Raw genomic sequence first — 225380 nt, 5'->3', positions numbered from 1 at the left:
GTGCATGTAACGCGACGCGAGCAGCCCGTAATAGGCGGGAATGGTCGGGCCGAGCGGAACCTCGTAATCGGGATGCCCGACCTGCGCGAGCGTGCTCATCGCGGAATCGCGCGCCTGTCCGGTCAAACGGTTCTCGCCCGCAACCACGAGAATGGTTTTGGCGACACCCGCCTCCACCAGTTCATGCGCCAGCATCGCCATCGCGAGACCCGTCGCGCCACCGACCTGAATGGCGTGCGCATAGGATGGCTGCACGCCGAAATGCTCCGCGAACACGGTCGCCAGCATCAGATGCGGCATGGTGGTGGAATAGCCGGTCAACAGGCCGTCGATGTCACCGCGCTTGAGGCCAGCGTCCGACAGCGCACTCTCGGCCGCCATGCTCATCAGGTCGAGCGTCGAGCGGCCGTCATGCTTTCCGAACGCCGTCAGTCCGACGCCACTGATGAAACTCATAGGTGTCTCGCGTCATTGAAGAGCGACCGTGTTTGCCACGGCAGCGCTGGTTCTTCAATGCGCGTCGGGCGGCGGACCGGTCATGCTGGGCTTGTTAACGAAGAACACCAGCCCACTCAGCGCGAGATAAAAGCACGTCAGGATGAAAAACGCGTCGCCGAAGCTCATCACCACCGCCTGCCGGTGCACGATCAGCGAGAGCTGCTTCAGCGCCATCAGCGAGGCGTTGCCCGCGCCCTGGAATTTCTGCGTCAGCATGTTGAGCGTCTCAACCGCCAACGAGTTGCCCCATGTGACCCTGTCGTGAAGACGCGAGATGTGCAGGTCGGTGCGATGGTCGAGCACGGTGTTGATGACGGCAAGCCCGACCGCGCCGCCGAGGTTGCGCGTCAGGTTGAACAGTCCCGAGGCATTCTTGAGCCGCGCGGGCGCCAGCGTACCGAGCGCGATGTTATTGACCGGCACCATAGCCATCATGATGCCGACGCCGCGCAGGATCTGCGGTACCAGCAGTTCGTAGAAATCGTAATCCCGGGTGATCCCGGTCATCATCCATGAGGAGAGCGCGAAGATCATGAGACCCGCTGCGATCATGTAGCGCAGGTCGACCTTGGTCATCATTCGCCCGATGATCGGCGCACTGAGGAACATCGCAGCACCCGAGACGAACACGGTTTCGCCGATCATCAGCGCGCTGTAACCCCTCACCTCGGCAAGATAGCGCGGATAGACATAGGTCAGGCCGTAGAGGCCGATGCCGACGCAGAACGAGAACATGCAGCCGAGCGCGAAGTTGCGGTCGGTGAAGGCGCGGATGTCGACGATCGGCTCTTTCTGCGTCAGCGCGCGATAAAAGAAGATGACCGCGGAGACGACGCAAACGATCGCGAAAAAGAAAATCGACTCGTCCTGGAGCCAGTCATTGCGCGGGCCTTCCTCGAGCACGTATTCGAGTGAGCCGAGAAACCCGCCCATCGCGGCGAGGCCCCACCAGTCGAAATGCTCAAGCAACTTGAAATTCGGTTCGTCGAAATCCACCAGCGCCAGCACGCCGATGGTGATGCCGATACCGGGCACGATGTTGATGAAAAACAGCCAGTGCCATGACATCAGGTCGGTGATGTAGCCGCCCACCGTCGGGCCGATGGTGGGCGCAAGCGTCGCGACAAGGCCGATGATCGGGCCGACGATGTGAAACTTGCTGCGCGGAAACACCGTGTAGGCCGAGGCGAACACGGTCGGGATCATGCCCGCGCCGACGAAGCCCTGGATCGCCCGCCACAGGATCATCTGCTCGATGGTGGAGGTCAGACCGCACATGAAACTCGCCGCGGTGAAGCCAGCGGCGGAAATCGCAAACAGCAACCTCGTGCCGAGCGCGCGCGAGAGAAATCCCGACAGCGGAATCGCGATCACCTCGGCGATCAGATAGGAGGTCTGGACCCAGGCCACTTCGCTGGTGCTGGCCGATAGTCCAGCCTGAATTTCAGACAGCGATGCCGAGACGATCTGGATGTCCAGGATCGACATGAACATCCCGAACACCATGATGAGGAACGCGATCAGCCGGCGCGTGCTGATCGTCTCCGTCGCCGGTGCCGCCGGCGCTCCATCCACGGTCGGCGATGCGGTGTTGGACGCCATCACATTGTCCTTGAGGTCCGCGATGCGAGACCTCGCACGCGGTTATCTCGCGGCGATCGGATCGACGCCGTCGGGCGCGGGCTTTGTGTTCACCGTCGTGATCACCGACATGCCGGGCCGCAGCAGGTTTTCCCGCGCCACCGAGAACGGCACGCGAATGCGAACCGGCACGCGCTGAACCACCTTGGTGAAATTGCCGGTCGCGTTGTCGGGCGGCAGCAGCGTGAACACCGAGCCGGACGCCGGCGCGAGGCTGTCGACGATGCCCTTGATGGTGCGCCCCGACACAGCATCGACTGTGATCGAGACCGGCTGGCCGGGTTTCAAGCGGCCAAGCTGTGTTTCCTTGTAGTTGGCGTCGATATAAACGTCGTCGATCGGCACCACGTTGGCCAGCCGCTGACCGGGCTGCACGAAGTCGCCAACGTTGACGATGCGGTTTGAAAAAATGCCGTCCACCGGCGCGCGCACCAGCGTGAACGACAGATCGCGCACCGCCTTGGCAAGCGCCGCGCGCAACTCCTGCAACTGGCCCTCGGCTTCGGCCTGCTGCGCCTTGACGACGTCGACCTGAGCTTGAGCCGCGTCGAGCGCGGCCTTGGCGCCCTGCACCGAAGCCAGCGCCTGATCGCGGCCGGCCTGCGAGACGTCGAATGTCGCTTTCGAGGCAAATCCCTTGCTGCTCAAACTTTCCTGACGCGCGAAATCCGCCTCGGCGCGTTTGATCGCGGCTTCCGCCGACACAAGCTGCGACCTCGCCTGTTCAACCGCACTTTCCTGCGCGGTTGCCTGACGCGCGATCCGCGCGATGGTCGCTTCCTGGGTCGCGGCTTTCGCCTGTGCGCTTTCGACAGCGAGCCGATAGTCACCGTCGTCGATCTGCAAGACGACATTGCCGGCGCCGACGCGCGCATTGTCGCCGACCAGGACTTTCGAAACGTGTCCCGAGATTTTCGCGCCCATCGTGGTGTTGTTGGCGCGCACATAAGCATCGTCGGTGGTGACCATGTAGCGGCCGACGACCATGTAGTGATAACCGAAATAGATGCCGGCCAGCGCCGCGAGCGCGCCGACGCCGACCAGAACTTTTCTGCGAAACGCGGATTTCGGTTTCGACGTCTCGCCGTCCGCATCGGCCGATGGACCGGTCGCAGGCGCATCCGTTCCGGGTTCTTCTACCGTGCGCGCGCGCAATTCGGTTTCCACGACTGAGGCGGCACGCGATACGTCGGTCTCGGAGGCGTCAGGCTCCGGGTGAACAACCCTCGCAACCTGATCACGGGCAGGCACGGCCATCACGGCCTCCTTGAGAAAATGACAAACTCATCAACATCCGGCGCGCTTGCACACCGGCACGCTTCAATTGCCGGCGATGATTTCGGAGCGAGCCAAAGCCACACGTTCCAGGGTCATCGCCCGACGTGCAACAAAATTACCATTGACCGAACGGTTCGGTCAATGGTAATTTCGCACTGTCACCCAATATCGCCGGCCGCTTCTTGGAGTCTCTATTCCTAGCGGCATCCGGGGCGAAACGTATCGGCAAGCTGAACGAATGGTTGCACACACATCCCTTTCCATCGCCCCGCAAGGCGACGAAGACAGCGCAAAGCACCGCCAGATCATGGACGGCGCACGGCGGGTTTTCATGGATCTGGGCTTCGACGGCGCCAGCATGAACGAGATCGCCCGAGCAGCCGGCGTCTCCAAGGGTACCCTCTACGTCTATTTCACCGACAAGAATTCGCTGTTCGAGGCCATCGTTGAACAGGAATGTCTGGAGCACGGGCGCGTCGCCTTTAACTTCGATCCTGACCGCGATCCGGAGACAGCCCTGCGCGATTTCGGCCGCGCCTATATTGAAGTGGTCTGCCGGCCGGACGGCGGCTCCGCAGTCCGCACCGTCATGGCCATCGCGGAACGGATGCCGGATGTCGGCCGCCGGTTTTATGAGAACGTGATCGCGCTGACGATGAATCGCCTCGCCACCTATCTCGAAGCGAAGGTGGAAACGAAGGAGCTTGTTATCGACGACTGCAAGCTCGCGGCCATGCAGTTCATGATGATGTGTCAGGCGACGCTGTTCCAGCCTTACATCTTTCAGGTCCGCCCTGTCCCCACAACCGAGCAGATCGTGACGGTGGTCGATAGCGCCACGCGGCTTTTCCTCGCGGGCTATCTGCCGAAGACCTGATCGGCGGCCGACATCGGCCTCCCGGTGTCCGCCGACATACGATCCGGGGCAGCGATCAGCGATCCTTGATGCGGGATTCGTCCTCGATCGACTCCTGGTCTTCCTTCGACAGCGGACCGCGCGCGAAGGCGCGCTTCATGCGCTGGCCGATGGAGCCGGTGATACCGCTATCGCGGCCCGCATATCCGCGCGGCGATGCGCGCGCCGCGACCTCCTCGCCGGACACTGCGGCAGGCTGGCAGATGACGCGGCCGCTCGCGCGCCGCATCAGGTCGACGTGAATGTGATCGTAGTGATAGACGTTCGAGCCCGGCGCCAGCACGGTGTTGAACTGCTGGCACGCCGCGCCCTGTATGTCGCGCAGGAAACCCTGCTCTTCCGGCATTCCCTTCCAGCCGTCCTTGACAGAAATGCGCCGTCCATCCGCCAGCGTGAACGATGCGATGTCGAGCGCGTTACCGAAAGCATGTTCGGAAATATGCGCGCGCGAATTGCCGTTCATGCCGCGGCATGAGTAAGCCGAAATCTGCTTGATCTCCGCGACCGGCGATCCGAACCAGCGCTGTGCGGCAGGCTGCACCGAGTCCGCCAGCCAGCGGTCAAGCGCGGAGACGATCGGACACGCCAGCGTTGCGGCGGGCTTCAGCGCCACCGGACCGAACCTGTTCACCGACGATCCCTGCGATGGCCCGAGACGCGGCGGCGTGTACGGCTGACTCACCGGATAGGACGGTTGCGCGGAATAGGGCGCGCGGGATTGCTGTGCGCGATTCATCGCGGGCGACATCGCGTCGGAGGCAGCCTCGATATCTTCTTCGTCGGGAGGCGCGACACCCGGCGCATTCAACGGCATCGGCGCGCCGCCTTGCGCCGGATATGGCGACGGACGTACGGCCGGATACGGCTGCGACGATGGAAAGGATGGCGCGGCCGCCTGCGGATAAGGTTGTTGCGACGGATAAGGCTGCTGCGAAGACGATTGCGGATAGGACGACGGCGGCTGCGACACCGGCCAGCGCGGCTGGTTGCTGATGCTGCCGGGCGGGCGCAAATCGTCGGCATAGCCGAAGCTGCTGCTGCTCTCGCCGAACGCCGCCACCTTCAAGGGAAATTCAGCGCCGCACGCGCCCGGACCCGAAATCGGGTCGATCCGAACGAGGGTGGCCGTCTCCTTCACCGTTCCGGATTTCAGGCACGCCTTCTCCGCCTCGGCCCGCCAGGGTTCACGTTCCGCGGTCATGAAACCACGGCCGCAACCCGCCAGCGCAACGAGGACACAGGAGCCGACTACGAACAAACTTACTCCGCGCGTCATCCGCGCACCGTCGCCGAAGATAATTAAAGACTCTTCAACGCATTGTTATTCAATGTTTTTTAACCACGTTTGCGCGGCTGGAGCGCCATCATCCACAGGAGCGACAGCAACACTGACTTTTTGCGCGGGGAACGCCTTGCTAGCGTTGCGCGTTACATCCGCCGACTGCGGACCAATGACCGCCAGCGTTGAGCCAAGGGAGCTTCCCATGACCATCGTCGGACGTTTGAGTGTTGTGGCAGCGTATGCGTCGATCATCTTCGTCGGTGCGATCGTTCTAGGCCTGTTCTAGCAATTGCTGGCCCAGCAATCTGAACGGTCTTCGCGCGCATCCAGGCCGCGCACGATCCTGTTTTTTAGCGACCACGGGCATCGATCCGGCTGATATTCCCCGTAATAATGCAATGAATAACCCGCATCGTGCCGGGCGCGGCGTTGCATCGCCCTGACCGGACTGCCAAGTTCGAGACTCTTGGTTTTTCCATTTTCCCCGACAGGTGTTCTTCGTGAGAATTTGTGGCGGCCTGCTTGTTGCTTCGCTGATTTTCTGTTGCGCATACGCATCCGCCGCACAGGCGGCTTCCGGTCTTCAACTCGCTCAGGCGACAACACCCGCACAACCAGCACCCGCCGCGCAGCCCGCGGCACCCGCCGATCAGCCACCCGCAGATCCGGCGCAGTCCGCCGATGCCGACACTGACGAGCCTGCCGGCAACGTCGCGACCTTGCAGGGCACCGCGACGGTGACACGCAACGGCATGACCGGTCCGCTGAAAATACAGGACGAGATTTTCAAGGGCGACGTGCTCCAGACCGGCAAGAGTTCGATGCTCGGTGTGACGTTTACCGACGACACCACGCTCAATCTCTCCGCCAGTTCGCGGATCGTCGTGGATAATTTCGTTTATCAGGACGGCGGAAAGGACAACGCCGCGCTGATCAATGTCACACGCGGCACCATGGCCTTCGTCGCCGCCGCCGTCGCCAAGACCGGCGACATGAAGATCGAGACGCCAACCGCGACGCTCGGCATTCGCGGCACCACCGGCGTCGTAGAAGTGCCAGAAGGCGCCGCGGCAGCCAGCAGCGCCAAAAATGTCGGCGTCAAACTTTATCCCGATGCCGACGGCAAGGTCGGGCGCATCGAAGTCAAGGCGCGCGACGGCGCGCCGCTCGGAATGCTGACGCAAGGCGCGAGCGGCTTCACCGTGCGCGGCACGATGGTGAGTGGATTCGGCATGCGAATGGCGGTCATGCCGATGGTCATGTCCGCGCAACTGATCGCGCGTGATCGCGGCTTCATGCAGCGCGTCCACAACATGCAAGGTATCGGGCGGCGCATCGTCGCGGAGCAACGCAATTTCCGGATGCAGAATCCGCAGCGCCCGCCCGCATTCGGACGGGGACCGCAACAGCGCGGCGGCTTCAATCAACCGGGCCAGCAGCAGCGCCCCGGACTCAATCAGCCCGGAAATCAGCGCGGCGGAGTTAATCAGCCAGGAAACCAGCCCGGTCAGCGCGGACAACAGCCCGGTCTCAATCGTCCGGGCCAGCCCAATCAGCCGGGACTGCGCAACCAACCGGCGCAACCCGGCCAACCGAACCGTCCGGGGCTCAATCAACCCGGTCAGCCGGGACGACCGGGTCTGCAAAACCAGCCGGGACAGCGCGGCGGCTTGCAGCCCGGCATCGGTCAGCCGGGGCGACCCGGATTGCCAAATCAACAAGGCGGAATGCAACGGCCACCCGGTGTGCCGAACCAGCTCGGACATCGGCCCGGATTGCCGAACCAGCCGGGATTGCAACGACCGCCCGGAGTACAGCAAGGCATTCCGCAAAGGATGCCCGGACAAACTGGATTGCCGCGGCAAACCGGCATGCCAAGTCCTTCTAACGTAACAGGTCCGTCCGGCGTGCCGGGCGGATTCCAGCGGCCATCCGCCATGCCGGGCGCGATACAGGGCGCAGACGGTATTCTCAACCGGCTCGGTGTGCCGAACATCCCCGGCGTCCCAAGCCGTGCCGCCGTTCCGCAAGTGCCGGCCCAGCGCATGCCGGCGGGATTGCCGCGCGCAGGACAACCCGCGCTGCCGACCGCGCAGAAAAAGCTCCCGCAACTGCAAAAACTGAAGCCGCCGCCGAAAGACCTTCGATAATCCGCACACGGTCATTGTGCCGCGCGACGCGAGGGGCAGCGCGCGGCCTTGACGTGCCGCGAAACAGGTTTCAATTGTATCTTCAGCGACGCAGGCCACGGCCGTCATGCCGCCAGGGAGCTTGCCATGATCTTTCGCCAGTTGTTCGACAGCGTCTCCAGCACTTACACGTACCTGCTGGCCAGCCGCAAAGGCGGCGAGGCGCTGATCATCGATCCTGTGTTTGAGAAGGTCGATCATTATATCCGGCTGCTGCACGATCTCGATCTCAAGCTCATCAAGGCGGTCGACACGCATCTCCATGCCGACCACATCACAGGGCTCGGCGCGTTGCGCGACAAGACCCATTGCATCACCGTGATGGGCGAGCAGAGCGGCGTCGATGTCGTTTCCATGCGGGTGTCGGACGGCGACCGCATCGGCATCGAAGGCCTGAGCCTCGACGTGCTCTACACGCCCGGCCACACCGACGACTCCTACAGCTTCATCCTGCCCGATCGTGTGTTTACCGGCGACACGCTGCTTATTCGCGGGACCGGCCGCACCGATTTCCAGAACGGCGACCCGCGCGCGCAATACGAATCGATCTTCGGCCGGCTGCTGAAATTGCCGGACCACACGATGATCTTTCCGGCGCACGATTATAAAGGCGACACCGTCTCCACCATCGGCGAGGAGCGCGCCCACAATCCGCGCCTGCAGGTCAAGTCGGTCGATCAGTATGTCGAACTGATGAACGGCCTGCATCTCCCGAACCCGAAGATGATGGACGTGGCGGTGCCAGCCAACCTGCATGTGGGACTTGTGCAGGAAGACGTCGCATTGCGCGGCTGGGCTGTCTCCGCTTCGCAGGCCAAAGAACTTGTCGGGCATCCGGGCGTCGTTCTCATCGACCTGCGCGAGCGCAGCGAGCGCGAGAAGCATGGCGTGATTCCCGGCTCGATCCATGCGCCCTATCCCGATCTCGAGGACAACGTGAAAGCCGGCGGCATTCTGCATGAACTTGCAGCGGCCTCGCACAGCCGCCTGCTGTTCTACTGCGCATTCGGAGAACGCTCCGCCATGGCGGTGCAGGCCGCACAGGCCGCAGGACTGACCGCCGCCTGCCATATCCGCGGTGGTATCGATGCATGGCGCACGGCCGGCGGTAACATCGCGCGCAACGGCTGACGGCGCGGAACTGGCGCACACGGCGCAACGGCTGTAGCATCGCGCCATGATGCGTGCGGAGTCGCTATGCGCTTGAAAGTGATCTTACTGGGATTGGCGGCTCTCGTCGTGTCGTTCGCCGCGAGTCTTTACGCGATGAACACTTTCTGGCCCCCCGTCGTCCAGAAACCGGTGCTCGCGGCATTGCCGCCGCTGCCGCCGGTCTCGCGCAATTCCGAAATTCTCACGCCCATCGCGGTGTCGATCACCGCGCTGCGTGACGCGCTCGATCGCGCCGCGCCGCGCAACATCGGCGGCAAGGCCGACAATCCTGTCAGCCAGATTCTCCAGAATGCCGACATCAACTGGACGGTGACGCGTGGGCCGATCGCGGCGTCAGGCGTGCAGAACGCGCTGGCGCTGTCGACGCCGCTCGACGGCAAGCTGACCGTGCTGGGTTCAATCTCGGCGGCGAGCGGATCGGCGCTCGGCAACGTGCTCGGAAACGTTCTCGGCAGCAATGCCGCCAAGCAACTCGGCAACATCTCGATCAAGCAGTTGAACGCCAACGCCGCGATTCACGGCAATGTCGCGATCACGTCGCGGCCTGAAATCCTGCGCGAGTGGCGCATCGATCCGAAGCTGACCGCGCAGGTCAATCTCGGCGAGAGCAGCCTCTCGGTCGCCGGCGCAAAGATCGCGGTGCCTGCGCAGGTCAAGCCGCTGATCGACAAGACCGTCGCCGAGCAGATGGGAGTCCTGCAGCAGCGGCTGCGCAACGATCGCTCGCTCGAACAGAACGCGCGGCGCGAGTGGGCGAAACTTTGCCGCTCCCTCCCCTTGCCGCCCGCAGCAGCGGGCATGCCGACGCTGTGGCTCGAAATGCGCCCCGTGCGCGCCGTCGCGGCGCAACCGCGCATCGACGCCAACAACGTCAACCTGATGCTCGGCCTGCAAGCGGAGACACGCGTGCTGCCAGCGGAGACCAAACCGGACTGTCCGTTTCCCGCGACGCTTGAGATCGTGCCGCCGCCCGAGCGCGGCCGCATCGCCATCGGCGTGCCGATCGATCTGCCTTTCACCGAAGTGAACAAAATCGTCGAGGTGCAGTTGAAGGGCCGCACCTTCCCCGAGGACGGCAGCGGCTCGGTCGACGTCACCGTCAAAAGCGCAAGCGTCACCGCGGCCGGACAACGGCTGCTGATTTCGCTGCTGGTGAACGCCAAGGAAAAGAAGAGCTGGTTCGGCTTCGGCGGCGAAGCGACGATTCACATCTGGGGACGCCCGGTGCTGGATCAGGCGCAGCAGATTCTGCGATTGACCGACCTCGAACTCGCGGTCGAATCCGATTCCGCGTTCGGCCTGTTAGGGGCCGCCGCACGTCCGGCGATTCCCTATCTGCAGCGCGCGCTGGAACAACGCGCCACCATCGACCTGAAAACATTCGCCGCCAACGCGCAGCAAAAGATTTCCGGGCTGGTTACGGAATTCCGTCAGAACGACGACGGCATCCGCATGGAAGCGTCGGTGAGCAGTATCCGCCTCGGCGGCATCGCATTCGATTCCAAAACGCTGCGCGTGATTGCGGAGGCGGAAGGCTCGATCAGCGTGGCGGTGACGGCGCTGCCGAATCTGCAGTGAAATCCTGCTCGTCATTGCAATATCAGGACTTCATTTTGCGGCTTCATCCCGCTAAATCATTCACATCATGGAACTTATTTCGTGACATGATGTCTCCACATTTGTTCCGCATTGGAACTCTTCGCGCCCGCTGCCGTTGAGCCGGGCCATTCGTCGCGCCGGCGTTGCATCCCGCGTTGGACTCATTTCCATTTTCTCGTTGAGGACACACACATGAAACGTATCTTGCTCGCCGCAGCAGCGGCGATGATGCTGATTCATCCGGCAAGCGCCCAGCGCGCGAACTACGAGCAGATGGTGGCGAGCCACGCCGCCGCGAACGGTGTTCCCGCCGAACTCGTGCATCGCGTGATCGTGCGCGAGAGCCGCTACAATCCGCGCGCCGTCAGCAAGGGCAATTACGGCATGATGCAGATCAAGCTCGCGACCGCGCGCGGCCTTGGCTACACCGGCACCGCGCAGGGCCTGCTCGATCCGGACACCAACCTCACCTACGCCGTGAAATATCTTGCGGGCGCCTATCGCGCCGCGGGCGGTAACCACAACCGCGCTGTTTCCTATTATGCCGGCGGATATTATTATGCCGCAAAACGTCAGGGACTGACACCGCGTCAGCAGATTCGACAGGCGCAGGCTGAACCGTCGATCTCACTGTTCGATGCAAACGCGCAGGAAGTTGAGCGTCCCGTCCGGCATCATCGCCACCGCCATCATCACTGAGAAAATTGAGCGCTGAGTTAACAGAGCCGGCTTCAGTTTGAAGCCGGCTTTATTTTTGAGTTGGTCGCAGCGTCCGGCTTGCGAACGTGAACGACAGCGCGATCGTCGGCATAGATCCGCTGCCAGCCATCAAGATGATCGAGCAGCCCGACCGCCGGAGTCGCGGGTGTCAGCAACGTCGCATCGATCTTGTAGGTTTCGAGCAGGCCCAAAAACGAATCCACATTCTTCAGTGCGAAAGCCTCGAGCGCGGTGACGACGAATTTTTCGCCGTACAATTCCGCGCGGCCGTCGAAGAAGGTCGGGATGCCCTGCGTGATGAGATAACCGCCGAACCCGGAATTGTGCAGGATTCGCTCAGCCTTGCGCTCCTTCAGCACATCGACCGCCGCGGCGGGGGTCTGAACCGCCATCGGTGTGAATGTGTGATACGCGGCGAACGCCCACGTCGCACTGACCGCCGCAAGGATCACGACGACAATGCCGGCAATGCCGCGCGATGCGCGCGCGTGATCGCCGGTCTGGCCGAGTTGCTCCGCCAGTGGCTTCGCCAGCACCAGTGGCGTCAGCAGCGCGAACACCTCGATATTGCGACTGTGCGAGAGCGCCATGTGCAGCAGACCGAGCACCAGCAGGATGCGCGTCGGCGTCAGCACGATGCCGCGCCAGAGCGCAGCACCAAGCGCCGCCAGCAGGCAGATCTCGAACGGACCGAGGCCGCTGAAATCCGCCGGCTGCCATTCGGGGATCAACGGCATTGCACCGCCGAGATCGAGAATCTGCCGCGCGGCCAACAGTGAATTCCAGCCATAGGGTGTGAGGCAGCTTGCGGCGAGCGCGCACAGGCCGAACGCCGCCCAGCGCAGCGCCAGCGGAATGCGCTGCGATGCATCGGCATTCCACAGCGCGTCGAGCGCGAACGGCGCGACCAGCGCCACGCCCAGCACGAAGCCGCCATGAAGATTTGCCCACAGCACGATCAGCGGCAGCAGCCAGTACGAAGGCGTGGTGCGATTGTCGCTGGCCGTGACGAGACCGTTGACCCAGGCCATCATCACCGGCAGCGCGAGGAGATGCGGTCGCGCGAGAAAATGGTGCGCGGATAAAATCACCGCCGCCATCGCAACGATGATCGCATGGGTCGCGGTGAACCGCTGGCAGAGGATATGCGCCAGCAGCGCGAACGCGGCAGACGCCGCGAGCGAGGCAAGGATCACCGGCCCTGCCCATCCGATGGCGGAATACGAGGCCGCATAAAGCACCTGCGCCAGCCACGAGGAGGAGATCCATGGCGCGCCGAGTTTGGTGAAGGAGTAAATGTCGGTGATGGGCAACGCGCGATGATCGATGATCCATTGCCCGATCGCGATCTGCCAGTAGGTGTCGGCATCCTGCAGCGAGCGATTGCCGCCGAGCACCATCAGCAGAAAGAGGCCCGCACCGAGCCACAGCCACGGCGGCACCTGGCCGACAGCTTTCGCAAGCGTGCCCGGCGTCTGCGCGATGCCGTTGTGCCCGGCGATGCTCATATGCGGTCCTGAACCCGGAAAGAAGTTCCGCGATCTAACCACCGGCGGCATAATTCCCGGTAAATGTGGACCCGGACTTTCTCGCCAGAATCGCAAGAAACCGGCCCCAAATGGCCCTTATCCACGCGCGGCAAGGTCAACGAACCCTTACCGCGGTTTTCGGCGTAGCTGCGCCTTGCATTGCGAAATGCAAAAGCGCGTTTCCACGATGCGGAAAAGCGGTGCGCCCCGGCGCCTCCGCCCATTGAAACCGGGGGGTATCGGGTCTATCGTAATGATTGTTCCGAGGGGGGCTCCGGCGTGGAGCTGAGATACCGCGTGTTGCGCGGTGACCCTTTGAACCTGATCCGGGTCATGCCGGCGAAGGGACAGGGATGTTGCAAGAACCATCATCTCCGCGAGGAGAGTCTTCCGTCAACATTATAGGTGCGGGCATCGCCGGTTCATGGCAGGCGCTGCTGTTTGCGCGTGCCGGCTATGACGTGACGCTGCATGAGCGTGGCGACGCTGCGATGATGCAGGCGACCAGCCATTTCGCCGGCGGGATGCTGGCCCCCTGGTGCGAACGCGAAGCCTCCGAACCGGTCATCACCCGCCTCGGCATCCGCTCGCTCGATCTGTGGCGCGAGCAGCTTCCCGAAACACCGTTCAACGGTTCGCTGGTCGTGGCGCATCCACGCGACCGCACCGACTTCGAGCGCTTCGCCAAGCTCACCACCGACCACGACCGTCTCGACGCCGGCGGCATCGCCGAACTCGAGCCATCGCTCGACGGCCGATTCCGCGAGGCCTTGTTCTTCGCCGGTGAAGGCCATGTCGAACCGCGCACCGTGCTGCCGAAACTGCACGCAAAGCTGGCCGAAGCCGGCGCGACCATCCGGTTCAACAGCGACCGCGACGTGAAAGATGATGCCGACGGCATCGTGATCGACTGCCGCGGCTTGAGCGCGCGCGACACATTTCCCGATCTGCGCGGCGTCAAGGGCGAGATGGTGATCGTCGAAACGCCCGAGGTGCAACTGTCGCGGCCGGTGCGGCTGATTCATCCCCGCTGGCCGCTCTATATCATTCCGCGCGACGGCAATCGCTTCATGATCGGCGCGACCAGCATCGAAAGCGAGGACACCGGCGTCAGCGTACGCTCGGCGCTGGAATTGCTGACCGCCGCCTATGCCGTGCACCCGGCCTTCGCCGAGGCGCGCATTGTTGAAATCGGCGCGGGCCTGCGTCCCGCCCTCCCCGATAACCTGCCGCGCATCGCCATCGACGCCACGCGCATCTCCGTCAACGGGCTTTATCGCCACGGCTTCCTGCTGGCGCCTGCCCTTGCGGAACTGACGCTGGCCTATGTCGAGCGCGGCGCCATCGACAACGAGGTGATGCAATGTTCCTGATCGTCAACGGCGAGCGCCGCGAGACCAAGGCCACGCGCGTCGATGCGCTGCTGGCCGAACTTGAATATGAAGGCGCGCATCTGGCCGTCGCCGTGAACTACGACGTGGTGCCGCGCGCGCGTTGGGCCGACACGCCGCTCAACGACAACGACGCGGTGGAAATCCTCACGCCGCGGCAGGGAGGATGAGCATGTCCTCGACCGTGAAATTCTACGACAAGGAATTCTCGTCGCGCCTGCTGATCGGCAGCGCGCTGTATCCGTCGCCGAAGATCATGCAGGACGCGATCCGCGCCTCGGGCAGCCAGATCGTCACCGTGTCCGTGCGCCGCGAAACCGCCGGCGGCAAGACCGGCGACCAGTTCTGGTCGCTGATCCGCGAACTCGATGTAACGGTCCTGCCCAACACCGCGGGCTGCAAGAGCGTGCGCGAGGCCGTGACCACCGCGAAGCTGGCGCGAGAACTGTTCAACACGCCGTGGATCAAGCTCGAGGTCATCGCCGACGACGAAACGCTGCAACCCGACGTGGTCGGCCTTGTCGAAGCCGCATCGATCCTCACGAAAGACGGCTTCGAGGTGTTTCCCTACTGCACGGAAGATCTGAGCGTCGCGCAGCGGCTGGTCGATGCGGGCTGCAAGGTCGTGATGCCATGGGCCTCGCCCATCGGCAGCGCGCGCGGCATTACCAATCGCGATGCATTGAAGCTGCTTCGCCAGCGCCTGCCGGATATTACGCTGGTGGTCGATGCAGGCCTCGGCGCGCCGTCACACGCCGCGGAAGCGCTCGAACTCGGTTTCGACGCCGTGCTGCTCAACACCGCCGTCGCCAAGGCCGACGATCCGGTCCGGATGGGCAACGCCTTCCGCCTCGCCGTCGATGCCGGCCGCGCCGGATACGAAGCGGGCCTGATGGGCGCGCGCGATTTCGCTTCTCCTTCAACCCCTGTCGTTGGGACACCTTTCTGGCATGTCGTATCCTGATCGCTTCTATCCCGTCGTCGATACTGTCGCGTGGGTCGCGCGGCTGACCAAGCTCGGCGTCGGCACCGTGCAATTGCGCGCCAAGGACCTCGACGACGCAGCGGCTCTGACGCTGGTGCGCGAGGCGCTCGCCGTCACCAACGGCACGCCGACCAAGCTCGTGGTCAACGACTACTGGCGCGCCGCCATCGAATGCGGCGCGGAGCATCTGCATCTCGGGCAGGAAGACATCGCCGACGCGGACGTCGCCGCCATCAAGCGCGCGGGCCTCACGCTCGGCATCTCGACCCATGACGAGGACGAACTCGACAACGCGCTCCGGAACAAGCCGGACTACATCGCGCTCGGCCCGATCTTTCCGACCACGCTGAAAGCCATGCGCTTCGCGCCGCAAGGCATCGAGCGCATCACCGCATGGAAGCTGGTGATCGGCGACATTCCGCTGGTCGCCATCGGCGGCATCAAGCTCGAGCAGGCCCGCGAGATTTTCGCCGCGGGCGCGAATTCCATCGCCGTCGTCAGCGACGTGACCCAGAACGCCGATCCGGACGCGCGCGTGCGCGCCTGGCTCACCGATTATTCAGAAGCTGCCTGAGACATCCTTCAAAGGAGGACGCCATGAACAAACCAATCAACACGGCCGACCTGAAGCCCGCCGTCACCACCGGCAACCTGCCGGCCTCGCGCAAGATTTACGTGACGCCCGACGAGGCCGCGGATGTCCGCGTGCCGCTGCGCGAGATCATTCTCTCCGAGGGCGCTGGCGAGCCGAACCTCCCGGTCTATGACACCTCCGGCCCCTACACCGATCCGAACGTCATCATCGACGTCAACGCGGGCCTGTCCCGCGAACGCATCAAGTGGGTGAAAGAGCGCGGCGGCGTCGAGGAATACGAAGGCCGCGACATCAAGCCGGAAGACAATGGCAATGTCGGTGCCGCACACGCGGCTGCGCAATTCAAGGCGCACCACAAGCCGATCCGCGGCGTCGGCGACGCCATGATCACGCAGTACGAGTTCGCGCGCGCGGGCATCATCACCAAGGAGATGATCTACGTCGCCACCCGCGAAAACCTCGGACGCAAGGTTCAGCTTGAACGCGCGGAAGCCGCCCTCAAGGACGGCGAGAGCTTCGGCGCGGACATTCCCGCCTTCGTCACGCCGGAATTCGTGCGCTCCGAAATCGCGCGCGGCCGCGCCATCATCCCCTGCAACATCAACCACGCCGAACTGGAGCCGATGATTATCGGCCGCAACTTCCTGACCAAGATCAACGCCAACATCGGCAACAGCGCCGTCACGTCATCGGTCGAGGAGGAAGTCGACAAGATGGTGTGGGCGATCCGCTGGGGCGCGGACACCGTGATGGACCTCTCGACGGGGCGCAACATTCACACCACGCGCGAATGGATCTTGCGCAACGCGCCGATCCCGATCGGCACCGTTCCGATCTATCAGGCGCTGGAGAAGTGCGACGGCGATCCGGTCAAGCTGACGTGGGAGCTGTATAAAGACACGCTGATCGAACAGTGCGAACAGGGCGTGGACTATTTCACCATCCATGCTGGCGTGCGGCTGCCGTATATCCACCTCACCGCCAATCGCGTCACCGGCATCGTGTCGCGCGGCGGCTCGATCATGGCGAAGTGGTGCCTCGCACATCACAAGGAGAGCTTCCTCTACACGCACTTCGACGAAATCTGCGACTTGATGCGCAAGTACGACGTGTCGTTCTCGCTCGGCGATGGCCTGCGCCCCGGCTCGATTGCGGATGCCAACGACCGCGCGCAGTTCGCCGAACTCGAGACGCTCGGCGAACTCACCAAGATCGCGTGGGCCAAGGGCTGTCAGGTGATGATCGAAGGCCCCGGCCATGTGCCGATGCACAAGATCAAGATCAACATGGACAAGCAGCTTAAAGAATGCGGCGAAGCGCCGTTCTATACCCTCGGGCCGCTGACCACCGACATCGCGCCGGGATACGATCATATCACGTCGGGCATCGGTGCTGCGATGATCGGCTGGTTCGGCTGCGCGATGCTTTGCTACGTGACGCCGAAGGAGCATCTCGGCCTGCCCAACCGCGACGACGTCAAGGTCGGCGTCATCACTTACAAGATCGCGGCGCACGCCTCGGATCTCGCCAAGGGTCATCCGGCGGCGCAACTGCGCGACGACGCATTGAGCCGCGCGCGGTTTGACTTCCGCTGGGAGGACCAGTTCAATCTCGGCCTCGATCCGGAAACGGCGCGCAGCTATCACGACGAGACGCTGCCCAAAGAAGCGCACAAGGTCGCGCATTTCTGTTCGATGTGCGGACCGAAGTTCTGCTCGATGAAGATCACGCAGGACGTGCGCGACTACGCCGCGACCCTCGGCGACAACGAGAAGGCCGCGCTCAATCTCGACGGCAAACTCCCCGGCGTCGGCATGTCGATGTCCGGCGTGATCGAGGACGGCATGGCGCAGATGAGCGAGAAGTTCGTCAAGATGGGCGGACAGGTCTATGTCGAAGCGGAGGCCGTGAAGGAAAGCAACAAGGCCTTCTGAGCCTCGTCATTGAAGCCAATCGAACGGCGGGTTGCGCGAACGCGCAGCCCGCCGTTTTCGTGTGCCCTTCGAAAATAATCCCGCGAGCTTGTACCCGCGATAGTTGAACTGCGGCCAGATCACGCTAACCTTGGCGGCGGGGAAGAAGGCGGGCGATTACTGTTGTTTTCCGGACTTTGATTTTAGCTGCGGCCAGTCTGGCCGTGACCAGCGTCGAGCCATCGGCCGCTGCGGGCGGCGCCAAGCTCACCCTCACCCGCGTCAGCGGATTACAATACGCAGGCGTGCCGGCGACAGTGAACGTCAACGGCCAGAAAGTGGCCAGTCTTTGGGGCGGATCGTCGGCCACCGTCGATTTGGCGCCGGGCGCGAAAACCATCACCGTCGATGCATGGTCTTATCCCGGCAGTTGGACCCACACCCTGAACGTCAAGCCGGGCGCCCGCTACACCATCGATATCTCGCCACGCGACGGCAGCGCCGCGTCAGCCGTGCTCGGCCCGGTCGGCACCGCGATCGAAGCCAGCTCGAAGAAAAAGCAAGGCGGCGCATTCCAGATGCGTGTCGTGACGGCGCGTTAGCCGGATCGCACGGCTGCGGATAAGCGAAGCTCGTCGAGATGGGCGGACAGGTCTAATGTCGAGGCAGAAGCGGTGAAAGAGAGCAACAAGGCGTTCTGATGCGCTCGACGCTGCGCATGCTCAAGATCGCGACGGCGCTGGGGATTCTCAGCGCCGTTGCTTTGTCTGGCACTGCGTTCGCGACGAAACCCTCCGCCGCAGGTCGCACATGGATCGACACCTGCATGGCGCAGCGCAAGGCGAGCAACGAGAGGTCTTTGAAGCTGCGGAAATACTGCACCTGCATGCATGCGGTCGTTGACAGCAACGAGCCGTTCGAGAGCATCAGCGCGCTGGAGCACACCTACCCGCCCGCGCATCAGATGTGCTGGAAGGATGCGGGGAGGAAGTGAGTTTGCAACGCCATCGTGAAATCGGACGACTGCCCACTTATCGCCAAACTATTTGCCGTTCGTCATGCGCCTTACCATCTCCTCGATCATCGGAATATCCCGTTCAATCTCCCCTGCGATTTGGCCTGCGCGCTCTGGCGAAATGACTTTTCCTTCCTCGCAATCAAACACGATACCACCGGTGGCCTTGGCATAAGCGCCGCCCGCCATGTACGCGGCGATGCCTTCGTAAGGATTTCCGGTCCAGCGAAATGCAAGAACGAATTTCCAGCTGTGACCGAACTCGACGTCGGAAAGTTCGGCCATTAATTCGGCAGCGCTCCAGTGATCGCACTCAAAGGCAGCCTGCCTGTCCCTGAGTTGCACCGGCAATACACCCTTCAAGTCGGCGAAAGGCAGCCCCGTGAACAGCCGCAACGGAAAGCCGCTGGCATCAATCGCCTGTTGCCATGCAGTAATCGACGGCAGCTGCACGTCTGACAGGACATACAATTCCATCGACATCTCAAACTCCCATAGCATTCAGCATGGAATGTATCCGCGCGACATACATCGTAGGATCAAACTTACCTCGTCGATACTTTCGGGATGGGCCGCGCACAACATTCAATTCGAAAACAGGTGTATTCGATGTGGCACCCGTTGCTTCGCGAAGCGCGTTTGCCCTCGCTGGCCTTATTCTCGCATCGCCTGTTTTGACATTATAGATGGCAATGACGTCACCCTGAATATTGCGTAAGACAACATCGGTTCTAACGGTGCCTAAAAGTCCGTAGCGAGGGTCGCTATCGCTAAAGCTACGTTCAATATCTCCTAAGCCTCATCCAACATCGCTCCAATCAGACAAAACCCGTATTGGATTTTATTCCTCCATCAAATTGATGCCTCGTGCCCAGTCCTGTTCCAAGGGATAAACGGGTATACGACGACTTGGGACTGTCACCCGGTATGCGAGCTGCTCCGACAACTGATTATCCAGCGCTTGTGATAGGCTCCCCCCATGCATAACCTCACACCTCTCTCCGGTCTTCTCGGCGGCGCGCTGATCGGGCTTGCTGCTGCGATGCTGATGCTGTTCACCGGGCGCATCGCGGGCATCAGCGGCATCTTCGGCGGACTTCTTTCACCAACAGCAAGTGATCGCGGCTGGCGCATCGCCTTTCTTGCGGGCCTGATCGCGGCACCGATCATCGCAGCACTGCTCACTGGCGCGGCACTCCCCTCGCCTGCGATGCCCGCGAGCCTGATCGTGATTATCCTCGCCGGTCTGCTCGTCGGGTTCGGCAGCCGCATGGGCGGCGGCTGCACCTCGGGTCACGGCGTGTGCGGTGTCGCGCAGCTGTCGGCGCGCTCGCTCGTTGCCACCGCGGTCTTCATGGTCGCGGCGATCATCACTGTCGCCATCGTGCGTCACGGTATGGGAGGCTGATGCGATGCCGCTCGTTCTCGTAAGCTTCATTTGTGGACTCATCTTCGGCGCGGGCCTCTTGATCTCCGGCATGGCCCAAACCGGAAAAGTGCTCGGCTTCCTCGACATCTTCGGCGCGTGGGACGCGACGCTGGCGTTCGTGATGGCGGGCGCCGTCGCGGTCACCAGCATCGGGTTTGCGCTGGCACGGCGACGTGGCGCTCCGGTCTTCGCCGCGCAGTCGCTCTGGCCGACGCGCAAAGACATCGATGCGCCGCTGGTTGCGGGCGCAGTGCTGTTCGGGATCGGCTGGGGTCTGGTCGGGCTTTGCCCCGGCCCGGCTTTGGTCAATCTCGCGGGCCTCAGCCTGCCGGTGATCGTCTTCGTCGCCGCGATGGCCGCTGGAATGGTCGGTCAGGATATCTGGAGCAAACGAAAGACGGTCGCGCCCATAGAGCGCGAGACCGCCGTCGTCACATCCACCGACGGTTAGCGATCAGCAACCGTCGCGCATCACCAATACCCGGCTTGACCTCGATGTTTTTCACGGCTGATGTCGAACCGTTTGGCGCGTCATGTCGACACACCACCGTGTTCAACAGGGCGACCGGAGCCATGCACAGCAGAACCGTTTCCACACGAACCCTCATCGCCGCGTTTGTCGCGGCATGCATGGCCTACCCGGCAGCAGCGCAAACAAAGCCCCCGGCCTCGCCGTCCGAAGCTGCCTTGACGGAAAAGATGAACGCTTACGTGGGCTGCATCAATCGCCTGTCCGAGCGCTCCTACAGTTCCCGCAGCCGCTATTTCAGCTGGGCCAAGCAGAGCGGGCCGACCGGCAAGGAGCGGATCATCTACGGCACGTATACGATCTATGACACGTCGGACTGCCGCAAGAATGTAGAGAAGGCCAACGCGCTGGAACCTCGCGATGCCGAACTGGAAGCGTCTGCGTCGGCTTACGCCGATGCCGTCGGCAAGCTGGAGCCGCTGCTGAAGGAGACGGACGATTATTACACGCAGGAGAACTACAAGGACGACAAGATGGCCAAGGGGAAGGCGCTGCATCCCCAGCTTGTCGCGGCGTGGGATGCCTTTGCAAGGGCGGACAAGGATTTGCGCCGCAATGTCGAGGTCATCAACGACAGGCGCGCGCTGGAGCGGCTTGCCGAGATCGAACGCGGCGAAGGCCGCAAGGCGCGCTATCATGTGGAAGCGCTGATGATCCAGGCCAAGCGCGTGTTGCGGGCGCAGAATGCCGACAAGCCGGATCTTGCCGCGATCACGCAAACGCTAAGCGACTACGAAGCCGCCATCAAAGGCGTCGAAGAGGTCGCGAACGCCGAGGGCGGCCAGAAGATCGGTTCAATGTTCACCAGCAGCGCCAAGTCGTTCCTGACATCCGCAAAACAACTGATGCGCCGTGTCCGCGACAAGGTGCCTTACAGCAGCGGCGACAAGATGATGCTCAACGCGGGCAGCGGCTGGATGATCGAGGGATCGCCTGAGCGGCTGCTGCGCGACTACAATCAGCTGATCGAGTCCTACAACCGCGGCGCGCGCATCTAGATCGCGCGCCGGACAGCGGACTGCTCGAGTCCACGACTTGAGGGAGAAAGGCGCGCCGGGATACGGCGCGCTTTCGCGTCTTACTTCAGCGTAATCGCCAGTCCGCTCAGGTCCGCGTTGGCCATCAAGCCGACCTGCCGCCCGGAGAGTTCGAGCACCGCGCCCTTCTGGTTGGTCAGCACGATGGCGCGCGCGCCGCTGCCGACCGCGATGCCCGCGCCCGCAGCGCCATAGACACCCGCGACGTCCGAAGGACGGTTGATGTTGCTGACCCGTCCGCGCAGCACCGTCTTCGATCCGCCGAACACGAGGCCGTAGTCCAGCCCACCGGCGGAGAGCCGATAGCTCCTGCCCCGGAAATTGAGCGTGCCGCCGCCGCCCGAGCCGCCGATGAACCAGCCGGCCTTGTAGACCGTGAGCGACACGGTGCCCGAGTCGGCCTGCGCTGCGGATGACAGGCCGATGCCTGCGAACGCGAGAGCTATCGCCGCGGCGCGAAGGACGGATAATCGTTGCATGTGGTTTCCCCGGATTGTGTTGAGTTTGATGAACAGGCGCTTGCGAAAACGCATCACAGATGAGTCGCGCGAAGCTTACCCCATGGGGCGGATTCGCGCAGCCCAAACGGCATGATCGGCCGCCCTATCCCCGCGGGCATTCCCTGTAGCCGAACCGGTCGATGATCTGCGCGCCGGAGATGGTGCTGAATTCCAGCCTTGTGAGATAACCCTTCTCGACAATGTATTGCCGCAGCTTCGCGTTGTAGGCGTTCAGCATCCGGTTAGTGGAGCCCGCGTTGATGACATTCCTGTTCGCGCCGCGGCCATGGCCGGCGTGAAACAGCAGCCGCGCACTGCGCTCGACGCAGACGTTGCGCACGCCGAGAAACAGCGTGCAGTTCGACTGGCAATGGCCGCGAATCCGAAACAGTTCGCCGCTGGCGTTGGCCTGATCGATGGCCGGCTGGAATTTCTCGATCCATCCGCCTTGGCTGAAGCGGTCCGACGTGTCGGCAAAAACAGGCGAGACCATGCCGGCCATGGACGCGCAGGCGCAGGTGAGCAGCAGCGCAACGACACATTTCATCGAATGCCTCCGGGCCTGAGCGGCTTTGTGTAAGGTTAACTCGTTGCCCGACAGCGGCAAGACCATTGCGAGCGCCCGCGCCGAGGCATAGCTTTCATGCCAGACATTGAACGCTGCTTTTTTGAGTCGGTGTTCAACTGCCCGACGGTCAAACACATCAAGAAGTGGATTATGACAATGTTGGCGGAAATCTTTTTATTGAAACTTGAAGCCCTGCTGCGCGTGGCCGCGATCGACCTGCGGGCCGGATCGAGCGATCCGCGTTTCGTGCCGGTCGCGCTGCCGCGCCGCTAAAGACGAGCGGACCCCGCGAACCAAAAGCAGCGGGCTGCCCGCTTGCTTCAGCCACACCCGCCTTCTGCCGGCTTAACCGAACCGCGCCTTGCTGCGCTCCCTTGCCTTTTCCGCTTCCACCTCGCGGTCGCGCGCCGGCGCGTGGGTGTGCAGCGACGTCAGCAATCGCCGCGCGACCTCGGAAACATCGGCGACGGCGCGGTTGAACGCATCTTCGTTGGCCTTCGACGGCGCGTTGAAGCCGGACAGCTTGCGCACGAACTGCAACGCCGAGGCGTGGATTTCATCCTCGGTCGCCGGCGGCTCGAAATTGAACAGCGTCTTGATGTTGCGGCACATGGCCGATCTCCTTGTCCATCGCGGGCCCGATATTATTCGCTCTGAACCGGGCCGGTTTAAAGGCTTAAGGGACTGCGCGCGCAGGATTTTCCCGCGGTTCCATCCGGTTCCAATTCGTGAGTTCCATGAAGGGGTTAGAGCGCCGTTAGGAAATTGTTAACTATATCGGCCCACCCTTTTTTCAGGGCTGAGATCGGAGAACTTTTAACAGTCTGCGTCCTTCGTGGACACGGATTTGGTGGAGGTCTCGATGACCCAAGACACAGCACATCACATCGCCGGAATTCTGCCGCCGAGCGGTCCCGCCATCGCGCCGAAGCGCGTGGTCCGGCTGCTGATCGGCGCCACCGTCGGTGAAATCGAACGCGAACTTATCGTGCAAACGCTGGCCCGCTGCGGCGGCAACCGCACGCACGCGGCGCGCGTGCTCGGGGTCTCCGTGCGCACGCTGCGCAACAAGATCCGGCAGTATTCCGCTGACGGCGTCGAGGTCCCGGCGCATCACTAGCGTTGATGGAGCCTCGCAATCGGGTTACGGTTCCTTGCTGAGGAACAGACATGACCAGACTGACCAGAATGATACTCGCGTGTGGGGCCGCGACGGTGCTTGTGGCCCTGCTCGCCGCGTCGTCGGCGCAGGCCGCCGGCACGCCGGAGCAACGCCGCGCCTGCCGCAAGGACGCGATGACCTTCTGCCGGCAGTTCGTTCCCAATGTGGAGCGCATCACGGCCTGCATGGAGCGGAACGTCTCGAAACTGTCCCCGCTCTGCCGGAAGCAATTCAGGTAGCCGCCGGCACGGTCGCGAGGCACGAATGCACATTCCCGCCACGCTCGATCAGGCTCGCTGCATTCTGGCGATCATGCTGCGTGTCGCGGCCGCCGAGGGGCCGCCGACCGAGGCGGACAAGGAAAGCATCGCAGCAGCCACTCGCTATATTTTCCAGCTTGAGCCGCAGTTCGGCCTCGCCGGGTTGATGCCGCTCAGTCCCTCGCGGGTCAGCGCACTTGCGTCCGACGCCGATCTCGCCCGCCAGGCCGTGAGCTTTGCAACCGTCATCGCGCTGCTCGACGGCACGATCAATGTCGAGAAACTTCACGCCGTGATCAAGCTGGCCGGCACGCTCAAGGTACACGACGAATTCGTCGACGACCTCGCGCGGCTTGCGGCGGGCAAACTCTCCGACGCCATCGATCACATGACCCTTGCCAAAATCGAAAGCGTGACCGGCCGCAAGTGGACGACGGCGGAGGCGGACACGTGGCTGCGGCCTTACAACGCCGAGCCCGATCCCGCACTTGCGACGCGGTTTCACGCGCTGGCGCGGCTGCCGGGCGATACGTTCGGCTACGCCTTCGCGGCCTTCTATGACGAGAACAACTACGCCTATCCCGGCGAACCAACCGCGCTCAACTTCGCCCTCTCCGTTCCGCACGATTCCGTGCATGTGCTGGCCGGTTACGACACGTCGCCGCGCGGCGAACTGCTGACGTCGGCGGTGTCGGCGACCATGCATCGCAATCAGGGGATGTCGGGTCATGTGCTGCCGGCGATCCTGAGCGGACATCTCGGCATTCCAATCGACGATGCCGCGGGTGCGGCCACCGGCGCGCTCGATCCGCAGGAGTTCTGGTACGCGTGGGCGCGGGGTGAGGACACGGCGGCGGACCTGTTCGGTCCTGACTGGAATTTCTGGTCGGCGGCGATCCAGCCGATCGCGGCTGTGCGTGACGTGGTGGGGCTCATCCCCACATGAATCAGCTCACCCGCACCAACGTCGTCGCCGCACTGCTGTCGTTCAACGGCGGCTTCGTCGACACCGCTGGCTTCCTCGGGCTCAATGGCCTGTTCACGGCGCATGTCACCGGCAACTTCGTCACGCTCGGACACGCGCTGGTCGAAGGCAGTCACGGCATCATTGGAAAAATTCTCGCGCTGCCGGAATTCATCGCGGTGATCGCGCTGGCGCGGCTTGCGGGTATCGTCCTGCGGGCGCGTGGTCTGCCTGCGCGGCCGATCCTGCTCACCGTGAAGGTCATGCTGCTCGCCGCCTTCTTCGGGCTCGCGGTCGGCTTCGGTCCGTTTCCGGATGCCAACACGCCGGCGGCGCTGCTGACCGGCTTCGCCGGGGTCGCCGCGATGGCGATGCAGAACGCCGTGCAGCGCGTGCACATGGCGAACATGCCGCCCTCCACCATGATGACCGGCTCCACCGTGCAGGCGACCATCGACGCGGTCGACCTGCTTGTCGGCACGACGCCCGAACAGGCTGCGCCTGTGCGCTTTCGCTTCAGCCGCCTTGCGCTCACCATCGGCTTCTTCGCGATCGGCTGCGCGGTCTCCGCGACCATGTATGTTTTTGTGGGCTTCTGGTGCCTCGCGCTCGCGGTCGTGGTCGGCGCGGTGGCGTCGATCATCCATGTCGAGGAAGCGCGCACGGCATAAAGGCGCTTGCGCCCTACCCGCTCCGGTTGCAGATTAAAGGCTGGGCCGGGGATGTCGTTGTGCGTGGTGTCGCGTTCGCCGTGATGACAGCAGGATTGTGCGCGATGCTTGCCGCATGCGCATCGCCTGATCCCTATGTGGTCAATCCCGCGACCACGACCTCCGGCAACTGGAAAATCGAAAAGCAGGTCGATCGCATCACCGGCGTGCCGGTGCCGAGCGCGATGCTGATCATCGACAACGCCTCGAACAGTTTCGCCGACTACGCCAAGCCGGCTTCGATGCAGCTCACCTGTTTCGAGGGCAAGCCGATGGTGCGCTTCGCTTTCGAATTCAAGGTCGGCACCGACCCCAACTCGACGCTTGGTTATCGCTTCGACGAGAAGCCCGGCCACGACAATGTCGCGGCGCGCTTCCTTCAGGAATACCGGACCGTGGTGATCGAGGACCGTGCCGCGGTCACGACATTCGCCGGCGAACTCGTGAGCTCAAGCGGTCTTGTCATACGCATCCGCTCGCTCGCGGCCGGGCGCACCACGGCGGAGTTCAAACTCGACGGCGCGCCCGCTGCCGTTGAGGCCGCCTTCGCGGGCTGTCCGCTGACGCCGCCGCCCGCGCCCGAGACGAAGAAGAAACGCGGCCACGCCAGGGCGTGACGGGGACTTCACCTCGCCCCGTTTACGGGGAGAGGTCGGATCACGCAGTGATCCGGGTGAGGGGCGCCAGCATTCGGTCGTTACAAAAGCCCCTCACCCCGACCCTCTCCCCGCTTGCGGGGAGAGGGAGCAAATCAATTGTTGGTACAGCCATGCTGCGCCGCATCGTGCCTCATCTATGCGCAGGAGGAACGTTGCACGCCCGACGGGTTTGTCTCGACGGTCTTGCGCGACTCTCCGAAACTTTGCGCGAGTCCTTGACGTCCGGAGGATCGCATGAGGTGGCCATCGCGCGTTGCCCTGATGATTCCGCTAATGCTGTTTGCCACGACGACCTTCGCGGTCGATCGCGGACAGTTTGCCGACGTACCCGAACACATCCGGAAATGGTTCAAGGATGCGCGCAGCCCCGCCGGCGTGCCGTGCTGCGATGTCTCAGATGGACACCGCACCGATTACGATGTGCGCGGAGGCAACTACTGGGTGCCGATAGAGGGCACGTGGTGGCTGGTGCCGGAGAAAGCAATCATCCGCACCGGCGGCAATCCCACCGGCGGCGCGGTGGTGTGGTACGTGACCCTTCGCGGCAATATCGAGATCACTTGTTTCGTGCCGGCCGATGGGTCGTGAGCCATACAGCACACAGGCATCACGGGGACGACTCGCTGAAATATCGCAAACCTACTTCCGCCCCGGATAACTCACAGCCATGCCCGCGCGCACGTCCTGCTGCACGCCGTATTGCGCGAACGGATAACGGAATCCGTTCTTCGACAGCGCCTTCATGCCGGCGATGGCGCTGACGAGATATTCCGGCGGGGTCGCCATCAGCATTTCCTCGTCGAGCACGCCGCCATAGCGGCGCTCGGCGAAACACGGAATCGACAGGCTCGGCAATCGCGTGGTCAGCGCGCGGCCCCATGAGTCGGCGCAGGCGGATTCGCCAACCACGCTCCAGTCGAAACGCTTGTAGCCAGACCACTGCAATCCGTTGATGAAATAGATCATCGCGCCGGGCGTTGCGTAAAACAGCGCGATGTCCGGCGGATCGAGCTTGCCCGACGACAGCGGCCCGACCGCGAGCGCGTCGTATTGCCCATCCGGCACGCAATGCATCGCCTCCTGGTGCGCCTGCGCATCCTGCTGCGTCGAGAACCACACGCCGGTCATGTGCTGTCCGGATTGCCATGTCTCGGTCTTGGCGCCGCCGAGGCCGACCACCGCGCGGCATTGCGCGCCGACCAGATCGTCGCTGGTGATGCCGACCGTCCAGCCGATCCGCGCCGCCTGCGCCACGATCTGGTCCAGCGTGTGCACGGATTGAGGCCTGCGGATTTTCGGGATCGCCTCCATGTCCTCGCGCCGCGTGAACATCTTCATGCCGAACGGGATCGAACGCAGCTTCAGCAGCGAGTCCAGATCGCCGACGATCGCAGGCCAGTCATATGTCATCGCGTTTCTCCCGGTGTTCTTGTTATCGGTGAGGCTAAAGCATTTCGCGGCGAAGGGGAGCGCCAAAAGAAAAGCCCGGAGCCGCAACGAGCGGTCCGGGCTTTGATCGTAACAGGCATTTGGTGGCCAACGGCCGATCCAAACGAATTCAGTGGCCGCCGCCCTCCGGCGCATTGTCGTCGCCGATGCTGCCGACATGCTTCTGCTCGTAGAGCTGGATGCCGATGCGCTCGACCAGATCGATCTGGGTTTCGAGGAAATCGATGTGATGCTCCTCGTCCTTCATGATGCTCTCGAACAGGTCGCGCGAGACGTAATCCTTGATGCTGTGGCAGTAGGTCGCCGCTTCCTGATACAGCGCGCGCGCGCCGTTCTCGGCGGCGAGATCGCATTCCAGGATCTCCTTGACGTTCTGGCCGATGCGCAACGGGTCCAGCACCTGCATGTTGGGGAAGCCGTCGAGGAACAGGATGCGGTCGGTGAAGCGGTCGGCGTGGTGCATCTCCTCGATGGATTCCTTGCGCCACTGCTTCGCCATGTCCTTGAGGCCCCAGTGGTTGAGCAGCCGGAAATGCAACCAATACTGGTTGATCGCGGTCAGTTCGCTCCGCAGGCCCTTGTTGAGGTAGTCGATGACCTTGGGGTCGCCCTTCATGATTCACTCCATCGCGGACCGTCCCAGGGACGGTCAAAATCTAATTTAGAAACGTTCTAAATCAGATTCCACGCGAGTACAACCCCTCGCCGAAGTTATCGGCAGGAGGCTGAAAATATCAAACGGTGAAATGACTTAGCAGGCAGCTTGGGCGAACAGAGCCACAGGCTCCGGATTGGCCTCGGCGGCGTCATGCTGCTGGCTATGGGGGCATCCCGAGCAGCAGGATTTCGCGCAGGCGCCAAGGGCTTCGTCCATGATCTTCTTGATGGTCCGGGCGCAACGGCCGCACTCGGCGCTACAGCCGAGACATCCATAGACCTGCCCCGCTGTGCGCGGAAAATCCTTGGCTTGAGTCACAACGTTACGCACGTCGTGGTCGGTCAGGACGTTGCAGGAACAAACGATCATGGACTGCTGGGCAAAACCTGTGAGGACTGTTGATCCACAGGTATGGGAGCGAAGCCGCCGATGCAAAAGGAAAACAGCTACTTTTAAGCTATTCCAAACTGGCTTCGCGCTTCGCAGACAGTTTGGAATCGATCTAATCTGATTTTCAGAAAGCGATTTGAGCCCTGTGGCGCAGCCTCCAAATGCATGACGCAGCGGATTGGGTTAAACGTGAAGATCGCAAGAACGGGAGCACCGCGTGGCGCATATCGGACCTGAAGACCTCGGCACCATCTATGCCCCACCGACCGAGCGCGTGATCGCGAAACAGCTCGCGCGCATCGATCGCCACGCCGCGAACTTCATCGGCCTGTCGCCGTTTTGCGTGCTGGCGACCTCAGGGCCTGACGGCACCGTGGATGCCTCGCCGCGCGGCGGCAATCCGGGCTTCGTCCATATCGAGGGCGAGACGCGGCTTCTGATGCCGGACCGCCCCGGCAACAACCGCATCGACAGTTTCCGCAATGTGCTCTCGGGCTCGGGCTACGTGCAGCTGATCTTCTTCGTGCCGGGCCTCGACGAGACGCTGCGCGTCGGCGGCCAGGCAAAGCTGTCCACGGACGCCGATCTGCTGGCGACGATGATCGAATTCGGCAAGCTGCCGCGCGCGGTGCTCGATATTGCAGTGGCGGAAGTCTATTTCCACTGCGGCAAAGCGCTGATGCGTTCGAAACTGTGGTCGCCGGACTCGCGCGTCGCGCGCACAGCGCAGCCGAGCATCAGCGAGGTCATCCACGAACAGACCGGGCAAGGCACGCCCGAAAGCCAGGAAGAGGTCGAGGCGCGTTACAAGACGCAGCTCTGACCCAACCACAACCGAAAGCCTCACCATGGAAAAGCTGCTGCCGCTCGCGGAGAAAATCGCCGCGTCCCTGATCGCGCGCAAGGAAACCATCGCCGTCGCGGAATCCTCCACCGGCGGATTGATTTCAGCAGCGCTGCTCGCGGTGCCCGGCGCGTCCGCCTACTACCGCGGCGGCGGCGTGATCTACACGCCGCGTGCGCGCGCTGCGCTGGTGAACATCACCAAGGAAGAGATGGAAGCTCTCGGCAACCGCGGCGCGACCGAGCCCTACGCCATGCTGCTCGCAAACCGCGCAAGCGAACTTCTCAACACGACGTGGGGTCTCAGCGAAACCGGCGCGAGCGGACCGTCGGGCAATCGCTACGGCGACGCCGCCGGACATTCATGCATCGCGATTGCGGGACCTCGGCCGCGCGTCATCACGCTCGAGACCGGCGACAGCGATCGCATCGCCAACATGCGCGCCTTCTCGCTGCGCGCGCTGGAATTGTTCGCGGAAACCATCGGCTTGTCCCGCTGAACAATATTTCGCAAAACGCCCCTGATGCGAATTATTCAGCATTTCCGGGCCGAATCAGCATCGGCGCGAGTGCGTTCATGCAGATGAACGGCGCTCAAGTTTGATGTGCGAGTGTGACAGGTGAAAAAATAACACTGATTTTGCGGAACAATTCGGGGCCGAAAACCTTAATGGAGGGTAAGCGCCGTTATCCCTGAATAATTAACGACTTTCATCGCATTTTCGTCACATATGCCCCCTACGCCCCGTTGTCATCAGCCCACATACTGAAGTGAGAATTATGCGAAAGTTTGTAATCGCGATCGCTGCTGTTGCCGCACTGTCCTCTTTCAGTGCGCCTGCATCTGCCCAGGACGCCGTGATGTACCAGGACGGAGAAACCGCAGCCCCCGCTCCGAAGAAGCTGTCGATGTATCAGAGCGCCATGAGCGAAGTCGCGATCCTGCGCTATCGCACGGCTCTCAAGCTCCGCGCCGAGCAGCAGAAATACTGGCCCGCCGTCGCCAGCGCATTGCGCGCGCTTGCGCGCGAGCCGCAGGTCAACGAGGCCGCCGTGCGCCGCTTCGCGCCTGCCGCGTCCGCGCTGTTCGCCCGCCTCGACGACCAGCAGAAGCAGACCGCGATGAGCCTCGTGCAGCGCGCCGGTCTCCAGCAATACGCCTCGATGTTCTAAGCGGCCCGCCCGCGATTCATCGCGCGGCATTCGATATTCAAACGGCGCTTCGCATTCGCGAGGCGCCGTTTTTCTTTTGCGCCAGCACAATCCAATCATGGCGAGAATCCGCCCCCGCCGTTCAGTTCCTGTTCAAGAGATCGGTGCAACTTTCCTCGTCGCGACCCGTTATTTAGGGGTCAACGCAACGACGAAAGGTGAAGCCATGAAGAAGATCGGCGTTAGGAAGATCGTCTTGGCGGTTGCCGCTGCCGCTACTGTCGCAGTCACCGCCCTCGCAGCCCCGGCTCCCGCCGAAGCGCGCGGCGGACGCGTCGCGGCCGGCGTCGGCCTGGGCATTCTCGGCGGCGCCATCGCGGGTGCCGCGATCGCCAACAGCGGCGGCTACTACGGCCCGGGCTATGGCTATGGTTATGGCTATTACGGCAACGGCCCCGTCTATGTGTCCGCGCCCTGCTACTGGCAGCGTGAGCGGTTCTGGGACGGTTACGGCTGGCGCGTCCGCCGCGTTCAGGTTTGTAACTAATCCGGATCTGCGACCCGTCGCCCGGCCATTTTTTAGCCGTGACGGGCTGGAAGAAATAGGCGCTCCGGGAGGGTTAAAACCTCCTTCCGGGGCGCTTTTTTTAGGATTCAACCAAGAGAATCCCCGATATACTGCGACGGGGACGTCACAAGATGCCGGTGCGGGATGACGCCGGTGCTTTGAAAACGGGGCCAACCGGGATAAATGAGTTCCCGTCATTGGACCTTGCAGACCAATCGCCTTGCGCCGGGCTCTGGCGTGATCTGAGGAGAGACAACTATGAAGAAAGTTCTTTCGGCGTTCCTCGCGGTCGCAACGATCGCCGGTTCGCTCGCAACCGCGATGCCCGCAGCCAAGGCTGATGGCGGCCGTGTCGCCGCCGGCGTGGGCCTTGGCCTTCTGGGTGGCGCGATTATCGGCGGCGCGATTGCCAACAGCCGCCCTGCTTACGGCTATGGCTACGCTCCCGGCCCCGTGTACGTCGAAGAGCCCGCCTGCCGCCTCGTGCGCGAGCGCTTCTGGGACGGCTACGGCTGGCGCGTCCGCCGCGTTCAGGTTTGCGATTGATCTGACCTTCTCACGATTGCTTCGTGAGACATGAGTTTCAAAACCCGGCCTCGCGGCCGGGTTTTTGTTTAGCGCCCCGCGCTCATCGCGCGCAGCACATCCGCGCTCGGCCAGCAATCGACCTTCAGCCCCGCCTTTTTCTGATAAGCGCCGAGCGCCGCACGGGTCTGCATCCCCGCCTTGCCGTCGAGCTTCGATGAGTACAGGCCGATGCGCTCCAGATGCTTCTGCATCGCCTCGACATCGGTGCTGCGCATCTGCGTCGAGGCCGACCACGGTGTCGCGAACTTCGGACCGTTGGCCATGCGGTCGGCAAGATGACCGACGAACAGCACATAGAGATCGGAGAAATTGTATTCCTTGATGACGAAGTAATTCTTCGTCGTCAGAAACGCCGGGCCGTAGATTCCCTCCGGCTGCAACAGCGACGCGCTCTGCGCCATTTCAGCTGCGCTGAGACGCAGGCCCCGCACCGGGATATATCCCTCGCGCAGCCATTCGGAGATCGGCTTGGTCACTTCCGGCACGCCCTGCGTGCAATCGGCATTGCGCGGCGCGTGGACTTCGTAGGCCCAGCGCAAACCAGCCTGCCAGCCCTTGTTCTTGAGCTGTTGCGCAGCGGAGGCCAGCGCATCCGGCACCGAGGTCCAGATATTGATATGCCCATCGCCGTCGAAATCGACACCATGCTTGGCAAGCTCCGACGGCAGGAATTGCGTCAGCCCGGTCGCGCCACCCCATGACGTGCGCAGATCCTTGCGCGTCACGTCGCCGTTCTGGATTAACTTGAGCGCCTCGATGAATTCGCCGCGATACTGGTCCTTGCGACGCCCGACATAGGCCTGCGTCGCCAGCACGCGCAGCCCGTCATACGGCAGGGCGTAGCGCCCGTAGTCGGTCTCGCGTCCCCAGATCGCCAGAATGATCGGCCCCGGCACGCCGAAGCGCTGCTCGATGGCGGCCAGCGTGGCGCGCTGCTGGATCATCAGCCGCTGGCCCTCGGCGGCGAGCCGCGCGATGCTGGCTTCCTTCACATAGTCGGCAGGCACCTGCACGAATTCGGCCTGCGACGGCGCGCCGGTCGAGGGCCGTCCGGGAAGCAGCAAATCGGGCAATTTATAATCCGGCTCAAGTCCGCGCGTCTGTGCGTCGAATGTCGCGCGCGAGACACCGGCCTGCTGCGCCTCCGGCCATAATGAGGCGATGAACTGGGTGAACGCTGCGTCGGCGGCGAAAGCGCGCGGCAGCGCAAACAACAGGACTGCGCTCGACAGTGCGATCATCAGCGCCCGGCGCAAGGCGGCGGCCAGTTTGATACGGGACATCGTCATTGCGGGCGAAGCGAAGCAATCCAGTCCTGATTTGGCAAGGGGTGGATTGCTTCGCCGCAAGGGTTCCTCGCAATGGCGGATCTCACTCAATGTGCGCCGTGGCCATTCTTGCTTGCCTCAGTGCGCGCGGCGTCGGCATCGTTGGACAGCTTGTCCACCCAGGCGATGCCGATGGCCGACAGGATGAACATGCCGTGGATGATGGTCTGCCACATCACGCCCGCTTCGGTGTAATTCGTGGTGCGGCCCGCGCCGCCGAGATTGCCGGCCTCGATGAAGGTGCGCAGCAGATGGATCGAGGAGATGCCGATGATCGCCATCGCGAGCTTGATCTTGAGCACGCTAGCGTTGACGTGGCTCAGCCATTCCGGCTCGTCCGGGTGGCCCTGCAGATTGAGCCGCGAGACGAAGGTCTCGTAACCGCCGACGATCACCATGACCAGAAGATTGGAGATCATCACCACGTCGATCAGGCCGAGCACCACCAGCATGATCTGCTGCTCGGTGAAATCGAACGAGTGCATGATGAGATGCCAGAGTTCCTTCAGGAACAGGATGACATAGACGCCCTGGGCGACGATCAGCCCGACGTACAGCGGAAGCTGCAGCCAGCGCGATCCGAAGATCAGCATCGGGATCGGGCGCAGCGCCATGTCGGCGTGCGACGGCAGCAACGGGGTTTCGGGGGTCATGGACATTCGGGGGACGTGCTCCGGCTAGCTGATCATCGAAGGTGCTCAGCTAGGGAGAATGGCCGATTCTGTCGAGACGTGCTGTAGCGGCGTTTAACCGCAAGCGAATTTTTCAGTCCGACATCATTGTGTCAGGTTCATGCGGGTTGGCAGGCAAGACCCGCTAAACCTTCATTTCACCGCCACGATGAACAGCCTTGGAAACCGCAACAACACCTTGCCGTCGGCCTGCGGCAGGTAGCTCGCGGCGATACGCGCCTTGTAGGCATCGAGGAATTCCTTGCGCTCCGGAATCTCGAGCGGATCGAGAAACGGACGCAGGCCAGTGCCCTTCACCCATTCGACGATGGCCTCGGCGTCGTCGAGCACATGATTGTAGACCGTGTGCCAGACGTCGATACGCTTACACAGCGGGCGCAGCGCGTCGTAATAGACGCCGGGCTCCGGCAGGTTGTCCCGTGCCTCCAGCACGTGCGCGAGCTGGGTATGAAATTGCGGCAGGCGCGCGACCTCGCGCATCTGGACATGCGAGGGCTCGTCCATGTTGTCGGGCATCTGCACCGCGAGCGCGCCGTTCTGCGGCAGCGCGAGGGCAAGACGGATCAAGTGCTTGAGATGATTCGGCACCCACTGAAAGACCGCGTTGGCGAACAGCACGTCGGAGCTGGCCGGCGGCGCCCAGTGCGAAATGTTGGCTTCGATGAACGTCGCCTGCGGCAGCCGCTCGCGGGCCTGCCGCAGCATGTCCGCCGAAGTATCGATGCCGGTCAGCTTGGCCTGCGGCCATCGCTTGGCCAGCAGTTCAGTGGAATTTCCCGGACCGCAGCCGATGTCGACCACGCCCCGCGCGTCCGCTATCGGGATTTGCGCCAGCAGGTCGCGTGCGGCCCGCGTCCGTTCATCTTCGAACTTCAGGTATTGCTGTGCATTCCAGTCGGCCATGCCGCCTTTTACGACATGGCCGACTGTTTTGCGTGCGAAATCAGTTTCGCGTCAGAAAATTTTATCGGTCGGCAGGCCGAGCGCCACCGCGCCCGCATATTCGGCCTGCGGTCCGGCTTGCAGCGGATGATAGCGCGCCGCCTGAATATCCCGGAAGCGGCGCTCCAGCCCCTGCGCCCGGTAGAACCCGGCGCCGCCCGCCGCCTCCATCGCCAGCTCCACGGCACGGATGGCGCTGCGTTCGACCAGTTGCCGGCAGATCATCACCTCGTTGATGCTTTCCGCCGAGGGGGCGCCGCGAGCAACCACCGCGAGCATCCCGTTGCGAGCCAATTGCGCGGCGCGCAGCGACGTCTCCATCTGTCCGACCAGCGACAGCACATTGTGGTCGGCATGGCGCTTTGCGGCAAGCTTCACTGCGATGTCGCGCGCGCTTTCCGCGATCCCGAGATAGACCGAGTAGACCAGCGGAAACGCCAGCGTGCCGATGATCTGGAAAACCGGATGCCATTGGCCCGCCTTGCGCGATACCGCCACCACGGCATCGGGAACCACATGACCGTCGATCTGCACGTCGTGCGAGCCGGTGCCGCGCATCCCGAGCGTGCGCCATGTGTCGAGCACCTTCACGTGCGGCGAGTTCATCGGCAGGCCGAAGTGAATAACCGTCGGCCCGTCCTCGCTCTCCAGCACCGCCGACGTCATCAGCAGGTCGCCCAGGGGCGCGCCCGAGGTGAACACCTTGCGCGCGGAGATGCGGTAGCCGCCCTCGACCTTCTCGGCCTTGCCCGAACCCGCGATCCAGTCCGATCCTCCGCTCGAGAGCAGGATGATCCGCTCGGCGGCGACCCGCTTCAGCAGAGGCTCGGCGCCCGCGAATTTCTGGTGCGTCCAGCGCCATGCCGGAATCGCGACCTGGTGGGTGTGCATCGAGAACGCCAGCGCCGTCGAGCCGCAATAGCGGCCCAGCACGCGCAGCATCTCGGCGAGTTCTTCATAGGACGCGCCGCCGCCGCCGAGTTCGCGCGGCACGCCGGCCTCGACCAGACCCGCTTCTTTCAGCGCATTGATGTTCTCCGCGACGAAACGGTCTTCGTCGTGAATCTCCGCCGCGGCGAAGCGCTTGCCCAGTGCATCGGCGATCTGGACGGCATCGAATTCCTTGTTGAATTCCTTGGGGGACGTCATCGGTTGAACCTGAGCCATGTCGGCCTCCTCCTCTGATGTGATGCCCCATCATCGCAATCCCGCAGCCGTCCTCTAGTCCTGCATCTGGACTGGTCTCGGGAATCCGAGCTATGCGGATTTGCGAAACGCCGCACCGGGCGCGGCAATCTGGCGCGCCTCCGCGCCCCCTTCAGCTCCAAGAAATGGACTGGACTCTCAAAAGGCCCGGTCCTAGCCTGAAGATGCTCAATGAAAATCGCCGGAGGACTGAGGTGGAAGGCAGCTTCGGCCAGTTTTGTCCCGTGGCCATGGGCGCGGAAATTTTCTGCGCACGCTGGACGCCGCTGGTGCTGCGCGAGTTGCTGTGCGGCAGCACGAAGTTCAATGACATCCGGCGCGGCGTGCCGCGCATGTCGCCGACGCTGCTGTCCAAGCGGCTAAAGGAGCTTGAGAAAGCCGGAATTCTCCAGACACGCGGACCGGGCAAGACCGACTACGTCCTCACGCCCGCCGGCGAGGACCTGCGTCCCGTGGTGATGTCACTCGGGAACTGGGGACAGCGCTGGGTGGACTCCAAACTGACGCTGCGCAATCTCGATCCGTCGCTGCTGATGTGGGACATGCGCCGCAATCTCAATCCGAAGCCGCTGCCGCCGAAACGCTGCACCGTGTTCTTCCATTATCCCGATCTGGAAGGCCCGCGGCGCTTCTGGTGGCTGGTCATCGACAGCGGTGCCGTCGACCTCTGCCTGGTGAATCCGGGACACGAGATCGACCTCACGGTGAAAGGGCCGCTGCGCGTGATGACCGCGATCTGGATGGGCATCACCACGGTGAAGACGGAGACCGAAGCCGGCCGCCTCGACGTCGCGGGCGACCCTGTGATCGCCCGCTCGATTCAGAAGTGGCTGGGTCTCAGCCCGTTCGCGCGCGAGATGAAACGCGCCTAGTGCAATGGTTCGCAAAGTCCAGCTGAAGCTCAGCCGCCGCAATTACCCTGCACGGCGGCGTCAGCCTTCTGGCGCGCGATTTCGCCGGCCGCCGACGCACCCACGTTCGCCGCGGCGCTCGCCATGCCGGATGCAGCGCCGCCGAACGGCAGGAAGCCGACCGCGCTCGACAGCACGGATGTGCCCACCGCCGTATTCTGCGCGCTGGTCACGGCCTCTTGGCATCGCCTGGCGCGCTCCATCGCCTGTTGCTGCTGCTTCTGCACCCGCTGCGACTGCTGACCCGCGCCGCGCCCGCGCGTATCCGCCGCTCCCTGCGCCTTGCGCGCCTCATAGGCCTTGATGTTCGCCGCCCGCTGCGCCGGCGACAAGCCGACATCGTCAGCCATCGTCGACAACACCGAGCCCGGCGTCAGCAAAAGAAGCGTGAGTGCAAACGCGATGAATCGCAAAATCATGATCTGTCCCCTTGTTTGGAAAGATCACTCCTTAGCGGCGCAGGCCGCCGGATTCACGCGGGATCGATTGCAGTTTTGCTGTCGATGGCGCTCTCACCGGTCCACACAAAGCCGTGATCGCGCATGATACGGATTCGCGCCTGCAGGTATCCGTGACCGATGGTTTCCAGACGCCGCGTCGGCAGCAGAAAGATACGGCGGCGATCGTCGGGATCGACCTGGCGCACGATCATGCCGCTTTCTTCCATGTCATCGAGATGGCGCGAGACGGTTGCTTCGGTGACGAACAATTCGAAATAGGTCGCAAGCTCCTTGTGCGTGATCGGACGTTCGGCGAGCCAGCGATGCGCGACGATGCTGAACATCATGTCGGCCTCGAACACGCTGCGCCACGGCCGGTTCAGCACGCCGGAGGCGATCATCGTGCGCCGGAAGTCTGCGCGCCACTGAACGTAAGCGATGTCGATAGCCAGCGCCGCGCGCTCCTGTGCATCGATCGTGCACTCGCTCAAATGGAATGTCTCCGTCGTAGTCGCTCCGATTTCTTCGGATGTCAGTGTCTTGTCGTCGCCCCCCATCGTCCCTCACCCCGTCACGTTGCCGCCGTTCCAGATAAAACCGTTCTCACGCATGATGCGCAGCCGAGCCTGCTGAAATTCATGGCCGAGGCCTTCGAGCCGCCGCGTCGGCACCAGGAACATGCGGCGGCGGTCGCCCGCGTCGATGCGGCGCTCGACAAGCCCGCTCTTCGCCATGTCGTCGATGTGCCGGGAGACGGTGGCTTCGGTGGCAATCATGCCGAAATATGTCGCAAGCTCCTTCAGCGTGACCGGCCGCCCCTTCAGCGCGTGGTGCGCGACGATGCTGAAAATCATGTCGGCCTCGAACACGCTGCGCAACGGGCGCTCGAGAACGCCGTCGGTGAACAACCTCTTCCGGAATTCCGACCGCCACTGGACCCAGGCAACGTCGATGGCGAGGAGCGCACGCTCCTGCGCATCGAGGTCGCTGTCCAGCGGCGCGTTCAACGCGTCAGCTTCTTGTACTTCACGCGATGCGGGATCGCCGCATCCTGGCCGAGACGGCGCAGCTTGTCCTTCTCGTAATCCTGGAAGTTGCCTTCGAACCATTCGACATGGCTGTCGCCTTCGAACGCCAGCATGTGGGTCGCGATGCGGTCGAGGAACCAGCGGTCATGGCTGATGATGACGGCGCAACCGGCGAAATCCTCCAGCGCCTCTTCCAGCGCGCGCAGCGTGTCGACGTCGAGATCGTTGGTCGGTTCGTCGAGCAGCAGCACGTTGGCGCCCGAGCGCAGCATCTTGGCAAGATGCACGCGGTTGCGTTCGCCGCCTGACAGCGCGCCGACCTTCTTCTGCTGGTCCGCGCCCTTGAAGTTGAACGACGAACAGTAGCCGCGCGAATTGACCTCGCGCTTGCCGAGCAGGATCAGATCGTTGCCGCCGGAGATTTCCTCCCACACGGTCTTCTTGCCGTCGAGCGCGTCGCGCGACTGATCGACGTAGCCGAGATGCACGGACTCGCCCACCGTGATGGTGCCGGCATCCGGCTTTTCCTGTCCGGTGATCATCTTGAACAGCGTGGTCTTGCCCGCGCCGTTGGCGCCGATCACGCCGACAATGCCGCCGGGCGGCAGCTTGAAGGTCAGGTTGTCGATCAGGAGGCGGTCGTTGAAGCCCTTCGAGAGCCCTTCGAAGTCCACCACGTTCTGGCCGAGACGTTCAGCGACCGGAATGGTGATCTGCGCGGTCTGGGTCTGCTTCTCGCTGGCCTGCTTGAGCAGGTCCTCGTAGCGCTGATAGCGCGCCTTGGACTTGGCCTGACGCGCCTTCGGCGACGAGGCGATCCATTCCTGCTCGCGCTCCAGTGTCTTCTGGTGCGCAACATCCTCGCGGCCTTCCTGCGCCAGACGCTTCTGCTTCTGCACCAGCCACTGCGAATAGTTGCCCTCGTAGGGAATACCCTTGCCGCGGTCGAGTTCGAGAATCCAGCTCGTCACGTTGTCGAGGAAGTAGCGGTCATGGGTCACGATCAGGATCGCGCCGGGATAATTGCGCAGATGGCCTTCCAGCCAAGACACGGATTCCGCATCGAGATGGTTGGTCGGCTCGTCCAGCAGCAAGAGGTCCGGCTGGTCGAGCAGCAGCTTGCACAGCGCGACGCGGCGCTTTTCGCCGCCTGACAGCTTGGAGATGTCCGCATCGTCCGGCGGACAGCGCAGCGCGTCCATCGCCTGATCGACCTTGCTGTCGAGATCCCACAGGCCCGCGGCCTCGATCTCGTCCTGCAATTTGGTCATCTCGTCGGCGGTCTCTTCGGAGTAGTTCATCGCCAGTTCGTTATAGCGATCGAGGATCGCCTTCTGCTTGGCGACGCCGAGCATCACGTTCTCGCGCACGGACAAGGCGGGATCGAGCTGCGGCTCCTGTTCGAGGTAGCCGACGCGCGCGCCCTCGGCGACCCACGCCTCGCCGTTATAATCCTTGTCGATGCCGGCCATGATCTTGAGCAGCGTCGACTTGCCCGAGCCGTTGACGCCGAGCACGCCGATCTTGGCGTCCGGATAGAACGAGAGATGGACGTTATCGAGCACCTTGCGGGTCGGGTAGGCCTTGGACAGACCCTGCATGAAGTAGACGAACTGGCGAGCCATCGTGATCCTTGGAACCGTCAGATTTGAGCGGGAATACGCGGGAATTTGCTGCCGTTGATGTAACTGCGGGAACCGCAAAGGGCAACCGGCGAGCCCCCGGGAAGTAGCGATTTGGAAAGCCTAACAGGCGGAATTTCCCGCGTCGTCAGGCCGTTGCCGGGGCAAACACCGCTTTTTAATCGATTCCCCCACATCCTTCAAAATCGAACCGCGAACTGGCGCGCCGCGACGAATTGGCAGCGTCGAACAACAGATCGTCGAGCAGAAGCCATGACGACGCAGAGCCCATCGATTGCATCCCGCATCGCGGACGTCACCGCGCGCGCCCCGGCCGGTTCCTCCAACAAGGGATTGATTGCCGAGATCGTGACCTTCTGCCACGAGTTCGCCCAGACCGCCTTCACATCCTACCATCCGGAGCGGCACTACATGCGCGGACCCGGACCGGCGTGCGCCAGCAAGCAGAAGCAGCACCGCGTCTGACGGACGCCGTGCGGTGGTAAAACCGCACAATTTGCTCACTTTGCTCGCTGAAAACGACGTTCCGCGCCTCGCGAGCTATGCCGCGAGAGGGACTGAATCCTCGCACAGCGCATAGATTGACGCTGCCCTGCATGGTTCGTAGGACATCAGCGCGCGCCGGGCGCAAACGACAGCTTTTCAACCGCAGGCGAAGAGGAACCCTCTTCGCCTGCGGTCGCGCGTTGTCGTACCTAAAAAACCATAGGTGTAAGATTAAATGCTCGATGAAAAACTTCAGCCGATTTTCGCTGACGTACTACGCCGCAATCCGGGCGAGGAAGAATTCCACCAAGCCGTCAAGGAAGTCCTCGACAGCCTCGGAGCGGTTGTCGCCAAACATCCGCATTATGCAGAGGACGCGCTGATCGAGCGCATCTGCGAACCAGAACGACAGATCATTTTCCGCGTGCCGTGGGTCGACGACAAGGGCAAGGTCCAGATCAACCGTGGCTTCCGCGTGCAGTTCAATTCCGCGCTCGGCCCGTTCAAGGGCGGCATCCGGTTTCATCCCACCGTCTATCTCGGCACCATCAAGTTTCTCGGCTTCGAGCAGACGTTCAAGAACGCGCTCACCGGGATGCCCATCGGCGGCGGCAAAGGCGGTTCGGACTTCGATCCGAAAGGCCGCTCCGCCGGCGAGATCATGCGCTTCTGCCAGTCCTTCATCACCGAGCTCTATCGCCATCTCGGCGAATATACCGACGTGCCTGCCGGCGACATCGGCGTCGGCCAGCGCGAAATCGGCTACATGTTCGGCCAGTACAAGCGCATCACCAATCGCTACGAGTCGGGCGTGCTGACCGGTAAGGGCCTCGCATGGGGCGGCTCGCAGGTGCGCACCGAAGCCACCGGTTACGGCGCGGTCTATTTCGTCGAACGTATGCTGCGCACGCGCGGCCAAGGCTTCGACGGCAAGAAGGTGATCGCATCCGGAGCCGGCAACGTCTCCATCTACACGATGGAAAAGGTGTCCGAACTCGGCGGCCGTGTCATCGCGTGTTCGGATTCCGACGGTTACGTCGTCGACGAGGCCGGTATCGATATCGCTCTTCTCAAGGAGATCAAGGAAGTCAAACGCGGCCGCGTCTCCGATTATGCGAAGGCGCGCGGCAAGAATGCGACCTTCGTTCCGAACGGCCGGATCTGGGACGTGCCCGCCGATGTGGCGATGCCGTCCGCGACACAGAACGAGCTCAACGGCCAGGACGCGCGCACGCTGCTGAAGAACGGCGTGATCGCCGTGGGTGAAGGCGCCAACATGCCCTCCACCCCGGAAGCCGTGCGGCTGTTTATCGACGCAGGCATCCTGTTCGCGCCGGGCAAGGCGGCCAACGCGGGCGGCGTCGCAACCAGCGCGCTGGAGATGCAGCAAAACGCCTCGCGGGATTCCTGGACGTTCGAAGCGACCGAAACGCGGCTCGCCACGATCATGCACGGCATCCACGACCGCTGCGCCGAAATGGCCGACACCTACGGATCGCCGGGCAACTACGTGCTGGGCGCCAACGTGGCGGGCTTCATCCGCGTCGCGGAGTCCATGCGCGCCCTCGGCATCGTGTAAGGATCACCCATCCGATGAACAAGCGCTCCGGCAAAAAGCCGGGGCGCTTTTTCTTTGCGTAATCCGCTCGATCTCTCATCACGTCATTGCAAGCGCCAGCGAAGCAATCCAACTTTGTGACCTCGCATTGAAGTGACGATGGATGCTTCGTCGGCTTCGCCTCCTCGCAATGACGGGTTGAATTCCCCGTCCCGCCACGTCAGCATGCCCGCCAGCCAAGAACAAAAAACGAGGCCCCGATGAGCTACCGCGTCGCAATTCTCGACGACTACCAGAACGTGGCCCTGAAACTGGCCGGCTGGTCATCGCTGAAAGACAAGATCAGCATCACCGTGTTCGACAAGCCGTTCGCTTCAAGCGAAGACGCGGTGCGCGCCTTGCAGGATTTTCAGATCGTCTGCGCCATGCGCGAGCGCACGGCTTTCAGCCGCGAGGTGCTGACCGCGCTGCCGAACCTCAAGCTGCTTTTGACATCGGGCATGAAGAACGCCGCCTTCGACATGGACGCTGCCAAGGAACGCGGCGTCACGGTGTGCGGCACCGGCGGTTTCGGCAACGCCACCGCCGGATTGACCATCGGCCTGATGCTCGAACTGACCCGCCATATCGGCTTCGAGAATGCGCGGATGCACGCGGGCCAATCGTGGCAGGTCACTATGGGAGAGGACGTCGAGGGCAAGACGCTCGGCGTCGTCGGCCTCGGCAAGCTCGGCCAGAAGGTCGCGGCAATTGCAAAGGCCCTCGGCATGAACGTGATCGCATGGAGCCAGAACCTGACGCCGGAAGCCTGCGCCGCCGCGGGCGTGACCTACGCGACGAAGGACGAGTTATTCGCGAAAGCCGACATCGTCACCATCCATCTGGTGCTGAGCAGCCGCTCGCGCGGGCTGGTCGGGCGCGCCGATCTCGAACGGATGAAGCCTTCGGCCTATCTCATCAACACCGCGCGCGGGCCCATCGTCGATGAAGCCGCGCTGCTGGATGTGCTTCAGCGCAGGAAGATCGCGGGTGCGGGCCTCGACACGTTCTCGCAGGAGCCTCTTCCGCTCGATCATCCGATCCGGAAGCTCGACAATGTCGTGTTGACGCCGCATCTCGGCTACGTCACGCAGGAAAACTACAGCCGCTACTATGCCGACATGGTCGAGGACATCGCGGCGTGGATCAAGGGCACACCGGTGCGGGTGATGACCTAACTGCCTCACCCGTCATTGCGAGCGAAGCGAAGCAATCCACTCTTTGCAAGGATATGGATTGCTTCGTCGCTTACGCTCCTCGCAACGACGAATGGACGAAGCCTTCATCCCCGTCTCGCCGCCTCGATCGTGGCCACGTCAATCTTCTTCATGGTCATCATGGCGTCGAACGCGCGCTTGGCTTCAGCCCCGCCGATCGCCAGCGCCTCTGTGAGAACGCGCGGCGTGATCTGCCACGAGATGCCCCACTTGTCCCTGCACCAGCCGCACTCGCTTTCCTTCCCGCCGTTTCCGACGATCGCATTCCAGTACCGGTCCGTCTCTTCCTGGTTGTCGGTCGCAATCTGAAACGAGAAGGCCTCGTTGTGCTGAAACACCGGCCCGCCATTCAGGCCGATGCACGGGATTCCGGCGACCGTGAATTCAACCGTGATGACATCTCCCGCCTTGCCTGACGGATAGTCACTCGGGGCCTTGTGAACGGCGGTGACTGAGCTGTCCGGAAAAACACTCGCATAAAATCGCGCGGCCGCTTCGGCATCCTTGTCGTACCAGATGCAGACCATGTTTTTGGGTGCCTTGTTCCCCGCCATGCGGATCTCCCCATCGGTTTGCGGTGATCCAATCAATATCGCACATGCAGAAAAGTTGCATGTCATGCGCAAACAAAAAGCCCGGCAAAACTCTAAGGTCTTGGCCGGGCTTCTGTTTAACGGATCAAAAAATCAGAAGTGATAGTTCGCGCCGAGGCGCACGACGTGGAAGTCAAGATCGCTGAAGTGCGTGTTGTAAGATGAAATTGCGTTACCGGGAACGCCGGGGGCAGCCGAAGTGATATTGCTACGTCCAAGATTGACGTAGAGATACTCAGCTTTGAAAGAAACATTTCGCCAGGCTGCGTATTCAAAGCCGCCACCAGCGGCGTACCCGGTCATCACTTTAGTCGTTGGTCCCGTGTAGCAAGCTCCTGAAGCAGGAGGACACGCGGCACCGAAGCCACCACCCGTTGCGGTATAGCCTATCGTGTTGCTGAGGGTGGAGTTTGCGTGGACCGAGCCGTAAGCCAGGCCACCCGTTCCGTAAACGAGGAGTTTGTCAGTCGCGAGCAATCCAGCGCGCGCGCGCAGCGTTCCGAACCATTCAACATTCTGCTCGGCGTTAACTTGCCCGGGTCGACCGATTAGCGCGTAGGGCGTGGCCGCCGATCCCTTGATGTCACTGCCCTGAAAATCCGCTTCCAGACCAATCAGCCAATTCGGCGAGACCTGCCAATTGTAACCAACCTGCGCGCCGCCAAGAACGCCTTTGACATCGTATGCAACTGACGACGCCGGGTTTGGATTGGAAAAGTTGAATACGTTCGCGGATACAACGTCATTGGGCGCAAAGGTCGCAACCGGATCGTTAAAGCCATAGCCGACGTTGAGGCCGGCGTAGAAGCCCGTCCAGCTTGAGACAGCCGCCAATGGAGGCGCTTTTGTATAGGGGCGCGGCGCGATGTCGGCAGCGTGCGCGCCGGTTGCGCCAAGAGCGGCAACGGCGGCAGCGATCAAAAGCTTTTTCATGAAATTCCTCAAAAACATGCAACAAAATCTGGCTGCACCTTAAGGAGAGTCGAAGGTCGTTACTGTAGCGCGCGGGCAACAGCGTGGAACTCCGTCGATAGGCTTCTTTGACACTGCGAGCCCAAACAAAAATGCCCGCGACAGGCGCGGGCATTTTTCATTCGATCTGACACCTGATTTAGCGGATCGTGACCGGAGCAGGCAGCGGCGGCACGACTGCCGGCCCCTGATTGGGAACGCCGACCGGCGCACCCTGCGGCGAACCTGCCATTGCCTGACCCGACATCGCCTGACCTGTCGACATCGGCTGACCTGGCATGGACTGACCCTGCATCGGTTGCGCGGCCGCCACCGCTGGCGGCTTGCCGCCCGGCAACACGACCACGCGGGTGCCGACCTTGGTGCGCTCGAACAGATCGGTAACATCCTCGTTCAGCATGCCGATGCAGCCCGACGAGACGAACTGGCCGATGGTCGACGGCTGGTTGGTGCCGTGAATGCGGTACACGGTCGAGCCGAGATAGAGCGCGCGCGCGCCCATCGGGTTGCCGTCGCCGCCGGCCATGAAGCGCGGCAGGTAGGGCTGGCGCTCGATCATTTCCGTCGGCGGATGCCAATCCGGCCACTCGGCCTTGCGGGTGATCTTCTGCACGCCGGTCCAAGTGAAGCCGTCGCGGCCGACGCGGACGCCGTAGCGGATCGCGCGCCCGTTGCCGAGAATGTAATAGAGGTGCGTGTTCGGCGTATCGACGATGATGGTGCCGGCAGGCTCCTTGGTCGGATAGGAGACTTCCTGCTTGCGCAGGTTCGGCGGCAACTCCTTGCGCGGGCCGGTTTCCGGCTGCTCCTCGGGCGGCAGCGCCGACAGCATCAGCGGACGGCCATCGCTGCCGATAGCGCCCTGCTGCGGCTGAACTGCGCTGGCCGCGCCACTATCGACTGCACCCGGCGGACGCGGACGATCGGTAAAATCGGCGCCCTGCGGCGGGCCACGGTCGGAGTAGATCGGCGCAGGGCCGCGATCCGAATTGGCGGGCGAAGGCCCGGAATAAATGGTTGGCCGGCCATAGCGCGGATCGTCCGGCGACATCACCGGGCCGCGCGGGTCCAGTCCCGGCTGCTGGTAGCTCTGTTGCTGCGGAGCGGACTGCTGGTAATTCGGCTGCTGCTGATAGCCCGGAGGCGACAGCGCGGTGGAACGGTCGTCTTCATCCAGCCGGTCGAAATCGGGCACGCCGCGGTCGCCGCGATAACCACCCGGCGCGCCATAGGGCGCGGGCTGCATCGGCTGTGAATAGCCGGGAGGCGGCGGATAAGACTGCGCCAGGGCCGCAGGTGCAGCCAGGCCAGCCACTGCAGAGACGGCAAAAGCCGTCGCGAGAGAACTCGCAAAAGAGTTGGAAAGGCGATTGAACATCATGCCCCTTGTATAGTGCGTAACCCGCCACCGTATCGTTAACGGCAGATCGCTCAGGATAGCGGCGCATTCAAGACATTACCGGAAAATATGGCCTGAATTGGCTGACTTTTTCGCGAGATCTTCGCGAGATTGCAGCCGGGCAACAGGTTCCCGCCAATATGGCGAAGTGCCGGGGGCGGTTGAACTTTTCTGCGGGTCCGTGTTGCCGCTTGCGGTATTCTTTCATCAGGCCTGATTCGCGGCCTTTTGCCTGCCATCCCAGCCGTGTTCCGGCCTCGTTTTTGCGTGCCGCGTATCGTTTTCCCGGTGTGGTGTTTTCCAGTGTTCGCAAGCGTCCCGTTTGGGTTCGATGATTTTCGTCACTGAAGGCAGGACTTAACCGACATGCTTCCCGGTTTCCGGTTTTTGTTCGCAACGGTTGTTCTCGCGGTCTCCGTGCTGGTGTTCGGCCTTGGGGCTGCGGCGCTGCTGCGCGCGGCGCATGAGGAATTCGTGAACCTGCCGTCGTGGCGGCTGGCCCAGCAGCCGGTGCTCGCGCCGCAGTTCGAAATGAGCGGGCCGACACTGGCAATGCTGCGGATCGAGGCGCTGGCGGCGAAGCCGTCGCTGGATAAGCCGCGGCAGCAGGCGATCATCCGGGACATCCCGCGCGATCTTCCGGACGCCAAGGCAGCCGAGACCGCCGCGCAGGACCGCAGGCTGTCCTTCGCTGCACCGGACATCGTCACCCCGCAAAACATCCCGCAGGACAGAAGCGACGCGCCCGGGGAGACCGAACAGGTTGCAGCGCCGCAGGCGGTGCAGTTCGCCCTGAACGCGCAGGCCAGCGTCGTGGATCCTGCGCCATCCGAACAATCCGCGACCGAGCAAGCCAGCACCGACGAAGGCAAGACCGAAACCGTCAAAACCACCGAAACCAGAGTTGCCGAAACCAGAACCGCCGCTCTCTCCGAAGTCGCGAAGCCTGCGGGTGCCGCGGCGGCGTCCGAGTCGAAATCCTTCGAGGCCAAATCCTTTGAGGAAAAATCAGGCGCGAGCGAAGCCTCCGAACCGCGATCGACGGAAAGGATCGCCGCGATCGACCGATCGTCGGAAGCCACCGCATCCGCCACGCTGCCCGGTCCCGTGGTGAAGAAAGTCAGGCGCACCAACGTCCGCGCCATCCGGCAACGCCGCGCCGCCGCGATCGCCCGCGCACGGGCCGCCGCCCGCGCGCGCGCCATTCAGCAGCAGCAGGGACAGGCCTCCGATCCGTTCGGACTGTTCGGCACCGCGCCGCGTAGCTGACGGCATCTTGAATGCGGGCGGATCGTTCGCAGCGCCGCCGGATCAGACAGCCGTCAGCCGCTTGAACATCGGATAGCTCTCCGTACCGAACTTGAAGAACGGCGTTCCGCCGTCGCGATAGCCTGCCGCGCGGTAGAACCCGTGCGCGGTCTTCGTGCTGAACAGCGTCGCGCCGGCGTTTCCCTGCTTGAGGCTGACGCCTTCGAGACCCGCAAGCATCCTTTTGCTCACACCCTGAAACCGGAAATCCGGCGACACGTAGTTGCACGTGATCTCGCCGTCGTTGTTCACAGCCCCGACAGAGGCAATCAGCCCGCCGCGGTCCGCCACCAGAACCGTGTTGCCGGTATCCTTGAGCCACGCGGCGAAAACATCCGGCGTCTTGTTCGCCAGCCAGCGGCCGAGAATCGCGGTGTCGCCCCGGTGATCTGCGACGCACAACTCGGCGATCGAGCGCCGCATGGTCTCGCAGGCTTTCACGGCATCACTTAAAACGGCGGGGCGAATGTGCATCGGCGTTTTCTATCGGATGCTGGTGCTGCCGGCTACGCCGGCCCCGTCGCGACCGGAGGCCCGCCCTGCTCGCCCCACTCCGACCATGAGCCGTCGTAGAGCGCCGTGTCGGCGATGCCGAGCCGGTACAGCGCCAGCGTCAGCACGCCCGCCGACACGCCGGAGCCGCAACTCGTGACGATGGGCCTGTTCAGATCGACACCCGCGCCGGAAAATGCCGCGCGCAGGTCGTCCAGCGACTTCATCGCGCCGGTGCTGGCATCGAACAGGCCCGCGTAAGGCACGCTGCGCGCGCCGGGAATATGTCCGCCGCGCAGACCGGGGCGCGGCTCGGGCACGCTGCCCTCGAAGCGCGCGCTCGGCCGCGCATCGATCACCTGCTCGGCCTTGCTCTCAAGATTTCCGATCAGCTGCGCCATGCTACGCACGCGCTTCGCATCGAACGTCGCCTTGAACGTCGCGGGCTTAGGCAACGCCTCGCCGCTCTCGATTGTGCGGCCTTCCAGCAGCCACTTCTTCAATCCGCCGTCGAGCACGCGCACATTGGCGTGCCCGAACGACAGGAACATCCACCAGGCGCGGGGCGCCGCGACCCAGCCGCCACCATCATACACCACAACGGTATCGTCGTTGCCGATGCCGAGCGCACCAACATCGCGGCCGAACTGCGCGGCGTCCGGAAACATATGCGGCAACGAGCTTGAGTGATCCGACACGGCGTCGACATCGAAGAACACAGCGCCCGGAATGTGCTGCTGGAGATAATCCTCCTTCGGCAGCGGCGTGACGCCGGGCAGCTTGAACGACGCATCGATAATTTTCACGCGCGGGTCGTTGAGGTGCGCGGCCAGCCATTCGGTGGAAACGAGAGGATCGGTTGTCATGCTGATGCTAATTCCTGCTGAATGAAATTTCGGGACGTGAAGTGCGTCAGGCATCCATCGAGACGACGACCTTGCCCTTCGCGCGTCCGCTTTCGACATAGGCGAGAGCCTCGGAAATCTGCGCAAATGGAAATGTGCGATCGAGGATAACCTTGAGCTTTCTGCCTTCGATCAACGAGCCGAGTTCGGACAATCCGGCTCCGCTCGGATGCATGAAAAGATAGCGATAGGTCACGTTTGCGTCGCGGGCCTGCTGCCGGATTTTCAGGCTGATGATCCAGAACAAGAATGCGAGAAAGCGCCGGCCGCCGAGATCCTTCATCGCCGTCTCGGGCTCCGGCAGTGCGCCGACCGAAACAACCGTGGTGCCGGGCTTCATGATGCGGAACATTTTCGCCAGCGTCTCGCCGCCGATCAGATCGAACCCCGCATCGAATTGACGCCCGGCTTCCGCAATGTCCTGCGAGGTGTAATCGATGATGTCGTCGCAGCCGAGCGAGCGCACCAGGGCTTCGCCGCGTTTCGATGCCGTGGTCGTCACATGCGCACCAAGCCATTTGGCGAGCTGGATCGCAAAGGTGCCGACACCGCCTGCACCGCCTGAGATGAAGACCTTCTGCCCCGGCTTGATCTTGAGTTCGTCCCGCAGCGCCTGCAACGCGGTCAGGCCCGCCAGGGGGACCGCCGCGGCGGTGACGAAATCGATGTTCGCCGGAATATGCGCGGCGTAGTCCGCGTCGATACATGCCTGTTCGGCGAACGCGCCGCCACCTTCCTTCGCGACGCGTGCATACACACGATCGCCCGGACGAAAGGCTTTCACATCCTTGCCCACGGCAATCACTTCGCCAGCCAGTTCATTTCCAAGCACGAAAGGCAGCCGGGGCCGGTAAATCGCGCGAAGCTTTCCCTCGCGGAATTTGAAATCGACCGGATTCAACCCGGCGGCGCGAACCTTCACAAGAATTTCGTGAGGCGCGGGCGAAGGCGCGGGCACGTCCTCCAGCTTCGCGCCATCAGACCCGCCATAACGATGGAGAACGTAGGCCAGCATTCGCGTTCCTCTGCTCACCGTTCGAGAGTTCTACCGCCTTCGAGATGCCGATGAAGCCGCGGATCAATCCTTCTTCTTCGGCTCGACCTTCTCGATCGGGCCGCCCGCTTCACGCCACGCAGTGAAGCCGCCGCCGAGATGCGCGACCGGAGACAGCCCCATGTCCTGCGCGGTCTTGGCGGCCAGCGCGGAGCGCCAGCCCGACGCGCACTGGAAGACAAACTTCTTGTCCTCCTGAAAAATCGGCTTGGCGTAGGGACTTTCCGGATCGATCCAGAATTCCAGCATGCCGCGCGGACAGTGAAACGCGCCGGGAATGCGCCCCTCGCGCTCGATCTCGCGCGGATCGCGCAGATCGACGATCACCACATCGCTCAGGCCGACGCCGCCGTTGGGAAAACGTTCGACGGCTTCCGCCGCGTTGATGGTTTCGACCTGCCCGTTGGCCTCGTCGAGCAGCTTCTTGTAACCGCGGGTGATGGTGGATGGCATGGGGACTCGCTGATAAAAACGGGACGAAAAGCCTACCACGTTTCTCTCAACGAGTCGTCCCCGCGAAGACCGAGAATAGTATCTCCGTCATTCCGGAGCGCGAGCTTTTGCGAGCGAACCCGGAATCCAGTAGTCGGCCCGATGAACTCTTCGAGATTCCGGGCCCGCGCAAAGAGCGCGTCCCGGAATGACAATGCGGAGAACCTACCGCGTCAATTCCTTCATCGCGCCTTCGAGGCCCTCAAGCGTCAGCGGGAACATGCGTTCATTGAACGCCCGGCGGATGATCGTTGTGGACTCCGAATAGTCCCAGTGCTTGCGCGCGACGGGATTGAGCCAGACCGCGTGCGGATAGGTCCGCGTTACCCGCTCCAGCCAGACCGAGCCCGGCTCCTCGTTGACGTGCTCGACCGAACCGCCCGGCACCACGATCTCATACGGCGACATCGAAGCGTCGCCGACGAACACGACCTTATAGTCGTGCGGGTACTTGTGCAGAATATCCCAGGTCGGCGTGCGGTCGGTGAAGCGCCGCCGGTTGCTCTTCCACACGCCCTCATAGAGGCAGTTGTGGAAGTAGAAATATTCCATGTGCTTGAACTCGGTCTTCGCCGCCGAGAACAGTTCCTCGACCTGCTTGATGTGACCGTCCATCGAGCCACCGATATCGAAGAAGATCAGGACCTTCACCGCGTTGCGCCGCTCCGGGCGCATGTGCACATCGAGGTAGCCGTGGTTCACGGTTTCCTTGATCGTGGTGTCGAGATCGAGTTCGTCCGGCGCACCGGTGCGCGCGAACTTGCGCAGGCGGCGCAGCGCCACCTTGATGTTGCGGATGCCGAGTTCGACGTTGCCGTCGAGATCCTTGAACTCGCGCTTGTCCCAGACCTTGACCGCGGAGAAGTTGCGGTTCTTCTCCTGGCCGATGCGGATGCCCTCGGGATTGTAGCCGTTGGCGCCGAAGGGAGATGTGCCGCCGGTGCCGATCCACTTGTTGCCGCCCTCGTGGCGTTTCTTCTGTTCCTCGAGGCGCTTCTTGAGGGTCTCCATGAGCTTGTCCCAGCCCATGGCCTCGATCTGTTTCTTCTCTTCCTCGGTGAGATATTTCTCGGCCGCCTTGCGCAGCCACTCCGCCGGGATCTCGGCTTTCTCCATGGCGTCGAGCAGGCTTTCCAGCCCCTTGAACACCGTGCCGAACACGCGGTCGAACTTGTCGAGATTGCGCTCGTCCTTCACCAGCGAAGTGCGCGCGAGATAATAAAAATGCTCGACGCTCTGATCCGCGAGGTTGGCGTCGAGCGCCTCCATCAGCGTCAGATACTCGCGCAGCGTGACCGGAACCTGCGCGTCGCGCAGCGATGTGAAGAATTGCAGGAACATGTGTCTTAAATCGCCCGCGCCCATCCCCCCGTCAAGGGTTCGCCCCGTTCGCTGGGCGGGAAACCCTCCCCCGCAATGCTGGATTGCGTTCAAAAACAGCACTAGCCCCCGCTAGCGCCCCGTGCCATTTCATTTAAACTGTTGTTTGACGCCACCGGACCGCTCCAGCCGGAGACGATTCGCGGCGTTGACCGGGGACGCGATGGTTCCGGCGACGGACGCAATCGCGTTTAAAACAAGGGGTGTCGTTCATGGGCATTGAATCCATTATCGTTTGGCTGATCGTCGGCGCGATTGCCGGCTGGCTGGCCGGGTTGATCGTGAAAGGCGGCGGCTTCGGCCTGCTCGGGAACATCGTTATCGGCATCATCGGCGCGGTCGTCGCAGGCTGGCTGCTGCCGCAACTCGGCATCAATCTCGGCACCGGCATTGTCCGCGCCATCATCAACGCAGCCATTGGCGGCGTCATCGTTCTGGTCATCCTGTCATTGATCCGGCGGGCCTGACGAACTAAGCAGTTTTGGAAGCGACCGCCTCACAAAGCGGTCGCTTCTTGTTTGACGACACGGCGGCGGCATTCACTCCAGAGACAAAAAAATCACAAGGCAGACTTCGATGAAATTTACCGGCACCAAGAATTACGTCGCCACCGATGATCTGAAAGTCGCGGTCAACGCCGCGATCGTACTCGAACGCCCGTTGCTGGTGAAGGGCGAGCCCGGCACCGGCAAGACCGTGCTGGCCGAGGAAGTCGCGCAGGCGCTCGATGCGCCGCTGCTGACCTGGCACATCAAGTCCACAACCAAGGCGCAGCAGGGCCTCTACGAATACGACGCGGTGTCGCGGCTGCGCGACAGCCAGCTTGGCGATCCGCGCGTGTCCGACATTTCCAACTACATCAAGCGCGGCAAGCTGTGGGAGGCATTCACCAGCGCGAAGCGCCCAGTGCTGCTGATCGACGAAATCGACAAGGCCGACATCGAATTCCCGAACGACCTCTTGCTCGAACTCGACCGGATGGAATTCCACGTCTACGAGACCGGCGAAACCATCAAGGCGGCACAGCGCCCGATCATCATGATCACCTCGAACAACGAGAAGGAACTGCCGGACGCGTTCCTGCGCCGCTGTTTCTTCCACTACATCAAGTTCCCCGACATCGACACCATGAACGCCATCGTGGAAGTCCACTTCCCCGACATCAAGAAGCGCCTGGTGCAGGAAGCCATGAAGATCTTCTTCGAGGTGCGCGACGTGCCGGGCCTCAAGAAGAAGCCGTCGACCTCGGAGCTGCTCGACTGGCTCAAGCTCTTGCTCAACGAGGAGATGACGGTGGAGCAGCTCCGCGAACGCGATCCGCGCAAGCTGATCCCGCCGCTGCATGGCGCGCTGCTCAAGAACGAGCAGGACGTCCATCTGTTCGAGCGGCTGGCGTTCCTGAGCCGCAGGGAAGTTTAAGGCGGCATCTCAATCGCCAAGTTGAATCAAGGCGAGAGAGCCCCGGCTCTCTCGCCTTTTCGATTCCCGGGATTGATTTCAGACCTGCGAATTAGAACGGCACGCCGGCGCCGGCGCGGAATGCGCCGCTGCGTCCGTCATCGACGCCAACTGCGCCCTTCAGAATAACGGTCTTGTCGCCGACGCGAACGCCTAAGCCGCCGTTCCAGTCGCCGCCTACACCTGCCGAACCGTTGAGCGCCGAATAAGGATTCGCGCCGCCACCTGCGACGGTTCCAGCGGCGCCTCCCAGCACAGATCCCGCCACACCACCCGCTGCGCCGGTGACCCGGCTCGGAACCGATTGCGCCTGGGCACCAGAGGCGAACACCAGGGCAACGCAAATCACCCCATGCCTCAATGCAGATACCAACATGCTGGAACCCCCATGACCATCGAAACCAAACCGTGTCAGGAGTTTCACCCCAGAATGACGACAATTTCAATGTTCCATGTTCAAAGAAATCCGCGTCGGCCAGTCAGCGCTCGAAGCAGCGATCCCACACTGGCCACTGCCGCCCGGCCCGCCTAAACTGGCCGCCTCGGATGCGAGGTGACCGTGACCAAAAAGCACGTCGATCGCCGCCTGGCCGCCATTTTCGCCGCGGACGTCGCCGGCTATAGCCGGCTGATGGGCGCTGACGAGGAAGGCACCCACGCACAATTGAAGGCGCACCGCCACGACCTGATCGACCGGCGGATCAAGAAGCACCGCGGACGCATCATCAACACCGCCGGCGATGGATTGCTGGCGGAATTCGCCAGTGCGGTCGACGCGGTGCGGTGCGGAGTCGAAATCCAGCGCGCGATGATCGAGCGAAACGCGAACGTGCCCGCCGAGAGCCGGCTCGAATTCCGCATCGGAATCAACATCGGCGATGTGATCGGGGATGGCAGCGAAATCTTCGGTGACGGCGTCAATGTCGCAGCCCGGCTGGAGAGTATCGCGCCGAGCGGCGGCATCTGTATTTCCAGGCAGGTGCTCGACCAGATCGAAGGCAAGCTCAGGCTTCAGTTCCGCGAGATGGGTCGCCAGAACCTGAAGAACATCGCACGGCCGATCGAGGTCTTTGCGATCGATCTTCATGACGGCGCATCCAAGGCGGCGCGCATCCTGACCGGCGCGAACCTCAAGCAGGAGATCCGCTATTGCAGGGCCGCCGATGGCGTCCGGCTGGCTTTTGCGAAGGTCGGCAACGGCCCGCCCTTGCTGCGAACGGCGCACTGGCTGGGACATCTCGAATACGACTGGGAGCTGCCGATCTTTCGCCGCCTCCTGCTCGAGCTGGCCTCGACCTTCTCGCTGGTCCGCTTCGACGCGCGCGGCAACGGGCTGTCGGATTGGGATGTCGGCAACATCTCGCTGGATCACTGGGTGAGCGACATGGAGAGCGTCGCCGACGCGGCGGGCCTCGACCGGTTTCCGATATTGGCGTTGTCGCAGGGATGCGCGGTCGCGATCGCGTTCGCGATCCGGCATCCGGAACGGGTGTCCCATCTGATCCTGTATGGAGGGTTTGCCGCCGGCGTCTACAAAAGCCCGAACGTGACGCCCGCTGCGCGCGAGCAGTTCGACGCGATGAAAACGCTGATGAAGCTCGGCTGGGGCGCGAACCAGCCAACCTTCCGCCAGCTCTTCACGGCGTCGATGATCCCCACCGCGACGAAGGAACAGATGGACGCCTTCAACGAGGCCCAGCGCGTCAGCGCGTCGGCGGAATGCGCCGTCAGATATCTGGAAACTGTTATAAATTTCGACGTCCGCGATCTGCTGCCGCAAGTCAAGGTACCCACCCTCGTCATGCATGTCCGCGATGACAGCAGAGTGCCGATTGCGTCGGGCCGCGAGATGGCGGCAGCCATTCCCGGTGCGCGGTTCGTCACGCTGCCCGGCAAAAACCATATCCCGCTCGAACAGGACCCCAGCCTGCCGATCTTTCTCGACGAGGTTCGCAGATTCCTCGGCAGCACCTAACCGCGCCTGACCCGCTCACATTCTGCGGCGGAGCTTTTCCCGGTGCATGACGACAAGATGAGATCGCAGGCCGTAGCCGACGCCGATGCCTGCGGCGAACGCCAGGACAAGAAGAAATGCGGCCTCGGACATGGGCACCTCGCAAATGAGGGCCGCCGGACGCAGTATACCGGCCGACGGCCCCGCCGTGCTGGTTGCGGACGGGGGCAATTGTCCGCGATCGAACGTTAGTCCGACGGCATGCGCGCGCAATGACAGTTGTATTTAAACCTTAATGTCCGCTGCGCGGGTTAATTCTGGAACCGGGCTTGCTGCAATTGCAGCGTTATCCTGAGGTGCGCGCTCTTGCTTGCGCGCCTCGAAGGATGGCGACACTCACCAGAACTGTCATCCTTCGAGGCTCGCCGAAGTCGGCTCGCACCTCAGGATGACGCATCGCGCAGCATTCGCCCGCTCACGCTGCCGGCTGTTACCGCGCCTTCTCCAGCTGATACGTCAGATGCGCTTTCACCGTCGGCCATTCGGGCGCGATGATGCTGTAGACCACCGTGTCGCGCAGCGTGCCGTTTCCCGCGATCTGGTGATTGCGCAGGATGCCGTCCTGTTTCGCCCCCAGTCGCTCGATACCGCGCCGCGACTGGTGATTGAAGAAGTGCGTGCGGAATTCCACCGCGATGCAGTCCAGTTTTTCAAACGCATGGGTCAACAGCAGCAGCTTGCATTGCGTGTTGAGCGGCGTGCGCTGAACCCGCGCCGCGTACCAGGTCGAGCCGATCTCGACGCGGCGGTTGGCGGCATCCACATTCATGTAGGTCGACATGCCGGCGATGTTGCCGGCCGGGTCCTTCACCGTAAACGGCAGCATCGCGCCGCTGGCCTGCAAGCCCAGACGCCGCTCGATCTCGGTCTGCATCTTTTCGGGCGCAGGGATCGACGTGTACCAGAGCTTCCACAACTCGCCGTCCTTCACAGCATCAATCAGCCCATCGCGATGGGACAGCGACAGCGGCTCAAGCCGCGCGTGAGGGCCGGTTAAGGTAACTGGTTCAAGCCAAGGCATGTATGCTTCCCTTTGCCGGTCGATCATCTGCTCCCTCTCCCCGCTTGCTGGGAGAGGGTTGGGGTGAGGGGCATTTCAGTATTGGAGAAAACGCCCCTCACCCGACCGCGTTGCGGTCGACCTCTCCCCGTAAGAACGGGGCGAGGTGAGAGTCACTTGTTCAGAAAATTCAGCGGCAACCCGCCGCGCGGCCAGTCCATCGCCACCAGTTCGCCCTTGCCGGACAGCGTGATATAGGCGGTCTTCAAATCCGGCCCGCCGAACGCGATGTTGGTGGTGACGTTGTCGCCGGTCGGCACCTGCTCGACCAGTTTGCCGTCCGGCGCGATCACGGAGATGCAGCCCGTAATCAGCGTCGCGACGCAGATGTTGCCGGAGGCTTCCACCGCGAGCGAGTCGAACATCTGGTAGCCGCCGAGACCCGCGAGCGGCTTGCCCATCTCGCCGCGATAGATCACCGGACCTGCCTTCACCTCGCCCGGGTTGCCGATGTCGAACGCCCACAGCCGCGCCGTCGGCGTCTCGGCGACATAGACGGTCTTTTCATCCGGCGAAATGCCGACGCCGTTGGCGGGCAGCAGCGGATGCACCGCCTCGATCAGTTCGGTCGCATTCGGCTTCATGTAATAGAGCGCGCCGACATCCATGTCGCGCGGGCGGCGCTTGCCGAGGTCGGTGAACCACAGCCCACCCTGCCTGTCGAACACCAGATCGTTCGGCCCTTTCAGCGGATGCTCGCCGCAATGGGTGAACAGCGTTTCGATCTTGCCACTTTGCAGATCCACCCGCTGCAACGAACCGCCGATATATTCCGACGGGCGCGGCGCGCCGGGCATCAGATTGCCGCGCGGACCGGGCGCCCACGAGAAGCCGCCGTTGTTGCAGATGTACATCTTGCCGTCGGGGCCCAGTGCCGCGCCATTCGGCCCGCCGGGAATTTTCGCGATGGTCTCCTTGCGCCCGTCGGGATAAACGCGCGTCAGCTTCTGGGCGCGGATTTCCACCAGCACCACCGAGCCGTCGGGCATCACCACCGGTCCTTCGGGGAATTCGAGACCGGTTGCGAGCACGCGAAGATTTGACATGGAGACCTCCCGGACGAGTGTTTTTAGTTTTTGATGCGGGAAACCTAGCGTGCGGTTTTGCCGATGACCAGCGCGCGGGCGCAGGGCTGGCTTGTCGGACGCCGAGGCGATCAGAGCGTTAGTTCACTGCGTCGTCCCCGCGAAAGCGGGAACGACATCGGTGTGCGGCTCAAACGCACTAGAGCCGCTCAATATTGAAATCCCGGTACACCAGCCCCGCCGCCGCGATGTCGGACAGCGCGTTGCCGACCGCCTTGAAGACGGTGATCTCCTTGTCGCTCGCCCTGCCCTTGCGCTCGCCGCGGCACAGTTCGGCAAGCGAACCGGCGACGTCATCAGCCTTGATGACGCTGTCGCGGATCGGATCGAGCAGTTCGCCGCTTTCCTTCAGCGCGTCATAGGTGTCGAGCCAGACGCGGCCTTTGCGAAATACCTCATCGTCCGCCTCGCGCATGAACGGCGTGAAGCTGCCGATCAGGTCGAGGTGCACGCCCGGCTTCAGCCATGCGCCCTTGATGACCGGCCGCTCGGCCAGCGTCGCGCAGCTCACGATGTCCGCCTCGCCCACCGCCCGCTCAAGGTCCTGCACCACATGGGCGTCGATGCCCTCGGCGCGCAGGTCGAACACCAGCCGCGCGGCGCCCGCCTCGTTGATATTCCACACCGCGACCTTTTCGACCGGCCGCACGGCGCGGAACGCATCCGCCGCAAGGCTCGCGATGCGGCCCGAACCGACCACCAGCAGCTTTGTTGCATCCTTGCGCGCGAGAAAATCCGCGCCGAGCGCTGCAATCCCCGCCGTTCGCCGCGACGTGATCTCGTTGCCGTCGATCAGCGCGATATGCTGCCCGGTTTCGCCGTCACACAGCAGATAGCTCGAGAACAACCCCGGCAGCGCGCGCTTGCCGTTCTCCGGAAAGATGGTGACGATCTTGATGCCGATGAAGGCGCGCTGCCATGCCGGCATGATCAGGATGGTCGCGGTCGATCCATCCGGCTGCGGCATGAAATGATGATGCCGCAGCGGCACGTCCGCACCCGCCGTAAAAGCCTCGCGCAGCGCCGCGATCAGTCGATCGAACGGCAGGCTGGCGCGGGTCTGCGCGGCGTCGATCACGACGGGGGATGCGGTGGCCGGGGTCACTTCGCGATGTCTCCAGGTCCCAAATGAAAAGCTACATTGAAAAGCTACATTAATGTCTATCTGCGAAACTGTCTCCAAGGGAGGAATTCGCCTTGGACGATTCATTTTTAATCAGATGCACGAAGTGCAAGGGAAGCTTCCGGGACAAGGCGCGGAGAATCCAAAATGGATATTCCCGGCAATGTCCCATGTGCGAACGTGTTCTGTTCTTCGAAGAGGGCACGCCGGACAAGAATGTCCAAAAAGCGCTCGTCGAAGCGAGGCAGTTGCGAAAAGCGCTCCGCGAATACGAGGCTCCCAAACGATCGGCGCCGTTCAAGTTCGGGCGATAAACACGTTGAGACTTTCCATGAATCTCACGTAAGTCCTGCCAGCCTCGCGCTTACACTCATTCAAGATACAGTCTGCGCCGTCCGCACCGCGTCCATCAGTTTCTTGCGGAATGCGCGGTCGCGCTTGAGATGCCATTCGCGGCTCATGGCGGCGTTGCGCGTTTTGAAAGCCTCGGTGTGCAGCAGCGTCCAGACCCGTCCGCGCGTCGAGCGCGCGCCGGTACCGGCATTGTGCTTGCCGAGCCGCAGCGCGACGTCGTTGGTCCAGCCCACATAGGACGAATAGCGGCCCTTGTGGAAACACCCGAGCACGTAGACGAACGCAACGGGTTTGGATTTTGCCGCGCGTACTTTTGCTGCACGCGGTTTGGCCTTCGCTGCGCGGGGCTTTGTCTTTGCTGCGCGAGGCTTTGTTTTCGCTGCGCGAGGCTTGGTCTTTGCTGCGCGAGGCTTGGCCACCGCCCGCTTCACTTCGCGGGCGAACCGTTCGCCGGCGCTTTCGGCGCATCCTTCGCCGGCTCCGCGGGCTTCTTGCCCTGCGCCTGAACCTGCCCCTGCAACTGCGCGACGGTGTTCTGCAAACCGACCACGGCGGCCTTCAGCGCATCGATCTGCCGGTTGGCGGCGTCGATCTTCTGCTGGCTCTCCAGCGAGGCCTTGGTCAGCGAGGCTTTCAGGAAATTGACGTTGCTTTGGAGACAGCCGGTGCGGCGCTCCATGGTCTTTTCGGCGGTGCAGATCTCGATGCCGGGCACGTCCTGCGCCAGCGCGCCGCCCGCCGTCAGCGACAGCAGCCCCGCAAACACCATCCGCTTCATCATGCCGAACCTCATCGTTGCCTTGTCCGTATCGTGCGGCGTCGCGGCTTCCGGCGCAAACTGTCTCATAACGTGACGGCCACAACGGCGCGAAGTCGCTAAAAACTTGCAAAGCCTTAAGCTTTGGAACGCGAGTGGAACGAAACGCGCCCGAATCAGCGATTCATACCATGAGCGGCTTTGTTCGCACCGACATCTTGTGTCGCAGCCGCGCGCCGTGTCCAGATCAAGCGACGCCATTCGCCAAACATCCGCAAGATGTGCTTCAATCGTTAACGCCAACCGCAAGACCAATAACAAGAGTGACCCCCACAATGACCGACCTGCATGGTGTGTTTCCCTATCTCGTCTCCCCGATCACTGCCGACGGCGCCATCAAGACCGATGTGCTGGGCAGGCTCTGCGACGACCTGATCAAGTCCGGCGTCCATGGCCTGACGCCGCTGGGATCGACCGGCGAGTTCGCCTATCTGTCCGCTGCGCAGCGCACGACGGTGGTGAAGGCGACGGTGGAAGCCGCCGCAAGGCGTGTGCCGGTGGTCGCGGGCGTCGTCTCGACCTCCACCGCCGACGCGGTGGCGCAGGCGAAATCGTATCAGGCGCTCGGCGCGGACGGCATTCTGGCGATCCTCGAAGCTTATTTCCCGGTGAAGGACGCGCAGGTCGAGGCGTATTTCCGCGCCATCGCCGACGCGGTCGATATTCCGGTGGTGATGTACACCAATCCGAATTTCCAGCGCTCGGATCTCACGCTCGATGTCATCGCGCGGCTCGCGGAACATCCGCGCATCGTCGGCATCAAGGATGCCTCGAACAACACCGGCCGCCTGCTGTCGATCATGAACCGCTGCGGCGACAAGCTGAAAGTCCATGCGGCCTCCGCGCATATCCCCGCCGCCGTCATGCTGATCGGCGGCGTCGGCTGGATGGCGGGCCCGGCCTGCATCGTGCCGCGCGAAAGCGTGCAACTCTATAACCTGTGCAAGGCCGGCCGGTGGGACGACGCAATGACGCTCCAGCGCAAGCTCTGGCGCATCAACGAGGTGTTCGCGCGGTTCAATCTCGCCGCCTGTATCAAGGCCGGGCTTGAAACCCAGGGTTACGCCGTCGGCGATCCGGTCCCGCCGCAGGCGCCCCTGACCGCCGAGGAACGCAAGATCGTCGAAGGCGTGTTGCGCGGGTTGGATTCCGCAAAACCGGCCATATCTACGGTCTAGTCAGGCCGCGAACCGAGGGTGCCAGCATGGTCAAGGTCGTTTACGAGGTGGTCGAGCACGATGGTGGCTGGGCTTACAAGTTCAACAACGTGTTTTCGGAGACCTTTCCGACCCATGAGGCCGCCCGCGCCGCGGCCGCCCGCGCCGCCGCCGAGCAGCGCGTGCCGGGCCGGACCGAAACGATCCAGTTCGAGGACGGTCAGGGCAACTGGCGCGAGGAAACCGCGCGGGGCAACGACCGGCCGGTCACCGAGGTGGTGGACAAAAAGACGCGGTAGCCGGGTTTAATTTGCGGCCCCCTGCGATCAGCGGAGCGATTGCAAGACGCTGCCGGGCCGTTTAGAAAGCCGCCATGGGCGTCGCAAGATCATTGCAGAACTGGCTGGATTCGCACGGGCTGGGCGCGATCATCGCCGCCGTGCTCGGCGTCATTGTCACGCTGGCGGTGATACTCGTGGTCGGCGGGTACTGGTACGTGACGCCGTAGGCGCGCGATCCAATCCTACTTCGCGTCCCGGAAATACGGCTCGACCTCACCGGTCAGCTTCATGGTCACCGGGTTGCCGTGACGGTCCTTCGACGACCCCACCGCCACGCGCACCCATTTCTCGCTGACGCAATACTCCTCGACGTTGTTTTTCTCGATGCCCTTGAAGCGGATGCCGACATCGCGCGACAGCACCTCGGCGTTGTAATAGGGGCTGTTGGGATCGGTCGAGAGGCGGTCGGGCAGCTGGTCGGTCATGATCTCTTGTCCTGGTCTCATATCCTGAAGTGATGTCCTGAAGTAACAGTGTCCTGCTCTACAGCAGCTGTTCGATTTCTTTGGTCAGCGCCTGCGGCGGCGTGGTCGATCCGTGCCGCGCCACGACATTGCCGCTGCGATCCACCAGGAACTTGGTGAAGTTCCATTTGATCGCGGTCGAGCCGAGAAATCCCGGCTTCTGTTTTTTCAGATGCTCGAACAGCGGCAGCGCATTGTCGCCGTTTACGTCGACCTTGCCGAACATCGGAAACGTCACGTCGTATTTCGTCGAACAGAACTCGGCGATCTGCTGCGCGCTGCCCGGCTCCTGACCGCCGAACTGGTTGCACGGAAATCCCAGCACCGAAAAGCCGCGCGGCCCGAGTGTGCGTTGCAGTTCCTCGAGCTGCTGATACTGCGGCGTGAACCCGCACGCGCTCGCCGTGTTGACGATCAGCAGCACCTTGCCCTCGAAGGCCTTGAGCGGAAGCTCCTCGCCCTCCAGCGTCGCCGCCTTGAAATCGTAAACCGTCGTCACGGGTGTCGCTCCTTACGTCCGAAAGCCGCCCTTTTGCTGATCGGCGAGCCAGTCGGAGAGTTTCGCGGGCGCTGCCGCCTTGGTCTTTTTCGGAGCCGCACCCTTCTTCTTCACCGGGACCGCAGGCGCGGCGGCCGCTTCAGCCGCTTCCCTGGCGAGACGCAGCGCGCGCAGCTTTTCCATGTTGGCGCGCATGGCGCGGCCTTCGGCGTCGTATTGCGCCATCGCCTTCTCGCCTTCGCGCGCGCTGGTCTGCTTCTTCTCGAATTGCGCCTGACCGTTCGGTGTCCGCGTTTTCTCACTCATTGTTGCTCTCCGAATGGGGCATGATCCCGGAAAATGGAAACCGGCTTCGGACGAAATCATGCTCAAAACATCACACAAATCAGCGTCCAGCGGTTCCCTTTAGCCGATCCGGAATAGGATGTCTCCCCGCGCGCGACAGCCGCCGCAAAGGGCCGGTTTACCCAATATCGGCAAACTGCGCGCCACGCCCCGCAGGATTTGGTAGCTTTGGAAAGCCACAATTATTCGGCATTTTGGCCCTAACGCGACGGGTTTCCGCAACAGAGCAAACGCTTGGCGATCAGGACAACATATCTGGTGCTGATAGGCGCGGCCGGCATCGCAGCCGGCGTCGGCGGCTGGCTGCTCGGCGATCAGTTGTTCTTCCAGCGCGCGTCGGCGTCGCTGACGCCCGGCGAATCGGTTTTCGATTCGCGCTATCCGGTCTCGAACGTGACGATGAAGCAGGACCGCGTGATCGTCTCTCCTCGCCCGCCGGAGCCCGAAGCCGGCCCGCCGAACGACATGTACGAGACCGCACGCGCGTGGATCAACGCCCCGGTCACGCTGCCGCGCTCGGTGACCGCGCGAGCCGAAAAGCCGTCGCGGCTGTTCCTCAACGATACGCAGATCGCGGGCATCAAGAAGCGGCTGAACCTCACCGCCGCGCAGCAGAAATACTGGCCGCCGGTCGAGAGCGCGATGCGCGAGGTCACGCTGCAGATCGAGGACTACCAGAAGCGCATGAAGAAATCGCGTGACGATTCGTTCGACACCGACAGCCCCGCGATCCAGCGCCTGAAGACCGCGACCCGCGCGCTCTACGCGCAGCTCAACGGCACGCAGAAGAATGACATTTCGCTGCTGGTGCGCATGGCCGGGCTTGGTCCGGCCTTCGCCGAACTCACCGGCACCAAGGTGACGAAGAACGAGCCGGAAAATTCGCGCTGAGACTCACAACGTCATTGCGAGCGAAGCGAAGCAATCCAAACTTCGGACATGCAAGAAAAATGGATTGCTTCGTCGCAATTGCTCCTCGCAATGACGGCAAATAATCGTCCCTAATTCCGGTACTCGTTCGACAGTTCACCGATGCCGTCGATCGCGACCACGACGGTGTTCACCGGGTCCTTCATCGCACCGACGCCCAGTGACGTGCCGCAGGCGATGATGTCGCCCGGCAGCAGCGTCATGTCGTGCGAAATCTTGCTGACCAGTTCCTGCGCCGAGAAGATCATGTCCGAAATCTTGTAGGACTGCCGCTCCGCGCCGTTAAGGATCGTGCGCACCGTGAGCGTCGCCGGATCGATGCCGGTGACGATGGCGGGGCCGAACGGACAGAAATCGTCGAAACCCTTGGCGCGCGCCCACTGCGCGAAAGTCGCGTCCTTGCCGATGATATCGGCGGCGGTGATATCGTTGACGCAGGTGTAGCCGTGAATGTAAGCCCCCGCCTCCGCGACGGAGACGTTGCTGCATGTCCTGCCGATCACGATGGCCAGCTCACCCTCATAGACCACCTTGCCGTCGTAGGACTTCGGCCGCCGCACCACGGCGTTCGGCGCGGTGACCGTGGTCGGCGCTTTCAGGAGATACAGCGGCTCGGCGGGTTCGGCGACATTCAGCTTCGCCGCCAGCGCATGAAAATTATTCCACAGCGCGATGACCTTCGACGGCGTGCAGGGCGCCAGCAGTTCGACATCCGCCAGCGTCAGCCGCTTGCCGTTGGCCTTCGGGCTCTCGAACATGTCGCCTTGATGCACGACGATGTCCTGGCCCGACAGCGTGCCGAAACCGGTCTGGTCCTGATGGCGAAAGCGAATCCACTGCGTCACGGTTGAAACTCCAGATGAAAAGAAATGATTAGAAGACGGAGCCCCCTTCACCTCTCCCCGTTTACGGGGAGAGGTCGGAGACGAGCGAAGCGAGGTCTCCGGGTGAGGGGCTTTAGCTTCAGTAATGATTGCAAGGTGCCCCTCACCCCACCCCTCTCCCCGCAAGAGCGGGGCGAGGGAGCGTATCGCGCTTGCTTCATCTCCTCATCATGAGAACAATTCCACTCAATAAAGCTCCGCGACCTTGGCGCGCTGCGCGATCAGCGCCAGCACGATGTCGATCGACGGCGTCGGGGTTTTCGACAATGAGCCCATCTCCTGAACCACTGTGACCAGCGGATCGATTTCCATCGGCCGGCCGCGTTCGAGATCCTGCAACATCGAGGTCTTGTGCGCGCCGACCTTGCGCGCGCCTTCGATGCGCCGCTCGACATCGACACGGAACTTGACGCCGAACGTCTCGGCGATGGTCTGCGCCTCCACCATCATCGACTTCGCCACCGCCCGCGTACCCCGGTCGCTGCCGATCACATCGAGCGTGGCATGGGTCAGCGCGCTGATCGGATTGAAGCAGACGTTGCCCCACAGCTTGAGCCAGATTTCGTCGCGGATGTTCTCCATGACCGGCGCCTTGAGACCGGCCTTCTCGAACAGCGCCGACAATGCCATGACGTCCGCGCTCTTCTCGCCCGAGGGCTCGCCGAGCGGAAACCTGTCGCCGTAGACATGGCGGATGACGCCGGGCGCTTCGATCTCGGTGGCGGGATAAACCACGCAGCCGATGGCGCGCTCGGGGCCGAGTTCTTTCCACTGCCGTCCGCCCGGGTCGATGCTTTCCAGCGTCGAGCCTTCGCAAGCGTTGCCGTGCTTGTAGAAGTACCAGTAGGGAATGCCGTTCACGGCGGTCACCACACGGGTCTTCGGCCCGAGCAGCGGCTTCATCGCGTCCAGCACGCCGGTGATCGAATGCGCCTTGAGGCAGATGATGACGACATCCTGCACGCCGAGGTCGGCGGGATTGTCGGTGCAGCGCGGATGCACCACACGCTCCTCGTCGCCGATCAGGAGCTTCAAGCCGTTGGCCTTCATCGCCGCAAGGTGTGCGCCACGCGCCACCAGGCTGACGTCGGCGCCGGCCTGCGCGAGCTGCACGCCGAGATAGCCTCCGATTGCGCCTGCGCCGTAAATACAAATCTTCATGGCATGTCCCGAAATAAGTTGCCCAAGAACAATCTGAAGAACCATCTCAAGCTGCGTTTTTGCCTATGACTGCCCGTTAACGGCCGCGTTCACAGACCATTCGCCACGACAGCAAAAGCGTTTTTCAATGCGAGAAAAGAACAGGGCGCAATCGACAAACCGGGGATGGCTTTGAAGATTGCGCCCTGCAGGGAGAACCGGTCAGGCAAACGCAGGGACGGCTGGTCGTGACTCTGGGCGGGCCATCGCGCCGATGTCGCCGGCAGAAATGATGTCCCTCATGCTGATCACGCCGATCAACGTGTGATCGTCGATGACAGGCAGATGGCGGATGTGATTGGCGTCCATCAGCTCGCGCACATGATCGAGCGTGTCGGTGGACTGGCACGACACCAGTTTCTGCACCGAGATCAGCGCCGAAACTTTCATGTTGATGCCGGACGGACCGTGCTCGGCGACGGCGCGAACCACGTCGCGTTCCGAAAACATGCCGACGGCGACGTTGCCTTCGGTGCGGCAGACGTCCTTGACCACAAGGGCGCCGATGTTCTCGGTCCGGAGCAGCCGCGCTGCAGTGCCGACGGTCTCGTTCATGCGGACGGTGGCGATACGGGTGCTCTTCCTGTTCAGGACGTCTCCGACTCTCATCACAACCTCCGTGGTTTGAACTGAAGTCTTGGTGGGGATGATCGTCCCCGGGGCTCGTCAGATCCGGGGACGGATGTCCTCGCTGACGGATCGATATTGGTATACATTATGCCACGAGTCAATCGGGAAATATTCCTATTTTGTGGTGGCGTCCCACGACTCTCCGGAAGGGTTTTTGGGTCCGGCGCGGAGGATCTTCACGGACGGACAATGGCCACCACGCCGTCACCGTCCTGCCTTTTGCAGCGAAGTCCGCCGCCGTTTCGCCTTATGCAACGGTGCGAGCCGTGAATAGCGATCAAGGCATTGAGGGTGCGCTGGATTCTCTCATTCATCGTCTTCATCGTTCTGGCGAAGGCACGAACGGAAAATCAGCCTCGTCATTGCGAGAAGCGCTTTGCGACGCGTAATTCATCTGTGTGAAAAATCATCTTGTCCGGATTTCTTCGCTGCGCTCGCAATGACGAAGAAGATCTCAAAAAAAATGCCCGGGACAAGCCCGGGCATCACGATGATTGGTAACTGGGGAAAACAGATTGACGTCGATGTTCGCGCGACCGCTCGCGCGCCAACTCATCCCTTCAGCACATCCACCAGCGTCTTGCCGAGACGCGCAGGCGACGGCGAGACGCGGATGCCGGCGGCTTCCATCGCCGCGATCTTCGACTCCGCATCGCCCTTCCCGCCCGAGATGATCGCGCCGGCGTGGCCCATGCGGCGGCCTGGAGGTGCTGTGCGGCCCGCGATGAAACCGACCATCGGTTTCTTGCGGCCGCGCTTCGCTTCGTCCTTGATGAACTGCGCGGCGTCTTCTTCCGACGATCCGCCGATCTCGCCGATCATCACGATCGACTTCGTATCCGGATCGGCGAGAAACAACTCCAGCATCGAGATGAAATCGGTGCCTTTCACCGGATCGCCGCCGATGCCGACCGCCGTGGTCTGGCCGAGACCTTCGGCCGTGGTCTGATACACCGCTTCATAGGTCAGCGTGCCGGAGCGTGAGACGATTCCCACATTGCCCTTCTTGAAAATGTTGCCGGGCATGATTCCGATCTTGCATTCGCCCGCCGTCATGACGCCCGGACAGTTCGGACCGATCAGCCGCGAGCTTGAGCCATCGAGCGCACGCTTGACGCGCACCATGTCCGCGACCGGAATGCCTTCGGTGATGCAGACAATCAGTGGCACTTCCGCGTCGACCGCTTCGCAGATCGCGTCCGCAGCACCCGGCGGCGGCACGTAGATCACGCTGGCGTCGGCGCCGGTCTTCGCACGCGCTTCCGCCACCGTATCGAACACCGGCAGCCCGAGATGCTGACTGCCGCCCTTGCCGGGCGACGTGCCGCCCACCATGCGCGTGCCGTAAAGCGCGGCCTGCTCGGAGTGAAAAGTGCCGTTTTTGCCGGTAAAACCCTGACAAATGACCTTGGTGTTGCTATCGATAAGAATGGACATTACGCGGCTGCCTTTCGTGTGGCGCGAACGATTTTCTGCGCGGCATCGTCGAGATCGTCGGCGGCGACGACGTTCAAGCCTGACTCCGCAATGACCTTCTTGCCGAGTTCGACGTTGGTGCCCTCGAGGCGCACCACCAGCGGAACGCTGAGACCAACCTCGCGCACTGCGGCGACGACGCCTTCCGCGACCACGTCGCAACGCATGATGCCGCCGAAGATGTTGACCAGGATACCCTGCACGTTCGGATCGGAGGTGATGATCTTGAACGCGGCCGCGACCTTCTCCTTGGTCGCGCCGCCGCCGACGTCGAGGAAGTTCGCCGGCGTCGCGCCATAGAGCTTGATGATGTCCATGGTCGCCATGGCAAGGCCTGCGCCGTTGACCATGCAGCCGATGGTGCCTTCAAGCGCGATATAGTTGAGGTCGTATTTCGACGCCTCGATTTCCTTCTCATCCTCTTCGGTGAGATCGCGCAGCTTCACCAGTTCGTGGTGGCGATAGAGCGCGTTGGAATCGAAGCTGATCTTGGCGTCGAGACAGCGCAACTCGCCCTGCTTCGTCACGACCAGCGGGTTGATCTCGAGCATCGCCATGTCGGTCGTGGTGAACGCCGCGTAGAGTTGCGCGGTGAGCTTTTCGGCCTGCTTCGCGAGATCGCCCGTGAGCCCGAGCACCTGCGCGACCTTGCGGCCGTGATGCGACATCACGCCAGTCGCGGGATCGACGGAGAACGTCACGATCTTGTCGGGCGTATCGTGCGCCACCTTCTCGATGTCCATGCCGCCTTCGGTGGAGACCACAAACGCGACACGTGATGTTTCGCGATCGACCAGCATCGAGAGATAGAATTCCTTCGCGATCTCCGAGCCGTCTTCGATGTAGAGCCGGTTGACCTGCTTGCCTCCCGGCCCGGTCTGCTCGGTGACGAGCGTGCGTCCGAGCATTTCCTTGGCGAAGCTTGCGACTTCATCGACCGACTTCGCCAGACGCACGCCGCCTTTCGCATCCGCCGGCAAGCCTTTGAACTTTCCCTTGCCGCGACCGCCGGCATGGATCTGCGATTTGACGACATACACCGGACCCGGCAACGCCTTCGCCGCGGCAATCGCTTCGTCGACCGTGAAGGCCGGCGCACCCGCCGAGACCGTCACTCCGAAATTTTTCAGGACCGCCTTGCCCTGATACTCGTGAATATTCATGGCTTCCTCCGTCATGACCGAAGTCAAGAAACGCCCTGTTTGCAGAGCTTATATGAGTCGTCTGCCGTCTTGTATTATGTATACCAGAGATTGCCTGTGGTCCCGGCCCGAGTCAATCGATTTTGCGGCATCAATTCGGGAAAAGAAAAACGCGCCCATCCGGAGATGAGCGCGCTTTTTGAGCCATCTGATGCGGTCGTATCAGGCCATCGTTTGCGACTTGGCGACGACCGCCTTGCGCCACGGTTTCAGCACCACAACGGCGAGCAGCGAGGCGAGAATGTTCGCGCCGGCCGCGATGAGAAACACGTTGTCCCAGTTGCCCGACGATTGCTGCATGTAGTTTGCGACAGGGACGAGCAAGGCTGCCGTTCCTTTCGCCGTGTAGAGCAAGCCGGCGTTGGTCGTCGCGAACTTCGATCCGAACGTATCCGTGCATGTCGAAGGGAAGAGCGAATAGATCTCACCCCACGCAAAGAACACGAAGCCCGACAGCAGCACGAACCAGATCGGATCCTGGCCCCAGAGGTAGAGCAGATAGATGCCGACGCCTTCCATGCCGAACGCGATGAACATCGTGTTCTCGCGACCGATCATATCGGAGATCCAGCCGAAGAATGGGCGCGTCAAACCGTTGAGCACGCGATCGATGGTCGCCGCGAACGTCACCGCGGTCATCGTCATCGCCATCAGCGTGACAGGCGTGTTGTCGATTTTCCAGTCCGCCGCGATCGGCTTCAGGTTCGCCGTCACCATCAATCCGCCCGCGCCGACAATCACGAACATGAAGTACATCAGCCAGAAAATAGGGTGCCGGATGACTTCGGTCGGCAGGTAGTTGCGGCGGGTCTGCTGGAGATTTGCGTTCACCACCGGCGGCGGCACTTGCCCCGACTTCGGCGCGAACAGGAAGAACGACAGGATCACGATGATGATGCCCTGCCCCAGACCGAAATAGAGGAAGGTGTTCTGGAAGCCATCGTTCTTGATCATCGCCTGGATCGGCGCGACCGTGAGCGCGGAGCCCGCGCCGAAGCCTGCCGCGGTGATGCCGGCCGCTAGGCCGCGCTTGTCCGGAAACCACTTCAGCGCATTGCCGACGCAGGTGCCGTACACGCCACCGGCGCCGATGCCCGCGATGATCATGCCGAGATAGAAACCGTTGAGCGATGTCGCTTGCGCGTTGATGGCCCAGCCGATCGCGCAGAGAACGCCGCCGACGAGAACAACGATGCGCGGGCCGTACTTGTCGACGAACCAGCCTTCAACCGGGACCAGCCACGTTTCGAACAAAACGAACAACGTGAAGGCCCACTGGATCGACGCGCGATCCCATCCGAATTTTTTCTGAATGTCGGGGACGAAGAACGTCCAGCCATACTGATAGTTGGCGATCATGACCATCGCGCCGACGCCGATAGCCAATTGCATCCAGCGATAGGTATCGCTGACTCGTCTGTCCGCCGGGGCGACGGTGGTGTGTACAGTGTCAGTCATTGTTCCTCCCGAGTGCCCTGTTCTGTTGAAATTTCGACAGGAGCTGTCAGAAGGCCAGCTTGGTATATGATATGCCAGAGCGCAAGAGGTATTCTGGGATGCTGCCTGGTTTTTTTATCCTGCGGTATTTCAGGCGGTTAGCCAGGAAATCGGCGAAGAAAAAGGCTCCGGCGATAAGCCGGAGCCTTTTGTAAAGAAGCAGTCAGCGAAGACGAGAGCGACTTGTGCTGGGCTCCAATGCTCGAATGCTTGCCTTCGGCGAACAGGCCTCGGTTTCGATTCGAACGACTGGAGTCCAGCCTTCTCCCTGCTCTTATGTCGCGATCTTCGGCGTTCGCGACAGCAACCGCGACCAACCCGCAGAAATCAACGGCCAGAACAACGAGATCAATCCAAGCGTCATGATCGTGCTAACCAGCGTATTGGAGAAGAATACGCCGAGGCTGCCCTGCGAGCCCAACAGTGCTTGCCGGAACGCCTCCTCGGCCTTGTCCCCGAGCACGATGGCAAGAACCAGCGGCGCCATGGGATAGTTGCATTTCTTCATCACGTATCCGACCACGCCGAACACCATCATCATCACCACGTCGAAGGTGTTGTTGTGCACGGTGTAGGCACCGATCGCGCACAGCACGAGAATGACAGGCGCGATAATGCTGAAGGGAATGCGCAGGATCGCTGCGAACAGCGGCACACAGGTCAGCACGATGATCAGGCCGACGAAATTGCCAAGGTACATGCTGGCAATCAGTCCCCAGACGAACTCCTTCTGCTCGACAAACAGCAGTGGCCCGGGCTGCAATCCCCAGATCAGCAAGCCGCCAAGCAGCACCGCTGCCGTCGGAGAACCAGGAACGCCGAGGGACAGCATCGGCAGCAACGCAGCCGTGCCTGCCGCGTGCGCGGCGGTCTCGGGCGCGACCACGCCTTCGATTTCACCCTTGCCGAAGTTCGCACCCTGCTTCGACATGCGCTTGGCGATGCCATAGCTCATGAAAGATGCAGGCGTTGCTCCGGCAGGCGAAACTCCCATCCACACGCCAATGAAACACGAGCGCAATGACGTCGCCCAGTAGCGCGGGAGTTCTTTCCATGTCTCCCATACTACCTTTGCGTTGATCTTGGCGGGCTTGCCCCGGAAGTTCAGTCCTTCTTCCATGGTCAGAAGGATTTCGCCGATTCCGAACAGTCCGATTACCGCGATCAGGAAATCGAATCCGCTGAGCATTTCGGAGAAGCCGAATGTCAGGCGCAGTTGTCCCGTAATACTGTCAAGGCCGACCGCCGCGAGCGCAAAACCGATCATCATCGCGACAATTGTTTTGAATGGCGGCTCCTTGCCCATGCCGATGAAACTGCAAAACGCGATGAAGAACACCGCGAATTTTTCCGCCGGGCCGAACTGAAGCGCAAACTTCGCAACCAGCGGCGCAACCAGCGTGATCATGATCACCGCGAACAATGCGCCGACGAACGACGACGTGAATGCGGCAGTCAACGCCTCCCCGGCCTTGCCCTTTTGCGCCATCGGATGGCCGTCGAATGTCGTGGCTACGGACCACGGCTCACCGGGAATGTTGAACAACACCGATGTGATGGCGCCCCCGAACAGCGCTCCCCAGTAAATGCATGACAGCATGATAATCGCCGACGTCGGCGGCATACTGAATGTCAGAGGCAACAGAATCGCCACGCCATTGGCGCCGCCCAGCCCCGGCAGCACGCCGATGACCACGCCGAGCACGATACCGATGACCATGACCAGAATGTTGAACGGCTGCAGTACCGTCGCGAAGCCGTGAAACAGATTTACGATTTCTTCCATGTCGATTTCCTCAACCGAAACTTGAAATTTCTAGAGACCAAGCAGGTCTTCCAACGGTCCTTTTGGCAACGGAATGAGGAACCATTTTTCGAAGAACAGATAGATCGCGAACGGCGTGCCCAGCGCGATGGCCGCTGTGATCGTCCATGGATATTTGCCGAGCCATTTCATGAACAGCGCGATGAGAATAACCGACGCAACATAGATGCCGAGATACGGAATGCTCAGGGCATAAATTGTCGTCGGCACGAGAACGCACATCACCTGACCGAGTTCGCCCCAGTTTGCGAACAGCTTTCCGTCGTCAGGCTCCATTAAAAGCTGAATGGCATTTACAGCGCTCGCCAGCACAATGATGACGCCGACGTAAAAGGGAAAGAACCCGGACTTCGGACCTTCGGGACCCCAGCCGCTTCCCGCTTTCATACTACCGATGATCGTGATGGCACCGAACAGGATGCAGAATGCCGCGACGCCCAACTCGGTCCATCGATGCGACGGTCCGCGACGGCCAACCTCAGAAGAATGCTCGCTCATGTTTTTTTCCAAGTTAAAAAAATCTGCCGGCGGAAGCATCCGCCGGCAGTGTTGACCTTTGAGATTTACTGTGGGGCAGCCAGGAAACCGGCTTCCTTCATGAGCGCCTGATGCCGCTTCTCTTCGTTCTCGACCCATGCCGTGTATTCGGGGCCGACCATCAGAGTCTGGTTGAAGGCGCCATCCTTCATCAAGGCCTGCCATTCGGGAGTTTCACGAACCTTCTTGAGCACATCAACGTAGTAGTCGACTTGCTCCTTGGTGGCCTTGGGCGAGGTGAAGAATCCGCGCAACATCACATATTCGACGTCGAGTCCTTGTGACTTGCACGTCGGAATGTCGCCCCACGACTTACCGTCAGCCATGACGTCCTTGTACGGCAGTTGCTTGGCGTCAAACACACACAGCGGGCGGACAGCGCCACCGCGCCACTGGGCGACAGCCTCGATCGGATTGTTGACGCTCGAGTCGATATGCTTGCCGACCAACTGGACCGCGACTTCGCCGCCGCCACGATAGGGAATGTATGTGAACTTGGTCCCGGAAGCCTTCTCGATGGCGACCGTGATGATCTGGTCTTCCTGCTTCGAACCCGTGCCGCCCATCTTGAATTCGCCGGGCTTCGACTTCGCCGCCGCGATGTAATCCTTCACGGTCTTGTAGGGGCTGTCGGCGTTGACCCAGAGGATGAATTCATCGAGCGCCATCATCGCAACCGGCGTCAGGTCCTTGTAGCTGAAGGGAATGCCGGTTCCCAAGGGTGTGGTGAAAAGGTTGGACAGCGTGATGACCAGCTTGTGCGGATTACCGGCCGAACCCTTGACGTCAAGGAAGCCTTCGCCACCGGCGCCGCCAGCCTTGTTGATCACGACCAGCGGCTGCTTCATCAGCTGATGTTTGGTGATGATCCCCTGGATGGTCCGGGCCATCTGATCCGCACCGCCACCAGTGCCCGCAGGCACGATGATCTCGACCGGCCGTGTGGGCTCCCAGGCCGCGGAAGCGGGCAACGGAGCAAGAGCTCCCACCGCAACCCCGAGACCCAGGACAAGACCTAACGTTTGACTAGACGATCGCATCATTACGTTTTCTCCCAACCGTTGTTTTAATGCCGCTCGATGGCGGCTTGAGTCCAAAGACCGCTCCGGAGTTTTCTCCAGAGCTCTTTTCATAGCATTGTGCCTTCACCTGCCTCCTGGAATGTTCAAGCGTATCACTGTGCAGGCACATGGCCGCTGCGCTGCTATGCGTGCGCATCGGTCATGTGCGGTCATTGTCAGGGAGTTTGCGCGAATAACTATGCCGACCTTCGTCGCCCCTCGGGACAACCGCTGCGGCACGGCAAGAACGGTTTCTGCCATCGTCTCTCTCCCCAGGCGGGCCGTTCCATTAAGTAAGCGACGACCGCTGCCTGAAGCGCATCCTTGTATGCGATATGCCAGCACACAAGAGCTATTCTGAGTTTATTTGTCTGGCGCTGCGGTATCGAATCCAAGCCAAACAACAAAAAGGCCCCGGAAAACCGGAGCCTTTTGCAGTTGTCTTGATTTTCGCTCTCGCAAATATCTGCGAGGCGTCAGTGACTTAATCTTTTCAGAGACCGAACCTTGGGAGATCGCCATTCCGAACTGAAATCTGCGCGCTCTTCATCAGGAGATTGTCAATGAAAGCAATGATCTGCCCCAACAAACCATTGGACGAAGCGAGACCGAGCGAAGCAGTTTTGGACATGACGGGAGCCTTTCGAAACCGATGAGTTCAGCAGCAACGCCATACCGATGGCGTCGTGTTGAACAGATCATAGGTATACAAGATACCAGTCACAACGGACCGTTTTGCATGGCAGCATTATCGATGGTGCATCGCACCAGAAACTCGGCCTGAGACAAGATGTCTCAATTTATCCAAGGTTCGCACCGGGCGACGCGGCCACGAAAAAGCCGGCGGGAGCTCCCGCCGGCTTTCATCAGATTCGTGTCTTCAGCCGTTATTCAGCTGCTTCGACTTTCCGCGGCGGCGCAAGCGCACCCGAGTTGTGGGTTTCAGCGACCTGGTTGTCGTTGAAGCCCAGCACCTGTTTCAGGATTTCATCGGTGTGCTCACCCAGAAGCGGCGAACGCGTGACAACGGTCGGGCTGTCCGAGAGTTTAATCGGGTTACCGATCGAAATGTACTTGCCGCGCGTCGGATGATCCACCTCAACCAGCGTGCCGGTGGCATAGAGAGACTTGTCCTCGGAAATTTCCTTCATCGAAAGGATAGGACCGCACGGAATGTCATCCTTGTTGAGAATCTCCATGGCCTCGAACTTCGTCTTGGTCATCGTCCACTGTTCGATGCGCGCGAAGATTTCATTCAGACGCGGCAAACGCGCGGCCGGCTTGGCGTAATCTGGATGCGTCTTCCAGCCAGGCTCACCAATCACATCGCAGATCTTTTCCCAGACCGGAGCCTGGGTGATGAAATAAAGGTAAGCGTTGGGATCGCTCTCCCAGCCCTTGCACTTCAGGATGCGGCCCGGCTGACCTCCGCCGGAATCGTTACCTGCGCGCGGCACAGCATCACCGAACGGAATGCCTTCACCAAACTGGCTGTATTCCTTGAGCGGACCATGTGCGAGACGTTGCTGGTCACGCATCTTGACGCGCGCGAGGTTGAGCACACCGTCCTGCATCGCCGCAGTGACCTTCTGTCCCTTGCCGGTGACCGTGCGCTGATAAAGCGCGGTCACGATGCCGAGCGCCAGATGCAGGCCCGTGCCGCTGTCGCCGATCTGGGCGCCCGTGACCAAAGGCAGGCCATCACGGAAGCCTGTGGTCGACGCCGCACCGCCGGTGCACTGGGCGACGTTCTCATAGACCTTGCAGTCTTCGTAAGGTCCAGGACCGAAACCCTTGATCGAGGCGACGATCAGCTTCGGATTGATCTTTTGAATGGTCTCCCAAGGGAAACCCATGCGATCCAGCACGCCGGGGCCGAAGTTCTCGACCAGCACGTCGCACTTCTTCATCAACTCGGTCAGGACTTCCTTGCCCTTCGGATTTTTAGTGTCGAGTGTGATCGAGCGCTTGTTGTGATTGAGCATCGTGAAATAGAGGCTGTCCGCATTCGGTACATCCTGCAACTGACCGCGGGTGATGTCACCGACGCCGGGACGCTCCACCTTGATCACGTCGGCGCCGAACCATGCCAGCAATTGCGTACAAGTCGGGCCCGACTGAACGTGAGTGAAATCAAGAATCCGAACGCCCTTCAGCGCCTGTGTCATTGTCTGCTCCGTATCGGTCGACGCCTTCTGACGCCGAGTGCGAGGATTGAAATTGGCTGGAAGCAACATGCTCCCAGTCGTGTGACTTGATTATTTCTTCTTCAAGATGCTTTGCGGATTGAGATTACCGATGCGTCCGCTTTCGCTACCCGCAGCCGGGTCGATCACCGCATTGATAAGCGTCGGCTTGCCGGAATCCATTGCCGCGTTAACCGCGCGCTTCAGCTCATCGGGGGTCGTTGCGTTGACGCCGACGCCGCCGAAAGCTTCCATCATCTTGTCGTAGCGCGCACCCTTTACGAAAACGGTCGGCGCAACATCCGAACTGCCCGAGGGATTGACGTCGGTGCCGCGATAGATGCCGTCATTGTTGAAAATCACAACGCAAACCGGCAGCTTGTAGCGGCAGATCGTTTCGACTTCCATGCCGGAGAAGCCGAATGCGCTGTCGCCTTCCACCGCTAGCACCGGCTTGCCGGTCTCGATCGCCGCAGCGATGGAATAACCCATGCCGATACCCATGATACCCCAGGTGCCGACGTCGATGCGCTTGCGCGGCTGATACATGTCAATGATACCACGCGCGAGGTCGAGCGTATTGGCACCTTCGTTGACCAGGATCGCCTCCGGGCGCTCCTTGATGATCGTTCGCAGCACGCCGAGCGCGCCATGATAATCCATCGGCGAGTTGTTGTTCATCAGGCGCGGCGCCATTTTGGCGATATTGTCGTCACGTTTTGTTTGAATGGATTTGGTCCAATCCGCCGACGGGGCCGCCCAGTTGCCGCCCATGCCCTGCAGAAGCGCCGAGACGCACGAACCGATGTCACCGACGACAGGCGCCACGATTTCGACGTTCGAGTCCATTTCCTTCGGCTCGATGTCGATCTGGATGAATTTTTTCGGAGCGTCACCCCAGGTCTTGCCCTTGCCGTGCGACAGCAGCCAATTCAGCCGCGCGCCGATCAGCAGGACAACGTCGGAATCCTTCAGCACCGTCGAGCGCGCAGCACCTGCGCACTGCGGATGTGTATCGGGCAGCAGGCCCTTCGCCATGCTCATCGGCAGGAAAGGAATGCCGCTTTTTTCAACAAACGAACGGATCGCATCATCGGCCTGCGCGTAGGCAGCGCCCTTGCCGAGAATGATGAGCGGCTTCTTCGCCGATTTCAGCACGTCGAGCGCGCGTTTGACCGACTCAGGCGCCGGGATCTGGGCCGGCGCCGCGTCGATAACTTTCACCAGCGACTTCTTGCCGGCGTCCGCATTCATCACCTGTCCGAACAGCTTGGCCGGAAGGTCGAGATACACGCCGCCGGGACGGCCCGAGACGGCGGCACGGATCGCACGCGCAACACCGATGCCGATGTCGGCAGCGTGCAGCACACGGAACGCCGCCTTGCACAGCGGCTTGGCGATCGCGAGCTGATCCATTTCCTCATAGTCGCCCTGCTGCAGGTCGACGATCTCGCGCTCCGACGATCCGGAAATCAGAATCATCGGGAAGCAATTGGTCGTGGCGTGAGCAAGCGCAGTCAGACCGTTGAGGAAGCCCGGCGCCGACACCGTCAGACAGACGCCCGGCTTCTTCGTCAGAAAACCTGCGATCGACGCGGCATAGCCGGCATTCTGTTCGTGGCGAAACGAAAGAACGCGAATGCCTTCTGCCTGCGCCATGCGGCCGAAGTCCGTAATCGGAATACCCGGCACACCGTAGATCGTGTTGAGGCCGTTAAGTTTGAGCGCATCGATGATCAGATGAAAGCCATCTGTCAGCTCCTGCTCCGCGTCGTTCGCAACCGTCGTCTCTGCCTTGTTTGCTGCCGTCAGCATCGGTGGCCTCCCTAGTCTCTTTTTTTGATCGTTGGTCTAAGTGAAAATTTCCTGCCCGTGGGTTTCGACATAAGTCGCAAGCCCAAGCGTGTGGTCGCGCGCGCGCTTCTCCGCAAGTTCGGTATCGCGTTCTTCGAGCGCCTCGATGATTGAAAGATGTTCAGGCAACGACACCGCTGTGCGGTCCGTCCGGCCGATCGTCAGCTGCCGGTAGCCACGAACATGCAGCAAGATGTCGTTGGTCATATCGACCAGAACCGGGGACTCGCTCAGCGAGATCAGCGCCTGATGGAACGCGATATTCGCTTTCGAATATTCCGCGATGTGATCCTGCGGCAGGCGATCCTTGTTGAAGTCCTTGAAGAAGTTGCGAAGCGCCGAAATGTCCTTCTTGCGCGCGGTCGTCGTAATAAGACGCGCGGCCATGCTCTCAAGCGCAGCCCAAGCCCGGATCATGTCGACGATCTCAGCCTTCGTCTTGCGAACAACGATGATTCCACGGCGCGGAACTGTTTTGACGAAACCGTCCTGTTCCAGCATCGCGATCGCCTCGCGAATTGGCGTGCGGCTCACGCCGAGATGTTCCGACAATGCACGCTCGTCGAGCATGACCGGCTCGGGCGACGCATAGATGTCCATCCTGAGAATGGCTTCTTTCAGCGCGTCATAAGCCTTATTCTTGAAACTTGCCTCGGGCGCGATGCGCACGATTGCAATGTCCTGCTCGGTCAGTGGCGCTTTTGAAATTTTTTGGGTAGCCATGAATCATCTCCCTCTCTCTGCCTGAGGGCTGTATACCACGGGAGTGTTGTTTATGTTCTTGGCATACCAGATGCCAAAGTGTCAAGCAGACCCTACGGGTCGAGAAAGCTCACCTTACAGGCTTGACAAAGTTGGTTCTTGGCATACCAAATGCCAAATGTAGACTTTTCGCCTGCGGGTTCCAAAATGCACGCGGGTTAAAGACCACGACATGGTGCTGAAGCGCTCGGGAATACCGTCCGACAACTCGCGCGCGATCCCAGATTTCAAAAAATGGACGTGACAGGAGGAAGTAATGGCTCATTCACAGGACGCCGCCCGCAAGGTCGATCTCGGACAGCAGGCAAAAGCCGACGTTCGGAAAATTCTCGATGCGGTAAAGGCAGATAAGCGCACCAGCCTGACGGCGCCGGAAGGCAAACTGGTCTGCGACGCTTACGGAATTCCAGTCCCCAAGGAAGGCGTCGCGAAATCGGCCGCCGAAGCCGCCAAGATGGCGGACGGCATGGGCTTTCCCGTGGTGATGAAAATCGTATCCCCTGACATTCTTCACAAGACCGAAGCCGGCGGCGTGATCGTCGGGGTCAAGACCGCAGCCGAGGCCGAGAAGGCCTATGACACCATTCTCGCAAACGCGAAGAAATACAAAGCCGATGCCAAGATCGAGGGCATCCAGGTTCAGCAGATGCTGCTGGGCGGCACCGAAGTCATCGTCGGTTCGATCACCGACGGCTCGTTCGGCAAGCTCGTGGCGTTCGGCCTCGGCGGCGTCCTCGTCGAAGTGCTCAAGGACGTAACCTTCCGCCTTGCGCCCGCGACCAATGAAGATGCGCTGTCGATGCTCGACGGCATTCAGGCCCACGAAATGCTGCACGGCGTGCGCGGCGGCGATCCGGTGAATCGCGAGGCGCTCGCCTCGATCATCGTCAATGTTTCCCAGCTTGTCAGCGACTTCCCTGAAATCGTCGAACTCGACCTCAATCCGGTGTTCGCGACCAAGAAGGACGCGATTGCCGCCGACGTGCGCATCGTCGTCGACTTCGACTACAAGCCGCGCCCTGCTCCGCGCTCGAACGAAGAAATCGTGACTGCGATGAACCGCATCATGATGCCGAAATCCGTTGCGGTGATCGGTGCATCGGCCGAGGACGGCAAGATCGGCAACTCGGTGATGAAGAACCTCATCAACGGTGGTTACAAGGGCGATATCTATCCTATTCACCCCAAGGCCGACGAGATCATGGGCCGCAAGGCTTACAAGAGCGTCAAGGATGTGCCGGGCGTCATCGACACTGCCGTGTTCGCGATTCCTGCCAAGTTCGTGGCTGGCGCGCTGATCGAATGCGGTGAGAAGAAAATTCCGGGCGCGGTCCTGATCCCGTCGGGTTTTGCAGAAGCGAACGAGCCTGCCTTGCAGGAAGAAATCGTCGCGATCGGCAACAAATACAACGTCCGCCTGATGGGACCGAACATTTACGGCTTCTACTATACTCCGGCCAATCTCTGCGCGACGTTCTGCACGGCCTATGATGTGAAGGGTTCGACCGCGTTGTCGTCGCAATCCGGCGGCATCGGCATGGCGATCATCGGCTTCTCGCGATCCGCCAAGATGGGCGTGTCGGCGATCGTTGGCCTTGGCAACAAGTCCGATATCGATGAAGACGATTTGCTCGCCTTCTTCGAGCAGGACAAGAATACCAACATCATCGCGATGCATTGCGAAGACCTGAAAGATGGCCGCGCCTTTGCGGATGCCGCCAAGCGCGTCTCCAAGAAGAAGCCGGTCGTTGTGCTGAAGGCGGGCCGCACGTCGGCGGGTGCCAAGGCGGCGGCGTCGCATACCGGCGCGCTGGCCGGCAACGACAAGATCTATGAGGATGTCCTGCAGCAATCGGGGGTGATCCGCGCCCGCTCGCTGCGTCAGCTTCTTGAGTTTGCACGCGGCATCCCCAAGCTGCCGACCCCGAAGGGCGAAAACGTCCTGATCATCACCGGCGCCGGTGGCTCCGGCGTGCTGCTGTCCGACGCGGTTGTCGATAACGGCATGTCCCTGATGAAAATGCCGGACGATCTCGATAAGGCGTTCCGCAAGTTCATCCCGCCGTTCGGCGCTGCCGGCAACCCGGTAGACATCACCGGTGGCGAACCGCCGATCACTTACGTCAACACGGTGAAACTCGGCCTGACTGACGATCGCATTCACTCTCTGATCCTCGGCTACTGGCACACCATCGTTACTCCGCCGATGGTGTTCGCGCGGAACATGGTTGAGGTGAAGAAGGAGATGGAAGCGAAAGGCATCAGCAAGCCGATGGTCGCTTCGCTCGCCGGCGACATCGAGGTCGAGGAAGCCGCTGAATATCTCTACCAGAACGGCATCCCGGCTTACGCCTATTCGACCGAACTTCCGGTCGAAGTGCTCGGCGCGAAGTACAAGTGGGCGCGCGGCGCGGGCCTTCTGTAAATCCAGACTATCGGGTGTCGCCCTCACGGGCGGCACCCGTATTCTTTGCAAACAAGCAAGTATCATTCGACGCAAAGCAACCTTCACACCACAATTGCGGGAGTTGGTAGCGATGAAAAAAGACCCGATCCGACGAAGGCACGTCGAGCCCCGCTCCGCGCCAGACAACGAAACCGATACCAAAGACGGCGGCGTGCAGTCGGTTGACCGCGCGATGCTGCTGATCGAGACGCTGGCTGAGGATGACGAAGGCTATCGCCTGACCGATCTTGCGATTCGCACCGGCCTCTCGCCTTCGACCATCCATCGCCTGCTGACGACTCTGGAGAAGCGCCGCTTCGTCCAGTTCGATCGCGATCAATCCGTGTGGCACATCGGTGCGCAGAGCTTCGCGGTGGGCGCAACATTCGCGCGCCGCCGCAACTTCGTGACGCAAGCCATGCCTTTTTTGCGCAAGCTGCGCGACCAATCTCGCGAAACTGCGAATCTCGCGGTCATCGATGACGGGGCGATGGTGATCCTGACACGCGTCGAGAGCCGCGAGATCATGCGGTCGGTAACCAAGGTCGGCGGCCGCGCGCCAATGGTCGCCTCCGGCCTCGGCAAAGCATTGCTTTCAACCTACACAGAAGAAGATGTTTTTGCGGTTATCCGCCGCGAAGGCATGCCGCGGTTGACATCCAAATCGATCGTGCGGGCCGGAGAGTTGTGCAAATCGCTCCACGATATTCGGGAGCGCGGCTATTCAATTGACGATGAGGAAGCCCAGGTCGGCCTGCGTTGCGTGTCGGCCGTGGTGTACGATGATTGCAGCGAGCCGTTGGCTGCAATTTCGGTGTCGGGCAAGGCATCCCGCGTCTCCGACGACCGTTTGCCCGTGCTCGGCAAGTTCGTGCAGGAAGTCGCCACCGAGATGACCCGCGCGCTCGGCGGCACAATGCCGATGACCGCAAAAGCGCCCTGAATTTCTTTCACCCTGGCGACGACCTAATTGCCTGTTTTTACGCAGGTTTTTTCGTCCGTTCCGCCTGTCGGAAAACAAAATCAGCCGCGTTGAGAACGCGTGTTCTCGCCGTGATGATCGCTCCGAACCAATTGACCGGAGTCCAACATGGCCAAGATGAGAGCAATCGATGCGGCGGTGCGCGTACTCGAGAAGGAAGGCGTCGTCTGCGCGTTCGGCGTTCCGGGCGCTGCGATCAATCCACTTTACTCGGCGCTGAAGAAGCGCGGATCGATCAATCACATTCTGGCGCGTCACGTCGAAGGCGCGTCGCACATGGCCGAAGGCTATACCCGCGCCAAGGCGGGCAACATCGGCGTCTGCATCGGCACCTCCGGTCCGGCCGGCACCGACATGATTACCGGGCTGTATTCGGCGATCGCGGATTCGATCCCGATTCTGTGCATCACCGGACAAGCGCCCCGCGCGCGCATCTACAAGGAAGACTTTCAGGCGGTCGATATTGAATCGATCGCCAAGCCAGTCACCAAATGGGCCGTCACCGTGCGCGAGCCCGCGCTGGTGCCGCGTGTGTTTGCGCAGGCGTTTCACATCATGCGTTCGGGACGTCCCGGCCCCGTGCTGATCGACCTGCCACTGGACGTGCAACTCGCCGAGATCGAATTCGACGACGATACCTACGAGCCGCTTTCGGTCTACAAACCCGCCGCCACGCGCCGGCAGATCGAGAAGGCGCTAGACATGCTCAATGCTGCCGAGCGGCCGCTGATTGTCGCCGGTGGCGGCATCATCAATGCCGATGCGTCCGACCTTCTCGTGGCGTTCGCCGAGATCGTCAATGTTCCCGTGGTGCCGACGCTGATGGGCTGGGGTGCAATCCCGGACGATCATGTTTTGATGGCCGGAATGGTCGGCCTTCAGACCAGCCACCGCTACGGAAATGCGACCATGCTCGAATCCGATTTCGTGCTTGGCATCGGAAACCGCTGGGCCAACCGTCACACCGGATCGATCGAAACCTACACCAAGGGCCGCACTTTTGTGCATGTCGACATCGAGCCCACGCAGATCGGCCGCGTGTTCAATCCGGATTTCGGCATCGTTTCGGATGCGAAGGCAGCGCTCGAACTGTTTGTCTCGGTCGCAAAGGAATGGCGCAAGGCCGGTAAGCTGAAGGAACGTCAGGCATGGCCGGCAGCCTGTCAGGACCGCAAGCGCACGATGCTGCGCAAGAGTCATTTCGACAATGTGCCGATCAAGCCGCAGCGCGTTTACGAAGAGATGAGCAAGGCGTTTGGGCGCGACACCTGCTACGTCAGCGTGATCGGTCTCTCCCAAATTGCAGGTGCGCAATTCCTCGGCGTCTACAAGCCGCGCAACTGGATCAACGCCGGACAGGCAGGACCGCTCGGCTGGACCCTCCCCGCTGCGCTCGGCATCCGTGCAGCCGACTCAACGCGCGAGATCGTGGCACTTTCCGGCGATTACGATTTCCAGTTCCTGATCGAGGAACTTGCGGTCGGCGCGCAGTTCAAGCTGCCCTACATCCACGTCGTCGTGAACAATTCGTATCTGGGCCTGATTCGTCAGGCCCAGCGCGGCTTCGAGATGGACTATCATGTCCAGCTGTCGTTCGAGAACATCAACGCACCGGAGCTTGGCGTCTACGGCGTCGATCACGTCGCAGTCGCCGAAGGACTGGGATGCAAGGCAATCCGCGTTCGCGATCCGAACGACGCACAGGCCGCATTTGCCACAGCCCGCGCCTTGATGGCGGAGCATCGCGTGCCGGTGGTTGTTGAGTTCATCCTCGAACGTGTCACCAACATCGCGATGGGCACGGAGATCGATAACATCGTCGAGTTCGAGGAGGTTCTCGATCTTCCGCTCGACGACGCGCCCACAACCCCGGAGAAGATCGGTCGCGGCAAATTGCTGCCGGTCTGACTACCGGCGCTCCGTCGCAAGACAAACAAGAAAAGGACATTCGTCGTGCCGAAGTTCGCAGCGAACCTGACAATGCTATTCAATGAACTGCCGTTCCTCGACCGCTTCGCGGCGGCCAAGGCGGCAGGATTCGCCGGCGTGGAATATCTGTTTCCCTACGACTTCGAGAAGGGCGTGCTTGGCGAACAGCTCCAACAACACGGGCTGACGCAAGTGCTGCATAATCTTCCTGCGGGCAATTGGGGCGCAGGCGAACGTGGTATTGCCATACTTCCAGATCGCACCGCTGAATTCCGCGACGGCCTCGGCCACGCCATCGAGTACGCAAAGGCGCTGGGGTGCCGTCAGGTCAATTGCCTCGCTGGGATCGCACCCGCAGGTGCGGATCCAGCAGAGCTTCGCGCGGTGCTGGTGGAAAATCTTCTTTACGCTGCGGACGCCCTCGCCAAGCAGTCGATCAAATTGCTGATCGAGCCGATCAATACCCGCGACATTCCCGGCTTTTTCCTGACCGGAACGGAGCAGGCAGCGCAGATCATTTCCGAAGTCGGCTCCGAGAACCTCTTTATTCAATATGACATCTATCACATGCAGATCATGGAGGGCGATCTCGCCCCCACCATGAAGAAACATCTCGACCGCATTGCACACATCCAGCTGGCGGATAATCCCGGTCGCAACGAGCCCGGTACCGGCGAAATCAACTATCCCTTCCTATTTCGCTATCTTGACGAGATCGGCTATCGTGGCTGGATCGGCTGCGAATACAAGCCGAAGACCACCACCGCTGAAGGTCTCGGGTGGTACGAGCCGCACACCGTCGGCGCGTAAATCAAGAAGAAGGGAAAAGGGAATGACCGACATCGGTTTTATCGGACTCGGAATCATGGGACGCCCGATGGCGGGCCACTTGCAGGCCGCGGGACATCGTCTGTTCGTCCTGGAGACGTCTGCCGCCGCAAAGGACATGGTTGCCGCCGGTGCCACCGCCTGCAAATCAGGCAAGGAAATTGCGGAAAAATCCAGCGTCGTGATTATCATGGTGCCGGATACACCGGACGTCGAAACCGTTCTCTTCAAGTCCGGTGGCGTCGCAGAAGGTCTTTCCAAAGGAAAAATCGTCGTCGACATGAGCTCGATTTCGCCGATCGCGACGAAAGAGTTTGCCAAAAAGGTCAACACGAAAGCCGCTGACTATCTGGACGCGCCCGTCTCAGGTGGCGAAGTCGGCGCAAAGGCTGCGTCACTGACCATCATGGTGGGCGGGCCGCAAGGTGCGTTCGACACCGTCAAGCCGCTATTCGACAAGATGGGCAAGAACGTCACCCTGATAGGCGGCAACGGCGATGGCCAGACCACCAAGGTCGCCAACCAGATCATCGTCGCACTCACCATCGAGGCCGTCGCCGAGGGCTTGCTGTTCGCATCAAAGGCGGGCGCCGATCCGGCGCTGGTTCGGCAGGCGCTGATGGGCGGACTTGCCACCTCGCGCATTCTGGAATTGCACGGGGAACGCATGATCAAGCGAACCTTCAATCCCGGCTTCCGTATCGAGCTGCACCAGAAGGATCTCAATCTGGCATTGGAGGGCGCACGGGCGCTTGGCGTCTCGCTGCCGAACACGTCGATGGCCCAGCAGCTCTTCAATTCCTGCGCAGCCCAGGGCGGCAAGGCATGGGATCATTCCGCAATGGTGAAGGCACTGGAGACAATGGCCAATCACGAGGTGGCCAAAGCTTAACCACGAAAGCCCCTGAGGGGTTCAAGCCGGCCGTAGGCCGCAGCTGGCGGTGCGCAGAACAAGCTATTTGTGTTATTTTCGCCGCGGCAGGCTAACGGCCCGCCGCGGCTTTTTATTGCCGCCTGTGGTAGCCGTTCCAGCAGCGGAAACTTCGGAGGAAGGCATGATTGTGGTGACCGGCGACGCGCTTGCCAAACCCGATACATTCGATGAGGTGCGCCGGTTAAGCCTTGAGCACGTTCATCGCTCCCGCGTCGAACCAGGCTGTATTTCCCACGCGGTCCATATCGACTGCGAAAATCCGCTCCGTCTGGTTTTCGTCGAACAATGGGCGGACAAGCAGGCCTTGATGGTTCATTTCCAGGTGCCGGCGTCCGGTGCATTCGTAAAGGCCCTCCGTACCCTGCTGACAAGGCCGGCGACTATTCAAATTTACGACGCAACGCAGCTGCAAATGCCATAATGTCGCTTCAACGGGCGGCTAGTTGCCGCTGCAACCGAATACAAGAGAGAGCAACGGCATCATGAATATCGATGCGATCCGGATTGGCAACAATCCACCGGACGACGTCAATGTCATCGTGGAGGTCCCCATCGGGGGCGAACCCATCAAGTACGAAATGGACAAGGCCGCGGGGACGCTGGTGGTCGACCGGTTTTTGCACACCCCAATGCGCTATCCCGGAAACTACGGCTTCGTGCCTCACACGTTGTCAGACGACGGCGATCCCATCGACGTGCTGGTCGCCAATACGCGCCCGATCGTACCGGGCGCGGTGATCAACGTGCGCCCGATCGGCGTCCTCAAGATGCAGGATGACGGCGGCGGCGACGAAAAGATCATCGCAGTTCCCGTGCCGAAGCTGACCAAGCGCTACGAGAACGTTCACAACTATACCGATTTGCCGACCATCACGCGCGAGCAAATCCAGCACTTCTTCGAGCACTACAAGGATCTCGAACCCGGAAAATGGGTCAAGCTGATCGGCTGGGGTGATGCCACGGAGGCACGCCAACTTATCGTCGAGGCGATTGCACGCGCAAAGAAATAGCTGACGATCCTGGAATCAACGTCGGGCTGAACGTGGGCAGCCCGACGATCTGACGCAGAAGATGTCTTCGCGCTAAAGAGCGAAGCGCCCGCTACCACTCAAGTTCTTTCAGGAGAACTTGGTCCGTTCCCGCTTCGCTGCATCGTAGATTTCGATTTGCAGCATCTTATACCGGTTAAGTAATTCCGCAGCGGCAACTTTAGCCGCAGCTTCATCTGCAAATTGCGTCTTGAAGTGACCATCGACCACGAGCGTAAACCCCTCGGCTGGCGCGATGTCGGCACGTTGAATCTTGCGCGGCTCTTCTTCCGGCAGAGTGAGTGGCTTCTTCATGTCGTCTCCGGTTTCCGCTGAAAGCACGGTTGAGCCTACAGGAACCTGCGACCAAGACCGCTATATGCGAGCCTATCTACCAATACCACCGGGAGAAATCAAAGAGTGAGAGTCCTCCCGGCGATGTTTGTTCCATCCATATCGGCCGTTTACACACCCACGCAGGCCAATCAGGAGCCGTTTCGCAAGGCCCCAACCGCCGGTTTGGCGACACGCTTCTTGGCAAACCCATTCAATCGCTCGGTGGCTTCCGGACTGGTTTGCGTAAAAGCGGCAACCAGACTCTCAACAAAAAGCCCGTCATCCTGCGCCATATCCTGAATGCGCGGCAAGGCATTGGTAATGGCGAAATTGGACAGCGGTGCATTGGACGCGATCTGGCTCGCCAGTTCGCACGCCCTGTCTAGGGCCTTTCCAGCCCCGACAACATAGTTCAGGAGGTTAAACCGTTCGGCTTCATGAACATCTAGCACGCGGCCGGTCAACATGAGATCGGTCATGCGCGCCACCGTCATCATGCGCGCGATCCGCACCGAACCGCTGCCGCCCACGAAGATGCCTCGCTGCCCCTCCGGCAGCGCGAAGAAGGCCGTCTCATCCGCGACCCTTACATGAGTCGAAGCAGCGAGTTCGAGGCCGCCACCGATCACTGCCCCATGTAGCGCCGAAACGAACGGAATTCTGCCGCGCTGAATTTGATCGAAAACCGCATGCCAGCGGCGCGATCCCTGTATGCCTTCAATCGGCGTCTTCTTGGCATGTTCCGACAGATCGAGCCCTGCGCAAAAATGATCGCCATGCCCGAAAATAACGCCGACCCTCGCACTGGCTTGCGCCCGGCGCACCACGGTCTCGAGAGCATCGATGACGGCATCGTTGATCGCGTTTCGCTTTGCGGGACGGTTGAGACCGATCCGAGCGACATTCTCACGCAACTCATATGTGAAGAAATCGTTTTCCATAAGGGACATATAACTCAGCAGACCTTGATGATTTCAGGATGGGTATCGCGATAGAGCGCTTCGACAACGTCGCTGCGGCGCTCGCGGATAAGGCGTGAATTCAGCGAGCCTTTTTCGGTGATTTCGCCGGAGTCGAATGTCGGTGGCTCACGCAAAATGATAGCTCTTGCGATACGCTGTGATGCACCCGTGACGCCTTTATTGATCGCAGCAAGCGAGGTACTTAACTTTCCCTTGTAGGCCGGATCATCGGCTGAATGAGCTGGCGCTGGAACGATCAGCAACCCGACATCGTTACGATCCGCGCCGGTGACGACGACATCGGCTATGAGACCAGCAAGTGCGGAATGGGCCCGCAACCTGATCGCAGCCACGTCGACCCATGTTCCGGTCAATAACTTGAAATCTTCGGTGGTTCGTCCGTCGAACATCAATCCCTGCGCAGGATCGTCCGGATCCGCGAAGGCGACTGCGTCGCCGGTACAGAAGAAGCCTTCATCGTCGAATGGGCTAGCCGCCTCCCCCGCATTCCAGTAGCCGCGCATGACATTTGGTCCTCGGACGCGAGCCTCAAGCTTCCCCTGATGCGGCACCAGCTTCAGTTCCAGCCCCGGCAAGGGAATCCCGATGTTTCCCGGCGTCAGCCCGGATCGATTGACCATCGTGATTGACGGAGCGGTCTCGGTAAGTCCCCAGCTAGTCGTCATCGGAATATCGCGACCGGTCGTCGCGCGCCCAAGTTCGACCAGTCGCTTCCACAATGGCGCGGGCAGGCTGGCACCTGCATAGAACATCAAGGTGAGATCGCCGAAGAAGTTCTGGCAGGCAACCTCGTCAGACTGAAGCTGCGCCAACAGAAGCTCGTAGCCCTTTGGAACATTCCAATAGTGAGTCGGCCTGATCTCCCGCAGATTGCGGATGGTCCGACCAATCTCGCCGGGGAGCGGCTTTCCGTCATCGATATAGAGCGTCCCGCCATAACGAAGGATTGTGTTCACCGTGTAGGAGCCGCCGAACACATGGCTCCAGGGCAGCCAGTCGAGAAACACCGGTGTTTGAAGCGCCATGAAGGGCCAGACGGCCTCGATCTGCGACAGCGATGTGCACATCATGCGATGCGTTGTCGGCACGCCTTTCGGCGTCCCCGTCGATCCGGACGTAAACAGGATTTTGGCAACGGTGTCCGGCGAGAGACCGCTGGTGCCACTGGCTTCCGGCGGATGTTCAAGCAGGCTGGAGAGTGAAACAGCGTTGTCGAGACGCTTTTCGCCTCCGACAACAATCTCACGCCCCTTCATTTCATCGATTGCAAGCGCGCGCGCAAAAGGCGCCGCCGTCGATGCGAAGACCAGTCCGGGGTCGAGTATCTTCAGAATAGTCCGCAGCTTACCAAAATCGCCACTCATCGTTGAATACGCCACCGACAACGGCGTGTAAGGAATGCCAGCCCGCATTGCAGCCAAAGCTATGAGCTGGTGCTCGATGCTGTTTCCCGACAGGATAAGAATGGGACGGTCCGGCCCCAGCCCGCGCCCGGCGAGCGAAGACGCAAGCCGCTCTACTTTATCATGGGCCTCGGCGTAACTGATTGTCTTCCAGCCGTCGCCAGCTGCATTCCGCTCAGCAAGAAACGTTTGACGGGGACGAGCTTCAGCCCACTGTTTCAGGTGATCGTGCGTCAGCATATCCGGCGCCGCCAATGGCGCTTCCGTGCGCAATATCACCGTGCCGTCTGGGCGCGTCTCCCGACGCACATTCGCGGCGAGAAACTGGAGCCCGATTGCTGGCTGATCTGTCACAGCTTCTTCCATCATAAGCCTCAAAAATGCGGGACGCCGAGTGGGACGCAGATTGTTCGCAATCAAACAGCTTCGGCATTTAGTTCGACAGCGGGCAATTTCCATCTTTTTCCGGTCTGAATGCGTCTTCGCCGGGAATTGTCGCGACGACCTTCAGCAGATCCCACTTGGATGTGGAGTCGTCCGGTTTCTTGACCTCAAGAAGATATAGCGGATGAATCTTCCGCCCATCTTTGCGGATATAACCTTTGCCGAACAAGGGATCGTCGGCCGGGATCGCCTTCATAGCCTCCACGACGGCTCTTCCGTCCACGGCACCGCCAACCTTGTCGACCGCCTTCAGATAGTGAATGACTGAGGCGTACACACCGGCTTGCATGTCATTCGGGTAGTTGCGCTGCGGGTGACGCTCGGCAAATCGCTTCGCAAATGAGCGGGTCCCGTCGTTGAGATTCCAGTAGAATGGATTCATAATCTGGGCACCTTGCGCGGCCTGAAGCGTGAGCGCCGGAAGACCATTCATTCCAAGAATCAGTCCAACCAGTTTCTGCTTTTTCGTGAGGCCGAATTCTGCCGCCTGCTTCATGGAGGTGATGGTATCGTCGCCGGCATTGGCAATTCCAATGACATCCGCTCCCGAGGCCTGCGCCTGGAGCAGGAACGATGCGTAGTCCGCGGCTCCGAGCGGATGACGAACCGCTCCGACCACCTCGCCCCCATTCGCCTTGACGGCCTCCATGGCCTGCTTTTCGAGATCATGTCCGAATGCATAATCAGCGGTCAGAAAGAACCACTTCTTGCCACCCTGCGCGACAACGGCTTTGCCAAGGCCTCGTCCGTAAGCGTATGTATCGTAGGTCCAGTGCACCGTGTTCGGCGTGCATTTCTCACCCGTCAGAAGAGCTGTCCCGGCACCCGAACCGATGAAGACCTTGTTTTTCTGCAAGCTCATGTTCGCGACGGCGAGCGCGATCGCGGAATTTGGCAAATCGAAGATCGCATCGACGTTCTCATTCTCATACCAACGGCGCGCAATCGCGACACCAATGTCAGCCTTGTTCTGGTGATCCGCCGCAACTACCTCGACTTTCTTGCCGGCGGCCTTGCCGCCGTAGTCCTCGACCGCCATTTGTGCCGCGATGACCGAACCGATCCCCTGATAGGTAGCAAAAACGCCTGATTGGTCGTTCAAAACGCCAATCCTCACATCCTCTTGCGCCTGCGCAAGGCTGGCAATCAGCAGACCACCCGCCGCGACGGCAGCCGTGACTTTGGCACGACAAAAAATATGTCCCATGGAAAGCTCCCTGTGTTTACAACCCTGACGGCAGTCTAACCGCTGCCTGAAATTACTTATATTTTATAAGTTGTTTTGAAAGAGTCAATCCACCCTCAAACCACGAGCTTTGGAATGAACAAAAAAGCGAAAACCGAAACGCCCCCAAAGCAGCCGGCCGAGAAACCCGTGGGACGGAAAGGCCTGGAACAACAGTTGGATTTGACCACGCTGCAGCGCGCGCCGGGTTTCATGATCCGGTTGCTCCAGCTGCAAATATTCGAGGAATTTTTCGAGTTTTTCGCCGAGGTCGGACTTTCCCCGGCAGAACATTCGATCCTGATGATCGTTCGCGACAACCCGTCTGTGACCCAAAGCAAGCTCGCGGCAGCGCTCCGGATTCAGCTCCCTAACCTCGTGAAGATCCTGGCTAAACTGGAGACGTCGTCCGTTATAAGCCGAAAGCGGGCGACGACCGACAAGCGGGCCGTTGAACTTACCTTGACCAGCAAGGGCAAAAGACTGACGGAACAGGCAGCTCGTCTGGCTGACAATTTCAATCTTAAAACGCTGTCGGTGCTCAATGAGAACGAGCGTGAGCAGTTCCTTCGAACACTCATCCGCCTGGTCAGGTTTTGACGCTGGCTGGTGGACACCGTTGGATACATTTTTTGTGATCGCAAACCGGAATCATCCACTTTCAATCGCGAACGTACTTTGTTATATAATATAAGCAATTATTTCAACGATCCCTTTGGGCTGGTCTGACAGGACGCTGCAAATGCTGAACATCGAGGACGTCGTCGCAATCGACATTCATACCCATGCCGAAGAACCTTGCGGCACGCATGGCGACGATGGCTATGACGATTTTCAAGCGGCGATGTCCGAGTATTTCAAGTCTCCGCACAAACATCCGCCGACCGTTCCTGAAACCGCGGCGTATTACCGCGCCAAGAAAATCGCTGCCGTCATCTTCCCGGTCGACGCCGAACGCGAGACCGGCTTTCGCCGATACAACAATTACGAGATGGCGGAACTGGCGGCGCAGAATTCAGACGTACTGATTCCGTTTGCCAGCATTGACCCCGCCAAGGGCAAGCTCGGCGCCCGCGAAGCCCGCAAGCTGATCGCGGACTACGGCATCAAGGGATTCAAGTTTCATCCCACCATGCAAGGCTTCTATCCAAACGACCGCATGGCGTATCCGCTTTACGAGGCAATCGCGGAAGCCGGCTCCATCGCGCTGTTTCATACCGGCCAGACCGGCGTCGGCTCCGGAATGCGCGGCGGCAACGGAATGCGGCTGAAATATTCCAACCCGATGTATATCGACGATGTCGCGGTGGATTTCCCGGACATGAAGATCATTCTCGCGCATCCATCCTTCCCGTGGCAGGAAGAAGCGCTTTCGGTCGCAACTCATAAGCCGAACGTTTATATCGATCTCTCCGGCTGGTCGCCGAAATACTTTCCACCGATCCTCGTGCGCTACGTCAATACGATCTTACAAGACAAGATGCTGTTCGGCTCGGACTGGCCCGTGATCACGCCAGACCGATGGATGGCGGATTTCGAGAAACTCGATATTCGCGATGACGTGCGGCCAAAGGTGCTGAAAGCGAACGCCCGGAAGTTGTTGGGCATCTAGCGTACTCGCGACTCAAGCATCGATGCGGCGGCCACTTTATCGGTCCCCGGCTCCGGCTTCGATGAACCGATAGATCGCCGTATGATCTGCTCCCTTGTCGAGAGATTCCTTCGCATTTTCCCACAGCTTCGCGATCGTTTCGGCATGCGAGGGATCGACGCCCACGATCTTTGACAGATCGGCGGCGATACGCAGATCTTTCGCCATCAACGCAAGCGAGAAACCGGACGCAAAACTCTCCGAGATTACAAATTGCTTCATCTTGACGTCGGTCGAGTTGTTCTTGCCGGTTGACGCGTTGAGCACATCAATAATGGTGTCGGGCGTCAGGCCAAATCGCCGGCCAATCAGCAGCGCCTCACACGCGGCGACAAGACCAGCAGCCGACACGTAGTTATTGAGCGCCTTCATGGCGTGGCCTGAGCCGATCGGGCCGGTCGCGAACACCGACTTCGCCATCGCCTGCAGCAAGGGGCGTGCGCGTTCGACCAGCGCGGCATCACCTCCCGCCATGATCGAGAGCGTGCCATCCACGGCTCGCTTCACCCCGCCCGACACGGGCGCATCGATCAATCCGATACCTAGCTCAGCCAGTGCCTTGCCGAGCGACTGGGTGTCGACCGGCACCGATGAACTCATGTCGATGATGAGTGCGTCCTTCGCAAGCACACCTGCGACACCATTGGCGCCGAGCACGGCCTCGCGCACGATCTTGCTGTCAGGCAGCATCGTGATAATCACAGATGCGCCTGCTGCGGCCTCCTTTCCAGTTGCAAATGCTTTGCCACCCGAAACTGCGAGCGCGTCGCGTGCCGACGCGAAGGGATCCGCGCCACGAACCTCAAAGCCTGCAGCGATGCAGCGCTTCGCCATCGGCAGGCCCATTTGTCCAAGACCGATGAAGACGACGATGTCGGGCGGCGTTATAACCTTATTCAATGACCAAATCCTCGAAGGTTTTATGCATCAGGCAGAAGCTGCCGATGCCGGCAGGTATTCCACAATAACAGGAAACTTGCGGGAAAATCTTCTTTCGTTTGTCCCTGGAAACGATGTTCTGAAAACATCGCGAATGTGCAGGCTCGTTCATGCCGCCTGCTCAATGCAGCGATACTGATCGTGATTTTTCTATGAACCGATCCGGATATCGACCAGTGCGTGGGTTCGTTCGCGGCTGATGTGATCGATCGCGGCCGCAAGCGCCGCCGGTAACTCGCTTCCCTTCTCAACACGCGTTGCAAATGCCCGGCTCGCTTGCGCGATCATCATAAAATCCGGCGTTGGCTGGAGCGACACCAAGGGCATGGCGTTGGAACGGGAGGCGTATCCGTGTGGATACACGTCGAGCACGGAACGCCGAACAGCCCCCCACTCCGAGTTGTTCAGCACAAGAATCAGGAGGGGCAGGCCCAGCGCTTCGGCGATCTGATGGCACGCCACCGGATTACTGAACATGTAAGAGCCGTCGCCCATTGTCGCGACGATCAGGCGATCGGGCTCCGCGAGTTGCATTCCAAGTCCGCACGGAAACGACCAACCGAGACCGCCCGAATGCGGCTCCTGATACCACGTCCCGTGACCCTGCAAAGTGAGCGGATCGAGTGGGCAACCGAGTTCGGACAAGACCGTCGCAGGCTTTCCTTCAATGGCTTTTGAAAGACAATGACTGACCCATTCCTTGGTCATCATGTCGCCGCCACCCGCCGCCGATCTTTTTTGGACTTCCTGCCGGGTGGCTTGCGTAATCTTGGCAACACGCGTTCGGCGCTCATCTCGCCTTTGTTGTGTCTCAGCGAGTTCTGCGTTCATCGAGACCGCAAGACTGATGATACAATTGTCGGTCTCACCGACGAGCGAAACATCCGCATGGAAATTACGAACCGGAAACCGTGCGTAAAGTGGATCCTGCCCAACTTGTATGACTTTGCAGTTCGCAGGGACGTCATGAACAGCCGGGGACCACGGCGCTAGTGAATCGATAATCACGACCACATCGGCGTCCTTCAGCCAGCGGGAAGGGTCGCTGCCCGCCGCCATCGGATGATCTTGTGCAATGGCAAGCTGAATTGCCCAATACTGAACAACCGGAATGCCCCAGCCGAGCGCCAATTCGGCAAGCGCAGAAAACCCCTCCGGCGAGCCTGCACCTCTTTGCGCAATGATAACCGGCCGCTCCGCCGCAGCCAAAATGCGCGCCGCTTCTGCAAGCGCGCCTGCGGCCGGCGCAGCTATCGCCGGCTGAATCCGGCTTGGAGCCTCGATATTTTCGGCTGGACAGAGTTCACACAAAACTTCCCGTGGAAGACTGAGATAAACCGGCCCCTTCGGCGTTGAACACGCGATCGCGTGTGCCCGGTCAACAATGTCGAGAGCCTGCTCCGGGAACCTGAGTTCATAATCCCATTTGGTCGCTTCGCGCACCAACGCGGTCTGGTCGCGCATTTCCTGGCCCCAACCGATCGGCACTGTCCGTGACCCCAACCGCCCCTGCTCGGTCACCGGCGTCCGCCCTGAAAAGAGAATGATCGGAACACGTTCGGTCGCGGCGTTGATTGCACCCATGGCGCAGTTGGCGAGACCGACGTTGGTATGCGCCATGACAGCTTGCGCACGCCCCGTCGCAAGGAAATAACCATGCGCCATCCCCATAGCGGCGCTCTCGTGAGGAATGACGATGGCCTTCGGCAACGAGATGTCTTTTGCCGATGCCTCAGCCAGCCCTTCAATGATCGGCGGGAAATCCGTTCCGGAATTTGCGAAAATGTAATCGACGCCAACCGCCTTGAGGCGCGCAAGAATCGCGCCTCCAGCGGTTATCTTGTTTGGTTCATGAGTCATGCTGGTCTCAAAGCTGATGAAGAAATGCCGATACCGACTTGATCGGACACCTTACAGAATCTGATGCACATCGATCTGGACCCTATCCGGGTGCCGCTCCCCTACCCCGACAAAAAGCGATTCCATCAACCAGCGGTACCCTTCGCTGCCGGTTTCGAACCGCGGCATGGTCCGAAAATAGATCAACTTCTGGTCCACCGGCTCGCCGCGCTTGATCTTGTCGAGCGCCTCCTTCGACCCAAAACGAACGCCCACGTTTTCGATATAGACAACGGCACCATCGTCCATCTCAACCGCATACTTGGCCTCGACTTCCGTAAAGCCGTTCGGACGAATGATCTGAAAATCCGCTCCCGCGGGCAATATGTTTCCGCGCATACCCTCACCCCGCAATTCTCCGCCGAGAATCGGAATGACGCGGCGCGTCGCATAGCCGAAGTCTCCTGCGACGATGGGCTCGTCGATCTTTATCGACAGACTGAAAACATACTTCGTCGAGAGAGAAGGTCTCATCGTCTATCCGATCATACGCTGAGGAAGCCAGATCGCCAGCAGCGGAAACAGAATCAGAAGAACGAGCCGTATCAGGTCCGTCACGACAAACGGCAGCACCCCGACAAAGATCGTCGACATGTCGACATCCTTGATCACGCTTTTGATAACAAAGACGTTCATGCCCACGGGTGGATGAATAAGTCCAAGCTCCACTGTCATCACGATAATGACACCAAACCAGATCGGATCGAACCCGAGCGCTGTGATGACGGGAAAGACAATCGGCACAGTAAGAATGACCATTGCCATCGCATCCATCAAGCAGCCGAGCACGAGATACATCAGCAGGATCAGCGCGAGAACACCATATCTGCCGATCCCGAGCCCGGTCAGAAACTCCGTCACATGCTGTGGCGTTTGCGTGATGGTCAGGAAGTAGCCGAAACACAACGCGCCGATCAGAATCGTGAATACCGCGGCCGCCGTGCGCGTCGCCTGCAACAGCGATTGCAGAATGCCGTCCTTCGTCAGTTTCCCGCGCAGGACACCGATGAGAAATGCACCGACGGCACCGACCGCACCCGCCTCCGTCGGAATGAAGAAGCCACCATAGAGCCCGCCAATCACAAATACGAACAGCAGCAGGGGCGACCAAACGTCCCGCAACGCCGCCAATCGCTCAGGCCAAGAACTTTTCGGGCCGGCAGGCAAGAATCCCGGCTTCACGACGCCAATGATGGCAATCGTGATCATGTGCATCACGATGGCCAGCAGCCCCGGGATAACGCCTGCGATAAACAGCTTGCCGATGTCCTGCTGGGTAATGATTCCATAGACCGCGAGAACTGTCGAAGGCGGCAACATCGCACCGAGCGTGCCGCCGACCGCGATCACACCGGTCGCGAACGACTGCGGATAGCCGAACCGGCGCATCTCGGGGTAAGCGACGGCGGAAAAGGTTGCTGCGGTCGCGACGGAGGACCCCGAAATCGCAGCAAATCCGCCGCAAGCGGCGATGGTGGCAATCCCAAGCCCACCCTTCCAGTGTCCAACGAACGTATTCGCAGCACGAAACAGTTCGCGGCTGATACCGGAGACGGAAACAAACGCGCCCATCAGCAGGAACATCGGAATCACGCCGAACGTGTAATCCGTCACAGTGCGCATCGTCGTCTGGCCAACGAGCTTCATCGCAGGCGCAAAACCGGTGAGATAACCGAAGCCTGTGATCCCGACGAGGCCCATAGCCATGCCGACCGGCACGCGCAACAGCATCAGCACAAACAAGGACACAAAGCCTATGAGAGCGACCGCTTCATTGCTCACGATCGCTCACTCCGCCGTCTTGATCTTGGGATCGTGCATCAGCTCTGGATGAAAGATGAGCCGCCAAGTCCGTATCGCAATCAGCAGAACAGCCGAGACGTCGCCGATCCAGGCGACAGCGAAAAATGGCCAGTTTGGAAGCCGAAGATCGTAAGTGAGAACGTTGTCTGCGCGGGTCTGAACGACCTTGTCGAACAAGGTGACCGTTTGAACCGTGACCACAAAGAGAAGCACAAGGGTCGCGAAAATATCAATCCACCTCTGGTACTTTGGGGGTGAATTGGCCCAGACCAGATCGACCGTAATGTGCGTACCCCGGTAGCTCGTGGCGGCAATCCCCCAGAAAATGAGAATGCCCAGCAAGAGCCGGCCAAAATCGTAGTAATCCGGAATCGAGATTGCAAAGAACTTGCGCAGGAATACCGCGATAAAGGTATTCAGCGCCACGATGCCGACAAAGGCAGCGGCAATCCATTCAATGGAATCGATGAACCGATCCATCGCACTTTTCTTCGGCTCCGGAACTTCGGGAATGCCGAGAACGCCATCGCTGGAGATTTGCGGTGTCGCGGTCATGATTCACCGGTTCATGAGAGGAAAATCGCGGCAGAGACCTGCCGCGTTCACGTCATGCGCTGTCTGGCTAAAGAGCCGCGTCGAACTTCTTGAGCGCAGCCTTCAGTTCCGCGTCGATAGCCGCCGCGTCGCCACCGGCTTTTTTGACGCTTTCCGCCCAGCTGTCGCGAAGCGGCGCCGTTGCCTTCTTCCATTGGTCAAGCTGCTCGGCCGTCAGCGGATAAACCTCATGACCCGCCAGCGCTTTCATCTTCACTCGGCCATTGGCTTCAAACTCGGTCCACGGATCGGATATCTTGGCTGCCCACTCCGGCGAGCAATGGTCATCCATCACTTTTTTCTGGGCGGGGGAAAGCGAGTCGTAAGTCTTCAGATTGATATTGTAGGTAAACACCGTCGAGTAGAGCGGCGCGTCAATGTGATACTTCGTGACCTTGTCGATACCGAAAAGGAATATCGATCCCCATGGGAAGGCGATCTCGTCAGCCACACCACGCTCGATCGCATCGCGCGCTTCCGGCGCCGAGGCCTGCACGTTGGTGCCGCCCAGCAACTTCACCATTTCGCCGATCGTGCTTTGCGCAGGCCGTACTTTGACGCCGTTCAGGTCCCCCGGAACCACGATCTTTTTCTTGCCATGGATCGAGCCGGGATCGTGGATGAACGCAAAGCACAGCTTGGTGTCTTTCATTTCGGTCGCGGCGTATTTCTTGTACCACTCGTTCAGCGCCTGCGTGCCTTTCTTGCCGTCGTTGAAGGTAAAGGGAAGTTGCCCAGCCGCGATAATCGGGAATCGTCCAGGCTGATAACCCGGATTGATGTAGGTGATGTCGGCGATGCCGTCGCGCGCCATGTCGTAGTGATCGAACGCCTTCCCGAGCTGTTCCGACGGAAAGATTGTCATCTTGATGGTGCCGCCCGACGCCTTATCGATGTCAGCGGCCCAGGCTTGCGTCGCGGGCACCAATGGATGGGCGGGCGGCAGCCAGATCGACACCTTCATGTTCACGGTCTTGTCCTGCGCGAACGCAGGCGTCATGCTTGCGGCCAATAGTGCCGCCAACAGTGCTTTCCTCATGGACCCGGCTCCCTGATATGACAATCACGGGCTCTTTGGCGGCCCGGTCCAGCATTGTTATATATTGTAATCGATTTGGCAAAATCCTTGGTCTTGTCCGACTAAATCAAGCCACACGATCCCGCAGGGCCGGGATCAGAAAGGCGAAGCCCGACGTGGGAGCGCCGGGACCAGTCACGACAGATACTCAAAACATAAGGGAAATGCGCCTTGTGCAGCGCAAAATGACAGGCAACCGTATGCGCCTTAGACCGCTATGCTCTCGCCTTGCGGAGTCATCACGCAAGGACCCAGAAAGATCAGCGACAATAACAACGTTCAGTCTGCCGTCCAGCCTCCGTCGATGACGAGAGACGATCCCGTCATCAGCGACGATGCATCGCCGGCAAGAAACACGATCGCACCCATCAGATCCTCGACGGTGCCGAGCCGTCCGAGTTTGATTTTCGAAAGTACGCTCTCCTTGAACGCAGCATTTTCAAAGAACGGCCTTGTCATCGGCGTTTCGATGAAGGTTGGGCACAACGTGTTGACCCGAATACCATGCGGGGCCAGATCGATCGCCATCGCCTTTGAGAAACCTTCCATCGCCCATTTCGAGGCGCAATAAAGTGAACGGTTGGCTCCGCCGACATGTCCCATCTGTGAGGACATATTGATGATCGATCCTCTTGTCCCGGTTGCGATCATCCGCTGTGCGATAGTCTGAGCCGCGAAATAAGCGGCACGCACGTTCAGGTTCATCACGACATCGAAATCCTCCACCGGCACATCGGTGAACGAGTTCGGCCTGTTCGTACCGGCATTGTTGACAAGGACATGGTACATCTCACGGGCTTCAATCGCCGAGCGGAATGACGCAACGTCCGTCACATCGAGCGTGAGCGTATCCGCCTGAAAACCCTGCTCTCGAAGCGCCGCAGCCGCCAGCTCAATTTCACTTGCCGTGCGGGCGCAAAGCGTGACGTGCGCACCCGCCTCGGCCAGCGCGGCAGCCGCGGCAACCCCGATGCCCCGGCCCGCCCCGGTGACCAGTGCACGGCGCCCGTCCAGCCGGAATGTCGGAGTTTTCGGCAGCGGCTGGGCGGTCATTCAGCAGCGCTCGCATACGGCACGTTGCGGCCACCATAACGCCGGACGCGAACGTTGGCCTGCTCGGCATGACCGGCGAAGCCCTCAAGCATACAAAGACGCGAACAGTACTCGCCGATCATGGCTGACGCCTCATCGGTCAACACGCGCTGATAGGTTACGGTTTTGAGGAACTTGCCGACCCACAATCCACCGGTATAACGCGCCGCCTTATGGGTCGGGAGCGTGTGATTGGTGCCAATCACCTTGTCGCCATAAGCCACGTTCGTACGTGGTCCGAGAAACAAGGCGCCGTAGTTGGTCATGTTGTTGAGAAAGTAATCCGGATTGCGTGTCATCACCTGCACGTGTTCGGAAGCGATGCGATCCGCCTCCCTCACCATCTCATCTTCGGAGTCGCAGACGATGACTTCGCCGTAGTCTTCCCAGGCCTTGGCGGCAACAGCGCCAGTCGGCAGGATTTTTAGAAGACGCTCAATTTCAGCCATCGTATCGCGGGCAAGCTTTTCGGAGTTGGTCAGCAAAATCGCGGGTGAGTTCGGTCCATGCTCCGCCTGACCGAGAAGATCGGTCGCGCACAACTCACCGTCCACCGTATCGTCTGCGATCACCAGCGTTTCCGTCGGCCCGGCGAAAAGGTCGATACCGACGCGACCGAAGAGTTGCCGTTTCGCCTCCGCCACGAAGGCGTTGCCGGGGCCAACCAGCATATCCACAGGCGCAATCGATGCCGTGCCGAGAGCCATTGCACCAACGGCCTGGATTCCACCGAGACAGTAGATGACATCGGCGCCCGCGAGATGCTGTGCGGCGACGATGGCTGGCGCAGGCTTGCCCTGAAACGGTGGTGCGCAGGTGATGATACGCGCAACACCGGCAACTTTCGCGGTGATCACCGACATATGCGCAGAAGCCAGAAGCGGATACTTGCCGCCCGGAACATAACAGCCCACGGAATTAACCGGTATGTTCTTGTGACCCAGCACGACGCCGGGCAAGGTTTCCACCTCGACATCCTTCATCGAGTCGCGCTGGTGCTGAGCGAAGTTGCGCACCTGCTCTTGCGCGAATTTGATGTCGTCAATGTTCCGCTTGGACAACTGTGCGACGCAGTCCTTGATCTCCGCGTCGGTCAACCGGTAGTCCTTGCGGTCCCACTGGTCGAACTTTATCGACAATTCACGAACCGCGTCATCGCCGCGCTTTTCGATATCGGCAAGAATGCCTTCGACAGTCGCGCGAACCTTGGAATCGTCGTCAGCCCGCTGTGCTGCGTCGCGGCTACGCTTGAGGTGTTTGGCCATTAAAATTCTCCGCGGTTACTTGATCGCCTGAGGATTGATCGGCGAACCGGCAGCGCCGGGCAAATGCATCGGCGGTGCGGCGAAAAAGAACTCATAGATCTTGTCTTGCGCACAATCTTCCGCAAGCTCCTTCAGGTAGAAAATCTCGCCCATCGAAATTCCGATGGCCGGGATCACCACCCAGTGCCAGGGCTGGTTGGCTTCGTTGGTTTCGTTCGGGCGCACCTCGCACCCCCACGTATCGGTGCAGATCGCGGCGATGTCCTTCTCCCGGATCCAGTAGCAGGTCTCGAATGCCATACCCGGGGCATCCCCACCGGCATATCCCGACCAATCCTTCTTCTTCAGGCAACGCTCCTGATGACCGGTACGAACAATCACGAAGTCGCCCTTGCGAATTTCAACGCCTTGCTGTTTGGCGCAAGCGTCGAGGTCTGCGTTGGTGATCGCATAGCCGTCGTCGAGCGAGTCCACACCCTTGAACCGCGCGATATCGAGCAGCACGCCGCGGCCTGCCATCTTGTCACGCGTATGCTCAATGCCGAGCTTCTTTGCGCCGCGCGCATCGACCAGCTTGGCATCATAGCCGTTATACATCTTGTCATCGAGGAAGATGTGACAAAGCGCATCCCATTGCGTCGACGCCTGGCACGGCATGTTGATCGCATCGTCCGCATAGCGAAGATACGGCGAAGGATCGTCCTGGTTGCCGGCTGCGGCATCTGTACCGGTCGCAAGCATGGTGTGGATCGGATTCCATCGACCGCCGAACAGACCCGACTGAATGGGCTCCTTCAGCGACAGGCCGAGCGAGAATACCTTGCCCTTTTTGATGAGCTTGCCCGCGTTGATGACGTCCTGAGGGCTCACGTTGTTAAGCGTGCCGATCTGGTCGTCTGCGCCCCAGCGGCCCCAGTTGGAAAGCTTTTTCGCAGCTTCATAGATAGCGGCTCTGTCGACCTTCATGATCTTGTTCCTTTTCTTTATTTATCAATCGATAATTATATCGGCGCAGTCGGGCGCGCCGCCAGCCATCTGTCAGACCGAGCAGTAGCGTTCTTTGATTTCATCGTCCGCAAGCAGCGCAGCCGCCGTGGCATGATGCACAACCGAACCCTGATCCAGCACGTAAGCGCGGTCGGCGATATCGAGCGCGAGTTCGACATTCTGCTCAACCAGAAGAATCGTCGTCCCTTCTGACTTCATTTTGCGGAACAATTCGAACATTTCGTCGACCAGCACCGGCATGATGCCCTCCGAAGGCTCATCGAGCATGATGAGATCCGGCTTTGCAATCATGGCACGCGCAATCGCAAGCATCTGCTGCTCACCGCCTGACATCGTGACGGCTTCCTGATCCAGCCGCTCGGCCAGACGCGGAAATATCTCCGCTATTTGGGCGATACGTCGAACCTCGTCCTTCTTGTCGGGCGAGGCGACAAGGCCGAGACGCAGATTTTCGCGGACCGTCAATCCCTGCACGATGCGCCGCTCTTCCGGGACGTAAGCAAGACCCAAGGCAAAGCGGACGTGGGCGGGCTGACCCAAAACTTCCTTGCCCTTGAAAGTCACCGACCCGCTAGTCTTGTCGAGCAGCCCGATAATCGACTTCAGCGTCGTGGTCTTGCCGGCGCCATTGCGACCGATCAGACAGACGATCTCGCCTTTGTTCACTTCGAGACCAATGTCCTGAAGCACATGGCTTGCGCCGTACCAGGCGTTGAGATTTTCGACACGCAACATCGCTTCAGTGCTCCCGCTGGCCAAGGTAGACCCGCTTGACCTGTTCGTTCTGGCGGACTTCCGTTGGTGTGCCCTGCGCCAACAGTTCTCCATGATGCAGCACGAGAACGCGGTCGCTGATCCCCATCACCAGTTTCATCTTGTGTTCGACGAGAATAACGGTGCGCTCCTTCGCCAATTTGACGATGAGGTCCATCATCACCCGGGTCTCTTCCGGGCTCATGCCCGCCGTCGGCTCGTCCAGCAGCAACAGCCGCGGATTGGCAGCCAGCGCCATTCCGATTTCGAGCGCACGCTGTTCGCCATGCGCCAGTTCCTTGGCAAGCCGCTCGCGGCGATCCCACAGTCCGACCAGCGCCAGCAACTCATCCGCTTTCTCGACGAGCCCCGGAAGTCTGGCGCGCGGGCGCCAGATATCATAGCGCGAGACGAAGGCTTGCAGTCCGACGCGGACATTCTCCCGCGTCGTAAGGAGCGGAAACACGTTGGTGATCTGGAAAGACTTCGCGATGCCCATATGGGCGAACTCGTGCTGTGCGACATTGGTGACATCGCGGCCTTCAAACTCGACCTTGCCGCTGGATGGCGGGAAGGCGCCGGACAACAGGTTGAAATAGGTGCTTTTCCCAGCACCGTTCGGTCCGATGATCGAGGTGATCGCGTCGCGCGAGAACTCGGCAGAGATATTGTTCAAGGCTACGAATTTGCCGAACTTCTTGCTCACGCCGGTCGTGCGCAAGATGACTTTTGAAGTGTCCACCGAAGTCGTCATGGCTTGACCCGCTTCAAGATCGTTCCCCAGATTCCGGCCGGGAAAAACAACACACAGATCACGAAAACCGCACCGACAATCAGCTGCCAATGAACGGTCCAAAGCGAAACCAGATTCTCGAGCAGCAGGAAAACGGCCGCGCCAATGAACGGGCCGAAGAATGTTCCCATTCCTCCCAACAGCGACATCATCACCACCATACCTGATGTCTCGATGTGCAGGATCTCGATCGGCACAATGGACAGATGGAGGGCCATCAGCGCGCCAGCCAAACCACAGAACGCACCGGACAGGATGAACGTAATCAGCCGGGTTCGCGTCACGTCATAGCCGGAAGCCCGCGCTCGCGCCTCATTTTCCCGGACGGCTTCGATGACAGCGCCAAACGGCGACGCCAATATTCGCGACAGCACGAACAGAGCCATGATCACGAACGCCGCGATGACATAATAACGCGTCAGCGGATTGATGAAGTCGAATTTCAGGCCGAAGATATCGATGATGCGAACGTTAATACCGCGCAAGCCGTTCTCGCCACCGGTCCAATCGACCGCCTGATAAAAGAGATAGAAAACGCATTGCGAGAGAGCCATCGTCACCATGGCGAAATAGATTCCACGGGTGCGGATCGCCAATGCACCAATACCAGCCGCCATGACAGCACCACCCACTATGCCCATCACGATCGCGGCATACCATGGCCATCCAAAATGGACGATCGCGATGCCGCAGAGATAGGCACCTGTGCCAAACAGCGCCGCATGCCCGAACGACAGAAGTCCGAGATACCCGAACAGCAGATTGAACCCGACCGCATAGAGGCCATAGATCAGGATGTTCACCGCCAGCGCGGTGAATGGCATGACCAGCGGAAACACCAGCACGGAGAGACTTGCCAGGATGGCGCGGTGGCGCTTGGCAAAATCGAACCAGCCGGCCGATGCGACGCCCGGCGGCGTCAGAGTTTGAGAAAGCTCATTCATCTTTGTGTACTCGCCTCAGCTCATGAGCCCGGCACGGCCGAAAAAGCCCTGCGGACGGATGAGGAGAACAATTGCCATCAAGGCAAAAATTGAAACCTTGGCCATTTCCGGCGCGAACAACGACGTCATGCTGACAACCACGCCGACCAGAAGACCGGCAATAACGGCGCCGCCGATCGAGCCCATGCCGCCGACAACCGTGACAACAAATGCCTCGGCCAAAATCGTTGCTCCCATTTCGGGGATCACACCCTGCAACGGCGCGGCGAGAAGTCCTGCAAGTCCCGCGATACCGGAACCAATCCCGAAAACAAACAGCCAGACCCGCGCGACATTGACGCCCAGCACACGGACGATCTGCGGATCGCGAGCACCCGCGCGGATGATCAGGCCGAAGCTTGTGCGCTCAAGGAAGAGCCAGAGCCCGAGCAGAACTGCTGCCGCGATGCCGATCACAAACAACCGATAGAGCGGGAAATATCCGACGCCAATATTGACGGCGCCCTGGAGAATTTCCGGTGTGTCGAACGGATAGCCGCTCTTGCCGAAAGCAATGCGAATAAGTTCGACCATTACATAGCTGAGGCCGAACGTCAGCAGCAGCGGATAGTCGATGCCGCGGCCATAAAGCGGCCGGATCAGGAAACGCTCCACGACAAGGCCGACTGTGCCGACGATCAACGGAACGGCAACCAGACAAAGCCAGAAGTTGCCTCCCAGGGAGAGAAGGAACAGCCCGACATAAGCTCCCACCATATAGAAGGCGCCATGCGCGAAGTTCACGACGGTCAGCATGCCGAAGATCAGCGACAGACCGATGGCGAACAGCACATAAATCGCACCGAGCGCAAGACCCGTGAACAACTGCAACGCGATCAGATCAAAACTCAGGCCGGCCATGAATATCTCCAGTTATGACGCGCGCCCGCGACGGGCGCGCGTCCGTCAGTCAGCGGCTCAGGACTTGTGACCAAGCGCTTCGCAGGTCCGCAGGTTCTGTTCGCTGGGTTCTTCCGTCGCCACAACGTTGAACACGTCGGAATCGCCCCTCTCCGGCTTGCTTTTGGACTCGATGATGAGAACCGACTGCACAGCCTGATGATCGCACTTGCGATAGTATTCGGGGCCCTTGTAGTAATCGTACTTCAGCGCTTCGACTGCGGCGATCACCTTGTCAGTGTCGAGAGTACCAGCCGCCTTGGCGCCCATCAGCAGCGTCTTTACACCGGCATAACCCAATGCGCCGTAATCCGATGGCACCTTGCCGCCGTGCATCTTGCGGAACCGATCGTTGAACGCCTTGGCCGACGCAACCTTGTCTTCGATGCCCCAATAGTACGAGGTGCCGCCAATGACGCCCTCGAACGCCTGAGCGCCGGCTGCAATACGGCCCGTGTACAACAGAATCGGCGCAACGATCTTCATGCTTTTCTTCAAGCCGAAGTCGGTCGCCTGCTTGAGCGCAATCTGCTGATCGCGTCCGAAATTGCTGATGACGAGAATATCCGGCTTCAACGCCTGGATACGCGGCAGAAGCGCCGAGAAGTCCGTGGTGCCGAGCGGGTGACGAATATCCGCCAGAGTCTCAACGCCGAGGGCCTTGCCTGCGGTCTGGAAGCCACGAACCATTTCATGGCCGTAGGCGTAGTCGGCCGTGAGGAATGCGACCTTCTTGCCGAACTTCGAGAACGCGTAACGTCCGACGGCACCCGCGGTGAGATGGGGCGTCAGCGCTTCGTGGAAGGTGTACTTGCTGAAGTCCTTCGCTTCGTTGATTTCGTCAGACTGGCTGATCGAATTGTAGATGATCTGGCGTTCCTTGGTGACGTTGTTCACGGCAAGCTGAACGGAGGCTGAGAGGCTGCCGACGATGAAGCTGACCTTCTCCTTCTCGATCAATTCCAGCGTGCGCGTCGCGGCCTCGCCCGGATTGAGCTTGTCGTCGCGAACGAGCAACTCGGCCTTACGACCGTTGAGGCCCCCACCTTCATTGAATTCCGCGATGGCTACTTCCGCGGCGCGAACCTGGTCCTGCGCTTCGGTGCCGTAAGGTCCGGTCAGCGGAACGGGGAATCCAACCTTGATGGTTGCTTCCTGCGCTTGAAGAAGATTGATGCGAAATGGCGATGCCGCCAGAACAGCGCCTGCGCTTGCCGTCGTCAGCAGGCGGCGGCGCGAGATCGAGCTAGAACCCGTTGTTTTCTTGGCCATGTATTCCTCCGTGGTTGGGTGTTTGGTGTTTTTGCAGAAACTTCGGTCAGATGTGTCCGAGCGCCTTGAGAATGATCCGCGGCGTCAGCGGTATTTCAGTCACAGTGACATTGAACGGCGAAAGCGCATCGTTCACCCCGTTCGTGACGACAGCGGCAGCGGCGGCGGTTCCCGCCTCTCCGGCTCCCTTGGCGCCAAGTTCACTCTCCATTGTCGGCGAGACGACGTGTCCGACATCGATATCCGGAATTTCGCCTGACATCGGGACAAGATAATCCGCCATGTTGGCGTTGGTCAGCTGACCCCGGTCATCGTAAATGCAGTGTTCGTAAAGCGCCGCGCCGAGGCCCTGAACCACACCGCCTCGAATTTGCTCATCCACGAGTTGCGGATTGATGACGGTGCCGCAATCCTCCACCACCCAGTGCTTGAGAAGCTTGATGAAGCCCGTTTGCGTATCCACCTCCAGCCACGAGGCCTGAATGCCGTTTGTGAACGCGAAGGGATACTCGCGTGGCACAAAGTGACGGGTTGCCATCAGCTCGGGCTGGAAGCCCGGCGGCAACGTGTCGGGCCGGAAGTAAACAATGCGCGCCAGTTCATGCAGTTCAATGCGTTGCTGGCCACCCTGAACATCCACTACGGAATTATCGACGATGTCCAGGTCGCTGGGCTTCGCTTGAAGAATGGCAGCAGCGACGTCCAGAATATTCTTGCGGAGCACCTTGGCCGCCTGCAGCGCGGCTTCGCCGCCGATCCCCGCGCCGCGCGAGGCCCATGTGCCGCCGCCATAAGGCGTGTTGTCGGTATCGCCGAGAATCACGCGCACGCGCTCCATCGAAACACCGAGCACACTGCCGACGATCTGGGCGGTGAGCGATTCCGATCCCTGGCCCTGCTCGGTGATGCTTGTCTGGCAGATCACGCGGCCGGTCGCGTCCAGACGCACGGCCACGCCATCCTGCGATGAAATCCGGGCGCCGCCGACACCGTAGAAGGCCGCACTCGGATTGGTAACTTCGATGAAGCTCGCAATGCCGATGCCGCGATAAATTCCGCGCTTGCGCAACTCCGCCTGCTCGGCGCGCAGCGCATCGTAATTCATCATCGCAATCAGCTTATCAAGCGACGCGTGATGCGATAGCGATTCGAATTTCAGCCCTGATGGAGATCCACACGGATAGGCGTCATCGCGAATGAGGTTTTTGCGGCGGATCTCGATCGGATCCATACCAATTCGCTGCGCGGCGAGATCGACGAGCCCCTCCGTGATGGAGCACGCAATGGGGTGACCCACGCCGCGATATTGGCAGGTGACGTTCTTGTTCTGATAGACGACACGGGTCCGCGCTCGATAGTTGGGCGTGGTGTATTGTCCGCCGACCAAATTGACCACCTGATTGGCTTCGATGGCGCTGGTGCGCGGATACATCGAATACGGCCCTACCCCGGTGAGATCATCGATCTCGAAGGCATTGATCGTACCGTCCCTGCTGACTCCGATGCGCGCCTTGCAGACGTGGTCGCGCGCATGGATATCGGTGTTGAAACTTTCGACCCGGTCGGCGACGAACTTGACCGGGCGACATAGCAGCTTCGACAGCGCAAGGGTGGCCATCTCGTCGGCATAGATATGAACCTTGATGCCGAACGAACCGCCGACGTCCTTGCAGACCACGCGAACCTGCGACTCATCCAGACCCAGATGTATCGCGGCAATGTTCTGCACCATGTGCGGCGCTTGAGTGCCGAGATAAACGGTCAGGCGCTCCCCTCCGCTGTTCCAGTCGGCAAGCACCGCGCGCGGTTCCAGCGTGACGCCGGTGTGACGACCGAATACGAACTCGGTTTCGACTATCTCGTCGGAATCCTTGAAAGCCTGATCGACTGCGCCGGCATCGAGATTGCGCTCAAACGCCAGATTGTCCCCGAGATCCGAATGAATCACCGGTGTGTCGGGGTCTAGCGCGGTGCGCATATCCGTGACCGGAACTAGCTCTTCATAATCGACCGACACGAGCTCGGCTGCATCCTCGGCGAGAGCGCGGCTGGTCGCGACGATGGCCGCCACGGCCTCGCCCTGCCAGCAGGCACGGTCAATCGCGATGGCGTGCTGGGGCGCAGATTTGAGTCCCTTGAGATGCGAGAGGACGCCAACCCACGGCGTGATGACCTTCGCCAGTTCGGCACCAGTCACAATCGCGATCACACCGGGCATCGCCTTTGCCTCGGTCGCATCGATCTTCACAATTCTGGCGTGAGCGTGTGGCGAGCGCAGAAACGCGACATGCGCCATGCGCGGCAGCACCATATCGCTGACATACTGCCCACGGCCTTGCATCAGCCGCCCCAGATTGGGTCGCGGGACGGTCTTGCCGATATACGAATTCGGGCGATCCAGAACCGAAAGGCTGGGTTGTTTTCCGGAGCTATCGTTCATCACACCTGCTCCGAACGCTTACGTGCCGTCGTCTCCACGGCATCGACAATCGCATGATAACCTGTACAGCGGCAGTAGTTGCCGGACAGATGCTCGCGGATCTGTTCGCGATCGGCTTGCGGCTTTTGCTTCAGGATATCCTGCGCAGCCATCAACATGCCCGGCGTGCAAAATCCGCACTGAAGGGCGTTACGATCCTGGAAGGCCGCCTGCAAATCCGAAATCTCTCCGCTGTCCGATAATCCTTCGATTGTTTCGACGGACGCGTTTTCCGCCTGCACCGCCAGCAGCAGGCAAGAACGAATGATGTCGCCGTTCACACGGACAGTACAGGCGCCGCAAACGCCGTGCTCGCAGCCAACATGCGTTCCGGTGAGACCCAGATGCTCGCGAAGAAAATCCGCCAGATTCAGCCGGGGAAGTACATGCGCGGAAACGCGCTCGCCATTGACGATCAGCGAGATCGGCGTCGGGGCTGTCATGCCGGCATCCTTGCTTCGAGATCTGGCCGGCCAAGGAGCACCGTCACACATCGAACCATCAACAGACGAGCGAGATGGCGGCGCATCGCGATGGAAGCCTGCTGGTCTTCCTGTGGATCAAGTTCTGCGTCAAGCGCGGCCTGCGCATCGGCCAGCATCGATGCCGTCACCGGCTTCCCGACAAGATGCCGTGACGTCGCTGCGAGCAACGGCCGGTCGCCAACGGCAAAGAAGCCGAGCCGAAGATCGGTGAGCACATCGTTATCGAGAACTCCACACGCTGCCAGTCCGACGATGGCGTAATCGCCCTTGCGGCGCGCGTACTCGTGGAAAAAATGAACGGTACTCGATTTAGCGACAGGCACCTCGACTGCAACCAGCAACTCTTGTGGTGACAGCACCGTCTCGTAAATGCCGGTAAAGAAATCGACGGCCGGAATGCGCCGCTCACCGCTCCTGCCACGCACGATAATGGTTGCGTCGAGAGCAATGACGCACGCCGGAAGCTCCGATGCGGGATCCGCATGCGCAAGGCTCCCGCCGATGGTCCCCCGGTTCCGAATTGCGGGATGCGCAACATGCGCAATGGCTTCTGTCAGAAGCGGTGCATGCTTCGCGATATCGGGAGAGTTCAGAATATCGACATGACGGGTCAGCGCGCCAATCGTCAGGACGCCCTTCGAGGCGGAAATCCCGCGCAGCTCGGAGATCGCGCCAATATCGACGAGCAGTGCCGGAGCCGACAACCTCAAGTTTAATGCAGGCATAAGACTTTGCCCGCCGGAAAGGACCTTTGCCTGGTCACCGTGCAGGGCAAGCAATTCCAATGCGTCAGTTACGCTCAATGCACGCGAATAGCTGAAAGCCGAAGCTTTCATTCCGGCCGCCTCCCTCACTCGCCTCATTTTCTGATGGGCTTGAACAGATTAGACGGCGCGGACAATTAAACGTCAAGCGTTATTTATCGAACGATTATTTCATGATCGTGACGCTGTGCCTCGGACGACGATTGAAAACCACTTCAAAGTCAGAAAACGCCGATCGGAATATCGCGTCGCACCATCGTGATCAGGATTGCTTTCGTCCCATGCGACGCCGTGGTGTTCGCTGTGAGCCTGTACGTTCCCGGAACACAAGCCGCGATTGTTTGGCCCCCATTTCAAGAATATCGGCGAATAATGCTGCAGCCGGAGACATGACCTTGCGTGCAGGTTCGATCAAAACGAACTCGGAATAAAACGGTGGGTCCAGCGGCCTGACGTCGAACCGACCGCCATCGAGGTCCGATACCATCATTACAAATGGTAAAATGGCGACCCAGTCGCTCGCTGCGACAAATTGCAGCGTTCCCATCATCGCATCGAGTTCGAGTCGCTGGGCAACGGCAATGCCATTCGCGCTGAAGTAGGTTTCGATGTTGCGCCGCCGGGTATTCTGAAGGCCGGGCAGCACCACTTTCAGCGGACCAAGCTCAGATAACTTAACTGGCTTCAAGTTGTGGCCCCGCTTCGCGCTGACAAGCATCTCCCTGTCCCGCGCAAGCAGACGATGCGATATTCCGGTGGCTCCCTCGAAGGCAGGGACCACGGCAAAATCCAATTCACCCTTCAGGGTCATGTCCGTCAAAACACCCGAATAGGCTTCGATGACGCTGATCTCCGAGCCGGGCGCGGAGCTGAGAAACTTGTCGAGTGCGGGAGCGAGAATCGATCTGGTGAAGGTCGGCATCAAGCCCACGCGGATCGTGCCGCGGACGTGGTTGACCGCAACGCTTTGCTGAGCCGCTTCCAGCTTCTTCAGAACGTCGACGCATTCACGGTAGTAAAGCTTCCCTGCGAGGGTTGGTTCGACGTCGCGGCCATCACGCTCCAGCAACACAGCGCCAAGTTCAGATTCCAGTTGTTTGATGTGTTGCGAAATGCCCGACTGGGTCGCACCTTCCCGTCTGGCCGCCGACGTGAACGAGCCTTCCTCATAGACAGCGACAAAAGATCTGATCTGGCGAAGCGAGAGCATCCATCAAATTTCCTAATGCGGGAAAGTAAGAATAATCATTTTTCTAATAGCTCACAATCGCTAGTCTTCCCGACAACCATAAGCAATGCAGGAAATGCGCTATGAATCTGGGCTTTTTCACCATGCCGATCCATCCCCTGGATAAGGACTGGCGGCAGTCGCTGGCTGAGGACCGTGAGGCCTTCCTGCTCGCCGACGAGCTTGGATTTACGGAGGCCTATGTTGGGGAACACGTCACCGACAAGGCCGAAAACATCACATCCTGCGTGACGTTTCTGGCGTGGGTCGCCGCCGCTACCCGGCAAATCAAGTTGGGTACAGGCACCGTGAACATGCCCAATACACATCCCGCGACAGTGGCAGCCGGCATCGCCATGCTGGATCACATGCTTGATGGCCGTTTCATTTTCGGCATCAGCCCGGGCGGACTTTTGTCTGACGCTGAACTGTTCGGCAATCTCGATTTCAACCGCAATGAGATGTTTCTCGAGGCGATTAATCAGGTGCTCGGCATCTGGTCGGGCGAGCCGCCCTATAACCTCCAAGGCAAATACTGGACAGTTTCGACACAGCGCACCCAGATCAAGGAAATCGGCCAGGGCTATATCCCCCGTCCGCTGCAACGTCCCCATCCTCCGATTGTCGTGACGGCCGTTGCTCCGTTCTCCAAGGGAGTGACCGAAGCAGCCGTGCGCGGATGGGACCCGATCTCGGCAAACTTCCTGATGCCCGCATGGGTCAAGAGCCACTGGCCGAAATATGTGGAAGGCTGCGAACGTGGCGGCCGTGCTGCGGATCCGGCCAACTGGCGCGTCGCCAAGAGCGTTTTCGTCGCGGACGACGCAGCAACCGCGAAAGCCTACGCCACTGACCCCGACGGTCCGTATGTGAACTACTATCGGTCGCTGTTTACGAAGCTCAAGAAAAACGGACGCATCGAGCTTTTCAAAACACGCCGCGACCAGCCTGATGACGAGGTCACACTTGAGATGATCTGCGACAAGCTGATCATCTACGGCACGCCTGATAGCGTCGCCGATCAGCTTCTTGCCTTTCAGAGCGAAGTCGGCACATTCGGGACACTGCTCTACGCCGGCAAGGATTGGAAAGATCGCGAACTCGGGCGAAAGTCCATGATACTAACGGCTGAGAAAGTCATGCCGCTGGTGAACGCCGGCTCGGCCAAACAAATCAAGGCGGCGGAATAAACGGAATAACACGCAAGACAGGACGTTCAGTTGGCCCTCACCGATCGCATCCCCTATCAGGCTCTTATCGACCGTCCCAAGCTCGTCCTTCCGGGCGGCAAGAAGCTCGCGGTCTGGATTATTCTGAATGTCGAGGAATGGCGGATCGAAAACGCCATGCCCCGCACGGTGCTCAGTCCGCCGATGGGGCAGCCGCTGCTTCCGGACGTACCAAACTGGTCATGGCATGAGTATGGAATGCGCGCCGGCTTCTGGCGTCAGTTGAAGGCGCTTACGGACCGAAACATTCCGACAACGCTGGCAATCAACGGAAACGTCTGCACGTCATATCCGCGTGTCGCGGAGGCCGCGCGCGAAGCGGGATTCGAGTTCATGGGGCATGGCTTCCTGCAGGGCCCGATGCACAAGCTCGAAAATCAGAGCGACGCCATCAAGCGTGCCGTAGACACCATCGCGAAATTCGCAGGCAAGGCGCCGCGGTCGTGGGAAAGCCCGGGGCTCACCGAAACCGAGGAGACGCTCGATCTGCTGCGATTGAACGGCATCGAGTATGTCGCGGACTGGGTGATCGACGATCTTCCGCAGGATATCGCGACACCTCATGGAACCATGACGACAATCCCCTACACCGTCGAGACCAACGACATCGTCGTTCATGCGCTTCACCATATGGCGTCGGACCAGTTCCTGCGCCGCTGTATCGATCAGTTCGACCGGCTCTATCTCGAAGGCAATGACAATGCCCGCGTGATGGCGATCTCGATTCATCCCTACATCACCGGCGTACCGCACCGGATCAAATATCTCGAACAATTGCTCGATTATGTCATCGGCCACGATGGCGTTGCCTTGATGACTGCGAGTGAAATCGGCGACTGGTATCGCGGCCAGATGGCCAAATTCTAATTTTTGCTGGAGCGCAAACATGATCCGTGCCGCCATTGTCGGGCTGGGATGGTGGGGACAGACCCTCGCCAGCAGTCTCGCGACCAGCGACGTCATCAAGCCAATTCTGGGGATAGACCCACTCGAACCGATGCGCGCCAAGGGCGCAGCCCTGGGACTTGAAACGTCCGCAAGCTTTGAAGACGCACTGGTGCGAACGGATATCGATGCCGTTATCCTCTGCACCCCGCAGGATCATCATGCCACGCAAATCGAGGCCGCAGCGAAGTCAGGCCGTCACGTATTTTGCGAGAAGCCTCTTTGCACGACGGCTGCTGACGCCGAACGAGCGATTGCAGCGGTGAGAAAGGCAAAGGTGCAACTCGGCATCGGCCACGAGCGACGCTTCGAACCGGCCGTGATCGAAATGCGCAAGCGATTCGCGGACGGCGAATTCGGCAATGCACTCGTGCTGGAGGGAAATTTCAGCCAGGACAAATTTCTCAACCTCCCGCCCGACAACTGGCGCCTGTCGAACACGCTGAATCCAGTTGGCCCCTTGTCAGCCACCGGCATCCATCTGGTCGACCTTTCGATCGCCATTCTCGGGAAACCGATCCAGGTGTGGGCGCGGCTGGCCACGCTCGGAAGCCGTTTTGCCAACGGCGACACGCTTTCGATCACCATCGGTTTCGAGACCGGCACAACAGCCACGCTCAACGCGGTACTTGCCACGCCGTTCATGGGGCGGCTCGCGCTGCTGGGATCTAAAGGCTGGATGGAAATTCGCGACCGGACCCATCCCGAGAGCCCGACGGGCTGGGATGTGACGCGCGTCCACCGCGGTCAGCCACCGGAAACAGCTTACTATCAGCCTCATCCGGCCGTGCGCGACAACCTGGAATCGTTCGGGCGGGCTGCGCTCGGCAGAGGTTCATATCCGGTCTCTCATGATGAGATGCTGTCGAACGTGCGCACGTTCGAAGCCATTCAACGGTCAGCGAGCAGCGGTCGTGTCGAGGCGGTTTGATTTTGTCGCCGGCCGCTTCGCGGCCGCACCGGACACCCGCGCGAAGCCGGCGAGATAACCATCGATTGCGTTGGCAATCATTTCACTTTTATCCTGAATATCAGGCATCTCGTAAATGTATCGTCGAACGCCGTAATAGAAAACACCGCCGTGGAAAACCCACGCCATTTCGATTTCGGATGCCGACGGCTTGGCCTGCGTCGGCAGGCCAAATTCGAACCTGCATTCCTTGATGATGCGGGTCAGGATCTTGTCGCGCACGACACCGACATACCAACGGTTGATATCGAGACCCTTGAGGCCTGAGAACAGATAGATTCTGAGCCATTTTCGCGTAAAAATCACATTGGTGTAAGCTTCGTAGAACTGCACAAGCCGCTCGCGGATCGGGCTTGACCGATTGGTGAGAAGCTTTTCCCAGCCGGTGTCGAGCGGCTCAAGATACACCTTGCGATAAACTTCCTTGATCAATTCTTCCTTGCTCGGGAAATAGCGATACAGCAGCGGCTGGGTCACGCCCAATCGGCGTGCCAGCTCGCGCGTGCCGCCATCGAATCCCTCTTCGGAAAAGAATTCCGTAGCCTTGCGGACAAATTCCTGACGGCGATCTTCAGGAGACAGACGCTTCTGTTTCACACGCGCGATCGACGAAGATGGTTTCTTTTTCATGATGATCTGCGGGGGTCATGCCTCGGGAACAAAGTGACCGAATTTGCCGCGAGCGAAAAGCAGCGGCTCTGCATGGTTGTAAGCATAAGCCTCCACTGCACCAAGGAAAATCACATGGTCGCCCCCGTAATAGCGGTCGGCGCTGCGGCATTGAAATGTGGCCACCGCATCGGCGAGCACCGGAGCATCGCCTAAGCCCGGTTTCCACGTGACCCCGGCGAACTTGTCGTCCGCGCGCGTGGCGAACTGGGTTGCTAGTTTTTGCTGGGATGCGCCCAGCACGTTCACCGCGAAATGGCTGGCATTCTGAAAAATGCTCATGCTCGGAGAATAGCTAACCAGGCTCCAGAGAACGAGCGGCGGATTGAGCGAGACCGACGCGAACGAATTACAGGTCAATCCGGCCCTGCCACTCGGCGTCGCGGCCGTGATGACCGTGACACCCGTGGCGTAGGCACCCAGAGCATTCCTGAAATCGCGAGGATCGATCGAGGAACTGTCGCTCGAGAGCTCTTCGCCATGCTCGGTCGGATGTTGCGAAACAGCAGCCATCGGCCTGACCTCTCAAAGAGTGAGATTTTCGGACGGCAGATCCAGCGCGACGCGGCCATAATTCGTTCCGGCAGCATCGAAGCTGAAGGCGATGTGCGCGTTGATCGCATGGGCGTCGCGGAACTGCCGCTGAAGCGCGCCCGTTGTATAAAGACCGCGCGCACCGCTCGCCGAAAACAGCAACGAGACCGCTTCCGTGCAGAGATTCACAGCGTAAGCGCCGTCACGCCGGTATCTGGTTTTTTCCGCAAGCTTGGGAATTTCACCGCGACGCGCATCCGTCATCGCATCGATGCAGGTCCGCCGCATGATGAGACGCGCAGCATCAATCTTGGCCGACGCTTCGGCAACCTTGATCTGCGTCGTCTGCAAATCGCCAAGTTTGGCGCGATTATAAGTCGACGCACGATGCCGGGCGATCTCGATATAGTCGTCCAGGCAGGCTTGCGCGTTGCCAAGGGCGGCACCCGACAGAACAAAAGGAAACAGCGCGAACACTGGCAGCGCATACAGCGGACCGGGATTCACAGCGCTTCCCGGCGTAGCGCCTCCGGCGACATCTTTCACCGCAAGCGTCATGTAATCGGGGACGAAGACGTTCTTGGCCTCGACGTCGTTCGATCCGGTCCCCTTCAGGCCGGTTGAATTCCATGTATCGATGATCTTGTAGTCATCCTGCTTCAGCAGAAAAATCCGGTACTCAACGCCGTCTGCATCGTCTTCGGAGGAAACGATGCCCGCAAGCATGTTCCAGGTACTCGAATTGACGCCTGATGAGAACGGCCATCGGCCTGACAAGGTGTACCCACCCGCCACCTTCGTCGCGCGACCAGCCGGAAATACAAATGATGACGCAATGAGAGCGTTGACGTCGTCTTTCCAGATCAGATCCTGCGCACGCGGATCGAACATGCCGAGCATCCAATGATGACTCGCCAAATTCGCGAGATTCCATGCGACCGACGCATCGGCAAGCGCCACGACATCGGCGAAATCGACCAGCGCGACGTAATCCAGTTCCGAACCACCGACCCGCTTCGGCTGAAGAATTCTGAACAGCCCCGCCGTATGGAGGTCTTGCTCGGTCTCCGGTGGGAGACGCCGCATCTCCTCGGTCGTTGAGGCACGTTCACGCAGTTTCGGCAGAAGCGCGTATGCGCGCTCCAGCATCGCGGAATATGCATCGTCTTGACCGTTTGAGCGCCGGTCCAGATCAAGCTTATGGACTGTACCTGCCATGAATCTCTCCCGGACGTTAACGCGCTGCCGCTTTGCGGGGCGCGTTCGGTTTGATATGCGGACGATCGAGATAGAGCGATGCCTTAAGCCCTTCGTCGTCTTGCGTCGCGAACTCCGACAACAGCTTCATCTCTGGAATACGCGAACGGTCCAACGTGGTCACATCCGGCCAATCGATCTCGACCAGATTGCCGGCAGGATCGCGCAGATACATCTGCACGCAGCCATCCGGTAACTCGTTAACCGGATTGCGGAAGGCCGTGGAATCTAGCGCGCCGATCGCCTTGGCCTGTTCGTAAGCGGCATGAAAATCGTCTACGTCGAGCGCGAAGTGCTGATAAACCGGAATATGGTCCTCAAGCTCGAACAGATGGAGTTGAAGGTCGCCACAACGCAGATACTTCGTCTTGAAACCGAAATTGTAGGTCGGGATCAACTCCATGCCCAGCACGGTTTGATAGAAACGAGCGGACTCTTCCAGATCCTTCGCGCCGATGGAAAGATGGTTGAAACCAAGGACTTTCATGTCTGCACTCCCGCGAATTTCATTGAAGCTTTTTGATTTATCACCCGATAAATAACGCGGCCCGGACGAAAATGCAAGCACGTTGGCGCGGAATGCACCGCACAAAGCGTGCTGCGTGTGCGCCATGCTTTATTCAAATTTGGGATAGTGCGTAGTCAGACCAACTGCGACAGCCTATCCGGCCGTCCGAACGCCCTCGATCATTGCGCCCGCGATGAAACGGCCGCTGAAGCGTGCCCCACTACGAAGCGGGTTTTTTCCGGTCAATTCCATGCATCGTCTCGAGCACGGCGCAGACTGCAGCTGTATCCTGCTCCTTGCGACCGAGGGCCGCGCCTGCATGATAGACCTGCGAAGCGGCGGCGTAGACAGGCAAGGCACAATCGAGATCCGCAGCAAAGTCGTCGATAATCGAAATGTCCTTGATCTGCATGCGGATCGTTGCCGTCGGCACGTCATACGTTTCATCGCGCATCAACGGACCTCGCATCTGAAACATGCGTGATGTCCCGGCGCTGTCAGCAAGCGTGTCGTAAACCAGCGCCGGATCTATCCCGGCCTTGATGCCGAGAACCATTGCTTCCGCTGCCGCCACGTTGTGAATCGTAACAAGATGATTCGCGATGTATTTCATGACGCTCCCCCGGCCGAAGGGCCCGAGATAGCGCTGCACGCGGGACATCCCTGCGAATACTGCCCCGCAACGGGCGAAGGCCGCCTCGTCACCACTGCCAAGAATAACGAGATCCTTGGTGGCCGCCTGCGCGCCAGTGCCGCTGATCGGACAGTCCAGAAGGATCTTCCCGTTCTTTTCCATGATCGCGAGCGCCGCGCGCTTGATGTCCAGCGGGAGCGTGGAGCATTCGATAACGATCTGCCCTGCCCCTTTCGCATAAGCAATGCCGCCGGGGCCGCCGATCGCTTCGGTCAATGCCTCTGCCTTCGGCAACGACATGATGATGATCGGTGCGGCCTCAGCCACCTCACGGGGCGAATCCAGAGCCTGACCACCCAATTCTTCCAGCCGCGCACATGCCTCTGGCATCGGGTCGAATCCAACTACGGCAAAGCCGGCCTCGCGCAAATTCCGCGCAATGGCCGTACCCATAATTCCAACGCCTACAATGCCGACTTTCTGATTCATCAAACGAACGCCTTCACTAGGGAAAAATGTGACTCACGATGTGAGCGGACCATCGGCGATCCGACGGCAAGCGTCAAATGACCGCGATCCTGACGTAGCCGTCGTATCCACAGACCGTTGAGCCCCTGCCAACAGTAACGGCCGGGGCCCTGAGTTCCCCTGCCTCATACTTTTCATCGTCCTGCCTTGGTATGGTCAAAGCGCGATGCCCCTCTGCATCCGCAGATTGGCTGGATTATTCCGCCGCGTATCGCACCTCGTAACATCACGGAGCGTCAATGCAATTCAAGTTGCAACATGCGGACTCGCAAGCCGACGATCCGCACGACGTCATCGCAGCGCAACTGCGCGACCTGGCACCCCGCCTCGCACCTGATCCGGACGCGCCTTCCCTCACGCCTGCAGTACCTGCGGAGCCCTCCGGCAGCGAACCGTCGCTTCGCGCTGCGCCTCTGAACGACAACTCAGGCCACGTCCATGATTTGACGCCGCGCCCGCGGTCCGGTCGAGGAGCCATGCTGCTCATCGCCTGCGCTGGCATCGCCGCAGTGGCGGCCTGGCATTCTTATGGGGACGAGGCGAAGCAGAGGCTTTCGTCCCTTCTGCCGCAGCTTCTCGCAGGCACTTCAGCTCCAGCGCAAAATGCCAATGCCGCCGAACCGCAGGACGCGGCCTCTCAGGTAGCGCCTCCCCAACCGGCCAGCGATCCCGCCGTGCAAGAAGCGGCCGGCGCGGCGTCTGTGACGCCGACAGAGCCCGTATTAGCGGCACCCTCGACTGCCGAGCCTCCCCCGGCACAGGCGGCGCTTCCACCCGAGCTTGCACAATCGATTGAAACGATGGCGCGCGAAATCGCTTCGCTCAAGCAAACGGTGGAGCAGCTTCAGGCTGGCCAGCAGCAACTGAGCCGCGATGTTGCGAAGGCTGCCGAGCAGGAAGCGCGCCGCAAGTCGGCTGTGCAAGCCTCGAAGCCGGCCGCACCGCGACCGCAGCGCGCATCAACACCCGCTCCGGCCCCACGCGCTTTCGCGCCGTCATCCCAAACCTATCCGCAGGGACAGACTTATCCGCAAGGTGCCGCGCAACGTGACGCTTACATTCCACCCCCGCCGCCTGCGCCCGCGCAACTCCCGCCACAGCCCGGCGACTTGAGTGTCCCTCGGCCACCTATGCCACTGCGGTAGGTCTACAACCCGGCAAGTCCCGTTCAAGGGACAATCCCCTTCGGGGATTTGCCAAGCGCTTACATGCTATTCGGCGCTGCTGACCAGCCGCATTCGCGGAGCCGCTGCGTCCATCAATCCCTGATAGGCAGCGAGATAGTCCAGTGCCATGCGACGCGCTGTGAACCGTTTATCGAACCGCTTGCGAACGGCGCCCCGATCTATCTGTGGCAGCAAGCCGACGGCTGCAACCGCACTGATTTCGTCCTCCACGACAAAGCCAGTGACACGCTCGTCAACAATCTCCGGAACGGAACCGCGATTGTAGGCAATCACGGGCGTTCCACAGGCCATTGCCTCAATCATGACAAGACCGAATGGCTCGGGCCAATTGATCGGCAACAACAGTCCGAGCGCGCCACTTAAGAAAGCGGATTTCTCATGGTCAGCGATCTCGCCGATGTACTCTACAAGCGGATGGTCGATGAGCGGACGGATAATCTCGTCATAGTATTCCTGGTCGGCACGATCGATCTTCGCCGCGATTTTAAGCGGCCTGCCGCATCGAATAGCGATCCTGATCGCGGCATCCACCCCCTTCTCCGGCGCGATGCGGCCTAGCACCGCCAAATAGCTGGGCGTCACCGGCCGGGGCGTCAGAAGCTTTTCGGGAATTCCGTGATGAATGGTGCGTATCCAATTGGCTTGGGGTACCGGTCGCCGCTGCGTGTTCGATATTGAAATAACCGGGATTGATGAGAACGTATTAAACACCGGCTGGTGCTCCGGCAGGTCTAGCCGACCGTGCAGCGTCGTGAGAAATGGCGTCGGCTGACGCGCGAACAACGAGAACGGATAATAGTCGAGATGAAAATGCAGGAAGTCGAATTCCTCATTGTCGCATTTTCTTCGGACCCGTTCGAGCATCACCATGTGAAGCGCATTGGCATCGCGGACCGATCCGTCGAGACGTAAGGCCCTCGGCCATGTTGCGTCCAGCTTCGCGGAGGTTTGAGAGTCCCCGCTGGCGAATAGCGTAACGTCGTGGCCAAGCGAGACCAGTTCTTCTGTCAGCCAATGCACAACGCGCTCGGTTCCACCGTAAAATTTGGGTGGAACAGCCTCGGTGAGCGGAGCAACCTGCGCAATCCGCATACTTCTCTCCCATCGTCCCAAGGGGTGAACAATTCTGTGGTCTTCAGTTTGTGCTGAAGCCCCGAAGCGGAACGTTCTCGCAGATGCGAAGTTCCTATTGAGGGTCCATTACTTTCCACGACGCTGTCTTGTTAACGCCATCTCGGTCGATCAGCCTTCCTCAAACCGACGGTCGAGAGGTTTTGCATTAACGATGGCAAAACGATGAGCATCGCGCGGATGCGCATGGTGTGACCGGAAGGAACTTTTCTGCAGGATCGATTCCTGCAACGCTTCGCAGGGGTTACATGGATAGTCTTTCGGGATACACACATCGTCCCTTCGCTTTCGTGCTGCGCTACCTTCAGCAGCGAATGATGTCGCATGTCGTGATCGTGACTACAGTTGCAGCAGCCGTTGCTTGCTCGGTAGGCACACAGTATGGCGTGAAATATCTCGTCGACTGCCTTGCCGCCGGACCGACCCACAATGCTGTATGGCTGGCATTCGGAATTCTTGTGGCTCTGATCGCGGCCGACAATTTCCTTTGGCGGGTCGCAAGCTGGATCGCGAGTTTCACATTTGTGGGCGTGACCGGAGATTTACGCAGGGATATTTTCCGCCATTTGACCGGCCATGCACCGGGTTATTTCTCAGATCGGCTGCCAGGAATGCTCACCAGCCGCATCACCGCAACGTCCAATGCCGTGTACACCCTGGAAAACATGTTCGTCTGGAACGTGATGCCACCGTGTATCGCGACTGTTGCCGCGATCGGGTTGATTGGAACCGTCAGCTCCATGATGGCGGCGGGATTGACCCTTGTCGCAAGTGTGGTCGTAATCGCGATGTTCCGCATAGCGGCAGCGGGGAAACCCCTGCACGACGAGTTCGCCAACAAGGCCGCCGCGGTGGACGGGGAGATGGTCGACGTCATCAACAACATGCCGCTGGTGCGGGCGTTTGGCGGTCTCGATTACGAACACGAACGCTTCGATGCCACGGTCAATCGCGAGCTGAGCGCAAGGGGTCGCAGCTTGCGCTATCTCGAACGGCTGCGGCTCACGCACGCGGCTATCACCATCGTCCTCACGATCGGGCTGCTGGCATGGGCGATCCGGCTTTGGCAGCAAGGCAGCGCAACCACCGGCGATGTCGTACTGGTTTGCACGCTCGGTCTCTCTATCCTGCATGCCACACGCGACCTGGCCGTGGCGCTCGTCGATGTCACCCAGCATGTCGCAAGGCTGTCCGAAGCCACTGCAACACTCCTTGTGCCGCACGAATTGCGCGATCATCCCGAAGCCGAACCTCTGGTGAGAGCCGGCGCCGTCATTGCCTTCAACAACATCTCGTTCAGCTATCCTGGCGGCACGCCGTTGTTCGACAAGTTCAGCCTTCGGCTCAATTCAGGCCAGCGGGTCGGGCTTGTTGGTCAGTCCGGCGGAGGGAAGTCGAGCTTGTTTACTCTGCTGCAGAGATTTTACGACGTCCAGAGCGGCAGCATCACCATCGATGGTCAGAATGTTTCGAAAATCACGCAGCAAAGTCTACGCGAAGCGATTTCCGTCGTCCCGCAGGACATCTCGCTGTTTCAGCGTTCGATCATGGAGAACATCCGTTACGGCCGCCCAACGGCGACCGACGACGAAGTCTTGCGTGCGGCCATCGCGGCGCGCTGCGATTTTGTCGAGGACCTGCCGGACGGGCTTGAAACCATGGTCGGAGATCGCGGCCTCAAGCTATCCGGCGGGCAACGTCAGCGCATTGCAATCGCGCGAGCGTTCCTGAAAGACGCGCCGATTCTTCTGCTTGACGAGGCGACTGCGGCTCTGGACAGCGACTCCGAGGAAGCTATTCGGGAAGCACTCGCGAGACTTATGCGCGGAAGAACCGTGATTGCAATTGCGCATCGCCTAGCGACGCTGCGCAACTTCGATCGTGTTATTCTGCTTCAGGCAGGACGGATAATCGAAGACGGTTCACCGGATCGATTGATGCAGCGTCCAGGACCCTATCGCGAACTGGTGACACGAGAAATGAACCGACTGGCGAAGCACGCCGCTGCCTGACACGTCCTCTCGCCCGCTTGACCTGCCAACCACTGGCCGCCCTGTCATCATCTGAGGGTCAACACATGGCAATGGAATCTTTGACGGAAATAACGGCGATCCGTGAAATGGAAACACTTACGGAATCGCCATTCTACATCCCGATGACCGGTCCCGCCGCGCGTCCGCGCCGCGCGCTGAAGCATGACGACACCTTCATCGTGCTCGATAGTCATGGCGACATAGGAGCTTCTGCCGGCGGACCTGATGGTCTTTTCAACGCCGATACCCGGTATCTTGCACGGCTGGAATTGCTGCTGGATGATATGCAGCCACTGCTGCTCGGTTCCAACCTGCGTGACGACAACTCGTCACTGACAGTTGACCTCACCAATCCCGATGTCTTCCGCGATGGAAAGATCGTACTGCGAAAAGACATGCTGCACATCGTGCGCACGATCTTCTTGTGGCGCGGTACTGCATATCAGCGGATCGGCCTTCAGAACCATGGGGAATGCCGCGCCAGTTTCAATTTGAGCCTGCTTATCGACAACGATTTTGCGGATCTGTTCGAGGTTCGGGGCGAGCAGCGCCCACGGCGCGGGGTTGGCTCCGGCCGCCTTCTCAGCCCCGCCGATGTTTTCTTCGAGTATGTGGGACTCGACGAAAGGCTCCGGGACACCACATTGCATTTCGACCCTGCTCCGTCGCATCTCGCTGTGAATCGCGCAATCTATCATCTGGATCTCGCCCCACGACAGACGACCTCGCTATTCATAGCCGCGTCCTGCAACAAATCAGCCGCCCATAAGCCCATCCCCTTCTTCCGCGGCTTGCTGGCCCACCGCCGCGAGATGCGACAGTCGACGGCGGGCGCAACAACCATCGAAACCTCCAACAATATCTTCAACGAGGTGCTCTGCCAGGCAAGCGCCGATCTTAACATGCTGATGACGGAAACGCCGGAAGGCCGTTATCCTTATGCGGGAATTCCATGGTATTCGACCACATTCGGGCGCGATGCCCTGATTACCGCTTTGCAAATGCTGTGGATTGATCCGCGCATCGCGCGCGGCGTGCTGAAACGGCTCGCGAGGCATCAGGCCAGGACGGTCGATCCGCTTGCTGACGCCGAGCCTGGGAAAATCCTGCACGAAATGCGCGGTGGGGAGATGGCCGCGCTGCGCGAGGTGCCGTTCGGAAAATACTACGGCAGCGTCGACTCCACGCCGCTGTTTGTTTTTCTCGCCGGCCTGTATGTCGAACGTACGGGTGACGAGGAAACGTTGCGCGAACTCTGGCCCGCAATCGAAGCAGCCTTGCAATGGACCGACGGCGACGGTGACCCCGATCAGGACGGCTTCGTCGAGTACCGGCGTGCTTCCGAGCAAGGGCTTGCCAATCAGGGCTGGAAGGACTCGTTCGATGCGATCTTCCACGCCGATGGCCAGCTTGCCGAAGGATACATAGCCCTCGCGGAAGTCCAGGGCTACGTTTTTGCCGGCAAGCAATTGGCCGCATGTTCCGCGCGGCGCTTGGGTCTGGCTGATCGGGCGGCGAAACTCGAGGCCGAGGCACACCTTCTCGCTGAGCGTTTCGAGGCAGCGTTCTGGTGCGAGGAACTCGGCACATACGTCCTTGCGCTGGACGGAGACAAAAAGCCCTGCAAGGTACGAACGTCGAACGCCGGGCAGGTTCTCTTCACCGGCATTGCGAGCGAGAAGCACGCACGCATGGTCGCCGCAGAGCTGTTGCGACCTCACTTTTTCACAGGGTGGGGCATCCGCACGGTTGCGCGCGGCGAGGCCCGATATAATCCGATGTCCTATCACGACGGCTCCATCTGGCCGCATGACAATGCACTGATTGCTCTCGGACTTGCGCGTTACGGCCTGAAGCATTCGGTCGAGCAGGTGTTCAAGGGATTGTTCGACGCCGCGACCTATATGGATCTGCGGCGACTTCCCGAATTGTTCTGTGGTTTTCAGCGTGAACGCCGCCAAGGACCGACACTTTATCCCGTCGCCTGCGCGCCGCAGGCCTGGGCCAGCGCAACACCGTTTACGCTGCTCGAAGCCGCACTCGGTCTTGAGTTTGACCCAGAGCGTGGTGAGATTCGTTTTCGCAACCCACGGCTGCCGGCTTTCCTCAATGAGGTCATTCTGCGGAATCTTCAACTCGGAGATTCCAGCGTCGATTTGCGGGTCCAGCGTCAAGGGGAAGATGTGTCGCTCGAAATTCTGCGCACCCGCGGCAAAATTCAAGTTTCGATCGTTCTGGCTCGCTGAGCGGATCGCCATTCCAAGACGGCGACAAATCAGCCTGCAAGGAGTGTTTTGAATGAGCGCCATCCGTCATGCCGAGGCCATCGCGATCATCGTGGCGGCGACAGTCTGTTTCAGCGGCCCTTCGAAAGGCGAAGATGCCATATCTCCACTAGTTGCCCCAAGCTCATCTGCGGCAAGCGACGGTGCCTCACGGAACATCCAGCCACCCAAGGCTCCTGCCGTGCCCGCGCCAGGAGAGGCTTCGCCGCCACCCTCGATCTCAGTGATTGATGCGATAGAGGCGCGAGGCATTCTCGGCCGCGACGTTCGCAGCCCGGCCGACGAAAACATGGGCCGGATTGTCGATGTGATCGTCGATCGCGGTGGCAGCGTACGCGCCGCGGTGATCGATTTTGGCGGATTTCTTGGCGTCGGCAGCCGCAAGATTGTGGTCGACTGGAGCGCATTGCATTTCTGGAACGTCGCGAACAAGCGCGAGAGCATCACCCTCGAATTGACGCGTGACCAGGTAAAGGCTGCGCCCGAATACAAGGAAGACAAGCCGATGGTGGTGCTCGGCGCATCCGGCAGCCTGTCGCCACTACGCTTCGTCCCCTAGCCGTGGAGTGTTAAGTTGTCCAGCCAGACGACCATACACACGGCCGAACGGGATGGCGGCGACCATAGTGACATTCCGCGAAATGATGCGCCTGGAAGCGCACCCGATTCCGGCGAGCCGCAGGTTCACTCCCCTTCGCGCCGAAGTTTGCGCGGCCTCGACTGGTTCATTTTCTTTCTAGCTGACGTGCAAACGGGATTCGGCCCCTTCGTCGCCGTGTATTTGACAACTCAGAAATGGACCCAGGTCGAGATCGGTCTCGTGCTCTCGGTAGGCGGCCTCGTCGCCCTAATCGGACAGATGCCCGGCGGAGCCATCGTCGATGCTACGCGTTCGGCACGCAAGGCGGCCGGTCTCGCACTCTTCGTCATCGCAATCAGCGCACTTTCATATGCGGCATGGCCCATCTTTCCCGTTGTGATGACCGCCGCCACGCTCCATGCCGCCGCAAGCTGCGTACTCGGTCCGGCGATTGCCGCGATCAGCCTCGGGCTGGTCGGGCCCCTCGCAGTCGGCGAACGGCTGGGACGCAACGCGCGCTATGCATCGCTCGGCAACGGAGTTGCAGCAGCCGTCATGGGTGCATGTGGCTACTTTCTATCGAGCCGATCGGTGTTTCTTGTCACCTTCATTATGGCCATTCCCACGCTCATCGCCCTGTCACGCGTGCGTGACCGTGAAATTATCTCTGAACACGCACTGAAAATCAGACTTGAGAACGCGCAGGTCAGCAAAACCACGAGCATTCGCGATCTCGTCCGGCAGCGGCCGCTTTTGATCTTCGCAAGCAGCGTTCTGCTGCTTCAGCTGGCGAATGCCGCCATGCTGCCGTTGATGGCCGGCGTGGTCACGACCCGCTCCGCCCAGTGGGCACCGGTGCTGATTGCTGCGTGCATCATCGTTCCGCAAGCCATCGTGGCGCTCACCTCGCCCTCCGTCGGACGCATTGCGCAGAAATGGGGACGAAGGCCGCTGTTGCTGCTCGGCTTCGCTGCATTGGTCGTTCGCGGCGTGCTGTTCGCATCCGTCAGCGATCCATATTTGCTCGTCGTGGTTCAGGTATTCGATGGCATCACGGCTGCCGTCTTCAGCGTGATGATTCCGCTGATCGTCGCCGACATCGCGTTCGGCAGTGGTCATTTCAATCTTGCCCAAGGCATTGTCGGTACCGCAACCGGGATCGGCGCCTCGCTCAGCACGGTATTGGCCGGATACGCGGCCGATCGTTTCGGCGGCAGCATTGCCTTCCTTGGGCTTGCCGCGGTCGCAGCTGTGGGTCTGGTGATGATCTGGACCATCATGCCGGAGACGCGGCGCAGTCCTCGCAACCCGGCCGTGGGGTGAGTTATTTTACTCTTGATGGGCAGCAGGCTACGTTTCAGCCGCTCAATCGCCAGCAATTCCATGAATGAAGACAACCGGCGTTCCCTGCCCTTCGTTCAGATAGTTCAACTCATAACGACCAACGTGAACAATCGGCATCTTCGCAATCCTATGCTTTCGCCCGCGAGCAAGACGTCTGCCTCAAGTCGAGAAATGAGGAAACCACCTCGATAAACTCGTCGGGCGATTGCGCCATAGGTGCATGACCGCAGCCCGGCATTTCGATCAAGCGCGCGTTCTGAATAGCGGCCGCCAGTTGGCGAGACATCTCGGGCGGTGTAGCGACATCAAGTTCACCAACCACGACCAGTGTGGGATTGCGAATGTTGCCGATCGATGGACCGAGATCCAGCGCCGCCAAAGCCTGACAAGCTTCCGCAAAGAATAACGGATTCGTTTTGACCAGCGAAGCGCGACGCTCGACCACCACTCCGGGATTCGCCTTGACGTAGTCTTCCGGAAACAGCCGCTTCATAGCCACATCGACGATGCTCTCCATACCGCCCTTCCGGACCTGCTCCGCCATGCCATAGAACGCTTCCTTGCCGGGCTTCGGAAAACCGAGACCGGTATCGGCGAGTATCAGGCGATCAAATCGTTGACCGTGACGGATCGCCAACGTGCTTGCGACGAAGCCGCCAAACCCGTTGCCGAGAACATCTGTCGTTGTCCCGAGGTCGAGAGCATCGAACAGTCCCGATATCCGGTCAGCGATCCCCTCAATCGTCGCGCCCGCCGAGGATGACTCTCCAAAGCCCGGAAGGTCCGGAACAATGACCCTGCGCTCGCGTGCCAAAAGCGGCACAAGCCGATCGAAGATAGACCGGTCCGCCAGCAGCGAATGCAAAAGAAGAATCGGCTTCCCCTGCCCCGTCTCGATGACATCGAGATTTCCATTGCTCACCTGAATGGAAGCCATAGTTCGCCCTTTCAATAAACGCCCAAATTGTTCGATGAGCCGGTTGTCGGATTTGATGGATTCGACGCTTTCGACATGCGCCACGCGTCCGCGCTCAACTAAGCCATTGGCGGTCGGGTCGAGCGGCGTACGATCAGCCACGGACGGGTGACGACTTGCGGCACACCCTGATGAGTGCCGTTGATCAGATTGAGCAGAAGCTCGCCCGTGTGTTCGCCCATCTCACGATGGCTGATCCGGATCGTCGACAGCGGCGGATTGACCAGATCGACCATCGGCATGTCGTTGTGGCCGATGACCGAGACATCCTCCGGACAGCGCCGGCCTTGCTCGTGCAGAGCCTCATAGACTCCCAGCGCAAGCAGATCATTCGCGGCAACCACCGCCGTGGCATCGGGACATCGAGCGAGCAGCAGCCGCGCGGCCGGAAGCCCCGCCTCGCGTGTGAAGGCCGCAGCCTCCTCAATATCAGGTGCGGCGGGGTGGAGCCCCGCAGCACTCATCGCCTCGACAAAGCCGCGCCGGCGCAGCGAGCCGGTTGACAGCATTTGTGGTCCGGCAACGTGGACGATGCGGCGATGTCCGAGTTCGATCAAATGTGCGACGGCCAAACGCATGCCGGCGATATCGTCGGACACGACCGAGGGGACGCGCGCTTCACCTTCCGCGCGGTTCACCAGCACGACCGGCACCTGCCACCGTAGGCAACGTTCCACCGCGTCGTCCTTGAGCGCGACATTGGCGAGCACCAGTCCATCGACCCGGCGCGCCACCAACATTTGGATAATGTCTCCCTTGCCCGCGTGCTCGAGTGCCTGATCGGCGACAATCAGCGCATAGCCCCGCGCCGACAGCGTGTGTTCGAGTCCGCTGATGATCGGCGAAAAGACCGGGTTGGCGATGTCCGGAACGATGATGCCGATCAGCTTCGAACGGCCGCTGCGCAGACTCGCCGCCGCCGAATCCGGACGGTAGCCGAGCCGGTCCGCGGCCTCGAGCACACGGCGAACCACGGTTTCACCGAGCTGGCCTCGGCGCGCCGGATCCAGCGCTCGCGACACCGTCGATGGGTGGACGCCCACCTCCCGCGCCAGGTCCTTGATGGTCGTCATTCCAGCCACGAATCGCACCTTATGCCTGGCGCTTGACTTATGCAATCGATTGCATTAGAAAGCGTGCAATCGATTGCACGATTCAAAAAGCGCGATACGGCGTGACCAACTGCACCAAGGGCCAGGCAGGGAGGCCGGATGATCATCACGCGCCAGCAAGACGTCACCGAAGTGGTGCTCGACGCCATGAACGGCGCGCCCAACCCACGGCTCCGCCAGGTGATGGGGTCTTTCGTTCGCCATCTGCACGATTTCGCCCGTGAGGTCCGGCTGACCGAAGCGGAGTTCGAGTTTGCGATCGATTTCCTCAACCGGATCGGCCAAGCCACAAACGACAGCCACAACGAAGGTGTGCTGTTCAGCGATGCCGTTGGCCTGTCGACGCTGGTGTGCCTGCTGAACAACGGCCAGGACGGCGCGACCGAGACAGCTGCGGCGTTGCTCGGTCCGTTCTGGCGCGCAAACGCACCCCGCACCGAAAATGGCGCCTCGATCGTGCGCTCACCGACGCCTGGCCCGCCGCTCTTTGTTGATTGCGTGATTCGCGATTCCCACGGCGCGCCGCTGCCGGGTGTCCGCGTCGATGTCTGGCAGGCCTCGCCGTCGGGAATGTACGAGAATCAGGATGACAGTCAGGCGAATATGAACTTGCGCGGCGTCTTCCAGACGGATGCTGACGGCCGTTTCGCATTCCGTTCGGTGAAGCCTGCGGGCTATCCGGTACCGACCCATGGCCCAACCGGCGAGATGCTGGCCGCGCAACGTCGCCATCCGTTTCGTCCCGCGCACCTGCATATCCTCGCGCATAAACCCGGTTTCAAAACACTCATCACGCAGATCTTCGTCGACGATGACAAGCATCTCGAAAGCGACGTGGTGTTCGGCGTGACGAGCGCGTTGATCGGCGACTTCCGCAAGGGCGAGGGCCCTGCACCGGCGCCGGATGTCACCGGCGAGTGGTTCAGCCTCAGCTACACATTCACGATGGAGCCCGGTGAATCCGTGCTCCCGCATCCTCCAATCAAGTAAGTTGTCAATGACGAAACCTCTGTCGGACAAGGTTGCAGTTGTCATCGGCGGCTCTGGTGGCATCGGTGCTGCTGCCGCGCTGGCGCTCGCAGCCGAAGGCGCGGCCGTCGTCGTAACGTGGCGCTCCGGCGAAGCTGCTGCCAACACTCTGGTGGCGAAGCTGCCAGGCACAGGCCATCTCGCGCGACACGCCGTGGTGGAGGACACCGCGACGCTGACCGCCCTTGCCGCCGAAGTCGAACGTACGCTTGGCCGCTGCGATATTCTCGTCAATACCGCCGGCTATACGAAGCCGGTTCCGATTGGCGATCTCGATGCCCTCACGGATGATTTCATCGACGACATGTTCAAGGTGAACTGGCGCGGCCAGTTCGCTGCGATCCGCGCCTTTGCGCCGCTGCTGAAGGCGTCCGGTGATGGCTTGATCGTCAATGTCTCGTCGATTGCCGGACTGAGCGGCGTCGGCTCCAATCTCGCATATGCGGCGATCAAGGCCGGCATCGACACCATGACGAAGTCGCTCGCACGTGCGCTCGCCCCTGCCGTGCGCGTGATGTCGGTGTCGCCGGGTGTAGTCGCGACCGATTTTGTGCCGGGCCGCGACGCCGCAGCACTTGAGAAAGTCGCGGCGACCATTCCGCTCAAGCGTGTTGCGACAGCCGAGGATGTCGGCCGCGCCATTGCGGCCTGCGCGACCCACCTCACCTATTCAACCGGCTCGCTGATCGTCATCGACGGCGGCCGGGCGCTGTAAGGAAATCATGATGCGTCCGATGCTCGACAAGATCGTCATCACCTGCGCCGTTACCGGCAATCTGACCCGGCCGGACCAGACGCCGCATCTGCCTATCACTCCTGAGGAAATCGCCGAGGCTTGTCTCGGCGCGGCAGACGCAGGCGCCGCCATCGCACATATCCATGTCCGCGAACCCGGCTCCGGCGCGCCATCGATGAAACTCGAATATTATCGAGACGTCGTCGCGCGCATCCGCGCCCGCAACCGCAGCCTGGTCCTGAACATTACGACCGGGCCGGGCGGGCGCTTTGTTCCCTCGAAGGACGATCCAAAAATCGCCGATGTCGGCACCACGCTGATGAATCCGGAAGAACGCGTCGCGCACATCACTGCGCTGAAGCCGGATATCTGCACACTCGATCTCAATACGATGAATTCCGGCGCTCAGGTGGTGATCAACACGCCTGGCAATGTCCGCCGCATGGCCAAGGTCATTCGCGCCGCCGGCGTGAAACCGGAGATCGAACTGTTCGACTCAGGCGACATTGCACTGCTGCACGATCTGCTGGCCGACGGCACGCTTGGCGGTCCGGCACTCACGTCTTTTGTGATGGGCGTGAAATACGGTTTCCAAGCGTCACCGGAAACCGTGCTTTATGCGCGGGGGCTGCTTCCGCCCGGTGCGCATTTCACGGCGATCGGCATCGGCCGCTCCACCTTCCCGATGGTGGCGCAGTCTGTCCTTGCCGGCGGACATGCCCGCACCGGCATTGAGGACGGCGTATATCTCGAGCGCGGCATGCTCGCGCCATCCAATGCTGCCATGATCGAGAAGGCTCGGCGCATCATTGAGGAGCTCGGAGCACAGATCGCGACACCGGCAGAAGCGCGCGCCCTGTTCGATCTGCCGAGCAGCGCCGCATGACATCGCATTGCCGAGGAAACGCATGACGACACACACCGGAATCACGGCCACCTGCCTGCGGATTGCCGCCAAGGTCGAACGGATCGAGCTGGTCGCGCCGGTGATCGAGCAGCGGACACTCGTCCGCGGCAGCGATGCTGATGCACTCGTCGAGGTCAGGGCCGCCGCTGTGAACCCGTCCGACGCCAAGGCCGCGATCGGGATGATGCCCCATGCCGTATTCCCGCGGACACCGGGCCGCGATTTCGCCGGCGTCGTGCTCGAAGGGCCGGCCGAACTTGTCGGCAAGGAAGTGTTCGGCTCCTCCGGCGAGCTCGGCATCCGGCGCGATGGCACCCACGGCACTCATCTCTTGGTCGAGGCTCAAGCGCTGGTTCAGAAGCCGGCAAATATCAGTCTCGCTGAGGCTGCCGGCATCGGCGTGCCATTCGTGACGGCGCAGGAAGGTTTCCGCCGCGCCGGCATGCCGAAGGCGAGCGAGACTGTGCTGATCCTCGGCGTCAACGGCAAGGTCGGACAGGCCGCCGCACAGATCGCCTCGTGGCAGGGCGCGCGCGTGATCGGCGTTGTGCGCAAGGACGAACCCTATGTCGGTCACGCGCATGGCGAAGTAACCGTGATCGATTCCAGCCGCAGCGACGTTGCGGCTGCGGTGCGCAACCTGACTGGAGGCCATGGCGCCGATATCGTCTACAACACAGTCGGCGAGCCCTACTACGACGCGGGAACGAAATCGCTCGCCCATGCAGGCCGGCAGATCTTCATCGCGTCGCTCAAAACGGCCGTTCCTTTCGACATCTTCGCCTTCTATCGCGGCCGGCACACCTATTTCGGCGTCGACACGCTCGCCTTCTCCTCGATCGCAGCGGCCGAAGTGCTGCGGGATCTCGTGCCGGGCTTCGCATCCGACGCGTTGAAGCCCTTTCCGATCGAAGCAAATGCGATCTATCCGCTGGAGCGCGCGGCGGAGGCCTATGCCGCCGTACTCGGCTCGTCGCGCAACCGCGTCGTCTTCCTGCCAAACGGGTGAACAAATGCATATCGTCCGACTGCACGATGCTCCCCGCTACGAGGCTCCCGGCCACAACGATATGCGAATGTTTCGCCTGCAGGGCCGCGACGCAGGACCCGCCGACACGATGTGGCTTGGCATGAGCCAGATCCTGCCTGGCGGCGGCATTACACCCTCCGCATCTCCAGAAGAAAAGCTTTACGTCGTCCTTGATGGCGAGGTGACGTTCGAGACGCCGGACGGCATTGCTGTTCTCGGCACCTGGGATTCCTGCCGCATCGCGCCGAACGAAACACGCGCGTTGCGCAACGAGACGAAACGACCGGCAGTGGTATTGCTTGCGATGCCGCTGCCTAACACCGCCAGAGGCTGAAAGCCCAACATTACACAGGGAGAGAAATTATGGATCGTCGACAATTTATGATCGGCTCCGGCATCGCCGCAACCGCAGTACTGACCGGCAACCGTGCCAACGCGCAAACCTATCCCAGCCAGCTCGTGCGGATTGTGGTGCCGTTCTCCGGCGGCAGCATGACCGACATTCTCGCCCGCACAGTGGCGGAAAAGCTCGCGGCGAAGTGGAAACAGCAGGTCATCGTAGAGAACAGGCCCGGCATCGCCGGTGTCAGCAGCATCGCCAAGGGGCCGACAGACGGTTCGCAGATCATGCTCACGTCGAACGGGCACAGCGTGGTCGGCGCCGTCAACAAGAACCTCGGCTTCGACCCGGTGAAGGATTTCGTCGCCATCAGCCGCGTTGCAACCACGCCCGCGATCCTGATCGTGCCGCCCGATGCGCCATTCAAGACGCTGGCCGAACTGATCGCCGCGGCCAAAGCCAAGCCGGATTCCCTGAGCTATAGCTCCGCCGGCATCGGCAGCTCGACCGGTATCGCTGCCGAGCTGTTGAAGCAGGTCTCTGGCACGAAGATGGTGCTGGTGCCGCATCGCGGTCTTCCGGAATCACAGGTCAGTATCATGCGCGGCGACACGGTCCTTGCTTTCACCTTCTTCAATGTGGGCGGCGACCTGATCCAGTCCGGCAAGTTGCGGGCACTCGCCGTGACGGGCAATCAACGGCTGCCGCAACTGCCCGACGTGCCGACCTTCGCGGAAGCGGGGTTGCCGGCTTTTGAATACAACAGCTGGTTCGGAATGCTGGCGGCTGCGGCGATGCCGAAACCCATCGTGAACCAGATTGCCCAGGATATCGCCGAAGTCCTCAAGGATTCGGCCGTCATCAAACAATACGCGGTGCAAGGCGTCACGATCACGAGCTCGACGCCTGACTCATTCGAAGCGGAACTGCGCAGCGACGCGGAACGCTATGGCAAGCTCATCCTGGCTTCGGAGTCATCGACCCGCTGATTGCCAGGATGATAGACGGCGTGTTCGCCGCTTGGCCGATTCTGCATTGGGCATGAATGACCAAGGCACGACCGGCTGTTGCATACTGACCCGCAGCTAACCGCACGGCGCCAAGCTGCGAGAAAGGAGCATAAAAAATCTTCGCACGCGGCCTCGTTGCCGCATGCCGAGGAATTTCAGAAAATACCCGGAAGCAGCATGGCGACGCGGGCACGATAGCGCCGGTACTCTTCGCCGAACAGCACGATCAGATCGCGCTCCTCGAGGTAGATTCCGACGAAGATGTAGGCGGTCGTGACAGCGGCGAAGAGCAGATGGCCCACGGTCATCGTCGGCGTCGACCAGAATGCGATGATAAAGCCCAGATAGATCGGATGCCGGATCAGACGGTAAAGTCCAGGTGTCTTGAACTTGACCGGCGCAACAACGCGTCCGGCAAAATTGCCGATCACCTGCGTAAGACCGAACAACTCGAAATGGCTGATCAGAAACGTGCTGTAGAGCACGATCAGCCAGCCCACGAAGCCGCCGGCAACGGCGAGATCGGCCAGAATCGGGGTCTGGATGTCCCACACGACGGCGGGGATCGGGCGCCATTGCCAGAATAGCAGCAGCAACAGCAGACTTGCCGACAGCACGTAGCTGCTTCGTTCGATGACAGGCGACGCGACCCGCACGAACACCCGCTTGAAGCCCTGCCGCGCCATTCCACTGTGCTGAACCGCGAACAGCGACAACAAGACCAGGTTAATGACGACTGCATTGAGAACAGAGGTTTCGACGCCGGTATCGACCGTCTTCGGCACCATCAGGCGCGAGACGAACCCGACGGCGTAAAGAAACGAGCAGAGAAAAACCAGATAAGCTACCGCGCCATAACACAGCGCGAGGGTCCTCATGGCAACCGTCGTCACAGTCGCAAGCAGGCTTTGGTTTATTTGGGTGGTAGCCATTTTATTACTCCTCTCTCAATCACTTCCCCGGCGCGGGTGCAGTGAAGCGCGACGGGATTCACAGGCCCGACCGCGAGAAGAAAATCGTCCAGGCGCGATCAACATTGTGCGCACCTATGCTCGACTGGCTTGCCGCGGACACCGCGTTATCAATGCTGTCGCGATACAGTTCTTGATGCATTGTTCAGACGTCAACCAAGCCGGCTGACGCCAAAGGCGATACCTGAATTTACGCCTGGCCGCCGTGTGCGTATGTGAGGGAGATCACACTCTTTCCCTCTTGTTTGCGTGCGATTGACGCGGACTCAGGTGCATGACTGAAGTCAGCCGCGTGTGAGGCCGCACGTGAAAATACGGCAAAACCCTTGAAGCTAAAACTGGATCACGGCGACGTGAGCGGAGACAAAATGCCACTTGCGTGACGACTTGCGGTGTTGCTTCGGAGCCAAAGCGGTCGCAACGCCGGATCGGCAAAAACGCAGCTTTTTGTATCGTCCGGTATAGGAACCTTTATGTCGCCGCTGCGCGTCGGCACGCAGAACAAAATCACACTGCTCCGCCTGCTGCCGGAGCGCCGAGGCGATCCAGCTTAGCCGTCGGCAAAGCACGACCAATGTTGGCTGACTATGTCGTCGGCCCCTCGGCCGGGCACATCTGGGCTATCCTATATCGTATCCGCCGTAGCAGTAAGCGTCTCACGCAGCCAGCGGTGCGCGGGTTGATCGTCGAAGCGCCGGTGCCACAGCATGATGCTCCGCAGCTTTGGCGCGTCGAACGGCAGTTCCCTGATTTCGATCGGATAGGCCCTGCGGAATTCCTGCGCAATCTGGCGGCCGAGCACAGCCACCAGATTGGATTGCACCAGCACCGCTCCGGCCGACAGATAGGGCGTCTCCAGCGCAATGGAGCGCGACAGGCCGCGTGCTGTCAGAACCGCATCCACGAAGCTGACGTCCTCGCCGCTGGAAGATATTGCCAGGTGCGGTAAATGAGCAAAGGCGGACAACGTCAGCTTGCGGCGCAAGGCCGGATGCCCTCGTCGCAGCACCGCGACATAGCGATCTTCGATCAGCGGCTGCGAGACAAAGCGTTCGGCAGATGCTTCCCGCGCCGAGATGACGAGATCAAGTTCACCCCTTTCCAGCAGTTCGAGCAAATCGAGCGTGCCGCTCGGTCGCAGCGACAAGCGGATGTGCGGAGCCTGCGCGCGGCAGGCCGCGACCAGCAAAGAAATTCTCCGGAACCCGGACTGGCTGGCTGAGGCGAGAGGATTCGAACTCACGCATTGCTGATCGAACCGGTCTCTGGCGGAGCGTTCGCAAATTTTGGAAAAATCCAGCTAAATCAATGGGTTTAATCCGCGTTGCCGGCCGACTAGGGAAGCCGCCGCCGATAAGCAGCCGTGCACCTCAACGGGAATAAAGCTTCAACTCGGCCAGTCTCCTCATTGAAAGCCAGTATTTGGGCTCATGGAGGGAGACAGACATGACTAAACGCATTGATGACGGCCAGCCTGATCATGATCGCCGCCATGCACTGGAATGCATGGTCTGGGCAGGTACTGGTGTGCTCTGGGGCATGAGTGGCGGCGTTCCACATTCAATCGGTCTCATCGGCGACGCCCTTGCTGCCAAGCCGAAGGGCTTCACATTTTTGCAGATGAGCGACAGCCATATTGGGTTCGACAAGGCAGCCAATCCAGATGCACTCGGCACCTTGCGGGAAGTGGTCGCCAAGGTGAAGGCTATGAAGGAGAAGCCGGCATTTATTATTCACACCGGCGATATCACGCACCTCTCGAAGGCCACCGAGTTCGACAACGCCCAACAAGTCTTCAGCGAGACCGGGGCACAAATTCACTATGTGCCGGGCGAGCACGACATCATCGACGAAGATCGCGGCAAGGCCTACCTCGAGCGCTATGGGAAGGGCTCAAAGGGCGCGGGCTGGTATAGCTTTGACGATAACGGTGTTCACTTCGTTGGCCTGGTCAATGTCGTTGACTTGAAAGGCGGCGGTCTTGGCAATCTCGGCGCTGAGCAGTTGGCTTGGCTTGAGTCTGATTTGAGAGACAGGTCCAATAGCACGCCTATCGTCGTATTCGCTCACATACCGTTGCAGGTGGTCTATCAACAATGGGGGTGGGGCACGGAGGATGGCACGCAGGCGCTGATGCTGTTGAAGCGCTTCGGCTCCGTTACTGTTCTCAATGGGCACATTCATCAGCTGGTGCAAAAGGTCGAAGGCAACATGACCTTCCACACCGCGATGTCGACGGCGTTCCCGCAACCCGCACCGGGTACGGCACCATCGCCAGGTCCGATGCTGGTGCCTGCCGATAAGCTGCGGTCCATGCTTGGGTTGTCCAGCATCAGCGTCGTGCAAGGCGATAAGCCGCTCGCCATCGTCGACCACAGGCTCGCAAGCTAATGATAGGGCACGAGATGAAGGTCATCAAAGATTGCTTCCATGCCTTGTCAGGGCGGGTTGCCGACAACCGCGCCATCGCCATTGCGACGCTGCTGGGGCCAATCGTTGGCGTCGTTCTGGCGTTAGGATCGCTGTCGGCGGATGAAGCCAAAGCTCCCTCCGCAACGACCATCACCATCGATAATTTCACATTTGGACCACCCGAATTGACCGTTGCTGTCGGTACAACGATCACGTGGGTAAATCACGACGACATCCCGCATTCAGTGGTCGAGAATGACAAGAAGTTTCGATCGAAAGCACTCGATACGGATGATTCCTACTCATTCAATTTCGCGACAGCCGGGACGTTTCAGTATTTTTGCGGGTTGCACCCCCATATGGTTGGAAAGGTGATCGTGAAGCCCTCAAGTTGAAAAAGCGCAAATCACAAAATCTTTAACGACGGGTCGGCGTTTGAATTGCAGTCGTATCGTACTTCCAGCACCATACTAAAAGGCTCCGCTCCGGTACCGGATGCTCGATCGGAGCGGGTGCAAGCGCATGCGATGGGTTCAAATTTGACTACGAAGGATGACCGCACTCTATTCAATGAGGTGTTTCTGCCATACCTCGCAGAGGCCTATCGCTTGGCGCAATGGCTGACCGGTAACGCATCTGACGCAGAGGACGTCGTCCAAGATGCGGCGCTCCGCGCGTTTCGCGGAATAAAAGGCTTTGGTGCCATCAATGCGCGAGCATGGTCGCTGACGATCGTGCGCAATACTGCCTATAGCTGGCTTTTAAAGAACAGACCAAAGACAGTCGTTTTCGCCGAGCTTGATACTGCTGAACAGCAGGAAGTTGAATTTCAAAACGCATACACCGAGCGAAAATCTACGCCGGAAGAAGACATCATTCTTAAAGCGGACATCGCTGATCTCCGCAACGCGCTGAATCTACTGCCAACCCCGCTTCGGGAAATCATCGTTCTAAGAGAAATGCATCAATTAAATTATCGCGATATTGCCGAAATAACGAATATTCCCATCGGCACTGTTATGTCCCGGCTATCGCGCGCTCGTCAATTTTTGATCGAACGCTTGAGGGACCGCCCATGATGATCGCCTCAAGGCAAAACAACGAAGAGGACCTTTTGCAGGCCTATTGTGACTCCGCCCTTGATCCGACTGCGGCCGCAGAATTCGAGCAGCGCATGGCAGCCGATCCCTTCTTACGTGCGCGTTACAATCAAATCATGTCTTTACGCCAAGCTTTACACTCGTTGCCTCAGAATACGCTGCCTGAGGATTTACTGAAACGAGTTACATCATCGCTGGACGCTGAACGAGTTCAGCATCATGGCTGGTCGTGGCAGGCGATGGCGGCGTCAGCGCTAGTCGGCGCGGCGCTGGCCGGGTCAGTCATGCTGTCCATTCATCGCCTAAGTCAGCGTCAGGAAATCACCCAACAGGTGGTCGCGAGTCACATTCGCGGACTATTGGCGCCGCAGCCGTTCGATGTCGCATCGTCGGACAAACACACTATCAAACCGTGGTTCACGACGCGCATCCCGGAATCGCCGCAGGTTATAGATCTTGCGGCGCAAGGCTTTGTGCTCGCAGGCGGAAGAGTTGACGTAATCGGCCGCGAACCGGTTGCAACCATCGTCTATCGGCATGCAGCGCACGTCGTAAGCGTAACCACGCTTCGCCAGAACCAGTCGTTGCCTTTCGAAATGATGGCTGGATACAACGTCCGTAGTTGGGTCGATCGCGACTTCACTTATGTCGCTGTCTCAGATTTGCCGGCCGAAGACCTCATGGCGTTCGAATCCGCATTTAGGTCAGGGATGTCGCATCAATGAATGCTGGTGTCCCCAGAACCGATCGTTGCAGATAATCCCTCCAACTCACTCGCTACACAGCGGATTAAACCCCACTTCGCTCAGCCTACGACGGCCCGTCAGCCCAAGATGTGTCCATCAAAGACCTCCGCCCGCAATGCCACCACCACCGCGCAGTGGGTTTATTTTCCCGTCTCCGGCGCGAGTCTCCAAAAAACGGGAATTCTTCGACGGATATTCGGATCCGCCTCAACAGTGGCTACGGTTTCGACAACGTCGGATGATCAACAAGTCTGCCGACCTCGACCAGGATGAACGCAGAGCTAGCCGCGCAGGAACACATAATCTGCGGAGTACGGTACGCCGCGGAAGCGACCGGCCTCGTCGCAAACTCCACGCACAACTCCGCCTTGCGTATTGATACGCTGCACGTTGGTCACGCCGGACAAAATTCCGCTGCCGCGTTGGTCCACGACATCGAGCCTTAGCCATGGGATGTCATCTTCCGTCGCGCCGGGGGAGCTGCTGACCGATTTGGCGCGCACTATGCTGCCATCGACATGCTCCCAACGTGGCCCGGCGTAGTGGCGTCCAATGGTGCTACCGTCAAGAATAAGTGTGGCGGTTGGCTCGCGGGCCTGCCACGCGAGCTTTCCGTCGGAGGTGCGCATGCATTCATAGACTTGAGCGCCCTCCGCATGGAAGATGGCAGCAATTGGCAGATTGTTTGTTGCAATTGCCGATGGCACTTGGGCGGATAGCTGAGCGGCTGCCAGCAAACCAACGCTGAGTGATAAGGCGAATAGTTGTGTTTTCCAGTGAGCGTACATTGGGTATTAACCTCGCGGCGTTCTGATCAGGATGAGAGTGAACTTCGCCGGAACCCTAATCCTGCATAGACACACGCGCGCCCTTCGATCGGGGGATGCAAGAGGCGGAATTATACGAAGCATCCATCCGTGAGGATGCTAACCGCCGCCACCTCGGGAGACGAATCCACAGCCATTACAAATCCGCGGCACAACGCCTTAGACCAATGCGTTCCTGGCCCCAGCATGTCTAATGTCACTGGGTGTGACGCCATAGTGTCTTCGAAAGCAGCGGTTGAAGTACGAAAGGTCTCCGAAACCTACATCGTAAGCAATTGCGCTCACGTGACGCTCGTCCGCATGCGGTTTACACAGAATTCGATGCGCTCGTGTGATGCGCTGCCCAAGCACGTAAGCGGAGAATGTATTGCCGTCGAGTTCAAAGAGTCTCTGAAGTAAACGGGGGGTTACTCCGAGATATGTCGCCACTTTCCCGATCGACAAGTCTCGTCGGCTGATGTTCGCAGCGATGTAGGCTTTGGCGACTTGCAGTCGTGCCGCCCGCGCGCCGCGCCTTTTGGCAGTCTCCGCGGTGTCGCGCGTCGCACCAAGGGTGAGTGCGAGAAGATCATGCACATGCCCGATGGCAAGATGCTGAAGGCCACGCAACCTCAACACGTTCTCGTCCATCAACGTGTCTGTATAGTTTGTCAGCAGCTGGAGGGCCGCCGACCGTTGTGGGATCAATCGCATGACGGCGTCGTCGACGTCAACAACAAGGGAGAGAACCGAATGCGGAACCCGATGCGAGGCATAGTTGCCGTAAGAGGAGCGCTCAAATGTCGTGACGTCATCACCGCTCAGCAGCACAGCATCTCCTTTGTGGAGCATGACCTCCCGACCACGCGCACGCACGGAAAATGGCTCCCCTCGATTGACGAAAAGACCAAGATCATCATCCGAAATAGAGGCTTGCGTTCGCGTGACCCGGCCGCCTGACATCGCGCCCCGCAACAGATGCAGTCCCGGCAAGATACGGGAGGTTATACAGGCGGCAAATGGCCTGTCCCTGGCAGGCTCAATTTCCACGCGAAAAACAGTTCGTCCGTAATGCTCGCGCCACATGGCGACCCGGTCTTTCTCCGGCAGTTCGTTCGTCGAAAAGCACACAGTCCTCAAACTGGATGGACCGCTCATAAGACTGGCTTTCGGCAAGCACGAATCGTCGTCATGGGATTCATCGTCGCACCCATCGGTTCGGTCATATGGAATCCGGATCGTTTGCGGATCAAATCTAGGCCGAACGCCTGCGCACCGCGTCCTACGATCGGAGGATAAGCTGCGGGTTCTCCATAGATCGAGCCCGGAATCGGTCGAACGGGCTTTTGACCCCGGGCGGATGTTTCGATCAGCCGCATGACCGAGGCGTTGGCAACGAGTTGGTTTGGGGCGCGGCGCGCTCTTTCTAACCCGCGGGACTTTCACCATCACTCGCTGCCGCTACATGGCTTCGCTTCCACACAGCGCTATACTGCTGCAACTTGTTTCACGACGCGGAGTCCACTTTGTTGGATTGCGTTCAACCCTCGACCGGAGATCATTCAGATCCGTGAAAACATCGACCTGCCGCTGCGTCAGACGTAGAATCTCATCAACGATCTAAGACGTCATCGTTGTTGCAAGTCTTTTTCATTGTTTATCGCAATTCGCCGTCGCCTGGTGCGGTGAACAACGGACTGCTGCGAACAATGTCGTTTCAGGCCTAGTCCCTGTCGCGTGAGTCCAAGACGACGAAGCCATCCCCACGCTATTTTTTCCCGGAAGCTCATCCTGTCCCCCCGCGGCGTTTCGTCTGGTTGGTCGAATGATTTACGTGCGCGCGCTCAGTCTTGAAGATTTGGCATAGTGAGAAGATTTGTGAATCGTCGAATTCACTGTTTTGTCGAGCCAAGCATTTTCGCCCTCTCGACAACTTGAGCCGCGAACGGCGGATTGTAGTGCAGTGCATCATTCCCTCAACGGACTTCGTTTCGGTCAAAAGGCGTTGTCGCCGATCGCGACCCCGACCAAGTCCGCGTCTCGCGCCATTGGTTCTGGAATCGTCAGACCGATAGAGGATGAGAAGCGCGACGCCATAATATCAATTCGTTGGAGAAAATTATGACCATAGGCAGCTACAGGCAATTCTGTCCGGTCGCGATGGCCGCGGAGATACTATGCACGCGCTGGACCGTGGTTCTGCTCCGCGAACTCGTTGCTGGTTCGACGCGCTTTAACGAGTTGCGTCGAGGCGTTCCACGAATGTCGCCGGCTCTGCTCTCGCAGCGCCTGAAAGACCTTGAAGTAGCCGGCATCGTCGCCCGCACAGCGTCGGCCTCGGATTCCGGCATCTTCGAATATCATCTGACGGCGTCTGGCCGCGAACTCGGACCCATTGTGGAGGCGTTCGGAATTTGGGGGCAGCGCCAGATCGAAGCTGATTTGTCGCTCCAGCATCTCGACGTCCAACTCCTGATGTGGGACATGCGGCGCAATCTGAATACAACGCCGATGCCGTCGCGACGTAGCGTGATACAGTTCGTCTATCCGGAACTCACCGCCACGCAGCGCTCCTGGTGGCTGCTCGTCGATCCCGATGACAGCGTCGATCTCTGTTCAATTGATCCCGGATTCGATGTCGATCTCTATGTGTCCGTCGATCTGCGGACCATGACAGCGATCTGGATGGGACTCGACACAGTGCGCGCCGCCATTGCGAGTGGACGGCTGATACTGACCGGAAACCGACAACTCGCCTCAGCCATGCAAGCTTGGCTCGGCCTCAGTCCTTTTGCGAAGGAACGGAAGCTCGCGAGTTGAACCGCATACAGAGAAGGGCAACAGCCAAAACTGGTGAGCTGCAGGAATCCGCGCAAAATAAAAAAACCGCCCGGCGCAGGGCCGGGCTTGAGTTTTGTCCGAAGAGGATTTTCGGACCTTGTCAGTACTTGTAGCTGACGCCTGCCCGCACGATGTCGTAGCGAAGTTCGCGCAACCATGACACGCCGCAGGGGCCGCCAAAGAAGCAATTATCTGAAGGCAGGTTAAGTGTGTTCGACAGGCTGCCAAGGTCGACGTGCAGGTATTCCGCCCGGCCTATCCAGTTTTGCCCGAGCATCCATTCGACGCCGGCGCCGGCGACCCAGCCTGTCTTGAGCGTCGATGAATTGGCCACCGTCGCAATCGGCTCGCTACTGGCGCCGCAACCATCAAGACAGCTCACGCCGAGCGAGGTCCGAACGTCGGCGAAAGCGACGCCGCCGGTGCCATAGACCATGATCCGGTCGACCGTCCAGCCAAAGCGCGCGCGCACGGTGGCGATCGATCGCGTGTCGCCGTTGACGGTTGCAAAACCAAATCCGTTATCGCTACAAGCTTCACTGTCGACAGAGGTTTGGCGGCAAAACGAGGATCGCGAAGCGGTCCACTGCCAATCGCCCTCGACGCCGACCACCCAGCTTGGGGCGAACTGCCAGTTATATCCGGCGTGGAGGCCGCCGATGACCGAATCGCCGCTCGTCGACAACCGCTGAAAATTGTTCTCGTCGCCATTCTGGAAAAAATTCGAGGTGCCGTTGCTATGCTGGAACGCCCCGCCGATATCGCCGCCGACATAGAATCCCGACCAATTGTAGCTCGGGACAATCATCGGCGCCTTGGTATAAGTTGGCGCAGGAACATCGCCTGCAAGCGCCGCAACAGAACTGACAGCAATGAGCGCCGTCGCGAGCGCGGCAGCAAGACGAGTGTTTGTGACCGAGGTGGTCACGTTCTTTCCTTTGGTTGCTGCGACGCGGCCCTGACTTCGCTCTGCCAATCGACGCTCAAGTACGGCAGGCGCGAGACTCGACATGCGCGAACCTAGGTGCGGCCTCGATCTGAGACCTAGACATTGGCGACAATGAATTGGACCGAGGCGACATCGCGACATGTTATCGGCGGCTGATGCAGATTTGCTACATGCGGCCGAGTGAGACGTTAGCAATCCGAGAGAAGCAGGTATGTCGGCGGACGACGTGTTCCTGCCTCTGTGACTTCACTTCCGGCAATAAAAACGACGATGCGCGAAAATTTCTGATTTGGTTGCCGGCACGGCATCGCTGCGCGCGACGCCGTTCCGGCTGGAAGCTATCGGCCCATCAAGATAGGCGGCACCACGCCGCGTTCGATAAGCGGAGGACTTTCATAGCGACTGTGCTTGTGCCTGTGATTGTGATCACGAAGCCTTCCCTCATGCCCTCTATATTTGTGATCTGAACCGGGCTTCCCGCCGATACGCCCATCGCCGCGCCCGGGGCCAATCGGAGGTAACGGCTTGTCGATGGGTTTCTCAACAAGCCTGCTGTTGACCCTGCCCGCAACCTTGCCAGTGAGCGAATGGATGCTGGAATAATCGCTTCCAACGCGCTTACCGCCGGCCATGGCAAGTGCGCCGTCCACAGTCGCCGCCAGAGTAACTGCGGCTGCGATCATCGGAAGAATACGGATCGTGACCGTAACGTATGTCGGTATCTTCATCGACTATCCTCGTGTTGTACGCAGGCCCAGTGCGGCTGCGGAATTTTTTTGACTTCGTTCGGAAACGAGCCTCGGCGGGACCATAGCGTTTGCTGAATATTGTGCGTCCTGCGATCAGAGGATGCGGCCCAAAAATAGCGGGACGCTGTTCTCATCGTGATGAGCTTCAACGCGGGCGTCGGAAAAATCCGGCGCCCGCGTTTTCGTGCCACGATCTGTTTCGACCCGCCATTGTTTGACTTAATGTTTCTTGCGGTCGTTGTTGTCTTTCGCTGACGAGCCTGAGCTGGACCCACTCGTTGTCCTGGGCGTTTGGCTAACAGTAACGCCTCCCGTGCCCGCCGACGCAGAACCTGCCGACTGGCGATGATCGCGGACCGCCGATTGTGTTCCGTTGCTTGGCGATGGAGTCATATTGACGGTTCTGGGCGCGCTAGCCGGCGGCGGACTGCCGGGCTTCGGCGCAGAAACGTCATTACGATGATCGTGGACGACAGGTGCAGCGTTGCCCAGCGCATCGAGATTGCGATGACCGGTCGGTTGAGGAACAGGCTTTCCCGCTGCTATGGCTTTCTCTCGTACGACCTTATCGCGCGCTAGGTTATATTCATTCTTCGCCGTTGCGGGGTTGGCGTACGCAGCATTTACGCCAGCGGCCTTGAGTTGCCGGGCCAGCTCAGGATCCCAGACGTTATAGCTGGCTCCATTCGGCGCCAGGATCTTCTGTCCATTCTCAATCGGAACACCCTGTTTGACGGTATAAGAACTGGTGCCTCGCCCATCCGTAACAACGACGGTGGTGTACTGGCCATTCCAACCTCTGTTTGGGTCGTTGGCGATCGCCTTACCTTTGCCATCGTCCATACCCTTGCCATCGCCTCTCGGACCACCTGATGGCGTCCCCTCAGGCCGACGGTTATTCACCATTGTACATTCGCCCGATGCCGAGCAATTACGAGATACGCCCTCGTCAGTTAGCACGCAACTGTATGCGCCTGAATTCTCAACGGTGAACATACCGTCCAATTTCGTGCAGGCTCTCTTGGCGCCAGCAGCACCTACGCTCTTCGGCTTTGCAGACGCAACGTCCGTCAAAAGACCGAAATTGATAAGCGAGAGCGCTGCTGTCAGACATACCGCTTTAGGAAACTTGAGCATATCATCTCCGAATGAGTTTTCCGCGACGTTTGCGGACGAGTGTTAAGCTGCCAAAATCGCATGAGCTGCACGGCACGATAACGAACGGCGTTTCCCGCCGCGTCCTCCGATCGCATGACGCGGCAGCGGCAAGTTTACCGACATGATCCCACGCAGCTCATGAGCCGTCCTGTCAACCAGACACGTGACGAGCCGATAAAGCAGGAAGCAAACGTGATGAAGAACTACAGGAAGACGACTTCACTCATTGCGACACTCGCGGCGGGGTTTGTCCTGCTTGTTGCAGCCGACGGAGCGTTCGCGCGTGCCAACACCGGATCCCGCCCCATCAGCACGAGCGCCAGCAAACCTTTAGGCACAAATGCCGGTGCCGGCGGTAAAGGGGTTGGCGGCGAAGCCAACACAAATATCGGCGGCAGTTCCAGTGGAATGATCCCGCCACCGCCCCCGCGCCGCCATCACGGCCCTCCTCGCGGTTAGCATGCGGCAGAGAAAACCGGCTGGGGCGAATTGGATCTCGTGATGTGAGCCTCGCTCCGAGGGTCGCATCACATCTGAACGTTCGCCGCTCGCGGCGCGTTATGTAAGTTTCAGGAAATCTCAATGAATCGAATCTGGAATGGACTGGCTTTAGCTGCAACGCTTTCAGCGCCTGCTATGGCGACCGATATTGCGCAGCCCGTCTACAAGAAGGCACTGACCATCGATCCTGTTTACAACTGGTCGGGCTTCTACGTCGGTGCCCATGTCGGCTATGACTGGGGACGCGCCCGCGTCCTCGACAATGGCGTGTTAACGGAAAACGCCGTGCCGATGAACGGTGCCGTCGGCGGTCTGCTTGCTGGCGTCAACTGGCAGACCGGCGCTTTCGTTTATGGTCTGGAAGCCGATTTCGGAATGACTAACTTGCGCGGTGTAGGTGTCATCATCCCGCCAGCGCCGGTCGTGCAGCTCTCCAATCACTACAAGGTTGACTGGACCGGGACCGTTCGCGGTCGAATGAGTTATGCTATCATCCCGACTACGCTGGTGTACGTCGCGGGCGGCCCTGCCTTCGCAAACTTTGAATTCCGCGATGGCGATACATCGAACGCGGTTTCCCACCTACTCACAGGCTGGACCATTGGCGGCGGCATTGATCATGCATTGACGTTGAATCTGGTTGGCCGTCTCGAATACCTCTATACGGATTACGGCAACAGGAATCTTACGGTTACGCCAGGCGACATCTACAATGTTGGCTTCAAAACCCAAACACTTCGTGGAGCGATGATTTGGAAGTTCTAATCCTCCGAGCTGCCCCGGGTTCGCGGGCGAGCGGAGCTATCCTTCCAACCGAATGCAGCGTTGTCCTTCGATCGAAGGACGCGCGCCTCTTCAGCTGAAGCTATTTGAAAAACGGGTGTGGGAGAAAATCATCAAACGGAGAGTAACTGACCCATGACAAAGACCAGAAATCTTCTGATTGCATGCGCGATCGCTGTTGGAGCAGCATCCGGCAGCATCAGTTCTATATCGGCGACCGCCGCCCCCAAACTCGATTCCGTCGTATCTCAGTCCGCTATTATGCTGGCCTCGAACGTCGTCCGGCGTCCCGGCGATGCAGGCATCAAGCATCCAGGCAGCAATATTGTACGGCCGGTTATCCACGACAGTGCCAGTCGGACAGTGAATCGTCTTCCCGGCCGATCTATCGGCCTTGGGAAACCCCGCAAGATGCAGTGCCTCAACTACGGCGGTGCAAACAGGTGTAGGCCTGCCTAATAGCGAGTTCAGGAATATTTCGAGGACCCGCCGGCAAAGGGTCGGCGTGTCCTCTCAATCGGCCAACGGCGTGGAAAATCCGGCGACAAGCTTGACCAGATCGGCCTGTCGCCCGGCACCTGTTTTTTCGAACACGCGACTGACATGGGTCTTGATCGTAGTCTCCGCAACACCGAGAGCCACCGCGACCTCGGGAACACCGCCGACCTCAACGACCGCAAGCAGCACGCGCAACTCAGTCGGCGTCAACTTGTAGGTACGTCCAATAACTTCCGGAGCCGACGGCATTTCCAGCGTCGCCTTGCGAACGAACAACGCAGCGACTGCCGTATAGGCAACGCCAGCGCGCTGACGTTCGCCCGAGGTCAGCGGCAGGAGGTGAGCGACGTAACGTTCGCCGTTGTGCGCAGACAGCGGCAGCGCGATACCCTTGATACCGAGCGCCGTGTCGCCTTGGCCCGCGATGGCGAAGATCTCGCGCAAGGTTTTGTTGACCTGCGTATCACTTGCGACGAGTTGGCCTTTCGTCGAACGCAGCACGCCGCCGTCGTCCAGAAGGGCACGTCCAGCAATATTGGCGTGAACGATGTGCCCTCTTCCGTCGACGAGAAACATGCCAGCGCTGAGGCCATTGAATGTTTCAGTAAATGTCGCCGCTTCTGCTCGCTTCAGATCGATAACCTTGCCGATCAGCGCAGCACGGCGCACATGAGGAATGACAAGCGACATGCGCCGGCGCATCTCGTCGTCCACCATGCCACCCGTCTTGCTCCGGACAACGCTGAGAAACGCACAGCTTGTCGCAGATTTCTCGAGCACAGCGCTGGCAACGTCGATCCAACCCTGAGGCTCGGCCCACTCCCGATAGAAGCGTCCTTGCAAATGTTCTTCGTAAGGCACGAGGTCCGGAAGGCTTACAACTTGTCCGACGCCGAACATCGCCACTGCTGCCAGAGGATCGAACTTCGAATACGTTTCCGAATAACTCTGCATATACTCGGGGTCGAGGCCAAACTGATAGTGAGCCTCAACAAAGGCACTTGCAGAATCTTTCAAGGCAAGCCCTGCCGCCTGGCCACCGACAAATTCCGCTATTTCTTCGAGAACGACGGTCCACATCGCAGGATCAAGCGAAGCATCGTAGATGTCTCCGATCAGACGGGACGCTTTCTGATACTCGGACATGCGCTGATTGACCACTTGGAGCTGGTCGACCCGGCCGACCGCCCGATGTTCGTCGACCTTTTGAACGCTTTTTACCAACGTACTTCTCCTACCAGAACGAGTCCACAACACTTGCGCGATCGAAAGCGGCTGCATGGGATATCTCGCCGGCCGGGACCGACCTTGGAGGTCAAGCCCGACCGGCAGAGATGGATGGGAATATCGAAGCGAAAGAAACCGACCCGCTTACTTCGCGAGTTTGGCTTTGATCTCGGCCAGACCGGCCTCGTAGACGCCGTTCAACGCCTCGCTGGCGGCCTTTTCCTTGCCCTGATCCGGTGTGTAGGAGCCGCTCCAGCTAATGGTGGAAGAGCCGTCTCCCTTGGCCGTAACCTTGATCGTCGATGTGTAGTTCGTAACTGGCAACGGGCTCGAGATGAACGCGTAAGAATAGCTATGCTCCGCATCATTTCGTGCGGTTTGCGTTTCCACAAACGCCGCGTTGCCGTCCTTGGTCACGAGCGTCCGGGTCGGCGGCGCCTTGCCGTCCTCAATGCAGACCCCCACGGGCGGCAGCCAGTTTTTGATCGAGCAGAACGGGCCAATCAATGACCACACTGCCGAGGGCGCTGCTTTCACATCGACGCTGCGCGACAGATTTGCGGCGGAGGCCGGCGATGCATGAACACTCAAGAGGACCAGCGCGCAAAAAGCCGCGGAGGGCGAGAACGCTGTGATGTATCTCTCAACCATAAAATTCTTCATTGATAGTCCTGACTGTTGGAGTTGCGGAGGCGTGGCTTGGCCCGCATCAGCGGCGACCGTCCACCACGGGCACTCTTACAGCGAGCCTCATGCTCGCCATGTCGGCCAACATTGTCCGCCTCCCACGCGCAGCGCCAGTTCAGGAACTGAATCGAGACCGATACAGGAAATGAACCAGTAAGCAGCACCGCCGGCTAAAAACGCCCCTGACCATTTGGAGAGAACATGACCATAGGCAGTTACAGACAATTTTGTCCGGTCGCGATGGCCGCAGAGATCCTATGCACGCGCTGGACTGTCGTTCTACTCCGCGAACTGATCGCGGGTTCAACGCGTTTCAATGAATTGCGGCGCGGTGTTCCACGGATGTCCCCGGCCCTGCTCTCGCAACGTCTCAAGGATCTTGAGGTAGCCGGCATCATTTCCCGCACAGCGTCAGCGACGGATCCCGGCATCTTCGAGTACCATTTGACCTCATCCGGAAAAGAACTTGGACCTATCATCGAAGCATTTGGTGTCTGGGGTCAGCGCCGGATCGAAGCCGATGTGTCGCTTCAGCATCTCGATGTTCAACTTTTGATGTGGGATATGCGGAGAAATCTGAATACCAAGCCGATGCCAAAACATCGCAGCGTGGTGCAATTCGTATACCCGGAACTGTCCGCGACCCAATGCTCCTGGTGGCTGATCGTCGATCCCGACGAAGGCGTCGATCTTTGTTCGGTCAACCCGGAATTCGATGTCGATCTTTATGTGTCTGTCGGTCTGCGAACCATGACAGCCATCTGGATGGGGCTTGATACGGTGCGCTCCGCTGTTGGGAGCGCGCGTATGATACTGACCGGAGACCGGCAGCTCGCCTCGGCCATGCAAACCTGGCTCGGTCTCAGTCCATTTGCAAAGGAACGGAAGCTGGCGAGTTGAACGCTAGGAGGTCTTCGAACGCAGCTAGTGGCCGGTAAAGCCGACCGTCGACAACGATCTGTATCATGCATCCGGTTGGCGACGACGGAGAGGTTCAGTTCCTGAACTGGAATTGAATCCAAAGACTCTGATATTCGACGCGACTTGATCAACTTCGAAAAGAAGACACATGAGTCACGTTGGAGGCTGCTTTTGCGGCGCTGTTAAACTTGAGGTCACCGGTTCGCCGGAGGCTATGGGATACTGTCATTGCAGTTCCTGTCGTTCGTGGTCAGGCGGGCCTGTTAACGCCTTCAGCTTGTGGAAGCCGGATGCAGTGCGGTGAAATCAGGAGCCGAGCATGTCGCGACATTTCAGAAGACTCCGCTCAGCGAGCGTCAGTATTGCAAGAAGTGCGGCGGGCACCTCATGACCAATCATCCACCATTGGGACTCGTTGACGTATTCGCCGCGTCGCTTCCAACCCTTCCGTTTGCCCCCGGCGTTCACGTCAATTACGCCGAAACGGTGCTGCCCATGAAAGACGGACTGCCAAAGCTCAAAGACTTTCCGGCAGAATTGGGAGGGTCTGGCGAGGTGGTCGTTGAATAAGTGTGTGCTGCGGCACGTTGACGGGATCATTGATCGGGTTGCGAAGGTCCGATTCATCGCCGGAGATTCTGGCCTCTCGCGTCGGCTGGGGACATTTGGCGTCCCCAGCACGACGTAATTGCGAGTGACTATGCCTTCGGCAAGTAGGGAATGGTGCCAGCCAGATCGCTATTGTCGATGAGCTGGAATCGGCTTTCGCTACCGGCCTGTCGCGCGGTTACGTGCGCAGCGTAAGCCGGGTCGTTTACGAATGCCTTCGCTGCTGCGGCGGAGGGAAACTGCATAATCGCGATCAGCGACGTATCGAGCGGCCTTCCTTCAAGGGTCGTTACATTGCCGCTCCGGGCGAGATACTTGCCACCATGCTTGTGAACGAAGTCGTGAACCACAGCCGCATACGCAGGCACCCACGCACCGTCCGTCACCTTAATGTCCGCGATCAAAAAAGCTGTCATCGTTTTCTCCATGTCATCTCACGCACGGAACATCCGAGCGCGCGACGGAGATAGAATGGTTATTAGTGCAAACTCCAGTTCACAAAGTGAACTGCTGCAATATGATTTCTGTACCAGATCGAAATTCACCCTCATTGCTGGAGATCGCAGTTCGACGATACTGCGATGATATTTGACCGGCCGCCACGGAGCGGTCCGAACGACGATAAAATATCCATAAAACATGTGCTGCCGCGCGGTCGGTATGGCCCGGCCGTTTCGCCGAGGCACTCGCTTACTTTTTCATCCGGCTCGTTTGTAGATCGGAGGTTTTCTTATCGCGGGACCGTGCGACGCGGCCCATAACAGTGGGAAGCGACGTCCTTGCCTTCGGCGGAAGACAGAAAAACGTTATCTAATAGCGGGATTCAATGAATGAAAAAAATCGCCACTGTCCTTCTAGTGGAGGATGTAATCCTCGCTCCACAAGTCTAGCTGAGATGCCGTAGCCCGTTTTTGTGACCGGCAACCATTTCGGCAATCAATTGCTGCGCACCTCAGAGCTTGTACAAACCGCTCAGAACACCGGCGGAGTGCGTGATTGGAGCTAGCACGTCCGGGCCAAACTCGCCGCTAGGTAACACTGCCTGCCCGAGAAGCGACCCAACTTACGAGCCGAAATGAGTGCCTGGAAATGAATGGAAGTCGTGGCGACCTGTTCCGGATAAATCTGTCCGCCTCATACCGGTCTCTGTTTTTACGAAACGTAGACAATGGTTGCGGGTGACGAGAATGACGAATGAACCTCTAGAAAGAATGCTGACGGTGACATGGAACAATCCTCGGCCGGACGTTGCGCTGATGCATCGCCTGAGCGGCTTGGAGTATCTCTGTTCAATGTTTCCACCTCCACCGGGGATTGAAAAAGGAGCACCCATCGGTCGCCTTCTTCAAATCTATCCAACAGAGTTCAAGTTAGGATTTGCAGCCTTTGAGGCCATTCCAGCCGAGCAGCATTACAATCTGATGGGATCGGTTCACGGTGGTTTTGCCGCTACTTTGCTGGACTCTGCAATAGGTTGCGCGGTCCACAGCGGGCTAGAAGCAGGCCGGTCGTATACAACCCTAGATCTGCGAGTGAGCTACGTGAAAGCCATTCGAATAGGTTCGGGACCGCTACGTTGCGAAGCCAGAACTCTCAGTATCGGCGCGCGGATCGCCACGGCGGAAGGACGGGTCACGGATCGCGATGGCCGTTTATGTGCGCACGGCTCAGCCACATGCCTTGTGTTCGATCTGCCGCCGAAGCAATAGAAGGAAACATCGAATGATCGACCTGTCAAAGACGCTCCCGGATCTGTCTCACGAATTTGCCGAAATCAACGGGGAGCGTATTCACTATGTCAAAGCTGGAAAAGGACCGCTGATGCTGTTCCAGCACGGGTTCCCGCAGTGTTGGTACACTTTCAGGCATCAGCTCGCGGAGTTCGCCAAAACCCACACTGTCGTCGCGCCCGATCTGCGAGGCTACAATCTGTCTTCCAAGCCGACAAAACGTTGGGAATACGGCACTTGGGTCAGCGTCGAAGATACTCGAGCGCTCGTCCATTATCTCGGCTTCAAAACATTCATTCACGTCGGCCATGATACCGGCGGCATTATCGGCTATTCTATGGCGCTGCATTATCCAGCCTTACTTGATCGCCTCATCATATTGTGCACCGCACATCCGGCGACGTTAGACCGGGATCTGCACGACGACCAAGAGCAGATCAGGGCGAGCCAGTACCTACTCCTTACGCGGCGTCTCGATAGCGCTGGATTGCTGGCTGGCAACGACTTCGAGCGACTCAAGAACATCACGGCACTTCCGTTTTTTAGTGATGTTGACCGCCAGGTTTATCTCGAAGCATGGCGTCAACCCGGCGCGGCTGAGGGCATCGTGGGATGGTATCAGCGCGAGGGGGTGGGTCCGAAGGACGAAATTGGAACGCCGGCGCGCGGTAATACCTGTCCAGAAGTCTCCCCGCAGATTATTTCTGTGCCAAGCCTCGTCGTCCATACTAACGACGACGCCTATGTCAGGCCGCACGCCTTCAGCGGTATGGAGGCCTATATGCCGAACGCCACGATCATCAATGTGCCCGGTAGCCACTGGATTTGCGATGAGCAACCTCAGCTTGTCAACCGGATGATCCGGGCGTTCCTTGACGGCAGAGCCTTTAAATCTTCCGCGAGGGCGCGCGATTCTACCCTCCCGACTGCCTGAGCGAGTCATCGAGAGGGGCGGCGTAGGCCCGCTTCTCTCGTCCCGTCGGCACGTTCGTCATCGGCAAAGAAGATACGTGTGCCCCATCTGGTGGTCTTGTGACGCATTGATGGGTGTCGCTATCACGGCCAATCAGATCTTTTGGCAGCAGTACGATGGAAAACTGCGCGAGGCTGGGCGACCGTCTGCTCGCTCACCACAACCGCCAAACTCAACAACGTCGAACCCTTTGCCTATCTCAAAGACATCCTAGAACGCATGTCTGGCGGGCACCCGATGAGCCGCATCCACGAACTCTTGCCATGGAATTGGCGTCCAGACGACACTTAAAACTAACGCTATATGTAAGAGTTAAACGCTTACGCGAGGCGTAGCTTCACAATAATCGCTTGAAGAACTAACGATTTCGATAACAGACGGTGCGGCGAAATATGAGTGCGCACCGTGAATGCCGAGAACGCGCAGCGCCCACAACAGCGGAGTCTTTGCATACCGATCGTCGATCCTATGGATCTTGTTCGCGGACGCGTGAATACTCAATCGTGCCGACAACACTGGTGTATGTCGAAGGCGGCGCCAGTCTGATAGCGAGAATGGGATTATCTAGAGGACGCGCCGATAAATAATCGGCGTGTCCTGTCAATCCGCCAGCGGCGTCGAAAATCCGGCGACAAGCTTGACCAGATCGGCCTGTCGCCCGGCACCTGTTTTTTCGAACAGGCGGCTGACATGAGTCTTGATCGTCGTCTCCGCAACACCGAGAGCCATCGCGACCTCGGGCACACCGCCGACCTCGACCACCGCGAGCAGCACGCGCAGCTCGGTCGGCGTCAACTTGAAAGTGCGCCCAATCACTTCAGGCGCGGACGGCGTTTCCAACGTCGCCTTGCGGACAAATAATGCCGCAACCGCCGTATAGGCAACGCCGGCGCGCTGACGAGCACCCGAGGTCAGAGGCAACAGATGAGCGACATAACGTTCTCCATCATGGGTGGAAAGCGGAAGCGAAATGCCCTTGATACCGAGTGCGGCATCGCCCTGGTTCGCGATAGCAAAGATCTCGCGCAATGTTTTGTTGATCTGCGCATCGCTCGCGACGAGTTGGCCTTTCGTCGAACGCAGCACGCTACCGTCGTCCAGAAGAGCGTGTCCCGCGACATTGGCATGAACGATGTGCCCTCTTCCATCGACCAGAAACATGCCAGCGCTGAGGCCATTGAAGGTTTCGGCGAATGTCGCCGCTTCTGCATACTTCAGATCGATCACCTTGCCTATCAGCGCAGCACGGCGCACGTGAGGAATGACAAGCGACATGCGCCGGCGCATCTCGTCGTCGACCATGCCACCCGCCTTGTTCCGGACAACGCTGAGAAACGTGCAACTTGTCGGAGACTTCTCGAGCACAGCGCTGGCGACATCGATCCAGCCCTGGGGCTCGGCCCACTCCCGATAGAAACGTCCCTGACAATACTCTTCGTAAGGTACGAGGTCTGGAAGACTTACAACTTGTCCGACGCCGAAGAGCGTTACTGCTGCAAGAGGATCGAACTTCGAATACGTGTCCGAATAACTCCGCATATACTCCGCATCCAGGCCAAAGTGATAGCGGGCCTCAACGAAGGCGCTTGCGGTATCTTTCAAAGCAAGCCCCGCGGCCTGACCGCCGACAAATTCCGCTATTTCTTCGAGAACGACGGTCCACATCGCAGGATCGAGCGAAGCGTCGTAGATGTCTCCGATCAGACGGGATGCTTTCTGATACTGCATCATACGGTCATTGACTACGCCAAGTCGGCCAGCCCGACCCGCCGTCCGTGGTCGGGCGCTCTTTTGAACAGCTTCTGTCAAAGTACTTCCCTCGTCGGAGCGAGTCCACCGCAGCTAGACATCGGTCAGTTCTTGATGGATGTGGTTACGGCGTCTCAGCGCAAGTCGTGGCCAAGTTGCACTTGGCGGTCGACTGCAATCCAAGTCGCTCGAGCCATGGCCAACAATGTTCCGGCTTCACCATAGACAGCAGCCTCAGCAACGCGTTTGCGGCCGTCGCGGCCGGCCTCCCATGCAGTGATGACGCAGCGTTCTCCTGGACGCGGACGCGTCTCTATCCGTGCGGACATTCGGCCCAATAGAATCGGCGTTCGGTCGAAGCAGCCGCTCTCCCGATCGTATGAGGAAGCATAACCCGTGGGACAATCGAGCGCCGACCAGAGAAACTCAGGCGCGACGAAGCCGTCCTCCGCCACCAGTGTCGGATCCGGTGTCCAGGTCGCCGCAAGCACAGCCGAATCATTCCGGGAATCGCGCACGAGCGGTCCGGCAAAAATGCGCAGGCCATCTCCCTGCGCCCTCGCAGGACCACACACGAAACACGTCGGCAGCGGATGCTCGTGTGGCTTGACCAGTGTCAGCAATTCGGCTGCACTTGCCTCGTCGAAGCTTGCCGTCTCCAGGCGCGTAAGGTCAATACTCGCCGATCGTCCAGTGGCGACGATTGTGGCGCCATCGCTAAGCTCCCATAGCCCGTCGTCTTTCGCGACGACATCGAGCTGCTTATCCAGGGGCGGAGGTGCGCGGAGCGTCACCTCCGCACCCCCGGGAATGTGCCGCGCCAGCTGACCGCAGACGTACCCGCCGTTCCCGGAGTTCGGAGGACCGCAGTAGCGCTTGTCGATGATAATCGATGTCATCGATCCCTTCCTCGCTTGCCGCCGCCACCGCACTCAACTGTCTTAAGGACGATTCTTCCCTGAACCGTCCGATTAGCAACAGCGCGCATCGCTTCCTTGACCTGTTCCAGGGGAAGGACGCGATCGATGTGGGGGCGAATTTTCCCCTCGACCAACAATTGCGCCAGGGTGTCGTTCAGGCGCGCGGCTTGCTCGGGAAATTTCTCTGCCCATGCGCCAACAAAGACACCAACAATGGAATAGTTCTTCAAAAGCAAGAGGTTCATGGGCACCGAAGGGATCTGGCCGCTCGTGAAACCGACCGGCATCAGCCGTCCGCCCCACTTCATCAGCCGCGCCATTTGCTCGAAAATCGCTCCGCCAACATTGTCGAAGCAGACGTCGACGCCTTCTCCACGGGTTATCGACTTGATCCGCTCGCGCAGGTCTTCGCTACGATAATTGATGACATCGCAGGCACCGTAACGGCGCACCAAAGCCATCTTGTCGTCGGAGCCTACACCGGCGATGACCCGCAGGCCCAAGTGGACCGCGAGGTCGACAGCGGCAAGACCGACCCCGCCTGCAGCCCCAGTAATAAACACTGTTTCACCGTGTTGGGCTCGTGCACCCTCTTTCAGTGCGTAATAGGCCGTGCCGTAGTTGTGCCAGACCGTGGCCGCCGTTTCGAACGCGACACCTGCCGGCAACAGCACACTCTTCGATTCCTTGGCGACCATCCGCTCGGCATAGCCGCCTGTCCAGCTTCCGCACGCCACACGATCACCCGGCTGAAATTTCGTAACCTTGTCGCCAACCGCGACGACGACGCCGGCCGCTTCCGCGCCGGGCACGAATGGTGTCGGTGGACGCATCTGATAAAGGCCCGAGACAATCAGATGGTCCATGAAACTCACGGAGGCCGCGTGTACGTTGATCAGAATCTCGTCACCGGCGGGCTTCGGTTCTTCGATATCGCCGATCCACAGGTCCTCCGGACCCGTAAACGTGTTGCATAGAACTGCTCTCATTGTGATGCTCCTTCTTGGTTGCGACCGAAAATGCGCGGCAGCAGCATGGGGACGCGCTGGCGATACTGCTGGTAAGTCGTGCCGAACTGAGCGACTAAATCCCGCTCCTCGAACTGCACCCCGACCAGGATGTAGATCGTGATCGTGACCGCGAACAACAAATGGCCTGCGGTCATTTCGGGCGTAGCCCAGAATGCGAGCAGAAAGCCCAACATAAGCGGGTGCCGCACGATTTTGTAGAACAAAGGAATTTTGAACTCCTGACCCGGGTCGTTGGCTCCACGCAGCGAGAAGTATGCTTGACGCAGGCCGAACAGGTCGAAATGATCAATCAGGTAGGTCGAGGTCAGCGCAAGTAGCCAGCCGAACCAGTAGACACCGGTCAGCAACGAGCCTGCGATTCCATCGAACTTCCAGATGAGTGTCGGAATCGGTTGCCACTGCCAGAATAGCAGCAGAAGGATCAGGCTGGAGAGCAGCACGTAGGTGCTACGCTGCAAGGCCACGGGAAGGTTTTTAGCCCACCACTGTTTGAAGACCGGGCGCGCCATAATGGTGTGCTGGATTGCAAAAATTCCGAGCAGCAACAGATTTACGGCGATAGCCTCGGTCAATTGAGCAGGGCCGCCGCTGACGTCGATCGACTTTGGTACGAAGGTGTTGCTGAAGAATCCCAGCCCGTAAAGGAACGAAACAAGGAAGACGCCATAGCTCACAATGGCGTACAATAGGATCAGGAGACGTGCGAACATGAATGTTTTTCCAATTGTGCTGCCGGCGGCAGCAGGGCCGAAGACAAAAGCCTGAACCGTTCGACAGCGAGCGGGCTTGATCAGGCATAACTTTTATCGCTGGACCGTCCCCTGCGCGTCCCCCGATAGGACAAGGGAAGATTTCATGACTGGGTTCTCGCTTCAGACGCTTGGATTCCCGGAAATCCATGGCGACAACCGCCCGATCAAGCTCAACCTGCGCAAGGGTCTTGCACTGCTGATCTATCTCGCGGAGGCCCAAGGCGCCGTTGCACGGGATGTCATTGCCACGCTGCTGTGGCCCGAAAGCCCGGGCGAAACCGCCCGCGCGCGGTTACGGCGCATGCTTCATCGCATCGAGCTTACGCTCGGCCAGCACGTTTTCGAGACCGACCGCACCAGCGTGCGGTGGTCTCCAGCGGTCGAGCTGACGGTCGACTCCCATCTGTTCGAAAGCGCCTGCGACCGAAGCGCTTTCGACGAAGCCTGCCTGTACTATCGGGGTGACTTCCTCGCAGGCTTCTCTCTACCCGACTGTCCTGAGTTCGACGATTGGGTGTTCTTTCGCCGCGAGGCACTCAGGGGGCGGCTTATGCATGGGCTGGAACGCCTCGTGCAAGACAAAAATGCCGCAGGCGAGCATTTTGCTGCCGCAGCTCACGCGGGACGCCTTGTCGAGCTCGACCCGCTGAGCGAGGTGTATTGTCGACATTTGATCCGCAGCCTCCTGCTTGCCGGCGATCGAAGTTCGGCAGAACGGCACCACGGCGCACTGACACAGCGGCTGCGTGACGAGCTTAGGGTCGCGCCCGAAGCCGCGACCGAAGCGCTCATGGATCCCACCACGCCGCCGTTGGTCCATGACGCTCCGACAACACTCTATGTAAAGGGCGCCGGCGTGCATCTGGCGTATCAGACATACGGAAGCGGCAAGCTTGATATCCTGATTATGCCTGGCTTCGTGTCACATGTGGAACGCCTTTGGGAGCATCCCTCGTGCCGAGCATTTCTGATTTCATTGATGGCGTTTGGACGACTCATCATCTTCGATCGTCGCGGCATCGGGCTATCGGACCGGGTCGGATCGGCCCCGAGTATCGAAGTCACCGCCGAGGATATCGGCACTGTGCTGCGGGCGGTGCACACGCGCCGCGTCGTTCTGTTTGGCGCGTCAGAATGTGGGCCAGCATGCATCAAGTTTGCGGTCGATGAATCCCGTCTCGTGGCTGGCCTTATTCTGTTCGGCTCATTAGCCAAGGGCTCTTGGGCGCCAGACTACCCGCACGCTTTGCGGACAAGCCAACATGAAGCCTGGCGCCAGCAACTCGTCGCGGACTGGGGTGGCCCTGCCGGAATCGAAACCTTCGGGCCGAGTCTTTCTCGTGACCCTCAAGCGAGGGCGTGGTGGGCTGGACTGCTGCGCGCGGCCTCTAGTCCCGGCGGCATTTGGGCGGTGCTCACGGCGTTGCGCGATACCGACGTGAGACACCTCCTGCCACGAATCTCTGTGCCGACGCTGGTGCTGCACCGCCAAAACGACCGCGCCGTGCGTATTGGGGCAGGCCGGGATATGGCCAGCCAAATCACTGGCGCTCAATTCGTTGAACTCGACGGCGATGATCATTGGTTCTTTGCGGGTGCTCAGCAACCAGTGCTTGAGGCAATCAGACAATTCATTGGCGGGCTGCCCCGCAACAAAAGGCCGAAGCGGTAAGGCTAGATCAGCACGTTGGCAATCCGGCAAAAATCTCACCTCGGGGGATGCTCAGCACCGTCCCGCCGACCGCGAAGCTGCCTTGCTTCTGGACTGTCAGCGGTTGCGGCTTTCCCTTTTGATCAGCTATTGCGCTGTTGGCGGTCAATATAACCGCAGCAACAAACACCAACACCCCGTACCGCGAATTCAAAGCACCCATCCCTTTCTCGATCTTTCCGAAAGGATACGCGCGTCGGCATTCATTAGATGGTGAAATCGAGATATGCCTTTAAGTTGAACTTAGTAATCCAAATGAACATGAAAGCGATCATGTGTGCGCCTCATCGGACTAATCGAAACTCCCTTATCGACTATTCCATAATCCTGCGACATGGATGGCGAAGAGCCGGTTCAGGCCAGATCCGACTGATCGCGAATACTTTTCGGGCTAACGAAGTGTCAGGCCATCATCCACAGGAATCGTCTGTCCAAATGACGTAAGAAGTGAGCGGAGAGGCAAGGAACAGCGCGACACCCGCAATTTCAGTAGTCTTTCCCAGGCGGCCGAGTGGAATCTGTGCTTACCACGCTCGCCCCGCTTCGGATTGCTCGTCGTCACTTTGGTCATCAGCGCTCGCGGAAGGCGCGATTCATTTGATCGGTGAATGGCTTGGTAAGATACGATACAGCGGTCCGCTCTTGGGTCGAGATAAATACTTCGGCCGGCATGCCCGGAACGAGTCTGACCGTACTCAGTTGCGACAGCGCTTCGTCGCTCAACTGCACGTAAGCGATGTAATGCTCTTGCCCTGTCGTGGGATCACGTGCCGATGCAGGCGACACCATAACGACCTTGGCCTTCATCTCAGGCGTCGTGTTCCGGTTGAAAGCCGATAGCCGGACGCGAGCTCGCTGACCTTCCCTCACCTGGTCGATATCTACCGGCGAGATTCTGACCTCGAACTTTAGCTCAGCGCTTTCCGGGACGATTGTCGCAATTCTTGCCGCCGGTGTGATGACCCCACCCACAGTATGGACGAACAACTCGTTGACGTATCCAGAAACCGGCGCCCGTATTTCCGTACGCGACAAGCGGTCCTCAATAGCAAGTTTTCGTTCGTTCAGTTCGGCGATGCGTGCATCCACGGTACGGAGATCACGCTGAGCTTCGGTACTCGCATTCTGATCAATTGCGATGATCTGCAGTTTGATTTCACTGGTGCGCACCTTCGCGCGCGCAATGTTTGCTTCGATTTCGCCGCGCTCACCCAGTATTCGCGCCCAATCTCTGTGAGCTGTGTACACGCGCGCGTACTCGACAATTTTCTTTTCAAACAGGACCGTGAGCTTATCGCGCTCCTCGCCGACAAGCCTGATTTCTTCCAGCTTGGCGGCAAGTCGTGACTCCATGCCTTTGATTTCTTCACCGGTCTGGCCAATGCTCAGCGTGAGCTGCTCTTTCTGACTATCTCTGCCGAGCTTGTTACCCGCAAACAGGCGCCGCTCACCTTGAATGGCTGCGTCCGCCGTGCTCGCCAGACCCGCGAGTTCCTTTGAGAACGTGATTGAGGACAAATTGTCCCGTTCCGCAATCAGCCGGGCTTGACGCCCGAGTGCTTCTGCAAGTTGCGACCGCACGATCAGCAGTTCTGCCCTGACCTGAACATCGTCGAGAGTGGCCAACACCTGCCCTCCCTTGACAAGATCTCCTTGCCGGATTGCCAACGTTTTGATGATACCACCATCCCTATGTTGGACCTCCTTGAGGTTCTGGTCGACTTTGACGACGCCTGTCGAAATGACTGCGCCTTCAAGACGCGCCAAGGCTGCCCATCCGCCACACCCGATGACCAACACAAGGACGAGGCCCAAACCAATTGCAACGCGGGACCAGAGCGAGAAAACATCCTGTTCTCGCGATGAGCCGCCGCCGGCACCTGGAGCCTTTTTAATGGCATTCTGACTCATCGCTCACTCCTCATTCCAAGACAACGCGCGAACACCCCTTACGAGATCCCGACAACAACGCTGAGGTTGTGATGTCCGTACAGTTCAATTGAGAAGAACTCCTCCGAATCCGGCCTGTCACGGACCTCCACGAAAGTTCGTTCATCATCATCGACTTTCTCGAAACGAAGGCGGATCGGAAGATTTTGACCGTCGCGATCTGACAGATAGATGTCTTCGAACAGATCTTCGATGGCCTCAGAGACATCGTCGCCTTCGCGATAACGGATTTCGTAGCTTGCCGCGATGATTCGGTCGCCGACCGTAAAGTCGGTGATCTTGCGAACAACATCGGACTGATGATCGTCGGCTGACCTTTCAAATTCGAAAGTGTCGTCACCATCGCCCCCGGCAAGGATCGCGGACGTCGAGCCGACGATGATATGATCGTCGCCCTGACCGCCAATGATCCTTTCGAACCCGGCAATCAGATCCATGCCGATTTCACGACCCTCGGCACTTCCTCGACCTAGATCGATGGTGATGCTCATGGTGGCCGTCGAATAGTCGAGCGTATCTTCGCCGGCGTCGCCTGAGTAAGTATCAGCCACAGCGTCAATGGCAGCGACGACGTAGTCATCGCCATCGTCGCCATGCACATCGTCCTTGCCCAGGCCATCCGATATGACATCGTTGCCGGGTCCGCCGGAAGCAGTGTCGTCGCCGGCGCCGGCGAACAAGATGTCCGCACCTATACCGCCGTGAAGACTGTCGTTACCCTCGCCGCCATCAAGCGTGTCGTTGCCGGCATCGCCTTCAACGATATCGTTTCCAATTCCGGCGAGTATGATGTCGTTTCCCTCGCCACCTGAAATGCGATCATCGCCGGCTTCTCCATGAATCGTGTCGTCGCCCTGCTCGCCAAACAGGTGATCATGACCGTCGCCTCCGAAGATCACATCATTTCCGGTTCCGCCGAATACAATGTCGTTACCCGCCCCCGCATAGACGATATCCTTGCCTGCGCCGGCTACGATATGATCATCGCCGTCACCGCCAAAAATCAGATCGTCACCACCTCTGGCCTCGATGTTGTCATGGCCGCTTCGGCCGTCGATGGTATCGTCGCACTGGGTGCCGAGCAGATTGTCGTCGCCATCGGTCCCGACAATCGGCGGCGCTTCGATGACCCTGAGATATGCGGTCTGCTGAATGACTTCTGCGCCGTCCGTAATATAGTAAATGAACGTGACGTCACCGAGCATTCCCTTCGCTGGCGTGAACATCCAGCCGCCGCCTTCTGCCGGGGTGAGCGTACCCGACGACGCAGACAAATTTCCAAGCGTCAGCCGGTCGCCATCCGGGTCTGCCGTCCCCTGCAATAAGGCGAGCAGCGATATCAGATACGCATGGCAACCGACCACATCCGGAAGCTGAACCGGTCCGCTGCTCCGCGGTGCGCGATTGCGCGCGCTCTCAGGATCGGACGGATTTTTAGGCCCCCCATCGGATGAGCCCCCGCCTCCCCCTCCCGGCCGCGGAGGCGAACTGGGTTCGTTGAGCCCGGCAAGGCGAGAGTGATTGTCATTGACGGGGCGACCCGGATCGCTACCAGAACCAAAGTCTGATCGGGAAATCGGTTGACGCTTCATTGCACTGAAATCGAGCGCAGGTGAGTCGCTGGCCAGGAAGCTGCCAACGTCCTTTGCAGGAAGCTCAAGCGGAACCACGTTGTCCGAAGACCGCTTGGCACGGCTAGTCCCGCCCGTCACGTCGCCCTCGGCATTTGCATCGGTCTCAACGACCACGTCTTCGCGGGCAGAGCTTCCCTTATCTTCATCTTCCGGATGCCGACGGCCCTGCTCCGCTGAAGCGCTACCTGGCGATTCCAGTCGAACGGGGAGAAAGCTTTTCAGGTACGCCGCACAGCCGGTCAGAAACAGCAGAAAGGAGAGCGGAATGATATTCGTTTTTCGCTCCTCCTGTTCATAGTCTTCACGAGAGGGTTGCTTTTGAACGGAGTCTTGTCTTGCTTTGATCTTGATCATGCTGGCCGCCGTATCTTAAGTCCGTCAGCAGCAGGCTTGGCGGACGATTGCAAACCGGGTGTCATGATGTCTTGCTTGTTGCCGAATGCCCCCAGTCGGCCATTCTGAATGATCCCTACAAGATCGACGGCGGTTAGTGCGCTGGGGCGGTGTGCGATGACAATCGCAATCCCACCTCGAGCTTTGATACCCTCAATAGCTTCCGTCAGCGCATTCTCGCCTTCTCCATCCAGATTTGAGTTGGGCTCGTCCATGATGACAATGAAGGGATCGCCATAGAGCGCGCGCGCCAAGGCAACACGTTGCCTCTGGCCGGCGGACAACGACGTTCCGTTCGGTCCAAGCTGCGTGCGGTATCCCTCCGGCATTTTCAAGATCATGTCGTGAACGCGAGCCGCTTTGGCAGCCGCGATGACTTTGTTGAAGTCGGGCTGGGGTTCGAAGCGGCAAATGTTTTCCTCGATAGTCGCATCCATCAAGCTCACATCCTGAGGCAAGTAGCCGATGTGCTGCCCGATATCGTCCTCTCGCCACTGCGCGAGGTCCGCGCCGTCGAGCCGTACGCTGCCGCGCAAGACAGGCCAGAATCCTGTCAGCGCCCGGACCATCGTGGTCTTTCCGCCGGCACTCGGCCCGATGATTCCCAGGGCCTGGCCGGGCTGAAGCTCGAAACTGATGTCGCTCAGTACAACTTGCCCTGAGCCCGGGACGGCGACAGTGATCCTGTCGATGCTGAGACCTCTGTGGGGCGCTGGAAGTTGCATCGGCTCTTCAGCAGCCGCCAGCGCAATGACGGTTTCCCGCAGCCGGTTATAGGCCATGCGCGCTGCCACGAACGCTTTCCAGTTGCCGATGGCGAGATCCACGGGCGCGAGCGCGCGTCCCGAAGCAACCGAGCATGCGATAATCGCCCCCGCCGTCATCTCGTTCTTGATGGTGAGATAGGCGCCGAGGCCCAACAGCGCCGACTGCAGCAGCATGCGCGACACGCGCGAAATCGCGGCGAACGTTCCGCTGATATCATTGGCCTTCGTCTGCAACTCAAGATGTTCGCCATTGGCTTCGTTGAAGCGATTCACAGCGCGATCCGAAAAACCCATCGCCTTGAGCACTTCAGCGTTGCGCGCATTCGAATCGGCGATCGTGTTGCGTACGATTGCCGCCTTCCGGGTCGATAAATTTAGTTGCTTGGTGCGGATCTCGCTGATGACCGTGAGAACGGCAAGGAAGACTGCACCGGCGAATGTCAGGGCTCCCAGCAGCGGGTGAAGGAAATAGATAAAGGCGATATAGAGCGGTATCCATGGCAGGTCGAACAACGCTGCCGGGCCTTGGCTGCCCAGGAAGCCCCGCACCGTGTCCACATCACGGCCGCGTTCCAGCGCTTCCGAAGTCGAAAAGCCGAAACGCGGCATATCGATTGCGACGCGGTGTGCCATAGGCGCGATTTTGTTGTCGAGCCGTGCACCGACGCGCACCAGAACCTGCGACCTGATGATGTCAAAGCAGCCTTGAAAGACGTAAAGGCCGATCGCCAGCGTCGATAGAGCGATAAGCGTCGGCACGCTGCCGCTGGTCAGCGCACGATCATAAATCTGCATCATGTAGAGAGATCCGGTCAGCGCCAGGATGTTGATCACTCCCGAGACCAGAAACAGAAATACAACGATCCCGCGAAATCCTCGCGTGAGCTCCGCGAGATTTTTTCGTTTTGCCGGGGTCAATTCTTTGGATTTGGCCATGGAACGCACTCAAACTGAGGAACTATGAAATTCCGAAAAACCGGAGGCGGGAACTACTCGCCTCCGGTCATGGGGCATCTCAAGATGTGAGGTTCGCGTTGGTCAGCGTATGATGGCCTTCGATCTGGATCGTGAAGTCGGCCGCGCCGCCATCGATATTGCCCTGCACCAGCGTGAAGTCACCGTTGGTGCCCGTGCCGAAAGTAACTGCCAGTTGCCCGGCTGCCGTAGCCGCAGCACCCGTGACCAACGTGAAGGCCTGGTCACCCGCAGCAGACAGGTCGGCGTCGATCGCGCTCAGATCGATGCGGTCACCCGGCTCGAACCCGACGATGGTGTCGCCGTTAGCCCCGGATGCCGACAGGAACTTGAACGTATCGTTCCCAGCACCACCATTGATCACGTTGACGGCGTTGCTCGCGGTGATGGTGTCGTTACCGGAGCCTGTATTGACGTTCTCGATTCCCCACAGGGTATCGTTTCCTGTTTGCGCGCTGGATGCGCTGCCCTTCGCCAAAGCACCCGAGCCGAGATTGACGGTCACGCTGACCGTGGCTGCGGAGATATCGAGCGTATCCTTTCCAACACCACCGTCGGCGGCATCACCGAAGTAAACGTCGTTTCCGTCTCCGACTTCAGCCACGATCAAATCGTCGCCATCGCCACCGAAGACAGAGTCGTCACCAACTCCTGCGGTAATCATGTCGTTGCCGCCATCGCCGAAGATGCGATCTGAGCCGGCATCGCCGTAGATGATGTCGGCCTGCCCACCGCCGAACACCTGGTCATCGCCGGCCCCGGCGAAAATCATGTCGCGGCCGTCGCCACCACTCACGAAGTCAGCGCCTTCTCCCGCGGAGATCGCGTCGGCCCCAGCATTACCTGTGACCACATCGTCTCCCGCAAGCGCGACGAGGTTGTCGTCAGACGCCGTTCCGTTCAGGATATCCGACTGCGGCGTTCCGTTGTTGACCGCGCCGGGCACAGGCGAGGTCGTCTCATCGTCATCATCGCCGTCGTCGCTATCATCCTCCTCGTTATCATTCCCATTGTTGTTGCCAATCTGCGGCATTCCTCCGCTTGCAGTGAAGGTGATGGAGTGAGTGCCGTCCGTCATGGTCGTGACGCCATCGGTCGTGGTCGAAGTGAAGTCAGCGGCCACCTTCCCGGGCGGCAGTTCGATCACGTCCTGCGGACGCAGCGTTCCAATGATCGTGTCGTTGCCGCCATTCGACCTGAAAACGATCCGGTGAGCTGAGGACAGCGCCGAAATATCGACCGTGTCATCGCTAGCATCGCCGTCGATGGTGATGGTGCTAAAGTTAAGGCTGGTGGAGGTGAAGTCTCCGATCACCTGGATAGTGTCACCTCCACTAGAGCCGCCGCCCGCACCGCCTGGTGTGGTCACATTCAAGGTATTGACCCGGATTTCCTCGATGTTATCGAGTTCGGCGATGATCACACCGTTGCGGACGATAACGATTTCCGTATCCGCCCTCAGATCGGTGAAGCCGGCCGAAATCGCATTGCTCTTGGCGTATATTTTAAAGTCTTCAGCCGTATTGTTGCCGTTCACAACGAATGTGTCTGCTTCCAACACATCGTTGGTTTCAATCCAAGATGAGCTCCATGGCCGGGTACCATTGGTGTTGTTGTAGCCTTGCGTCCCAAACTCATCGCGGAAGTTTCCTGTCGGCGTCTGGATATTGACGTTGTCGATATAAAAATTCTCACCACCACTAAGGTTTGGAGAGACAAAGCGGATCGCCGAATGCGCGCCGCGCTGTGCTGCAGTCAGATTGACGGTAAAGGTGGTATCGAAATCTTCGGTCCCTCCGCCATCGAGGGTACCAATCGTGTCCCACGTGGTGCCGTTAAACGCCTGGACAAGCAGGTCATCAGCGCCACTCGTGTCATCCACCCGCCATGTGAACGATAAGGTCGCGGATGCTGCGCCGGTGAGATCCACCGACCGTGAAAGAATTTCCGTGCCGTTGGTATTCTCGGTGAAGTTCAGTCGATTTCCGGTGGCACCGCCGGTGCCGGTAACAACGACCGAGCCAGTCGTGGCCGGATTGGTGTTGCCGCCGTCGGCGTAGTCACGACCGTCGGTCGCGCCGGTATTGTTGGCGTTCCAAACGATGGTGTCGTTGCCAGCCCCCGCAAAGACGATGTCATTGCCAGTGCCGCCATCGAATGAATCACCATCACCGTCCCCGACAAGGATGTCATTGCCGGTGCTGCCGGCGACGTCGTTGGTATCGCGCACAACCGCCACATTGGCCGTCGTGCCCGCATTGGCGGTATAAATGAATGAGTTGGCGGTCCCGTCCGTATCGTCAATTTGAACGCCGCCATTCACCGGAAGAAGTGTCGCCGTGAAGCCGCTTGAGGACTCGGTCACCGCCGTGATGTCGGGGACAACGGCCGGCGAGTCGGGATCGCCATCGTTGGCCAGCAGCGCCCATTCGGGAACCACAAAGTTCGCTCCGACGACGTTCGTCACAATCCGATCTGGCGTTGCAACGAATGGATCATCAACTCCCATCACATTCACTGTAGCCGTGGCTACGACACTCTCCTTCTCGCCGTCGTTAACGGTCACTGCAATATTGCGCGGCGTTGCCGCTGGAGTTGGGTTCGGGTTATCGCCGGTATTGGAGAAGCGCACCTGACCGATCGCCGTCTGTAGTGCAGTTTTTGAGATCGGTCCGTTGCCACTCAGATACATCGTGATTGTACCTGCAACTGCCGGACCAAAGCTCATCGTTACACCTGTCGGAAGCGTACCTTGGATCGACAGCGTGTCGCCGAGCTGGGCATTGGTCAGCTTGATCGTGGCGCCCATCAATGTGGGATTGTCAACGTCGCCGACCGCCGGGTTGGACGCGATAGCGACCGCCGGTCCACCCTCGGTGTATGTGGCCGCAGTGTAGTCGTTGGGTGGCGCCGCCGAGGAACTGGTGAAAACGATATTGATGTTATCAATGTAGAAGTTGTCGCCGTTATTATCGGTCGGATTGGTTCCCGGAAGATCCGTCCCGCCGGTGGTTTCCCAGTCACCTTCCGCACGGAAGCGAATCTGCGAATGTGAGCCAATCATTGCCGTCGTAAGAGCCGCCGAAAACGTGCCGGCTCCATTGCTGGTGCTGCCGCCTAACGTCGTTCCTAATTGCTCCCAGCTATCCCCGTCCCACGCCTCGACGACAATGTTCTCGCCAGATCCGGTGTCGTCATCGACGTAGTCGAAGGAAAGTGTAGCCGTGCTCCGGCCAGTCAGGTCAACGGCCCTGGTCAGAGTTTCATTACCATCTATGCCGCCATCAAACTGGAGGCGACCGCCATTGATATCGATCTCGCCGGAGGTGGCGCTGTTGTTGTCATTAGCCTCCGCCCAGTTCGTCGTCCACGGAGCAGTGGCGTTTGCGCTGTCCGTGCCGGTGTAATTCGACGTTCCGAACTCCTCGCGATAATTGCCGCTTGTGACAACACCGCTGAGGTCCAGCGTCGGCGCGATATCAACAATTTCGCCAGTGACGTCGTTGAGAAAGATCGTGAACTGACGCTGTGCCATCAGCACTCCGCCATTCGCGATCGTATCGGTATAAGTATCGATGACGATCTGATACTGGTTATCGACAAACTGATGAGACTGGTTCGCGGGCGTGTGAACGCCGGCTTCATAGTTGAGCATCATCGGGCCGCCGTTGGCGACGGCGAGCTGATAGACCGGCGCCGCTGCGGTGCCAGTATTAACGATTGTGAAGCGCCCTCCCGCATCCTGGCCGGGCGAAATGACGTGCGTCAGCTGAACGACATCGCCGTCTGTAACACCGGTACCGCCGAAGCCGAGCGGATCGTAGTCGAGACTGAAAGGAACGGGCGCAATGACGGTACCACTAGCCGCGTTTTCGTTGACGGAGAACGGCGCCGTGACGTTGTCGGTCTGCATCGAAGCGATGCGCTCGGTTACTCCCTTGTTATCATTGAATACTGCGACAGCCCGCAACACGTGCGAAGGATCAACCGAACGAACCGTATACGTCAGGCCGGTACTGATCTTCGCCCAGCCACCGTCGTTGCCCGCTTCTGTCGTCTGCCATTCGAATGTGCCGCCGGGGGGAAGCCCCGTTACGGGGTCGATTGGCCCGAAGCCATCGGCGTCGACGAGGTTTGTTAGCTTCGCCGTCAGAATCTGCCCGACGATCGGACTGATAACACCCGGCGTCGCCGGATTGCCGTCGTGATCGAAAGGCGTCGGATCGGAGATCGTTACCGTTCCAGTGGCCAGGCTGTTGGTCGTTGCCACGCCAACCGTCAGCGTCTTGTCGGCAAATTGCAGACGTTCGATGTTGACCAGCTTGTCGGTGTCATCGGTCAACGCGCCACGGCTAACTGTAAGCCCGCCGACGCGTCCGGGAGCCGCAACAAGCCCGTCGTCGAGATCTCGCACCGTGATAAAGCCGTCACCGTTCACGTCGCGGATGTTAAGCGGTGCGGATTCAGGGCCGGTGATGTTCACGCGCCGAAGCGCCTCGCCTGTATCTGCATCGTAGATGATCTGGGTGCCTTCGATTTCGTATTCGAGATCGCCGCCCTGGAAGATCGCGGTATCGATATTCTTATTCGGGCCGGTAACATCCGTGTTGTCGTAGAGGATTTCGCGGACGATGCTGAGCTGGCCGGGAATGATTGTCCGGTTGAGCATCAGCGAGGTGAGCGATTCACCGCCGAAAGCCGGGCTGTCGAAATTGGGCGCTCCGGCGATATGGGCCGGGTTCGCCGCCTGGTCGGCCAGCGTATAGACGTTAAATACCTTTCCTGCGTGGGGACCCATGACGGTGGTATCCGTCGTCATCGACTCCGCCGAATAGGTACCAGCGTTCGGAGACCCCGCAGGAATGACGATCTTGATGCGCACGTTGAGCCAGGCGTCGCCGTCGATAACGTCGAAACCACCACGGCCGCGAAGCATATCGTTGCCGTCGCCGCCGATCAGCACGTTGCCGTTCTTAAAGCTGGCATTCTGCACGCCGTCGAGGCCCAGCAAGTGGCGCAATCCCGCAATGCGATCCATGCCAGCACTGTCAAGCGTGTGATCCGTGAACAGTTCGACCGGGGTGGAGTCTGGGCTCGATGAGCCACCGTTGTGGCCGCGGTCATCGCCGTCCAGAATGTCGTTATTCTTCCAGCCCGATAGCGCCTCGACCTGGTCGAAGCGGTCACGGAGTACATCCTCCGGAATGGTCGTGAAGATCGGAATCTGAAGATCGAACTTAATGGCCGAATTGTCGTTCTTGGCCATGCCCCAGTCGAAACCGAACATGCCTTCATAGCGGTAAACGCTCGGGCCGGAGCCCATGATATCGTCGCCCGACTCCGCATCGTAATCGGTTTCATCTCCATGGCCGAACAATACGTCGTGGCCGATGATCGGGCTGTTGAAGAACAGTTCGGAGTTCTCACCGGCAATGGTATCGAAACCGCCACCGCCTTCGATCCAGTCGTCGCCCTCATTGCCCAGCAAGAAGTCCTTGCCCATGCCGCCGAGAATGAAGTCGGTCTCGGTGCCTCCAAAAACCTCGCTCGCGTCCTGGCCCAGCACAATGTAGTCTTGGCCCTGATCGCCGAACAGAAGGTCCGCGCCACGGGCCGACGTGATAACGTCGTTGCCCTGATTGCCGCGCAGCACGTCGTCGCCAAACGGATCTTCGATGATGTCGTTGCCTTCGCCGCCGAACACATCGTCGGATTCAGTGCCGCCGTTGAGGTAGTCATCGCCGCCATCGCCCCACAGGGTGTCGATGCCGCTGTCACCGTACATGATGTCTTTGCCCTCGGTGCCACCCAGCACATAGTGCTCGCCGCCCAGGACCCTGAGGTAGCCGCCTTCATCATGGCCGTTGGCTGTGGTGTCGCCATTCCCGGCATATCCCGGCACGTCGCCTGCGGCATAGCCACGCACGACTTTAGGACCGAGAATCGCTTCGAGAACAGGGTTGGACCCATCCCAGATGGGATCTTTGCCAGCTTCAGCACCGTTATAATCTTCCTGCGCAATGCCGCGATCGAGCTCGATGATGTGGTCCGGCGTGGTAAACAGCGCACCGTTCACGTGCGTCGAATAAACATCCCCGAGCGCAGTATTGCGCATCACCAGGTCGCTGAAGGTGTTGGGTTCGAGGTTGTTGAGGAAGTTCAGGCCCTGCGTACGGGTGAGGTAGTACATCCGATCGCCGAACTGCAGGCTTTCCATCTGGAATTCGAACACGTAGTTGAAAGTCGTTCCCAGCATGCCGCCGAACTCGGGGCTCTTTTCGGCCAAGCCGCCGATCCACAGATCAATCAGATTAACGCCGGTGGTTGCTGCCGGCCCGTTCAGGAAGGCGACGCGATCCGCAGGTGCTCCCGGTCCACCAAAGACCAGTGCCTCTGCCGCCGCGCGCTTGGCGGCGAGCGTGGTCGCGCCGGTGATGGTCGAATGCGTGCCGTAAGCCGCGATGAAGTTGACGACTGAGGCTGCGTTCTTGATGTTTAACGCAAAGTCAGCCCAGCTCTCATAGGGCTTCAGATCGGCGAGGCCGGTGTCGTTGTAGAGTTGTTCACGGGCCTGGTTGAGCGACGGAATTCCGGTATCCCGGCCGCGGGCGATGTTGAGCGCTGCAAGGTCAAGCGGCAGGCCCAACAGGTTGCTGCGCACATCGGTGACGATGAATTCATCTATGGCATTGCCAACGTCGCGCGACAGGCCGCGGATGATATTAGCGTTGATCTCTTCCAACGTTGCGCCGCTGCCAATATAGGCCTGCGGGTTGAGGAACACCGCGAGCAACGTCTGCTGGCCTTGGACCGAGTTCGGATCGAGTGGATCGAGCGGGTTGAGATTGTTGTCCAGACGATCGACCGTACCTGTCAACATCGAGTGTCCGAAGCGATAAACCGTATGTGCGAACTCGGCTACGATCGACGGATCGACGTCAGGGCTGCTGTTGAAGATGAACGGATCCACCATCGGCTGGATGCGGCGTGCGAATTCTTCAAACACGAGATGCTGATACTGCATTTCGGTGCCGAAGCGCGCGGTCTGGAACAGGCGTTCACCGTCCCAATTTAATGAATCGGCATATGTAACAAGTGCCGCAGCGTCTGTTGGGATCGCCGCGACCTGAGCCGCGGTCAGATCCGTCAGCAACCACTCGTTGATGAACGCTGTGTCGCCGCTTGCAAGAATCGTCGCCTTGTTCGCGTCTACCAGGCGATTGTGCTCGGAATGAAAGATCGAATGAACGGTCGTGAGAGCAATGTTCTCGTTGCCGCGGCCATCACCCGTGACGAAGTGAGCGTCGAGCATCTCGTCGTCGTAGGTGCTTGCATTGTGATCGTCCGCAACAAGATCGGCGGCGTCAATACTCCCGTCGCCATTCACGTCGCCAACGTCGGTGTCCTTCGTCTGAAACGCGTCGAGATTATTGATGACATGATCGCCATTGGAATCCCATCGCCCCGGCACGGCATGGTGCGCAATATCGTTAAGAAATGCATGGCCGGTGCCGAGAGATCCTGCGGTGGAAATTCCCGCCGTAGTGCCTTCCACGACCACGTGGCTGCCGTCTGGATTTGTGGCCGCCATGACCAATTGGGCGTAGCCGTTGGGGCCCGGGATGAACTTGCCGTACTGGTCTGTCACCAGGAGAGGTACGTTATGAACGTCGAAGTCGCTCAACGCGATGCCCAGCATTTCAAGAGCCTGCGCCTTGACGTCGGCCCAATTACCAATGGTACCATCCATTGCTCCGTCAAGAAGGCGGCCAGTTGAAACCGCCTTGCCGTCGACCTTCATGTATTCGCGCAGAAACACCTGGTGCGAAGGATGCGATGTATAAGTCTGGTTCTGATCGACGAACGATGTCGTGGTGTTCTCGTGCTGCGGCACACCGTTGACCATAGTGACTGTTGCACGGCTCAACGCCATAAATCGCAGGTGCGCCGGAAGGTCATCTGCGTTCCCGAGAACGCCATCTGCGCCGGCGATCAGCGGATCGTCCGCCTGCAGCGGAACATAGACTGTCCCGGAATTGCCTTTGGTGACCAGATCAAGACCGTGGTCAAAGAACTGACCGAAAAAGGTCATCCAGGAATTGAACCCTGGGGACAGGCCAATATCGGGTGACTGGTTGGGAATAGCCTGCAGATCGGCGTCCGTAACATAGAGTCCGAATGCACCAAGCGGTTCGCCCGGACGAACCGGCGTGTAAGACGTGGGATCACCCGGATTGACCGGCATGTACGGATGATCTGCAGCAAACTGCTCATGCGACAGCGGATTATTGAAATAGGCTTCAATAGCCGCCGGATTATCGACCGACATATCGACGATCAGGTTGGAGATGATGCGCGGATCGGCATCAACAACTGTCGCGCCAGGAGTGCCGTAGTTGCCTTGAACGAGTGGCGGCTGGCCGCCGGGGCCATCGAAATCGATCGAGTCCCCATCGGCATCATTTCGGAAGACCGGATCGGTCAATCGCGGGAACAAAGTGCCCGCCGCACCGAACCTGTCTTGACCCGCGACCAGACTGTTGAAGCTTCCATCAACCGTGCGGAGACCGTAAGGCGCTATCGCTGCGTCCGCAGCACTCAAACCATAAGCGTCCATGATCGCTTGCATGATCGAGACAGGCGCCACCGCTGGTGTGTAGCCGACCGATGTCGCCTCGGCGATCTTGATCTGCTTGAGAATGAACTCGAGGTCCGCTTTGTTGACCGTGAAGCTTGTCGCCATGACAATTCTCCCTGCGCACTCGCTCGTGCTGCTTGACCCAGCAATTCCACGCCGTATCGGCGCCCACCTTGGCATTTGAGTTTTTCCGGGAGCCCTGAGTAAGGGAATAACGTCGGGCTACGATCTGGACTGAAGGCCCGACGAGAAACAGACCTAGGTCCCGATCAACGATGCAAATGAGGGTGGACTTTGGTCCCGCCGGCTAACAATCCGGCGGTGGCATTTCAATCTGGCCATGCGCCGCCGGATGCGAGATTCGATCCGAAGCAAGTACGATTTCGAAGGAAGTTCCGCCCCATCATAAGCGTTAACCCGCCTCAGGTCAGCCCGGCGCTGTTTCGAGAGCAACAACCGTGATATAGTCATCGGAACAATCGACGATTATGCGAAATTATTTTTTGACTGACGTGAATGATTTTTTGAACTTCACTTGTTTGCGCAGGATACACGACAATGGTTTGGCCATTTCGTAGAGCTCGCGTCGGACAATATTCTTTCGGACTCGTTCATCAGTTCGTCGCGGCTGCGGGCATAACGATAGCCGCCTCGATGGTTTTGCTTGCGCTGGCTGTAACGCAGCGGATCGAGGCAAGTATGATGCAAACGGCGGCCGAAGAAGGCGCTCTCTTGATAGAGGCATTCCTTGGCCCGTCAGCTCAAGAACTTGCCACCTCGCGCAGTTTGTCTACGGAGACCGTGAAAAAGCTGGACGATTTGCTCGCCGGAAAACTGGGCGAACGCATGCGGCTGATTAAAATCTGGCTGCCAGATGCAACGCTTGTGTATTCGACCAACAAGGAGACAATCGGAGCACGTTTTCCCTCAGCCCCTATAGCGGCAGCCTTTGAAGGCAAGGTATCTGGCGAATTTGATTATCTGGATGAAATCGATAACGCCACCGAACGACATTTGCATGTTCCACTTGTGGAAATCCATGCACCGCTGTTTCGCACCGGCACTCAGGAAATTATCGCCGTTGGAGAGGTCTATAATGACGGCAGGAGACTTGCGGCCGATCTGACCGCCATCCGCTACACCGCAGTCGGCATTGTCGGCGCAGTCACCGCCCCTATGATGCTGATATTGTTCTTCATGGTTCGTCGCGCTGCAAACTTAGTCACCACCCACGAAGCTTCACTCGTCCAAAAGGTTATCGAAGCTGAAGCCCTTGCCGAACAGAACGATAAATTGCGGAAGGTGGCGGATGATGCCCGGCTTGAGGCCGCAAGTTCCAATGAAAATCTTCTTGGCCGGATTGGACAGGATTTACACGACGGCCCGATTCAACTTGTGAGTCTCTTGATGCTCAAGCTGACTGAGCGAGCCAATGCCCGCACCGTGGACACTCCGTCCAACGACGCGCGCGATCCGAGCGTTCAAGAACTAACGGCTCGGATATTGACCGAGCTTCGCAATGTCTCAACCGGTCTTGTGCTTCCGCACTTGGATAGTTTGACGGCAACCGAAACGGTGTGGTTTGCCGTGCGACAACACGAGGATATGACAGGGACACAGGTTAACTGTCAGATCGGCGACCTCCCGGACGATCTGGCTCAACCGATAAAGATCTGCCTGTTCAGGATTGTGCAGGAAGGTTTGAACAACGCGTTCCGTCATGCGGGAGCGGAAGGACAGCGCGTAACGGTCTCAGCCGATATCCATAAGGTCACCATCCTCGTGACCGATAGCGGCCCCGGCTTTGTCACGGAAAGTCGCGAAAATTCACGCCGCAGAGTGGGTCTTGGCCTCGCCGGTCTCAGGAATCGGATCGAAGCGCTCCAAGGTTCTTTAGAGTTCCGCTCCCCTAACGGACTTGGAACTCAACTCCGTGCGCAACTTCCGATTGCACGTTAGGTCCAGATGAAGCGAGCCACGATTTGCGCGTTCGCTCTACAACCGTAAGCGGCCTCCTTAGCCCTCACTGAAATAACAGTGTACAAACCCGAGTATTTGCATTTAGCTACCAGTTGCATATTATTTTTGTCTTATTTTGTGTATGGAGCCTCGTATGAGTACGGTTTCCATAGGCTTGGTAGATGATCATCCTCTAATGATTGAAGGCATTGTAGCGCTTTTATCTCGCGCGCCAGGTCTCCAGGTTTTGTCGACCGGTTCGACTGCAAAAGATATTATCGAGATCTCGTTGCGGTTTCATCCTGACGTTATCATCGTCGATCTAAGCATGGCGGGCGATGTCTACGAGGCAATTGCAGCTTCCATCAGAATTGCACCGAATACCAAGGTCGTTGCGTTCACCGCCGCGACCGGCGTGGACTCGGCGATCAGAGCGCTCGATGCTGGCGCCAGCGGGTACGTTTTGAAGGGCAGCAGCGCGCAAGAACTCATCCATGCAGTGGAATCGGTTCGTCTTGGCGAGACATACATTACGCAAAGCTTTGCAAGCCAGGTTATCGCAGCCTTGCGAAATACATCGCTGCGGCGGAAGGCGGCGGAGGCCGTAAGATTTAGCATTCGAGAAGATCAGATCGTTCGGCTTCTATTGCGCGGCAAGACCAATAAGGAGATCGCGATGTCGCTGAAGATCAGCGAGAAGACGGTCAAAAACTACATGACGATCCTCATGCAAAAGCTGCATGCCCGCAACAGACTTGAAGTTGTTATCGCAGCTCAGAAATTGTCCGAGCGCGAGCCGGAAGATTCTGTTGGCGCTTTTACAGAGGCGCGGCCACGCCTCCTCTCTTAGAGCTACTGTCCAGCACAGTGCGCGTCGTCCGCACCCATTTTGCTCCGACGAGATTTTCTCGCGGCCGCCCAATGCGACTCCCTTGCGGTCGATGTACTGGGCAACGATGGCATCGCGGCGCTCCACAATGCCGAGCCGGAGAATCAGATCGTGGATCGTCACCCAGCGAAACGCGTTTGATGACTTGCCGCGGGTTCCACCTGTCCGTGGATCGAACCTATTGTCTGTACCGAAAACCTAAACTCGGATGTAGCGGTGATGAAGTCCGCCGAGAAGTGCAATTGATCTAATGCTTCCCGTGCGCTGAACCGAGCGAGAGACCGGCGTATCCTTATTGAGCGATCGATGGGTCCTCAGTTCTTTATAGTACGCAGCATATTTCTTCAGAATTCGGAGCAAGCGGCGCCGATTTGGCCAGCTTGGACGACATGCTCTTCTAGCCAACTAATCCGCTGCCACCGGCAAATCGAGCTAACGATCCGAACAATCTAGCAAGCGACAGTCGGTCTTACAGTGGCGCGGCGGCCTCACTACCGAATATTGTCTCACGCCCGCTTCCTCCGCGGCCCCCTCGCCGATCAGAATCAACGCTCACGCCGACGAAACCGCAGACCGAAATTGGTCGGCGACGATACGACAGAACAGCCACAGGATGCCCGGACAAAGCAAGAGCACAATGGCGCCAAAGTCGAGCGCGGCGCTCGCAGCGCCGGCCGACGTCGAGAGCTTTCCTCCGATCGCCGGGCCAACCAGCATGCCGGCATAGAATACGGTGTAGAACAACTGGTCTGCCCCCTTTGAAGTGGTCCTCTCTGAAGTATATTTTTTTGATGGAGGATCAGATCGATGGCAAGGAAGAGGCATACGGCTGAAGATATCGTCGCGAAGCTGCGGCAGGTTGATGTGCTGGTGGCATAGGGCCGGCAGGTGGCACTGTTGGAACGAATTTCCCCTCTCCTGCCCAGCACTCAGTTCAATCGAACTCGTCTCCGGCTCATGTTCTCTGAAAACGGGAATATTTTATCAGACGATTTGAGAATACTGCTCGATTTCAGTCGCGTTGGCGCAAAAGCGGTCTCTGCAAAGAACTGCGCCGCGTAAGAAGTACGCCATTGGCGGCCTTTTATCGCAACTAAGAGAGAAATTCTCTGAAAGCCGGACTGGTTGGCTGGCGGCGCAGTGCTGATCGCACCGGTCTCTGTCGGATTTCCCTGCTAACAGGGAATTTTACAGGGAAATCAGCGAAATTCGGGGCACAAAGGGACCGGACGTGTGGCGGAAAACCCCGTGGACAACGGCTTTTCGATCAATTCACCGAAACAACTTACAGGGAAGAGATTCTTCCGAACAGGGAAACTCTGGAAAATTACAGGGAAGGTCTTGCGATATCAGCGAAATCGATAACATCTAGGAAATGACCTATTGATCGGCTGCAATGCGCATCACAGCAGCCGCACACGCAAAGGCATCGTCATTGCCTCCGCGCGAAAAATGCTGTCCATCTGTTCCGGCGACAGCAGTTTTTCCTCCAAGATGATATCCGCCACCCTACGATTTTGCGCGAGTGCCTGCTTTGCGATCCGCGAACACGTCTCGTAGCCTAACACTGGCACCAGCGCGGTCACCAACCCGATACTTTCGTTGACGAGGGCACGACAACGGGTGCGATCCGCCTCAATCCCCGAAACGCAACGGCGCGCGAAGGTCACCACGGCCGCCGTCGTCATCCGCATCGATGACAAGATGCAGTAACCGATGGTCGGCTCGAAGGCATTGAGCTGAAGCTGACCGCCTTCCGCACACATCGTTACGGTCAGGTCGTGGCCGATCACCAGATAGGCGACCTGGTTCACCACTTCCGGAATCACCGGGTTGACTTTGCCGGGCATGATGGAGGACCCATTTTGCACCGCCGGCAGGCGAATTTCCCCGAACCCCGCTCGCGGACCGCTCGACAGCAAGCGGAGATCGCTGGCGATCTTCGAGAGCTTAACGGCAATGCGCTTGAGAACGCCGGAGAACAAAACAAAGGCCCCCATGTCGGAGGTGGCTTCTATCAGGTTTCGCGCCGGCACCAGCGGCTCGCCGCACAGCCGCGCCAGTTCTTCCGTCACCAACCCGCTGTAACGCGGATCGGTATTGATGCCCGTCCCTATGGCGGTTCCGCCCAGCCCGATCTCCTTGAACAGGCTCGACGCTTCCTTCAGGCGGTCGATGTCTTCCTTTATCGTCGCGAAGAAAGACTCGAATTGCTGCCCCAGCGTGATCGGCACCGCATCCTGAAGCTGTGTCCGTCCGATCGTCAGCACGTCGCCAAATTCCACCGCCTTGCCCTTGAAAGCAAATGACAGTTCTTCAAGCGCCGCGATTAAGGGGACCGATGCCGACAGAATTGCCAGACGCAAAACCGTCGGATAGACATCGTTGGTCGATTGCGACATGTTCACATCATCGTTCGGGCTGAGTTGGGCATATGCTCCCTTCGGCAATCCCATGGCCTCAAGGGCGAGGTTCGCGATCACCTCGTTCGCATTCATGTTGGTGGACGTGCCCGCGCCACCCTGGATGACATCGACAATGAACTGGTCGTGATAGCGCCCCTCGCGCGCAATCTGCTCGCAGGCTCGATCGATCGCCGCTGCCTTCTCGGCCGGCAGATTGCCCAAACGCTGGTTTGCCCGCGCGGACGCCTGCTTCACCAACGCCAACGCCCGAACGATTTCCGGGAACTGTCCGATCGGAACGCCGGTGATCGGAAAATTCTCGACGGCGCGCAAGGTGTTCACACCCCAGTAGGCGGACGCGGGGATATCAACCTTGCCCAGCAGATCGCTCTCGGTTCGGATAGTGCCAGCGACGGAATCGGTGGCTCCGGTTGTTGAAACCACGGCCTTCGATATAGCCACGACTTTATCTCCTGCGATTTTCGCAGACACGTGTTGGCGACGACCACCTCCTGCGAGAGGTGCCTTTTTCGATGCGCTGCGCGGTTGCAGGTCTTTCAAATTCGCCACCTTTTCAAATCCTCCGGGGTATCCAGATCGAACGACAGAATGGGATCGCGGCGGACCTCGATCTGCAGGCCCGCCGTTCGCGCCATCGCCTCGTGCGCATCCGCACTGTCCGGCCCATAGCAAAATCGCGCGGAGCCTATCGGCCGCCACATCAGTAGGTTCGTTCCACTACCGCGCTCGTCGGTGACAATGGCGACATCAAGATTGACGTCAAATCCATCGATCGCATCGCGCAGCGAATCCGCGACAAGCAGCGGCAGATCGACCGGGAGAACCATCACCTCCGTCGCGCCGCCCTCCGCAGCCATCTGCGTCGCCAAGCTGACGGCTGCATTCAGGCCGTCGCTGTCGTCAGGCTCGCAATACGTGCCGAACCCGCGACGGGCCGCCTCCGAGAGAATGGCAGCCGAGCGACTGACGACGTAAATTCGCGCCTCGCCTTTCAGTGAATCGACCGCATCCAGCGTATGTGCGAAGAGCCACCAGTTCAGAGCCAGTCTGTCGCCATCGGACAGAGCAACTTTGAGGCGTGACTTCCCGTCCTCCGGGGAATTAACGGGTATGATGATCGCCAGTGTCATGCTCAAGGTCGTCCCGAGCCGGTATGCGCCGCGTCAGTATGGCGCGATCTATGTTGCGATGTCATGCAGCCAGACAGTGTCATGCACCGACCTCACGCGCGCGGCCGGCAGCGAACGATCTTCTCTCAAGCGAGTCATGATCTCCCGCTTGCCCTCGCCGCTGACCATGAATGCCATTGCCCGGCAGGAGGCTAGCACGGGCCGCGTCAGCGTCACGCGGGGCACATGCGGTGGGACGTTGGCGCGCGGCACGCCGACCGCCCATCGATCCTTTACCTCGATCGCGGAATCGCCGGGAAACAGTGACGCGGTATGCCCATCCGGGCCCACCCCCATCAAAACCAGATCGAACAGGGGTCGTTCCGGAACGAGATTTAAACGTCCATAAAAGCGTTGAAGTTGCGCGGCGTAGAGTGTCGCAGCCTCGTCCGGACCGGAGCAATCGGTTCTGATCGGATGCAGATGACTTTCCGGCGCACGCCCCTTCAAAAACGCTTCGTAAGCAACATTGAAATTATTGCGGGGGTCGTCACGCGGAACGAAGCGCTCATCACCGATGAACCAGTGCACGCGCTCCCACGGAACTGCCGTCGCGTAAGCATCCATCGACAGGAGGTCGAACAGAAGCTTCGGCGTGCTGCCGCCGGTGAGACAGATCGCGACCTTGCCGGGGTTCGATTTGAACGACGTCAACAGTAGCTGTGCCGCCGCAGCTGCGATCGCATCCGCGTTCGCGACACGACACACCCTGACGTCCGCCCGCGATAAACCGGTCACGCTAACGCCTCCACCATTTTACACGTCCATACAGTTACTTCGAAGCCGTAGTATTTCCGCTGTCCCGCGCGGGTTCCCGGTGGCCGCCAAACCCTGCGCGCATTGCTGAAAGGATCTTCTCGGCAAACGTATGCTCCTGACGGGAACGAAACCGTGCATAGAGCGCTGCGGTGAGAACCTCCGCAGGCACCGCCTCATCGACCGCCGCATGAATCGTCCAGCGCCCTTCTCCGGAATCTTCGACATAGCCGGAGTAGCTGTCCAGCCGCTGATCCCCGGCAAGCGCCGTGGCCGTCAGATCGAGGAGCCACGATGTCACAACGCTGCCACGCCGCCACACTTCCGCGATGTCAGCAAGATCGAAATCGAAGCGATGGGCTTCCGGCAAAGATGCGCTGGAGGCGCCGCGAAGAATATCGAAGCCTTCGGCATAGGCCTGCATCAATCCGTATTCGATGCCGTTGTGAATCATCTTGACGAAATGCCCCGCACCGACCGGCCCGGCATGGATGTATCCCAATTCGGCGCGCGGATCGCGGCCCTCACGATGCGATGTTTGCGGGATGTTGCCGAGCCCGGGCGCCAGCGCTTTCAGGATCGGATCAATGCGCTCGACTACCGCGCGATCACCGCCGATCATCAAACAATATCCGCGTTCCAGGCCCCAGACCCCGCCGGACGTGCCGATATCAACGTAGTGAACTCCGCTGCCGCTCGCGCGAAGCTCCGCGGCACGGCGGATATCATCCTGCCAGAACGTGTTCCCACCATCGATCATGATATCGTCACGAGCAAGACAGCGGCTCAGCTCCTCCACTGCTCCCTCGGTCGCAGAGCCTGAAGGCAACATGATCCAGACGACACGAGGCCCGTTCAACTTTTCGACCAGATCGGAAATGCTGTGTGCGCCGACGACGCCATCTCCAGTCAGCGTCGCAACCGTTTCCGGAGCCTGGTCATAGACTACGGCGGAATGGCCTTGCGCGACCAGACGCCGAACTATGTTCGCGCCCATCCGCCCAAGTCCGATCATTCCAAGCTGCATGATATCGATCCTTACATCAGCGCAGCGCGCAGCGCCGCTTCGAGAGAGGCTAGTCCGGTTTTCGGATCTCCGGAAATGTGCACGCGTATCGCGCGCCGACCACGATCCATCAGAACGTCAAAATCGCCCCGCGCCTGCGCCGCGATCAACGTTCCAAATGATGCCTTGCGTCCCGGGATATCGACATCCTTCATCGGATCGGCGGTGATTTCCAGAAACACCCCTGTGTCGGGGCCGCCCTTGTGGGCCTGACCGGTAGAGTGAAGGAATCGCGGGCCGAAGGCGGCACAGGTCGCTACCCGACCCGCGTCACGAATTATCATTCGCATCCGCTGCAACGTGGCGGCGTTTGCCTCGTCCTGCGGGAGATACGCCAACAACGCAACGTAGTCGTCCTTGCCGGCGCGCTGAAGATGCGCGCGCAGCCATCCGGCGATGTCGCCGGGGCGAGATGCTTTAACAAGAGTCTCGATATTGCGCGCATCGGTATAGACGGCCAGCGGCCCTTGCGAGAATGCAGGCTCCTCCGCCGGCAGATCGCCGGTCGCCTCGAATGCGGTAAGCAATTCGCGTGTCTTCACCTTGGCGGATTCGACATCGGGCTGATCGAACGGGTCGATGCCGAGCACAGCGCCGGCCACTGCCGTGGCGATTTCAAACCGGTAAAATTCCTGCGCGAGATCCATCGTCGAGCGGATGACAATACGCACGACCGGATGGCCTGCTCTCTCCAGTGCCGACAACCGCGCGGTTCTGTTGTCGTCTTCGTCGCCTGCTAGTGCGAGATCGATGAAAATGCGATCCTCGCCGTAGACCTTCGGTGAACCGAGGTCTTCGCCGTCGATCGGAATTAACCCCTTGCCGAGCTTGCCGGTGGATTCCGCAATCAGTTGTTCCGCCCAGCCGCCAAAGCCGGCGATGCCTGTTGAAGCCGTGATGGTGATCTTGTCGCGTCCTGCAAGGCCTGCGCAGCCCAAGATCAACCCGAGTTGCACCCCCGGATTTTGAGCGGGCGGGACATCCGCTGCGCAGGACCGCACCATATGCCGCGCACTGGACAGCCACCCCTCGATGTCGAGACCAGCGGCGGCGGCTGGCACCAGCCCGAACGGCGAGAACAGCGAATAGCGTCCACCGATCTGGGGATCGCCATGGAATATTCTGGCGAACTTCTGCTTGCCCGCGACGGCTTCGAGCGACGACCCTGGATCGGTCACGGCAACGAAACATTCGGCGACCATGTCCTTCCCGACTGCGTCGGCGATGCGTGCCTGAAAATAATCCTTCATCACGTTCGGCTCGACAGTGCCTCCGGACTTGCTTGACACGATGATCAGCGCACGAGACAGGTCGATCCCGTCGGCCATCGCCCGAACCTGATCCGGGTTGGTCGAGTCGAGGACGTGTAACCGCCGATAGCCCGGAGCGCGCGGGAACGTCGACGACAGAACATCGGGTCCGAGGCTGGAGCCCCCCATTCCGAGCACAACGACATCTGCGAAGCCGACGCTTCGAACCCAGCGGGCGAACGCTGCGTAGTCGGGAAGTCGCTGCTGTTCGGCTTCAATGCTGTCGAGCCATCCGAGCCACTTTGACTCATCTGCACCGGTCCATAGCGACGCATCCTTTCGCCATAGCCTGCGGACACGCTCATCCCGACGCCACTCCTCAACCGCACGTTCGACAGCCTGCGACAGTTCCGGCGCAAGCGACGCGGTCATCGTGTTCAGGCGTGAGCCCAGCACCAACGCTCGTTTGCGGGCGACAGCGCCATAGAGCTTGTCGGCAGCGTCGACAAATTGCTGCATGCCATCGATCGTCAGTTCCTCGGCAATCCGCTCGAGAGAAACGCCCAGCGCGCCCACAGCGGCGAGAGTCGTTTCGGCTTCGCCGATATTTTCCTCAAGGCTGCTGCGCGGCTTGCCATGATCCCGGAAGGCGTCAAGCGTTGCCGGTGGCACGGTGTTCACCGTATCGGGGCCGATCAGTTCCTCGACATAAAGCGTATCGCGGTAGTTCTTGTTCTTCGTTCCCGTAGAGGCCCACAGCAACCGCTGCGGCTTTGCGCCTTTCGCAACAAGTTGCTCCCACTGCTTCCCGGAAAAAATCTTCCTGTAGTCCTGATAGGCCATCCTGGCATTGGCGATTGCGACCGCTCCGAGCAGCGCGCGCACGTCGCGCTGCTTTTGCGGATCGCTTGTTGCCGCGATCAAACGCTCCAGTTCGGCGTCAACAACAGCATCGATCCGGCTGATGAAGAAGCTTGCCACGCTGGCGATGGCCGAAGGATCACCGCCACGCACCGCGAAAGCGTCGAGCCCTCGAATATAGGCTTCGGCCACCTGCCGATACACCTCCCGCGAAAACAGCAGCGTAACATTGATGTTGATCCCGCGACCGATCAGCGTTTCGATTGCTACGATACCGGCTGCCGTGGCCGGCACCTTGACCATCAAATTGCGACGGTCCACCGCGAGCCAGAGCCGTTCGGCTTCCGCAATGGTTCCGTCGGTGTCGTGCGCCAGATAAGGCGACACCTCCAGCGAGACAAAGCCATCAGCTCCCCGCGTCTCCCGATAGACCGCGTCGAGAACATCGGCCGCCGCTCGAATGTCCTGAACCGCAATGTCATCAAACAATTCGGACGCCGACTTGTCGCCATCGGCAAGCGCCAACCTCACGGCATCATCATACGCGGGCGACGATCCGATCGCCTTCTCGAAGATCGCGGGATTCGAGGTAACTCCCTTCACGCCGTCGATCTTGATGAGTTGCTCAAGGCCACCCTTGGCAACGAAATCTCTTTCCAGAAAATCCAGCCAAATCGCCTGCTCGTAGCGCGACAGGTCTTTCAACAAACTCATGGATCACCATTTCATTCAATCGGGATCAGATAAGCACGAAGCGCCATCGCAGACTGCGAACGCGCGGATCACATGGCAGTCCTAACCGCCCTCCAGGATGGCGAAAAAATCGATGGTCGCATCATGGGTGAGCGGCTCCGACATCGACACGACCACCTCGTCAATCGCTGAAAGCCAGACTTCATCATGCGCATCAAACCGCTGCGCCACGGACCGCACCGTGGCCCCCTCGGCAACCTGAACGCGCGTGGACGCGATCCCATCCGGCAGGAAGCGACGAAGATTTCCGTGCATCACCACTTGAATATCGAGCATCGCTTCCTCCCAAACTCACCGTACACCGCGATCCGCTGAATCAAGAAAACGCGTGCCGCAGTTTCGGTACGACCTGCTCGGAAAAAGCTTGCATGAACCGTGGCTGATCCGGCCCGGGCGCGTGAAATACAAGATGCCGGAATCCGAGTTTCACGTAAGGGCGCACCTTCTCCACCACTTCTTCAGGATCGGAAGAGATAATCCACCGGCTCGCCGCGCGATCCAATGGCAGCGCATCAGCCAGCCGCTCCATCTCGCGTGGGTCTTCGACACCCATCTTCTCCTCCGGCGAAAGAGCCAATGCGGCCCAAAACCGCGTGTCTTGCTTGGCGCGGTCGACATCGGAATCGTACGACACCTTGATCTCGATCATGCGATCGATGCTGTCATCGGATCGCTTCGCCGCCGCGAGACCCTCGGACACTTTCGGAAGCAATGTCTCACTGTAGAGCGCCGGCGATTTGCCGCTGGTGCAGATGAAGCCGGCTCCCACTTCGCCGGCCAGTGCGGCCGCAGTCGGACCTGCCGCGGCGATATAGATCGGAACGGGATTTTCCGGCCGATCATAGATCGTCGCGTTCTCGGTGCGATAATATTGTCCTTCGAAGCTGACACGCTCCTCACACCAGAGCCGGTTCATCAGTTCGATCGATTCCTTAAGGCGGCCGAAGCGCTCCTTGAATCCCGGCCACGTCATGCCCGTCGCGGGCACCTCGTTGAGCGACTCGCCAGTGCCGACGCCGAGAATAATCCGCTCTGGAAACATGCTGCCAAGCGTGCCGACGGCTTGCGCCACGATCGAGGGGTGATAGCGGAAGGTCGGCGTCACCACGCTGGTGCCGAGAACGATCCTGCTGGTTCGGGCTCCCGCCGCACCCAACCAGGCGAACGAGTACGGCGCATGACCGTTGGTATGTCGCCACGGCTGGAAATGATCGCTGATGAAAGACGAATCGAAGCCCAGCTCCTCGGCAAGGCAGATGAATTTCAGAAGTTCGCTCGGCGTGAATTGCTCCGCGGATGCCTTGTAGCCGATTTTCAACACGACAACTCCATTCAGCAGGTGGACTCAATCGAAAGATGCGCCAGAGCGCCGGGGTCCGCCGGCGGCGTCTGAACCGTCGGAAGCAGTTCAGCCGCAGCCTCTGCGGCTGCAGCGATATGGTCGGGGACATCCTGATAAAGCGTCGTGCGCTGGCGCGGCACACGTCCGATCGCGCTGATCAGCGCGCGCATGGCGTGCGGCGGCTTCTCCTGACCATGCTGCGTGCCCGCCGCGCGGGAAATGCTCTCGTTCATGAGCGTGCCGCCAAGGTCATTGGCCCCGGCATTGAGGCACATCTGGGTCCCGGCCTCGCCCAACTTCACCCAGGATGTCTGAATGTTCGGAATCAGGGCACCAAAAACCAACCGGGAGACTGCGTGCATCAGCACCGTTTCCCGCAGCGTCGGCCCCTTTCGCGTCTGTCCTTTCAGGAACAACGGCGCTTCGATCGGAATGAACGGCAGTGGCACGAACTCGGTGAAGCCGCCGGTTCGCTCCTGCAGGTCGCGAATAGCCAGTAAATGTGCCGCCCAATGATCCGAACCATCGACATGACCGAACATGATGGTCGCCGTTGTGCGAATGCCGACGTGATGCGCCGCTTCGATGATGTCGAGCCATTGCCCGGTCGTGAGTTTGTCGGGACAGATGATGGCGCGCACGTCGTCGTGCAGGATTTCGGCGGCCGTCCCCGGCAACGACCCAAGCCCGGCCGCCTTCAGCATGCCGAGAAATTCAGGAACCGGCAGCGACAGCGTCTCGGCGCCATGTGCAATTTCCAGTGGCGAAAACGCATGGATATGCATCGCCGGCTCGGCGGCCTTCACGGTCCGGCAAATCGTCAGGTAAGTCTCGCCGGTATAGGAAGGGTGTATCCCCCCCTGCATGCAGACTTCCGTGGCACCACGCGCCCACGCCTCGGTGACGCGGCGCGAAATCTCGGCAGTCGAGAGATCGTAGGGCTTACCCCGCAGGGCCTCATGTGACTTGCCCTTCGAGAACGCGCAAAATCCGCACTTGAACTGGCAGATGTTGGTGTAGTTGATATTCCGGTTGACGGCATAACTGACAACATCCCCCGACACCGTTTTTCGGAGGGAGTTGGCGGCCTCGGTGACCACTTTGAAATCGACATCGCGCACGCCGAAAAGCCGGACAATGTCTTCGGAATCGAGCCTTTGACCGTTCAGGGCGCGATCGATCGCCCGCAATACATTGCCGTCGGCACGGGCGAGATATGGCTGCGCGGCCAGATCACCGAGATCCTTTGCGAGAACATCTTCTCCGGGCGACCAATTCCCCTCGCGTGCACGGCCATCCGTATCCGACAGTTGACGAACCGCGGGCTGCATCTTCGGATCAAGCCATGTCGCAGGCGCGAGCGCGTATTCCGGATAGATCGTCAATCGCTCGACAAGAAGATGACCGGCCTTGGCGGTCATTCGGCGCAGCGCGTCGATTGCCGGCCATGGCGCTTCCGGATTGACGTGATCCGGCGTGACGGGAGAGATGCCGCCCCAATCATTGATTCCCGCCTCGATCAACATTTCATAGCTATCAGGCGACAGATTTGGCGGCGCCTGAATGTTCATGCGCGGGCCAAGCAGTATCCGCGTGGCAGCGATCGTCCAGCGCAGGTCATCCAGATCCGGCTCCGGCGCAGCAGCGAGCCTGGTGTCCGGCTTGGCGCGGAAATTCTGAATAATGACTTCCTGGATATGGCCGTAGCAGCGGTGCAGCCGGCCAATGGCGTCCAGCGACTCCAGGCGTTCCCTGCGCGTCTCGCCGATACCGATCAGAATGCCAGTCGTGAACGGGATTTTCAGTTCGCCGGCGTCAGCGATCGTTGCAAGACGCAGGATCGGATTCTTATCGGGGGAGCCGAAGTGCGGACCACCGCGCTCGCACAGCCGGGCAGACGCACTTTCCAGCATCACGCCCATCGACGCCGAGACGGGGCGGAGCATCGCGAGCTCCTCGCTGGTCATCGTTCCGGGATTGAGATGAGGCAGAAGGCCAACTTCCTTGAGCACCCTGTCCGCGACATGCGCCAGATAGGCCAGCGTCGATTCGAAGCCGAGTTCCTGTAAATGGTCGCGCGCCGCCGAATAGCGAAGCTCAGGCCGCTCTCCCAAGGTAAACAAAGCTTCGTTACAGCCTGCCCGCTTGCCCTGCCGCGCAATCTCCAGCACCTCGTCGGGAGAAAGATACGCCCGATGCTGTTGGCTCGGCTGCTGCGCGAACGTGCAGTAGTGGCAGACGTCGCGGCAAAGCCGCGTCAGCGGAATGAACACCTTGCGTGAAAACGAGACGGTGCGCCCGTGTCCGCGGCTCCGGATATCGGAAGCCTCGTCGAGCAAGCGCTGTAGCGGCGTGTTCTCAAGATATCCGAAGATATCCGACAGAGAGCCGTCGCCGAGGACATTAGAATCCATCGCCAGATTTCCGGGTTGGGATGCGCGCACTTAAACCGCCAACTCCAACGCGTTCCGCCCTTCCCAGGCCGTTGTCATTGAATCGCACAGTTCCATGATCTGAACGATCTCGAGCGTCTCCTCGTTTCCTGCCCCCAGCGCTTTCGCCTTGAACTCATGGACCTCGACACAACCGTCATTGAAATTGTCGGAATAGCCGTGGTTCTTGAGCGTGATCGCAAGCGACAGAATCTGTATCTCGCGCTCGTCCAGTGTCGTCGGCGATTTCTTGATCGCATTGGAGCGCTGCAGATAGAGACGCAGCCACTCACCATCGGCGCCGTAAACACGAAAGCCGTTCGCGATGTATTTGCGGGTGGCGACGATCTCGGCGAAAATCTCGTCTATCTTGCCGTCATGCGGCGGCCTGATTTCCGGAAACAGCCCGGTCTTCCAGAACGAGACAAGCCGCTGCGCATCCTGAAAGCCGCGCAGCCCCCTGTAGAAATCGAGGATCTTCAAGAGAATACGGAAATCGCCCGCCGAAGCCCCCGCCTGTTTCGCCTGAGCCTGATAGGCCCGCGCCGCATCCGGATATCGGTTGACCATAAATCCTACGACATAGATCAGCGCCCGCATCTTCGGCGATAATTTTCCGCCTTCGAGATGTGCTTGCCGCTTTGCAAACGCATCCATCCAGTCGGCATCGTGGCCAAAGACCTCACCATAGACGTCTTGCGGCCGCGCACCGGCCTCTTGTCGCGTAACTACGGCTTTCATGGCTAGGCTCCGTTGTCTTCAAGCTGTTCCGCCGCCCGAACGCACGTCCATCGCGCGCTCGATCGCGCGCTGTGCCAGTTCGACGATCAGATGGGTTTTGTAAGTATTGTCCTTGAGCGGAAGGCTGCCGTGGACAATCGTATCCGCCAGATCGGAGACGATGGCCGCATCAAACCGGTCAAGACCGACCAGCCCCTGCTCAACTTTTTGAGCGCGGATCGGCTTTGGCGCCACCGCTCCCAGCGAGATGCGGGCTTCGGCGATCCGCCCACCATCCCAGATGAGTTGAGCCGCGACCGAGGCTTCGGCGAAATCGCTGCGGCGCACGGCAAATTTCTCAAAGGCGAAGGTCGCGTTCTGCACGACCGGAATCTCGATCCTGACCAAGGCTTCATGGCTCCCGATGCACGACAGCCCGGACCACAGATAGAACTCGTCCATTCCGACGCTGCGTTCGCCGCTTGTGCTGCCGATGATCGCGCGCGCGTTAAGCGCGGTCAGAAGAGGAGCCAGATCAGCGGGACACGGCGCGGCGCATCGCTTCGCTCCGAGAATCGAATGGAAACGGTTGTTACCCTTCACCGCGAAGCACGGACACGTCGCGCCACCCAGTTTGAAACACGGAAAGGCGCTGCGGAAAAACCAGCAACGCTTTTCCTGGCAAAGATCGCCCGCGACCGTCGCAACGCGACGTATCTGGGGCGTTGCGATCAGTTCGACACCTTCCACAAGTCCGGGGAGGAGTTGATTGACAAGGTCCGAACGGACGAGACCATCCAGCGTCGTCGCCGCACCAATCCGCAGGACGCCGTCGTTAACATCAATTTTTTTCAGGTCGGCGACACGCGAGGTATCCACCAACACGTCCGGATCGTAGATGCCCTGACGTATCCCGACGAACAGGTCAGTCCCCCCGCCCAGAATACGGCGCTTCTGCCCGTCCGGCTTCAACGCCGTCATCAGGTCATCGAGGCTCGCAGGCGTCATGACCACCGGCGTGATATCCCGCCGCGGCAGATTGGCGAACTTCGTTCCGACGTTTCGCAGAACCGGGAAAACCACCGATGGATAGGCTTTGCGAACCGTGGCGACCTCGAGATTCATCGGCCGCTTCCATGACTTCAAACGCAGTTCCCGGCCGGATTGCGCGGCGAGGCGCGGCAGCACGCGATCAGGGCTCAGCGGCAACTGCTTGAAACGAATTCCGGTGGCGTGCGCGACAGCGTTGGCAATGGCGGCGATAGTGGCGTTGATGGTCGGCTCCGCGCCGGCCTTGGCGCCGAACGGACCCTCGGGATCGAGGGTTTCGACCAACGCGATCTCGATGGGCGGCGCGTCGCCGATACGCGGCGCCTTGTAGTCGAGGAACGAGGCGTTTACCGGCCTTCCCTCCTCGAAGATCATCTCCTCCTGCAAGGCCATGCCGATGCCTTGCAGCACACCGCCATAGATCTGGCCTTCCATGGCCATCGGGTTCAAGGCGCGTCCGACATCCTGCGCCACAACGATCTTCTTGATGGTGATCCGGCCTGTTCCGGCATCGACCTCAACCTCGGCAGCCTGCGCACCGAAAACATACGTCGCCGCGTAGTTACCTATCCCAGTCGCCGGGTCCGGCCGCTCGCCGGGAGTCGTATAAAAAGCTTCGGCATCCAGCGGACCACACAGCCGCGCGACCTCCATCATGGTGGCGCGACGTGCCGGATCGGCGGCGTGGATGACATCGCCGTCGATGAAGGCAATTTGATCCGCACTACAGTTCCAGGACAGGCCGAGCGCGCGCTGAATTTTCTCGCGCAATGCCGCGCCGGCGCGAATGGTTGAGTTTCCGGTGACGAAGGCGACGCGCGATGCGGCGCTGCCGAGATCCGCGGGCGCCGCAGCGGTGTTCATATGGGAGACACGCACCATTTCACTTCGAACGCCGAGCGCCTCAGCTGCGAGTTGGGCGAGCGTAGTGTTCTGCCAAGTTCCCGCATCGGCGGTCTGGGTATGAACAACGAATTCACCCGACGCCAGCAGCTCGATACGCGTGTTGGAGTAATTGCCTTCCTGATAGATCACGCCGCCGCTGGGATGGATCATCGCCGCGACGCCGACGCCGCGGAAAGTCCCGCCCAGCTTTCGCTTCTCGGCCCAGCCGATGCGCGTGCGGACCTCTTCGAGACATTGCGACAGACCGCAACTCGATATCTTCCATCCAAGCGGCGTCACGTCGCCGGTCTGGTTGGCTTGCGAAAGGCGGTATTCGAGCGGATCGCGACCGAGCTTCTCCGCGATCTGGTCCATGTGGCTCTCGATGGCCCAGATCGTGTGCGGCGCGCCCATGCCGCGATACTGCCCGCCGGGCACCTTGTTGGTGTAAACAAGATCGCAATCGTAATGCGCGGTTTTCACACGGTAGAGACATGTCGTCCGTTGCCGCGACGCGCCGACATAAGTTGGCGCATAGGCGGTGTAGGCACCGTTGTCGATCTGTAGCGATGTCGAGCGGCCGAGAATCGTACCATCGTGATCGAATGCCGTCTTGATCCTGATGCGCTTTGCGTGATCGGTTTTGCCGCTCACGAATTCATCGCGGCGGTTGAGCACCAGCTTTACCGGCCGCCCTGCCTTCACTGAAAGCCGTGCTGCGAGCGCTTCCTGCTCGCAGACCTTCGACTTTCCTCCAAAACCCCCTCCAACGTCGACGCCCCTCAGGTGAACGCGCTCGATATCCATGCCGAGCACGTGCGCCACTTCCTTGCGAATGAAGAACGGAGCCTGCGTCGCAGTCCAGAGCGTCAGATCGCCTGTTTCGGGATCGAAGCTGGCAGCCGTCCCGTTGGTTTCCATGCAGGCCGGAGCGACGATGCCGTGCTCGAACTGATCCTCCAGCACATGCGGCGCATTGGCGAACGCATCGTTGACGGCGCCGTAGTCGCAGGAAAACTTAATCGCGACATTTTTTCCGCCTGGGGTAGAAGTTCCCTCGTGGATCGCAGGGGCATCCGGGCGCAACGCGTCATCCGGAGAAAACACCGCAGGCAGCGGTTCGTACTCGACCTCGATGAGGCCGGCGGCATGCTCGGCCGCCTCCAGCGTGTCCGCGGCCACCGCCGCGACCTCCTCGCCATAAAACCGCACCCTGTCGACGGCCAGCGGATGCCGGTCGGAATAGCTTCCGCCAAGATGCATATAGTGCCGGCCGGGAAAGTCGGCGGACGTGATGACCGCCCGCACGCCCGGATAAGCCTGCGCGGCATCGGTGTTGATGCGAACGATCCGCGCATGGGCATGCGGGCTGCGCAGGACGGCGCCAAACAGCATTCCGGGCAGATTCATGTCGTGCGTGAAGACGGCACGCCCCCGCACGTGCAGTTCCGAACCTTTCTGCGGCAGCCGGCGGCCGACTTCCTTGACCTCCATGATGCTCATGGGCGTGCCTCCGCAGCGACCGAGCTGATCGCCTCGATGATGGCGCGATAGCCGGTGCAGCGACAGATATTGCCGGTCATGCCGTGGATGATGTCCTCTTCGGTTGGATGCGCGAACCGCGCAAGCAGGGCCGTTGCCGACATCAGCATTCCGGCCGTGCAAAAGCCGCACTGGGTCGCGCCGTGATCAATAAATGCCTGCTGCAACCGCGTCAGCGTCCCGTCGCGTTCGAGACCTTCGATCGTGGTGACGTCGGTGTCTTCGGCGCGAAACACAGGATAGAGACAGGAACAGACGGCGGTATCGCCCACCAGGACGGTACAGGCGCCGCAGTCTCCGTTGCCGCAGCCGATCTTGGTGCCGCGCATATTGAGCTGTTCGCGCAGGACAACGGCCAGCGGCCGAAGCGGCGGAGCTTCCACCTCGAACTCGTGCCCATTCACACGCAGCTTAATCGGCATGCGCGACGCCTTCCGCCGTCTGCAGATGACGCATGGAGCCGTAGATGGTCGTTAGTTTCCGATACTCGGCCTCGTCATGAAATTGGCATTGGCCGCGGCCGAACCGCTTCGCCACTTCGATCGAGAAGCGAACCGACTTCTCGATGTCGTCAAGCTGCGTGGCGCCCGTCGCGCAGCCGGGCACGACCGAAGCGGCAGTGACAGCGACACCGACGACCGGCACCGACGCATAAACGGACGGCTGAAGGATCGAATTGATATGAAAAAGGTCATTGGCGTAGGGGGTGATATCCTGCGTGCTGAGCGGCATGACCACTGCTGGCTGCGCCGTGACCGTTTCCACGATGTCGATCAGATCGGAACTGACGGGAAGGATATAGCCTTCGCGAACCGTCGGGGTGATTGCAATGCCCTTCCAGTTCACGACGCGATTCCCGCGTGAGGTATCGATGCTGATGATCGCTCCCATATCGGGATGAACCTCGGCCTCGCCGAGCAGCCGCCGATCCACCGGTGACGACATAAACGGCACCGGATGATGGGGCCGCGTCGGCGCGGCAGGACAGATATGGGTTGATATGATGACGTCGCCGTCGAGCACGTCACCCTTGCGATTCATCGTCGCGAGCTTCATCGCCATCGCGACCGCGGCAATCGCACCATCGGCATCCGACACCATGCCGATCTGCTCGGGACGGGCTCCAATGCCACCCAGTTTGCCCACGACCCCCAGAACCGGCGCATCGCGCCGCCGTCCCGGTATGCGCACCTGAAGAAAGTCGGTGAAGTGACGGTCTGACGAGATCCGTCTGGTGACAACGTCCTGCAACCCCATGGCCGCAAGTGTCCTGGCGACTTCGTCGCCATCGATCACAGCGCTGTCGAGCAACTCGTAGGCATTGACGACTTGTTGGAACGCCATCGATATTCAACCTTTCAGGACTAGATGTCCCTTACGCCTGGCAACACCTCGGAGAAGATCAATTCGCCCATCTCGGGAATGGTCATCCCCTCCGGAGGATAGGGAAGCAGAATCACCTGATCGACGCCGCAGGCTCGGATCGCGCGAATCCGCTCGATGCACTCGGCGGGCGTGCCGGAGACCGAGAGCTGCGCCGTCAGAGAGTCCGAGACAGTCTCGCGCATGGCCGCGTCGTAGGCATCGGAGCGCGCATAACCAAACTTATCGAGTTGCTCGATAAGGCGATCGCCGTTTTCGCCCAGGATACCCAGCGCTTCGCGCGTCGAGCTGATCGTGCGGCCGATCGCAGGCTTGACCGCCGCCCTCGCCGCGTCGCCGTCTCGCGACACCGATGTATAGGCCCAGACCGCTATTTCGGGACGCTTGCGATCAGGCGTCCGCTTCTTCAATCCCGCACTGATATGCCCCTGCGCGAAGGAAATCCCCTTCTCCGAAGTGAAATGGCCAATGATGATTCCATCAGCAAGCTCGCCACCCAGAGCGAGCACCATCGGACCGCGCCCCGTGATGAAAACCGGGATCTCACGTGCGGCAAAACCAAGCGTCGCCGCCTTGGCCGGAACGAACTCCGAAGACGACGTGATTGTTTCACCGGCCCAGAAACGCCGCGACAAATCAATCGCATCACGCAGCGCTTTCACCGGACTGACGCGTTTGATGCCGAGCGCGTCGAAGCCGCTGATTCCCGCGCCCATTCCGAGGATAGCCCGGCCACCCGACAACTCGTCCAGCGACGCTATCGCCGCCGCCGTCAGCAGCGGGTGCCGAATGTACGGATCGGTCGCCCCCGTTCCCAAGGTCGACGCCGCCGTATTGCAGGCCAGAGCAGAGAGGCTGACGAAAACGTCACGGAAGAAACGCTCGTCTGGCACCCACATAGAGAGCCCGTGACTTTCACACCTTCGTCCGAACGCGATAAAATCACCGAGCGACAACTTCGGCAGAATAGCAATACCGACCTTCATGAATCACGCCGCCTCGCTCGAGCCACGACCTTTTCGCTTTTCCTTCTCCGAGAGGAGATCGCCCCCCTTCTCGTGAAGGAGCGCAACCGCACGGTGCAGATGCGCACGAACGATGCGATCTGCCGCATCGCCGTCACGAAGCTCCAGCGCATTGATCAGAAGCTCGTGCTCGCGCACGAACTGCCTCGCATCATCGATCGAGTGAAGCGTCATATCCTCGTCCGTGAAGATGAACTCGGACAGATTGTCGAACTCCCGCTCGATGCGTGGAGAGCGCGAGGCCTTGGCAACCATGCGATGGAAGGCAAGATTCAATTTCGCGCGAAGCACCGTATCCGACAGGTCAGCGATGGCATTCTCGGCAACATTGGCGCGGAGCGCCTGAATTTCGACATTCGTGATGTTCTCCGCCGCAAGCCGCGCCGCATATCCCTCGATCGCAGCACGGACATGATAGCTGTCGAGAATGTCCTGACGCGGGTCCGTTAGAATATAGCCACCGCGCTCCGCACTCGCGATCAACCCATCCCGCTTCAGCTGCGCCAGCGCCTCGCGAAGCGGCGTTCTGCTCACGCCCATCGCACGGGCGAGGTCGACCTCCACGAGGCGCGCGTTCTGCGTGAGCTCACCGTTCAAAATGGCGATGCGAAGGTTGCGGTAGACGCCACGCCATGTGGCCTCGCGGCGCGGCACCTTGTATTCGTCGGTTAGCATTTTTGTATCCTGCATACACTCAATAACGACCATCTCTCATGCACAATGCCATGATTTACAGCACTATCGCAATAAAAATGGCGCAGATAACGAGATTTTTTTCGTTGTTTTTGTATTCAGGATACAATAGCGTACATTCAAGTGCCCGATCTGTGGAGATTTGAGAGCATGCCTGTGTGGGACGGCAGAAATGAATGGCGGAACGTCGATGGTGACGGGACGCTGACGCGCAAACAGATTGCCCTCCGTCGGGAGTGGCGCTGATGTTGTTTCGTCCCTCTAGCGCCATCCGCAATGGCATAGCTCGCGGCGGCGCACCGTGTGATGTATCGATCGCCGGGATTTCCGTGGCCTATGGCGACACGATGCCGGTACGCAATCTATCTCTGGACATTCAGGCTGGTGAATTTCTGTCGCTGCTCGGACCCAGCGGCTGCGGAAAGACCACGACCCTGCGCGCCGTTGCAGGTTTCGTTGCGCCCAGCGCCGGCGATATCCGGATCGGTGGACAGTCCGTTGTGAATGTCCCGCCCAATCAACGCAGCATCGGCATGGTTTATCAGAACTATGCCCTCTTCCCCCACATGACCGTGGCGGACAACATCGCTTTCGGCATGAAAATGCGCGGCTTTCCGCGCGCGGAGATCGCGCAGCGAATCCCGCAATTACTCACCCAACTTCAGCTTTCGCCGTTCGGTCAACGCTATCCCAAGCAATTGTCCGGCGGGCAGCAGCAGCGCGTCGCGCTCGCGCGCGCATTGGCCTTCAATCCGGGCGTCCTGTTGCTGGACGAGCCGTTGGCGGCGCTCGACAAGCAGTTGCGTGGAGATATGCAGTTCGAATTGCGGAAGCTGCAGCGTGAGGTCGGCATAACGACCATCTTCGTGACCCACGATCAGGAAGAAGCTCTCTCCCTGTCGGACCGAATTGCAGTGCTGCATGAAGGCAAGATCCTCCAGGTCGGCACGCCGCATGAAGTCTATAAATTTCCTTGCTGCCGTTTCGTCGCGGAGTTCATCGGCGAGGCGAACATGTTGCAGGGCTCCGTCGTGGGGTCCGGGCGCGACGCCATGTTGCAGATCGACGGCATCACTGAAAAACATCGCCTCAGCGCCGCTCATGATAGCGGTACTGTGTCGATTCTTCTGCGACCGGAAAAGCTTCACCTTCATACCGCCGGCGAAGCGGCTCCCGCCAGTCACAACGCGATCCACGGGCGCATCGTCAATTCGGTCTTTGTCGGAACAAGTCTCAAGTATCAGGTCCAGATCGGCTCCGGGCGTTTGCTTCGCGTCGACTCTCAAGCAGATCGCGAACGACCTGCGGATATCGGCGATGAGGTCGTCCTGTCGTGGATGGCGGATGACGCGCGGTTATTCCGCAACGACCTACTGGAGGCATGATGCGTTTGCTACTCATCAGCAACTCCGGCCGACCTTTTCTGCAGCATTGCCGTACCGAGGTGCTCAATTTTCTGCGGTCCGTTAGATCGCTTGGTTATATCACCGCCGCGCGGCTTGACGATGAAGATGAGCGCTTCAAACTCGCCGCCACCGCGTTGTCCGACTTCGGAATCATGACAGAGCATCTCCGGCTGAGCGACGACTTCAAGTCTCGCTTGAAGCGTGCGGAAGCTGTGCTCGTCAGCGGCGGCAATACTTACGCGCTGCTCAAGCGGTTGCGTGACGCGAGTGCTCTTTCCTTGCTTGCCGACCGGGTCAGGGGCGGCCTGCTCTATATCGGCACCAGCGCGGGCACGAACATCGCGGGCCCGAACATTCTCGCCACCAACGACTGGAACGTCGTCGGCTGCAATCAGTTCGACGCCATGGGGCTCGTCCCGTGGGCCATCAACCCCCACTATCTTCAGCAAGACCCGAACATGGCAACGGGGAGCGAAACTCGCGATCAACGGATCGGCGAGTATCTCACTATCAACAGGGCGCCGTTGCTGGCCATTGAGGAAGAGACTGCCGTCCGCATCGAGGGCGGACACGCAAGTGTCGTCGGATCGGGTCGCGTCCGTCTGTTTCAACCCGATGCCGAGCCGATGTGGTTTGCAACTGGCCAGACTTTGCCAGCCGTCACGCTGTCGTACTCCGCCCCGATGGTTTCGTGATGTCCGTGCAATACGTTGCCGCCACGAGTGTCGCAGATGCCATCTCGCTCGCAAGGCATTGCGGCGCGGGAGCCCGGCTCATTGCCGGAGGCACCGATCTTGTCGTTCAAATGCGGCGCAAGGTGCTCGCACCAACCCATCTGATCGACATTCAGCCCATCGACGAACTCAAGCAGGTCCGGATTGACGATCGTCAAGTCGAGATCGGTGCGATCGTAACGCATAAGGAAATTGAGCGCCTCTTTTCCTCCTATCCCCATCTTGCCGGTCTGGTCGAGAGCGCACGGATCGTGGGCGGACATCAGATCCGCAACAGCGGAACGATCGGCGGAAACATCTGCAACGCGTCTCCTGCTGCCGACCTGCTGCCGATCCTGCTGGCGCTGGAGGCCACTATCGAACTCCAGGGACCCGATGGCAGCCGGCGCGAGCCACTTGAAAGTTTTCTCAAAGGCCCCGGGCGCACATCGCGCCATACAAATGAAATTCTGACGCGCATCACCTTTGCCACTCCTCCCCGCTCATCGGCCACGGCCTTCCTCCGCGCTGGTCGCCGCCGCGCAATGGAAATCTCGCTCGTTTCGGCAGCGGTCTTGGTCGTCCTCGACGCGAACCAGAGGTGCATAAGCGCGCGCATCGCCATTGGCGCAGCAGCTCCCACCGCCTTTCGCGCACGCGAGGCCGAGGCCGCCCTGATCGGTGCGCCGATCACTCCGGCAACGTTGCAGACCGCCGGCGAAGCAGCGGCGGCCGCCGCAAAGCCGCTTTCCGACGTTCGCGCTTCAGAGACATACCGCCGCCGACTGGTCCGGGTCATGACGGCGCGAGCTCTCGAAGCCTGCGTCAAAAGGATCGAACAATGACCCAGATCTTGTTCACGCTCACCATCAATGGCGAGCACTACGAAACGCATGCCGAACCCGACACGTCGCTGCTCGACGTGCTACGCGACAACCTCGGCCTTACCGGAACGAAAACAAATTGCCTCGAGGCGGAATGCGGCGTCTGCACCGTCTTGCTGGATGGCAAGGCGGTTTGCTCCTGCATCACTCTGGCAGCTCAATGTCAGAGCAAGTCCATCGTCACCATCGAAGGGCTCGCCGAGGGCTCGACGCTTCATCCGCTTCAATCCGCCTTCCTCGAAACAGGCGCCGTTCAGTGCGGCTACTGCATTCCGGGCATGATCATGACAGCAGTATCGTTCCTGCATGAAGTCCCGAATCCGACGGACAGCGAAATCCGCGAAGGCCTTGCCGGCACGCTGTGTCGCTGCACCGGCTACCAGAAAATCGTCGAAGCCGTTGCGACGACTGCAAAACAACTCAATCAAGACTCCAGAAATCTACCACGATCTTGAAGACTAACGTTTACAGGGGGAAGTAAGATAAAATGGATTACAAACCGTTCAAATCAAAACTTCAAATCGCTGTCGTCGCTCTCGCAGCCCTTCAGACCATGTCGTCCGCAGCTGCGGCACAGGACAAGAAGCCGCTGGTGTTCATGACCTGGGGCGGCGTCTGGCAGCAGACCTTCGACAAGATCGCAAAAGAATACGAGGCCAAGACGGGTCAGCCGGTCTCAGTCATTGTTCAGGGCGCCGGAGAGGCCGGCCTTGCGCGCGTGATCGCGCAAAAGGACAAGCCGGAGATCGACCTCTGGTCGACCAACATGATCAACTATGAGCGCGGCAAGAAGGCCGGCGTGCTTGCTCCATTTGACAAGGCTGGCGTTCCCAACGCCGCGAAAATGGATCAGTCCCTGATCTTCTCGCATGGCATCACCACCTGGGTGTCGCTCCGCGGAATCTTCTATCGCAAGGATCTCGTGCCGTTCGAACCGAAGACTTGGGAAGACCTTTGGGACCCTCGCCTGAAGGGCAAGATCGCAGCTCCTGCCGCGACTTTCGATCCCGGCTATTTCCCCACGATGGCGGCTTTGCTGGCGGGTGGTAGCGAGCGCAACCTCACTCCGGGCTTCAAGAAATTGAAGGAACTGCGTCCTAGCATTCTCACCTTCTACACCAACAACGTTCAGTCCATTCGCCTTCTGGAGAGCGGCGAAGTCGGGCTGACCGCGTGGGGCATTCTGCCGAACGTGATCAGCTACATCAAACCCGGTGGGAACTACGGCTTCGTCGTGCCGAACAAGCCCCTCTTGATCGCCGAAACGCCAATCGCGCTGATTGCAGGCGCCCCCCGGAAGAAAGAGGCTGAAGCTTTCCTCAACTATCTGCTGTCGATGGACGTGCAGACGAGAATTGCCGATGCCTTTGGCGCGCGCCCAGTCAACAGCGATGCAAAGGGCCCGGAGGTCGTCGAATCAATCCTGACAAACCTCAAGGGAGCATATGCGATCGACTACGATTATCTGTCGGACAATCTCTCAGATATCATCAAGAACTATGACCAAGAGGTCGTCCAATGACGTCTCTTGCTCCGGCAAGTCGTCTGGACAGGCTGGCGCGTGACCGATCGGCCCTCAAGGGCCTGTTGCTCACGGCCCCGGCCCTCATCCTGCTCGTTTACTTTTTTGCCGCGCTTGCCAATATTCTCTCGTTAAGCGTTACGGATAACTCCGGGGCCTTTTCGACGAAAAATTTCACGACGTTCGCGGCGGACGCGCGATTCAGAACCTACCTCATGCGGTCGGCCTGGATCGCGCTCTATGTTACATTCATTGCCTTGCTGGCTGGCTACCCCATCGCCTATGTCATGAGCCGGGGGCGGCAAAGGATCGCTTCCATCGTCACCCTAGCGCTCGCCATCCAGTTTTTCTCCATCTACGTCATCAAGATGTACGGCTGGATGCTGGTTCTCGGCAACAACGGCATTATCAATCGTACATTGCAGGCGATCGGTCTAACTGATGCGCCGGTCAAGCTGATGTATAACGAACTCGGCGTTGCCATCGGCCTGTTCGCCTCCTCCCTTCCGTTGATGGTCTTTCCGATCAGCTCCGTGTTGCAGAACATCAACTCCGAATACGAAGAAGCCGCGAAAGGCCTGGGCGCCAATCCCATATCGGCCTTCTGGCGCATCTTGCTGCCGCTGAGCGCTCCAGGCGTGACAAGCGGCGCAGTGCTGACATTCGTTTTCTGCTTCACGGCCTATCTGGGACCGTCCTTGCTCGGCGGCGGAACATTCAAAATGATCGGCAATCTGATCTACGATCAGGCAACTGTTGGCTTCAATTATCGGCTTGCCGGTGTAGCGGCGGTCGTAACCCTGTCTGTCAGTCTGTGTGTTGTCTTCGGCATTACCGCGCTTGGCAACAGAGTGCTTGACGAGAAACGACGATGACCAGAAACACCGCCTCAACCGACCCGCTTTACATCTTCAGTTTGATTGTTGCTGCGATCGTCCTGACATTCGTCACACTCCCGTTGATCGTCACCTTCGTGACGGCCTTCAATGCCACGACCCAAGCGGCATTTCCTCCAGAAGGTTATTCGCTCCGCTGGTTCAAACACGTATTCGAGCGTCCGGAATTCGCAGGTCCATTCTACAGAAGTCTGGCGCTGGCGCTCGTCTCAGGCCTGTGCGCCATGACGCTTGGCACAATGTCGGCCGTCGCCCTTACTAAGTATCGTTTCCCCGGGCGCAACGTGATCGATACTGTTCTGATGTCGCCGCTGATCGTTCCTCAGGTTATTCTAGGCCTGTCCTTTCTTGTATTCAGCGTGCAGACCAAGGCCCTCGGCAGCTTCGCGACGTTGGTCATTCTGCATTGTGTTCTGACGCTGCCCTATTCGGTCCGCGTCATCCGCGCGTCCTTGCAAAGCATCAGCCTTACGCCGGAAGAAGCCGGAGTCGGCCTTGGCGCCTCCGCGCTCAAGAGCTTCGTCCTGATCACGCTTCCGCAGATCAAGTCCGGCATCTTCGCAGCATGTTTCTTCTGTTTTGTGATCTCGTTCGACAATTTCACGGCAACGGCCTTCCTCGCCCAGAACGACACGACGCTGCCTGTCGAAATCTTCTTCTACATCGAAACCCGTGTCGATCCGACGATCTCCGCGATCGCGGCGCTGATGATGCTCGGAACGGTCTTCTTTGTTCTCGTTATCGACAGGCTCGTTGGCGTGAAACGGATTACCTAATCGCCTTATAGGAAAGCTGCCGCGAGCGGACGACGCAAGTGTGACAGTGAGGAAAGCAGACGATGAACAAACCATTCAATGTCGTCGGGAAGCGCTTGCAACGGATTGACGGCACGGGAAAGGTCACCGGATCGACGATCTTCGGAACCGATTTCTCCCTGCCCGGCATGTTGCACGGAAAGATCTGCCGCAGCACACACGCCCACGCACGCATCCTTCGCATCGACACGGAGGCCGCGCGGAAGATGCCTGGCGTGCGCGGCATCATCACCGCCGTCGATGTGCCCTGCACCCGCTACGGCTCCTTCATCAAGGATATGGAAGTCTTCGCCTCCGCCAAGGTCGTCCATATCGGACAGGCCATCGCGGCAGTTGTGGCGCAGACGTCACGGCAGGCCGAGGCAGCCTGTGCGGCAATCGAAATCGAATATGAGCCCCTTCCCGGCGTTTTTGATATCGAAGCTGCACTCGACAAGAACAGCCCGCTGGTCCACGAGGATTTGCTAACCTATCAGGCCATGCCGATCGTACGGCGTGATGGCAATGTATCAAATCGCTCCATGCTTCGCGTCGGCGATGTCGAAGCCGGCTTCGCGCAATCTGACCGGATTTTCACCAACCGGTTCGAAACTAGCCCGGTTCATCCGGGCTACACCGAACCGCGCGCTGCGGTTGCCACCTATGACCCGGCCGGCCAGTTCTCGGTGTGGACCAACACTCAATTGCCGTTCGAAGCACAGGCGACTCTCGCCGATATTCTGATGGTGCCCACCTCGCACATTCGTGTCATTTGCACGACGATCGGGGGCGGCTTCGGCGGCAAGCTGCGGCTCGGCGTCGAACACTATGCTGCGCTGCTGGCCAAGAAGTGCGGACGTCCCGTCAGGATCGCGACGACGACGGAAGAGGAAATGACGGCTGCCTATCCGCGACAGCCTGTCATTGTCGAATTGAAGACCGGCGTCACCAATGACGGCCGCATTCTCGCCAAGCAGGGCCGTATCCTTGTCGACACGGGCGCAACTTCGGGGTCCGGCGTTGGCGTCGGGTCGAGTTCGTCGTTGATTCTTGCCGGCCCCTACAAGATTCCAAATCTGCTTCTTGAGGGTCTGGCAGTCTACAGCAACAGGACCCCCACCGGATCGTTCCGTGCGCCGTCGGGGCCGCAATCGAACTTTGCGGTCGAATCCCAGATGGACATCATCGCTGATGCGCTCGGGATTGATCCCCTCGAGTTTCGCTTGAAGAACATTCTGCGCGACGGCGATACGGCGGTGAACGGTCAGGTTCTCGACAAGGTCAGCCTCGAGGAATGCCTCCTGAAAGCTGCCGACGCCATCGGATGGTCCAATCGCAAGCCGGGACCCTGGCGCGGCAAGGGAATTGCCTGCAGCTGGTGGACGACGACATCCGGCTCCTCGGGAGTCTATATCAAGGTCGCAACTGACGGACGGGTTCAGCTGAACACCGGCTGCGCCGAGATCGGCACTGGCGCCCTCACCGGTGCCGCACAAATTCTCGCTGAGGAACTGGGTGTCAGCTTGAGCGACATCAGCATCGTAAGTGCCGACAGCGCCTCGACGCCCTATGACTACGGCGCACAGGGCAGCCGCGCGGCGTTCGCGGTAGGTAACGCCGGCCGTGCCGCAGCCGCCGAGTTGCGCAAGCAGGCCATCACCATCGCAAGCAAGCTGCTGAAGCTGCCGGATGACAAGCTGATCTACGGCAATGCCGCCGTCTGGGGGGAAGGAAAATCGGTCTCGCTGGCTGACATTGCCCGATCGGCGCAGCTATCAAGCGGAGGCCTCATCGCACACGGCACCTTCATCGCGCCGCCCACGGTCTACGATCCGAAACGCAGCGAGCACATGGTGATCACCACGCTCAACTCGCCCAGCTTTCATGCGCACGCCGCCGATGTCGAGATCGATCCCGAGACCGGCGACGTACATATTCACGACTACGTGGTGGCCCAGGACGTGGGATTCGCGATCAATCCTACATTGATTGAAGGCCAGATCGAAGGCGGCGTCGTTCAGGGTCTCGGACAAGCGCTGTCCGAGGAGATCGTCAGCATCGACGGCAAGGTCCGTAACGCCAACCTCACCGACTACAAGATGCCGACCTGCGTCGATGCTCCGCGCATCCGATCCATTCTCGTGAAGTGTCCGAGCGAGAACGGCCCGTTCGGGGCGAAAGGTGTCGGAGAGCCGCCGGTCATCGAACCGCCGGCGACCATGGCCAACGCCATCGCATGTGCGTCCGGGGCCCGGGTGACCACGCTTCCGATGACCGCCGAACGGATCGTCGACAGGTTGTCCGCACAAACCCAGCAGTTCGTTCCCGGCAATAGAGCGCCGGGTTTCTCAACCGAGAGACAGTTATGAAGATCGCCTCATCCAGTCTGGACACAGTGCAAGCCTACAAGCTGCTCAGCGGGATCGTCGTGCCCCGGCCGATCGCCTGGATCACGTCACGGTCGAGCGACACCGTCATCAATCTTGCGCCCTTCAGTTGCTACACTTTCGTGTCAAGCAATCCGCCGATGGTGGGATTCAATGTCGGCAAAAAAATTTCCGGCGCCAAGGATACCCCGACCAACATCATGCGGACCGGCGAATACGTTGTGAATATCGCCGATCATACGATGATCGCAAACGTTCACAAAAGCTCCGGCGAATTTTCCACTCATGAAAGCGAGGTCGAACTTCTCGGTCTCAAGACCACGCCGGGCGAGTTGGTCGATTGCCCTCGTCTTAGCGATGTCCCGGTCAGTATGGAATGCCGTTACGTATCGTCCACGCCGTTCGGCCGGGGAAACACGCAGTTCATCGTCGGTGAAGTTGTGGTCTTCCACATCCGGGACGACCTCTATGACAACGGCAAGATCCACACCGAAAAGCTTCAACCGATTTGCCGCATCGCCGGCCCGAACTATGCGACACTCGGCCCGATTGTATCGCAGACATTGTCCGGAACCTGGGGACCCGGCGATACAGTGGCGCGCTGGGAAAAAACCGAGCGCCCCAGATAGAAGACATCAGGCCGGTCGCGACCCATCGCGCCGAGAAAGCCGCGACGCAAATAATGTTGCCTCCCGCGCGAGATGAACCTTGGCGGCAAGGTCTGTCATCAGCGTTGCGGTGAAATGAACAGGAATCGCTAGACCTTCAACCGATCCGATATCGGCGTGGTCTATCAGCAGTCCGTCGATCAGCCCGTCATAGTGCCGGGCAATCGATTCCGTCGTCACCTCGATTGAAAGCTCTTCCATGATCTTCACGGTCGGCCCCTTGATGGCCTGGCCCGCAATGATTGGAGAAACCGCGACAACCGGCGCGCCATTGGTCATCAATAATTCGCGCATTCCGGCGACGGCGAGGATCGGGTCGATGCTCAAATAGGGATTCGAGGGACACAGCACGATCATGCCGACGCGGGGCGAACGCAGGATCTCCACAACATTGCTGCTTGGTTTCGCCTGCTCACGTCCAGCAAACGAGATAGAATGAACCCTTGGTTCGCATCGCCGGGCAACGAAGTAGCGCTGGAAATCCAGCAAGCCTTCGTCCGTCTCGACCTTTGTGCGCAACACATCATCCGTTACCGGCAGAATACGCCCCGCTATGCCAACCGATTGCCGGATGGCATCGATGCATGCGGTCAATGTCTGCCCGGCAGCGAGGCGGCGCGTGCGTTCAATATGGATCGCCAGGTCCTTGTCGCCCAGCAGAAACCATTCCTCTCCACCAAGCTGGCGAAGCGCTTCCATGAAATTCCAGGATTCGCCGGAACGACCCCACCCGCGGACCTCGTCGCTCAGCCCGCCAAGTGTGTACAGCACAGTGTCGATATCCGGACAGATACGCAGACCGAGGTGATCGAAATCATCTCCAACATTGACAACAACCGTTAGACGCTCGCCAAACAGACGCTGCAACCCGAGTGCAAGCTTCGCGCCCCCCACTCCCCCGCAGATCGCGACAACTTCATTGTCAGAATTCAAAATTTCATTCATCACACCAGCGTCCTTCGCTATCGGAACATGTCCAACTCGCGCGGGCGGATCAACGACGCGGCGTCGTTCTCTGCTCCCGGATTGCGGAATCCTCGCACATGAATGATCGGCATGCCTTCGGCTCCCTGCCCCATGAGCAGCGAAGCCGCAGCGGCCATCTCGTCGGCAATCGCAACCTCAGTCACGACCATGGCGCGGCCGAACAGATCCGGCGCACCGATCATATTGAACAGTGAACTTATTCCGGCGGACCCAAGCGCGACGCCGACAACACCGTTGCGCCAGGCCCTGCCGAAGCTGTCATTGATGATCACGCCCAGCTTTACGCCGAATTCAGCATCGAGCCGCTGCTTGATCTGACTGCATGACGCGTCCGGATCGACCGGCAGCAAAAGCACACGATGCTTCGCGCCGGCGTCGATATTCGATTCGTCGATGCCAGCATTCGCCATGACGAAACCTAGGCGATGCTCGACGATGATGACATTGGTCTTGGCGCGAAGAACCTCGCGCGACTCCGACAGGACGACCTCAAGGTGGCGAGGGTCCTTGCCGGTGATCGCTGCAAGGTCTTGCGCCCTCGCCGACGGGACGATCGACTCCAAATAAACGTAGCGATTTTCTGATTTAGAAATAATCTTCTGGGCAAGAACGACGATATCGCCGTTCTGAGGCTCGATCTTCGCCGCAGCCAGGCCATCCTTGATGATCTGACAGATGTCGTCTCCCGGACTTACTAGCGGGATATCGGGTAGCGCCGTGTAAGTAATCGATCTCTTCATAATTACTCCAGGAATCTGGCACTAACATCCGCCACTTCGTCCGTAAAGCCTCGGCGCGCCGTTCGCTCAACATACAAAATATTCCTGTAAATTCCATAACCGCTCATTACGCGAATCCATGCCCCTCCGCGGATTCAATCTCATCGAGATGCTGGTTCCGGCCGAAACCACGCAGCAGAGGAACTGTAAGCGACAACTATTGCTTCCTGTCGATCTCTGCTAAATTTGCTCGAGTGATCGACAAACGGTGAAGAATTATGGGTGCTCAGGTTTTCTCGGTCCGCGCATTTGACAATGACATAGAGGCCACGCATCGGAAGCAAATGCGGAAACTGGCGGGCTACACCGTGCCCGTACCGCCTAATTGGCTTCCAGAGCTGCTCTCGGAGAGGTCATTCGAAATCGGATCGCGGAAAAGCATCGAAGACATTCAGCCCACACGCGCCGTTCGAATCCGGTCTCTGTAGAGACTCGGCATGCGTAAGAAGCCCGCCATTGGCGGCCTTTTATCGCAACTAAGAGAGAAATTCTCTGAAAGCCGGACTGGATGGCTGGCGACACAGTGCTGATCGCACACGTCTCTGAGGGAATTCCCTGCTAACAGGGAGTTTTACAGGGAAATTCGCGAAATTAGGCCTCTGCAGAGAGCTTTAGACGCAAGAAACTACAGCGTCACAGCGATTTCTGAGATAATTCCCTAGGAAAATTAGCAGCGAATACATTTCGAGGAACAGGGAAATTTCCGCTCACAACAGGGATTTAAGGGCTCGGAACATTGACCGGCTTGCCCGCTAAGCGTTGAATTCTCACATACTTGTCTAGCATCGCGTGGACGCGATCTGTTTTCCCCTTCGATTTGTGGATGTGGAGAGCGAGATGGTGGCAAAGAGTGGATCCTGGACACGTCAGGGCGAGGCTTTCTGGCGGCCGCATCATGAGGCGTGGAAGCGCAGCGACTTGAATCAAAGGCAGTATTGCGAGGCATATGGCGGGGGCCAGCGCTGGGCAACCGTCTGCTCGCCCATCACAACCGCCAAGCTCAACAATGTCGAGCCCTTCGCCTATCTCACGGACGCGCTCGAACGCATGTCCGGCGGTCACCCGATGAGCCAGCTCGACGACCTCCTGCCCTGGAATTGGCGTCCATTGACGGCTCTCAACTGACACCAGGTGTCAGAAATGGACGCTTACTGGTGAACGAGATTGCGCTACATACAGGAGATTCGAATTATTTAGCCAGACGGCGACAATCCTGTCGCGAGTCGCGGCGAGATGGCGGAGGTTCGAAAAATCACTGACGCGAGCCGTCCAACAGGATGGCTGGTGACCCGGAGCATCGATAGGGAGCGTCACGGTGACAGAAGCCGATGTGGACCTCCGCCGACTGTTTATTCTCGATGCGTGCACAGTCATTAGACGCGGGCGCCCACTCCAATTTTCGATCCAAAGCTCCAGAACCGTGGAACTTCAAGCCAAATTGCCAAGCCCATTTATAGCTGTAATGCGGGTCTCATAGTGCTAATTATGAGACGATCTTTCAAACGAGAAAATACTCATGAATTTAAGACAGATCCGCTACTTCCTCCAGGTGGCGGAACTCGGGAATTTGACGAGGGCGTCCGATGTTCTCAACATCGCGCAGCCGGCTCTGTCTCGCCAGATCCGACTTCTCGAAGAGGATCTCGGAGAATCCCTTTTCACTAGGTCCGGACAAGGAGTCGAATTAACGCAAGCTGGTCGAGCGCTGAAGGAGCACGCCGCCTCCGTTGTGAACCAATTTGATAAACTCCGCGAAGTTATCGGCGACCAATCCTCGCCTAGAGGTCATTTGACGGTTGGGCTGCCCCCCGCGATTGGTCAGTTCGTCAGCCTTGAATTGATTGACGAGTACTGCCGTCGATACACGGACGTGCATCTGCACGTCCGTGAAGGCATCAGCATTGATCTGGCAAGCGATGTACAGCAACGGAAGATCGACTGCGCTGTGGTTGTCTTGGATGATACACCCGGAGTAAATGCCGAACAGCTGTTCACGGAAGGCTTGTTCCTGGCGGCGCCGTCCTCCGCTGGGTTATCACCAAGCAATCCTGTCACCCTAAAAGCCGCTGAAAACAAGCCGCTTATTCTCACCAATAGAATGAATAACTTTCGTCTCGCAATCGAGGCTGCCTTTAAGCGCGCAGATATATCCATGCGCATACTCGCGGATAGCAACTCAACCCGCATGATTTCTAATTTGGTAACACGCGGAACCGCTTATAGCATCCTCCCCTACTGCGCCATCCAAGCATCACTGATGCAGGGCGACCTTTCGGCGAGTCCGATCGAAGGACTTCACGTGAACTGGGCCTTCATTCGCCCAGCGGCCGGAGAGCTGACCTTGCCCGCCAAACTCTTTCGGCAACTTCTACTGGATATCGTGCGGAAGAAAATTGAGAACGGTAGTTGGCCGAGCGCTATACTGGCCGAGACGCGTGACTAATGGGCACCCAGATATAGCTCGCTTATCAGATCACTGTTCTTCAGCTCAGCCGCACTTTCGGCTGCAAATGCAATATGCCCGTGCACCAAGACATAGCCGCGATCGGCTATCCGCAGAGCCTCTGCAAAGTTCTGCTCGGCCATTATAACGGTCAAGCCAAACTTCTTCTTTAGCTCACTTATCTTCGTTATGGCTTGAGTGACCATGATGGGAGCTAGTCCAACAGAGGGCTCGTCCACTAACAAAACCCTAGGGGAGGACATTAAGGCCCGGCCCAACGCCAGCATCTGCTGCTGACCGCCCGACATAGAGCCCGCAGGCTGTCGTCGCCGCTCCTTTAGAATGGGAAATGATTCGAAACAGTATTCTAGATTTTCTTGGGTTCGCTTACGTGCCGCTTTGCGATATGCACCGAGAAGAAGATTCTCTTCGACCGTTAGCAAAGGAAAGAGCCGGCGGCCCTCCGGGACTATGCTAATTCCTCGTTCAACGATCTGCTCCGTGGTGAGCCGAGACAGGTCAAACACGTCACCATCTATCTCTAAAGTCACCCGGCCAAGGGTCGGACGTACATCTCCGATTAAGCACTTCATCAAGGTGCTCTTACCGTTTCCATTGGTCCCCAGCAGGACTACCGTTTCCCCTTCGCGCACCTCCAGTGACAGGCCGTGCAGCACCTGCACTGGCCCGTATCCCGCGTGGAGGTCGCTGACGACGATCTTAACTGCCAAGGTAAGCCCTCCTGACTTCCGGATTCGCCATGACCTTTTCTGGAAGGTCATCGCAGATGATCTGCCCTGCGCTCAGGCAAACAATGCGTTGCGAGAACCGCATGACCGCCTGCATGATATGTTCAATCATGATGATGGTGATCCCTGCCGAGTTCAATTCGAGCAGGATATCCAGAATCTCGTTGACTTCTTTCATGGCCAGGCCGGCCATCGCCTCATCACAGATGAGCAGCTTCGGCCGCGCAGCTATTGCGCGCGCAAGCTCCAGCTTCCGCAGCTCGACTTGAGAAAGTTTGCCTGGATGAGCATGACTTCGATCATCAAGCCTCACACGACTTAAGATCTCGCTCGCCTCACGGTACACCGATTCCTCATTGGATGCATCGATCGACCCGTGGACGATATATTCCAGAGGTACCATGAGGTTCTCGACCACCGACATCGAGTGAAACGGTTGTGGAATCTGAAACGTTCGTGCAACACCCCTCTTCGCCCTTTGATGAGGCGCCAGCTTTGATATGCTTGAACCCTCGAACGCGATTTGCCCGGTATCGACTTCCAGAGCGCCGGAAATACAGTTGATCAGCGTCGTTTTTCCCGAACCATTCGGGCCGATGAGACCAAGCCGCTCACCGCTTGCGACGTTAAGATTGACATTGGACAGCGCCGTAAAGCCAAAGAATTTCTTTGTAACGTCCTGAACGTTCAGAAAGGCAGTCATCGCTTGATTAACCTTTCAGTCAAGCGCCGCGTCGATGATCTGGACGTCTGCCAGTCTCGAAACCAATGAACCAAGCCGACTAAGCCGGAAGGTGCGACAACTACAAAAACCATGAGTGATAAACCGACGATGAGGAGGTGCTTCTCGGGACTGGCCGAAACAGCAAATTGCTGGCTGGCAGAAATCAGAACGGCACCAATCGCGGGCCCCCACCATTTCGACATTCCCCCGATCACTGCCATGGAGAGCGCCATTACGGAGTAGTTAAGATTGAAAGCGGAGTGCGGCTCGATGAAACTGGAATACAAAGGTAACGTTGACCCAGCCATTGCCATAAGCCCTCCCGACAGCGCACAGGCTATTAGCTTCAGCCTCAGCGTAGGCACTCCCGAACATTCGGCGGCAATCTCGGCATCCCGCAATGCCTGCAACCCCCGTCCTAGCCAAGACGTTTGGACGTACCGCGCAACGGCGAGTGAAATGACCGCCAGGACCGTCATGACCACCAAAAGCATTTGCGTGTAGGTCTCAAATCCAAGCGGAATCGGAGGTCGAAGGATCTGCATACCCGTCGCTCCGCCAACGTAGCGCCAATTCAAGACAAACGTTTCGATGACAATAGCGACGGCAATCGTCGCGATCGAGAAAAAGATGCCCTTTAACCGAAGTGTTAAAAGTCCGACGCAAAGTCCCATAGCTGCGCCGATCAGCGCTGCACCGCTGATCTGCACAATCAGCGGAGCCTGAAACGTGAGCATAAGTACGAGGGCTGCATACGCGCCGGCGCCGAAGAAGGCGCCCGTCCCAAAGTTTACATATCCCGCATATCCCCCCAGCACATTCCAGGCCGTCGCGAGCACCACATACTGCAGGACGATATAGCTGACGTACAGGTAATACTCGTTGAGGCCGAGCGCTGGTAAAAGATAGGCGGCAACAGGAAGCGCAGTTGCCGCAATCCAGAAAGCGATAGAGCTCTTTTTCATCGGCCAAACAATCCTTGTGGACGAATCCCCAACACGAGGAGAAGGAGGCCATAGGCTACGGCGGGCGCCCATGAAGCTCCGAACATGGTAAGGACCAGGGATTCAATAACGCCGAGGATTATCCCGGCCACGAGCGTGCCGGTTACGCTGCCCAACCCAGCCAGCACCACGACACAGAATGTGCGGCCGATGTAGACGCGATCGAGACTGGGCTCGACCGGGCTGACAATTATCAGCAAAGCCCCGCCAATAGCCGCAACCGCGGTTGCTAGGCCAAAGGCCCATTGCTTTGTAAGTACAGGGTTGATGCCCACAATGCGCAACGCCCAGGCATCCTGCGCAACAGCTCGGATCGCCCGCCCCTGCATCGTATTTGATAGATAGAGATTCAAGATCAGGGTTGAACCGACCGCGACGAGCAGCGCCACGATCAGCCGCCACGGCAATCGCATCTCGCCCATAGCGAAACTATTGCCGACATACGCAGCGGTAGCGGTACGCTGGTCCAGGCCAAAAGCTATCGAGAGGAAAACTTGAACAAGAAACGCGATGCCGAAAAAGAAAGCGATGCCACGGACGCCCGCGTCGGCTCCGCGCTTTTCAAAAGCCTCGTAGTAAAATCGATAGACTAAGACTCCAAAGGCAAAAAACGGGAGGACGATCAGGAGAGCTGCGATGAGCGGATCGAAGCCGTAGGTCCCCAATAAAAAGACCATGTAGGCTGCAAGAACCAAAAAGGCCGCATGCGCAATATGCGGCACATCCAACAATCCGAACGCAATCGACAGCCCAAGGCTAAGTGCTCCGTAAAAACACCCAACCAGGACGCCGAATACAATTGCCTCAAATAGAAGGTCGAGTGAAATCATCAATGTTCTCCACATGGCTCCTTGCAGGCGACGAGTGTTGCTCGCCGCCCGTAAGCGCAAGGACCGTGTTGGTGGTGACGCTATCGCTTGCGTGCCTGCTGAAAAGACACGAACTCGCCTGTGCGAAATTCCTTGGGCTCAACGATCACCTGCTTGCCCGCTTGCCGGAATTGCTCGAGATCGTTGTCTTTAATATCGCGGAATTGAACCATGACGACGCGCGGGTTGGCCCACTCACCGTCCGGACCCCAGCGAATAGGTCCTACGATCGTGCTGACCTCGTTCTTCCGAAGATAGTCCGCGAGCACGTCATGCTTGAGGCTTTTGGTTGCCGTGACTGCGCGCTCTAAGATCTGAGCCGATGCGTACGCAAATGGAGCGACGTAATAACCTAGCGTTTCGACATTCGCGCCCGAAGCACGCTTGGCGAAGCGATCCAAGAAGTCTCGGATGCCTGGGAAGGCCATCGTGCTTTCCGGAACGTACGTATGATAATTTACGACGCCGTTCAGCTGTGATCCGAGCGTCTGCATCACCGACGCATACTGCAAGCCGACCATAGCGCCTCCAAAAAGCTTTACAGAGGAGCCTATCCCAATCTCGTTTACAGCGCGGATGATGGCAGTTGAGTCGGCAGGATATGACGCGACGAAGACCATATCTGGAGCCGCCGCGCGGATTGCCCTAATCATCGCCGAGAAATCGACCGTGGTAGGCGGATAGGATTGCTCGTAGACCGTCTCAAATCCCGCACTCTTTGACAGCGCCTTCGCGCCGCCAAGGATATTTTGTGAGAACTCTTGATCCGCGGCCAAGAACGCAATCTTTTTGACCCCGGCTTGCGTGCCGAGACGGAAATAGCCCCCTACCCAGCTTTCCGCGTCGCTCCACGGCGAATTGTTGAACCACATATCGTGTTTCGCCTTGGAGTTGATCTGGTAGCCGATGTGCCCGATCATCAACAATCGCCGCTCCTTCGCGGACGGCATGATAGCCGCTGCGGGGACCGTTCCATAAGGCGCGATGAGAAGATCTACCTTGTCTAGATCGACAAGCTTGGAGAGAATTCCCGGGGTCTGTGCGGGATTAGCCTGATCGTCGTATGCGACGATTTCAACCTTGCGTCCGAGCAGACCGCCGCGCCCGTTTACATCTTCCGCCCACATCTGAAGCGCAAGCTGCGACTGCCTTCCGCCGCTTGCAAGCGGACCTGAAAGGGCCATGCTCGTTCCGATTTTGATAGGGGCTCCTTGTGCCACCAGCTGGCTTGAAACGGTGAGTGCGCCCAGGCCGAGCCCCATTCCGTACAGAAAGCGTCGTTTTGAAACCTCTGTCATCTTATCCTCCCAGTTACTGTTGACGTTTAGTTTTTATCGGTCGAATTCAACTCATCGAGCGCCGCCAATATTCGCTCGGGGGTCATTGGCATATGCCGCACGCGAACGCCGATGGCGTCGAATATCGCATTTGCAATTGCGGGGGCCGTCGGTGAGGTCGTCGCTTCCGAGAAGCCTTTTGCTTGATACGGCCCGTCAAACTGGGGGATCTCGACGATGTGCGTCGAGACGAAATCGTTTGACGGCGCATCCTTCGCGGTGAGGAAGCGATACGAGGAAAAATCAGCGTTGCGAATGCTACCCTCGCTCAGCTGGAATTCTTCCGACAGCGCCTGGCCAAGACCCATCGAAAGAGCCGCATGCATCTGGCCCTCGCAGGACATCGGATTGATGGCACGGCCAACGTCGTTCGCAATCGCTATCTTTTCGAGTTTGACTTCGCCGGTTTCGGTATTGACCGCGATTTCAACAGCCTGCGCCGCTCTCGTGCAGAACGAGAAGATTTTGCGCATTCCGTCGTCGGCGGCGTGACCAGTCTCTGGGTCAATTTTGCTCGATGGGACAGTGAACGTCGCCTTGCCAAGCAATTCGCCGCCTGTCGGGAGGAAAGAGCCCGTGAAGAACACCGTGCGGAAAAGTTCGCGGACGGCCATGAAGCGATCAGGATTATCCTTCACGAAGACCTTCATGCCGGCCAGATCAAGCTCTTCCGGGCTTGCCTGCATCACCTCAGCCGCCATCTTCAGTATCTGGCCCTTAACATCTTCGCAGGCCATTAGAACCGCATTGCCTGCGGCAAACGTGATACGGCTCGAGCCGGTCAGTTGGTCGTAAGGCGTGATCCAGGTATCGACTTCAGCCGTCTTCACCCTATCTGGACGAACTTTGAAGAATTCGGCCGCAATTTGGATAAGAGTCGTCGAACTACCCTGGCCGATGTTGCCGGCGCTGTGTCGAATTTCGACGGTCTCGTCATTGTGAATTTTCACGATCGCTGAGGAGGCCGATGGAGCGACGCTATCCTTGTTAGCAAAAGCGATGCCGCGTCCTCTTCGCCAAGGCCCCTTCCCTTCCCTGACAAGCGTGCCGTGCTGCTCGAGGCCTTTCTTTATCTCGTCGAGCAACTCGGATCCGGCGACTGAATGCTGAATCTCTCCTGCAGCGTTGATCTCACCTTCTACGAGAATGTTCTTTCTGCGGATCTCGTAGGTGTCCATTCCAATCGCATTAGCAAGTTCGTCGATATGCGATTCCAATGCAAAATGGATTTGCGTGTTACCAAATCCACGATAGGCAACGCCGGGCGGCTGGTTAGTGTAAACAACGTAATTGTCGAGCTTGAAGTTTGGAAACCGATATGAACCAAGCGGGCCATAGCTCGCCTGACGGGTAACCAGGAAGCCGTGCTGCGCGTAAGCGCCGCCGTTGACCAAGACAAACATTTCACAGGACGTGATCGTTCCGTCCTTTCGAACGCCCGATTTGATCTTCATATCGAAGGGATGCTGGACACCAGCCCAACACAGCGACTCCTCGCGGGTATAGACGATCTTGACAGGCCGATTGCCTGCAACGCGCGAGAGCACCGCGCAGAGACCCTCCGCCTTCATCTCGATCTTTCCGCCGAAGCCGCCACCCACGTATTTTGGAATGATCACGCGAATTCGCGAGTGCGGAATATCAAGCGCCTCGCTAATCTGGTTGAGCAGTGGGTAGGCAGCCTGAGATGACGACCAAACAGTAACGTTTCCATCCGCGTCCCACAGAGAGACCGAATTGTGTCTCTCCATGGGGGCGTGCCCCATCATCGCATTCGTATAGGTTCTTTCCAGGACAACGTCGGCCTCTTTGAACCCCTTTTCTACCTCGCCGGTGCGAATGCGATAGTAACCAAAGGCATTGGGATGTTTGGGGTTGTACTGCACCGGTCCAATCGGAACGCGCCGATACCTCTCCTGCTCTTCGTGAACAATCGCGGGCGGATTCGTCTTAAACGCTTCGTGTACGTCAAAGACCGCAGGAAGGTCTTCGTAATCGATTTCGATGAGATCGCAGGCTTGCTCCGCAATAGCTTCGCTATCTGCAGCCACGGCAACGACCGGTTCTCCGATATATCGAACCTTTCCCCGCGCAAGGAGGGGCTCGTCATAGCAGCCGAAGCCGAACAGCGTCTGCGGGCAATCCTTGTCAACAAGCACCGCGTGTACGCCGGCAAGACTTTGTGCGCGGCTAACGTCGATATTGATAATCTTTGCGTGTGGGCGGGTGCTTCTTTTGATCTTGGCCCACAGCATGCGGGGCATTTCAAGATCGATTGCATACTTTCCCAGGCCGGTGACTTTGCCATGCCCTTCTTCGCGGATGACGTTCTTTCCTAGAACCTCAAACTCTGCACTGTCCTTAATGTTATGCATTGGCCCCACTCCGAAGTTCCGCAGCTGCCGCGAGAATGGCTTCGACAATCTTCACGTAACCAGTGCAACGGCAGAAATTGCCGCGAATGGCGTCTCTCACCTCCGCCTCCGACGGGTCCGGATTTCTGCTAAGCAGCGCTTTCGCTGTTAAAATGAGGCCCGGTGAGCAAAAGCCGCACTGTACCGCGCCATGCTCCAAAAACCGGCGCTGAAGCGGATGCAACTCGGACCCGTTCGCGATCCCCTCGATCGTCGTCACGGCTTTGCCATCGACCTGCATCGCCAGCGTAAGACAGGAGCGTACTAGCTCGCCATCGACCATCACGGTGCAGGAACCGCAAACGCCCTCACCACATCCTTCTTTTGTACCGGTGAGGCCAACCCCCAGCCGTAAGACGTCAAGAAGAAGCTCGTTCGGCTCAATCTCCAGAACTTGCTTGCGGCCGTTGATCTCTATGTTAAGTGCTCTTCGCATTTTTTTCTCGCTCACCTAAGCGTGGCCAATGCGGCCGGCTGCAGCTTGAAGTGCATCGCGTACATAGACTGCAACAAGACGGCGTCGATATTCCGCGGATGCGTAGACATCGCTATCAGGAGCGCAATCCTCGGCAGCGATCAGTGCGGCATTGTGGATCGCTTTCTCGTCGAGTTTTGCACCAACCAGGGCTTTTTCAGCCCGCGTCAAGCGGATGGGCGTTTCGGCTGAGCCTGCCAGCGATATGCTGGCACTCGTACATCCCTTCCCATTGGCTGTGAGAGAAACACCAACCGCGATGAGCGGCGTTTCCATGGCAGCGCGCCCCGCGTGAGCAAGATAGGCCATACCGACCGGCTCCTTGGGTAGCGGTATCCTGATTTCGCGGACAAGTTCGGCCTCTTCGAGGGCCGTGGACATGTGACCGAGGAAGAACTTGTCGATTGGCAGCGTCCTCTCGCCTTTTGGATTCGAGATTACGAGCTCGGCGCCAAGTGCCAACAGGGCGGCTGAGGGATCACTGGCTGTATGACCTACACAAATGTTACCTACGACAGTTGCCCAGTTTCTCACCGCGGTCGTTGCGATGCGGGCAATGGCCTCAGAAAGCAAAGGCAATTTTTCCGCTACGTCGGACGACCTCAAAACGTCGGTAGACGTAGCGGTTGCGCCAATCTGCAGCACATCCTTGTCGCATTTTACGTATCGGAGCCCTGGAATCGATTTAACGTCGATCAGGCAATCAGGTGACATGATACGAAATTTCATGACGCGTAACAGCGACACGCCACCAGCAATTAGCTTCCCCCCGTCGGGATTCGCCGCCAAAGCTGCACAGGCCTCGCCTATGCTCTTTGGCGCCAGGTAATCGAACTTGGGTAGCGCCATGTCGCTCTCCTGTCACTAGGCAACTTTCGCCGCGGTTACCGATCCATCGGTCCTCGTAAGATGAGCGTTGAACCAACCGATGGTCTCTCGCATCACAACTTCATAGACCGGTGGATTCACGAACTCATAGACATCGTAGTGGTCCGCGTCGGGGATCGTAACGAGCTTCTTTGGCTCGTTCGCCTTTGCAAACATGGAGTAGCATTCATCGATTGGCACAAGGCCGTCCCGCTCCGTATGGATAAACAGAATCGGCCTGGGAGATATTGCGTGCACGTAATCTTCGGGAATGTGACGCATCGTAGCTTCGGCGTTTTCAAGAGGATAACCCTCGGCGTACCTTTCGGCCGCCTTCACCTTCTCCTGAATAACCTGTCGCGAGTGAGGGTCGCCTGGCATAAGTTCGGTCACATCAACACGGCGCGACTTTCCCGTAAGCACTCGCTGAACGCGGTCTTCAGCGAGAACGTTCTGAAACTTAAGCCATTCCCAATGCTTCCTTAGGCTCTTCATCCAGCGGTAGCCATTCGCCACCGGAACGACAGAAACTATGCATACAACGCGTTCATCGGTGGCCGCGGCCACGACCACATTACCCCCGCCGAACGACGTGCCGTAAAGTGCGATCTGGTTTGCATCTACCGATGGAATAGTGGTCATGTAAGTGACGGCGTTACGGATATCCTCGACCTGCTCCGTCGGCATCAAGCGCGCCACAATGCCCTCGCTCTTACCAAATCCACGGTGATCGAAAGTGAGCGCAACGTATCCGTGCTTCGCCAACCGTTCCGGAACGGGCAGCAGATAAACGTCTTTCATGCCCGTATAGCCGTGGCAGCAGATCACCGTGGGGCGCACTTCACCAGGCTTCAAATCATCGGGTTCATACAAGAGCCCGCTGAGCTTAAGACCTTCACTGTAAAATGAGACTTCCGTTACTTTGGCCATGGTCATACCTTTCTAAATTGCGCCGCTCAGGCTGCGTTCGCTTGAAGAGTAGCTAGAAGATTCTCGAAGAACCGATCGGCAATCTTCTTGCTTGTATTGGTGATCAGTCGCTGTCCCAGTTGCGCAATCTTTCCGTTAATGTTGGCATCTGCCTCATAGACGAGCTTTGTTCCGCCATCCTCGTCAGCAGTCAGCCTTACAAACGCTCCGCCCTTCGCAAATCCGGCGATGCCGCCGTCGCCCTCCCCGCTGATGCGGTAACCATTCGGCGGATCCTGATCTTCGAGCTTTACTTTGCCCCGGAAGCGAGTTTTCAGCGGTCCCAGTTCGAGCCGGACTATTGCAGCAAAGATGCCGTCCTCCCGCTGTTCCAACTCTTCACAGCCCGGAATGCATTTGCGAAGAATCTCTGGATCGTTGAGCGCTGCATACACAGCGTCTTGTCTGAAGGGCAGCTTGTATTCTCCAGAAATCAGAATCGCCATATTACCTCTCCGTCGTCCCAGACCTAAGTTCACGCTATTCAGCGGTCCAACCACCATCCAACATCAGGGACGATCCTGTCATCAGGCTTGATGCATCACTCGCTAGGAACACAAAGCCCCCCATTACGTCGTCCACGCGTCCCAGACGCTTGAGCTTTATCTTCTCCAGCACCTGGCGCCTGAAATCGACGTCGCTAAGGAATTCTCTGGTCATGGGTGTTTCGACGAACGTAGGGCAGATAGTATTGACGCGAATTCCGCGCGGCCCGAATTCAACCGCCATAGCCCTTGTCATCCCCTCCATCGCCCACTTCGAGGTGCAATAGAGAGTCCGATTGGCAGCGCCAACGTGCCCCATTTGTGATGAGACATTAATGATAGAGCCTGGCCGGTCCGCCGAAATCAACCGCTGGGCAAACAATCGGGCAGCAAAGAATGCAGCTTTGACATTGAGCCCCATAACAGCGTCGTAATCGTCAACGGTGAGCTCAATCATAGGTTTTGGCCGATTCATTCCTGCGTTGTTAACGAGAATGTCGTGAACCGGCTGAGCCTCGATTGCGCGAGTCAGTTGATCAATATCCGTTACATCGATAGTGAGCGCCTCGGCCGAGCCCCCCACAAGCTTGATCGCCTCGACCGCATTATCCAGTTCCTTCGCCGTCCGCGACACAAGCGTGACATGCGCACCCGCCGTTGACAGAGCGACTGCAGCCGCTAGCCCTATCCCCCGGCCGGCACCTGTTATGAGAGCCCGCTTGTTATCGAGACGAAGCGACGGCGTGACTGGTAGAAACATCGTCATTCTGCAGCTGTCGCATAGGGAATGTTACGACCGCCATATCGGCGTACGCGCAGGTTTGCCTGTTCAGCGTGCCCAGCAAAACCTTCGAGCATGCTAAGGCGGGAACAATACTCCCCGATCTTTGCCGACGCTTGATCCGTGTCCACGCGCTGATACGTGCAGGTCTTTAGGAACTTTCCGACCCAAAGCCCCCCCGTGTATCGAGCAGCCTTCATCGTCGGAAGAGTGTGGTTGGTTCCGATCACCTTATCACCGAACGCGACATTCGTTCGCGGCCCGAGGAACAGGGCGCCATAGTTGGTCATATTCTCGAGGAAATAGTTGGGGTCTCTCGTCAACACCTGAACATGCTCCGAGGCAATCCTATCCGCCTCCTCGACCATTTCCCGGTCATCTTTGCAAAGGATCACCTCGCCGTAATCTTCCCAAGCACAACGGGCGACGTCTGCGGTCGGCAGGATCTTGAGCAAGCGTTCGATTTCGGCGAGAGTTTCCCTCGCCAATTTCTCGGATGTCGTCAGCAGAATGGCGGGCGAATTCGGTCCGTGCTCAGCTTGGCCGAGAAGATCGGTTGCACACATTTCGCCGTCGACGGAGTCATCTGCTATCACAAGTGTCTCAGTGGGACCGGCGAACAGGTCGATACCCACCCGCCCGTAGAGCTGTCGCTTCGCTTCGGCCACGAAGGCGTTGCCGGGGCCGACAAGCATGTCAACCGGATCGATTGTTTCAGTGCCTAAGGCAAACGCACCGACGGCCTGTACTCCACCTAGCGCGTAGATAACGTCAGCGCCAGCGAGATACTGAGCTGCCACGATCGCGGGCGCAGGTTTTCCTTGAAATGGTGGCGCGCAGGTAATGACCCTATCGACCCCTGCGACACGCGCTGTGATGATCGACATGTGCGCTGAAGCTAGAAGTGGGTACTTACCTCCCGGCACATAGCAGCCGACCGAATTGATCGGAATATTCTTGTGGCCTAGCCACACCCCGGGCAGAGTCTCGACCTCGAGATCCTGCATCGTCGCACGTTGATGTTGCGCGAAGTTACGAACCTGCTCTTGCGCAAACCGAATGTCGTCCAGATCGCGACTCGACAGCTGCGACACGCAATCTTTGATCTCTTTGTCCGTGAGACGGTAATCGTCGCGCGTCCACCCGTCGAACTTGGTGGATAGCTCGCGTACAGCAACGTTCCCTCTCTTCGCTATGTCGGCGAGAATTGACTCGACTGTCAGCCTGACCCGAGCGTCGTCTTCAGCTCGTGCTTCCGCATCTCGCCCCTTCTTTAATGACTTCACCATTTGAAATTGTCCTTCTAGCAGCGATGAAAATCGCGGCAGCTCTTCAGATCCGGGTCACTTGATAGCTTGAGGGTTAATTGGAGAGCCGGCTCCGCCCGGCAGATGTAACGGCGGAGCGCAGAAGAAAAATTCGTAGACTTTATCTTCCGCGCAATCGGCAGCGAGATCCTTCATGTAGAAGATCTCACCCATCGATATACCCATGGCCGGAATGACAACCCAGTGCCAGGGCTGGTTAGCCTGATCCGTTTCGTTAGGTCTAACCTCGCAACCCCAAGTATCACAGCAGATGCCAGCAACGTCTTTATCCCGCAGCCAGTAACACGTTTCAAAGGCCATACCGGGCGCGTCGCCGCCGGCGTAACCGGACCAATCCCCCTTCGCCAAGCATCGCTCCTGGTGGCCCGTGCGCACTAGGACGAAGTCACCCTTTCGAATTGATACACCTTGCGCCTTGGCACACCCGTCTAAATCTTCGTTCGTGATTCCGTAGCCGTCATCAAGACTTTCCTTACCCTTCCAACGCGCCACATCAAGCAGAACCCCACGACCGACCATCTTGTCGCGGGTATGCTCTATTCCGAGCTTTTTGGCTCCTCGGGCATCAACAAGTTTGGCGCTGTAGCCATTGTACATCTTGTCATCAATGAAGATGTGGCAAAGAGCGTCCCATTGCGTGGACGCTTGGCATGGCATGTTAATGGCATCGTCGGCATACCGAAGATAAGGATAAGGCTCGTCCTGGTTACCAGCGGCGGCATCTGTTCCAGTAGCGAGCATTGTATGGATCGGATTCCATCGGCCACCAAACAGACCCGACTGGATAGGCTCCTTAAGCGAAAGTCCAAGTGAGAATACCTTGCCCTTACGGATCAGCTTTGCAGCGCCAATGATGTCGCTTGGAGTAATATTATTAAGCGTGCCGATTTGGTCGTCATTGCCCCAACGCCCCCAATTGGAAAGCTTCGAGCTGGCTTCCCGTATAGCCTTCTGATTCACCGGTTCGCGCATGGTTGGTCCCTATACTTTTAAGGCGTGAGAAACTTGAGCTCGAGAATTAGAATTTTGCGGTGTTATCTATGGAGACTGGCACTTCGAAGATGGATAAAGTGGGAGGAGACCCATAGCGCTCGGTAAGTGTCTGCTTCCACTTGTCGTCGAAGAATGCGGTGACCTGCTCTCGCGAAGACCACATGTAGAATGCGCCAGCGCGTGTTTCACCATCGAACAGGTATTGCTTGCTAAGCAGCCCTGGCAGGCCGCAAAATCGCGGCGCGGACTGCTCGAAGGATTCTGCGATCTGCGGCAACGTTGTGCCGGACGGCACCCAGAACAGCACTAGGGCTGCGATCATAGCTTCCTCCTCCATGGCTAGCTGCAGCCGAATAGTTTCGGTCTTCTCAGCACCAGAATTTGACGTGTTGCAAAACCGTCAAATTTGATCGTGCTTACCTAGAGGAAAATAGCCTGTGTCGGCCAATACCTTTTGAGTAGGAGCCCATAACACAATTATATCGAAGCAAGGAGTGCTGCCCGCGCACAATGCGGTCATCAGAAACAAGAGCGACATACCCGCGCCAAAGAGCCGAATTTTACCGAAAGGAGGTTGAAATGGGTTGAGCAAACAGTGCAGGCGACGATGAACAGTCGTAGCGTAGGCGGATTGGCCTTTTGGTTTGTTTCTCCTACTAAACGCTATCGGATATATTTCTCTTTCAGTGATGACGCCGTTTACCGCAGGACGTCACGTGATGATCAATCACGCAAGAAGATGATGTGGCCTTGCAGTCCGTCGGAAGAAACCGCCAAACGCCATGCTTTTGTTGTCGGCGTACCTGATAGCAACTCGGCAAAGAATGGCACGTTCATCACCGGCTCAACCGCTTGATCGAAACGCAATGAGATGACTCATCTCTATAGTCCCGTATTATTGCGCGGAGCCGGATGACGCCCACCGCTGTTCAGACTTTTGTTGATCGAGCACGACGCCGGCGCCGATGTAGCCGGGTAAACCCGTGATAT

Annotated in this window: 216 protein-coding genes, 4 pseudogenes and 1 riboswitch (2 of these 221 cut by a window edge); of the genes and pseudogenes, 88 read left to right on the top strand and 132 right to left on the bottom strand. The window is 59.5% G+C overall.

Annotated features, from left to right (window positions below; all coding sequences use genetic code 11):
- The 3 genes in view from AC1RKJ_RS19240 to AC1RKJ_RS19230 are tightly spaced (at most 54 nt apart) and all read right to left on the bottom strand, a layout consistent with a single transcriptional unit that may run on beyond the window.
- On the bottom strand, window positions 1-456 hold the 5' portion of the coding sequence (locus AC1RKJ_RS19240) for a thiolase family protein (protein WP_492792509.1). Its footprint begins 681 nt before the window's first position; only the first 456 of its 1137 coding nucleotides appear in the window; its start codon is at window positions 454-456; its stop codon lies beyond the left edge, outside the window.
- Window positions 457-510: 54 nt separating this feature from the next.
- Window positions 511-2100: a DHA2 family efflux MFS transporter permease subunit gene (locus AC1RKJ_RS19235; RefSeq protein WP_492792508.1), complete on the bottom strand. Its 1590-nt coding sequence runs from the start codon at window positions 2098-2100 to the stop codon at window positions 511-513.
- A 42-nt stretch (window positions 2101-2142) separates the two neighbouring features.
- Window positions 2143-3396, bottom strand: a complete 1254-nt coding sequence (locus AC1RKJ_RS19230) for an HlyD family secretion protein (RefSeq protein ID WP_492792507.1) — start codon at window positions 3394-3396, stop codon at window positions 2143-2145.
- Window positions 3397-3655: 259 nt separating this feature from the next.
- On the opposite strand from AC1RKJ_RS19230, the gene AC1RKJ_RS19225 reads away from it, so the two are divergent.
- Complete coding sequence (locus AC1RKJ_RS19225; protein ID WP_492792506.1) at window positions 3656-4294, top strand: TetR/AcrR family transcriptional regulator; 639 nt, start codon at window positions 3656-3658, stop codon at window positions 4292-4294.
- 55 nt (window positions 4295-4349) lie between these two features.
- Here the strand turns inward: AC1RKJ_RS19225 and AC1RKJ_RS19220 are convergent, their stop codons facing one another.
- Together AC1RKJ_RS19220 and AC1RKJ_RS19215 are read right to left on the bottom strand one after the other, a co-directional pair.
- Complete coding sequence (locus tag AC1RKJ_RS19220; RefSeq protein ID WP_492792505.1) at window positions 4350-5609, bottom strand: extensin-like domain-containing protein; 1260 nt, start codon at window positions 5607-5609, stop codon at window positions 4350-4352.
- 45 nt (window positions 5610-5654) lie between these two features.
- Window positions 5655-5867, bottom strand: a complete 213-nt coding sequence (locus AC1RKJ_RS19215) for a hypothetical protein (RefSeq protein WP_492792504.1) — start codon at window positions 5865-5867, stop codon at window positions 5655-5657.
- A 248-nt stretch (window positions 5868-6115) separates the two neighbouring features.
- On the opposite strand from AC1RKJ_RS19215, the gene AC1RKJ_RS19210 reads away from it, so the two are divergent.
- The 4 genes from AC1RKJ_RS19210 to AC1RKJ_RS19195 all read left to right on the top strand — a co-directional run bounded on the left by AC1RKJ_RS19210 (window position 6116) and on the right by AC1RKJ_RS19195 (window position 11275).
- A complete protein-coding gene (locus AC1RKJ_RS19210) occupies window positions 6116-7765 on the top strand; it encodes a FecR domain-containing protein (protein WP_492792503.1) in 1650 nt (549 codons plus the stop codon).
- Window positions 7766-7891: 126 nt separating this feature from the next.
- Window positions 7892-8935, top strand: a complete 1044-nt coding sequence (locus AC1RKJ_RS19205) for an MBL fold metallo-hydrolase (RefSeq protein WP_492792502.1) — start codon at window positions 7892-7894, stop codon at window positions 8933-8935.
- Between the two features lie 66 nt (window positions 8936-9001).
- Window positions 9002-10555: a DUF4403 family protein gene (locus AC1RKJ_RS19200; protein WP_492792501.1), complete on the top strand. Its 1554-nt coding sequence runs from the start codon at window positions 9002-9004 to the stop codon at window positions 10553-10555.
- Window positions 10556-10768: 213 nt separating this feature from the next.
- Window positions 10769-11275 carry a transglycosylase SLT domain-containing protein gene (locus tag AC1RKJ_RS19195; RefSeq protein ID WP_492792500.1) on the top strand — a complete coding sequence of 169 codons (507 nt, stop codon included), beginning with the start codon at window positions 10769-10771 and terminating at the stop codon, window positions 11273-11275.
- 32 nt (window positions 11276-11307) lie between these two features.
- On the opposite strand, the gene AC1RKJ_RS19190 is transcribed toward AC1RKJ_RS19195, so the two are convergent.
- The gene (locus tag AC1RKJ_RS19190) at window positions 11308-12804 is read right to left on the bottom strand and encodes a hypothetical protein (protein WP_492792499.1); all 1497 of its coding nucleotides are present in this window, start codon (window positions 12802-12804) and stop codon (window positions 11308-11310) included.
- A gap of 276 nt (window positions 12805-13080) precedes the next feature.
- A riboswitch (TPP riboswitch) is annotated at window positions 13081-13191 on the top strand.
- Between AC1RKJ_RS19190 and AC1RKJ_RS19185 the strand changes: the two genes are divergently transcribed.
- From AC1RKJ_RS19185 to AC1RKJ_RS19155, 7 genes are all read left to right on the top strand, one after another.
- Window positions 13179-14198, top strand: a complete 1020-nt coding sequence (locus AC1RKJ_RS19185) for an FAD-dependent oxidoreductase (RefSeq protein ID WP_492792498.1) — start codon at window positions 13179-13181, stop codon at window positions 14196-14198. (Overlaps the previous riboswitch by 13 nt.)
- Window positions 14189-14386 carry a sulfur carrier protein ThiS gene (gene thiS / locus AC1RKJ_RS19180; RefSeq protein ID WP_492792497.1) on the top strand — a complete coding sequence of 66 codons (198 nt, stop codon included), beginning with the start codon at window positions 14189-14191 and terminating at the stop codon, window positions 14384-14386. The genes AC1RKJ_RS19185 and thiS overlap by 10 nt, the downstream gene beginning before the upstream one ends.
- Window positions 14387-14388: 2 nt before the next feature.
- Complete coding sequence (locus AC1RKJ_RS19175) at window positions 14389-15180, top strand: thiazole synthase (protein ID WP_492792496.1); 792 nt, start codon at window positions 14389-14391, stop codon at window positions 15178-15180.
- Entirely contained in the window at window positions 15167-15775 is a 609-nt protein-coding gene (locus AC1RKJ_RS19170; RefSeq protein WP_492792495.1) for a thiamine phosphate synthase, read from the top strand. Before AC1RKJ_RS19175 ends, AC1RKJ_RS19170 begins: the two co-directional genes overlap by 14 nt.
- Before the next feature lie 23 nt (window positions 15776-15798).
- On the top strand, window positions 15799-17730 hold the full coding sequence (gene thiC / locus AC1RKJ_RS19165) for a phosphomethylpyrimidine synthase ThiC (RefSeq protein ID WP_492792494.1): 1932 nt from the start codon (window positions 15799-15801) through the stop codon (window positions 17728-17730).
- Between the two features lie 203 nt (window positions 17731-17933).
- Entirely contained in the window at window positions 17934-18311 is a 378-nt protein-coding gene (locus AC1RKJ_RS19160; RefSeq protein ID WP_492792493.1) for a hypothetical protein, read from the top strand.
- A gap of 98 nt (window positions 18312-18409) precedes the next feature.
- Complete coding sequence (locus tag AC1RKJ_RS19155) at window positions 18410-18703, top strand: hypothetical protein (RefSeq protein WP_492792492.1); 294 nt, start codon at window positions 18410-18412, stop codon at window positions 18701-18703.
- 48 nt (window positions 18704-18751) lie between these two features.
- On the opposite strand, the gene AC1RKJ_RS19150 is transcribed toward AC1RKJ_RS19155, so the two are convergent.
- Window positions 18752-19207 (bottom strand): hypothetical protein, encoded by a 456-nt coding sequence (locus AC1RKJ_RS19150; protein WP_492792491.1) that lies wholly within the window; start codon window positions 19205-19207, stop codon window positions 18752-18754.
- 496 nt (window positions 19208-19703) lie between these two features.
- Between AC1RKJ_RS19150 and AC1RKJ_RS19145 the strand changes: the two genes are divergently transcribed.
- The 3 genes from AC1RKJ_RS19145 (at window position 19704) to AC1RKJ_RS19135 (ending at window position 21680) form a co-directional block, all read left to right on the top strand.
- Entirely contained in the window at window positions 19704-20132 is a 429-nt protein-coding gene (locus tag AC1RKJ_RS19145) for a YeeE/YedE family protein (RefSeq protein WP_492792490.1), read from the top strand.
- A gap of 4 nt (window positions 20133-20136) precedes the next feature.
- Complete coding sequence (locus tag AC1RKJ_RS19140) at window positions 20137-20604, top strand: DUF6691 family protein (protein ID WP_492792489.1); 468 nt, start codon at window positions 20137-20139, stop codon at window positions 20602-20604.
- 179 nt (window positions 20605-20783) lie between these two features.
- Window positions 20784-21680: a YiiG family protein gene (locus AC1RKJ_RS19135; protein ID WP_492792802.1), complete on the top strand. Its 897-nt coding sequence runs from the start codon at window positions 20784-20786 to the stop codon at window positions 21678-21680.
- Between the two features lie 80 nt (window positions 21681-21760).
- On the opposite strand, the gene AC1RKJ_RS19130 is transcribed toward AC1RKJ_RS19135, so the two are convergent.
- Together AC1RKJ_RS19130 and AC1RKJ_RS19125 are read right to left on the bottom strand one after the other, a co-directional pair.
- Complete coding sequence (locus AC1RKJ_RS19130; protein WP_492792488.1) at window positions 21761-22198, bottom strand: hypothetical protein; 438 nt, start codon at window positions 22196-22198, stop codon at window positions 21761-21763.
- Window positions 22199-22322: 124 nt separating this feature from the next.
- Window positions 22323-22766: a hypothetical protein gene (locus AC1RKJ_RS19125; RefSeq protein ID WP_492792487.1), complete on the bottom strand. Its 444-nt coding sequence runs from the start codon at window positions 22764-22766 to the stop codon at window positions 22323-22325.
- A gap of 171 nt (window positions 22767-22937) precedes the next feature.
- Here AC1RKJ_RS19125 and AC1RKJ_RS19120 point away from each other — a divergent pair, with 171 nt between their 5' ends.
- The gene (locus AC1RKJ_RS19120) at window positions 22938-23060 is read left to right on the top strand and encodes a hypothetical protein (RefSeq protein ID WP_492792486.1); all 123 of its coding nucleotides are present in this window, start codon (window positions 22938-22940) and stop codon (window positions 23058-23060) included.
- 72 nt (window positions 23061-23132) lie between these two features.
- On the opposite strand, the gene AC1RKJ_RS19115 is transcribed toward AC1RKJ_RS19120, so the two are convergent.
- On the bottom strand, window positions 23133-23399 hold the full coding sequence (locus AC1RKJ_RS19115; RefSeq protein WP_492792485.1) for a DUF2277 domain-containing protein: 267 nt from the start codon (window positions 23397-23399) through the stop codon (window positions 23133-23135).
- Window positions 23400-23649: 250 nt separating this feature from the next.
- Between AC1RKJ_RS19115 and AC1RKJ_RS19110 the strand changes: the two genes are divergently transcribed.
- The 6 genes from AC1RKJ_RS19110 (at window position 23650) to AC1RKJ_RS19085 (ending at window position 27130) form a co-directional block, all read left to right on the top strand.
- Window positions 23650-23907, top strand: a complete 258-nt coding sequence (locus AC1RKJ_RS19110) for a helix-turn-helix domain-containing protein (protein ID WP_492792484.1) — start codon at window positions 23650-23652, stop codon at window positions 23905-23907.
- Between the two features lie 50 nt (window positions 23908-23957).
- Entirely contained in the window at window positions 23958-24188 is a 231-nt protein-coding gene (locus tag AC1RKJ_RS19105; protein ID WP_492792483.1) for a hypothetical protein, read from the top strand.
- A gap of 25 nt (window positions 24189-24213) precedes the next feature.
- Entirely contained in the window at window positions 24214-25155 is a 942-nt protein-coding gene (locus AC1RKJ_RS19100; RefSeq protein ID WP_492792482.1) for a hypothetical protein, read from the top strand.
- Entirely contained in the window at window positions 25152-25844 is a 693-nt protein-coding gene (locus tag AC1RKJ_RS19095; RefSeq protein ID WP_492792481.1) for a YoaK family protein, read from the top strand. Before AC1RKJ_RS19100 ends, AC1RKJ_RS19095 begins: the two co-directional genes overlap by 4 nt.
- Before the next feature lie 104 nt (window positions 25845-25948).
- Complete coding sequence (locus AC1RKJ_RS19090) at window positions 25949-26500, top strand: hypothetical protein (protein WP_492792480.1); 552 nt, start codon at window positions 25949-25951, stop codon at window positions 26498-26500.
- 276 nt (window positions 26501-26776) lie between these two features.
- Complete coding sequence (locus AC1RKJ_RS19085) at window positions 26777-27130, top strand: hypothetical protein (protein ID WP_492792479.1); 354 nt, start codon at window positions 26777-26779, stop codon at window positions 27128-27130.
- 51 nt (window positions 27131-27181) lie between these two features.
- Here the strand turns inward: AC1RKJ_RS19085 and AC1RKJ_RS19080 are convergent, their stop codons facing one another.
- The 3 genes from AC1RKJ_RS19080 to AC1RKJ_RS19070 form a co-directional block, all read right to left on the bottom strand.
- Entirely contained in the window at window positions 27182-27952 is a 771-nt protein-coding gene (locus tag AC1RKJ_RS19080; RefSeq protein WP_492792478.1) for a DUF169 domain-containing protein, read from the bottom strand.
- A 148-nt stretch (window positions 27953-28100) separates the two neighbouring features.
- Window positions 28101-28607, bottom strand: coding sequence for a bacterioferritin (bfr, locus tag AC1RKJ_RS19075; protein ID WP_492792477.1), 507 nt, complete (start codon window positions 28605-28607; stop codon window positions 28101-28103).
- A 135-nt stretch (window positions 28608-28742) separates the two neighbouring features.
- The gene (locus tag AC1RKJ_RS19070) at window positions 28743-29018 is read right to left on the bottom strand and encodes a (2Fe-2S)-binding protein (protein WP_492792476.1); all 276 of its coding nucleotides are present in this window, start codon (window positions 29016-29018) and stop codon (window positions 28743-28745) included.
- 238 nt (window positions 29019-29256) lie between these two features.
- Between AC1RKJ_RS19070 and AC1RKJ_RS19065 the strand changes: the two genes are divergently transcribed.
- The 5 genes from AC1RKJ_RS19065 (at window position 29257) to AC1RKJ_RS19045 (ending at window position 32148) form a co-directional block, all read left to right on the top strand.
- The gene (locus AC1RKJ_RS19065; protein ID WP_492792475.1) at window positions 29257-29862 is read left to right on the top strand and encodes a pyridoxamine 5'-phosphate oxidase family protein; all 606 of its coding nucleotides are present in this window, start codon (window positions 29257-29259) and stop codon (window positions 29860-29862) included.
- Window positions 29863-29887: 25 nt separating this feature from the next.
- Complete coding sequence (locus tag AC1RKJ_RS19060; protein ID WP_492792474.1) at window positions 29888-30382, top strand: CinA family protein; 495 nt, start codon at window positions 29888-29890, stop codon at window positions 30380-30382.
- A gap of 280 nt (window positions 30383-30662) precedes the next feature.
- Window positions 30663-31055, top strand: a complete 393-nt coding sequence (locus tag AC1RKJ_RS19055; protein ID WP_492792473.1) for a hypothetical protein — start codon at window positions 30663-30665, stop codon at window positions 31053-31055.
- Between the two features lie 205 nt (window positions 31056-31260).
- On the top strand, window positions 31261-31581 hold the full coding sequence (locus AC1RKJ_RS19050; protein ID WP_492792472.1) for a hypothetical protein: 321 nt from the start codon (window positions 31261-31263) through the stop codon (window positions 31579-31581).
- Window positions 31582-31860: 279 nt separating this feature from the next.
- Complete coding sequence (locus AC1RKJ_RS19045; protein WP_492281197.1) at window positions 31861-32148, top strand: hypothetical protein; 288 nt, start codon at window positions 31861-31863, stop codon at window positions 32146-32148.
- 68 nt (window positions 32149-32216) lie between these two features.
- Here AC1RKJ_RS19045 and AC1RKJ_RS19040 read toward each other — a convergent pair whose 3' ends face one another.
- The 4 genes from AC1RKJ_RS19040 to AC1RKJ_RS19025 all read right to left on the bottom strand — a co-directional run bounded on the left by AC1RKJ_RS19040 (window position 32217) and on the right by AC1RKJ_RS19025 (window position 36319).
- Complete coding sequence (locus AC1RKJ_RS19040) at window positions 32217-33431, bottom strand: lytic murein transglycosylase (protein ID WP_492792801.1); 1215 nt, start codon at window positions 33429-33431, stop codon at window positions 32217-32219.
- A gap of 134 nt (window positions 33432-33565) precedes the next feature.
- Complete coding sequence (locus AC1RKJ_RS19035) at window positions 33566-34177, bottom strand: TIGR00645 family protein (protein WP_492792471.1); 612 nt, start codon at window positions 34175-34177, stop codon at window positions 33566-33568.
- A 165-nt stretch (window positions 34178-34342) separates the two neighbouring features.
- Window positions 34343-35113: a trans-aconitate 2-methyltransferase gene (tam, locus tag AC1RKJ_RS19030; protein WP_492792470.1), complete on the bottom strand. Its 771-nt coding sequence runs from the start codon at window positions 35111-35113 to the stop codon at window positions 34343-34345.
- A gap of 51 nt (window positions 35114-35164) precedes the next feature.
- Complete coding sequence (locus AC1RKJ_RS19025) at window positions 35165-36319, bottom strand: acyl-CoA dehydrogenase family protein (RefSeq protein WP_492792469.1); 1155 nt, start codon at window positions 36317-36319, stop codon at window positions 35165-35167.
- 203 nt (window positions 36320-36522) lie between these two features.
- Here AC1RKJ_RS19025 and AC1RKJ_RS19020 point away from each other — a divergent pair, with 203 nt between their 5' ends.
- Window positions 36523-37230 (top strand): winged helix-turn-helix transcriptional regulator, encoded by a 708-nt coding sequence (locus AC1RKJ_RS19020; protein WP_492792468.1) that lies wholly within the window; start codon window positions 36523-36525, stop codon window positions 37228-37230.
- Between the two features lie 29 nt (window positions 37231-37259).
- On the opposite strand, the gene AC1RKJ_RS19015 is transcribed toward AC1RKJ_RS19020, so the two are convergent.
- The 4 genes from AC1RKJ_RS19015 to ettA are packed head-to-tail and all read right to left on the bottom strand — an operon-like array spanning window position 37260 to window position 40362.
- The gene (locus AC1RKJ_RS19015; RefSeq protein WP_492792467.1) at window positions 37260-37688 is read right to left on the bottom strand and encodes a hypothetical protein; all 429 of its coding nucleotides are present in this window, start codon (window positions 37686-37688) and stop codon (window positions 37260-37262) included.
- 53 nt (window positions 37689-37741) lie between these two features.
- Entirely contained in the window at window positions 37742-38266 is a 525-nt protein-coding gene (locus AC1RKJ_RS19010) for a MarR family winged helix-turn-helix transcriptional regulator (RefSeq protein WP_492792466.1), read from the bottom strand.
- A gap of 6 nt (window positions 38267-38272) precedes the next feature.
- Entirely contained in the window at window positions 38273-38716 is a 444-nt protein-coding gene (locus AC1RKJ_RS19005; RefSeq protein WP_492792465.1) for a MarR family winged helix-turn-helix transcriptional regulator, read from the bottom strand.
- Window positions 38713-40362: an energy-dependent translational throttle protein EttA gene (ettA, locus tag AC1RKJ_RS19000; protein ID WP_492792464.1), complete on the bottom strand. Its 1650-nt coding sequence runs from the start codon at window positions 40360-40362 to the stop codon at window positions 38713-38715. The genes AC1RKJ_RS19005 and ettA overlap by 4 nt, the downstream gene beginning before the upstream one ends.
- A gap of 270 nt (window positions 40363-40632) precedes the next feature.
- Here ettA and AC1RKJ_RS18995 point away from each other — a divergent pair, with 270 nt between their 5' ends.
- From AC1RKJ_RS18995 to AC1RKJ_RS18985, 3 genes are all read left to right on the top strand, one after another.
- Window positions 40633-40845: a hypothetical protein gene (locus AC1RKJ_RS18995; RefSeq protein WP_492792463.1), complete on the top strand. Its 213-nt coding sequence runs from the start codon at window positions 40633-40635 to the stop codon at window positions 40843-40845.
- Between the two features lie 256 nt (window positions 40846-41101).
- The gene (gene gdhA, locus AC1RKJ_RS18990) at window positions 41102-42445 is read left to right on the top strand and encodes an NADP-specific glutamate dehydrogenase (protein ID WP_492792462.1); all 1344 of its coding nucleotides are present in this window, start codon (window positions 41102-41104) and stop codon (window positions 42443-42445) included.
- Between the two features lie 239 nt (window positions 42446-42684).
- Complete coding sequence (locus AC1RKJ_RS18985) at window positions 42685-43641, top strand: D-2-hydroxyacid dehydrogenase family protein (protein WP_492792461.1); 957 nt, start codon at window positions 42685-42687, stop codon at window positions 43639-43641.
- Between the two features lie 104 nt (window positions 43642-43745).
- On the opposite strand, the gene AC1RKJ_RS18980 is transcribed toward AC1RKJ_RS18985, so the two are convergent.
- The 3 genes from AC1RKJ_RS18980 to AC1RKJ_RS18970 form a co-directional block, all read right to left on the bottom strand.
- A complete protein-coding gene (locus tag AC1RKJ_RS18980; RefSeq protein ID WP_492792460.1) occupies window positions 43746-44234 on the bottom strand; it encodes a VOC family protein in 489 nt (162 codons plus the stop codon).
- A 132-nt stretch (window positions 44235-44366) separates the two neighbouring features.
- Window positions 44367-45206, bottom strand: a complete 840-nt coding sequence (locus tag AC1RKJ_RS18975; protein ID WP_492792459.1) for an outer membrane protein — start codon at window positions 45204-45206, stop codon at window positions 44367-44369.
- A 178-nt stretch (window positions 45207-45384) separates the two neighbouring features.
- Complete coding sequence (locus AC1RKJ_RS18970; RefSeq protein ID WP_492792800.1) at window positions 45385-46623, bottom strand: L,D-transpeptidase; 1239 nt, start codon at window positions 46621-46623, stop codon at window positions 45385-45387.
- A 387-nt stretch (window positions 46624-47010) separates the two neighbouring features.
- Between AC1RKJ_RS18970 and AC1RKJ_RS18965 the strand changes: the two genes are divergently transcribed.
- Window positions 47011-47913, top strand: a complete 903-nt coding sequence (locus tag AC1RKJ_RS18965) for a hypothetical protein (RefSeq protein WP_492792458.1) — start codon at window positions 47011-47013, stop codon at window positions 47911-47913.
- Between the two features lie 42 nt (window positions 47914-47955).
- On the opposite strand, the gene AC1RKJ_RS18960 is transcribed toward AC1RKJ_RS18965, so the two are convergent.
- The 5 genes from AC1RKJ_RS18960 to AC1RKJ_RS18940 form a co-directional block, all read right to left on the bottom strand.
- Window positions 47956-48426 (bottom strand): GNAT family N-acetyltransferase, encoded by a 471-nt coding sequence (locus AC1RKJ_RS18960; RefSeq protein WP_492792457.1) that lies wholly within the window; start codon window positions 48424-48426, stop codon window positions 47956-47958.
- A gap of 32 nt (window positions 48427-48458) precedes the next feature.
- Window positions 48459-49310: a 3-mercaptopyruvate sulfurtransferase gene (gene sseA / locus AC1RKJ_RS18955; RefSeq protein WP_492792456.1), complete on the bottom strand. Its 852-nt coding sequence runs from the start codon at window positions 49308-49310 to the stop codon at window positions 48459-48461.
- 46 nt (window positions 49311-49356) lie between these two features.
- Window positions 49357-50364, bottom strand: coding sequence for an NADP-dependent oxidoreductase (locus AC1RKJ_RS18950; protein ID WP_492792455.1), 1008 nt, complete (start codon window positions 50362-50364; stop codon window positions 49357-49359).
- A gap of 63 nt (window positions 50365-50427) precedes the next feature.
- A complete protein-coding gene (locus AC1RKJ_RS18945; protein WP_492792454.1) occupies window positions 50428-50856 on the bottom strand; it encodes a rhodanese-like domain-containing protein in 429 nt (142 codons plus the stop codon).
- A gap of 204 nt (window positions 50857-51060) precedes the next feature.
- A complete protein-coding gene (locus tag AC1RKJ_RS18940) occupies window positions 51061-52236 on the bottom strand; it encodes a vWA domain-containing protein (protein WP_492792453.1) in 1176 nt (391 codons plus the stop codon).
- Window positions 52237-52487: 251 nt separating this feature from the next.
- On the opposite strand from AC1RKJ_RS18940, the gene AC1RKJ_RS18935 reads away from it, so the two are divergent.
- Both AC1RKJ_RS18935 and AC1RKJ_RS18930 read left to right on the top strand, forming a co-directional pair.
- A complete protein-coding gene (locus AC1RKJ_RS18935; protein ID WP_492792452.1) occupies window positions 52488-52742 on the top strand; it encodes a GlsB/YeaQ/YmgE family stress response membrane protein in 255 nt (84 codons plus the stop codon).
- A 109-nt stretch (window positions 52743-52851) separates the two neighbouring features.
- Window positions 52852-53694, top strand: coding sequence for an AAA family ATPase (locus tag AC1RKJ_RS18930; protein ID WP_492792451.1), 843 nt, complete (start codon window positions 52852-52854; stop codon window positions 53692-53694).
- Window positions 53695-53785: 91 nt separating this feature from the next.
- Here the strand turns inward: AC1RKJ_RS18930 and AC1RKJ_RS18925 are convergent, their stop codons facing one another.
- Window positions 53786-54082, bottom strand: coding sequence for a hypothetical protein (locus tag AC1RKJ_RS18925; protein ID WP_492792450.1), 297 nt, complete (start codon window positions 54080-54082; stop codon window positions 53786-53788).
- Window positions 54083-54292: 210 nt separating this feature from the next.
- Here AC1RKJ_RS18925 and AC1RKJ_RS18920 point away from each other — a divergent pair, with 210 nt between their 5' ends.
- Entirely contained in the window at window positions 54293-55708 is a 1416-nt protein-coding gene (locus AC1RKJ_RS18920; RefSeq protein WP_492792449.1) for an alpha/beta fold hydrolase, read from the top strand.
- Between the two features lie 469 nt (window positions 55709-56177).
- On the opposite strand, the gene AC1RKJ_RS18915 is transcribed toward AC1RKJ_RS18920, so the two are convergent.
- The 5 genes from AC1RKJ_RS18915 to AC1RKJ_RS18895 form a co-directional block, all read right to left on the bottom strand.
- Entirely contained in the window at window positions 56178-56768 is a 591-nt protein-coding gene (locus tag AC1RKJ_RS18915; RefSeq protein ID WP_492792448.1) for a GNAT family N-acetyltransferase, read from the bottom strand.
- Window positions 56769-56920: 152 nt separating this feature from the next.
- Window positions 56921-57853, bottom strand: a complete 933-nt coding sequence (locus AC1RKJ_RS18910; RefSeq protein ID WP_492792447.1) for an SMP-30/gluconolactonase/LRE family protein — start codon at window positions 57851-57853, stop codon at window positions 56921-56923.
- 178 nt (window positions 57854-58031) lie between these two features.
- The gene (gene lhpI / locus AC1RKJ_RS18905) at window positions 58032-58997 is read right to left on the bottom strand and encodes a bifunctional Delta(1)-pyrroline-2-carboxylate/Delta(1)-piperideine-2-carboxylate reductase (RefSeq protein ID WP_492792446.1); all 966 of its coding nucleotides are present in this window, start codon (window positions 58995-58997) and stop codon (window positions 58032-58034) included.
- Window positions 58998-59389: 392 nt separating this feature from the next.
- Window positions 59390-59641: a GIY-YIG nuclease family protein gene (locus AC1RKJ_RS18900; protein WP_492792799.1), complete on the bottom strand. Its 252-nt coding sequence runs from the start codon at window positions 59639-59641 to the stop codon at window positions 59390-59392.
- Between the two features lie 155 nt (window positions 59642-59796).
- Window positions 59797-60150: a hypothetical protein gene (locus tag AC1RKJ_RS18895; RefSeq protein ID WP_492792798.1), complete on the bottom strand. Its 354-nt coding sequence runs from the start codon at window positions 60148-60150 to the stop codon at window positions 59797-59799.
- A gap of 311 nt (window positions 60151-60461) precedes the next feature.
- On the opposite strand from AC1RKJ_RS18895, the gene AC1RKJ_RS18890 reads away from it, so the two are divergent.
- The 3 genes from AC1RKJ_RS18890 (at window position 60462) to AC1RKJ_RS18880 (ending at window position 61851) form a co-directional block, all read left to right on the top strand.
- Window positions 60462-61364 (top strand): dihydrodipicolinate synthase family protein, encoded by a 903-nt coding sequence (locus AC1RKJ_RS18890; protein WP_492792445.1) that lies wholly within the window; start codon window positions 60462-60464, stop codon window positions 61362-61364.
- Window positions 61365-61390: 26 nt separating this feature from the next.
- Window positions 61391-61642 carry a DUF2188 domain-containing protein gene (locus AC1RKJ_RS18885; protein WP_492792444.1) on the top strand — a complete coding sequence of 84 codons (252 nt, stop codon included), beginning with the start codon at window positions 61391-61393 and terminating at the stop codon, window positions 61640-61642.
- Window positions 61643-61716: 74 nt separating this feature from the next.
- Window positions 61717-61851, top strand: a complete 135-nt coding sequence (locus tag AC1RKJ_RS18880; protein ID WP_492792443.1) for a hypothetical protein — start codon at window positions 61717-61719, stop codon at window positions 61849-61851.
- Between the two features lie 15 nt (window positions 61852-61866).
- Here AC1RKJ_RS18880 and AC1RKJ_RS18875 read toward each other — a convergent pair whose 3' ends face one another.
- The 3 genes from AC1RKJ_RS18875 to AC1RKJ_RS18865 are packed head-to-tail and all read right to left on the bottom strand — an operon-like array spanning window position 61867 to window position 62953.
- The gene (locus AC1RKJ_RS18875; protein ID WP_492792442.1) at window positions 61867-62109 is read right to left on the bottom strand and encodes a DUF3297 family protein; all 243 of its coding nucleotides are present in this window, start codon (window positions 62107-62109) and stop codon (window positions 61867-61869) included.
- A 58-nt stretch (window positions 62110-62167) separates the two neighbouring features.
- Window positions 62168-62647 carry a glutathione peroxidase gene (locus tag AC1RKJ_RS18870; RefSeq protein ID WP_492792441.1) on the bottom strand — a complete coding sequence of 160 codons (480 nt, stop codon included), beginning with the start codon at window positions 62645-62647 and terminating at the stop codon, window positions 62168-62170.
- A 12-nt stretch (window positions 62648-62659) separates the two neighbouring features.
- On the bottom strand, window positions 62660-62953 hold the full coding sequence (locus AC1RKJ_RS18865; protein ID WP_492792440.1) for a hypothetical protein: 294 nt from the start codon (window positions 62951-62953) through the stop codon (window positions 62660-62662).
- 273 nt (window positions 62954-63226) lie between these two features.
- On the opposite strand from AC1RKJ_RS18865, the gene AC1RKJ_RS18860 reads away from it, so the two are divergent.
- The gene (locus AC1RKJ_RS18860) at window positions 63227-63883 is read left to right on the top strand and encodes a hypothetical protein (RefSeq protein WP_492792439.1); all 657 of its coding nucleotides are present in this window, start codon (window positions 63227-63229) and stop codon (window positions 63881-63883) included.
- A gap of 110 nt (window positions 63884-63993) precedes the next feature.
- Here the strand turns inward: AC1RKJ_RS18860 and AC1RKJ_RS18855 are convergent, their stop codons facing one another.
- The 12 genes from AC1RKJ_RS18855 to AC1RKJ_RS18800 form a co-directional block, all read right to left on the bottom strand.
- A complete protein-coding gene (locus AC1RKJ_RS18855) occupies window positions 63994-64767 on the bottom strand; it encodes a fumarylacetoacetate hydrolase family protein (RefSeq protein ID WP_492792438.1) in 774 nt (257 codons plus the stop codon).
- A 225-nt stretch (window positions 64768-64992) separates the two neighbouring features.
- Window positions 64993-65967, bottom strand: coding sequence for a 2-dehydropantoate 2-reductase (locus tag AC1RKJ_RS18850; RefSeq protein ID WP_492792437.1), 975 nt, complete (start codon window positions 65965-65967; stop codon window positions 64993-64995).
- 201 nt (window positions 65968-66168) lie between these two features.
- On the bottom strand, window positions 66169-66615 hold the full coding sequence (locus AC1RKJ_RS18845; RefSeq protein WP_492792436.1) for a CBS domain-containing protein: 447 nt from the start codon (window positions 66613-66615) through the stop codon (window positions 66169-66171).
- Window positions 66616-67188: 573 nt separating this feature from the next.
- Window positions 67189-68073, bottom strand: coding sequence for a succinate--CoA ligase subunit alpha (gene sucD / locus AC1RKJ_RS18840; protein WP_492792435.1), 885 nt, complete (start codon window positions 68071-68073; stop codon window positions 67189-67191).
- Complete coding sequence (gene sucC / locus AC1RKJ_RS18835) at window positions 68073-69275, bottom strand: ADP-forming succinate--CoA ligase subunit beta (protein ID WP_492792434.1); 1203 nt, start codon at window positions 69273-69275, stop codon at window positions 68073-68075. Before sucC ends, sucD begins: the two co-directional genes overlap by 1 nt.
- 201 nt (window positions 69276-69476) lie before the next feature.
- A complete protein-coding gene (oxlT, locus tag AC1RKJ_RS18830; RefSeq protein WP_492792433.1) occupies window positions 69477-70772 on the bottom strand; it encodes an oxalate/formate MFS antiporter in 1296 nt (431 codons plus the stop codon).
- A gap of 313 nt (window positions 70773-71085) precedes the next feature.
- Window positions 71086-72597: a tripartite tricarboxylate transporter permease gene (locus AC1RKJ_RS18825; RefSeq protein ID WP_492792432.1), complete on the bottom strand. Its 1512-nt coding sequence runs from the start codon at window positions 72595-72597 to the stop codon at window positions 71086-71088.
- 30 nt (window positions 72598-72627) lie between these two features.
- Window positions 72628-73134: a tripartite tricarboxylate transporter TctB family protein gene (locus AC1RKJ_RS18820; protein ID WP_492792431.1), complete on the bottom strand. Its 507-nt coding sequence runs from the start codon at window positions 73132-73134 to the stop codon at window positions 72628-72630.
- A gap of 65 nt (window positions 73135-73199) precedes the next feature.
- Window positions 73200-74216 (bottom strand): Bug family tripartite tricarboxylate transporter substrate binding protein, encoded by a 1017-nt coding sequence (locus AC1RKJ_RS18815; RefSeq protein WP_492792430.1) that lies wholly within the window; start codon window positions 74214-74216, stop codon window positions 73200-73202.
- Between the two features lie 905 nt (window positions 74217-75121).
- Window positions 75122-76402, bottom strand: a complete 1281-nt coding sequence (gene frc / locus AC1RKJ_RS18810) for a formyl-CoA transferase (protein ID WP_492792429.1) — start codon at window positions 76400-76402, stop codon at window positions 75122-75124.
- A gap of 90 nt (window positions 76403-76492) precedes the next feature.
- Complete coding sequence (gene oxc, locus AC1RKJ_RS18805; RefSeq protein ID WP_492792428.1) at window positions 76493-78235, bottom strand: oxalyl-CoA decarboxylase; 1743 nt, start codon at window positions 78233-78235, stop codon at window positions 76493-76495.
- A gap of 36 nt (window positions 78236-78271) precedes the next feature.
- Window positions 78272-78997: a GntR family transcriptional regulator gene (locus AC1RKJ_RS18800; RefSeq protein WP_492792427.1), complete on the bottom strand. Its 726-nt coding sequence runs from the start codon at window positions 78995-78997 to the stop codon at window positions 78272-78274.
- A gap of 295 nt (window positions 78998-79292) precedes the next feature.
- Between AC1RKJ_RS18800 and AC1RKJ_RS18795 the strand changes: the two genes are divergently transcribed.
- The 7 genes from AC1RKJ_RS18795 to ppa all read left to right on the top strand — a co-directional run bounded on the left by AC1RKJ_RS18795 (window position 79293) and on the right by ppa (window position 87165).
- Window positions 79293-81461 (top strand): acetate--CoA ligase family protein, encoded by a 2169-nt coding sequence (locus tag AC1RKJ_RS18795; protein WP_492792426.1) that lies wholly within the window; start codon window positions 79293-79295, stop codon window positions 81459-81461.
- A gap of 112 nt (window positions 81462-81573) precedes the next feature.
- Window positions 81574-82425, top strand: coding sequence for an IclR family transcriptional regulator (locus tag AC1RKJ_RS18790; protein WP_492792425.1), 852 nt, complete (start codon window positions 81574-81576; stop codon window positions 82423-82425).
- Between the two features lie 147 nt (window positions 82426-82572).
- Window positions 82573-84372: a glyoxylate carboligase gene (gene gcl / locus AC1RKJ_RS18785; RefSeq protein ID WP_492792424.1), complete on the top strand. Its 1800-nt coding sequence runs from the start codon at window positions 82573-82575 to the stop codon at window positions 84370-84372.
- A gap of 45 nt (window positions 84373-84417) precedes the next feature.
- Window positions 84418-85203, top strand: coding sequence for a hydroxypyruvate isomerase (hyi, locus tag AC1RKJ_RS18780; protein WP_492792423.1), 786 nt, complete (start codon window positions 84418-84420; stop codon window positions 85201-85203).
- Between the two features lie 22 nt (window positions 85204-85225).
- Window positions 85226-86113: a 2-hydroxy-3-oxopropionate reductase gene (locus AC1RKJ_RS18775; RefSeq protein WP_492792422.1), complete on the top strand. Its 888-nt coding sequence runs from the start codon at window positions 85226-85228 to the stop codon at window positions 86111-86113.
- 163 nt (window positions 86114-86276) lie between these two features.
- Complete coding sequence (locus tag AC1RKJ_RS18770) at window positions 86277-86576, top strand: putative quinol monooxygenase (protein ID WP_492792421.1); 300 nt, start codon at window positions 86277-86279, stop codon at window positions 86574-86576.
- Window positions 86577-86637: 61 nt separating this feature from the next.
- A complete protein-coding gene (ppa, locus tag AC1RKJ_RS18765; RefSeq protein ID WP_492792420.1) occupies window positions 86638-87165 on the top strand; it encodes an inorganic diphosphatase in 528 nt (175 codons plus the stop codon).
- A gap of 108 nt (window positions 87166-87273) precedes the next feature.
- Here ppa and AC1RKJ_RS18760 read toward each other — a convergent pair whose 3' ends face one another.
- The 4 genes from AC1RKJ_RS18760 to AC1RKJ_RS18745 all read right to left on the bottom strand — a co-directional run bounded on the left by AC1RKJ_RS18760 (window position 87274) and on the right by AC1RKJ_RS18745 (window position 91556).
- Complete coding sequence (locus AC1RKJ_RS18760; protein ID WP_492792419.1) at window positions 87274-87498, bottom strand: hypothetical protein; 225 nt, start codon at window positions 87496-87498, stop codon at window positions 87274-87276.
- Window positions 87499-87668: 170 nt separating this feature from the next.
- Complete coding sequence (locus AC1RKJ_RS18755; RefSeq protein ID WP_492792418.1) at window positions 87669-88469, bottom strand: crotonase/enoyl-CoA hydratase family protein; 801 nt, start codon at window positions 88467-88469, stop codon at window positions 87669-87671.
- A gap of 5 nt (window positions 88470-88474) precedes the next feature.
- Window positions 88475-90364, bottom strand: a complete 1890-nt coding sequence (locus tag AC1RKJ_RS18750; protein ID WP_492792417.1) for a feruloyl-CoA synthase — start codon at window positions 90362-90364, stop codon at window positions 88475-88477.
- Window positions 90339-91556 carry an ABC transporter substrate-binding protein gene (locus tag AC1RKJ_RS18745; RefSeq protein WP_492792416.1) on the bottom strand — a complete coding sequence of 406 codons (1218 nt, stop codon included), beginning with the start codon at window positions 91554-91556 and terminating at the stop codon, window positions 90339-90341. Before AC1RKJ_RS18745 ends, AC1RKJ_RS18750 begins: the two co-directional genes overlap by 26 nt.
- 114 nt (window positions 91557-91670) lie before the next feature.
- Here AC1RKJ_RS18745 and AC1RKJ_RS18740 point away from each other — a divergent pair, with 114 nt between their 5' ends.
- Complete coding sequence (locus AC1RKJ_RS18740) at window positions 91671-92174, top strand: MarR family winged helix-turn-helix transcriptional regulator (RefSeq protein ID WP_492792415.1); 504 nt, start codon at window positions 91671-91673, stop codon at window positions 92172-92174.
- A gap of 142 nt (window positions 92175-92316) precedes the next feature.
- The gene (locus tag AC1RKJ_RS18735) at window positions 92317-93186 is read left to right on the top strand and encodes an amidohydrolase family protein (protein WP_492792414.1); all 870 of its coding nucleotides are present in this window, start codon (window positions 92317-92319) and stop codon (window positions 93184-93186) included.
- A gap of 36 nt (window positions 93187-93222) precedes the next feature.
- On the opposite strand, the gene AC1RKJ_RS18730 is transcribed toward AC1RKJ_RS18735, so the two are convergent.
- The 18 genes from AC1RKJ_RS18730 to AC1RKJ_RS18645 all read right to left on the bottom strand — a co-directional run bounded on the left by AC1RKJ_RS18730 (window position 93223) and on the right by AC1RKJ_RS18645 (window position 112542).
- The gene (locus tag AC1RKJ_RS18730) at window positions 93223-94125 is read right to left on the bottom strand and encodes an NAD(P)-dependent oxidoreductase (protein ID WP_492792413.1); all 903 of its coding nucleotides are present in this window, start codon (window positions 94123-94125) and stop codon (window positions 93223-93225) included.
- A 189-nt stretch (window positions 94126-94314) separates the two neighbouring features.
- Window positions 94315-96024, bottom strand: coding sequence for a thiamine pyrophosphate-requiring protein (locus AC1RKJ_RS18725; protein ID WP_492792412.1), 1710 nt, complete (start codon window positions 96022-96024; stop codon window positions 94315-94317).
- A gap of 51 nt (window positions 96025-96075) precedes the next feature.
- Window positions 96076-96537 (bottom strand): DUF3237 domain-containing protein, encoded by a 462-nt coding sequence (locus tag AC1RKJ_RS18720; RefSeq protein ID WP_492792411.1) that lies wholly within the window; start codon window positions 96535-96537, stop codon window positions 96076-96078.
- Between the two features lie 3 nt (window positions 96538-96540).
- Window positions 96541-97845, bottom strand: a complete 1305-nt coding sequence (locus tag AC1RKJ_RS18715; RefSeq protein ID WP_492792410.1) for a TRAP transporter large permease — start codon at window positions 97843-97845, stop codon at window positions 96541-96543.
- 6 nt (window positions 97846-97851) lie between these two features.
- The gene (locus AC1RKJ_RS18710) at window positions 97852-98346 is read right to left on the bottom strand and encodes a TRAP transporter small permease (protein ID WP_492792797.1); all 495 of its coding nucleotides are present in this window, start codon (window positions 98344-98346) and stop codon (window positions 97852-97854) included.
- 142 nt (window positions 98347-98488) lie between these two features.
- On the bottom strand, window positions 98489-99499 hold the full coding sequence (locus AC1RKJ_RS18705; protein WP_492792409.1) for a TRAP transporter substrate-binding protein: 1011 nt from the start codon (window positions 99497-99499) through the stop codon (window positions 98489-98491).
- A 318-nt stretch (window positions 99500-99817) separates the two neighbouring features.
- On the bottom strand, window positions 99818-100591 hold the full coding sequence (locus AC1RKJ_RS18700) for an SDR family NAD(P)-dependent oxidoreductase (RefSeq protein WP_492792408.1): 774 nt from the start codon (window positions 100589-100591) through the stop codon (window positions 99818-99820).
- Complete coding sequence (hisD, locus tag AC1RKJ_RS18695) at window positions 100588-101895, bottom strand: histidinol dehydrogenase (RefSeq protein WP_492792407.1); 1308 nt, start codon at window positions 101893-101895, stop codon at window positions 100588-100590. The genes AC1RKJ_RS18700 and hisD (AC1RKJ_RS18695) overlap by 4 nt, the downstream gene beginning before the upstream one ends.
- Before the next feature lie 15 nt (window positions 101896-101910).
- Window positions 101911-102861: a cyclase family protein gene (locus AC1RKJ_RS18690; RefSeq protein WP_492792406.1), complete on the bottom strand. Its 951-nt coding sequence runs from the start codon at window positions 102859-102861 to the stop codon at window positions 101911-101913.
- A gap of 72 nt (window positions 102862-102933) precedes the next feature.
- On the bottom strand, window positions 102934-103638 hold the full coding sequence (locus tag AC1RKJ_RS18685) for an ABC transporter ATP-binding protein (protein WP_492792405.1): 705 nt from the start codon (window positions 103636-103638) through the stop codon (window positions 102934-102936).
- Between the two features lie 4 nt (window positions 103639-103642).
- Window positions 103643-104410, bottom strand: a complete 768-nt coding sequence (locus AC1RKJ_RS18680) for an ABC transporter ATP-binding protein (RefSeq protein WP_492792404.1) — start codon at window positions 104408-104410, stop codon at window positions 103643-103645.
- On the bottom strand, window positions 104407-105393 hold the full coding sequence (locus AC1RKJ_RS18675; RefSeq protein ID WP_492792403.1) for a branched-chain amino acid ABC transporter permease: 987 nt from the start codon (window positions 105391-105393) through the stop codon (window positions 104407-104409). The genes AC1RKJ_RS18680 and AC1RKJ_RS18675 overlap by 4 nt, the downstream gene beginning before the upstream one ends.
- A gap of 15 nt (window positions 105394-105408) precedes the next feature.
- Window positions 105409-106293 (bottom strand): branched-chain amino acid ABC transporter permease, encoded by an 885-nt coding sequence (locus AC1RKJ_RS18670; protein ID WP_492792402.1) that lies wholly within the window; start codon window positions 106291-106293, stop codon window positions 105409-105411.
- 57 nt (window positions 106294-106350) lie between these two features.
- On the bottom strand, window positions 106351-107604 hold the full coding sequence (locus AC1RKJ_RS18665; RefSeq protein WP_492792401.1) for an ABC transporter substrate-binding protein: 1254 nt from the start codon (window positions 107602-107604) through the stop codon (window positions 106351-106353).
- 46 nt (window positions 107605-107650) lie between these two features.
- Window positions 107651-110044, bottom strand: a complete 2394-nt coding sequence (locus AC1RKJ_RS18660) for a xanthine dehydrogenase family protein molybdopterin-binding subunit (RefSeq protein WP_492792400.1) — start codon at window positions 110042-110044, stop codon at window positions 107651-107653.
- The gene (locus AC1RKJ_RS18655; protein WP_492792399.1) at window positions 110044-110526 is read right to left on the bottom strand and encodes a (2Fe-2S)-binding protein; all 483 of its coding nucleotides are present in this window, start codon (window positions 110524-110526) and stop codon (window positions 110044-110046) included. Before AC1RKJ_RS18655 ends, AC1RKJ_RS18660 begins: the two co-directional genes overlap by 1 nt.
- Window positions 110523-111404 carry an FAD binding domain-containing protein gene (locus AC1RKJ_RS18650; protein WP_492792398.1) on the bottom strand — a complete coding sequence of 294 codons (882 nt, stop codon included), beginning with the start codon at window positions 111402-111404 and terminating at the stop codon, window positions 110523-110525. The genes AC1RKJ_RS18655 and AC1RKJ_RS18650 overlap by 4 nt, the downstream gene beginning before the upstream one ends.
- A gap of 190 nt (window positions 111405-111594) precedes the next feature.
- A complete protein-coding gene (locus AC1RKJ_RS18645) occupies window positions 111595-112542 on the bottom strand; it encodes a LysR family transcriptional regulator (protein WP_492792397.1) in 948 nt (315 codons plus the stop codon).
- 101 nt (window positions 112543-112643) lie between these two features.
- On the opposite strand from AC1RKJ_RS18645, the gene AC1RKJ_RS18640 reads away from it, so the two are divergent.
- From AC1RKJ_RS18640 to AC1RKJ_RS18630, 3 genes are read left to right on the top strand one after another with little or no spacing between them, the layout of a single operon-like run.
- Window positions 112644-113750 (top strand): LLM class flavin-dependent oxidoreductase, encoded by a 1107-nt coding sequence (locus tag AC1RKJ_RS18640; RefSeq protein ID WP_492792396.1) that lies wholly within the window; start codon window positions 112644-112646, stop codon window positions 113748-113750.
- A 30-nt stretch (window positions 113751-113780) separates the two neighbouring features.
- A complete protein-coding gene (locus tag AC1RKJ_RS18635; protein ID WP_492792395.1) occupies window positions 113781-114656 on the top strand; it encodes a polysaccharide deacetylase family protein in 876 nt (291 codons plus the stop codon).
- 19 nt (window positions 114657-114675) lie between these two features.
- A complete protein-coding gene (locus tag AC1RKJ_RS18630; RefSeq protein WP_492792394.1) occupies window positions 114676-115665 on the top strand; it encodes a Gfo/Idh/MocA family protein in 990 nt (329 codons plus the stop codon).
- Here AC1RKJ_RS18630 and AC1RKJ_RS18625 read toward each other — a convergent pair.
- The 5 genes from AC1RKJ_RS18625 to AC1RKJ_RS18605 all read right to left on the bottom strand — a co-directional run bounded on the left by AC1RKJ_RS18625 (window position 115633) and on the right by AC1RKJ_RS18605 (window position 119795).
- On the bottom strand, window positions 115633-116334 hold the full coding sequence (locus tag AC1RKJ_RS18625; RefSeq protein ID WP_492792393.1) for a TetR/AcrR family transcriptional regulator: 702 nt from the start codon (window positions 116332-116334) through the stop codon (window positions 115633-115635). The genes AC1RKJ_RS18630 and AC1RKJ_RS18625 overlap by 33 nt on opposite strands.
- 15 nt (window positions 116335-116349) lie before the next feature.
- On the bottom strand, window positions 116350-116886 hold the full coding sequence (locus tag AC1RKJ_RS18620) for a flavin reductase family protein (RefSeq protein ID WP_492792392.1): 537 nt from the start codon (window positions 116884-116886) through the stop codon (window positions 116350-116352).
- A gap of 12 nt (window positions 116887-116898) precedes the next feature.
- Window positions 116899-118125, bottom strand: a complete 1227-nt coding sequence (locus AC1RKJ_RS18615) for an acyl-CoA dehydrogenase family protein (protein WP_492792391.1) — start codon at window positions 118123-118125, stop codon at window positions 116899-116901.
- Window positions 118126-118141: 16 nt separating this feature from the next.
- The gene (locus AC1RKJ_RS18610; protein WP_492792390.1) at window positions 118142-118777 is read right to left on the bottom strand and encodes a VOC family protein; all 636 of its coding nucleotides are present in this window, start codon (window positions 118775-118777) and stop codon (window positions 118142-118144) included.
- Between the two features lie 115 nt (window positions 118778-118892).
- On the bottom strand, window positions 118893-119795 hold the full coding sequence (locus tag AC1RKJ_RS18605; RefSeq protein ID WP_492792389.1) for an NAD(P)-dependent oxidoreductase: 903 nt from the start codon (window positions 119793-119795) through the stop codon (window positions 118893-118895).
- A 278-nt stretch (window positions 119796-120073) separates the two neighbouring features.
- Between AC1RKJ_RS18605 and AC1RKJ_RS18600 the strand changes: the two genes are divergently transcribed.
- Window positions 120074-120979: a hypothetical protein gene (locus AC1RKJ_RS18600; protein ID WP_492792388.1), complete on the top strand. Its 906-nt coding sequence runs from the start codon at window positions 120074-120076 to the stop codon at window positions 120977-120979.
- 66 nt (window positions 120980-121045) lie between these two features.
- Here the strand turns inward: AC1RKJ_RS18600 and AC1RKJ_RS18595 are convergent, their stop codons facing one another.
- Complete coding sequence (locus tag AC1RKJ_RS18595; protein WP_492792387.1) at window positions 121046-122113, bottom strand: glycosyltransferase family 4 protein; 1068 nt, start codon at window positions 122111-122113, stop codon at window positions 121046-121048.
- Window positions 122114-122400: 287 nt separating this feature from the next.
- Here AC1RKJ_RS18595 and AC1RKJ_RS18590 point away from each other — a divergent pair, with 287 nt between their 5' ends.
- The 4 genes from AC1RKJ_RS18590 (at window position 122401) to AC1RKJ_RS18575 (ending at window position 128373) form a co-directional block, all read left to right on the top strand.
- Complete coding sequence (locus AC1RKJ_RS18590) at window positions 122401-124164, top strand: ABC transporter ATP-binding protein (protein WP_492792386.1); 1764 nt, start codon at window positions 122401-122403, stop codon at window positions 124162-124164.
- Between the two features lie 71 nt (window positions 124165-124235).
- A complete protein-coding gene (locus AC1RKJ_RS18585; RefSeq protein WP_492792796.1) occupies window positions 124236-126431 on the top strand; it encodes an amylo-alpha-1,6-glucosidase in 2196 nt (731 codons plus the stop codon).
- Between the two features lie 52 nt (window positions 126432-126483).
- A complete protein-coding gene (locus AC1RKJ_RS18580; RefSeq protein WP_492792385.1) occupies window positions 126484-127029 on the top strand; it encodes a PRC-barrel domain-containing protein in 546 nt (181 codons plus the stop codon).
- Window positions 127030-127101: 72 nt separating this feature from the next.
- A complete protein-coding gene (locus AC1RKJ_RS18575) occupies window positions 127102-128373 on the top strand; it encodes an MFS transporter (protein WP_492792795.1) in 1272 nt (423 codons plus the stop codon).
- A 148-nt stretch (window positions 128374-128521) separates the two neighbouring features.
- On the opposite strand, the gene AC1RKJ_RS18570 is transcribed toward AC1RKJ_RS18575, so the two are convergent.
- A complete protein-coding gene (locus tag AC1RKJ_RS18570) occupies window positions 128522-129331 on the bottom strand; it encodes an alpha/beta fold hydrolase (protein WP_492792384.1) in 810 nt (269 codons plus the stop codon).
- Between the two features lie 98 nt (window positions 129332-129429).
- Window positions 129430-130443 (bottom strand): LacI family DNA-binding transcriptional regulator, encoded by a 1014-nt coding sequence (locus AC1RKJ_RS18565; RefSeq protein WP_492792383.1) that lies wholly within the window; start codon window positions 130441-130443, stop codon window positions 129430-129432.
- Between the two features lie 138 nt (window positions 130444-130581).
- Between AC1RKJ_RS18565 and AC1RKJ_RS18560 the strand changes: the two genes are divergently transcribed.
- From AC1RKJ_RS18560 to AC1RKJ_RS18535, 6 genes are read left to right on the top strand one after another with little or no spacing between them, the layout of a single operon-like run.
- Window positions 130582-131472 carry a dioxygenase family protein gene (locus AC1RKJ_RS18560; protein ID WP_492792382.1) on the top strand — a complete coding sequence of 297 codons (891 nt, stop codon included), beginning with the start codon at window positions 130582-130584 and terminating at the stop codon, window positions 131470-131472.
- 7 nt (window positions 131473-131479) lie between these two features.
- Window positions 131480-132226, top strand: a complete 747-nt coding sequence (locus tag AC1RKJ_RS18555) for an SDR family NAD(P)-dependent oxidoreductase (RefSeq protein ID WP_492792381.1) — start codon at window positions 131480-131482, stop codon at window positions 132224-132226.
- Window positions 132227-132236: 10 nt separating this feature from the next.
- Window positions 132237-133133 carry a beta-keto acid cleavage family enzyme gene (locus AC1RKJ_RS18550; RefSeq protein ID WP_492792794.1) on the top strand — a complete coding sequence of 299 codons (897 nt, stop codon included), beginning with the start codon at window positions 132237-132239 and terminating at the stop codon, window positions 133131-133133.
- Between the two features lie 22 nt (window positions 133134-133155).
- Window positions 133156-134163, top strand: a complete 1008-nt coding sequence (locus tag AC1RKJ_RS18545) for a quinone oxidoreductase family protein (RefSeq protein WP_492792379.1) — start codon at window positions 133156-133158, stop codon at window positions 134161-134163.
- Between the two features lie 4 nt (window positions 134164-134167).
- Window positions 134168-134518, top strand: coding sequence for a cupin domain-containing protein (locus AC1RKJ_RS18540; protein ID WP_492792378.1), 351 nt, complete (start codon window positions 134168-134170; stop codon window positions 134516-134518).
- 29 nt (window positions 134519-134547) lie between these two features.
- Entirely contained in the window at window positions 134548-135513 is a 966-nt protein-coding gene (locus tag AC1RKJ_RS18535) for a Bug family tripartite tricarboxylate transporter substrate binding protein (RefSeq protein ID WP_492792377.1), read from the top strand.
- 176 nt (window positions 135514-135689) lie between these two features.
- Here the strand turns inward: AC1RKJ_RS18535 and mddA (AC1RKJ_RS18530) are convergent, their stop codons facing one another.
- Together mddA (AC1RKJ_RS18530) and AC1RKJ_RS18525 are read right to left on the bottom strand one after the other, a co-directional pair.
- Complete coding sequence (gene mddA / locus AC1RKJ_RS18530) at window positions 135690-136412, bottom strand: methanethiol S-methyltransferase (RefSeq protein WP_492792793.1); 723 nt, start codon at window positions 136410-136412, stop codon at window positions 135690-135692.
- A gap of 718 nt (window positions 136413-137130) precedes the next feature.
- Complete coding sequence (locus AC1RKJ_RS18525) at window positions 137131-137748, bottom strand: LysR substrate-binding domain-containing protein (RefSeq protein WP_492792376.1); 618 nt, start codon at window positions 137746-137748, stop codon at window positions 137131-137133.
- A gap of 203 nt (window positions 137749-137951) precedes the next feature.
- On the opposite strand from AC1RKJ_RS18525, the gene AC1RKJ_RS18520 reads away from it, so the two are divergent.
- From AC1RKJ_RS18520 to AC1RKJ_RS18505, 4 genes are all read left to right on the top strand, one after another.
- Window positions 137952-138896: a metallophosphoesterase family protein gene (locus tag AC1RKJ_RS18520; protein ID WP_492792375.1), complete on the top strand. Its 945-nt coding sequence runs from the start codon at window positions 137952-137954 to the stop codon at window positions 138894-138896.
- A gap of 14 nt (window positions 138897-138910) precedes the next feature.
- On the top strand, window positions 138911-139312 hold the full coding sequence (locus tag AC1RKJ_RS18515; protein ID WP_492792374.1) for a cupredoxin domain-containing protein: 402 nt from the start codon (window positions 138911-138913) through the stop codon (window positions 139310-139312).
- Between the two features lie 132 nt (window positions 139313-139444).
- Window positions 139445-139996 (top strand): sigma-70 family RNA polymerase sigma factor, encoded by a 552-nt coding sequence (locus AC1RKJ_RS18510; RefSeq protein ID WP_492792373.1) that lies wholly within the window; start codon window positions 139445-139447, stop codon window positions 139994-139996.
- The gene (locus AC1RKJ_RS18505) at window positions 139993-140742 is read left to right on the top strand and encodes an anti-sigma factor family protein (protein WP_492792372.1); all 750 of its coding nucleotides are present in this window, start codon (window positions 139993-139995) and stop codon (window positions 140740-140742) included. Before AC1RKJ_RS18510 ends, AC1RKJ_RS18505 begins: the two co-directional genes overlap by 4 nt.
- Before the next feature lie 302 nt (window positions 140743-141044).
- On the opposite strand, the gene AC1RKJ_RS18500 is transcribed toward AC1RKJ_RS18505, so the two are convergent.
- Window positions 141045-141551, bottom strand: a complete 507-nt coding sequence (locus AC1RKJ_RS18500; RefSeq protein WP_492792371.1) for a DUF3455 domain-containing protein — start codon at window positions 141549-141551, stop codon at window positions 141045-141047.
- A gap of 198 nt (window positions 141552-141749) precedes the next feature.
- Window positions 141750-142745: a helix-turn-helix transcriptional regulator gene (locus tag AC1RKJ_RS18495; protein WP_492792370.1), complete on the bottom strand. Its 996-nt coding sequence runs from the start codon at window positions 142743-142745 to the stop codon at window positions 141750-141752.
- A gap of 945 nt (window positions 142746-143690) precedes the next feature.
- On the opposite strand from AC1RKJ_RS18495, the gene AC1RKJ_RS18490 reads away from it, so the two are divergent.
- The gene (locus tag AC1RKJ_RS18490; protein ID WP_492792369.1) at window positions 143691-144389 is read left to right on the top strand and encodes a winged helix-turn-helix transcriptional regulator; all 699 of its coding nucleotides are present in this window, start codon (window positions 143691-143693) and stop codon (window positions 144387-144389) included.
- A gap of 121 nt (window positions 144390-144510) precedes the next feature.
- Here AC1RKJ_RS18490 and AC1RKJ_RS18485 read toward each other — a convergent pair whose 3' ends face one another.
- The 3 genes from AC1RKJ_RS18485 to AC1RKJ_RS18475 form a co-directional block, all read right to left on the bottom strand.
- Complete coding sequence (locus AC1RKJ_RS18485) at window positions 144511-145338, bottom strand: outer membrane protein (protein ID WP_492792368.1); 828 nt, start codon at window positions 145336-145338, stop codon at window positions 144511-144513.
- Window positions 145339-145697: 359 nt separating this feature from the next.
- Window positions 145698-146087: a hypothetical protein gene (locus tag AC1RKJ_RS18480; protein WP_492792367.1), complete on the bottom strand. Its 390-nt coding sequence runs from the start codon at window positions 146085-146087 to the stop codon at window positions 145698-145700.
- A 240-nt stretch (window positions 146088-146327) separates the two neighbouring features.
- Window positions 146328-147245 (bottom strand): hypothetical protein, encoded by a 918-nt coding sequence (locus AC1RKJ_RS18475; protein ID WP_492792366.1) that lies wholly within the window; start codon window positions 147243-147245, stop codon window positions 146328-146330.
- 159 nt (window positions 147246-147404) lie between these two features.
- Here AC1RKJ_RS18475 and AC1RKJ_RS18470 point away from each other — a divergent pair, with 159 nt between their 5' ends.
- Both AC1RKJ_RS18470 and AC1RKJ_RS18465 read left to right on the top strand, forming a co-directional pair.
- Window positions 147405-147725 (top strand): hypothetical protein, encoded by a 321-nt coding sequence (locus AC1RKJ_RS18470; protein ID WP_492792364.1) that lies wholly within the window; start codon window positions 147405-147407, stop codon window positions 147723-147725.
- Between the two features lie 123 nt (window positions 147726-147848).
- Window positions 147849-148532 (top strand): outer membrane protein, encoded by a 684-nt coding sequence (locus tag AC1RKJ_RS18465; protein ID WP_492792363.1) that lies wholly within the window; start codon window positions 147849-147851, stop codon window positions 148530-148532.
- A 531-nt stretch (window positions 148533-149063) separates the two neighbouring features.
- Here AC1RKJ_RS18465 and AC1RKJ_RS18460 read toward each other — a convergent pair.
- Complete coding sequence (locus AC1RKJ_RS18460; RefSeq protein ID WP_492792362.1) at window positions 149064-150329, bottom strand: helix-turn-helix transcriptional regulator; 1266 nt, start codon at window positions 150327-150329, stop codon at window positions 149064-149066.
- 90 nt (window positions 150330-150419) lie between these two features.
- Window positions 150420-150938: an SRPBCC family protein gene (locus AC1RKJ_RS18455; RefSeq protein WP_492792361.1), complete on the bottom strand. Its 519-nt coding sequence runs from the start codon at window positions 150936-150938 to the stop codon at window positions 150420-150422.
- A 225-nt stretch (window positions 150939-151163) separates the two neighbouring features.
- Here AC1RKJ_RS18455 and AC1RKJ_RS18450 point away from each other — a divergent pair, with 225 nt between their 5' ends.
- On the top strand, window positions 151164-151862 hold the full coding sequence (locus AC1RKJ_RS18450) for a winged helix-turn-helix transcriptional regulator (RefSeq protein ID WP_492792360.1): 699 nt from the start codon (window positions 151164-151166) through the stop codon (window positions 151860-151862).
- A gap of 169 nt (window positions 151863-152031) precedes the next feature.
- Window positions 152032-152453: pseudogene (locus tag AC1RKJ_RS18445) on the top strand (GFA family protein).
- A 128-nt stretch (window positions 152454-152581) separates the two neighbouring features.
- On the opposite strand, the gene AC1RKJ_RS18440 reads toward AC1RKJ_RS18445, so the two are convergent.
- On the bottom strand, window positions 152582-152908 hold the full coding sequence (locus tag AC1RKJ_RS18440; protein WP_492792359.1) for a DUF1330 domain-containing protein: 327 nt from the start codon (window positions 152906-152908) through the stop codon (window positions 152582-152584).
- A gap of 771 nt (window positions 152909-153679) precedes the next feature.
- On the opposite strand from AC1RKJ_RS18440, the gene AC1RKJ_RS18435 reads away from it, so the two are divergent.
- From AC1RKJ_RS18435 to AC1RKJ_RS18425, 3 genes and pseudogenes are all read left to right on the top strand, one after another.
- Complete coding sequence (locus AC1RKJ_RS18435) at window positions 153680-154201, top strand: PaaI family thioesterase (protein WP_492792358.1); 522 nt, start codon at window positions 153680-153682, stop codon at window positions 154199-154201.
- Between the two features lie 13 nt (window positions 154202-154214).
- A complete protein-coding gene (locus AC1RKJ_RS18430) occupies window positions 154215-155156 on the top strand; it encodes an alpha/beta fold hydrolase (RefSeq protein WP_492792357.1) in 942 nt (313 codons plus the stop codon).
- Window positions 155157-155321: 165 nt separating this feature from the next.
- Window positions 155322-155486: pseudogene (locus tag AC1RKJ_RS18425) on the top strand (transposase domain-containing protein); the annotation flags it as partial.
- 309 nt (window positions 155487-155795) lie between these two features.
- Here AC1RKJ_RS18425 and AC1RKJ_RS18420 read toward each other — a convergent pair.
- The 4 genes from AC1RKJ_RS18420 to mddA (AC1RKJ_RS18405) all read right to left on the bottom strand — a co-directional run bounded on the left by AC1RKJ_RS18420 (window position 155796) and on the right by mddA (AC1RKJ_RS18405) (window position 159605).
- Window positions 155796-156926, bottom strand: coding sequence for a helix-turn-helix transcriptional regulator (locus tag AC1RKJ_RS18420; RefSeq protein ID WP_492792356.1), 1131 nt, complete (start codon window positions 156924-156926; stop codon window positions 155796-155798).
- 152 nt (window positions 156927-157078) lie between these two features.
- A complete protein-coding gene (locus tag AC1RKJ_RS18415) occupies window positions 157079-157843 on the bottom strand; it encodes a hypothetical protein (protein ID WP_492792355.1) in 765 nt (254 codons plus the stop codon).
- Complete coding sequence (locus AC1RKJ_RS18410; RefSeq protein ID WP_492792354.1) at window positions 157840-158853, bottom strand: NADPH:quinone oxidoreductase family protein; 1014 nt, start codon at window positions 158851-158853, stop codon at window positions 157840-157842. Before AC1RKJ_RS18410 ends, AC1RKJ_RS18415 begins: the two co-directional genes overlap by 4 nt.
- A complete protein-coding gene (mddA, locus tag AC1RKJ_RS18405) occupies window positions 158850-159605 on the bottom strand; it encodes a methanethiol S-methyltransferase (RefSeq protein ID WP_492792353.1) in 756 nt (251 codons plus the stop codon). The genes AC1RKJ_RS18410 and mddA (AC1RKJ_RS18405) overlap by 4 nt, the downstream gene beginning before the upstream one ends.
- A 145-nt stretch (window positions 159606-159750) precedes the next feature.
- On the opposite strand from mddA (AC1RKJ_RS18405), the gene AC1RKJ_RS18400 reads away from it, so the two are divergent.
- Window positions 159751-161319 (top strand): bifunctional AfsR/SARP family transcriptional regulator/alpha/beta hydrolase, encoded by a 1569-nt coding sequence (locus tag AC1RKJ_RS18400; protein ID WP_492792352.1) that lies wholly within the window; start codon window positions 159751-159753, stop codon window positions 161317-161319.
- Between the two features lie 430 nt (window positions 161320-161749).
- Here the strand turns inward: AC1RKJ_RS18400 and AC1RKJ_RS18395 are convergent.
- The 5 genes and pseudogenes from AC1RKJ_RS18395 to AC1RKJ_RS18375 all read right to left on the bottom strand — a co-directional run.
- Window positions 161750-161929, bottom strand: a pseudogene (locus AC1RKJ_RS18395) (SDR family oxidoreductase); the annotation flags it as partial.
- A complete protein-coding gene (locus AC1RKJ_RS18390; RefSeq protein ID WP_492792351.1) occupies window positions 161929-163269 on the bottom strand; it encodes an HlyD family type I secretion periplasmic adaptor subunit in 1341 nt (446 codons plus the stop codon). The gene AC1RKJ_RS18390 and the pseudogene AC1RKJ_RS18395, both read right to left, overlap by 1 nt.
- Window positions 163270-163307: 38 nt before the next feature.
- Window positions 163308-165296, bottom strand: a complete 1989-nt coding sequence (locus tag AC1RKJ_RS18385) for a calcium-binding protein (protein WP_492792350.1) — start codon at window positions 165294-165296, stop codon at window positions 163308-163310.
- Window positions 165293-167038 carry a type I secretion system permease/ATPase gene (locus AC1RKJ_RS18380; RefSeq protein ID WP_492792349.1) on the bottom strand — a complete coding sequence of 582 codons (1746 nt, stop codon included), beginning with the start codon at window positions 167036-167038 and terminating at the stop codon, window positions 165293-165295. The genes AC1RKJ_RS18385 and AC1RKJ_RS18380 overlap by 4 nt, the downstream gene beginning before the upstream one ends.
- A 79-nt stretch (window positions 167039-167117) precedes the next feature.
- Window positions 167118-175820 carry a peroxidase family protein gene (locus AC1RKJ_RS18375; RefSeq protein WP_492792348.1) on the bottom strand — a complete coding sequence of 2901 codons (8703 nt, stop codon included), beginning with the start codon at window positions 175818-175820 and terminating at the stop codon, window positions 167118-167120.
- Window positions 175821-176273: 453 nt separating this feature from the next.
- Here AC1RKJ_RS18375 and AC1RKJ_RS18370 point away from each other — a divergent pair, with 453 nt between their 5' ends.
- Window positions 176274-177674, top strand: coding sequence for a sensor histidine kinase (locus AC1RKJ_RS18370; RefSeq protein WP_492792347.1), 1401 nt, complete (start codon window positions 176274-176276; stop codon window positions 177672-177674).
- A gap of 154 nt (window positions 177675-177828) precedes the next feature.
- The gene (locus AC1RKJ_RS18365; protein WP_492792346.1) at window positions 177829-178524 is read left to right on the top strand and encodes a LuxR C-terminal-related transcriptional regulator; all 696 of its coding nucleotides are present in this window, start codon (window positions 177829-177831) and stop codon (window positions 178522-178524) included.
- A gap of 591 nt (window positions 178525-179115) precedes the next feature.
- Here the strand turns inward: AC1RKJ_RS18365 and AC1RKJ_RS18360 are convergent.
- From AC1RKJ_RS18360 to AC1RKJ_RS18290, 15 genes are all read right to left on the bottom strand, one after another.
- Window positions 179116-179307: a hypothetical protein gene (locus AC1RKJ_RS18360; protein ID WP_492792345.1), complete on the bottom strand. Its 192-nt coding sequence runs from the start codon at window positions 179305-179307 to the stop codon at window positions 179116-179118.
- A gap of 659 nt (window positions 179308-179966) precedes the next feature.
- Entirely contained in the window at window positions 179967-181424 is a 1458-nt protein-coding gene (locus tag AC1RKJ_RS18355) for an aspartate ammonia-lyase (RefSeq protein WP_492792792.1), read from the bottom strand.
- 101 nt (window positions 181425-181525) lie between these two features.
- The gene (gene cofC, locus AC1RKJ_RS18350) at window positions 181526-182119 is read right to left on the bottom strand and encodes a 2-phospho-L-lactate guanylyltransferase (protein ID WP_492792344.1); all 594 of its coding nucleotides are present in this window, start codon (window positions 182117-182119) and stop codon (window positions 181526-181528) included.
- 48 nt (window positions 182120-182167) lie between these two features.
- Window positions 182168-182896, bottom strand: coding sequence for a 6-phosphogluconolactonase (gene pgl / locus AC1RKJ_RS18345; protein ID WP_492792343.1), 729 nt, complete (start codon window positions 182894-182896; stop codon window positions 182168-182170).
- A gap of 34 nt (window positions 182897-182930) precedes the next feature.
- Window positions 182931-183941 carry a phosphogluconate dehydrogenase (NAD(+)-dependent, decarboxylating) gene (gnd, locus tag AC1RKJ_RS18340; RefSeq protein ID WP_492792342.1) on the bottom strand — a complete coding sequence of 337 codons (1011 nt, stop codon included), beginning with the start codon at window positions 183939-183941 and terminating at the stop codon, window positions 182931-182933.
- A gap of 11 nt (window positions 183942-183952) precedes the next feature.
- Window positions 183953-186805: a bifunctional transaldolase/phosoglucose isomerase gene (locus AC1RKJ_RS18335; protein ID WP_492792341.1), complete on the bottom strand. Its 2853-nt coding sequence runs from the start codon at window positions 186803-186805 to the stop codon at window positions 183953-183955.
- 81 nt (window positions 186806-186886) lie between these two features.
- Window positions 186887-187120, bottom strand: coding sequence for a hypothetical protein (locus AC1RKJ_RS18330; protein WP_492792340.1), 234 nt, complete (start codon window positions 187118-187120; stop codon window positions 186887-186889).
- A gap of 40 nt (window positions 187121-187160) precedes the next feature.
- Window positions 187161-188165, bottom strand: coding sequence for a glucose-6-phosphate dehydrogenase (coenzyme-F420) (gene fgd, locus AC1RKJ_RS18325; protein ID WP_492792339.1), 1005 nt, complete (start codon window positions 188163-188165; stop codon window positions 187161-187163).
- A gap of 11 nt (window positions 188166-188176) precedes the next feature.
- Window positions 188177-190600: a 5-amino-6-(D-ribitylamino)uracil--L-tyrosine 4-hydroxyphenyl transferase CofH gene (gene cofH / locus AC1RKJ_RS18320; RefSeq protein ID WP_492792338.1), complete on the bottom strand. Its 2424-nt coding sequence runs from the start codon at window positions 190598-190600 to the stop codon at window positions 188177-188179.
- Between the two features lie 30 nt (window positions 190601-190630).
- Complete coding sequence (locus AC1RKJ_RS18315; protein WP_492792337.1) at window positions 190631-191359, bottom strand: carboxymuconolactone decarboxylase family protein; 729 nt, start codon at window positions 191357-191359, stop codon at window positions 190631-190633.
- Between the two features lie 18 nt (window positions 191360-191377).
- On the bottom strand, window positions 191378-194776 hold the full coding sequence (locus tag AC1RKJ_RS18310) for a molybdopterin cofactor-binding domain-containing protein (protein ID WP_492792336.1): 3399 nt from the start codon (window positions 194774-194776) through the stop codon (window positions 191378-191380).
- The gene (locus tag AC1RKJ_RS18305; protein WP_492792335.1) at window positions 194773-195237 is read right to left on the bottom strand and encodes a (2Fe-2S)-binding protein; all 465 of its coding nucleotides are present in this window, start codon (window positions 195235-195237) and stop codon (window positions 194773-194775) included. The genes AC1RKJ_RS18310 and AC1RKJ_RS18305 overlap by 4 nt, the downstream gene beginning before the upstream one ends.
- Window positions 195227-196159, bottom strand: a complete 933-nt coding sequence (locus AC1RKJ_RS18300; protein WP_492792334.1) for a DUF1177 domain-containing protein — start codon at window positions 196157-196159, stop codon at window positions 195227-195229. The genes AC1RKJ_RS18305 and AC1RKJ_RS18300 overlap by 11 nt, the downstream gene beginning before the upstream one ends.
- A gap of 20 nt (window positions 196160-196179) precedes the next feature.
- The gene (locus tag AC1RKJ_RS18295; protein WP_492792333.1) at window positions 196180-197184 is read right to left on the bottom strand and encodes an LLM class flavin-dependent oxidoreductase; all 1005 of its coding nucleotides are present in this window, start codon (window positions 197182-197184) and stop codon (window positions 196180-196182) included.
- Between the two features lie 3 nt (window positions 197185-197187).
- Window positions 197188-197898, bottom strand: coding sequence for a GntR family transcriptional regulator (locus AC1RKJ_RS18290; RefSeq protein WP_492792332.1), 711 nt, complete (start codon window positions 197896-197898; stop codon window positions 197188-197190).
- 263 nt (window positions 197899-198161) lie between these two features.
- Between AC1RKJ_RS18290 and AC1RKJ_RS18285 the strand changes: the two genes are divergently transcribed.
- The 9 genes from AC1RKJ_RS18285 (at window position 198162) to AC1RKJ_RS18245 (ending at window position 207147) form a co-directional block, all read left to right on the top strand.
- The gene (locus AC1RKJ_RS18285) at window positions 198162-199301 is read left to right on the top strand and encodes an ABC transporter ATP-binding protein (RefSeq protein WP_492792331.1); all 1140 of its coding nucleotides are present in this window, start codon (window positions 198162-198164) and stop codon (window positions 199299-199301) included.
- Complete coding sequence (gene pepE / locus AC1RKJ_RS18280) at window positions 199298-200017, top strand: dipeptidase PepE (protein ID WP_492792330.1); 720 nt, start codon at window positions 199298-199300, stop codon at window positions 200015-200017. The genes AC1RKJ_RS18285 and pepE overlap by 4 nt, the downstream gene beginning before the upstream one ends.
- Window positions 200017-200880, top strand: coding sequence for an FAD binding domain-containing protein (locus AC1RKJ_RS18275; RefSeq protein WP_492792791.1), 864 nt, complete (start codon window positions 200017-200019; stop codon window positions 200878-200880). The genes pepE and AC1RKJ_RS18275 overlap by 1 nt, the downstream gene beginning before the upstream one ends.
- Window positions 200877-201374 carry a (2Fe-2S)-binding protein gene (locus AC1RKJ_RS18270; protein WP_492792329.1) on the top strand — a complete coding sequence of 166 codons (498 nt, stop codon included), beginning with the start codon at window positions 200877-200879 and terminating at the stop codon, window positions 201372-201374. Before AC1RKJ_RS18275 ends, AC1RKJ_RS18270 begins: the two co-directional genes overlap by 4 nt.
- Window positions 201375-201406: 32 nt before the next feature.
- Window positions 201407-202441, top strand: a complete 1035-nt coding sequence (locus AC1RKJ_RS18265) for an ABC transporter substrate-binding protein (protein ID WP_492792328.1) — start codon at window positions 201407-201409, stop codon at window positions 202439-202441.
- Entirely contained in the window at window positions 202438-203316 is an 879-nt protein-coding gene (locus tag AC1RKJ_RS18260; protein WP_492792327.1) for an ABC transporter permease, read from the top strand. The genes AC1RKJ_RS18265 and AC1RKJ_RS18260 overlap by 4 nt, the downstream gene beginning before the upstream one ends.
- Window positions 203313-204113 (top strand): ABC transporter permease, encoded by an 801-nt coding sequence (locus AC1RKJ_RS18255; RefSeq protein WP_492792326.1) that lies wholly within the window; start codon window positions 203313-203315, stop codon window positions 204111-204113. The genes AC1RKJ_RS18260 and AC1RKJ_RS18255 overlap by 4 nt, the downstream gene beginning before the upstream one ends.
- Before the next feature lie 62 nt (window positions 204114-204175).
- Window positions 204176-206500, top strand: coding sequence for a xanthine dehydrogenase family protein molybdopterin-binding subunit (locus tag AC1RKJ_RS18250; protein ID WP_492792325.1), 2325 nt, complete (start codon window positions 204176-204178; stop codon window positions 206498-206500).
- The gene (locus tag AC1RKJ_RS18245; protein WP_492792324.1) at window positions 206497-207147 is read left to right on the top strand and encodes a flavin reductase family protein; all 651 of its coding nucleotides are present in this window, start codon (window positions 206497-206499) and stop codon (window positions 207145-207147) included. Before AC1RKJ_RS18250 ends, AC1RKJ_RS18245 begins: the two co-directional genes overlap by 4 nt.
- Before the next feature lie 6 nt (window positions 207148-207153).
- Here the strand turns inward: AC1RKJ_RS18245 and cofD are convergent, their stop codons facing one another.
- Entirely contained in the window at window positions 207154-208131 is a 978-nt protein-coding gene (cofD, locus tag AC1RKJ_RS18240; RefSeq protein WP_492792323.1) for a 2-phospho-L-lactate transferase, read from the bottom strand.
- A gap of 17 nt (window positions 208132-208148) precedes the next feature.
- Complete coding sequence (gene cofE / locus AC1RKJ_RS18235) at window positions 208149-208913, bottom strand: coenzyme F420-0:L-glutamate ligase (protein WP_492792322.1); 765 nt, start codon at window positions 208911-208913, stop codon at window positions 208149-208151.
- A 987-nt stretch (window positions 208914-209900) separates the two neighbouring features.
- Here cofE and AC1RKJ_RS18230 point away from each other — a divergent pair.
- Together AC1RKJ_RS18230 and AC1RKJ_RS18225 are read left to right on the top strand one after the other, a co-directional pair.
- Window positions 209901-210077, top strand: a pseudogene (locus AC1RKJ_RS18230) (transposase domain-containing protein); the annotation flags it as partial.
- 391 nt (window positions 210078-210468) lie between these two features.
- Complete coding sequence (locus AC1RKJ_RS18225; protein ID WP_492792321.1) at window positions 210469-211395, top strand: LysR family transcriptional regulator; 927 nt, start codon at window positions 210469-210471, stop codon at window positions 211393-211395.
- Here AC1RKJ_RS18225 and AC1RKJ_RS18220 read toward each other — a convergent pair.
- From AC1RKJ_RS18220 to AC1RKJ_RS18145, 16 genes are all read right to left on the bottom strand, one after another.
- Window positions 211392-212126 (bottom strand): ABC transporter ATP-binding protein, encoded by a 735-nt coding sequence (locus AC1RKJ_RS18220; RefSeq protein WP_492792320.1) that lies wholly within the window; start codon window positions 212124-212126, stop codon window positions 211392-211394. The two genes, AC1RKJ_RS18225 and AC1RKJ_RS18220, sit on opposite strands and share 4 nt — an antisense overlap.
- Window positions 212116-212847, bottom strand: a complete 732-nt coding sequence (locus AC1RKJ_RS18215; protein WP_492792319.1) for an ABC transporter ATP-binding protein — start codon at window positions 212845-212847, stop codon at window positions 212116-212118. Before AC1RKJ_RS18215 ends, AC1RKJ_RS18220 begins: the two co-directional genes overlap by 11 nt.
- The gene (locus tag AC1RKJ_RS18210; RefSeq protein WP_492792318.1) at window positions 212844-213833 is read right to left on the bottom strand and encodes a branched-chain amino acid ABC transporter permease; all 990 of its coding nucleotides are present in this window, start codon (window positions 213831-213833) and stop codon (window positions 212844-212846) included. Before AC1RKJ_RS18210 ends, AC1RKJ_RS18215 begins: the two co-directional genes overlap by 4 nt.
- Window positions 213830-214702 carry a branched-chain amino acid ABC transporter permease gene (locus AC1RKJ_RS18205; RefSeq protein ID WP_492792317.1) on the bottom strand — a complete coding sequence of 291 codons (873 nt, stop codon included), beginning with the start codon at window positions 214700-214702 and terminating at the stop codon, window positions 213830-213832. The genes AC1RKJ_RS18210 and AC1RKJ_RS18205 overlap by 4 nt, the downstream gene beginning before the upstream one ends.
- Window positions 214703-214782: 80 nt before the next feature.
- A complete protein-coding gene (locus AC1RKJ_RS18200) occupies window positions 214783-216039 on the bottom strand; it encodes an amino acid ABC transporter substrate-binding protein (RefSeq protein ID WP_492792316.1) in 1257 nt (418 codons plus the stop codon).
- Between the two features lie 26 nt (window positions 216040-216065).
- Entirely contained in the window at window positions 216066-218453 is a 2388-nt protein-coding gene (locus tag AC1RKJ_RS18195) for a xanthine dehydrogenase family protein molybdopterin-binding subunit (RefSeq protein WP_492792315.1), read from the bottom strand.
- Entirely contained in the window at window positions 218446-218928 is a 483-nt protein-coding gene (locus AC1RKJ_RS18190) for a (2Fe-2S)-binding protein (protein ID WP_492792790.1), read from the bottom strand. Before AC1RKJ_RS18190 ends, AC1RKJ_RS18195 begins: the two co-directional genes overlap by 8 nt.
- A 15-nt stretch (window positions 218929-218943) precedes the next feature.
- On the bottom strand, window positions 218944-219816 hold the full coding sequence (locus tag AC1RKJ_RS18185; protein ID WP_492792314.1) for an FAD binding domain-containing protein: 873 nt from the start codon (window positions 219814-219816) through the stop codon (window positions 218944-218946).
- A gap of 15 nt (window positions 219817-219831) precedes the next feature.
- A complete protein-coding gene (locus AC1RKJ_RS18180; protein ID WP_492792313.1) occupies window positions 219832-220764 on the bottom strand; it encodes an alpha/beta hydrolase in 933 nt (310 codons plus the stop codon).
- Between the two features lie 26 nt (window positions 220765-220790).
- On the bottom strand, window positions 220791-221249 hold the full coding sequence (locus AC1RKJ_RS18175; protein ID WP_492792312.1) for an SRPBCC family protein: 459 nt from the start codon (window positions 221247-221249) through the stop codon (window positions 220791-220793).
- 34 nt (window positions 221250-221283) lie between these two features.
- Window positions 221284-222054: an SDR family NAD(P)-dependent oxidoreductase gene (locus AC1RKJ_RS18170; protein WP_492792311.1), complete on the bottom strand. Its 771-nt coding sequence runs from the start codon at window positions 222052-222054 to the stop codon at window positions 221284-221286.
- Complete coding sequence (hisD, locus tag AC1RKJ_RS18165; RefSeq protein ID WP_492792310.1) at window positions 222051-223358, bottom strand: histidinol dehydrogenase; 1308 nt, start codon at window positions 223356-223358, stop codon at window positions 222051-222053. The genes AC1RKJ_RS18170 and hisD (AC1RKJ_RS18165) overlap by 4 nt, the downstream gene beginning before the upstream one ends.
- 54 nt (window positions 223359-223412) lie before the next feature.
- Window positions 223413-224369 (bottom strand): cyclase family protein, encoded by a 957-nt coding sequence (locus AC1RKJ_RS18160; RefSeq protein WP_492792309.1) that lies wholly within the window; start codon window positions 224367-224369, stop codon window positions 223413-223415.
- Between the two features lie 46 nt (window positions 224370-224415).
- Entirely contained in the window at window positions 224416-224712 is a 297-nt protein-coding gene (locus AC1RKJ_RS18155) for a hypothetical protein (protein ID WP_492792308.1), read from the bottom strand.
- A 401-nt stretch (window positions 224713-225113) separates the two neighbouring features.
- Window positions 225114-225257 carry a hypothetical protein gene (locus AC1RKJ_RS18150; protein WP_492792307.1) on the bottom strand — a complete coding sequence of 48 codons (144 nt, stop codon included), beginning with the start codon at window positions 225255-225257 and terminating at the stop codon, window positions 225114-225116.
- Window positions 225258-225285: 28 nt separating this feature from the next.
- Window positions 225286-225380: the 3' portion of a phytoene desaturase family protein gene (locus tag AC1RKJ_RS18145; protein ID WP_492792306.1), read on the bottom strand. It continues 973 nt past the right edge of the window; only the last 95 of its 1068 coding nucleotides appear in the window; the start codon falls outside the window, past its right edge — the gene reads right to left on this strand; its stop codon occupies window positions 225286-225288.

This window comes from Afipia sp. GW822-FHT04G07, from assembly GCF_058800765.1.
Note: the sequence above shows the minus strand (reverse complement) of the source record. Positions and strands in the feature narration are given on the sequence as shown.

Excerpts from the sequence above, each read along its gene's own strand:
- AC1RKJ_RS18890 (WP_492792445.1), top strand. The coding sequence starts at position 60,462 with ATGACCGACCTGCATGGTGTGTTTCCCTATCTCGTCTCCCCGATCACT.
- AC1RKJ_RS18460 (WP_492792362.1), bottom strand. The coding sequence starts at position 150,329 with ATGCAGCCGCTTTCGATCGCGCAAGTGTTGTGGACTCGTTCTGGTAGG.
- AC1RKJ_RS18295 (WP_492792333.1), bottom strand. The coding sequence starts at position 197,184 with ATGAAGGTCGGTATTGCTATTCTGCCGAAGTTGTCGCTCGGTGATTTT.
- AC1RKJ_RS18335 (WP_492792341.1), bottom strand. The coding sequence starts at position 186,805 with ATGAGTTTGTTGAAAGACCTGTCGCGCTACGAGCAGGCGATTTGGCTG.
- cofD (WP_492792323.1), bottom strand. The coding sequence starts at position 208,131 with ATGAATGAAATTTTGAATTCTGACAATGAAGTTGTCGCGATCTGCGGG.
- AC1RKJ_RS19225 (WP_492792506.1), top strand. The coding sequence starts at position 3,656 with ATGGTTGCACACACATCCCTTTCCATCGCCCCGCAAGGCGACGAAGAC.
- AC1RKJ_RS18595 (WP_492792387.1), bottom strand. The coding sequence starts at position 122,113 with ATGCGGATTGCGCAGGTTGCTCCGCTCACCGAGGCTGTTCCACCCAAA.
- AC1RKJ_RS18930 (WP_492792451.1), top strand. The coding sequence starts at position 52,852 with ATGAAATTTACCGGCACCAAGAATTACGTCGCCACCGATGATCTGAAA.
- AC1RKJ_RS18410 (WP_492792354.1), bottom strand. The coding sequence starts at position 158,853 with ATGAGAGCAGTTCTATGCAACACGTTTACGGGTCCGGAGGACCTGTGG.
- AC1RKJ_RS19040 (WP_492792801.1), bottom strand. The coding sequence starts at position 33,431 with ATGATCGCACTGTCGAGCGCAGTCCTGTTGTTTGCGCTGCCGCGCGCT.
- AC1RKJ_RS18465 (WP_492792363.1), top strand. The coding sequence starts at position 147,849 with ATGAATCGAATCTGGAATGGACTGGCTTTAGCTGCAACGCTTTCAGCG.
- AC1RKJ_RS19200 (WP_492792501.1), top strand. The coding sequence starts at position 9,002 with ATGCGCTTGAAAGTGATCTTACTGGGATTGGCGGCTCTCGTCGTGTCG.
- AC1RKJ_RS19125 (WP_492792487.1), bottom strand. The coding sequence starts at position 22,766 with ATGAAATGTGTCGTTGCGCTGCTGCTCACCTGCGCCTGCGCGTCCATG.
- AC1RKJ_RS18625 (WP_492792393.1), bottom strand. The coding sequence starts at position 116,334 with ATGAAAAAGAAACCATCTTCGTCGATCGCGCGTGTGAAACAGAAGCGT.
- AC1RKJ_RS18505 (WP_492792372.1), top strand. The coding sequence starts at position 139,993 with ATGATGATCGCCTCAAGGCAAAACAACGAAGAGGACCTTTTGCAGGCC.
- AC1RKJ_RS19185 (WP_492792498.1), top strand. The coding sequence starts at position 13,179 with ATGTTGCAAGAACCATCATCTCCGCGAGGAGAGTCTTCCGTCAACATT.
- AC1RKJ_RS18895 (WP_492792798.1), bottom strand. The coding sequence starts at position 60,150 with ATGATGAAGCGGATGGTGTTTGCGGGGCTGCTGTCGCTGACGGCGGGC.
- AC1RKJ_RS18800 (WP_492792427.1), bottom strand. The coding sequence starts at position 78,997 with ATGGCTACCCAAAAAATTTCAAAAGCGCCACTGACCGAGCAGGACATT.
- AC1RKJ_RS18550 (WP_492792794.1), top strand. The coding sequence starts at position 132,237 with ATGCGTCCGATGCTCGACAAGATCGTCATCACCTGCGCCGTTACCGGC.
- AC1RKJ_RS18515 (WP_492792374.1), top strand. The coding sequence starts at position 138,911 with ATGAAGGTCATCAAAGATTGCTTCCATGCCTTGTCAGGGCGGGTTGCC.
- AC1RKJ_RS19130 (WP_492792488.1), bottom strand. The coding sequence starts at position 22,198 with ATGCAACGATTATCCGTCCTTCGCGCCGCGGCGATAGCTCTCGCGTTC.
- AC1RKJ_RS19085 (WP_492792479.1), top strand. The coding sequence starts at position 26,777 with ATGAGGTGGCCATCGCGCGTTGCCCTGATGATTCCGCTAATGCTGTTT.
- AC1RKJ_RS18185 (WP_492792314.1), bottom strand. The coding sequence starts at position 219,816 with ATGGCGCTACCCAAGTTCGATTACCTGGCGCCAAAGAGCATAGGCGAG.
- AC1RKJ_RS18755 (WP_492792418.1), bottom strand. The coding sequence starts at position 88,469 with ATGTCCCTTATGGAAAACGATTTCTTCACATATGAGTTGCGTGAGAAT.
- AC1RKJ_RS18670 (WP_492792402.1), bottom strand. The coding sequence starts at position 106,293 with ATGGCCGGCCTGAGTTTTGATCTGATCGCGTTGCAGTTGTTCACGGGT.
- AC1RKJ_RS19025 (WP_492792469.1), bottom strand. The coding sequence starts at position 36,319 with ATGGCTCAGGTTCAACCGATGACGTCCCCCAAGGAATTCAACAAGGAA.
- AC1RKJ_RS18590 (WP_492792386.1), top strand. The coding sequence starts at position 122,401 with ATGGATAGTCTTTCGGGATACACACATCGTCCCTTCGCTTTCGTGCTG.
- AC1RKJ_RS18610 (WP_492792390.1), bottom strand. The coding sequence starts at position 118,777 with ATGGCGCACACGCAGCACGCTTTGTGCGGTGCATTCCGCGCCAACGTG.
- AC1RKJ_RS18885 (WP_492792444.1), top strand. The coding sequence starts at position 61,391 with ATGGTCAAGGTCGTTTACGAGGTGGTCGAGCACGATGGTGGCTGGGCT.
- AC1RKJ_RS19035 (WP_492792471.1), bottom strand. The coding sequence starts at position 34,177 with ATGTCCATGACCCCCGAAACCCCGTTGCTGCCGTCGCACGCCGACATG.
- mddA (WP_492792793.1), bottom strand. The coding sequence starts at position 136,412 with ATGAGGACCCTCGCGCTGTGTTATGGCGCGGTAGCTTATCTGGTTTTT.
- AC1RKJ_RS18225 (WP_492792321.1), top strand. The coding sequence starts at position 210,469 with ATGAATTTAAGACAGATCCGCTACTTCCTCCAGGTGGCGGAACTCGGG.
- AC1RKJ_RS19190 (WP_492792499.1), bottom strand. The coding sequence starts at position 12,804 with ATGAGCATCGCCGGGCACAACGGCATCGCGCAGACGCCGGGCACGCTT.
- AC1RKJ_RS18480 (WP_492792367.1), bottom strand. The coding sequence starts at position 146,087 with ATGAAGATACCGACATACGTTACGGTCACGATCCGTATTCTTCCGATG.
- AC1RKJ_RS19205 (WP_492792502.1), top strand. The coding sequence starts at position 7,892 with ATGATCTTTCGCCAGTTGTTCGACAGCGTCTCCAGCACTTACACGTAC.
- AC1RKJ_RS18440 (WP_492792359.1), bottom strand. The coding sequence starts at position 152,908 with ATGACAGCTTTTTTGATCGCGGACATTAAGGTGACGGACGGTGCGTGG.
- AC1RKJ_RS18265 (WP_492792328.1), top strand. The coding sequence starts at position 201,407 with ATGGATTACAAACCGTTCAAATCAAAACTTCAAATCGCTGTCGTCGCT.
- gcl (WP_492792424.1), top strand. The coding sequence starts at position 82,573 with ATGGCCAAGATGAGAGCAATCGATGCGGCGGTGCGCGTACTCGAGAAG.
- AC1RKJ_RS18795 (WP_492792426.1), top strand. The coding sequence starts at position 79,293 with ATGGCTCATTCACAGGACGCCGCCCGCAAGGTCGATCTCGGACAGCAG.
- AC1RKJ_RS18380 (WP_492792349.1), bottom strand. The coding sequence starts at position 167,038 with ATGGCCAAATCCAAAGAATTGACCCCGGCAAAACGAAAAAATCTCGCG.
- AC1RKJ_RS18605 (WP_492792389.1), bottom strand. The coding sequence starts at position 119,795 with ATGAATCAGAAAGTCGGCATTGTAGGCGTTGGAATTATGGGTACGGCC.
- AC1RKJ_RS19020 (WP_492792468.1), top strand. The coding sequence starts at position 36,523 with ATGCTCAATGAAAATCGCCGGAGGACTGAGGTGGAAGGCAGCTTCGGC.
- AC1RKJ_RS18850 (WP_492792437.1), bottom strand. The coding sequence starts at position 65,967 with ATGAAGATTTGTATTTACGGCGCAGGCGCAATCGGAGGCTATCTCGGC.
- sseA (WP_492792456.1), bottom strand. The coding sequence starts at position 49,310 with ATGACAACCGATCCTCTCGTTTCCACCGAATGGCTGGCCGCGCACCTC.
- AC1RKJ_RS18950 (WP_492792455.1), bottom strand. The coding sequence starts at position 50,364 with ATGCTGGCCTACGTTCTCCATCGTTATGGCGGGTCTGATGGCGCGAAG.
- AC1RKJ_RS18815 (WP_492792430.1), bottom strand. The coding sequence starts at position 74,216 with ATGATGCGATCGTCTAGTCAAACGTTAGGTCTTGTCCTGGGTCTCGGG.
- AC1RKJ_RS18195 (WP_492792315.1), bottom strand. The coding sequence starts at position 218,453 with ATGCATAACATTAAGGACAGTGCAGAGTTTGAGGTTCTAGGAAAGAAC.
- AC1RKJ_RS18640 (WP_492792396.1), top strand. The coding sequence starts at position 112,644 with ATGAATCTGGGCTTTTTCACCATGCCGATCCATCCCCTGGATAAGGAC.
- AC1RKJ_RS19060 (WP_492792474.1), top strand. The coding sequence starts at position 29,888 with ATGGAAAAGCTGCTGCCGCTCGCGGAGAAAATCGCCGCGTCCCTGATC.
- oxc (WP_492792428.1), bottom strand. The coding sequence starts at position 78,235 with ATGCTGACGGCAGCAAACAAGGCAGAGACGACGGTTGCGAACGACGCG.
- AC1RKJ_RS18435 (WP_492792358.1), top strand. The coding sequence starts at position 153,680 with ATGACGAATGAACCTCTAGAAAGAATGCTGACGGTGACATGGAACAAT.
- AC1RKJ_RS19220 (WP_492792505.1), bottom strand. The coding sequence starts at position 5,609 with ATGACGCGCGGAGTAAGTTTGTTCGTAGTCGGCTCCTGTGTCCTCGTT.
- sucD (WP_492792435.1), bottom strand. The coding sequence starts at position 68,073 with ATGTCCATTCTTATCGATAGCAACACCAAGGTCATTTGTCAGGGTTTT.
- AC1RKJ_RS19230 (WP_492792507.1), bottom strand. The coding sequence starts at position 3,396 with ATGGCCGTGCCTGCCCGTGATCAGGTTGCGAGGGTTGTTCACCCGGAG.
- AC1RKJ_RS19145 (WP_492792490.1), top strand. The coding sequence starts at position 19,704 with ATGCATAACCTCACACCTCTCTCCGGTCTTCTCGGCGGCGCGCTGATC.
- AC1RKJ_RS18250 (WP_492792325.1), top strand. The coding sequence starts at position 204,176 with ATGAACAAACCATTCAATGTCGTCGGGAAGCGCTTGCAACGGATTGAC.
- AC1RKJ_RS19095 (WP_492792481.1), top strand. The coding sequence starts at position 25,152 with ATGAATCAGCTCACCCGCACCAACGTCGTCGCCGCACTGCTGTCGTTC.
- AC1RKJ_RS18690 (WP_492792406.1), bottom strand. The coding sequence starts at position 102,861 with ATGAAGGTCGACAGAGCCGCTATCTATGAAGCTGCGAAAAAGCTTTCC.
- AC1RKJ_RS18560 (WP_492792382.1), top strand. The coding sequence starts at position 130,582 with ATGATCATCACGCGCCAGCAAGACGTCACCGAAGTGGTGCTCGACGCC.
- AC1RKJ_RS18660 (WP_492792400.1), bottom strand. The coding sequence starts at position 110,044 with ATGAACGATAGCTCCGGAAAACAACCCAGCCTTTCGGTTCTGGATCGC.
- AC1RKJ_RS18490 (WP_492792369.1), top strand. The coding sequence starts at position 143,691 with ATGACCATAGGCAGCTACAGGCAATTCTGTCCGGTCGCGATGGCCGCG.
- AC1RKJ_RS19010 (WP_492792466.1), bottom strand. The coding sequence starts at position 38,266 with ATGGGGGGCGACGACAAGACACTGACATCCGAAGAAATCGGAGCGACT.
- thiC (WP_492792494.1), top strand. The coding sequence starts at position 15,799 with ATGAACAAACCAATCAACACGGCCGACCTGAAGCCCGCCGTCACCACC.
- AC1RKJ_RS18995 (WP_492792463.1), top strand. The coding sequence starts at position 40,633 with ATGACGACGCAGAGCCCATCGATTGCATCCCGCATCGCGGACGTCACC.
- AC1RKJ_RS19050 (WP_492792472.1), top strand. The coding sequence starts at position 31,261 with ATGAAGAAGATCGGCGTTAGGAAGATCGTCTTGGCGGTTGCCGCTGCC.
- AC1RKJ_RS18260 (WP_492792327.1), top strand. The coding sequence starts at position 202,438 with ATGACGTCTCTTGCTCCGGCAAGTCGTCTGGACAGGCTGGCGCGTGAC.
- AC1RKJ_RS18675 (WP_492792403.1), bottom strand. The coding sequence starts at position 105,393 with ATGAATGAGCTTTCTCAAACTCTGACGCCGCCGGGCGTCGCATCGGCC.
- AC1RKJ_RS18960 (WP_492792457.1), bottom strand. The coding sequence starts at position 48,426 with ATGCACATTCGCCCCGCCGTTTTAAGTGATGCCGTGAAAGCCTGCGAG.
- AC1RKJ_RS18420 (WP_492792356.1), bottom strand. The coding sequence starts at position 156,926 with ATGATGCAGTATCAGAAAGCATCCCGTCTGATCGGAGACATCTACGAC.
- AC1RKJ_RS19090 (WP_492792480.1), top strand. The coding sequence starts at position 25,949 with ATGCTTGCCGCATGCGCATCGCCTGATCCCTATGTGGTCAATCCCGCG.
- AC1RKJ_RS18845 (WP_492792436.1), bottom strand. The coding sequence starts at position 66,615 with ATGAGAGTCGGAGACGTCCTGAACAGGAAGAGCACCCGTATCGCCACC.
- AC1RKJ_RS18365 (WP_492792346.1), top strand. The coding sequence starts at position 177,829 with ATGAGTACGGTTTCCATAGGCTTGGTAGATGATCATCCTCTAATGATT.
- sucC (WP_492792434.1), bottom strand. The coding sequence starts at position 69,275 with ATGAATATTCACGAGTATCAGGGCAAGGCGGTCCTGAAAAATTTCGGA.
- AC1RKJ_RS18305 (WP_492792335.1), bottom strand. The coding sequence starts at position 195,237 with ATGCCGATTAAGCTGCGTGTGAATGGGCACGAGTTCGAGGTGGAAGCT.
- mddA (WP_492792353.1), bottom strand. The coding sequence starts at position 159,605 with ATGTTCGCACGTCTCCTGATCCTATTGTACGCCATTGTGAGCTATGGC.
- AC1RKJ_RS18415 (WP_492792355.1), bottom strand. The coding sequence starts at position 157,843 with ATGACATCGATTATCATCGACAAGCGCTACTGCGGTCCTCCGAACTCC.
- AC1RKJ_RS18200 (WP_492792316.1), bottom strand. The coding sequence starts at position 216,039 with ATGACAGAGGTTTCAAAACGACGCTTTCTGTACGGAATGGGGCTCGGC.
- AC1RKJ_RS18390 (WP_492792351.1), bottom strand. The coding sequence starts at position 163,269 with ATGAGTCAGAATGCCATTAAAAAGGCTCCAGGTGCCGGCGGCGGCTCA.
- AC1RKJ_RS18825 (WP_492792432.1), bottom strand. The coding sequence starts at position 72,597 with ATGGAAGAAATCGTAAATCTGTTTCACGGCTTCGCGACGGTACTGCAG.
- gdhA (WP_492792462.1), top strand. The coding sequence starts at position 41,102 with ATGCTCGATGAAAAACTTCAGCCGATTTTCGCTGACGTACTACGCCGC.
- AC1RKJ_RS18540 (WP_492792378.1), top strand. The coding sequence starts at position 134,168 with ATGCATATCGTCCGACTGCACGATGCTCCCCGCTACGAGGCTCCCGGC.
- AC1RKJ_RS18455 (WP_492792361.1), bottom strand. The coding sequence starts at position 150,938 with ATGAAGAATTTTATGGTTGAGAGATACATCACAGCGTTCTCGCCCTCC.
- AC1RKJ_RS19140 (WP_492792489.1), top strand. The coding sequence starts at position 20,137 with ATGCCGCTCGTTCTCGTAAGCTTCATTTGTGGACTCATCTTCGGCGCG.
- ppa (WP_492792420.1), top strand. The coding sequence starts at position 86,638 with ATGAATATCGATGCGATCCGGATTGGCAACAATCCACCGGACGACGTC.
- AC1RKJ_RS18940 (WP_492792453.1), bottom strand. The coding sequence starts at position 52,236 with ATGTTCCTGCAATTCTTCACATCGCTGCGCGACGCGCAGGTTCCGGTC.
- tam (WP_492792470.1), bottom strand. The coding sequence starts at position 35,113 with ATGGCCGACTGGAATGCACAGCAATACCTGAAGTTCGAAGATGAACGG.
- AC1RKJ_RS19195 (WP_492792500.1), top strand. The coding sequence starts at position 10,769 with ATGAAACGTATCTTGCTCGCCGCAGCAGCGGCGATGATGCTGATTCAT.
- AC1RKJ_RS18580 (WP_492792385.1), top strand. The coding sequence starts at position 126,484 with ATGAGCGCCATCCGTCATGCCGAGGCCATCGCGATCATCGTGGCGGCG.
- pepE (WP_492792330.1), top strand. The coding sequence starts at position 199,298 with ATGATGCGTTTGCTACTCATCAGCAACTCCGGCCGACCTTTTCTGCAG.
- AC1RKJ_RS18655 (WP_492792399.1), bottom strand. The coding sequence starts at position 110,526 with ATGACAGCCCCGACGCCGATCTCGCTGATCGTCAATGGCGAGCGCGTT.
- AC1RKJ_RS18500 (WP_492792371.1), bottom strand. The coding sequence starts at position 141,551 with ATGTACGCTCACTGGAAAACACAACTATTCGCCTTATCACTCAGCGTT.
- AC1RKJ_RS18245 (WP_492792324.1), top strand. The coding sequence starts at position 206,497 with ATGAAGATCGCCTCATCCAGTCTGGACACAGTGCAAGCCTACAAGCTG.
- AC1RKJ_RS18510 (WP_492792373.1), top strand. The coding sequence starts at position 139,445 with ATGGGTTCAAATTTGACTACGAAGGATGACCGCACTCTATTCAATGAG.
- AC1RKJ_RS19175 (WP_492792496.1), top strand. The coding sequence starts at position 14,389 with ATGTCCTCGACCGTGAAATTCTACGACAAGGAATTCTCGTCGCGCCTG.
- AC1RKJ_RS19150 (WP_492792491.1), bottom strand. The coding sequence starts at position 19,207 with ATGTCGATGGAATTGTATGTCCTGTCAGACGTGCAGCTGCCGTCGATT.
- AC1RKJ_RS18725 (WP_492792412.1), bottom strand. The coding sequence starts at position 96,024 with ATGACTCATGAACCAAACAAGATAACCGCTGGAGGCGCGATTCTTGCG.
- AC1RKJ_RS19080 (WP_492792478.1), bottom strand. The coding sequence starts at position 27,952 with ATGACATATGACTGGCCTGCGATCGTCGGCGATCTGGACTCGCTGCTG.
- AC1RKJ_RS18980 (WP_492792460.1), bottom strand. The coding sequence starts at position 44,234 with ATGGCGGGGAACAAGGCACCCAAAAACATGGTCTGCATCTGGTACGAC.
- oxlT (WP_492792433.1), bottom strand. The coding sequence starts at position 70,772 with ATGACTGACACTGTACACACCACCGTCGCCCCGGCGGACAGACGAGTC.
- AC1RKJ_RS18820 (WP_492792431.1), bottom strand. The coding sequence starts at position 73,134 with ATGAGCGAGCATTCTTCTGAGGTTGGCCGTCGCGGACCGTCGCATCGA.
- AC1RKJ_RS18585 (WP_492792796.1), top strand. The coding sequence starts at position 124,236 with ATGGAATCTTTGACGGAAATAACGGCGATCCGTGAAATGGAAACACTT.
- frc (WP_492792429.1), bottom strand. The coding sequence starts at position 76,402 with ATGACACAGGCGCTGAAGGGCGTTCGGATTCTTGATTTCACTCACGTT.
- AC1RKJ_RS18985 (WP_492792461.1), top strand. The coding sequence starts at position 42,685 with ATGAGCTACCGCGTCGCAATTCTCGACGACTACCAGAACGTGGCCCTG.
- cofH (WP_492792338.1), bottom strand. The coding sequence starts at position 190,600 with ATGGATTCTAATGTCCTCGGCGACGGCTCTCTGTCGGATATCTTCGGA.
- ettA (WP_492792464.1), bottom strand. The coding sequence starts at position 40,362 with ATGGCTCGCCAGTTCGTCTACTTCATGCAGGGTCTGTCCAAGGCCTAC.
- AC1RKJ_RS18475 (WP_492792366.1), bottom strand. The coding sequence starts at position 147,245 with ATGCTCAAGTTTCCTAAAGCGGTATGTCTGACAGCAGCGCTCTCGCTT.
- AC1RKJ_RS18430 (WP_492792357.1), top strand. The coding sequence starts at position 154,215 with ATGATCGACCTGTCAAAGACGCTCCCGGATCTGTCTCACGAATTTGCC.
- AC1RKJ_RS18175 (WP_492792312.1), bottom strand. The coding sequence starts at position 221,249 with ATGGCGATTCTGATTTCTGGAGAATACAAGCTGCCCTTCAGACAAGAC.
- AC1RKJ_RS18790 (WP_492792425.1), top strand. The coding sequence starts at position 81,574 with ATGAAAAAAGACCCGATCCGACGAAGGCACGTCGAGCCCCGCTCCGCG.
- AC1RKJ_RS18205 (WP_492792317.1), bottom strand. The coding sequence starts at position 214,702 with ATGATTTCACTCGACCTTCTATTTGAGGCAATTGTATTCGGCGTCCTG.
- AC1RKJ_RS18315 (WP_492792337.1), bottom strand. The coding sequence starts at position 191,359 with ATGAAAGCCGTAGTTACGCGACAAGAGGCCGGTGCGCGGCCGCAAGAC.
- AC1RKJ_RS18300 (WP_492792334.1), bottom strand. The coding sequence starts at position 196,159 with ATGGCGTTCCAACAAGTCGTCAATGCCTACGAGTTGCTCGACAGCGCT.
- AC1RKJ_RS18945 (WP_492792454.1), bottom strand. The coding sequence starts at position 50,856 with ATGCCATCCACCATCACCCGCGGTTACAAGAAGCTGCTCGACGAGGCC.
- AC1RKJ_RS18155 (WP_492792308.1), bottom strand. The coding sequence starts at position 224,712 with ATGATCGCAGCCCTAGTGCTGTTCTGGGTGCCGTCCGGCACAACGTTG.
- AC1RKJ_RS19135 (WP_492792802.1), top strand. The coding sequence starts at position 20,784 with ATGGCCTACCCGGCAGCAGCGCAAACAAAGCCCCCGGCCTCGCCGTCC.
- AC1RKJ_RS19215 (WP_492792504.1), bottom strand. The coding sequence starts at position 5,867 with ATGATCGACGCATACGCTGCCACAACACTCAAACGTCCGACGATGGTC.
- AC1RKJ_RS18735 (WP_492792414.1), top strand. The coding sequence starts at position 92,317 with ATGCTGAACATCGAGGACGTCGTCGCAATCGACATTCATACCCATGCC.
- AC1RKJ_RS19115 (WP_492792485.1), bottom strand. The coding sequence starts at position 23,399 with ATGTGCCGCAACATCAAGACGCTGTTCAATTTCGAGCCGCCGGCGACC.
- AC1RKJ_RS19055 (WP_492792473.1), top strand. The coding sequence starts at position 30,663 with ATGCGAAAGTTTGTAATCGCGATCGCTGCTGTTGCCGCACTGTCCTCT.
- AC1RKJ_RS18310 (WP_492792336.1), bottom strand. The coding sequence starts at position 194,776 with ATGAGCATCATGGAGGTCAAGGAAGTCGGCCGCCGGCTGCCGCAGAAA.
- AC1RKJ_RS18665 (WP_492792401.1), bottom strand. The coding sequence starts at position 107,604 with ATGGCCAAGAAAACAACGGGTTCTAGCTCGATCTCGCGCCGCCGCCTG.
- AC1RKJ_RS18370 (WP_492792347.1), top strand. The coding sequence starts at position 176,274 with ATGGTTTGGCCATTTCGTAGAGCTCGCGTCGGACAATATTCTTTCGGA.
- AC1RKJ_RS19045 (WP_492281197.1), top strand. The coding sequence starts at position 31,861 with ATGAAGAAAGTTCTTTCGGCGTTCCTCGCGGTCGCAACGATCGCCGGT.
- AC1RKJ_RS19105 (WP_492792483.1), top strand. The coding sequence starts at position 23,958 with ATGACCAGACTGACCAGAATGATACTCGCGTGTGGGGCCGCGACGGTG.
- AC1RKJ_RS18910 (WP_492792447.1), bottom strand. The coding sequence starts at position 57,853 with ATGTCAAATCTTCGCGTGCTCGCAACCGGTCTCGAATTCCCCGAAGGA.
- AC1RKJ_RS18180 (WP_492792313.1), bottom strand. The coding sequence starts at position 220,764 with ATGGCCAAAGTAACGGAAGTCTCATTTTACAGTGAAGGTCTTAAGCTC.
- AC1RKJ_RS18215 (WP_492792319.1), bottom strand. The coding sequence starts at position 212,847 with ATGACTGCCTTTCTGAACGTTCAGGACGTTACAAAGAAATTCTTTGGC.
- AC1RKJ_RS18630 (WP_492792394.1), top strand. The coding sequence starts at position 114,676 with ATGATCCGTGCCGCCATTGTCGGGCTGGGATGGTGGGGACAGACCCTC.
- AC1RKJ_RS18615 (WP_492792391.1), bottom strand. The coding sequence starts at position 118,125 with ATGGCAGGTACAGTCCATAAGCTTGATCTGGACCGGCGCTCAAACGGT.
- AC1RKJ_RS18170 (WP_492792311.1), bottom strand. The coding sequence starts at position 222,054 with ATGACGATGTTTCTACCAGTCACGCCGTCGCTTCGTCTCGATAACAAG.
- hisD (WP_492792310.1), bottom strand. The coding sequence starts at position 223,358 with ATGGTGAAGTCATTAAAGAAGGGGCGAGATGCGGAAGCACGAGCTGAA.
- AC1RKJ_RS18330 (WP_492792340.1), bottom strand. The coding sequence starts at position 187,120 with ATGCTCGATATTCAAGTGGTGATGCACGGAAATCTTCGTCGCTTCCTG.
- AC1RKJ_RS18720 (WP_492792411.1), bottom strand. The coding sequence starts at position 96,537 with ATGAGACCTTCTCTCTCGACGAAGTATGTTTTCAGTCTGTCGATAAAG.
- AC1RKJ_RS19015 (WP_492792467.1), bottom strand. The coding sequence starts at position 37,688 with ATGATTTTGCGATTCATCGCGTTTGCACTCACGCTTCTTTTGCTGACG.
- AC1RKJ_RS18570 (WP_492792384.1), bottom strand. The coding sequence starts at position 129,331 with ATGGCTTCCATTCAGGTGAGCAATGGAAATCTCGATGTCATCGAGACG.
- AC1RKJ_RS18750 (WP_492792417.1), bottom strand. The coding sequence starts at position 90,364 with ATGGAAATTGCCCGCTGTCGAACTAAATGCCGAAGCTGTTTGATTGCG.
- AC1RKJ_RS18775 (WP_492792422.1), top strand. The coding sequence starts at position 85,226 with ATGACCGACATCGGTTTTATCGGACTCGGAATCATGGGACGCCCGATG.
- AC1RKJ_RS18545 (WP_492792379.1), top strand. The coding sequence starts at position 133,156 with ATGACGACACACACCGGAATCACGGCCACCTGCCTGCGGATTGCCGCC.
- AC1RKJ_RS18710 (WP_492792797.1), bottom strand. The coding sequence starts at position 98,346 with ATGGATCGGTTCATCGATTCCATTGAATGGATTGCCGCTGCCTTTGTC.
- AC1RKJ_RS18685 (WP_492792405.1), bottom strand. The coding sequence starts at position 103,638 with ATGTTGCGTGTCGAAAATCTCAACGCCTGGTACGGCGCAAGCCATGTG.
- AC1RKJ_RS18275 (WP_492792791.1), top strand. The coding sequence starts at position 200,017 with ATGTCCGTGCAATACGTTGCCGCCACGAGTGTCGCAGATGCCATCTCG.
- AC1RKJ_RS18680 (WP_492792404.1), bottom strand. The coding sequence starts at position 104,410 with ATGACGACTTCGGTGGACACTTCAAAAGTCATCTTGCGCACGACCGGC.
- AC1RKJ_RS19155 (WP_492792492.1), top strand. The coding sequence starts at position 18,410 with ATGCGCTCGACGCTGCGCATGCTCAAGATCGCGACGGCGCTGGGGATT.
- AC1RKJ_RS18290 (WP_492792332.1), bottom strand. The coding sequence starts at position 197,898 with ATGCTAACCGACGAATACAAGGTGCCGCGCCGCGAGGCCACATGGCGT.
- AC1RKJ_RS18385 (WP_492792350.1), bottom strand. The coding sequence starts at position 165,296 with ATGATCAAGATCAAAGCAAGACAAGACTCCGTTCAAAAGCAACCCTCT.
- AC1RKJ_RS19070 (WP_492792476.1), bottom strand. The coding sequence starts at position 29,018 with ATGATCGTTTGTTCCTGCAACGTCCTGACCGACCACGACGTGCGTAAC.
- AC1RKJ_RS18600 (WP_492792388.1), top strand. The coding sequence starts at position 120,074 with ATGCAATTCAAGTTGCAACATGCGGACTCGCAAGCCGACGATCCGCAC.
- AC1RKJ_RS18875 (WP_492792442.1), bottom strand. The coding sequence starts at position 62,109 with ATGACCGACCAGCTGCCCGACCGCCTCTCGACCGATCCCAACAGCCCC.
- AC1RKJ_RS18970 (WP_492792800.1), bottom strand. The coding sequence starts at position 46,623 with ATGTTCAATCGCCTTTCCAACTCTTTTGCGAGTTCTCTCGCGACGGCT.
- AC1RKJ_RS18470 (WP_492792364.1), top strand. The coding sequence starts at position 147,405 with ATGAGCCGTCCTGTCAACCAGACACGTGACGAGCCGATAAAGCAGGAA.
- AC1RKJ_RS18915 (WP_492792448.1), bottom strand. The coding sequence starts at position 56,768 with ATGCCTTGGCTTGAACCAGTTACCTTAACCGGCCCTCACGCGCGGCTT.
- AC1RKJ_RS18975 (WP_492792459.1), bottom strand. The coding sequence starts at position 45,206 with ATGAAAAAGCTTTTGATCGCTGCCGCCGTTGCCGCTCTTGGCGCAACC.
- AC1RKJ_RS18400 (WP_492792352.1), top strand. The coding sequence starts at position 159,751 with ATGACTGGGTTCTCGCTTCAGACGCTTGGATTCCCGGAAATCCATGGC.
- AC1RKJ_RS18760 (WP_492792419.1), bottom strand. The coding sequence starts at position 87,498 with ATGAAGAAGCCACTCACTCTGCCGGAAGAAGAGCCGCGCAAGATTCAA.
- AC1RKJ_RS18255 (WP_492792326.1), top strand. The coding sequence starts at position 203,313 with ATGACCAGAAACACCGCCTCAACCGACCCGCTTTACATCTTCAGTTTG.
- AC1RKJ_RS18520 (WP_492792375.1), top strand. The coding sequence starts at position 137,952 with ATGACTAAACGCATTGATGACGGCCAGCCTGATCATGATCGCCGCCAT.
- AC1RKJ_RS18705 (WP_492792409.1), bottom strand. The coding sequence starts at position 99,499 with ATGAGGAAAGCACTGTTGGCGGCACTATTGGCCGCAAGCATGACGCCT.
- AC1RKJ_RS18450 (WP_492792360.1), top strand. The coding sequence starts at position 151,164 with ATGACCATAGGCAGTTACAGACAATTTTGTCCGGTCGCGATGGCCGCA.
- hisD (WP_492792407.1), bottom strand. The coding sequence starts at position 101,895 with ATGGCCAAACACCTCAAGCGTAGCCGCGACGCAGCACAGCGGGCTGAC.
- AC1RKJ_RS18210 (WP_492792318.1), bottom strand. The coding sequence starts at position 213,833 with ATGAAAAAGAGCTCTATCGCTTTCTGGATTGCGGCAACTGCGCTTCCT.
- AC1RKJ_RS18270 (WP_492792329.1), top strand. The coding sequence starts at position 200,877 with ATGACCCAGATCTTGTTCACGCTCACCATCAATGGCGAGCACTACGAA.
- cofE (WP_492792322.1), bottom strand. The coding sequence starts at position 208,913 with ATGAAGAGATCGATTACTTACACGGCGCTACCCGATATCCCGCTAGTA.
- AC1RKJ_RS18650 (WP_492792398.1), bottom strand. The coding sequence starts at position 111,404 with ATGAAAGCTTCGGCTTTCAGCTATTCGCGTGCATTGAGCGTAACTGAC.
- AC1RKJ_RS18160 (WP_492792309.1), bottom strand. The coding sequence starts at position 224,369 with ATGCGCGAACCGGTGAATCAGAAGGCTATACGGGAAGCCAGCTCGAAG.
- AC1RKJ_RS18865 (WP_492792440.1), bottom strand. The coding sequence starts at position 62,953 with ATGAGTGAGAAAACGCGGACACCGAACGGTCAGGCGCAATTCGAGAAG.
- AC1RKJ_RS19110 (WP_492792484.1), top strand. The coding sequence starts at position 23,650 with ATGACCCAAGACACAGCACATCACATCGCCGGAATTCTGCCGCCGAGC.
- AC1RKJ_RS18935 (WP_492792452.1), top strand. The coding sequence starts at position 52,488 with ATGGGCATTGAATCCATTATCGTTTGGCTGATCGTCGGCGCGATTGCC.
- AC1RKJ_RS19170 (WP_492792495.1), top strand. The coding sequence starts at position 15,167 with ATGTCGTATCCTGATCGCTTCTATCCCGTCGTCGATACTGTCGCGTGG.
- AC1RKJ_RS18745 (WP_492792416.1), bottom strand. The coding sequence starts at position 91,556 with ATGGGACATATTTTTTGTCGTGCCAAAGTCACGGCTGCCGTCGCGGCG.
- AC1RKJ_RS18645 (WP_492792397.1), bottom strand. The coding sequence starts at position 112,542 with ATGCTCTCGCTTCGCCAGATCAGATCTTTTGTCGCTGTCTATGAGGAA.
- AC1RKJ_RS18565 (WP_492792383.1), bottom strand. The coding sequence starts at position 130,443 with ATGACGACCATCAAGGACCTGGCGCGGGAGGTGGGCGTCCACCCATCG.
- gnd (WP_492792342.1), bottom strand. The coding sequence starts at position 183,941 with ATGCAGCTTGGAATGATCGGACTTGGGCGGATGGGCGCGAACATAGTT.
- AC1RKJ_RS18555 (WP_492792381.1), top strand. The coding sequence starts at position 131,480 with ATGACGAAACCTCTGTCGGACAAGGTTGCAGTTGTCATCGGCGGCTCT.
- bfr (WP_492792477.1), bottom strand. The coding sequence starts at position 28,607 with ATGAAGGGCGACCCCAAGGTCATCGACTACCTCAACAAGGGCCTGCGG.
- AC1RKJ_RS18375 (WP_492792348.1), bottom strand. The coding sequence starts at position 175,820 with ATGGCGACAAGCTTCACGGTCAACAAAGCGGACCTCGAGTTCATTCTC.
- cofC (WP_492792344.1), bottom strand. The coding sequence starts at position 182,119 with ATGACACTGGCGATCATCATACCCGTTAATTCCCCGGAGGACGGGAAG.
- AC1RKJ_RS19235 (WP_492792508.1), bottom strand. The coding sequence starts at position 2,100 with ATGGCGTCCAACACCGCATCGCCGACCGTGGATGGAGCGCCGGCGGCA.
- AC1RKJ_RS18190 (WP_492792790.1), bottom strand. The coding sequence starts at position 218,928 with ATGCGAAGAGCACTTAACATAGAGATCAACGGCCGCAAGCAAGTTCTG.
- AC1RKJ_RS18535 (WP_492792377.1), top strand. The coding sequence starts at position 134,548 with ATGGATCGTCGACAATTTATGATCGGCTCCGGCATCGCCGCAACCGCA.
- AC1RKJ_RS19100 (WP_492792482.1), top strand. The coding sequence starts at position 24,214 with ATGCACATTCCCGCCACGCTCGATCAGGCTCGCTGCATTCTGGCGATC.
- AC1RKJ_RS18620 (WP_492792392.1), bottom strand. The coding sequence starts at position 116,886 with ATGGCTGCTGTTTCGCAACATCCGACCGAGCATGGCGAAGAGCTCTCG.
- AC1RKJ_RS18700 (WP_492792408.1), bottom strand. The coding sequence starts at position 100,591 with ATGACCGCCCAGCCGCTGCCGAAAACTCCGACATTCCGGCTGGACGGG.
- AC1RKJ_RS18770 (WP_492792421.1), top strand. The coding sequence starts at position 86,277 with ATGATTGTGGTGACCGGCGACGCGCTTGCCAAACCCGATACATTCGAT.
- AC1RKJ_RS18965 (WP_492792458.1), top strand. The coding sequence starts at position 47,011 with ATGCTTCCCGGTTTCCGGTTTTTGTTCGCAACGGTTGTTCTCGCGGTC.
- AC1RKJ_RS18880 (WP_492792443.1), top strand. The coding sequence starts at position 61,717 with ATGGGCGTCGCAAGATCATTGCAGAACTGGCTGGATTCGCACGGGCTG.
- AC1RKJ_RS18285 (WP_492792331.1), top strand. The coding sequence starts at position 198,162 with ATGTTGTTTCGTCCCTCTAGCGCCATCCGCAATGGCATAGCTCGCGGC.
- AC1RKJ_RS19120 (WP_492792486.1), top strand. The coding sequence starts at position 22,938 with ATGACAATGTTGGCGGAAATCTTTTTATTGAAACTTGAAGCCCTGCTG.
- AC1RKJ_RS18740 (WP_492792415.1), top strand. The coding sequence starts at position 91,671 with ATGAACAAAAAAGCGAAAACCGAAACGCCCCCAAAGCAGCCGGCCGAG.
- thiS (WP_492792497.1), top strand. The coding sequence starts at position 14,189 with ATGTTCCTGATCGTCAACGGCGAGCGCCGCGAGACCAAGGCCACGCGC.